Origin of the sequence: Heyndrickxia sp. NPDC080065 (assembly GCF_050281185.1) — a bacterium.
Taxonomy (GTDB): Bacteria; Bacillota; Bacilli; order Bacillales; family Bacillaceae_C; genus Heyndrickxia.
Genome location: NZ_JBNNWS010000002.1, coordinates 24,511 through 226,915, shown reverse-complemented (window position 1 = coordinate 226,915; position 202,405 = coordinate 24,511). Strand labels below are relative to the sequence as shown.

The following is a 202,405-nucleotide window of genomic DNA, read 5'->3' as shown; positions in this document are numbered from 1 at the left end:
AGCGAGAACGGGAGTCAATCAAGCATTATGATTCCCGTTCAAAGTGATTTGAAGCGAGAACGGGAGTCAATCAAGCATTATGATTCCCGTTCAAAGTAATTTGAAGCGAGAACGGGAGTCAACCAAGCACTATGATTCCCGTTCAAGTCGATTTGAAACCGAGAACGGGAGTCAATCGGACTTGTTTGCCTTTATTTTAACGGTCCTATAAGGAGAGCGAAAAATGTCCTAAGTGATCAATCTACACTAGGACGTGATCAAGGCAGTGTTAGCGATTTTGTTTTTTCTTAATGTCTTTTTAGGAAAACCTAAAAAGAAAAAATAGTACTTTTACAGTAATTTCATGATTGAATTTTTTAAACAATTATGTATAATGGTCTAGGGAAGTAAACTTATAGTTTAGTATTAGTTAACTTTATTTATTGGTAGTTTACTATTACTAAACAGACTCGAGGGTTAAACGATGCAAATCGGAAAAAAAATAAAAAATTTACGTTTGAAAAAGGGATTAACTCAAGAAGAGCTTGGTGAACGAACAGATTTAAGCAAAGGATATATTTCACAGATTGAACGTGACTTAAGTTCTCCGTCCATAGAAACATTTTTTGATATGTTAGAGGTTCTTGGCTGCACACCAAAAGATTTTTTTGATGAACAGGAGCTAGAGCAAAAAGTAGTTTATGGGGAAGAGGACCAAACTGAATATGTCGATGAAGAGCATGGGTATAAAATTCAATGGCTTGTACCTGAATCCAATGAAAAGGAAATGGAACCGATCATTCTAACGCTTGAAGAAAAAGGCGAGTTTAAAGAATTTGAACCATCATTATCAGAAACATTTGCCTATGTATTAAGCGGAAAAATTATCGTTCGTTTAGGTAAAAGAGTGTATTCAGCGAAAGCTGGGGAAGTCATTTATTATCATGCTTCAGAAAGGCATCAAATTATTAATGATGACTCAAGCTCATCACAAATTCTTCTTGTAGCAACAGAATCTTATCTTTAAAAACGGCTCTTTTCTTATCTATTTTTCCTTTTGAATAGAAAATCTTAATAATGAGAATCAAAACCTTGCGGAAGAAGCATTTTATTAAGAAAAGATGCCATGATGCAAAATAATTTTAGGATTTTTCCATTCTGTACGAAATAGCAATAAACTTCCGAAAAGAGCATTCATACTTAAGGAGGGAAGCCTACTATGACTGAAAATACAATTATTCGTTTTGAAGAAGTGACAAAGCAATACGATGATGACCCACCTGTCTTAAATAATGTTAGCTTTGAAATTGAAAGAGGAAAATTCTATACGCTTCTCGGTCCATCTGGATGCGGTAAAACAACGATTCTTCGCTTAATTGCCGGTTTTACAGAGCCAAGCCAAGGGAAAATCTATTTCAATGGAAAATTAATTAACCATGTTCCTGCTAATGAACGTCAGGTTAACACGGTTTTTCAAGATTACGCACTTTTCCCACATTTAAATGTATTTGAAAACGTGGCATTTGGTCTGCGTATTAAAAAAATGAAAAATTCTCAAATTCAACAAAAGGTAAAAGAAGCATTAAAGTTCGTCAACTTAGAAGGATATGAAAATCGTGAAATAAGAGAGATGTCAGGGGGACAACGTCAACGTGTAGCGATTGCACGTGCTATTGTAAACGAACCTGAAGTAATTCTTCTAGATGAACCGCTATCTGCATTAGATTTAAAGCTTCGTACAGAGATGCAGTATGAGCTCCGTGAATTACAGCGCCGTCTCGGTATTACTTTTATTTTTGTTACGCATGATCAAGAAGAGGCGCTAGCGATGTCAGATGAAATTTTTGTTTTAAATAAAGGGAAAATTCAACAGAGCGGTACTCCGACAGATATTTATGATGAGCCAATTAACCGCTTTGTAGCTGATTTCATTGGGGAATCGAATATTGTCCCAGGGAAAATGCTTAGAGATTTCGAGGTGGAATTTGTTGGAAAGTCTTTTGAGTGTGTGGACCAAGGACTTAATCCGAATGAACCGGTCGAAATCGTTATCCGACCAGAGGATTTGGAAATAACGAAAAAGGATCAAGGGAAGCTTAAGGTCCGTGTTGATTCCCAGTTATTCCGCGGGGTTCACTATGAGATTTGCTGTTATGATGAGGCTGGAAATGAGTGGCTTGTTCATTCAACGAAAAAGGCCGTAGTTGGTGAAGAAATTGGCCTCTATTTTGATTCAGAAGCCATCCATGTTATGAGATTTGGAGAAACAGAAGAAGAATTTGACAAACGTTTAGAAGCATATCATGAGGGCGACCATGCAAACTAGATCGCGCAACATATATCTCATCCCTTATGTATTATGGATTATTCTTTTTGTTGTCGCTCCAATTCTTCTCATCCTTTATTATTCCTTCTTTAATATAGAAGGGGATTTCTCTTTTGAGAATTATAAAAACTTTTTTACACCTGTATATTTGAAAATGACTTTAAGCTCATTTTGGTATGCATTTTTGATTACAGCTATTTCTCTTATTGTCGCTTACCCAACAGCGTACTTATTAACAAAAACAAAGCATAAACAATTATGGCTATTATTAATAATTTTACCTACTTGGATTAATTTGCTTTTAAAAGCATATGCGTTTATTGGAATATTTGGGACGTACGGGGCAGCCAATTCCTTTTTAGAATGGATCGGAATTGGTACGCAGCAAATCTTATTTACGGACTTTAGTTTCTTGTTTGTAGCGGTTTATATTTTCATTCCGTTTATGATCATGCCGATTTTCAACTCACTTGAAGAATTAAATCCGACATTAATCGATGCTTCAAGAGATTTAGGTGCGTCTCCATGGACGACTTTTCGTAGGGTTGTTTTTCCGCTTACGATTGATGGGGTAAAGTCTGGATGTCAGGTCGTATTTATCCCGGCGTTGTCCTTATTTATGATTACCCGCTTAATTGCTGGAAATCGTGTGATTACACTAGGTACAGCTATTGAACAGCATTTCCTTGTAACTCAAGATTGGGGAATGGGTTCAACAATCGCGGTTTTCTTAATTATTGCGATGGCGATTTTTATGATTTTAACAGGTAATAGAAAGTGAGGGGAGTAGAATGAAGAAAAAAGGAATATTTTCAAAACTGTTTTTAGCTATTATTTTTATCATTTTATACGCCCCGATCTTCTATTTAATGCTTTACTCCTTTAATAGTGGGGGAGCCATGCATGATTTTGAAGGGTTTACTCTTGAATGGTATAAAGATGTATTTCATGATACAAGGCTTTTAATCATCGTTTTAAATACGGTAGTTATTGCCCTTTTATCTGCTGCACTTTCAACCATTCTTGGTGTCATAGGTGCTCTTGCTATCTATATAGTTCGAAAAAGACGGACGAAAAATACGTTATTAACATTAAATAATGTGCTTATCGTAAGTCCTGATGTAATTATCGGTGCGTCCTTTTTAATCTTTTTTACGATTCTTGGCATTAAATTAGGATTTATGTCTGTTTTGCTATCACATATCGCGTTTAGTGTTCCAATTGTCGTGTTAATGGTATTACCGAAACTGCAGGAGATGAGTCCAACATTAATTGATGCAGCACGAGATTTAGGAGCAAGTCGCTGGAATGTATTATCTAAGGTTGTTCTTCCTTTTATTACTCCAGGGATATTTGCGGGATTTTTTATGGCTTTAACTTATTCCTTAGATGATTTTGCCGTTACTTTTTTCGTAACAGGAAACGGATTTTCAACTCTATCTGTTGAAATTTATTCTAGGGCAAGACAAGGAATATCTTTATCAATTAATGCTTTATCAACACTCATCTTCTTATTTACGATTATTCTCGTAATCGGCTATTACTTTATTAATCAGCGCAATAACCGCCCGAATGGAATGGGGGTTAAGAAATGAAACAGCTTGTACGTGTGTTTCTAACTATTTTTATCGTATCTTTTGCCCTTATTTTCTTAATTAACCGGCTTAATTCATCCCAAGGATTATCAGGTGGTAACACGCTAACTGTTTATAACTGGGGAGATTATATTGAGCCGAAATTAATTAAGAAGTTTGAGAAGCAGACAGGAATTAAAGTGATCTATCAAACCTTTGATTCGAATGAAGCGATGATGACAAAGATTGAACAGGGTGGAACAACCTTTGATGTTGCTGTGCCATCCGAGTATGCAATTGAGAAAATGAAGGAAGAGAATTTGCTTCTTCCAATTGATCATTCAAAGGTTCCAAATTTGAAATATATCAATCCGCGTTTTCTAGATCTTCCATTTGATAAAAACAATGAGTTTTCTATTCCATATTTCTGGGGAACGGTTGGGATTGTCTATAATCCAAGTTTATTAAATGGAAAGAAAATCACAAGCTGGAATGATTTGTGGGATAAGGATTTGCATAATCAAATACTTCTTGCTGATGGAGCACGTGAAGTGATTGGTATGGGCTTAAATAGTCTTCATTATTCATTGAACGATACGAATGAGGCCCATCTGCAAGAAGCGAAGAGTAAGCTCGATCAACTAATGCCAAATGTCAAAGCGATTGTTGGAGATGAAATTAAATTGCTCCTTGCTAATGAAGAAGCAGCTGTTGGTGTTGTTTGGTCGGGTGATGCTAATGAAATCATTAGTGAAAATGAGAAGCTTGATTATGTCGTACCAAAGGAAGGCTCCAATCTTTGGTTTGATAATATCGTTATTCCAAAAACAGCAAAAAATATAGATGGAGCACATAAATTTATTAACTTTATGCTCGATCCTAAAAATGCTGCAGCAAATGCTGATTATGTGGGGTATTCAACTCCAAATGAGGGAGCATTAAAATATTTGCCTAAGGAAGTATCTGAAGACAAACGGTTTTATCCGGATTTGGATAAAGCTGAGGGACTTGAAGTATATGCTAACTTAGGAAAAAGAATGCTCGCCCATTATAATGAACTTTTCTTGGAGTTTAAGATGCATAGGAAGTAAAAATGAAAACCGATTTTGGCTAATGGCTGAAATCGGTTTTTTTTGAAAGGTAAGAAAGTATAAAATTTACTAAGGGTATTAGACATGAAAAGTGTCTGCTATGTCTAGCTCCAGCGCCTATCGGCTAGCGGAATTTCTTCGTCTCCTCCCTACGATAAGTCAACAACGGCTCCTGAACTACCTCGCCGTGTTTCCTTTATCTCAGTCGAAGACTACGAAATCCGTACGCTAGAGCTGCGTCGCTTGCGCTTTTCTAATAATGAATATTTTTATAAGAATCATGGTCTTACACTATCTACTAAAGTAGAATTTAGATAAGATATTTATCTTTTCAAAGGAGAATTTACGATGAAACTGGATAGGCTGTTGGCTATTATAATGATTTTAGTTAATCAAAGACGTGTGCAGGCACAGGAACTAGCTGAAATGTTTGATGTTTCCGTAAGGACCATTTATCGCGATATAGATACGCTTAATCAAGCGGGAATTCCAATTGTGACGTATCAAGGCCAAAATGGAGGAATTGGGTTAATTGATGGATACAGAATGGATAAGCATGTCCTAACAAGAGATGAACTGAATGCTATTTCAATTGCATTAAAGAGTATTTCCACATCCTATCAAGATGTACATGCGTCAGCTGTTTTGGAGAAACTAAAAGGTATCACAAATGAACAGCAGCCTCCTGAATCTATTTTTATCGATTTTAGTCCGTGGGGCGGGAGTCCGGTATTAAAAGAAAAAGTGACAATGCTGAAAAAAGCGATCGAGACGTCAGTATGTGTCCATTTTTTCTATTCGAATAGTTCCGGTGAGGAGTCTGAGCGTGAAGTAGAACCACATACAATTGTCTTAAAAGGGCAATCATGGTATTTATATGCTTTTTGCTTAAAGAAGAAGCAGTTCCGATTGTTCAAGATTGCAAGAATGAAAGAATTGACTGTGGATGAAAAAGAATTTGAAAGAAAAGAAGTTCAACTTGACGAATCGCCGTGGGATAAAGAATGGTATCATCCAGAACGAATCACTACACTAGTTTTTACATTTCAATCACGTGATCTAGCAATGATAGAAGAAATGTTTGGAGTAGAGAATGTAACGAAAGATGAGGAGGGAAGGTTTATAGTTAGAACAGAAATGCCAGAAGATGAGGGTATGTATCGCTTTTTGCTCGGTTTTATGGATCAAATTGAGGTTATTGAACCGATCCATGTTAGGGAAAAATTAAGAGGATTATTGAAGAAGATGGGGGAGATTTATAAATAATGCTTTGTTAATGATTATTATTGATAAAATTCCCTGTAGGGTATGCGTGAAGCGATTTCTATACGGAGTATAGCTAGCTGAACGCATACCCTACAGGACTTTTTCAGAAACAACAGTATTGGTTAACAAGGCTATAATTAAAAAGGAGTGACTATCCTTCCCATCTAAACGTTAAGAAATAATAAATGATCTTCCTCACGATATATTCCTTTTATTTTTCCTATCCCGTCAATCTCTATATATTCATCATAGACTTTTGGTTTATTTGTTAGGTTCAAATGCAATTTATTAATATTTTTAATCGCATCTGTATATTGGGCTATAGCAGGTTGGTGAATATAATATTCTGTTTCTCCAATTTGTATTTTAATAAAATTTTGATGTAATAATTGTTTGCCATGAGATATGATGTTCATTGGATCAATAGAGGTAGCCTTAAGGTTCCCTTCTATAAAAAGATGGAATCCATCACTTTTTTCAAATTCCTCAAAAATTTTGAGTCTTTCCTCATTGATAAACTGTAAAATCTCCTGTGATTCGTAATCATATTGATAACTCATATTATGTAAAGGTTCTATCTCTATGAATTCTTTAAAAAACTCATATAATGTTTTCTCCGATTGCATAAACTTTTTCTGCCAATCTGTAGAAAACTCATCAAGTAACAGGCAAAGGAACAATCCAGACCCATAGCAGCTTCTGCGAATATGTACGTTAGATTCTTTTTTATCTATTAATGTTGGACTGTAGTTATTAACCACTTTATCAAAAGGAAGATTACTAGCTTGCTGAAATGCCTTTGCTTCAATATACCAGGCAGGTCCTTCAATGCTTTCAACGAGAAATTCGTATTGCGCATAATCACCAATGTTGTCTTTCCTCTGCTCCCTGATAAATATGAATTCGTTCAATAGTTTATTTTTTGATGGTTTCTCCGATGCCAATACAGCTTTAAAAAGGAGCTGTCTCTCTTTATTTCTTAAATCAATATTTTCTAATTGTATTGGATATTGGGCACCTAATAATTCGTTCGGGAATCTCTTTTCTTCTATTACGTATTGATAGCCATGAAAGAGTTCGTGTATTAAGAGTGAATAGATACTTTCACTGTTTTCATAGCGTTCAACATTTACAATAGCTGTAGGATAATCCTCGAATAAAATACAAGTATCTGCTATAAATTGCTCATTCCAAGGTAATACATAGGGTTCGTTATTAGCAGAAGAATGATTCGGATGATTGAAAAGATAAACGAATTCTTTGTTATATAGACAATATGCTACCGGTTTAAAATCTTTCCAGTAAAAGTCTAATTCTATTTCTTTCATCATTTCTGTTATTTTTTGGTATTTTTCAAGCATATGTAGTTTCACCTCTACCTAATAAGTATTCTGTTTCAAAAGTAAAATTCTTTCTTATTAGTATATTTCTATTTTTTATAATTTATATCCTTTTTGTGTTTGATTTTTTCTCCGTCTGGGGATGGAGATCGTAGTGAAAAATAAAAAATTCAAACCTGACATAAGGATGTCAAGTTAGGGTTCGTATAATGGGGGAAAAGGAGGTAATTTATTATGAATCAAATTTTTTGTCAAAGCTGTGGTATGCCAATGTCGGATAGTTCTGTTTTTGGAACGGAAAAATCGGGGGAGAAAAACAAGGAGTATTGCATCTATTGCTATCAAGATGGGAAGTTCAAGCAGCCGGATATAACGATGGAAGAAATGATAAACTTTTGTGTTCCGTTTATGGTTGAGGACGGGATGAAGGAGGAGGAAGCTTTAGCGATATTACAAAAAACGATGCCATATTTAAAACGATGGAGAAAGGAAGAACCGATTACCCAGCCAAGGTTTATAACGAAGGAAGGCTTTACTTTTGTAGGAGTCAGTACACGAACAAATAATGCAACAGAAGTAACTCCAGAAGGAAAAATACCAGAAATGTGGAGCAATTATTATGGCCAGCAAACTGCTAATCGAATTCCGAATCCGGTAGATTCAAGTAAAACAATTGCATTATACTCTGACTATGAAAGCGATGTAACAGGGGATTATGATTTTTCTATTGGTACTTTGGTGAGAGATAAAGAAGAGTTATCAAAAGAATTGGTTGTAAAAACAGTTCCTTCATCTACCTATGCTGTATTTACTACAAGTAAAGGAAAGGTATTCGATATCGTACCAATGGCATGGTTTGAAATTTGGAAATGGTTTGAGACATCGGGGGTTGAGCGTACCTATACAGGAGATTTTGAACTTTATGATGAGAGATGTGCCGATCCTGACAATGCGCAAGTTGATATTTATATAGCTATTAAGCAATAATCGATGCGGTTTAGATTGTATTAAATAGACTAATTTTCTAAATTGAAATTTTATGCATAACCCAATAAACAACTAGCGATTTTCCATTTCAGTATTGAAAATCGTTAGTTGTTTCAGCAACATATCTAGCTCCAGCAACTGTCCAAGGCGCTGGAGCTTTTCTTAAATCCACCCTTTATTTTGTGCGATACTAATTGCTTCCATTCTATTTTTGGCATCGAGCTTTTGAATAATTTCCGAAACATAGTTTCTCACTGTACCGGATGATAAAAATAGAATAGCAGTTATTTCCTTAGTTGTTTTTCCTTCCGCAGCTAATCTGAGTATTTCTTGTTCTCGTGAAGTTAGAGGATTCTCTTCTCGTATGACATCAAACATTAACTCTTGACTGAAAATTTTCTTTCCAGCGATTACGTTACGGATGGCATCTGAAAGCTCTTCTATAGATCCATCTTTTAGTAAATACCCATCTACACCGATTTTAACAGCTCGTTCAAAATAGCCTGGTCGTGCAAAGGTGGTAAGAATAATAATTTTTGTAGAAATATTTAAAGCTTTTAGAGCTGCCGCTATTTCTAATCCATTTTTTACAGGCATTTCAATATCCATCAAACAAATATCAGGATCAAGCTTTAATATTGAAGTTAACGCTTCTTCACCGTTTGTCGCCTGACCTATGACTTCCATGTCCTCTTCAAGATTCAATAATGAACCGAGTGCGCCAAGCAACATTCGTTGATCTTCTGCAATAAAAATTCGTATCATATGGCAGCACTATCCCTTTCTAATTTTTGAATAAGGCTCTTTTCTTAAACTGTGATGCTTTTGAATATAAATTTTAATAATACAGTATCAAAACAAGTAGGAAGAACCATTTTTCTAAGAAAAGATGCCCCGAAACTATACTATGATCCTTTTATTATTTATACGGAATAGGAACTTTCGTTACGATAACAGCCTTGAACAATAGGCACCTGCATTTCTAAAATCGTTCCCTTTTGATGAGTAATTATAAGGTTCCCATCAATAAGTGAAAGGCGCTCTTCCATCCCTTTTAATCCGTTTCCGTCTATCCCTTTATTTTTGAGTCCAATTCCATCATCTTTGACGATAAAGCGAATATTTTCAGTAGTTTTTAAGATTGTGATGGAACAGTTTTTCGCTTTACTATGTTTCACTACATTGGTAATGGCTTCACGTAAGCACATACTCACAATATTTTGTGAGACCGGCGGGATTTCTGATGTATCGGTCAACCCTTGATGGTGGTAGGTAATACCAGCAGCTTTTAAAATTTCCTGTACTTGTATAAGTTCCTCTGCAATAGTTATCGAACGCATATTTGAAACGAGTTCTCGGACTTGCTTTAAGGCTGATCTTGAAGTTTTTTCAATCTCCTTTGCCTCGATTTGAGCTCTTTCAGGATCAATTTTTGTTAATTTTTCAACAAGCTGACTTTTTAGTGTAATAAGTGAAAGAGTATGGCCAAGTGTGTCATGTAAATCTCGAGCAATTCGAGTTCGTTCCTCTCTTTTTACAAGTTCTTTAATCTTTTCGTTTGCTTGGTCTAGCTGCTTCTCTAGCTCCATTCGCTTGTTCATTGAGCGAATACCAAATGGTGATAAAAACATAATAACTAAAAATGGTATAAAGTATAAAGTGCTTTTTGAAAAGAGCAAGCCATGATAGAAGGTTGGTATTAGTTCGATTATTGCAAAACAAAACAAACCAATTTTAAATTTTTTGTTGTCAAAATACCAACCGACAAAATTAGCTGGAAAAAAACCCATAAATAAGAAAGTAGGATCATAAAACATACAAAAATAAAAGACAATAGCCATTTGGACAGCTAACCAGTATGAAAAAGCCTTTTGCTGCATCGTAAAATATAATTGCCGATAGGTTACTAAAAACAAACTTATTAAAACAAATCCAAATATTCTACTAAATCCTGATTGATTAATAAGATATAGAATAGGAAACGCTATATAGACCAGAAACATGTAAGGAAAAAAACCGTACTGTTTCGGGAATATTTGGATTTTTGAGTTTTTGATTTTGTTCATTCATGCTCACACCGCTTCTTGTTTTCTTCTTACATATTTTGATAGTAGCATGAAAACGATCAAATAGCCGAATAAAATTATTATATTTTTCCAATCTGGTAAATTCCCACGCACGATTTCCCATGAACCGTTTCCAAAATTATAAGAAGGAAGCCATTTTCCTATATTTTGCATCACTTTTGGCATAACCTCTAAAGGCATCCACATACCACCTGCAACCGCTAAGATCATATATAGAACATTGCTTACTCCTGCAGCTGTTTCTACTTTTTTCATTGCACCTATTAATGTGCCGAGTGCGAGAAAAGGAATAGAGCCAATCAAAATCCAGAGCCCGCTCATAATCCATTCAAAGGCAGATAGGGAAATTCCGTTAATAATTGCTCCCGCGATAAAGATGATTGTAATTGAAAATACATGTATGACCGATTGCCCAATCATTTGTCCGAAGAAGTAGATTGAATCAGGAAGGGGAGTTAATCTCATATAAGTTGACCAGCCTTGTGATTTTTCCTGTACCATCCGAATTCCAAGTGTCATAATTGAAGATCCCATCACACTAAAGGAGGTCATTGACATTAAATAATGTGCCTGCCATACGCTTTTATCTGCGGCTCCTGTATTCACAACCTTTGTAAAAATAAAGTAGAAAAGAATAGGCATGCATAGGGACCAAAAAACAAAGTAAGGATTTCGTAGAACTCTCAAAATTTCTGCTTTGCATTGCAATCCAATTAATTTCATTTAGATAACCTCCTTGTGTTCTGCTGTCAGCTGCTCGAAAGCTTCCTCTAATTTTCCTTGTTCAATTTGAATATTGTATGCTCCGATGTTTTCTTTAAATAAAAGAGCTAATACGGCGTCAGTGTTATCTGTTTGAACAAAGAATCGATCATTTTTTTCAAAAATATGTGAAATAACCGAGTGGCCATATAGTTTATTAATTGCTTCAGAATTTGAATTAAATGATACATATTGATTAGAAAGTCTGGCTTTAATTTCCGATGGAGTACCATCTGCAATGATGCTCCCTTTGTTAAATAAGATGATTCTTTTTGCAACATCATCTGCTTCCTGAAGATAATGGGTGGTAAATATGATGGTTTTCCCTTTATCAGCTAGCTTTTGAATGGTTTTCCAAAATCGATTACGAGACGTAATATCCATTCCTACTGTTGGTTCATCCAAAATAATTAATTCTGGATTTCCGGAAAGAGACAATGCAAAACTGAGACGACGTTTTTGACCTCCAGAAAGCTTTTCTGCACGTGTTTTTAAATCACTTTCAGTTAATCCTGTAAAAGCAATAAGTTCTTCAAGCGATAAAGGATTTGGATAATACTGTCTTACTAAATCAAGTATTTCACGGACCTTCAATCCGTGCATAACACTTACTTCTTGAAGCATAGTACCAATTTTTTCACGAACTTTTTTATCTGATGGCTGTTGATTAAATAGTTTAACCTCTCCTGATGAAGGATGAAGTAATCCTAGAATCATTGAAATTGTAGTCGTTTTTCCTGCACCATTCGGGCCGAGAATCGCAACTACCTCACCTTTATTAATTGAAAAAGAAGCATCTTTGACCGCATGTTTATCATGAAAAGATTTTGTTACATTCCTAACGCTCACTACTTCATTCATTTCGTGACACCTCCATAACTTATAATCTAAGTTTATTAAAAATGGAGTTGGCGTATTAGTAGAAATTGTCATTAAAATGAGATGACAAATGTCATATTGGAGTGAATGTATCTTGAAAATACTGGATGGGAGGGCGAAGGTATTTCCTCCCTCCATCATTTCCGGAAATAGGAAGATTCATGGAGGACAAGAGGTTAGTTACAATTTTTCGGTTGGAATAAAGAATAAATTCCTGACATTTTCTATTGGTAATTGTAGGTTCTATTAAAAGAAAATAGTCTAGGATTGCCTGCGCATGGGCGTCTTTTGAAGTATCATGACATATTGGACAATACCAAGTACCATGTTTTCTAATCATCGGGTAATTTAAACATGATGGACATTGAATGCCTTTTATTATTTCGTGTTTTGGTATTTCGAAAAGCTTAGTAATATTAGGTATATCCGGAATATGTTTACTATGCAATAGCTGGCTAATTTTTTTCAAAGTATGAGGTTTTATTTTTATCTCCTTATACCGATTAATTAATTCCTCCATTTTTGAAATAATTTTTTCAGGATGAAGTACTTTTTCATATATTTGTAGATTATTTTGAGAAGTCTTTATTTGAGTAGAGGAATTACTAATTATAACAATATGTTCAATGGGTAAAGTTGGAAGGTTATATTGCTTAAGTAACCTTTCTAATTGAATTTGATGCCGCTGCACTTGAAAAATTGGATTTGGAAAGATTTCTTCTTTATTTTGATAGATTCGGATAAGTTGGTCAGAATGTTTTTCAAAAATTAATGTACCTGAATAATTCTTCACTTCGATAATGAGAATAAAATTAGGAGTGAGGATGAGTGTGTCAATTTGGAAGATATGGACACCGCATTTTAAACGAATGTTGTGGAAAATATAGTAATCGTTATCAGGAATAAATTCGAGGTAGTACTTTAAAGTTTGTTCACCTCGATACCCCACTTTTCTTTTTGTTAAATCCTCTTCAATATACCTTTTTTTTAAATGATGGCTTGGAGTCCGTCTTAACAAAGCAATATCCATAAAAATTCTAAATGGAACCGTTAATTCTTTTATTACCAATAAATATCACTCCTCGTAAATTGTTAAATAACTTTTCTCTATGAAGTGGTTAAATACCTTCTTTATTTTAATACTTTTTTTAAATATAGAAGTACGATCGAAATGCGGAAAAAACGACCCGAAATTTCAGAAAGACGACCGAAAAAAAGCTGAAAGCGCCCCAAAAAAGAGAACGAACGACCCGAAAAAAGCAGCGGACGATCCAAATGAGGGTAAACGACCCGAAATTTCAGAAAGACGACCGAAAAAAAGCTGAAAACGCCTCAAAAAAGAGAACGAACGATCCGAAAAAGCAGCAGACAACCCAAATGATATGTAGATCAGTTTTTCAAATACATATCAAAATAAACCACCCGAGAAATTCGAGTGGTTTCAAAATACAACCATATCATTTTTCCATTTCGTTAGACTGTTTTACTCTTAATAACACTACTACCCCAATCAACGTCATAATAATCAGTGAGCCCATGGCTAGACGGCTTGCTAAGTTTCCGTATCCAGCAAATAGCAGTGTGATTGATCCGTACAAAAGGGGTCCAATAATCGATGAGACTTTACCTGAAAAGGCGAAGAGCCCGAAGAATTGTCCACGTTTATTTTCAGGACTTAGTTCAACAATATATGTTCTGGAGGATACCCACATGGAACCTAGACTGACACCGAACATACTGCCTGCCAGCCAAAATAATGATTTTACTGTTGCTATGCTGCCGACAAAGAGGGCTAGAGTCATTAATATGCCAACATAAAGTACCGCTTTTTTTGATCCTTTTGCTTTAGTAATGTATCCAAAAATATAAGAACCAATAATACTGGAAACAGTTGATACTAAATAAAGTAAGATGAATTCTCCTGAAGTAAAACCAACGACAGCTTTCGTATAAATCGCCATCATAGCAATTGCAGTTGCAATAGCATCATTAAGGAAAAAATACGAGATCATGAATGTAAAGACAGCTTTATATTTTTTCATTTCTTTAAACGTATCGACGATATCCTTATAGCCTGAAAAAAAGTTACCAGCTGCAGGGTTTTTTACGATTTTCTTATCTTTTGAAAAAAAGAACAAAGGCAGTGAAAAAATAAGAAATAAAATCCCTGTTAGTAAAAAAGCAATATGATAGCCATCATCTCCAACAAAAGGATAGACGCCTAAACCAAGTAAGGTTCCAAGATATCCAATTGCTACACCGAAGCCGGATACTAGAGGAAGTTGAGATTTTGGAGCCAAATCAGAGATCATCGAATCATAAAAAACAAGGCTCGAATGATAAAAAAACTTAGCGATAATAAAAGAAATAATGACAAGAACAAGTGATAGTGGAAGATTAAACAATTGACCAGGAACATGATAATAGGCAAATATCCCCATTGAAAGGGTACCTGCGACGGAAATTAAAGTAAACCAGATAATCCAGACTCTTTTTCTACCTGTACGGTCAATGGTTGTGCCAAAAAGGGGTGAAAAGATAACTAAGAAGAAGCTTGCTATTGCATTGGCATAGGAAATGAAGGTACTGGCAATTTGATTCATAACAGCATTGCCGCCAACAGTATGTTCTAAGAAAAACGGGAAAAAGATTGTGTTGATGTTAGAAGAAAAAATGGTATTGGCAAAATCATATAGAGCCCAAGATAATATTGGCAATGAAAAAAATAGCTTCCATGCAGACATTACCTGCTCCTGATGATCCCCAATTGCTTTTGCGTGATTACTACCAGACATTAGGTCACCTACTTTCGATTAATATTGATCTCATTCCATATATATAGGCAGAAATCCTCTTTATTTACATGAATTTTACAAAAAATAAAAAATTTAATATATCAAGATGATTGACAAAATTATTACCTGGTACTAATATTAGTTATTAATACAAGGTGATAAGAAAAGGGGGACTTGATGATGAAATCTAAAGCTCGTATTACAGGTATCGGTACCTATGTACCAGATAAAAAACTAACGAATGCTGATTTAGAAAAATTAGTGGATACAAATAATGAGTGGATTGTCCAAAGAACAGGAATGAAAGAGCGGAGAATAGCTGATAAAGATGAGTTTTCTTCAACACTTGCCTTTAAAGCGGTGGAAAATTTACTAGAAAACTATCAGAAAAATATTCAAGATGTTGATTTCATTATTGTTTCAACAACAACATCTGACTATGCTTTTCCTAGTGTCGCTTGTCAAATACAGGAATACTTTCACATTCCTCAAACAGGAGCCTTTGATTTAAATGCTACATGTGCTGGTTTTACGTATGGATTACACCTTGCCAATGGTTTGATCACAGCAGGTCTTCATAGAAAGGTTTTAGTTGTGACAACAGAAACATTATCCAAAGCAACAGATTATCAGGACCGATCTACCTGTATCCTTTTTGGTGATGGTGCTGCAGCTGTTTTAGTTGAGTATGATGAAGAAAACCCTAGCTTTATAGCTAATTATATAGGAACAAATGGAGAGGGTGGAATGCATGTTTACCGCACCAATTTTTCCACATCCATGCATGGGCAGGAATTAGTGAAAAGCGGAAAAATGGTTCAAAATGGGAGAGAGGTTTATAAGTGGGTTGCCCGTACATTGCCGCAAAGCGTGGAGCAATTACTAGAAAAGGCAGATATGTCATTAGAAGAAATTGATTGGTTTGTTCCGCACAGCGCAAATCTCAGAATGATTGAGACTGTATGTGAGAGAATGGATTTTTCATTAGAAAAAACATTAACGAGTATGGAGTATTATGGGAATACATCATCCGTTTCCATTCCATTAGCGCTGGATTTAGCATTAAAAGAAGGAAAGGTGCACAATGGGGATACCCTTCTTTTATATGGCTTTGGTGGTGGATTAACTCATGCAGGGCTCATTGTAAAATGGGACCTAAGTGAATAGAATTAATATTTGCCAAAACCTAAATAAAACAAGACTAATGGTCAGTCCAATTAGTCTTGTTTTCGCTCTTCTTCTGGAGAATAGTAGGGGTTTAAATGAATCAGTACCTCTTGAATATTGTCGTATTTATTCATTAAGGAATGTTTAATTTCATGTGCAAGATCATGACCTTCTTTAATCGATTTACCATGATCAATAGAGATTCTTAAATCGACTAATATATAATGGCCGTGATCTCTCGCACGGATTCGATCGATTCGTTTGACATCCTTAAATCCGGAAATGATGGACACATATTCTTTCAGTGTTTCACCATCAATATTTCTTTCCAGTAGAATATTAAATGCCTCTCCTAACATTTCCTTTGCTATTTTAAAAATTAAATAGGCGACAAAAATACTGGCAACTTTATCACCGTATAATAAAATGCTGATTCCAAGCCTGTCACCAAGTATTGATAAAATTACACCGATAGCTGCAGCAATGGATGCAACAATATCCGCCTTATGATCAAAAGCAATCGCTTCAATAGCTTTACTGTTATGCGCTTTCGCCACTTTCATGGAAGAACGGTATAAAAACTCCTTAAATATAAAGGAAAAAATTGCGATCCACATTGCGAAGATAGTTGGAGTTTCAATCGGATGGAAGAAGCCGGTGATTCCTTCATAAACGATGTAAATAGCAACAAATAATAATAATATCCCAATAATACCTGAAACAATCACTTCTGCTTTTCCGTGTCCATATGGGTGTTCTTTATCAGCCGGTTTATTTGCTATTTTTATTACTAACAGGACAATAATAGAGGCAAAAACATCAGCTGCCGAGTGAATTCCATCTGCAAATACTGCGTCACTGTGTGCATACCAACCAATAGCCATCTTTCCTACAGTTAATAAAATATTGCTCCAAACGCTTATCCAAGCAATTTTCCGAGCAACTGTTTCTCTCATCCCCAATATATACCACTCCAATCAAAATCAATCTCTTAATAGCTCTTTTCTATACTAGGCACCTTTGAATTGAAATTTTAAATATCTATTTGAAATCATAAAAATCATTACGAAAACATCCTTTGTAATCATAACAAACCCAGTATTGGTGGGTCTAGAGCAAGATTGTTGTTCATTCCTATCGTTTTAATTTCAAGCAAATACTTTTAAAGTATCTTAAAAATGTTGTACAAATGAAAGAATAAAATTTAATACGCATTTAGTATGTATTCCTTTGAGAATTTTATGAAAAGGCTCTTTTCTTAAACTTTGTTGTTTTTTAGATCAAGTAAAAATCGGAACTAGGATTTTTACGGTTCTAGTTTATCGCCCCATTGAAATTAAAGACTTATTATATAGGGAAAAGAGCACGTAACAAAATTATTCTAGCCCTGAGAATCTATCCGAAAAACAGCAATCTATCCAAAAACAACCTATGAAAAACAAAGTTAGCTAAAGCATAGATTTTGTTAAAGGATATTGTTGAAAAAATGACCTGTATGGTATGTGTGAAGCGATTTTTTTACGAAGTAAAACTAGCTGAACGCATACCATACAGGGTTTTATTAGAAACAACAATATTGTTTAACAACGCCAAAGCACAAAAAAACAGGCTAGATATCTAACCTGTTTTACATTTATCTTATTTTGCTGCGTCTTTCACTTGTTGAATGAATTCACCGAAGTTACTACCGGTAAATTTCTTCCCATTTATGAATAGTGTTGGAGTTGAGTCTATGCCTAATTTTTCTACGTAAGATTGATCCTTTTTCAAAGCCTCTACATAATCTTTATTATGAAAAGCATCTACAACCTTTTTGACATCATTATCACTGGCAACCTCAGCTAATGCTTTCTTAAGGAAGTCTTCAGTAAAGTAATCCATTTTTTCGTATTTTTGGTCTTGTGGTTGTTTGCTATAAAGAAGATGGTGAAATTCCCAAAATACATCGTTACCGAGCTCTTTATAAACCGTTTCTGCAAATTCTGCTGAGCGAGTAGAGTCGGTATTAATAAATGGGAAATTCATGAAATAAAATTGCGCCTTACCTGTGTCAACTAATTCCTTTTGAATAACAGGGTAGACAGATTCGTTAAAATCCTTACAAATTGGGCACTTGTAATCCCCGAATTCAACAATTTTTACAGGAGCTTTTTCATCACCTTCGAATGGTTGGCTGCTGTAGTCAAAATCAAAGGCTTTATCTTTAGTAGGCTCAGAAGACTTGTTTCCTAGAAAAAAGATTAACGTAAGTAGACCGACGGCGATAATAACTACAATCCAAAAAAATGAGCTGCCAGATTTATTCGTATTTGTTTTCTTTTTTGATTTAGCCATATTTGCACACCTTTAACATTATAGTTTGGTATTATCGTTAGTTTTACATAAGATGATTTGCAACGTCAAGTGAATGACCTGCATGTCACTGTTTTGTAAATAAATAAGGGTGTTTTCCAAAATAATATAAAAATCTTAATTGATATTTACTTTGTAAAATCTTTGCTGATTTTTACATGCTACTATTTCGTACAGTATGTAGAATCCTAATCATATCTAGTTTCGAGGCATCTTTTCTTAGAGGTTTGTCCCTAAATACTTTGATATAGGATTTTTGATTTACGAAATGAGCCAAAAAGAAAAAGGTGCCGGTTGACACCTTTTTGTCTGAAGTTGATTAAGCTTCTTTTGCAGCTTCAATTTCAATAGAAACTTTAATATCGTCACCGACTAGTACGCCGCCGGTTTCTAATGCTGCATTCCAAGTTAAACCGTAATCACTGCGTTTAAGTTTTCCATTTGCGCTAAATCCAATTTTTTCAGCCCCGCTCATTGGATCCTTTGCTAAACCTTCAAATGTAACAGAGAAAGTTTCTGGGCGAGTAACTCCGTGAAGTGTAACATCACCTGTTACATTATATTCATCGTCACCTGTTTTTACGATTTTAGAAGATTTGAAAGTCATTTTTGGAAATTGTGCTACATCAAAGAAATCAGCAGAACGCAAATGGTTGTCACGATCATTATTACGAGTATCGATGCTTTCAACATCAATATTAAAGTCAATAGTAGCTGTAGTTAAGTCAGTAGGATTTGCCTCAACAACGGCATTAAATTGATGGAATGTACCTTTTACTTTTGAAACCATCATATGTTTTACAGAAAAATCAACACTGCTGTGTACTGAATCAATTGCCCATTTTGAAATTGTCATTTTAAATACCTCCATTTTAATAACATAATGTAAGTTAGTTTATTTATTATAGTTAATGATTTATATAAATTATATTTTTATTCGTTTGTGCTGTCAATATTATTTTAATACTTTAAAAATTCTTTTATTACAGTGATATATAGGACCGCTCTTGAATAAAAATATGATATTTAATTACCTTTTGTAAGTAAGTATAATAAATAAACTAAAAGTTGTCAAATACAATTTTAACCCGTCCATTGACTTCTTCCATACCTTTATGTAATATAATCTTAAAAATATTGACGGCATTGAAGGATCAATAGTAACTGAAGTATCCTCTTAGATAGCGAATCAGGGATGGTGCAAGCCTGATAAGAGAATCAGTGAAAAGGCAATCTGGAGTCGTTATTGGAAAGTGGATGTACATTTTGTGCATCAACTGGGGTGGAACCGCGTGAGCACAGCTCTCGTCCCCAGGCTTAACAGCCTGGGAACGGGAGCTTTTTTGTCGTTTAGGAAATTATAAAATATTCGCACTGTGGATAACTTTATGAAGAGCGAGGTTTCCGTCTAGCGCAAGCAGCCGTCGGCTAGCGGATTTCTTCGTCTCCTCCCTACGATAAGTCAACATCGGCTCGTGAACTACCTCACCGTGTTTCCTTTATCTCAGTCGAAGACTACGAAATCCGTACGCCGATGAGCAAGGCGCTTGCGCTTTTGTACATTTAAAAAAAGGAGAGAATGCATATGTCAGTAAATATGGAACAAATCGTTTCACATGCCAAACATCGTGGATTTGTGTTTCCGGGATCGGAAATATACGGAGGTCTTGCAAACACATGGGATTACGGCCCTCTTGGTATGGAGCTAAAAAATAACATTAAAAAAGCATGGTTAAAAAAGTTTATTCAAGAATCTCCATATAATGTAGGTTTAGATGCAGCTATTTTAATGAATCCAAGAACATGGGAAGCGTCTGGTCATATCGGAAATTTCAATGACCCGATGATTGATTGTAAACAATGTAAAGCAAGACATCGTGCTGATAAACTGATTGAAAATGCAGCTGAGGCAAAAGGAACAGAAATCGTTGTTGACGGTCTTCCTTTTGATAAAATGGAAGAACTTATGAAGGAATATGACATTGCTTGTCCAGAGTGTGGAAGCAAGGATTTCACTGGAATTCGTCAGTTTAATTTAATGTTCAAAACATTCCAAGGTGTAACAGAAACAAGCACAAATGAAATTTTCCTTCGACCTGAAACAGCGCAAGGAATTTTTGTGAATTTTAAAAATGTACAAAGAACAATGCGCAAAAAGCTTCCATTTGGTATTGGCCAAATTGGTAAGAGCTTCCGAAATGAAATTACACCGGGTAACTTTACATTCCGTACACGTGAATTTGAACAAATGGAGTTGGAATTCTTCTGTAAACCAGGTGAAGAGCTTAAATGGTTTGACTACTGGAAGGAATCTGCGAAGAATTGGCTGCTTACATTAGGAATAAAAGAAGAAAATCTTCGACTTCGTGATCATTCGGAAGATGAGCTTTCCCACTATAGTAACGCTACTACAGACTTTGAATATAAATTCCCATTTGGCTGGGGAGAGCTTTGGGGAATTGCATCAAGAACCGATTATGACTTAAAGCAGCATATGCAATTTTCAGGTGAAGATTTTACTTATTTAGATCAAGAAACAAATGAGCGTTTTGTCCCATATTGTATTGAACCATCTCTTGGAGCAGATCGTGTAACACTTGCTTATTTCATTGATTCTTATGAAGAAGAGGCGTTAGAAGACGGTACATCAAGAACAGTCATGCATTTGCACCCTGCACTTGCTCCATATAAAGCAGCAATCCTGCCGTTATCGAAGAAGCTTTCTGATGAAGCACGAGAAATCTTTGCTGATTTAGCTAAGCATTTCATGGTCGACTTTGACGAAACAGGTTCAATCGGAAAACGATATCGTCGTCAAGATGAAATCGGTACACCATTCTGTATCACATATGACTTTGATTCTAAAGAAGATCATATGGTAACCGTTCGTGACCGAGATACAATGGAGCAAACTCGACTTCCAATCGCAGAATTAAAAAGCTTTTTAGAAGAAAAAGTTCAATTTTAACAAAAAGTAGGCTCCTTAGAAAAGGAGCCTACTTTTTTTAAAATGGTAAGAAAGCATAAAATTTACTAAGGATATTAGACATGAAAAGTGTCTGCTGTGTCTAGCTCCAGCTCCTATCGGCTAGCGGATTTCTTAATGAATGTGGAAAAACTATTTCTCCAGCTCCTTCCGATTAGGTGCGGATGGAGGCTCTTCAAGCCACTGTCTTTCTACAAGTAGATTAAAACCGTCTTCGGCATAAGCAAGGATTTCGACAATGAGTTTACTGTACTCCAAAGATAAATCGGTTCTTAATGATGTTGACAAAGCATGACCAATCAGGGTAATGTCCATAGAGTTTAGTGAATTAAAAAGGTTCATAATCAACTTATCAGAAAAAGGCGATATTTTTGCCTCGGTTACCTCTATGTTATTGGAAACAATTCCAAAAAAACCTTCTTGTTTTAGTAAATCTTGAAAAAAATTAATTTGTTTTTCAGAGATTTTCTTCCCTTTTTTTAGATAGTTTTTAATTTCCTTATCTTCAACCACTTGTATAAGACCAATACAAAGTAATACAGAAAAATAGTTTCTTTCAATGTTGAAAAATATTTCAGTTAATTCATTCACATTTAATGGCCTGAATGTATGAATTAGTCCATTTATATATGATGGCTTTTGAATATATTTTACTGTTGTCGGGTATGGAATGCTGGGAGCACGATTATATAGTCCTTTAGATAATAGTAAAGTAGTTGCTTCTTTATATAAATTAGTCGCGTCCTGAATTGCTTCCGTAAAAAAGTTAATGATATCAAGCCTTGCAATATTTCCAATTGCAAATGAATAAAAAATCAAGTCCATTCTACCCGTGATATATACAAAGTTAAGGGCATAAGGATCGTAAAAGAGGGGTGGCGCATGCAAATTTACATCTTTATCAGTAAATCCATCAGGAATGGGGATATTTTCACTTGAAAAAATTTCGGTAATTTTTTCGATTCGTAAAGTAGTTGTTTTTAATGATTTTTGAAGAATTGCTTTTATTTCCTTATCTTTTACATGATGAAGAAAATAAACGGTAAGACACCAAGCCATTGTGTTATTCATATACGATGTCCAAAGTCCGCTAATTTCAGCGCTTGTTAATCGAATCGTATTTTTCGCCAAAATACCCACTCCTTTCCTATGTATATGTTTTGAAAGTATAAGCTTCTTTATTCCATAATGTTTATTTGATGAAAGTGAATACTTATGGGAAAAGTAAAAAAGACCGTCAAAGACGGCCTTCATTAAAAGGTATGAAAGTATAAAATTTTTAAGGGTGTAAGTTTCGAAAAGTGTCTGCGTTGTCCAGCTCCAGCGCCTATCGGCTAGAGGATTTCTTATTACCTCTGGTCTGTATTAAAATCACATTGTTCAAGCGGAACGATTTTTGTCTTTTTAATCAATTTATATCCTAACCAAACGATTATAAATAACGGTAATCCGATATAGGATACTAAAACATTAGTCCAGTCAATATGTGCCCCCATAAAGGCAGAGTAGTTTTGTCCTAAAATGACAAATGCACAAAGGACAAAAGCAAAAATTGGTCCGAATGGAAAGAGTTTTGATCGGTAAGGTAAATCATTTAAGTCTTTTCCTTGAGCTACATAAGCTTTTCGGAATCGATAATGACTGATGGCAATTCCAAGCCATGCAATAAATCCTGACATTCCTGAAGCATTCAATAACCATACATAAACGACTCCATCACCGAAAAATGAAGCTAGAAAGGCAAGGGTTCCGACCAAAGCAGTGACAATTAAAGCATTTACAGGTATACCGTTTTTATTTAATTTAGCTAAAAATTTTGGTGCCTTGCCATTGCGAGCGAGATCCCAAAGCATACGAGTTGAAGCGTACATACCTGAATTACCAGCAGATAGAACAGCAGTAAGAATAATTGCATTCATAACGGAAGCAGCAAAAGCGATTCCTGCTTTGTCAAAAATAATGGTAAAAGGACTCATTGCTACATCTTCAGTCGCTAAGTTTTTATCTGTATAAGGAATTAAAAGACCGATAACTAGGATAGCTAAAACATAGAATAAAAGAATACGCCAGAATACTTGACGAACAGCTTTTGGAATATTTTTCTCAGGATTATCGCTTTCTCCAGCGGCTACTCCAAGAAGCTCTGTTCCTTGAAAGGAAAACCCTGCAGCCATAAAAATACCAAGCATGGACATAAACCCACCGTGGAATGGGGCATCACCAATAGTGAAATTTTTTAATCCGACAGGTTCGCCGCCCATAATTCCAAACACCATTAAAAATCCAGTAATAATAAAAACAATTACAGTAACTACTTTAATAAGAGAGAACCAAAATTCAGCCTCACCAAACCCTTTAACAGACAAATAATTTAATAGAAACATAATAACTAAACAAATACTGCTCCATATTAGGGATGGTGTATGTGGAAACCAGAATTTCATGATAATTGTAACGGCAGATAATTCTGCAGCAATCGTAATCGCCCAGTTATACCAATAATTCCAGCCTAGAGCAAACCCAAGTGATGGATCCACAAATTTAGTAGCATACGTACTAAAGGTTCCAGCTACTGGCATATAGGCAGCCATTTCGGCTAAACTTGTCATTAAAAAATAAACCATTATTCCTATTAATAAGTAAGATACAATTACCCCGCCAGGTCCAGCTGTGTGGATTGCGCCGCCACTCGCTAGAAACAAGCCTGTCCCAATCGTACCTCCAAGTGAAATCATTGTTAAATGCCGGGATTTTAAATTACGTTTAAGTTGTTGAACTCCATGTTGTTCTTGCTGTGTTTGCATGTGGTTTTACACTCCTTAAAAGATATTGGAAGGAGTCGGGGAATAAACAAAAAATGCCGACGAAAAAGGATCGACGGCATTATTAACACTCCGCATCATACCTTCCGAAGATAGCTCAACACGTTTATTTGGAATCAATAAACGTGACAGTTCTGTCCCTATTTGGAAACAGCCCCAGCCTATACATCCAGAGATTTGTATAAGCTTCGGCAGCTATTCCTTTCAGGCGGAGTCAATAAAATCTTCTGCTTCTCGTCCGTCTTACTCTTAATAGCCGCGACCTCTACCCCATCGGTTGATGAGGATTTTTTTATTAAATTATCAATTACTATTATAGAATAACATTTTGATATTGCAATAGAAAAATTTAGAAAGCGAATAATCTATTTTTTAAATTTATAAGGAAGCGTTGCTACAACAATATCTTTTTGCCACAATAGCTTTGCTCTTATTAATAATGCTGATTGATTGTGTAGTATATTATGCCACCTTTTTTTCGGTATAAATTGAGGCACAAGAACAGTAACCATATAGTGATTTTCCTGCGCCTTTGATTGAACCGTCTCTAAAAATTTACATAATGGATGGATAATGCTTCGGTAGGAAGAATAAAGTGTCACTAATCGAACACCATTATTTAATGCTTCCCACTTTTTCTCCATCTTTTTTTCATCTTCTTTATCAAACGCAACATATACAGCGATTACTTGATCAGTGAGAGATTTTGCATAGTTAATTGATCTTTCTACAACCGTTGTCGTTCCAGCTATAGGAACGATAAACACATTCCCATTAATAGCTTCAACTGTAGGATGGACAACTCGCAGCTGTTCACCTACTGAATCATAATGCCTTTTTATTTTATGAAAGATGAATATGACCATTGGTAAAAAGATAACGACAAACCATACTTGATGGAACTTTGTCACAAAAAGAATACCGAAAACAAGAAAGGAAATTAGGGCTCCTACTAAATTAGTTATTAACTTAACAATCCACCCTTTTGGTTTTTGCCTTACCCATTTCAATATCATACCTGTTTGAGAGAGTGTAAATGGGATAAATACACCTACTGCATATAAAGGAATTAGATGCTCAGTTTTCCCTTTAAAAGCGATAATAAGAATGATTGAAGCTACACTTAAAAAAATAATTCCATTTGAATATCCTAAGCGATCTCCTCTTATTGAAAACATCCGCGGCATGTATTTATCCTTTGCTAGATTAAAAGCTAGCATTGGAAATGCTGAAAACCCTGTATTCGCTGCTAGGACAAGAATTAATGCAGTCGTACCCTGAATAAAATAGTAAAGAAAATTCCTTCCGAATGTTTGGGAAGCAATTTGTGATACGACAGTTTCATGTCCATTAGGAGCGATTCCAAACCAATAGGATAAAAAGGTAATTCCAGTAAATAATATTGCTAGGATCGTTCCCATCATTGCAAGGGTAGAGGCTGCATTTTTTGCGGCGGGATTTTTAAAATTAGGGACCGCATTTGAAATCGCCTCTACACCAGTTAAAGCAGAGCTCCCAGATGAAAAAGCACGCAGTAATAAAAATAACGATATCCCAGTAACATGTGTACCCAATGCTGTGTGCAAATGGGGAGATACTTGACCAGTAGCAACTTTATAAATTCCTACTATGATCATCATCACCAATGCAATGACAAACAAGTATACCGGATAAGATAAAACAGTAGCTGATTCTGTTAAGCCGCGTAAATTTAGTATCGTAATTAGAATAACAAGAATAACTGCAATAAGAACATTATGCTCATGTAAAACAGGAAATGCTGATGTAATAGCATCAGTTCCTGCCGATATACTAACTGCAACTGTCAAAATATAATCAACTAATAAAGATCCTCCGGCAATTAATCCCGGATTCACCCCAAGATTTTCTTTTGAAACAACATAAGCGCCTCCACCTTGTGGATACGAAAAGATTATTTGGCGGTAGGATAAAATAAGCGCTGTTAAAAGGAATAATACCCCAACCGCAATCGGAACGTTGTACCAAAATGCCAACGTACTAACCGATGCTAAAACAATTAATATTTGTTCAGTCCCATACGCTACTGATGATAAAGCATCTGATGATAATATTGCCAACGCTTTTAACCTTGTTAATTTTTGCTCACCTAGTTCGTGTGACTTTAGAGGTCTCCCGATTAAAAAACGTTTAATAGAACTGTACATTTGATGAAGTCTCCTTATTAAAATGTGCTTTTCAGTTTTAAATTGACTTATTATTTATACTTTTAATGTAAAATTTTATTTAAAATGTAAATGAAATGTTTCAACTAGATTAATAATGTATCTACACCGTGAAAGAAGCGTATTCTACATAAAGTGATTCCCCCTATATTGGATATAAAAGCACAACAAAAAACCACAGAGGGACGCAGTCCTCTGTGGCCGACTAATCGAACACAAGTCTACTCCTCTCTCAGAACGCTTACGAGGTTAGCTGTCGGATTCGGGTATGAGAGTAACCCTACCTTCAAAAAAGGATTCACCCCAAGTGGCAAAATAGCCACAAAAGTGGTTCCCCCGCTTCTTACGAATTAAGCGAAAAAAGATATGAAAGATTTATATTGAAATATTACTCCCATCAAATTCACTTGTAAAGAAGAATTTTGCTTAACTTAGTGGAAAATTTTTGAGCGTGATTTACTGTAATTTAACCAGTTTTTTTCTTTTTAAAATATGACTAATGTTCATAATACGTCCAATATGCCAGCTTGATAATGATTACTTTTAAGCTTAAAATAATTCATAAGAACTTATTTTGAAAACGATCATTTTTTAGGAGATGAAGCAGTGAGTAACTTGGGATTTGGTGAAATTCTATTAATTATTATTGTTGCACTGTTAGTTTTTGGCCCATCCAAGCTTCCGAAAATCGGAAAAGCAGCTGGAGAAACATTAAGGGAATTTAAAAAGGGTATGAGAGGAATAATGGAAGACGATTCAAATGAAAAGAAATAATTCCTTTTTACAATAGCTCGCCACAGGTTTATACCTGTGGTTTTATTTTTGTTTAGCGTGATCGATCTTTTTGATTCCTACGAATGGGTTTTTGAACTAGGAAGTGGAATCAATCGAGTCTTATGAATCCCGTGCATGTGTTTTTGAATCAGGAAGTGGAATTAATAAAGCCTTTTGGATCCCACGCATTTGTTAATCCCCAATAAACTCCACTTATCATTAAGGTTTCAAAATTTCTAATTTTCATTTTTTAAATTAAATAATATCCTTAACAAGAAAAGGCCGTTATATCAACTAGAGTGAGAGAAGGATAAAGTATGAAAAAAATAAACTTAAAAGGGTACCATCCAATTGTATGGACATTGCTTGCCGGGACAGTTTTTGCCAGAGGGGCCAGCTTTATGGCACTGCCCTTTTTAGCCTTATATTTGTCAAAAACAGAGGGAATTCATCCAGTCATTATCGGGCTGATTATTGGGGTGGGTCCTTTAACAGGTACATTAGGCGGATTTATAGGGGGGCATTTATCCGACCGTTTTGGAAGAAAAGTGGTGATGTTGGCTTCTGTCTTTACATGGGCTTTCGTCTTTATAGGTTTTGCCTATGCTACAAAGCCAATCGTTTTTCTTCTCCTAAATGCATTAAACGGGATATGTCGTTCATTTTTTGAGCCTACAAGCCAGGCTCTAATGTCAGATGTGACAGATAAAGAGAAGAGACTTCGAGTATTTTCAATGCGTTATACAGCAATTAATATTGGTGCGGCAATGGGGCCATTACTCGGTGCCATATTCGGTGCAGCTTCATCAACCATAACCTTTGAAATAACAGGGGGATTTTATTTATTTTACGGAATTGTTTTATTTATCCTATTGAACAAATATCAAATAATAAAAGGGGAAAATAACAAGAAATTAACAAGTGTCCAAGGTGCTTTTAAAGTATTGATCAATGACAAAGCATTATTATACTTTATCCTTGGTGGAATTTTAGTGAATATTGGATATTCGCAAGTAGAATCCTCTTTACCACAGCATTTAGAGAAGGTGTTGAGGGATGGAGTTGTTCTATATTCTATTCTATTATCAATTAATGCAATTACAGTAGTAATCTTGCAAATTCCACTAAGCCGTTTAGTAGAAAAGTGGAAGGTTCTTCATGTCATGATGCTGGGAAGTAGTATATTTGTCATTGGATTTATTGGCTTTAGCTTTTCACAGGATTGGATTGGCTTCATCCTTTCGATGGTTTTATTTACAATTGGCGAGATTTTCTTGTTTCCATCTACAAGTGTTTTTATCGATAGCATTGCTCCGGAAGCGATGAGGGGAACCTATTTTGGTGCTGCACAGTTCAGATCATTTGGGAATTTTATTGGACCGATATTTGGAGGTTGGATATTTAAACAATTCAATGGACAATGGCTTTTTGGAATTATGGCATTTGTCGTTACATTGAGCATTTTTTCTTATTTGCTTGGATATAAGAAGCAGGTAGTAAGAGGCTTTAAGGATGTAATGCATGAACAGTAATGAATAATGCTGGTCTATGTCGAAAATAGTAAAAAGCATTGTAAAAAAAAAGAAAATCCGTTATGATATTGATAATCATTTTCAATAATAGACGGAGGTTTCAAATGAACAATCTTAAAGAGAAAGCATCATTGACAATCAAAGAGGTAATAGAACAACGTCGCTCTATAAAAAAATTTAAAAAAGACAACGTTCCAACTGAACTTGTATTAGATCTATTAAATACAGCCGTTTGGGCACCAAATCATGGCTTAAGAGAACCTTGGCGATTTATCCTTCTTAAAGATGAGGGAAGAAAAGTGTTAGCAGATGCTATTTTAAAAAAGAATGAGGAGCTCCGTCCAAAATGGGAGTATGTTATGAATGTTCCTTTACATTTGGTAGTAGTGATGAAGGAAGATCCACGACAAAAGCAATGGGAAGAAAATTTTGCTGCAGTTTGTACAATGGTGCAAAATTTACAGCTAGCAGGATGGGAACAAGGTATAGGAATGATCTGGAAAACAAATCCTCTTATCCATGATCCGAATTTTAGAGAAAAAGTTGGAGTCCAGCAAGGAGAAAAAATTATAGGCTTTTTACACATCGGATATCCAGATGCAATTCCAAATGGAAAAGATAGAACACCTGCTGAGGAGCTATTAATGATAATTGATACTGATACAGCCATTTAGTATTAATGATATTTAAAAAAATGACCTTTCCACTGTGTGAATAGGTCATTTTTGGTAAATTTCCATTTAATTAATCTAATATAATGATTTTTACAGTTTTTCGTCCCCATGCAGATGCTTCTTTTTTAGATGGCTTTAGTACGTCAATTTTATGTCCAATAATTGCCCCGCCTGTATCACCTGCAATGGCAACACCATATCCTTCCACCCAGACTTTTTTGCCTAAAGGAATAACTTCGGGATCTACCGCAATTAATTTCATATTCGGATGTTCCTTAATGTTGTAGCCTAACGCAGTAATACCTTCCTTCGTCTCTTCGTAACTATAGGCAGTAGCTGATACATAGAGCTCTTTGCCCTTTACGGAGGTAGCATTATTATTACTGTGATTCTGAACACTTGTCTGACTAAGTATTTTTGCAGCTCTCGCTTTTGCTGCTTTCTGCTCTTTTTTAATATTCCTTTGAATCATGGCTATTTGTGAATGAAGATTTTCATTGTTTTTCTTGGATTGCTTTATTTTGTTTTCGATACGTGCATATTTCGTTTGAAGATCAGTTATTGTATTTTGTTTTTTTTGTAAACTGTCTTCCAGTTTTTCTTGAGTAGAGGCAAGAGCTTGCTGATCTCTTTGTAAATGTACTTCCTGTTCAGCTATTTCCTTTTTATCCTTTTCAATTTGATTAAGATCTTCTTTTTGCTTGTTTAATATTCGGTTATCGGCATTTAATAAAACCGAAACAGCACTCACGCGATTAAGAAAATCACCAATACTTTCAGAGTTAAGAATAATTTCAATAATAATATTTGTACGATCATTTTCCTGAAGAGCAACTAATCGTTTATTTATAATATCTTCCCTTGCAAAGACCTGATCCTCTAGCTTTACAATCTCTTCTTTTTTCTTTTCTATTTTTTGGTTCGTCTCATTTATTTTTTCATCTAATCTAGTTATCTCTTCTTGATTGTTAGAAATCACTGTTTGTAGTAATTTCCATTCTCGTTGTAATTTTGTCAATTCACCATTTAAGACTGCTTTCTCTTGTTCTTGTTGTTGAACAGCTTTTTTATTTTGTTTAAGCCTTTTTTCAACGTTATGTAAACTTTCTTGACTTGTTTCTGCATGGGCTTCTATTGTCGCTGTGACGCTTAGCACACTTATAAAAAGTAGGACAATGATTCGCCTAATGACTAGCATAAAACAACCCCTTTCTAGTGTACATATAGTTATAACATATATATATAGGAGTTAAAATTACAAAACTATTAAATTGATAGAAATACTTCCTTCGTATTAGGAAAATAATCTCATTATTCCGAATTTATTTGACAATTGTAACAGTTCTAATGATAAAATGGTAATGTTAAAAAATTATCCAAAAGGGGGAAATTTTATGAAAAAAAGAAGCCTTTTTCTCGGCGCTGCAATCATGCTCTTTTTATCTTTGGTTCTAGCAGCGTGTGGTGGCGAGAAGAAAACTTCAGGTGATGGAAAAGGAGATAGTAAAGTTAAGCTCCTAACAATCGCTACTGGCGGAACTGGTGGGACCTATTACCCGCTAGGGGGAATGATGGGGAAAATTATTAAGGATGAGACAGGGATTAATGCTGATGTCATTACATCTGGTGCCTCTTCTGAAAATATGGCCATATTAAAAGACAATAAGGCAGATATCGCGTTTACGCAAACTGACATCGTCAGCTATGCTACAAAAGGTGAGCTAATGTTCGATGGCAAGAAAATTGAAAACATTAAAGGGATAGGAACACTTTATCCTGAAACGGTGCAAATTGTTACAACAAAGTCCGATATTAAATCAGTTAACGATTTAAAAGGAAAAGTTGTATCTGTAGGTGCTGCGGGTTCGGGTACAAGAGCAAATGCAGAGCAAATTTTAGAAGCTTATGGCATGTCATTTAATGATATTAAAGTCCGTGACCTTTCTTTTGATGATTCAACTGCAGGTATTCAAGATGGATCGATTGATGCTGCATTTATAACTGCAGGAACTCCAACAAGTGCGGTGGAAGGGTTGTCTGCTACAGAAAGCGTTACCATTGTACCGATTGATGCGGATAAAGCAGATGCATTAATTCAAAAGTATCCGTTCTATATTAAAGATGAAGTAGCTGCTGGTACTTATAAAATTAAAGACTCCGTTCCTACTATTGCCGTACTCTCAATGCTAGTAGTACGTGATGATTTACCAGAAGATGTTGTTTACAAAGTGACAAAAGCTATCTTTGAAAACACAGATAAAATTAAGCATTCCAAAGCTAAATTAATCAAAGCCGAAAGTGCGCTAAACGGAATGAGCATTGACTTACATCCAGGGGCAAAGAAATACTTTGATGAAAAAGGTATTTCTAAATAAAGAATAAAAAGGGTAAGGCTCTTTCGACAAAGTAAGAGTCTTACCATTTTTAAACCTTGGCTTTGTTCACGGTTATTGTTGTTAAAATTTCCTGAAGCAAAACTTAAGCTAAGGTTAAAAAATTTCTTGTTGTTTAGGAAATTATAAAATATTCGCACTGTGGATAACTTTATGAAGAGCGGGGTTTACGTCTAGCTCCAGCGCCTATCGGCTAGCGGATTTCTCCGTCTCCTCCCTACGATAAGTCAACATCGGCTCGTGAAATACCTCACCGTGTTTCCTTTATCTCAGTCGAAGACTATGAAATCCGTACGCCGATGAGCAAGGCACTTACGCTTTTGTTCGTTCATTGTTATAAAGAAAGGTGTAAATATGCTAGTACGAAAAAAATACCTTTATTTATTTCTAGCGGCACTTTTGATCATAATCATTTTTATGATTCCTTTCCAGAGAAGCATTGTTTGTCAGAAGATGCATTCTACGGAAATCCTCGCTTATTTACCAATAATCAAAAATGAAACTTTTCAAATCCAATATACACATTCTATCCATCTTTCAGAAGTAAAAGAGTCATATAAAATATTAAAAAATAATAGTATCAAACAAATAGAGTTAATGTATGATGATACATCAATTGGTATGCCTTCTGAAGCGGAAAAAGGAGAAGTTTTTGTTCAAGAAAATGGTCATTACTATATTAAAAATATGAATAGGGTTTTTCCATCATTTAATTTAAGCACAGGACAAGTAGTAGCAAACCATCGGCTTATATATAAAAGCAAGGTCTATTCATTTAAAAATTTTATTAAACCAGGTACTTTCATTACGATTCAAGTAAAGAAACTATCTCTTTTTCAACTTTTGAAAGGAGTGAATATTGTTGACACAGGAACAACTTAAAACAATTTCAGAAGAAGAGCAACAAAAACTATTAGAACAATTTGATCCAGAATCAGCAACAAGAAAGTTGAAAGGTGTATTCAAGTGGATTGTTTTTATTGGACTAATCGCTTTTTCAATTTTTCAAATCATTTTTTCACTTTTTCAAGTGCTGCCTATTCAAAAGCTGCTATCCATTCACCTCGGATTCGCTTTGGCATTAATCTTTTTGCTCTTCCCAGCCCGGAAAAAATCTAAAAAGAAATTTAGTGTTGCTTGGTATGATTTAATTTTGGCTGTTCTATCAGTAGGTGTCGGTTCATACTTACCACTCATGTTCGATACAATCGTCAATCGGATTGGGGTTATGACAACTCTTGATTTTACTGTCGGACTCATTGCGATTCTATTAGTTTTAGAAGCTACTAGAAGAGCGGTAGGGCTGCCTATTATGATTATTGCTCTTATCTTTTTGGCCTATGCCTACTTCGGTCCATATATGCCTGGCTTCTTCATTCACAGAGGATTAGATCTTGAGTCCATCGTTCAGACGATGTTCTTTACGACTGAAGGAATATTTGGTACGCCATTAAAGGTTTCTGGAACTTATATCTTTTTGTTTTTACTGTTCGGTGCTTTTCTAATCAGAACAGGTGTCGGTCAATATTTTAATGATTTAGCCTGCTCCATTGCTGGTAAAAGGGTCGGAGGACCAGCTAAAGTTGCGGTATTCTCCAGTGCCCTTCAAGGAACCATTAGTGGAAGCTCCGTATCTAATGTTGTAACATCTGGATCTTTTACGATTCCAATGATGAAAAAATTAGGCTATCGAAAAGAATTTGCGGGAGCTGTTGAGGCAGCGGCTTCAACAGGAGGACAAATTATGCCTCCCATTATGGGGGCTGCTGCCTTTTTGATGGTAGATTTTATTCCTGGAATGACATATTGGACCATTGCAAAAGCAGCTGCTATACCAGCTATTTTATATTTTGCTGGTATTTGGATCATGACACATTTAGAAGCAAAACGTACTGGCTTAAAAGGCCTTTCCGACGAAGAAATGCCTGATCGAAAAGAAGTATTGAAGAAGGTATACTTATTGATCCCTATCTTGGTTGTCGTTGTTTTACTATTTAGTGGAATGAGTATTATGAGGGCGGCTTTATGGTCAATTGTTTCAACAATAGTTGTTAGTGCAATCAGAAAAGAAACACGAATTGGGGTAAAAGACGCTATTATTGCCTTAGCAGAAGGGGCAAAATCAGCATTATCTGTTGCCGCTGCAACGGCATGTGCTGGTATTATTGTTGGTGTTGTAACGAAAACAGGACTAGGTTTAAAATTAGCCAATGGACTTGTTGATTTAGCTGATGAAAAATTATTGCTTACTTTATTCTTTACAATGGTTACATCGTTAATCCTAGGAATGGGATCACCGACAACAGCAAACTATGTTATTACATCTACGATTGCCGCACCTGCGATTATTGCTTTGAACGTGCCTGATCTAGCTGCACATATGTTCGTATTCTATTTTGGTATTGTCGCTGATATTACACCACCAGTTGCATTGGCAGCATTTGCTGCTTCAGGTATAGCGGGAGGAGAACCGATAAGAACGGGAATTAATTCATCGAAGCTTGCAATTGCAGCCTTTATTATCCCGTATATGTTCGTATTCTCACCTCAATTATTGATGATCGATACATCCTTCTTCCAATTAGTTTGGGTAATTATTACAGCCTTTTGTGGAATGATTGCCATTGGTGGGGCTTTAATAGGGTTCTGGTATCGAAAGTTAAATGTAATTGAAAGACTTCTATCCCTTGCTGCTGGTTTATTGTTAATTTATCCGGAAGGACTTTCGGACACCATTGGAGCATGTATTTTTGTAGGAATGATTGTTCTTCAATTTGTATTTAAACAAAATAATAAAAATATGCAAACTCCGGCTAGTGCTTAACTTGAAAAACCTTCGAAATATATTCGGAGGTTTTTTTAAATTGTAAATCTAGAAAAAAGTAGATACTATTATGCTGATAAAAAACGTTGATAATGTTTGATTATAATAAAAAGGAGGGATAGCCAGTGCATATTGTCATTGCAGGTGGAAGCGGATTTGTCGGGGAAAGATTACAAAAACTTCTTATTGAACAAAATCACCGAGTGACCATCCTCACTAGAAACCCGGAAAAAATAACACAATTTGAACAAGTGCATGCTGTTAATTGGCTTCAAAAAGATAGTCGACCAGAAGAGAAGCTTCAAGAAGTAGATGCAATTGTTAACTTAGCGGGGGAATCCATTAATGGGATTCGCTGGACAAAAGAAAAAAAGAAAAAAATCCTCGATAGTAGAATGGCCTCAACAAAAGAAATCATCCGAATCATTGATCAGTTACAATCTAAACCCAAGGTTCTCGTTAATGCCTCTGCCATTGGTTACTATGGAATGTCTGAAATGAAAACCTTCGGTGAAGAAGTAGGGACAGAGGCTGATGATTTTTTAGCTGCAGTTGTGAGAAAATGGGAAGAAGAAGCGAATAAAGCTCAGGATTATGGTGTAAGAACGGTATTTGCACGATTAGGATTAGTATTAGGTCAAAAGGGTGCTCTACCTATGATGCTGCTCCCATATAGCTTGCGAATCGGCGGTACAATTGGTTCAGGTAAGCAGTGGGTTTCATGGGTTCATGTGGAGGATGCCGTCCAAATGATTTTTTTTGCTATCCAAAATCAACAAATTAAGGGGCCATTAAATGTAACCGCACCTAATCCTGTTCGTATGAAGGAGTTTGGAAAAACCATTTCATCTGTAAAGCATTCACCACACTGGCTTCCTGTCCCTAGTTGGATATTAAAACTAGGATTAGGAGAAATGAGTAATATGCTTCTAAAAGGTCAATGTGTTTTTCCTGAAAAAACAATAAATCACGGATTTATTTTTAAATATTCTGAATTAAATAACACCTTATTGGAAATACTTAATAGTCAAAGGAATTAGACAAATATTACGATGCATAAAATTTTAAAAAAACAAAGAAATTTTATAGTTTTTTTAGGTTATATAGTATGAAAGTATGAGAAAATAAAGTAATATGGTGAGGTGCAGTATAGATAAATTTCGGGTTTTAGGGGGAAACAGAAACATGGCAGAGTTTGTTAGCAGTTTTTTTCGGAAAAGAAGTGTAAAACGGTTTATTATATTTGCTTTGATTGCGCTCATATTATACTTTTTGCGAAGTATGATGAATTTAATACTGCTAACGTTTATTTTTGCTTTTTTAATGGATCGTCTTTCAGATTTTGTATCTAGACGATTTCATATACATCGAAAAATAACGGTAATCGTTCTATATGTCGCAATTGTTGGCTTGCTATCACTTGGTATAGTAAAATACTTACCATTGCTTATTACTCAAATTACCCAGTTAATAATGCAGTTAGTTAATTTCTATTCCCAGCCACAAGAAAGTGTGGTAATTAACTATATTGTGCAGCAGATTACAGAAAAAATTGAAATCACAAGCTTTTTGAAACAAGGATTTACATTTTTACTTGGTTATTTTTCAAATGTAGGTAAATTAAGCTTAAATATTTTCTTATCCCTAATACTAAGTCTTTTCTATCTTTTAGAAAAAGAGAGACTGATTGATTTTACTAAGAAATTCAAAGACAGTAAAGTGGCTCCATTTTATGATGAGATTGAGTTTTTTTGCAAAAAATTTGTGGCTACTTTTGGGAAGGTTATCGAGGCACAGTTTATTATTGCGATTGTAAATACGGTTCTTACAACCATTGCCCTTTCCATTATGGGATTTCCACAGCTATTCGGGTTAGCGATGATGATTTTCGTCCTAGGATTAATTCCGGTCGCTGGGGTAATTATTTCACTTATCCCGTTATGTATTATCGCCTATAGTATCGGCGGGTTTGTTCACGTATTATGGATTGTTATCGTCATTGCTGTTGTTCATGCTATCGAAGCCTATGTTTTAAATCCGAAATTAATGTCTTCGAAAACAAATTTGCCTGTATTTTACACATTTATCGTTTTAATTTTTTCGGAGCACTTCTTTGGTGTATGGGGACTTATCCTCGGGATTCCGGTATTTGTATTCCTGTTAGAAATTTTAGATGTAAAAAATGAAAAAGTGAAATTAATAAAAATCAAAAAATAAAAAGATGTATCAGCTTGACTTTGTATAAAAAAATTAGTATATTTTTTAAAAATTATATATAAAAAAACGTAGATAAGGATTAGTAAAATGTCTTCGTCTCTTCTAGAGAGGAAACGATTGGTGAAAAGTTTCCAGAGACCCCATTTGAACCTGCCTTGGAGTTCTGTATCGATTTTAACTAAGATACATGCGGTTTTCGAACCGTTATCAGCAAAGAGTGTACAGCATAGCTGTAAATAAGGGTGGTACCACCAGGCCTCGGTCCCTTTTTCGGGATCGGGGTTTTTTTGCGTTTAAAATAGGTATTTTGGAAAGATTATTGCTATTTCGTATAGAGATCACTCCATAATATCATTTAGTTTCGGAGCATTTTTTCTTATGGCTATTTTCGTAAAGTTTGTTGCTTTTTTAGTGATATTTTATTAACAATCTGAGTTGATTGTAGCGGAGGACACTTGACTCCTGCGGGAAAAAGAGGGAAATGGGAGACTCCACAGGCGGTTACGCTGAGGAGGCTCCCATCCCTCCCCGCGGAAAGCAAGTGTCTGAAGCGGAAATCAATGGACTAAGTTTATAGTCTAAAAACAACAATTTATACGAAAAGAGCCTTTCTTATAAAATGGATCTCCTCAACTTTCTGATATGGTAGAAATAAGATTTCGTTTCAAAAGCAATAAAGTTTTAGAAAAGAGCCTTTAAAAAATCGAAGGGAAGATGTATTGTGGCAAAGGATAAGAAGTTTGTTGAAGAAATAACCGCAATGGAAGATGATTTTGCACAATGGTATACAGATGTAGTAAAAAAAGCGGATTTAGTTGATTACTCTTCTGTTAGAGGTTCAATGATCATCCGTCCATATGGATATGCGATTTGGGAAAATATTCGTGATGTATTAGATGCGAAAATTAAAGAAACAGGTCATGAAAATATTTATATGCCACTGTTTATTCCAGAAAGCCTATTGCAAAAAGAAAAGGATCATATCGAAGGCTTTGCTCCAGAGGTCGCTTGGGTGACACATGGAGGGGAGGAAGAACTAACTGAACGTCTTTGTGTTCGTCCTACATCTGAAGTTTTATTTGGAGAGCATTATGCAAATATTATTCATTCCTATCGTGATCTGCCAAAACTATATAATCAATGGGCTAATGTTGTTCGCTGGGAAAAAACAACTAGACCATTTTTACGTTCTCTAGAGTTTCTATGGCAAGAAGGACACACTTGTCATGCAACAACTGAGGATGCCCAAGAAGAAACATCAAGAATGCTTGATATGTATGCAACTGTATGTGAACAATATCTTGCAATTCCTGTTCTTCGCGGCCGCAAAACAGAAAAGGAAAAATTTGCAGGTGCAGTTCATACATTAACGATTGAAAGCTTAATGCACGATGGAAAAGCATTGCAATCAGGAACATCACATTATTTAGGAACAGGTTTTGCTGAAGCATTTGGCATTCAGTATACGGATAAAAATGGCGAACTTCAAACTGTTCATCAAACATCATGGGGAATTACAACACGCTTAATCGGTGCTTTAATTATGGTTCATGGAGACAACCGTGGTCTTGTCGTACCACCAAAAATTGCACCAAAACAAGTAATGATTGTACCAATTGCCCAACATAAAGAAGGGGTTCTCGATAAAGCGTATGAACTAAGAGATCAGTTGAAAAAAGTGGCAAGAGTCGATATCGACGCAAGCGATAAAATGCCAGGCTGGAAATTCAATGAGTCTGAAATGAAAGGAATTCCAGTACGTTTAGAGGTTGGACCTAAGGATATCGAAAAAGGTCAAGTTGTCCTCGTTCGACGAGATACAGGTGAAAAAATCTTTGTTCCGATGGCTGAGCTCGAAACAAAAATCATCGAACTTTTAGACGACATTCAAAAGAACTTATTTGAAAAAGCAAAGGCTCACCGAGAAGAAAGAACAAGTATCGCGCTAAATATGGATGAGTTCAAACAAATCCTTGCTGAAAAACCAGGCTTCATCAAAGCAATGTGGTGCGGTGATGTGGCTTGCGAAAACTTCATTAAAGATGAAACATCCGCTACATCTCGCTGCATTCCATTTGTAGAAGAAAAGGTTTCTGATACATGTGTATGCTGCGGTGGAGAAGCGAAACATTTGGTGTATTGGGCGAAAGCTTATTAATAAGAAGAAAACACAGATGGCGAGGGTGCCATCTGTGTTTTTTTTGTCTTCGTTTAGGCGTGTCCAACATTTTATTAGAAATAATCATTCTTAAATAATTATCGACTTTAGCCTCGAATTAGAAATTTGTTCTTAAGTTTTTCTATACGAAAAAAGATAAAAAGGAACAGATATCTACATTTGAAAAATTAATCAAACGTTTGACGTTTGATTAAAAGTAAAAGGAAACTGATAAAAAAGACTTAGTTTATAAATTTTGATTGCGAAGTTTGTGAAATTGTGTAATTTACAGATTGTCGTTTTATTTACACAATAATTAGTATTAGCTGAAAAAAGTGTATCGTAGTGGGATATAAAGCCACCTGATTTGACAGTTCGTCACCTAATATAAAAATTTTTTAGGAATATTTGTTTTTATCTTCTGAAAGAGCTAAAAGTAAAAACGCCTGGACAAACCAAGCGTTTTTTGTATCTAACTATGCTATTATTTTGGATGAAACTAGCTAGGTGAATTGTTGTAACCCGTTAATCAAAAAGGTTGGTTTTATCTGAACATAGTAGATCATTGGTAAAATGCTTTAATAGAAAAATAGTATCCAATCCAAACCTATTTAATAATCCGCTTTGCACCTACAAAACGCTCTTTCCAATATTTGTCTGACATTTTTACTATTTTTACGCCTTTAGATGTGGCTCCTATAAATTTTCCATCTCCAATATAGATCGCAACAAAGGATACTTTTCCTTTTTTATCTCCAGTTGCATAAAAAACCAGGTCTCCTTGCTGTAATTGATTTAATTTTACGGATTTACCAGACTTGTATTGGTCAGCACTTGTTCTTTTAATGTTCATTTTCGTAGCAGCTGTTTTGTACACATATTGTGTAAATCCGCTTGCATCAAAGCCTTTAGGAGTAGTGCCTCCCATTTTAAACTTGCTTCCTTCATACCGTTTTGCCACTGATACAACCTCTTCCCCATAATTGATTGAAGCGAATGCCTGTGAAAACGGTGAAAACAAAAATGCTGCAGCAAATGCAAAAATAGCTACAATAACCACTAAAAATTTTGGCTTACTAATAGAAAAATCCATCCTTTTGACCCCCTGATTGTTTGTATATTTTTCAACACGATTCAATATATGATGGGTTATTGGAAATGATTCTAAAGTTTTAATTTTTAGAAAAAAGGACTTTGTTATTTGAAAGTTACTTTAGTGTAGAGGCGATAATGATGATTGTAAGTGAGACGGATTTGAGGAGAAAATTATAATAGGAAGTAGAAAATTAGTTAATAAATGAGGGTGAATCGTAAGCTCACCCTCATCTCAAAAATATTTATTAGAAAATAATTGAGTCAATTGAATAGCTTCCAGGACCAACAAGAGCCACACCAATTGCTACGATAATAAGTAAGAAATTATATTCATAACCATTTTGTGTAACCCAGTAGCCGTTTTGTCCGTGTACTTTAACAATCGCTACGAGCATTGTAAGAGCGATTAAAAGTGCTCCAATTGGAGTTAAAAGTCCTAAGGCAAATAATAATCCTCCGAAAAGTTCACCTAGACCTGCTAATAGTGCCATCATGATTCCAGGTTTAATATTAATCGATTCAAAGAAACCGCCAGTTCCTTTTATTCCGTGTCCTCCAAACCATCCAAATAATTTTTGAGTGCCGTGTCCGGCAAATGTAAGTCCTAAAACAATACGTATAATTAAAAGTCCGAGACTTGCTAAAGCTGTCATTTATGTTTCCTCCTTTGAAGTTTTTGTTACTAACATTTATTATTATATTAACTAACTTTTTGTAAGTCAATAATTATTTTATATTTAATTTGTTTTTTTGAGGGAAACAAAAAAACCTTAGTTTCAATAAATAAAAACTAAGGTAAGATTTTGACATATTATTAAAAATTTTATTCATTACAGCTATCCATCGAAACCCACTTATCTGCCCAATGCTGTACCTCTACGAGAGCTGGTGTAATCGCATGACCTTTTTCGCTTAATCGATATTCGATTCGTACAGGTGTTTCTGGAAAAACATCCCGAATCACAATCTTTTCATTTTCTAACTCTTTCAAACGATCGGAAAGCATTTTTTGACTTATATGTGGAATATTCTCAGCGATTTCATTAAAACGCATAGGTTTCTCTTCTAGAACTCGGATAATTACTCCAATCCAGCGTTTGCCTAATAATTGAAATGCTTTTTCAAATTTTGGACAAAGCTTTGATCCTTCCATATTGCTGCACCTCCTATATGGAATCAAGCATAACTTTTTTCCTATTTGTTATCTATTATACACCTTTTGTAAACTTACTAATAGTAAGTAAGTTTATTTTTGAAAAATTAATTTTAAACTCTTGTTTTTATTAGATGTTCATAAATTGGTAATTTATTTAGTCTTTTACATATTATTAAAGTATTTTTTATTTTCTGAGGAACCAACTAATGTTTCTCCTCGTCTATTAGTAAAGGGTGAGAGGAGGAAATGTATGTTTTCTAGAAAGAGATGGAGCTCATCCCCTCAGGCAAATACAATACTAAGTCATGAGGATAAAATTACATGGCTTATGGAAGAATACGGGGAAATGGTCATTCGTCTTGCCTTTACATATGTAAAGCAAAAAGAACTAGCTGAAGATATTGCACAAGAGGTTTTTATCAAGTGCTATGAAAAAATAGAAACCTTTCAAGGACAATCATCATATAAGACATGGCTTTATCGAATCACAGTAAATAAGTGTAAAGATGTATTGAAGAGTTGGTCCTTTAGAAACTTTTTTCCATCAGAGTTAATCGAATTAAAACTTAAAGGCACACATCAATCTTTTGATAAGAATTTGATTGAATATGAAGAAAAACAATTTATCTCATCTATTGTTTTAGATCTTCCTTTGAAATTACGGGAAGTAATTATTCTACATTATTATGAAGAGCTAACAATTACGGAAATAGCTGATCTACTAAATCAAAACTCTAATACTATAAAAACTAGACTCTACCGAGCTCGAAATGCGATAAAACGGGTATTGGAGGGGGAAGATGAAAAATGGAAGACAAATTAAAAAACTTAAATGAAAGTATGAATGAGACGTTCTTAAGAGATGTCCACTTTACTGATAAGAATAAACAATTTGTTTTAAAATCGATAAAAAAAAGTAAAAGATTTCGCTTTACTTCTAGATATAAAGGAACACTCAATATAATTCTCAGTGGTTTAGTCACTTGTGTAGTGATGATTAGTCCTGCCTTTTATAGCGGTAAGCAGCTTGGCTTGTTAAAAGAAGAGCCGTCACAAACATATACTTCAAAAGAAAGTACAATTTTTTATCCTCCAAAGCAAGATGAATTATATGCAGAAATGACAAAGGAAGCAATTTTTAATAAAATGCTGAATTCTTTAGATTATTTCAAAACAGTTTCAGGGATCTTTAAGTCAGCCAGTATAGATAGAAATGGAAAAGAAAGTGGAGGTATAGTGGAATATCAATTGATTAATCAGAAACAACTTAGTGGATATAGCAAGATAGGTTCTGTATTTGGGGATCCTCATGCCAGCTCAACTAGAGATATTTACATTAGTGAAAATAAGAGATGGGAAATTAAAGATCAAAATTATAAGGAACGTCATTTTCAATACCCCACATCATCGGAAAAAACAACTTATACGATTGAGCGAGGGAGTTATCATTTTATAACAAGTAGGCGGGACATTCCTCCAATTGGGGCTCCTCAAACTTCTTTATTCCCTTATATGTATACGGTGAATTATTTAAGTGACTTTAAAGATTGGGAAATTGCAAAACAAAATGAGATATTACTAGGTCATAACACAGTCATTTTAAAAGGGGAAATAGAACATAGTAGTTTTCGTTTTTGGATAGATAAGGATACGGGCATTCTACTAAAATATGAAATATTTGATAGAAATGGAAAGTTAGAATCCTATTTACATCCCATTGAAATGAAAATTAATATCCCTTTAGATACAAAAGATTTTAAACCAAATCTTAGTGGACTGATAAAAATCTCCGAATGAATTGGAATATATTCTTAAAATCGAGGTAAAAGAAGTGATGATGAAAAAAAACAAAAAAAGCAATTCTCCAACAAGAAGTAAGGGTAAGAAGATAAAAATTCCATTAATTATTATTAGCATATTATTATTGGCTATAGTAGGCGTTTTATCTTATGCTTATTTGGAATATAAACAAGGCTATGCAAATTCAATAAAAAGTTCAGGACTTAAAAAAGAAAATATTGAATTCCATGGGGAAGAAGATAAATTTGGAAAAATAAATGTATTGTTGCTGGGCATTGATTCTAGGGGAGAAAAAGATTCCCGTACAGACACCATAATGATTGCACAATATGATCCCGATACGAAAAAATCCAAAATAATATCTATAATGCGAGACTGTTATGTAGAGATTCCTGGGTTTGGAAGTCATCGAATCAATGCAGCGTATTCGTATGGAAAGACGGATTTACTTAGAAAAACTATTACTGAAAACTTTGGAATTAGCATTGAATATGTCGCGTTAATGGATTTCAAGGGTTTTTCAAAAACAATCGATGCCGCTTTTCCGAAAGGTATTGAAGTGGATGTAGAAAAAGAAATGTCTAAAGGAATCGGTGTTACACTCTCTCCTGGTGTTCAAAAGCTTCATGGAAAAGAATTATTGGGTTATGTAAGATTTAGAAAAGATGGGTTAAGTGACTGGGGAAGAGTGGAACGTCAACAGAAAGTGATAAAATTATTGGCGGATAATATAACAAGCATGAAAGGAATCGTAAAATTACCAAGAATGATTGGTACGGTACTACCCTACATTGACACGAACATGAAACCATCATTGATTTTATCTATCGCGACCTCTTTTCTATCAGAAAATAATAGAAGCATTGAAACTCTTAGAATACCCGTTGATGGAGCATACAAAGATGTTACTATCGAGAATGCGGCTGTATTAGATATAGACTTATCGAAAAACAAAGAAGCAATTGATGAGTTTTTAAACCATTAAACATCATAATTGATAAAAGAGTTCGGTTTTTATTAGATCGAACTCTTCTTCAGTCGTTATTCACCTTTATATCCCACTACGTTCAGATAAAACTTTTTTAGTCTTTTTGCACCGGTTGTCCTAGTAAACCATAAAAGAAAAGGTTGCTAAGATCAAGAATGACATCCTTGTCATATTTTTCGAATAAGTCAGGGTACTGTGTTAGTTCGCTAAATTTATGGATGTACAATATTATAGCTTCTGATGAAATGGCTGGATTTACATAGCCTTCTTTACGTCCTATTTCCAAAAGTTCCATGGTTAGCGGTATAGCTGTGGAGGATAAATACTCTTCAACTACATCTTTAAGGCTAGGGTCGATGATACTTTGGAAAAATTCCTTATTAAACAATTTTGCCGCTTCTCTTTTTTCAAAAATCACTTTTTCTAATTTTTGCGGGAAAGAAAGATCAGAATGTATTAAATTTGTAAATTCCAAGATCTCTTTGTTCATATACTCTATAAAAACATCTTTTATTAGTTCTTCTTTACTTCCAAAATAATTATAAATGGTAACGGGTGATACATTTGCTTTCTTTGCTATTTCTCCGATACTCACTTTATCAATCCCGTAAATTGAAAAAAGTTCAAATGCAGCTTTTCGAATACTTTCCTTCTTTTTTTCTGTTCTACGTTGATATCCGTCCATAACTTTCACCTCATAAATAGCTTACTAAACATTTTGAAACAAAACAATAAAAATTATTCAAAACATATTGATTTTCTAAATTTGATGCTCTATTATGTAATCACTGAATGAAATTTATTCAAAACATTTAAAAGAGGGGATAAAGATGGGAATCCAAATCAATAAATTAACTAAAGTGTTTCCTAGTGGAAAAGGAATTTTCGATCTAACCTTTAATGTGAAGGAAGGGGAAGTGTTTGGCTACTTAGGGCCAAATGGTGCAGGGAAATCTACGACTATTCGGCATCTAATGGGATTTATGAAGCCGCAAACAGGCTCAGCAAAGATTAATGGCTTAGATTGCTGGAATGATAATGCAGAAATACAAAAATCAGTCGGTTATCTTCCCGGTGAGATTGCATTTTTAGATGATATGAACGGGTTAGAGTTTCTTGAGCTGCTGGCAGGAATGCGAGGGATGAAGGATACATCGAAACGGACCCAATTAATTGAACGACTACAATTCGATATCAAAACACCGATTCGAAAAATGTCAAAGGGGATGAAACAGAAGGTAGGCATCGTGGCAGCTTTTATGCACGATCCACAAATTCTCATTTTAGATGAACCTACATCAGGTTTGGATCCACTCATGCAAAGCATATTTATCGAATTGATTTTGGAAGAAAAAGCAAACGGTAAAACGATTCTGATGTCATCCCACATGTTTCAAGAAATTGATCGTACATGTGATCGAGTAGGAATTATTAAGGATGGAAGATTAGTAGCTGTTGAGGAAGTTCAAAGCTTGCATGCAAAGCAGCGTAGATTATTTGATATTTTAGTAGAAACCGAGAGAGATGTCGAAATGATAAAACAATCTGGACTTAACATTGTTCATATCGATCACCTTCGAATAAGAGTAGCTGTTCAAGGCGATTACAATCGTTTTATTAAAGTTCTTTCAGGGTGTAATGTAAGTCATCTGGATGTTCATTCTCAGTCATTAGAGGATATTTTTATGCATTATTATGATAAGGAGGAATCATTATCATGAATGCTTCCCTTTTCAAATCAATGTTAAAGACTAATGCAAAAGGAATTTTTAGTTATGGAATTGGAGCCGCATTTTATATGCTTATTATCATCTGGGTTTATCCATCGGTAGCTAAATCTGATGCATTAGATCAAGTTTTAAAACAGATGCCTGCCAATTATTTAAAAGCTTTTGGATTTGATGGGGGAATGCCAAAAGATCTTAGCGGTTTTCTTGCAGGTGAGTATTATGGATTATTATTTCTGATTATATTGATGATATTTAGTGTGGTAACAGCGTCTCAGCTTATGGTTCGATTAGTTGATCGAGGTTCAATGGCCTATCTATTGTCTACTGCAACGTCAAGAACGCGAATTGCTGTTACACAAGCAACCATTCTAGTAATAGGTCTTCTCATTATTACATTAATTTCGATGCTACCAGTTTTAATTGGTGCTAAATGGATGATTGACGGATCAGACATCAATGTATCGAGATTTATCGAAATGAATATCGTAGGATTTTTCTTGTTTTTTGTTATTAGTGGCTATTCCTTCCTCTTTTCATGTATTTTTAATGATGAAAAGCGTGCACTTTCACTATCTGGAGGGTTATCAATTATCTTTTTTGCCATCAACATTGTTGCAAAACTGAGTACAGATTTTGAGTGGCTTAAAAATATTACGATTTTCTCTGCTTTTCAACCAACAGAAATTGCAAAAGGAACAGTCGACATTCTACCCGTTTCACTTGCCTTAGGTGGAGCAGGAATCGTGTTATATGTTCTAGGGGTTTTGATATTTAGGAAAAGAGATTTGCCGTTGTAGTAAAGAAAAGATGTTCAAGTATAAAAAGCTTAAGACCTATTCTTGTTTGTGAATAGGTTTTTTTATGTTTAGAAAGAGAATGAAGCACATCATTTGGAAAATCAGCAAAAGATGTTCTTCAAGACCAAACCAAACCATATCTTCAATCAAAGATGTTTTCTAGAAATGATAATAAAACTATAATCCTTCAAAAAGTTTGTTTCTAAAATATTTTTTTAAATAAAGGAAATATCATCAAAACCAGCGAAAGTAAATACAGACTAATTCAACACTAATAAGGGGGGCAAAATGTTATACCATTTTAGCGAAGAATCTGATATTCAAGTATTTAAACCAAGACCATCAATGGCACATCCAAAACTGGACCCAGCAGTGTGGGCGATTGATGAAGAACATGCTTTACATTATTATTTTCCTCGCGATTGTCCGAGAGTAATATATTGGAAGGCTGACTGGACGAGTAAAAGTGACATATGTGAATTTTTTTCAGATTCTAAAGTTGATAAAATTATTGTCGTTGAAAATCGGTGGTTAGAAAGGATTCGCAATAAGAAGCTATACGTATATACATTTCCAGAGGACACATTTAAATTATTTGAGGAAGCAAAAACTGCTGGTTACCACGTTTCACATGAGGAAGTTGTTCCTATAAAGGTGGAGTTAGTAGATGATTTGATCGCGAAGATTTTAAGTAAGAATGTGGAATTAAGATTTACTCCTGATCTACACATAATTCGAGATCGTGTTTTATCTTCAACAGTCGATTTTTCGATTATCAGGTTTCGAAATGCTATAAAACAATGATTTCTATTTTGTCGGTACGATGAAATTAATAGAATTAACGAACGAAGGGATGGAATAAAATGAATACACTAGTCAATCAATTAACTAAGTGGATAGATTATTTAGAGGAAATACAAGGGGTGCCTCATGAGGAATTTTTTCAACCAATAGCTGAAGGGAAATGGTCGAAAGCTGCAATCATTACTCATATTATGTTTTGGGATCGATTCTTCTTTGAAGAGAGATTGCCTTCCATGCTTGATGGTGGAGTCTTGTCAGGAATTGATGCGAATCAGGTAGAAGAAATGAATAAGGAAGCTGAAGCTTATGCACATTCTGGAGTTACCTTATCAGAAATAATCGATGCAGCTATTTTGCAACGCAAACAAATTGTCGAACAGCTACAAGAACAAGACTTATCAAAAAGCTTTACGATAAAAGATAATCAGTATACCCTCGAATCGTATGTGAAAGGTGAAGTTGAGCACGACATACATCATTTGAAACAATTAAAGAAGGGGTAGTGTCAGGCACCGTTCGTGGACTTTTTGCTCATTTTTCCGCGTGAGGTGGACATTTTGTAATAAAATGTTAGTTACATTCATTTTGAACACATTAATAAAATTAGAGGAGCATAGTGAGGCTCCTCTAGTGTAATAAGTGAATATAGATCCATGGTGATATACAAAATGACATGATTGCAGCTAAGACCATACATACACTTGAAATTGCGCCGGTTGCATGGCTTAGTTCTAAAGCTTTGGATGTGCCTGCTCCATGTGAACTTGTTCCTAATAATACGCCTCTTGCAATTTCACTTTTGAAGCGAAAGAGCCGAATGATCCATGGTCCGAGAATCATTCCGATAATTCCGGTCATGATCACAAATACAGCCGTGATCGTAGGAACTCCCCCGATTTTGGATGATACCCCCATAGCAATTGGTGTTGTAATAGAATATGGAATAATACTATTTATTAATGTTTTATTTAAATGTAAAAGTCCTGAAATACTGAATGAAGCAATAATAGATATTAACGATCCAAATAATACACTTAATAAAATTTCACTTAAATATTTTTTGAGTATAGGGAAAAAGCGATATAACGGGATTGCTAGAGCTACTGTTGCTGGCTGCAATAATTTGGTCAGCCATTGCGCACCGCTATTATATGAATCATAGGTTAGGTTGAACAATGTCAAAATTAATATTATTAATAAAGGAGCAACTAGTAATGGTGAAAAGTAAACTTTTTTAGTTTTTCGGTAACACCATTTCGCTCCCCAATAAATGCTAACGGTGAGAATTAAGGAAAATAGTATCAGCATTTTTTGTTTTGCGCTCCTTTCGATTTGCCATTTTTTCTGCCAGTAATCCAGAGCAAATCATGACGATGGATGAACTAATAAAAATTACCGCAACAATTTTAATCCCATTATCTATCAATAAATGTTTATATTGAATCATCCCCACTGCAGAAGGAATGAAAAATAACAGCAATTCGGCCACTAGCCAGTTTCCGCCCACTTCAATCCACTTGAGTTTTACAACATTTGTTTGTAATAAAATAAATAAAACGACCAACCCTATAATACTTCCTGGAATTTTCAGATGAAGGAATGTTGAAATTTCCCCCATAATATAGGTAAAGATACATAGTATCCAAATTTGAATGAAGCCAATAAATATTTTTTTCATTCCTGTCACCTTTCTATGTCTATCTTCTCGATGCTCCGCACTTTCTTATGATGAACTCTTCTTAAGTTCACTTCATTAAGTGTACAGCGGGATCGTGTATAGGTAAAATGAATATAATGAATAATAATCATTCCAAAAAGTTATAGAGGATGTGATATAAAATTGGACATTCAGCATTTAAAGTATTTTGTGGCAGTTGCTACGGAAGGAAACTTCACAAAGGCTGCTCAAATGTTATATGTATCACAGCCAACGATCAGTAAAATGGTGAAAAGTATTGAAGAGGAGCTTGGAGTTGTCCTATTTGATCGAACAGGAAAACAAATCAAGCTGACAGACGCAGGGGAAATTATTTTTGTTCAGGCACAGAATATCATCAAATCATTTCAAAATCTATCATCGGAATTAGATGATCTAATGCAATTGAAAACTGGGAATATACAAATTGGTTTGCCCCCTATGGTTGGATCTCGTTTTTTTCCAAAGGTGATTCATGAATTTCATAAGCAATATCCAAATATTACGGTTCAGCTAGTAGAAGATGGAGCAAAAAAAGTAGAAAGAGATGTTGGAAATGGGACGCTAGATTTAGGAGTTGTTGTTTTACCTACTAATGAAAAGCTGTTTCATACTTTTTCATTTGTAAATGAAAAGCTTATGCTCCTGACACATCTAGATCATCCTCTTAGTAAAAAAGATGAAGTGAAGCTTTCAGAATTGGAGCTGGAGTCTTTTATTTTGTTTCGAAAGGATTTTACTTTACATGATCGAATTATTACCGAATGTGTCCGGGCTGGATTTCATCCAAATATCATTTATGAAAGCTCTCAATGGGATTTTATTAGTGAAATGGTCATAGCTGAACTTGGAATCGCTCTCCTTCCTGAAACGGTTTGCAGACAAGTGAATCAGGAAAAAGTTTCAATAATACCGCTTGTCGAACCGATTATCCCTTGGCATTTAGGGATTATTTGGAGAAAGGATCGCTATCTATCATTTGCTGCTAGAGAATGGATTCGCTTTACACAAATGTTTATGAACAGGAAAATAAAAAATTAGAAAGCTAGAGCCAACACTCTAGCTTTTAGTAATGTGAACTTCAATTTGTGACAGTCTTGTAAAGTTAATACAAATTAAAGCAAATGTCATAATTATACGCTATACTATTTATGGCCCTATATTAACTTTTAATATAGGAAGTGGTGTATGTATTTTCTATTGGAGGCTGTTATGAGCGATTTTATTCAATCAATATTAAATTTCTTGACTGACCTCGGATATTTTGGGGTTGCTATAGGATTAATGATCGAAATTATTCCGAGCGAAATCGTGTTAGCATATGCCGGTTACCTCGTTTCACAAGGTCATATTAGCTTTGTCGGAGCTGTGATTGCAGGAGTAATTGGTGGAACCATTGCTCAACTTTTCATATATTGGATTGGAGCATATGGTGGTAGACCATTTTTGAAAAAATTCGGAAAATATATCTTTATTCATGAGAAGCATATAGATATTGCTGAGGATTGGTTTAATAAATATGGAACAGGTGTTATATTTGGAGCACGTTTCATTCCAGTTGTTCGCCATGCTATTTCGATCCCGGCAGGCATAACGAAAATGTCGTTAAAAAAATTCACATTATACACTACATTAGCTATCATTCCATGGTCAATTTTATTCGTTTACCTTGGAGATAAACTAGCATCAAACTGGAATCAAGTAAATGAATTTGCAAAACCATATGTTCAGCCTGCTATGATTGTTGCAATAGGCTTAATCGTGTTATATATCATATTTAAGTTGTTAAAAAATCGGAAAAAATAAATTTTTAAAAGCCTGAATCAATGGATTTCAGGCTTTTTTTATCCTTTAGAAGGAGTTTTTAATAAAGCAAAGAATTTTAATAGGGAAGTAGTGGAAAAGGAGTGTGGATCAATGAGTATCGCAAAGATGCAAGAGCTATTATTTTCTGAACTGTATATAGCTGTACGAACGACTAAAGAGCTATTAAAGAAAGTTTCTGAGGAAGATTTTCCTTATCAACCGACTGAAAAAATGCGTACATTGTTAGAACAGGTCAACCATTTAGTTCAAATTCCTTCAGTTGACCTGGCTATAGCGCAAGAAAAGACAGAAGAGGAAATACGACAATTAGAAAAAGAATTATATTCAACTAATACTGAGGAACTTGGCGAAGTGATGGAAAAAGGATTTACAGAGTTTAAATCCTATTATCAATCACTTTCGGAAAAGGAGTTCCTTGAAAAAGTAACGAAGCCTTTTTATTTTCCAGCTGATATGGAAGGTCATACCCAAGCGAAATGGCTCATTGAAACGACCACACATGCCTTCCATCATCGTGGCCAACTTTTTAATTATTTAAAGGAACTTGGAAAAGAAGTGAATATGTTCGATCTTTATTAATAACAAGTACTCCGCTGTAAATGTTTGCAGCGGAGTTTTTTCAACGATCACTAAAGCAAATCAGCTGACCCTAAATTTTTCCTGCGCTGAAACGATTAAATCCCTTCGAAAAAAATTGTATTTTTGAATAGAATTGGTAGACTTTTATATAAGGAATTTTTCATAAAGGATATATCTATTAGCATGAATGGAGAAATAATATGAAAAACATTTTAGTTGTTGATGATGATAGGGAGATTGTAAACTTAATTACTATCTATTTGCAAAATGATGGCTTTCACGTGTTAAAAGCGAATAATGGTGTGGAAGCACTATCATTGATGGACAATGAGCAAGTTAATTTAATAATTATGGATATCATGATGCCTGAAATGGACGGAATAGAATTATGTCGAAAAATTAGGGAGAAGAATCAAGTGCCTATCATTATGCTGAGTGCGAAAGGTGAAGATATGGATAAGGTGTTTGGGCTAATGACAGGTGCAGATGATTATATGATCAAGCCATTTAACCCGCTAGAGTTAATTGCGAGAGTAAAATCTCTACTCAGAAGATCTTATCAATATAAGCTGGAGTCACAACCAAATGAAAATGAAATCATCCGCATTCATTCACTTGAAATAAATCGTACCTCACATCAAGTATTAAATAACGGACAAGCCATTTCGCTGACAGCAAAGGAATTTGATATCTTACATTTACTTGCGAATAATCGCGGACGGGTTTTCAGCACGGAGGAAATATTCGAGCGGGTGTGGGAGGAAAAATATTTTGCCTCAAATAATACGGTAATGGTTCATATTAGTCATCTCCGTGACAAATTGGAGAAGGAGTTAGGATATAAGCTAATCAAAACTGTATGGGGGGTAGGTTACAAGATTGAGGAATAGGTTTGTTAATCAAATACAAATCAAGATTATAATGCTAATTGTAAGCAGTTTGGTTTTATCTGTCATCGTGTCAGCTATCCTTTTTGTTATTTTATATATTTTGAAAAATATGTCTGTGATTCCTTATCGATTTTTATATAGCTTATACCGTTTCGATCAAAGATTTGGCTATACTTATCTAGCGATCTTCATCTTTTTTCTCATATTCATATTATTTGTGCTGATCCTAAGTAGAGGATGGGGAAAGGACTTTAATAAAGTATTAATGGGTACGAAAAAAATATCCGAGGGAGAATTTGATTTCCAAGTCCCTGTTTATACGAATAATGAATTAGGAGAAATGGCCAGTAACATTAATCGGATTTCCGAGAAATTGCATCATTCTTTACAAGAAGAACGTCAAGCGGTTCAAGCGAAAAATGAATTGATTACTAATGTTTCACATGATTTACGTACACCTCTTACATCTATTATGGGTTATTTACGTTTAATTGAAGAGGATCGATATAAAGATGAGGTAGAGCTTCGCTATTACGTAAATATTGCTTATGAGAAAGCCATCAATCTTGAAAGGATGGTCAGTGATTTATTTGAGTATACTCGAGTAAATTTTGGTTCACTGCGCTTAGAAAAGACGGAAATAGATTTAATTCAGTTATTGTCACAAATAACTGCTCAGTTTATTCCGCTTCTTGAGGAGGCGGGTATGGAAGCAAATATTGTTACAGCTGATGACAACATTATGATTAAAGCCGATGCGGATAAACTGGTGAGGATATTTGAAAACTTAATATCAAACGGGATGAAGTACGGTAAGGAAGGGAAGAAAATTTTGATAAAGGCCAAAAGACTAGAGGAGTTTGCCGTTGTTGAAGTAATAAACTATGGAAAACCTATTTCGTCTGTCGACCTCCCGCATATTTTTGACCGATTTTATCGTGTGGAGAAATCTCGTTCCTTGGACACAGGTGGTTCAGGACTGGGTCTTGCCATTACGAAAAGCATCGTGGACCAGCATGGTGGTTATATTGAAGTGACAAGTAATGAATGCGAAACGAACTTTACCATTACACTACCTTTAAATCAAATTGCCTATATTGAATAGGCAATTTTTTTTTTAAGAGGATTTGTATGGTTATTGTTGATAAATGACCTGTATGGTATGTGTGAAGCGATTTCTTTACGATGTAAAACTAGCTGAACACATACCATACAGGGTTTTATTTGAAACAACATTGTTTAACAAATCTTTCATAAATTGAAGAGATTTTATTTTTGAAAATGATGTATGGTAAAAAATTTAATGCACAATATAAATATGTAAAATGAGAGAAATAATGTAAATGTTGGGTGGCTAATTTTTTTATGAATCTTTTTCGACGCCGTCAAGAAAAGATGATGAAACAGTTGGAAGAAGTCAGTGCTGAACAAACAGAACAAATAAAGGGGATATTCACAGAGGATCTCCAATTTTTTCAAAATGCTTATAAAGATTGTTTCGATGTTGTTTTTCACTGTTTTGAAACGAATGAACAGAAAAATGCTGTAATCATTTATATACAGGGGCTGTCGGATACAGAAGAAATCAATGAAAATGTCATCAAACCACTATTATTAGCAAAGGGAATAACGGATCATCAATATCCAATGATTTCTGTCTCGGAAGTAAAAAAGAATAAAACCTATGCTGATTGTATTCAAACAATTAGTTTGGGTCAACCATTGTTAATAGTAGATGGAGAAAAGGAAGCCTTATCGTTAGGGCTTGTGAAACCGGAAATTCGTAATGTAGAGGAACCTGTCGGTGAATCAGTCATTCGTGGTCCGCGTGAAGGATTTACAGAAGTTATTTCGGTTAATACTTCTTTATTACGTAGAAAAGTTCGTAGTTCACAATTAAAAATGCAGCAGATGACTGTTGGGAAATATACTCAATCAACAGTCGTTGTTGTCTATATTGAAGGGGTGGCAAATTCCAAGTTAATTAATGAAGTTAAGCAGCGAATTCAAGGGATTGATATTGATGGAATACTTGAAAGCAGCTATATCGAGGAATTAATTGAAGATAATCCGAATTCACCTTTTCCGCAGTTGCTTTCAACGGAAAGACCAGATACAGTTGTTGCCAATTTACTTGAAGGGAGAGCAGCAATCTTAGTTGACGGTACACCTTTTTCTTTAATCATGCCTGCCACGATATTCTCTTTTCTGCAATCGGCAGAGGATTATTATCAACGATATTTTATTAGCACGATGATTCGATGGCTTCGATTCCCGTTTTTGTTCATATCTTTGTTGCTCCCTTCTTTATATGTAGCCCTAGTTACGTTTCATCAAGAAATGGTGCCTACGGTTTTGTTAATATCAATGGCATCAGCTAGAGAAATGGTTCCTTTTCCATCACTAGTTGAAGCAATTCTGATGGAAATCACTTTCGAGGCATTAAGAGAAGCAGGTTTAAGACTTCCGAAACAAATTGGATCAGCCGTTAGTATTGTCGGAGCACTTGTCATCGGGCAGGCTGCTGTTCAAGCAGGGATTGTATCACCAGCAATGGTCATTGTTGTATCTGTAACTGGGATCGCATCATTTATGACACCTCGGTATAATTTAGGATTTGCTATTCGTATTTTACGCTTTCCAATCATGATTCTAGCTGGGACATTAGGGATCCTTGGAATAATGCTTGGTATGTGTGGAATTGTAGTTCATCTCTGTAAACTTCGCTCCTTTGGTGTTCCATATTTATCTACATTAGCACCTGTACACTTAGATCAATTGAAGGATACAGTTGTTCGTGCACCATTTTGGAAATTCAATACACGTCCTCGCTTAACCGGAAAATATAATAAGTATCGGCAATCCAGTTTTGAAAAGCCTAAACCACCAACCAACGAATAGGTGGGACAAGGAGGAGTATATGTACAAACTTTTTATATCTTCTTTTCTCATTTTATTTTTATTAAGTGGTTGTGGTAATAAAGTGGAACTAAATAATCTAGCTATCGTGTTAAGTGCTGCGATTGATTTAACGGATGAGGGTGAAATCGAGTTAACTCTTCAATTATTAAATCCTAAATCAGTAAAGAGCAGCGCGGAATCTGCAGGAGGAGGAAGTTCAAATATTAGTCTGATAAAAACAGGGAAAGGATTGACTGTTGCTGATGCTGCATCAAAACTTCAGGAACAGATATCCCGAAAAATCTTTTGGGGACATTGTAAAGTTTTTATTTTTGGGGAACGAATGGCTAAATATGGAGTAAAAGATGCCATTGATTTTATCATAAGAGCTCCACAAACTCGTGAACATGCGATGTTATTTATTAGTAATGGAGAGGCAAAACAGGCTCTTTCTGTTATACCATCAATGGAAGATACGTCTGGAAGGGTTCTATTTTTATTATCAAAATTAAAGGTTTTAATGTCTGTGACACTAAAGGATTTTGTAGAAATGAAGCTGAGTTCATCACATTCCTCAGCTATTCCATATGTTGATATCGTACAGCCAAATGATAACAGCCAAGAAACAATTCCATATATACATGGTACGGCTGTATTAAAACAAGGAAAAATGGTGGGAACCTTAGACGATTCATTAACACGTGGTGTGAAGTGGATAAAGAATGAGGTAAGGGATAGCCAAGTAGTTGTAAAAAATCCGTTAGGAAAAGGAACGATAACTTTATCACCTTTTCAAGCATCTACTCAATTGATACCTATTATAAAAGATGGGAAATGGAAAATAATTATGAAAAGTAGGGCGGAGGGAGAAATTATCGAAAATGAGACAAAACTTGATTTAATGAATATACGCAATCTCCACATAGTGGAAAAGGAGATGGAAGCTGATATACGTAAACGAATCCAAAAGGCATATTCTAAATTACAGAAAGATTTGAATGCAGATATTGTTGGTTTTGCAGATGCCTTTCACCGTAAATATCCGAAAGAGTGGAAAAAAGTAAAAGGTCACTGGGACGAAGTTTTCAAAAATGTTCAATTGGATATAGAAGTAGATGCACATATTACGGGACCTGGCCTCCTAACAATCCCATCTGAATAGTTTATAAGGGAGTGACTGGCTAATGGTTTATGCAAAAATTGTAGGGCTCATTGTATTTGTTTTGTTTTTCACAGTAATACAATTTTCATTTTTAAAACAAAAACAGAAAAAGGAAAAATGGGCCTACCTAATCTTTACTATGATTAGTTTAGGTCTTGCAGTCCTCCTTGTTGTTAAGCCTGATTTACCTGGTCCTACTCAGTTAGTGAAAAAATTATATCCAATGATATTGGTAAAGAAATAATGTTTTTCCTTTTATAATTTAAAACACTATATAACTGAAGAAAAAAGCGAAGTTGGTTGTTGAGTTAGTTCGAAAATCCCTGGGAGTGAACGAGTCATGTCTGAAAAAGTAAGGATATCAGCATCTCAAATGGGAGCCATTATGTATCCAACGGTTATTGCTACAGGTATTATTAATTTACCTTTACTAACAGGTCAAATAGCAAAACAAGATTCTTGGATCTCAGCAATATTGGCATCTACTATTGGGTTTATTGCCGTTTGGATTGCTTTCAAATTACATAAAAGCTTTCCAGATAAAACATTCATACAGTATTCTGAGGATATTGTTGGGAAATTATTGGGTAAAGTTATTGGCTTTTTTTATTTATTATTCTTTCTTCACTTTAATGGAATTGTAATAAGGGAATATTCTGATTTCGTCGGAGGGACTTTTCTTAATCAAACACCAATGATGGTAGTAACGGGGATTTTTCTTCTTTTTAGTGCCTATGCTGTTCATGGAGGATTAGAGGTGATTGGCAGATTAGGTCAAATGTTACTTCCTTTTTTCGTTATTCCACTTTTTTTCTTTCTTCTCATATTATTAATTTATATGGATCCGAAAAATATACTACCAATTATGGAAAATGGTATTGTTCCATCTTTAAAAGGATCCTATGTGCTTTCTTCATGGTTTAGTGAGTTGTTCTTAATTTCCTTTTTGCTTCCTTATTTAAAAAAAGAATCGAATGGATTAAAATGGGGATTTTATACAGCTGTTGGTATTATGTTTACATTATTTGCTGTTAATCTTGTTGTCCTTTTAGATTTAGGACGTTTCTCCTTTTATGCATTAAATCCATTACTGACAGCGGTACGCTACATAAGTTTGGGAGATTTCTTTGAACATGTAGAAGTGGGGCTTTTAGCTATCTGGATATTAGGCACATTTGTTAAGATTACTGTCCTTTTTTTTATAGTCACAAAAGCCGCCTCCGAGTGGCTGAAATTAACGGACGAAAGGGTTTTAATTTTTCCTTTAGGATTTTTGCAGATGGTCATTAGTTTTTGGGTTTCAAAAAGCTTCCAGCAATTATCCGATTTCTTATTATATTATTTACCAAGTTATTTTTTTACTTTTTTTATTGCCATTCCGTTTTTTCTTTTACTAATCAATGCCGTTAAAAACAAAGTGCAGAAAAGTAAATCATCTGTGTAAAACGAAAAATTTCCATACACACAATTTGATACAATAGATACATTAAATATGGCTGTTTTCGTAAGAATGTTGCTATTTCGTATAATGTATAAAAGCCTAGTATAGTTTGGTTTCGGGGCATCTTTTCTTAGAAAAGTGCTTCTTGCTAAATGATTTGCTACTTTGTAATAAAGATTTTCGATTGAAAAGCAACAAAGTTTAAGAAAAGAGCCTTAAAAATAAAGGAGATGTGTCGATGGAACGAAAACGTTTGGCTCTTTCATGGAGCGGGGGAAAGGATAGCTGTTTTGCTTTACATAAATTAATTGATCAAGGGGCAGAAGTAGTTTGCTTAGTGACTACTGCCCCAAAAGAAACAGGATTAACTTTTGCGCATGGAGAAAAGATTGAATTGATATTAGCACAAGGAAAAGCATTAGGAATCCCAGTTCACATCATAGATTGCGGCTTTAAAAGCTATACAGAGGATTTTCGTAAAAAGCTCCTAATGCTTAAGGAAAAGTATCAATTGGATGGGATTGCATTCGGTGATTTGTATTTAGATGAGCACCGAGAATGGGGAGAAAAATTAGCAAATGAGACAGGTATAGAGGCTATTTACCCTTTATGGATGAAACAATCAGATTCACTTCAAACCCTTTCTACTTTTATAGATACAGGTTATCAAGCGATCGTAATAAGAGTTCAGCACGGGAAGCTGCCAGATTCATGGCTTGGAAAAACACTGGATCATGAATTTTGGAATGAAATCCAAACTTATGATGTTTGTCCTATGGGTGAATCAGGGGAATATCATACGTTTGTGTTTGACGGCCCATTGTTTCGTGAAAAAGTTGAATTTTCTACAGGTAAAATAATCAATCAGGAATACTCTGCTAGATTAGAAGTTTTTCAAAGGCACTGATAATGTTCGTTCCAGCGGTGTATGCGGTCAGCTTTTTTATACGAATGTATAACTTGCTGAACGCGTACACCGCTGGTTGTTTAGAAAAAATAATTTTGTTAAACAGAGCCTTTTAGTAAAAATAGTATCTTGGTTGAGACTGATTCTATCAATTTAGAATTGGTCTTTTTTATTTTGTTCGAAAAATACAGAATTATAAATTCAAAAAAAGTTGAACAAATAATTCGAAACCTTTAAAATAAAAGTAGAAAAGGAGTTGATATGATTTGAATGTAATAGATATGTCATTCAAACGGACAAGCTATGAGGTTGAAGTAAAATATTCGATTTTGTATGAATGTGCTTTAGGCATAGCTATGATTACTTATCCAAAGCTTAAAGACAAATTGGATAAACCCGGTTATTATTGGGATCATCTTCGGAGCCATCTACCAGACAGCCTAGAATCAGAATTACAATATTGTCAGGAACATAATACTTGGAAAATACTTCTTCAGTTACTACATACACAGGATTTCCACTCTCTTATGAGTTTTATCAGTTATATTTCAGACTTAACTGATCAGCAGCTCAAATATTTTTCGCTCCCTTTTTTAGAAGAATCACAGGAATATAATCGTCATTTAGCCTCACAAGGTGATACTGATGCATTTAATCGAATGATATTGGCATGTAAACAGCATTTGTTTTTTCCACAAATGATTCATTTTCTTTCCGAAGTAGATATGTCCGAGCTAAGGATCCATTTAATCGAGGTGATGAGTGGATGGTATAACGAAGTAGTAAAGAAAGACGAAGATGAGACTATAGGTATGCTAAAAAGAGATTATCATGGGAAGTTGAAAATGTTGGAAAAGGCAGCTCCAGAGGAAGTAGTACAATGGGCGACAGGAGAGGAATACAAGCCAGAGGCAAATATATCTAAAGTTCTCCTTATCCCACATTATGTTTACCGGCCTTGGACGATCCAAGCCCATTTATCAGAAACAAAAGTGTTGTACTACCCTATTAGTGAAACCAGTTTAACCGATCAAGACGATGTTTCTTCATTAGCTTTATTATACAAAGCATTAGGTGATGAAAAACGATTAAGGATTGTCAAATTATTATTTGAGAAGGATCGATCATTAAAAGAATTAACGGATATTTTAGGGATAGGGAAGACTACCATACATCATCATTTAGCCATTTTGCGGTCTGCACATGTTGTTAAAGTAAAAGAATCAACCTATTCATTACTTCATCATTCTTTAAGTTTACTGGAGCCTCAATTAATGGACTATTTAAGAAGAGGGTGAGGCTCTTGAAAAAAAGTGCTGAAAAAAAGAATGTAACCCTACTGTTTATTGACCAAATGATTTCTACCTTTGCGAGTACATATGGAACGTTTTGTATTTCTTGGCTTGTCTATGAATTGACAGGTTCAAAAATGGCCATGGGAGGACTTTGGTTTGTTAGTATTTTTGGTCAGCTCATTGTGCAATTGTTTGCTGGCCCCTTCATTGATCGGTGGAAACGAACGACGATGATGAAGCTTTCCGAAGGCTTGCGATTTCTAGCATACTTAATAGCTTTCATATTATGGACTAGTGGTCATATCAACGTAGGGATATTATATGCTGTTTCGTTTATTAGTTCTGTTGTGGTTTACGATTCAGCAGCAAGTGCATTAATTCCAAAGTTAGCAGCAAGTGAAAATCTCGTAAAAATAAATGCGAAAATATCTGGATTTGTCCAGCTCGTACGATTCATTTCTTTACCGATCGCAGGTTTTCTAACCGAAAATCTAGGAGCGGGGAGGGGACTCGTTCTCATTGTTTTATTGTTTATTTCTTCACTTTGCATCCTACCTTTTATCAGTGAATCGGTAAGCAGAGTCTCTAGCAATCATACATGGATGAGTCAGTTTAAAGCAGGCATTCATATTTTTAGACAACATAAGATGTTGTTAAGCTTAGCATTATTTGTTGTAACTACGAGTTTTGGAGTTTATGCTACACAGGCAATGTATATCCCGTATGTAAGCGAAGTATTAGGCGGCTCCTCTTTTGAATACAGTCTATTTGCTGCTGCTTTTCCATTTGGCTATATCATTGGGACATTTATAGTAGGAAGGTTAAGAGAACCAAGAAAGTATTTATATGCAGTAATGGTTTTAGCATTATTTATTGGCGGCTGTACTTACATTATTTTAGGCTTAACTAAAACAATCGCAGTTGCATTATTCATTGAAACGATTGCAGGTATTTCCATGCCGTTTTGGAATGTATACAGTACAACCTTGTATCAACGATTGGTTCCGGAAACAATTTTAGGACAGGTTCTATCCGTACGTTTTCTGCTAACAAAAGCCGCGACGCCTTTAGGGATTTTGTATGGAACCTTTTGTGCATCTACTTTCAGCTTGCCATTCTTGTTCATGTCTGTTGGAGTGATTATTTGTATTGTCTCTGGGATAGGTTTGTTCTACATGGTGATGATCTCTCAAAAGATCGTCGATGAAAAAATTACTCTATAATATCTGGTGGTAAAATAACCATACATTCAAAAATAAAAGCACCATAATCGGTGCTTTTTATACATGAAATATACTATCAAGAACGGTTTCAGGGCTCTCATATTGACGGCCAAAATCACTTCCTGTGTAATAAAAAACAGGATTTTCAAGGTAAGTAGTTAAAGATTTTTCTTTGTCTATTTCCCATTTAAGCTGTTCTAATGCATTTTCAAAAGTATAGGCAGCTAATTGGTTAGGGCGTTTATGTTTAACAGAAATTGAAGCAATTTGCTCTCTCTCTTTCATGATAAAAATATCATCTCCATCATTTGAAAAAGCTTCAAACTCTAGTGAACTATAAGCAGCCTTTACAGAATGATCCTTTTTCTTAACAACAAAGCCTCTTTCTCTAAAATAATCTTCAAAAGTTTGAAGGAACTCTTGAACTTTTTTCTTAATCGTAGGCTCGATGTTATTTTGATATAATTTTACGTTTGTTTCTTTCAACCTAGATAATTCCAATTTTAACGTCTCTATTTGGTCCATTATCATTCTCCTCGTATAAGGTTACTATCTATTTTATCAAAGTCAGGCATTGCATTTCTATATTGAACCTAAATGATCAGTGATCAATCACCTTCTGTTTTCATAAAATATTGCAGGAGGTGCCTGTTATGCCTTATGAGATTCGTGTTTCAACATCTAAACGTCAATTAACACTTTTGAAGGATGGGAAAATTGTTAGAAGTTATCCGATAGGGGTTGGGAAAATGTTAACACCTACACCTAAAGGGTCATATAGAATAATTAACAAACAGCCTAATCCCGGCGGTCCTTTTGGTGTCATGTGGATGGGACTTTCAAGGCCGCATTATGGGATACACGGAACAAATAATCCTGCCTCAATCGGCAAAATTGTTTCACATGGTTGTATCCGAATGTACAACCAAGATGTACTTGCTCTTTCCAAAATAGTACCAATTGGGACGATAGTGAAAATTAGGTAGTTTAAGATATCGGGGTAGAAATTAATTATTTTAAAATAACGTATATGTTGATGATTATGTTGATAAAATCATCTGTAGCTATGGGTGAAGAATTATCTATACGTAGTAAACCGTATATCCTACAGGTCTTTCAAAAAATACAAGATTGTTAAAAATAAAGGCTGTTTTCGTAAAGGTTGTTGCTTTTTTAGTGATATTTTATTAACAATCTGAGTTGATTGTAGCGGAGGACACTTGACTCCTGCGGGAAAAAGAGGGAAGTGGGAGACCCCGCAGGCGGTAACGCCGAGGAGGCTCCCATCCCTCCCCGCGGAAAGCAAGTGTCTGGAGCGGAAATCAACGGACTAAGTTTATAGTCTAAAAACAACAATTTATACGAAAAGAGCCAAAATAAAAAATAAAAAAATGTATTGACTTATTTTTAATTTCGAAATAATATTGAACATATTAAATCGAAAAACTAAATAAATTGACTATTACTTATCCAGAGAGGTGGAGGGACTGGCCCTTTGAAGCCTCGGCAACGGGTTTGCATTTTGCAAATACCGTGCTAATTCCTGCGAATCGGTACAGTATCTGATTCGAAAGATAAGAAGTAGAATGGTTATTACGAACCCTTCTTCTTATCTGTGTGCGGATAAGAAGAAGGGTTTTTTGTGTTTTAAGCTCTTTTCTAATACTTTGTTGCTATTTGTAGCGAAGTAAAAATCGGCAGAGATTTTACGCAGTAAATATCTAGTAGGATTTTTACGGTTGTTTTTGCACTTATACAAAAAGTATGGGATGAAGAAAAGAGCACGAAGTCAATTTGATTAAGAATTGGAGCTATTTACGAAAAGCAACAATCTTTACGAAAACAGTTGTGTTTTAGAAAGAGGAGGGCCAAGCAGCATGATTAAATTTGAAGGTGTTAGCAAAGTTTTTCAATCAAAAGGGAGAGATGTAGCTGCTGTGCAGGATGTTTCCCTGTCGATTGAAAAGGGTGAAATCTTTGGAGTCATCGGCTTTAGTGGTGCCGGAAAGAGTACTTTGCTTAGACTCGTGAATCTACTAGAAAGGCCGACATCGGGAAAAGTGATTGTAAATGATCAAGTAAATCTTTCTTTATCAGAGAAGGATCTTCGAAAAATGAGGCAAAGAATCGGGATGATTTTCCAAACCTTTAATCTATTCAATTCTCGAACAGTGTTTGGAAATGTTGCTTATCCGTTAAAGCTAGCAAAGGTTCCAAAGCAGGAAATAAAACGCAGGGTGACAGAGCTTCTTCAATTTGTCGGGCTAGCTGACAAAGCAAATTATTATCCAGAGCAGCTATCCGGTGGACAAAAACAAAGGGTCGGCATCGCAAGAGCGCTTGCTACTTCTCCGGATATTCTAATCTGTGACGAAGCAACATCTGCTTTAGATCCTGAAACAACCGGTGATATTTTAAATCTATTAAAAAAGGTTAATGAAGAATACAATGTTACCATTCTATTAATTACTCATGAGATGCAGGTTATTCGAAATATTTGTGACCGTGTCGCTGTTATGGAGAATGGCAGAGTGATTGAAGAAGGAACTGTATTTGATATTTTTACAAAGCCAAAAACACAAACGACACAGAATTTTATTAGCTCCGTTTTAAATGACAAAATTTCGCCTAATGTATTTGAAAAGCTGCGATCGAATCAATCTAGTCGTCTATATCGTTTGATTTTTACAGGAGAAGAAACGAGTAAACCTCTGCTTTCTACTATTGCTAAAAGCTATGAGGTAGATGTCAATATTTTGTACGGCAATATAAGTGATATTCAGGAAGTATTAATTGGCAATTTAATTGTCGAATTACAGGGGGCAGATGATGAGGTAAACAAAGCTGTTGGGTATTTACAGAAATATGTTGAAGTAAAGGAGGTTTTCGATCATGCAGGTTGATTGGAATACATTTTGGCCAAGAGTTGTTCAGGCATCAGGACAAACAGTGACAATGGTGATTTTTACCCTTATTTTTGCCACAATCCTTGGTTCGGTGATCGGTTTACTCTTATTTGTCACTCGTAAAGGAAATATATTGGAGAATAAACCAGTTTTCACGATATTAAATATTTTAATTAATATTATTCGTCCGATTCCTTTTATTATTTTTCTAGTAGCTATCAGTCCGATTACCCGTGCAGTGATGGGTTCGACGATTGGGACAGGAGCTGCAATCTTTCCAATGACCATTGCTGCTTCATTCGGAATTGCTAGGGTAGTAGAAAATAATCTCGTATCAATTGATCCTGGGATTATTGAAGCGGCTAAGGCAATGGGAGCAAGTAAGCTTCAAATCATCTTTGGCGTCTTAATTCGTGAAGCTATGGGTCCATTAATTTTAGGTATTACCTTTATAACAGTTGGTTTAATTGACTTTTCAGCAATGGCAGGAACAGTAGGCGGAGGGGGTCTTGGTGATCTAGCAATGACTTACGGATACCAGCGCTTTGATACATCTGTCATGGTGGTTACGGTTGTATTATTAATTATTCTTGTACAAATTGCACAGTTTGTTGGGAACTATTTTGCGAGAATTTTCCTTCGTAGATAATCTATGAAGATTAGTATAAAACATCATAGGAAAAGAGGAAACGAGAATGAAAAAGTCATTTTTATTTAGTATTATTGTGGTTTTATTGATTTCTATTCTTGCAGCTTGTGGCAAAGAAACCGGTGGAAAAGATAGCAAAGTTGTGACTATCGGGGTAACAGGATCTGACGGACAAATGTGGGATATTATTAAAGAAAAGGCGAAAAAAGAAGGAATTACGATTAAATTAAAGGAGTTTTCAGATTATACTATTCCAAACCAAGCTTTAGCTGACGGAGATATTGACTTAAATGCATTTCAACACATTGCGTTCTTAAATCAATTTAAGAAAGAACATAAATTGGATATTACGCCGATTGGAACAACGCAAATTGCACCAATGGGGATCTTTTCTGATAAATATAAATCGCCTGAAGAAATACCAAATGGCGGGGAAATCGCTATCCCAAATGATCCATCTAACCAGGCACGTGCATTACTATTACTACAATCGTCAGGTTTAATCAAATTGAAAGATGATTTCGGTCTATTTGGTGATCCAAGTGGAATCGTAGATAATCCTAAGAAATTAAAAATTACACCAGTTGTCGCACAGCAGACCCCACGTGTATTAAAAGATGTTGCAGCTTCGGTTATCAATAATGGGGTAGCTGGTCAAGCTGGTTTCAATATTACAAAGGATTCTATTTACTTAGAAGATCCAAATAGCGATTCGGTTAAACCTTATATTAATATCATTGCGGCACGTACAAAGGAAAAGGACAACGAAACATACAAGAAAATACTAGAAATTTATCATAGTAAAGAAGTAGAGGATGCAATCAAAAAGGATACAAAAGGTGGATCAATCGTTGTAAATATACCGATAAAAGATCTACAAGCTTTTATTAATTAATCATATCGATTGTTTTCGCAGGGTTAAAAACAAATAAAACCAAGTAAATATGTAAGAATAGTTATAAAAATAGAAAAGGAGAGGATCAAGGGTGACAACGCAAACGGAAAACTTAAGAGAAGTAATTATCAAGAGCATTGAGGATTCGAAGGAGTTTTATATTGAAGCAAGTCATAAGATTCACGAAAATCCTGAAATCGGAAATCAAGAATTTTTTGCATCGAAGACCTTAACAGAAATCTTAGAAAATGCTGGTTTCGAAGTAACCCGGAATGTAGCTGGTCATGAAACTGGATTTGTTGCGAGAAAGGCCTCTACTAAAAATGGTCCAAAAGTTGCCCTTCTAGCGGAGTACGATGCATTACCGGGTTTAGGTCATGCATGTGGTCATAATATTATTGGTACAACCAGTGTGGCAGCAGGTATTGCCTTAGCCGAGGTAGTAGAGGAAACTGGTGGTGAAGTAGTGGTATTTGGTACCCCTGCAGAAGAAGGAGGACCAAATGGCAGTGCAAAAGGCAGCTTCGTTAAACATGGGTTACTAGCTGGTATCGATATTGCACTTATCATTCATCCGGCTGGGAAAACGAGCTTAACAACTCCTTTCCTTGCTGTCGATCCTCTCGATTTTCATTTTTATGGCAGAGCCGCACATGCATCAGGCTCACCTGAAAAGGGGGTCAATGCTTTAGACGCAGTGATTCAATTATTTAATGGTATAAATGCGCTACGCCAGCAATTACCGACAGATGTGAGAATACACGGCATCATTACTCATGGTGGTGATGCTCCAAATATTATTCCTGAATACGCATCAGCTAGGTTTTTTATTCGTGCAAATACGTGGAAGCGTGCTGAAGAAGTATCACAAAAGGTGCGTAAAATCGCTGAAGGTGCTGCGCTTGCTACAGGAAGTACTGTGAAGGTGGAACGATTCCAAAACGAAGTACATGATTTCGTTATCAATGATTCTCTTGATGAAATAGTAGGTAAAGAGTTAGAGCTTTTGGGAGAGAAAGTTATCACAGAAACAGGAAAAGGAGTAGGATCTTCAGATGCTGGAAATGTTAGTCATGTCGTCCCTACAGCACATCCTTGCATCAAAATTGGACCAGATGATTTAATCGGTCATACAAATGAATTCCGCGAATGCGCCGGTTCTCCTCTAGGTGAAAAAGCATTAATAACAGGAGCGAAAGCATTGGCGTTCACAGGATATCGTATTTTAACGGAACCTGATTTGCTTGAAAAAGTCCGTGCTGATTTTGAGGCGGGAATAAAAAATTAAAGAATGATAGATGGAAGAGGTGGTGAAAATGAAAACCACCTCTTTTTTGCGGTTTCCTTTTCATTCCGCATATTCCTTTCTTCGACATTTTTCATCCAAATTTAGCAAATATCATATTTTTAGATGACAAATTTCGCTTTTTCTAAGATAATATAAAAAGTAAATACAAGTTTTTACAACTTAAATAATCGAAAATTGAGGGATTTTATGAATTCAAGATATAGTAAGAAAAAAAGAAAAGTGAGAAAAGGAAGAATCTTCCTTTTTGTCTTTTTAATATTAATTTTAGCTGTAGGAGGCTATGCATATTCTCAATACTATCAAGGTAAGAAACAAGCAGGTAAAGGGATGGTAAAACAAGAGAATATTGAGTTTAATGGAAAAAAAGATGAAAAAGGAAGAATAAACTTTCTATTGCTTGGGGTCGATAAGCGAAAAAATGAAACAAAATCACATACAGATACAATTATGGTCGCACAATACGATCCTAAAAGTGGAGATGTAAAATTAATATCGTTAATGCGTGATATGTTTGTGGATGTTCCAGGTTATAAAAAGTGGAAAATCAATACGGCATTCTTTTTAGGTGGACCGGAGCTGCTTCGACAAACGATTCAACAAACCTTTGGTCTGGATGTCCAATACTATGTTCAGGTAGATTTTAAAGGATTTGAAAAAATTGTTGATACACTTGCACCAGATGGAATTGAAATTGATGTTGAGAAAAAAATGTCCAAAAATATTGGTGTAACATTAGAACCGGGATTACAAAAGTTAAATGGAAAAGAGCTGCTTGGCTATGCTAGGTTCAGACATGATGCTGAAGGTGATTTTGGGCGTGTAGCTCGTCAGCAAAAAGTTATCAATGCTTTGAAAAGTGAAATTCTTAGTGTGAATGGAATTACAAAAGCACCTAAGCTAGTTGGAACGATTCAACCATTTATTCAAACGAATATTAGTACGACAGATAGTATTGCCTTATTAACAAAGGTATTACTAAATCAACCGAAAAAAATTGAAACTTTAACAGTACCTGTGAAGGGTGCCTTTACCGAAGGGCGTTCAGACTACGCAGGTGCGGTATTAGAAATTGATCAGGAAAAAAATAGACAAGCGATCGATGCCTTTTTAAACGGTGATAATACTGAAGAGGCGAATACAACCGATTCACAATCGAATCCGTAATGAAGCTAAAGAAAAAGACCAAATTTTTATGTTTGGTCTTTTTCTTTTATGGAGTTTTATCCTGAGCAGTGGTATTTGTTGGTTAGGAAATACCTTTTCCCTGGATCATTGCCTTGGATGTTTATTGAAACTTCCAAATATTTCTAGATTGTATTTAAATCATTTAAAAAGTGATTCCGATCTCCTTCTTTTTTTATGTTTTTACTTGCTTCTAGAGCGAGATCCTTATAATGGTTGACTTCATTTTTGTTTCCTGCAACTTGATGGGCACGGGCTAAAGCCTCAAATGCAAAAGCTAAATCGAAATCTTCAATACCATGCTCAAGACAAATCTCTAAATTTCGTTTCGCATGAAAAATGGCAGGCTCTGGTCTTTTTAGAACAGAATAGACCCTTGAAATTTGCCATTCACCTCTCGAAAAATTGACAGGCGCACCGACAATTCCCCAATGATAGCGGGATGCATGTGCTTTATGAATCATCGTATCATCATCCGTTTGTGACCTCTCTGTTTTTTCTAACAGATCCCATACCTGATTAAAACATTGAATAGCTAGTTTTTTATGTATTTCTTCTGAAATGATTCCTTTTGCTTCTGTCATCTTTTGTCTTCCTCTACAAAATAATGTTTTCCTTATTTTCTAATATTCTTCATGCTTTTGCAAATGAAAATATTTTGTCTTTTTGTTAAAATTACTCTTTTGATTCTGCAAGCAGTACTATACGTAGTATAACTACCTGAACGTGTACACCGTTGGGCAATTCTTATATAAATGGCCTAAAACCATACAAATTCATATTCAGTTCATAAAACCATTGTATAGTGATAAAAAATGCTTAGCTATTGAAAGGATGAATATAAATGGAAGGGATAAAAAAGCAAAAAGGCTGGAAGCAATTTATTCAATTGGTTCAACAGACGAAGCCATCAAAATTGCTTCTTTGCATAGCTTTAATATTAAGTGTAGGTACAACTATAGTAGGATTATGCGTTCCTTTGTTTACGAAAAATCTTATTAATGATTTTTCACTAAGTTCGTTGGGAACAGGAAAAATCATTCTACTCGTTTCGGCAATGATCATTCAAGCATTAGCCAGCGGAATATCGATTTATGTATTAAATCATATCGGGCAGTCGGTTGTGGCGGGGATAAGGGATCGATTGTGGAAAAAGCTTCTCGTATTACCTGTGTCCTATTATGATGAGCATCAAACAGGTGAGACAGTCAGTAGATTGACGAATGATACGTCAGTAGTAAAAGGATTAATTACAGAACATCTTTCCAGCTTCTTAACAGGGATTATTTCCATTATAGGCTCAATCATCGTTTTACTTATATTAGATTGGAAAATGACTTTATTGATGTTTATTGCGATTCCACTGTCATTTATAATTTTAGTACCATTAGGCAGAAAAATGCATCAGGTATCAAAAGGAATGCAAGATGAGACAGCACAGTTCACTTCGGTTATTCAGCAAGTATTATCGGAAGTACGATTAGTTAAAGCGTCGAATGCAGAAACCATTGAATATAAGAATGGGAAAAAAGGAATTACCCAATTGTTTAAATATGGGTTAAAAGAGGCAAAGATCCAAGCATTAATTGCTCCTTTAATGGGTTTAATCATCATGGTATTACTTGTCGCTATTCTAGGTTACGGTGGAATGAGGGTATCCTCAGGGGAGTTAACAGCAGGAGATTTAGTTGCATTTATTATGTATCTGTTTCAAATTATCATGCCTTTAGGGCAATTAACAACATTTTTCACTCAATTTCAAAAGGCAACTGGAGCAACTGAAAGAATCATTTCAATCATTGAAACTGATCAAGAAGATAATGAATCTAGTCAAAATGTACAAAATATTAACCAATCCATAAAAGTAAACCATTTAACATTTTCTTATAAAAAAGGGGAAGATGTACTTAAAGATATCAGCTTCTCGGTAGATTCCGGTAAGGTTACTGCAATTGTAGGTCCTAGTGGGAGCGGAAAAACGACACTATTCTCTTTGTTGGAACGATTTTATCAACCACAACAAGGAACGATTCGACTAGGGGAAGAGCCAATTGATCAATTTTCGCTGCTATCCTGGAGAAGCCAAATTGGTTATGTTTCACAGGAAAGTCCGATTGTTGCTGGAACCATTCGAGATAATATCTGCTATGGAATCGATAGGAAAGTAGATGAAGCCGATTTATATCGTGTAGCGAAAATGGCTTACGCTGATCAATTTATTTTAGAGCTTCCGAAAGGATTTGATACAGAGGTTGGAGAAAGAGGTATTAAGTTATCCGGGGGACAAAGGCAAAGAATTGCTATTGCACGTGCATTTTTAAGAGATCCAAAAATATTAATGCTTGATGAAGCGACCTCAAGCCTGGATAGTAAGTCTGAGCTAGTTGTCCAAGAAGCATTGCAAAACTTAATGAAGGGTCGAACCACACTGATTATTGCACACCGCTTATCAACGGTTATTGATGCAGATCAAATTCTATTTTTTGAAAAGGGGAAAATTACAGGAAGAGGTACACATGAAGAGCTTTTAGAAACTCATTCCTTGTATCGTGAGTTTGCTGAGCAGCAATTAAGACTGAAAGTAGCAGTAATTTAGGGGAAAGGAATGTGAATAAATGACTAAGCTGTTAATGGTCGATGATGATTCCCATATTCGAGAGCTTGTCCTCCTTTTTTTAAAAAAGGAGGGGTTCGAGCTGTATGAAGCTTCAGATGGAATAAAAGCCATGCACTTAATGGAAAAGGTGAAGATGGATCTTGTCATCATCGATATTATGATGCCGAATATGGATGGCTGGCAGTTGTGTCGGGAGATTAGAGAATACAGCGACATTCCTATTTTGATGCTGACCGCAAAAGGTGAAACCGCACAAAAAGTTAAAGGTTTTGAGCTTGGAGCGGATGATTATCTTGTAAAGCCTTTTGAGCCGATTGAGCTAGTGGCACGAGTAAAGGCTATATTAAAAAGGTATAACATTACTGTTTCGCAAACAATTGAAATAGAAGACTTCAAGTTAAACAGAAAGACGCATGAAATTTCATTTGGCAAAAAGGACTTCACGATACCTCTTAAAGAATTTGAACTTTTGTTTAAACTAGCGAGCCATCCCGGAAAAACCTTTTCTAGAGATCATCTTATTGAAGATATATGGGGATACGATTATGAAGGGGACGAACGAACCGTGGATGTTCATATAAAAAGATTGCGAGAACGTTTTTCAGATACAAAATTCCCTTTCCGGATTCAAACTATCAGGGGATTAGGCTATCGGCTTGAGGTAAAAGCATGAAGAGATTCATACGACACGTATATGGCATACTCATATTTTTTATGATGGTCACCGTTAGTTTTTCAGCAGCTTACTTTATTGTATCTTATTTATTTCACTTATTCGGTTTTCGTACAACTGATTATATACAGCATTTAGTAACTACAGTAATAGGATTTTTTATTCTGGGTGGAGTAGCTTTTATCTTTTCAATCATCATTCGTTCGAAGCAACGGAATCTTTTTCAAGAAGTCATTGATGCTTTGAGAAGAATTGCAAAAGGCGACTTTAATGTACGCTTGGAAACGCTGAAAAGAGAAGATCCTTTTACCACATTAATTGATCATATTAACGATATGGCCAAGCAATTAAAGGAAATGGAAGACATGCGCCAGGAGTTCATTTCAAATGTTTCCCATGAAATTCAATCTCCGCTTACCTCTATCAGCGGATTTGCGCGAGTACTTCAATATGATCAGCTTAGTCAGGAAGAAAGAGCCCACTATCTTGGTATTATTGAAACGGAAAGCAAAAGATTATCGAAATTAAATGATAATCTCTTGAAGCTTACGTCACTAGAATCGACGAATCATCCGTTTGAGAGAAAAAACTTTCATTTGGATAAGCAGATTAGAAACATTATTTTAGCCTGTGAACCACAGTGGGTTGAAAAAAGTTTGGAAATAGATGTATCACTTGAGAAGATAGCCATCGTTGGAGATGAAGACCTTATGAGCCAAGTGTGGACTAATTTGATTCATAATAGTATCAAATTCACCCCGAACTTTGGAAGAATCCGCGTCCAACTACAGCAAGTTGATGACAAAGCAATTGTAAAAATTATGGACAATGGAATAGGAATTTCGAAAGAAGATCAAGTGCATATATTTGAACGATTTTATAAAGCGGATAAAGCACGAGAACGATCAAAGGGTGGCAGCGGCTTAGGTTTATCCATAGTCAAAAAAATTGTTGAAATGCATAAAGGTACTGTATTTGTGGACAGTGAAGAGGGAAAAGGAACTGAGTTTACGATCTCTTTGCCATTGTCATAAACAGATTTAATGAATAAAATACACCTCAAAGGAGAAGGCTTTTGAGGTGTATTTTTTTAAATTAATCTTCAGAGCGTATTTCATAATATAGGAAATGCATCATTAGAGTTGGAAGTACAGAGAATTATGTTTTTTTTACAAACTTAATCGTTTCTTTTGAGGATATTAAAGATAAAGGAATAATTACTATTAGTGTAATAAAAATACTAAGAACATTCGAGGTAGGCGAATATATATCGAAAGTGTTAACTAATAGCCCTAATAATTTAAAATAGACAAATAAATACACTGCAGCAAAAATTAAAAAGACAACAGTCTTCATAGAATTCCTCCTTAAGTTTACAGCATATCTTAGGTATATCCATTTAACAGTATTTTAATTCTGAATTATCAAAAAATCAACACTTAGAATAAATTTATCAAGCTTATTTTTAACACAAAGCCATTTTCTTTTTGACAAATTATCGAAAAAAAATAATTTTACTCTCAAAAACCTGAAAGCGGTAACATTAATCTGAAGTAATTTTTCGGAAAATATAGTATAATTTAAATAATAACTTTTTTGGAATTGCGAGGGATCACCATGAACCAATTTACCTTAAGAGGAAAGAATGTTTCACTTAGAAAGCCAAGCTATGAAGAATTGGAATATGTAAAATGGCTATGGGCTGATGAGGAAACGATGAAGGCAACAGGAGGACCCATTAATTTTCGCGAAGAGGACAAAAAACGTTGGTATGAAATTATGGTTAGTCCAAGTAATGGAAAGCATTTTTACTGTTTAATTTTCAATAAAGAGAATAAGCCTGTTGGAGAGGTTAGCTTTCATAAATACGATAAAATAGCGAAAACCGCTGAATTTAATATTAAAATAGCGAATCCGGAACGTGGAAAGGGCTATGCATCAGAAGCTACTAAACTTTTGTTAGATTACTATTTTAATGTCTGGAACGGCGAGATTATGAGGGATTCAATCGCCATAGATAATACAGTCGGTCAAAAGGCTTTACTTAATTTAGGATTTGAGAAAGTTTATTCTGATGAAAAAGTATTCCTTGCAGCAATGACAAAAGAAAAATTCAACCGCCGCTACAAAAAGGAAGTAGGGGCATAAAATCCCCATACTTTTAAAATCGGAATTGTGATAAAAACTGTAGAAATTGAGTTTCCTTTGCATGCTCATATTTTAAAATGGCATATGTTTTGGCAATAGGCATATTTATAAAAGGGCAAGGAGCTTCTAGTAATCTACCTTCTAACAATTCGCGGCGTACAGTAGAGGAAGGTAAAAAGGATATACCCAGGCCTTCGATGATGAAGCGTCTCGTCACATGAACTTGTGAAACAGCCATTGTTTTTAATGATGGGAATTTTGGATGTAAAGATTGTAATAAACTATCCCAGTATTCTGGATGATTATGTGTAATTAAATAGTGATTAGATAACAGCTCTTCTGCGTCAAGCGGCGGGGCTGTTTCGCTGTCTCTTCCATCATGAGGGACGACTAGAATGACTGGATCTTCATATAAAGGGCGACAAATAAGATCCGAATTCTTTGTTTGCGACCGTGAAAGCCCTATATCAACCTCTCCTGATAAAACTTTTTCTGAAATCTGCACGGAATCAAGTACTTGAACGGAAATTTCAATTTCAGGATGCATGAGCATAAAACGTTTTAAAACATAAGGCATGATTGACTCTGCAATTAAAGGTGACATTGCCAATGCCAGCTTTTGTGAAAACCCCTGACGAAATCGATTTAAATCAGCCATCCCTTCTTCATACATGCTAAGCATATTTCGAGCAATCGGTAAAAACCTTCTCCCTGCCTCCGTTATGATTACCTTTCTACCGTCCCTTTCAAATAAAGGACTCCCAATTTCTTCTTCAAGAAGCTTAATTTGTACAGTAACTGTTGGCTGTGAAATAAAAAGCTCCTCTGCAGTTTTACGGAAATTCTCATGTTTAGCAGCTGTTATAAAGGTATGTAGCCACTTGAAATCCACATTCCTCACCTCTAATTAAGATGATTAATTAAATTAATTAAAAATATTTAATTTTTTTAATTAATTATAGCATCTATAATATAAATAACAAAATAAGGGAGGAACATACCATGATTCAACACGGGCTAAAGGGAGTCATTGCTGCTGAAACTGCAATAAGCTATATTGATGGGCAAAAAGGTCATTTAGTATACAGAGGGCATGAAGCAAGGGAGATTGCATTAAAATACACCTTTGAAGAGGCTGCTTATTTTCTTTGGTATGGAGTACTACCTACTGGAGATGAAGTGAAGGATCTTGATAAAAAATTAAAAGCAAATCGAGTACTTCCGGAAAATATCCAATCGATTATTCATCATTTACCAAATGATATGGAATTAATGAGTGTAATAAGAACAGTCATCTCAAGTATGGGAGATTCAGGGTTTAAATGGAAGCCTACGATTGATGAAGCCATTCAGTTAACTGCAGTTATTCCAACCATTATCGCCTATTGGAAACGAAAAGCATCTGGATTGCCGCCAGTAAAGCCTAATGAACAGTATGGTCATGTAGAAAATTATTTATATATGTTAACAGGTGAAAAACCATCCAAGGTCCATGTAAAAGCACTTGAAACCTATATGATTTTAACATTAGAACATGGAATGAATGCTTCGACATTTTCTGCAAGAGTGACGGTCTCGACAGAATCAGATATGGTTTCCGCAATTACTTCAGCTATTGGAACAATGAAAGGGCCACTTCATGGCGGTGCCCCATCAGATGTAACAAAAATGCTGAACGAGATTGGAAAAAAGGAATATGCGGAAAAATGGTTAAGAGCGAAACTTGAAAAAGGCGAACGATTGATGGGCTTCGGGCACAGGGTATATAAAACAAAAGATCCTAGAGCACTAGCTTTAAGAGAAAAAGCATTAGAGGTCGGTCAAGATGATCCATGGCTAGCATTAGCCTTACATGTAGAACAAACAGCCATTCGGCTTTTAGAAGAATATAAACCAGGCCGTAATCTGTACACAAATGTAGAATTTTTTGCAGCAGCCGTCATGCGTTCAATCAATATGGAGGATGATCTATTCACACCAACCTTTACAGCAAGCCGAATCGTTGGCTGGACTGCACATGTGTTAGAACAGGCAGAAAGAAACGTACTTTTCCGCCCGGAATCTCAGTATATTGGTCAGCTTCCTGATTTTTAATTTAAAGCTTTGTTTTTGAACGATTTTAATAAAAGGATTTTAAAACTAGAGTATTTTTCACAGCGTAAGAAACCTAAGTAGAAAGGCTTATTTTCAATTAATTTTAATGAGCCATACATACCTTATGTAGTATGGCTTTTTATTTAGGTGAAAAAAGGCATCAACGGTCATCAAAGTCTTCGGATGAAAGCCCGTTCCCGGTGTAAAAGTGCATCAACGGTTATCAAAGCGCCGGTATGAAGCCCGTTCCCGGATAAAAGTGCATCAACGGTCGTCAAAGGGCCCGAATGAAGCCCGTTCCCGGTGTAAACCAGCATCAACGGTCGTCAAAGCGCTCGAATGAAGCCCGTTCCCGGTGTAAACCAGCATCAACGGTCGTCAAAGAGCCCGGATGAAGCCCGTTCCCGGTGTAAAAGTGCATCAACGGTTATCAAAGCGCCGGTATGAAGCCCGTTCCCGGATAAAAATAGCATCAACGGTCGTCAAAGGGCCCGAATGAAGCCCGTTCCCGAATAAAACCAGCATCAACGGTCGTCAATATGCTCAGATGAAACCAGTCTCCCGCTCCAAAGGGCCACATCGGTCTTCAAAAGAATCGAAAGAATGCTACTTTAAAGGACCTATCGATAAGGTTCATATATTCTTAATTATTTTTCCCTTGAATATCAACATAAAAAGAAGACTTACCGTGTCCCATAATATTAAAGTTTCTTGATAAAATCCTTTGTATCGTTTTCTTAGAATTAATAATTCTACACCATTTATGAACTGTATTTGTGGTAATTTTTTTATCAGGAAAAAGCATTTTTATTTCCTCTACGCTTCGTATTACTGCAGCTGTGATTTCTTCTTTGGCACCACATTTATGACATAATAATATGTCTCTGTTAAAGATTGAAACAAAGGAATGGCAGAATGCACAAGTTATACCTTTTTCAAGTTGGTCATAATGATAATCAGGTATCTTCATGTAAGGTGATTCTTGTAAATGATAGTCTATTAATTGTTGTGCAAATTTAGAGTGTTTATCTTTTAATGGAAATGATCTCATATTTATTTTATTCAAAAAGCGATTGATCTGTGATGGGAAAATAATAGGTAGATTCCTTGGGGCTTGATATAAATAAAAATCGGGGTTAACGAAAATAAGGTAAGCTTCGATCGAAGAGTGAAATCTAAGATCCTGGAGTAATTGTCGGAACAAGGATTCACTTCGTTTTAGCTGAAGAAGCGGATTTTTTATTTCAGTTCCTGATAATGTATACCATTTGTCAGCGTCGATATAAAAATCACCTTCATAATTTTTTACGTCAATAAGGTAAGTTGTTTTTTGAGATATTAATACACTATCGATTTGAAATACATTATTATTCATTTCAATCAATAAATCATTTAAAATAAGCCAATCCCCTGAAAGGTCCTCTAACCATTCGTCAAACTTTTGCTCACCTTTAAACCCTTTTACAAGGGTTAATAGGTAACTTGCTTCCTTCGCTGACAAATTCATTCGCATATTTAAGCATCTTAAAATCTTTAATTCTAATGATTCGAAACGACGTTTAATAATCATATCCCACATCCTTCATCTGAATTTTTAGTAACTCTATTTAATTCTATGAAATATTATTTATATTTACAATATTTAATATTCAAATATGTACAGGCTTTATTTTCGGGCGTAATTTGTAAAATCCTCGGCAGAATTGAAGAAAAGATGAAACCTTTTGAAAGTTATATTCGTCAATATATTGTAAGTAATTTAAGAAGAGTTTTCATATCAGGAAGAGTATTTTGAAAAAAGTAAAAGAAAATTAATTGGATATTTCAATGCGTCCCCCCGCATTTTTATATATAGATAAAAGCCCGTACTGCATTTAAGTAGTACGGGTTTACTTTTCCTATGCCGAAATTTTCAATTCATCGTAACAAATTTTTATTTTTGAATCGGCTAACAACCATATAAACGATAGTAATGGGAAATCCAAACGCAAAAATTATAACTAAAAATGGTACTATTTCTTTAATTGACTTCGGCCACATAGGGGCTTGGATTGAAACATGAAGTATAAATGTAAACACAATAATATAGAATAGACCAACAAATACTCGCTTTCTTTTTCCTAGTATTTCGGAAATTCCTGCTACAAATATCATCACAAGCACTACACCTACAATATATTGAATAAAGGGAAACCTCAGTATCTCAAAATCTTTTGAGATTAAAGCATAAATCGATAGAATTAAAATAATGACTCCAGTGGTAACTTTAAATATTTTCAACCGATATTCCCCTATTGTATTCGACCTTTATAGCCTAAAAGCAAAGCTTCACCCCAGAATCCCCTTAATCATACTTAAAAGTTCCATTCTACATACTTAAATCCTTCTTTTAGAAAGTATTTTCAAAAAAATCTTGCATCTTAAAATAAATTCGATTAATATCTAATTAGATATCTATTAAATCAGAGGTGTTCACTATGCAAATGAGCAAAATTGTTGAATTCCATAAAGCGTTAGGGGATTTAACTCGGGTTCGAATTATTGCGTTGTTGCAGCAAGGGCCGCTTCACGGGCAAGCTATTGCTGGCAAGCTTGGTCTGAAGCCGCCAACCATTACACACCATATAGCAAAGCTTAGGGAGGTTGGTTTAATTAAAGAGCGACGTGATAAAAACACCATTTATTTTTCGTTAAATGAAAAAATCCTTGAGGGCAGTGCGAAGGCGATTCTGTCTGTAGGTATACGAGGGGGAACGAATATGGAAATGTCGGTTACTGAAGAAGAACGAGCAAGTATCATTAATAATTTCATTACAAGGGATGGGAAGCTGAAAAACATTCCTGCACAGCGTAAGAAAAAACTTGTTGTGCTCGCACATATTGTAAAAGGTTTTGAGTTTGGAAAGGTGTATCCTGAAAAAGAAGTAAACGAATATTTGAAACAATATCATGAGGATTATGCAACATTAAGACGAGAATTGATTATGTGCCAATTCATGTATCGAGACAACAATCAATATGAAATGAATCCACCTGAACTGTGGTGGTTACGTTAGAAAAAATATGGCTATTTTTATCCATATTTTTTTGCGAAACTAATTAGATAATTATTTAATTAGATCTATATAAAAGTAGGTGAATGGGATGGTATTTTCATTTTTAAAAGAAAATAAGCAGTATAAGAAATTGTTTTTAGCGGGTATGATTAATGGAATGGGCGATCGTTTTAGTCAAGTAGCGGTTCTTGCTATGTTATTACAAATCACTGGGTCGGGTTTTGCAGTTGGGATAACGATGGCGCTGCGGCTGTTACCCTTTTTGATTTTCGCGCCAATAGGAGGGAGGCTAGCAGATCGCTTTTCGAGAAAAGGGATTCTAGTAACTACAGATTTAGCGAGGATTTTATTTGCGTTGTCATTTCTGCTTGTGAATAGTAAGGAGGATATTTGGATTGTTTATGTAAGCTCCTTTGTGCTGGCAGTAGGGGAAGCGATTTATGCACCCACTAGAAAAGCATCGATTCCTCGTCTCGTTCAAAAAAAACATCTTCTTAAAGTGAACAGTTTGGAACAAGTAATGGTTGGTATCGTTCTAGTAGGTGGTGCTTTTTCGGGTGGAGTTGTGTCGTATTTATTTGGACCGAACATGACCTTTTGGCTTAATGGAATATCCTTTTTGGCTGCAGGATGGCTGATATCTACGATTACATTTCCGGAAAAGAAGGAAAATGAAACGAATCAACACCATGAACCTGTTCGGTTTTCAGCTTTGAAAAAAATAATAATGATGTCGGTACCTTTACAAATAATATTATTATGTGAGTTTTTAATACCTATGATAAACGGAATCGATAATGTACTTATTAGTGTATATGCTGTGGAAATATATAAACTCGGTGATTTCGGTGTAGGTCTATTTTACGGAGCACTCGGTATTGGTCTCATTACCAGCTTTTCTGTCGCAAACAGACTAAAAAAGCATTATCTCTCGACAGGGCTGATCTCCTTAATGCTGGAGGGAGTATTATTAATTTTGTTGAGTAAGACCCATTTTCCGATACTTGCTTTTGTTATTTTTTGCTTTACTGCTTTTGTGGCAGGGATTGGAAATGCCTGCTTCGATACGGTTTTAATGAATGAAATTTCTGATGAACATCAGGGTAGTATGTTTGGCCTCTTAGCTACCATTTCTAATACTATGCTTGGAATTTCTATGTTTTTAGCTGGAAGTGCATTAGAGTTTATTGAACCACGATTATTAGGTTTTATTGGCGGAATCTCTTTTATCTTTGTATCTCTTTTTCTTATTTTTACCTTCACAATAAAAAAATCTAGGTATCCAGCTAATGAATAAAATTAGGTGAAATTCCATCTTTATGGTACTTTTATGCAAAATATAATTAGACTATTCAGAAACGATTGTAATATAATGGGTATGTCCGGTAGATTAACTGAATTTAAAGCCTTCCTCATATAAAAAGTTGTTTTCTTGACGTTTGTTACAATATCGTATATTTTGTATATCCTAATGTCAATCTTGATTCAAACGTAACAAATTACTAGAAAAGAGCAAATAATAGGAGACTGATAAAAATGAATGACATAACTAATTTAACGATTGATCAGCTATGGCAGGACATAGAAAAGATGTTGAATGATAATCCTAATCCTTTTAAAGAATTAAATGCGATTTATCAATTTGACTTATTAGGTGACGATGGCGGTACTTATCAATTAGTATTTGCAAATGGTACGGCTGAAATACTGCGGGAGAATTTCCTTGAACCAAAGTGCACATTGCAAATGAAGGGGTCAGATTTCAAAGAGTTTTTACAAGGGAATATGAATAGTGCTGCTGCCTTTATTATGGGGAAATTAAAGGTACAAGGAAGTTTGGGCCTTGCCTTAAAATTAGAAAACTTATTGGGAAAATATGAGCTCTAATATATCTTTGCAGCCCATTTCCGATCTAACTGCTGCAGCAATCTTCATTGCTGAGTATAATAGCCATACTCGTCACCATGTTGGTTATTGTGGAGATCAATGGAAGGAAATCCTATATACACTTCAAAACCATTTTTCTGATTTACCCAAACGGGAGTCGATAATAGGTGCATATGATAATAACGAGTTAATAGGAGTTCTTGGTTTGGATGTAGATAAAGAATCGAAGGAAGCAGAAATATGGGGACCCTTTATTAAATGTAGCAATTGGGATGAGGTTGCTCAGGGCATGTGGAGTGAATTATTAAGACGAATGTCCATTAAGGTGGTTCGTTTTCATGGCTTCTACAATAAAAATAATCAGCATGCTGCTAGATTTATGAAACAGCTTGGTTTTGTCAAAGGGGGAAACCATAATATATTATGTGCAAAACCATTCCATCAAAATGATTGCCAAAACCTACACCTTCAAGAGATATCCCCAGATCTATATCAATCATTTATACTCCTGCATCAGCAATTGTTTCCGGAGACATATTATGATGGAAGCACCATTCTTAATCGTTTAAATGATCAAAGAAAAGTGATTGTAGCAAATAATAATGGACAATTACAAGGCTATGTTTACTTTGAAGCTAATCCGGAATATAAAGAAGGCAGTATTGAATTCATCGGTGTATCACCTGACCATAGAAAAAAAGGTATTGGAAGGAATTTAATTAAAGCGGCGCTAAACCAATTATTTTATAAGTTCCAAATTAACGAAATTCAACTTTGTGTTGATGCCGACAATGAAAAAGCCTTAAAACTATATATGAGTGCCGGTTTTATTAATAAGCATGAAGTTATTTATTATGCGAAATAATAAACCTTGTATTGGAAAAAATAATAAGAACGAGTATCAGCTTATTCCTCCTCTTTCAACTTATGTGAAGCAGGGGGATTTTATTCATAAGGGTATTATGTTATTTCCTTATTCCTTCGTGAGTTAAATTTATATAAAATGTTTATCCTAAACAAGATGAGTTATTTGAAAGGGGATATCATAATTTGTTTATACGATATTCTATTATTTCCATATGGACTTTTATCGATCCATTTTATCATCTAATAAGACGTCTTAAATATATTGGTTCTTTTCATAATAAGAAGGCTATCTTTCGAGTGAAGCTTACAAAATATAAGGGGAAAGACTTTTTGTTAACGGATGGGACATTGATTACGAAAAACGACTGTTTATTGAAAATCCATTTACACAATGTCCGTATTTTAAGGGAAGTGATTTCAATAAACCACCCTGTACAGCGTACAAGAGCTATTTATAAAATGGTTGAACAATCGATGCCCTTATTAGCGAAGTTTATCGAAGATCATAAAAGAGCTGACAATATTAAAGGCGTTATAGGCATTACCATGCTTAACAAAGGTGTAAAGAAGCTGGGATTTGAGCAAATGTATCCAGAAAGTGGGATATACACTCAGTTTAAAAGAATTACGCAAATGCCTATATTTCTTCTCTCTACAACATCGCTTTCCTTCCGCAGAATTAAAAATCAAAAACCAACTTATCTTTTTATGTCAAAATCACAGCTATTTGAAAAATATTTGGGGGTTTAATCCTCCTCTTTTTTTTGGGCTAAATTTCATGTTATATTTCATAACATGAAAATAAAAATTTATGAATATTTATTGACATTAATAAAAACTCCTCTAAAATATATAACAAATAAGATCGTATGTTATGTTTTATAACATAAAATTATTATATTTTATAACACTAGGAGGATTGCAATGGGAACAGAAATATTATTGAATAGTATTTGGGTAATGTTGGGGGCAATATTAGTTATTCTTATGCAAGGTGGATTTATTTTACTGGAGTCCGGATCCGCACGTATGAAAAATGCAGGACATATTGCTGGTAAAACAATCATTACATTTGGTATTGGATCCCTTATATTTTGGTCAGTTGGATATGCTTTTATTTTTGGTGATTCTTCAAACTTTTTTATAGGACTTTCTCACTTTTTTTACTCCGGTTATGAAATAGATGGTAATAATCTCTCTACTTCAGTCTTCTTTTTGTTTCAACTCGCTTTTGCCACGATCTCATTAACCATTGCTTTTGGAGGGTTTGCAGAGCGTGCGAAATTTTCCACTTATGTTATCTTTTCTATCCTCTTTTCAATTGCTGTTTATCCAGTCATTGCCCATTGGATTTGGGGAGGCGGTTGGTTAGCTGAACATGGCAAACAAGACTTTGCAGGCTCAACAGTTGTCCATTTGACAGGAGCGATGGCAGCATTAGCTGCTACAATTTTATTGAAGCCGAGAATTGGTAAGTACAATAAAGATGGATCGGTGAATAATATTTTTGGTCACAACCAAGTGTTTACAGCATTAGGAACTCTTTTACTGTGGATTGGATGGTTTGGATTTAATGCAGGCAGCACCCTATCAGTTAAAGATGGATTCTTTGGCTTTGTTGCGCTAAATACGAATTTAGCAGCCGCTGCCGGTGCATTTGCTGCCCTTCTGATTTCGTGGATGGTATTAGGTAAATCGGATATTACTACTATATTAAATGGCGCATTAGCTGGACTTGTAGCTATTACCGCATCGTGTGCATTCGTCACTACTTGGGCATCTGTAGTAATTGGCTTTGTAGCTGGAATATTAGTGTTTTATAGTATGAGATTTTTTGATAAAAGAAAAATTGATGATCCTATCTATGCTTTATCTGTTCACGGAACAGCAGGTGTATGGGGAACTTTATCAACAGGTTTCTTTGCAACAAAGGAATTGGCAACAGTGGGATCGCCTGGCTTATTTTATGGTGGAGGCTTTCATCAATTAGGTGTGCAATTTATAGGCGTATTTGTATCAGGTTTATATGCTTTTGTTGTTTCGTTTGTTATCTTGTATGTGATGAAAAAGCTCATGAACGGACTTCGTGTTTCTGAAGAAGAAGAAATCGTTGGTCTTGATTTAAGTGAACATGGCAGCTATGGGTATCCGGAAATTATTTCAAAAGGAAAAGCAAGTTAAAATAAATGTTACGAGAGGTTAGGAACAAACTTATTTAAATGACAATTTTCGCGTAGTGTGATTGAGTTGAAATACTAGTTTATTAGGATTTAACGATCTTTTAATCAAACGTTTGATTAGTTTATTGAGAGTTGCCTTTTCTGCAAATTTTTCAAATGAAATTTATAGAAAGTATTATTATACCGGTGTTTTAAAGGTATTTAATCAAACGTTTGATTAAATACGGTATTGGCGATTTTTGTAGAAAAGTCGTTTTGAGGTTGCTAATAAAATATCTGAAAATTTTTTGTAGAGAAAAAATTGTTTCATAGTTTATGAAAATGGTATACAATGGATGTGCCAATTAAATAACGTTACCACAAGGGGAGCAATATTGCTGAGAGTGAACATTAAGTTCTGACCCTTCGAACCTGTTAGTTAATTCTAGCGTAGGGATGTGGCTTTAATGAAGGCTGTTTTTGTATAGAAAAAGAGTCTTAATGAATAATGATCAATTATTCTTTCTTAAATATTCCCTCTTGAGGTATCGTTTATTAATTAAACATTACATAGGAGGGATTTTTTTTATGAAAAATTTTCGTTTAGTTGTACTTATTGAAATAGCACTATGTGCGGCATTTGCTATGCTTTTAGATTTCATACCATCTATTAAACTATCCCCAGCTATTTCAATTTCATTTAAGATGGTTCCCATCTTTATTGTTGCCTTTCGCTGGGGAGTAAAAGCGGGTTTTGTTTCAGGGTTATTATGGGGGCTCCTGAAAGTTGTTACAGGAGATGCTGCTGGCGGTATTTTAACTCCTTTACAAGGATTTATCGAATATTTTATCGCTTTTGCATTTATCGGAATAGCTGGTTTCTTTCAGCCTTTAATACAATCCAGCATCCAGGAGGGAAGTAGAAGAAAAGCTGTTTTCTGGGCCGCTATTGGAGTATTTTTCGGAAGTTTAGCTCGATATTTTTGGCACTTTCTTGCAGGCTTTATTTTTTGGGGAAAGTATGCTCCAAAAGGGCAATCAGCTGTTTTATATTCTTTTATCGCGAACGGAACATCAATGATTGGATCTTTCATACTCTGTGCAATTATTTTAGGTATTCTTATTTCTATGGCGCCTATCCTAGTGAAGAAATTAGCGTAAGAGATACTATTTAAAAAGTTCAACATTCCTTGTGGAAAAACTTATATTTAAGTGACAATTTTCGCGTAGGGTGATTCAGAAAAAACATCAGTTTAATAAGGGTTTAGTGATCTTTTAATCAAACGTTTGATTAAGGATTTAGATGTTGATTTTGTAGAAAATTGTAAGGAGGGCAGCCTAAGGTAAAGTGTTCAATAACATTGCCTCGGGCTGCCCTCTATCATTTTTTATTTATACTTTGTTTTTATAAAAAGGATATAAAGGATTTTTAGTAAAGCTGCAAGAAATAATTATTAACTAATACTTTAAGAGGAGAAATACTAGCATGCTCAGTAAAGAGATCATTTTATATGAACGAATGAAGAGACAAAGTTTACTCGATCCCATTGATATTGAAAATAGACATACAGAATATATTGAACTATTTAGGCTGTTACAGCCCGTTGCACCTGTTCATTTTACACGGCCAGGCGATCCTCCAAGATTAGTACATCGAACAAACATCGATGATTTTTTACTATCAAGTAGATTAAGAGAGAAACATCGAATGGTAAAAGGTCGATTTATTGGAGGACGTGTTGGATATGTACTCCAAGAAGATTTGAAACTGTATGCTACAGTATTCCGAAAAACGCTAAAAACGATTAAGCCCATTCATGAAGAGATTATCGGTTTAATTAAGAAAACCGGAGGAATATCGAAAGAACAGCTGAAAGGAGAACTTCCATATACAAGCTCGGAAATTACAAAGGCTTTACAAAGTCTACAAGAAGCCTTTTTAGTATATGAAGACCAGGTTGATACAGACTGGGATACAGGATGGTTCGATTTTGCTACTGAATGGTTTGAAATAAATGTAAGTGATGAGGAATTTATAGATTCTCTCAAAAACGTGATCTTAAATTTTTTAAATGGAATGGTATTCGCTTCCGAAGAACAAATTAAGAGCTGGTCAAGCTTAAGTATTAAAGTAATAAGGTCTGTAATAACAGTATTACAAGAAGAAGAAAAAATTGCGCTTGTTGATATTAAAGATCTCGGTAAAGGCTATATGCGAAGTGAAGATGTAAAAGAATATAAACAATTAACTGATTTTCGTTCGGTATTTATGTTGGATAAATCCGATTTTTTAGTGCGAGCGAATATGTCAGCACTTAAGGAAAAATATAAGGGTTATGAAGTATTACAGTATTTGTTAATTGATGGAGAATTTAAGGGAGCAGTTATTGGTCATTGGCGAATAGGACCTTATGATCTTGAAGATATAGTAGTTGAACCAGAAGTAAATACTAGAAAAGAAGAAATTATTGAAGCTATAAGAAATATCTATCCTGAAGATACCACAGCAATATTAAAATATAATGGGGAAGATTTGTAGATTGATTTTTTTATTGCTTTTGTTTCCTTAATATGTTAAAAACAATCTATACATCTTATTTCTAGGTAGGTGATATATTTTGTTTAATCGGGAACTTGTGAAGGGAAGTACTTCGCTGCTTTTATTGCATTTATTAGATGAACGAGACATGTACGGTTACCAATTAGCGAAGGAAATGGAAAGAAGAAGTGATGAAGCACTTCATGTAAAAGAAGGGACATTATATCCTGCATTGAAAAAGTTAGAGGAAAAGGGATATATTGATTCCTATTGGCAGGAGCAGGAAAAGGGGCCAGCTCGAAAATATTACCGTATTACAAAGGATGGAAAAGAGGTTTTACTTCATAAGTCAAAGGAATGGAACAGTTTTGTCAGTGTGATGTCCAAGGTGTTGGGAGATTCATAATGTTAAAGTTAAAGGTTGAATATATAGATAATGTAAAAGTAGCTTTAGACAATCATCCTGATGCAGTTGGAATTTGTAATGAAATCTCTTCGCATATTGAAGAGGGAGTAAAGGAAAGAATGCTATTAGGGGTTAGTGAGAAACAAGCGCTTGAAGAGGTACTCGATTCCATGGGGGATCCTATAGAATTAGGAAAGGGTTTTTGTACAACATCCAATTCAAAACAGAATACCCCAATACATTTTATTCTAATAAACTGGTGTTTTTTTATTGGCGGTTTTTTCATAGCAATCAGCAATCAAGCATCGTTATTTCCGATATTGAGCAATGTCTGGACTTTCTTGGTCCATATGTCTGAGTACATTCTTCTGCTTTATTTACTTTACTGGTTTTACATAGGATATTTTATCGGTAAACAATATGGACCAAAGGGGAAAAGGCTTGTACGTAAAACGTTAATAGTCGCTTTAATTCCTAATGTAGCTTTAATGGTAGCGGTTCTTTTTGAATTTTATCCAGAAGGCTTTTTCTCACCTTTATTAAATCCGATGTTTCTTTTCTTTTGTGTTTTGTCCACTTTATGTTTCTATCCGATTAGTAAAGTAGCTTATAAATTTGGGATCGTAAATGGTCTCTAATTTTTTAAAATACTACATAGAATTTCTATGTATATTAGGAGGGGGAAAATATGTCGTTAACCATGTTGGGATGTATTGCACTATTTTTAGCGTTTTTTAGTTTAATATTTATCCGACAAAATCTTAAAACAAGATTTGATTTTAAAAATGCATGGACTGCAGGAGGCTCGATATTAGTAATAAACATTATATTAATAGGTTTGACTATTTTAGGTGTTTTTTTCATCCCGTTTTCAACACCTTTTTTTATTGTAATATCACCGGTTGTAAGTGTGATTGCATGGGTATTTATAAAAGAAAGCTTTAGGAAGCCTTTATTAAAAAGGCTACATGCGGTAATAGTCGGTCAATCCATATATATCGGACTATTCATCTATTTAGCTTATAAAAATTCTACCATCAAACCATCGTATCCGGGTGAGGACATGTTTATGACTGGACTAGGATATATGATCGGAATGATCGTCTGTTTCTTTGCTACATTAATTGGAGTGATTGCATTTTTGCTGCCGCATAAAATTTCTAAAATAAATTTATCTTGATTATTTTAGCTAATTATTGTAAATTATTCATTAAGCTAAAATATTTCGGGATAATTAAATAATCAAAATCTTATCTAGAGAGGTTGAGGGACTGGCCCTATGACGCCTCAGCAACCAGTCATTTTTTATGACACGGTGCTAATTCCAGCAGGTTTTAAACCTGAACGATAAGGAGAATCTAATGACTGAACAGGACTTCTTCTTATAGGAGTCCTTTTTTTGTTGTTTTTTCTCCCCATATTCGTACGTACAAAACCAATATAGAGCCGATTATCGTCTCTACCATTTATCATGAAGGAATTAGAATTCTTCTAATAAGGCGGTGTGAGCAGAGCGAAGTTAGACTAATTATTTATGCTATTTTAGTTAGAATTAATCGTCGATTGAAAATACTAAAAAAGTTAGCGACGCTCACCCCTTTTCATAAAAGGGAGGAAAGTTTATGGGAAACCATCATATTCAAACAAAACTTGTTCAAGTTGGGAATCGAAGTGAAACGGAGACGGGCACGGTTAATCCGCCGATCTATTTATCAACTGCTTACCGTCATGAAGGAATTGGGTTATCAACCGGCTTTGATTATTCTCGGACGAAAAATCCGACACGTGCTCTTCTAGAGGAGAGCTTTGCGAAATTAGAGGAAGGGGATCAAGGCTATGCCTGTAGCTCGGGGATGGCGGCGATACAGCTTGTTCTATCCCTTTTTCAAAAAGATGACGAATTGATCGCAACAGATGATTTATATGGCGGGACCTATCGGTTGTTTGAACACTATTCAAAAGCTTATGGCATCACAGCTAATTATATTAATGTTAATAATCTAGAGCTGTTGGAGAAATCAATTAATGAAAGAACGAAAGCCATTTTCATTGAAACACCGACTAATCCGTTAATGATTGAAACCGATATTGAAGCAGTTGCAGCCATTGCAAAGAAACATCATTTGCTACTTATTGTCGATAATACATTTCTCACGCCCTATCTTCAAAAACCGATCATTCAAGGAGCCGATATTGTTATACATAGTGCAACGAAATATATCGGCGGACATAATGATGTTTTAGCAGGACTGGTTGTCGCTAAAGGTGAGGAAATATGCGGTCGTCTTGCCGCATTTCATAATGGAGCAGGTGCTGTCCTCTCTCCGTTTGATTCCTGGCTTTTAATAAGAGGACTGAAGACACTCGCATTAAGAATGGAAAAACACCAAGAAAATGCCAAGCAGCTTGTCGCCTTTTTACGTGAAAGATCGGAAGTGACCGATGTATTTTATCCGAACAAAGGGGGCATGGTTTCATTTCGCTTGGAAAAAGAAGAGTGGGTCCCAGCATTTCTGCAAAATCTAAATCTCATTACATTTGCAGAAAGTCTAGGGGGTGTCGAAAGCTTTATCACGTATCCGGCGACACAAACGCATGGAGATATCCCAGAGGAAATTCGAATTAAGAACGGAGTTTGCAATCGATTACTTCGGTTTTCAGTTGGAGTGGAGCACGTAGAGGATTTAGAAAGTGATTTAGAGCAGGCTTTTACAACGGTTAAACAGGAGGAATTGATTCGATGAGCAGAGATCATTTTGACATTGAAACGAAACTGATTTCTCAATCTTCGTTTATCGATGTAGCAAATGGAGCTATTAATCCGCCTATTCATTATTCTTCTACATTTCACCAAAATCAATTTGATACATTTGGCCCTTTTGATTATAGCCGTTCCGGCAATCCTACAAGACAGGTACTAGAGGATGCAATCGCTGAGCTTGAAGGGGGAGCGAAAGGATTTGCATTTACGTCTGGGATGGCAGCAATCTCTTCTGCTTTTATGCTGCTTTCAGCAGGGGATCATGTTTTGATTTCAAAGGATGTTTACGGTGGAACCTATCGGATGATTACAGAGGTTTTATCGAGGTTCAAAATCGAGCACACTTTCGTTAATATGACTGATTTACATGAAGTGGCAGCATCCTTTAAACCGAACACAAAAGTAGTATACGTTGAAACTCCTTCTAACCCGCTTCTTTCCATCACGGACATTGAAGGGATTGTGAAGCTGGCAAAAGCAAATGATTGTTTAGTCTTTGTAGACAATACATTTATGACACCTCTTCTTCAAAGGCCGCTTGACCTTGGCGCGGATATTGTATTGCATAGTGCAACAAAATTTTTATCGGGTCATAGTGATGTCGTTGCAGGATTAGCGGTGGTTAAAGATGTCCATCTCGCTAAGCAATTAGGCTTTATACAAAATGCATTCGGTTCAATCCTCGGTGTCCACGATTGCTGGCTTCTATTAAGAGGGATGAAAACATTAAGTGTTCGGCTCGGGCAATCTTCACAGTCTGCTATAGAAATTGCTACCTATTTACAAAAGCATCCACTTGTAGAAGAAGTGTTTTACCCAGGGTTTACTACCCATCCAGGGCATTCAATCCATTTCCGACAAGCAGCCGGTGCTGGAGCTGTTTTATCTTTTCAGCTTCCTAATCAAGCAATAACGAAAGCTTTCGTAGAGCATTTGGAAATTCCTGTTTTTGCGGTCAGCTTGGGAGCGGTGGAGTCAATTTTATCGTACCCTGCAACAATGTCCCATGCGGCGATGCCAAAAGGAGAAAGGGAGAAAAGAGGAATTACAGATGGGTTACTGCGTTTGTCTGTAGGGCTTGAGAATGTTAAGGACCTGATCGAGGATATCGAGCAAGCCCTTGTAACAGCATCGAGTTTAGTTGGTGTAAGCAATCAAGTGTAAGTTGGAAATTATTATAAAGGTGTGGTTAATATGAACATTAAAGAGAGACTTAAATCTTCTATTCTAGTAGCAGATGGGGCGATGGGTACACTTCTTTATTCTTATGGGAAGGACACTTGCTATGAGGAATTTAATTTGTCCCATCCTGAGGACATTTATAATATCCATAAAGCCTATATTCAGGCAGGGGCACAGGTCATTCAAACGAATACGTATGGAGCCAATTATTTTAAGCTTGGCCAGTATGGGCTCGAAGAACAAGTAAAGGCGATTAATGTAGAAGCAGTTCGAATTGCGAAAAAAGCGGCAACAGGTGAAACGATTATTTTGGGTTCCTTCGGAGGGTATAGGGGGGTACGGAAAGCAGACATCTCATTGTCTGAGATTAAAAGAAGCTTTAGAGAGCAGTTGTTTCATATACTAAATGAAGGTGTTGACGGGATCCTTCTTGAAACCTTTTATGATGTAGAGGAACTTTTTTCAGTGGTTGAGATTGCGAAATTGGAAATAGATATCCCTGTTATAGCACAATTTTCACTGTTAGAGCCTGGTGTGCTGCAAAATGGGTTAGATTTAAAGGACGGATTAAAGCAATTGGAGGAGCTAGGTGCAGACATTGTTGGTTTAAATTGCCGGCTCGGTCCGCATCATATGATTCAATCACTTGAAGAGGTGCCGCTGCCTAACAATGCTTATTTATCAGCTTATCCAAATGCAAGTTTATTAGATTACGAGGATGGCCGTTTTGTTTTTACAAATAATGCGGGTTATTTCAAGGAGTGTGCCGTTCAACTAGTGAAACAAGGGGTTCGCTTAATTGGAGGCTGCTGTGGAACGACTCCTGAGCATATAAAGGCGATTTCTGAGGGGGTTCGTGGGCTCCAGCCGATTACACAGAAAGTGGTAAAGCCGGTTCGGGAGAAAATTGAATTAGTTTCCCCGCGTGTAGATGATGAACCGCCACTTCACGAGATTGTAAGGAAACGGACATCGATCATTGTGGAACTAGATACACCGAAGCATCTTCAAACAGATCGCTTTATTGAAGGAGCAAAAGCATTAAAAGCAGCAAATATCGATGCGATTACGATGGCGGATAATTCTTTAGCTTCACCAAGAATGAGTAATGTCGCGATGGGGACGATTTTAAAAGAGCAATATAACATTCGCCCGCTCGTTCATATTACTTGTCGTGATCGAAATTTAATTGGATTGCAATCTCATTTAATGGGTCTTGATGCACTGGGGATTAATCAGGTTTTAGCTGTTACTGGTGATCCTTCGAAAATTGGAGACTTTCCGGGAGCTACATCTGTTTATGATGTTTCATCTATGGACTTAATCCAAATGATTAAACAATTTAATGAAGGAATTTCGTATTCAGGAAAGTCATTACGGCAAAAAGCTTCTTTTTCCGTTGCAGCAGCATTCAATCCAAATGTCAGAAATCTCGACCGTGCAGTCGGTCGTCTCGAGAAGAAAATCAAGAGTGGTGCTGACTATTTTATTACCCAGCCTCTTTTTAGCGAGGAAAAAATAATCGAAGTGTATGAAGCAACTAAGCATTTAGATACACCTATTTATATTGGCATTATGCCGTTAACAAGCTATAAAAATGCGAATTTTTTACATCATGAGGTTCCTGGGATAAGCTTAACGGACTCCATTTTAGAAACAATGGAAAAGGCTAAGGATGACCCAATTCAAGCAACGAGAGAAAGCTTAGCTATCTCAAAATCGCTGATTGATACTGCCATGGATTATTTTAATGGCATTTATTTGATTACCCCATTTGTCCGTTATGATTTAACGGTCGAATGTTCGAATTATATACATGAAAAGGAGCAGGTCATCCATGGCACAAACGTTATTTGAACAACAGCTGAAGAAAAAAATCATCATATTAGATGGTGCGATGGGAACGATGATTCAAGATCGAAATTTAACAGCAAAGGATTTCGGTGGGGAAGAATATGAAGGTTGTAATGAATATTTAATCATTACCGCACCAAATGTAATTGAACAAATTCACCGGGAATACCTTGAGTCTGGGGCAGATGTGATCGAAACAAATACATTCGGTGCGACTAGTATTGTCTTAGATGAATATCAGCTTGGGAATTTGGCAGAAGAAATCAACTTTGAAGCGGCGAAAATTGCTAAACAAGCTGCTGTAGATTTTTCTACAGAAGACCATCCGCGTTTCGTTGCAGGTTCGATGGGACCTACAACTAAGACTTTATCAGTAACCGGCGGAGCTACGTTTGAACAGCTAAAAGACGCCTATGAGGAGCAAGCGAGAGGATTAATCCGTGGTGGAGCTGATGTTCTTCTCTTAGAAACATCTCAGGACCTATTAAATGTTAAAGCTGCATTTCTTGGCATTTCGGCTGCTTTTGAAAAATTACACAAGAAAATTCCTCTCTTAATATCTGGAACCATTGAACCGATGGGAACAACTTTAGCAGGTCAGAGCATCGAGGCTTTCTATATCTCAGTTGAGCATATGAATCCAATTGCCGTTGGCCTTAACTGTGCAACAGGGCCAGAATTTATGTCGGAGCATATTCGGGCACTCTCTGATTTATCAACTACAGCGGTTAGCTGTTATCCGAATGCAGGTTTACCGGATGAAGAAGGCAAGTATCATGAAACTCCGGAATCTTTAGCTGCCAAAATCAAAGCATTTGCAGAAAAAGGATGGCTGAATGTTGCTGGAGGCTGCTGTGGAACAACACCTGCACATATAAAAGCGATGGTAGATGCCTTACAAAATATTCCGCCAAGATTACCAAATACGGGACACCCCCATTCTGTATCGGGCATTGAACCTTTTATCTATGAAGATGAAAGTGTCCGTCCTTTATTCGTCGGTGAACGCACGAATGTTATCGGTTCCCGTAAATTTAAACGCTTAATTGCAGAGGGGAAATATGAGGAAGCTAGTGAAGTAGCTCGTGCCCAAGTTAAGAATGGAGCCCATATTATTGATATTTGTTTGGCAGATCCTGATCGCGAAGAAATCGAGGATATGGAGTATTTTATTCAGGAAATTGTCAAAAAGGTAAAAGTGCCATTAATGATTGATTCTACCGATGAGGCGGTCATTGAACGTGCATTTAAATACTGCCAAGGAAAAAGTATCATTAATTCGATTAATCTTGAAAATGGGGAGGAGCGTTTTGAACAAGTTACACCACTTTTGCTTCAATATGGCGGTGCAATTGTTGTAGGAACAATTGATGAGGTCGGTATGGGTGTAACTGCGGAACGGAAGTTGGAGATTGCTTTAAGATCTTATGACCTTCTCGTGAATAAATATAAAATTAATCCAAGTGATATCATTTTTGATCCGCTCGTCTTTCCTGCTGGAACGGGGGATGAACAATATTTTCGTGCAGCAAAGGAAACGGTAGAAGGAATCAGGCTCATTAAGAAGCGACTTCCAGAATGTCAGACAATACTAGGGGTAAGTAATGTTTCATTTGGCTTGCCGCCTGCAGGACGAGAAGTATTAAATTCTGTCTTTTTATATCACTGTACAAAAGCAGGTCTGGATTACGCGATTGTGAATACAGAAAAGCTAGAGCGTTTTGCTTCGATACCAGAAGCTGAGGTTCGGATGGCTGAGGAGCTATTATTTGAAACGAGTGAACAAGCACTAGCGGATTTTACCGAATTTTACCGTGGGAAAAAGAAAGAGAAAAAAGTTGACGCACGTACATTAAGCTTGCCTGAACGATTAGCGGAATATGTAGTAGAAGGAACGAAAGAGGGATTAATGGAGGACTTGCAGAAGGCTCTCGAAGAATACCCATCTCCTTTAGCTATCATTAATGGACCATTAATGGAAGGAATGTCTGAGGTGGGACGACTTTTTAATGATAATCAGTTAATCGTTGCAGAAGTATTACAAAGTGCAGAAGTCATGAAAACCTCCGTTTCGTTTTTAGAACCATTCATGGAAAAGAATGATGCGACAAGTTCAAAAGGAAAGATTTTGTTAGCTACTGTAAAAGGCGATGTTCATGATATAGGCAAGAATTTAGTGGATATTATTTTAAATAATAATGGCTATGATGTGGTTGATCTTGGGATTAAAGTTGCTCCCTCCGAATTAATTGAAGCGGTGAGGAGAGAAAAGCCAAATCTCATTGGATTGTCTGGATTACTTGTAAAATCGGCACAGCAAATGGTATTAACTGCTCAGGATTTAAGAGAAGCGAATATTGATATTCCTATATTAGTAGGAGGTGCTGCGCTGTCAAGAAAGTTCACAACGAATAAAATCATTCCAGAATATAACGGTCTTGTTGTATATGCCAAGGATGCGATGGATGGCTTAGCACTAGCGAATCGAGTGCAAGATGAAAAGGAACGGGAAATTCTTCTGCAGGAGCAGCGTGAGAAACAGCTTCAGCAATTGGAAATTGAGCGTACCATTCCTAAACCGGTTAAGAAGGTTTTTGAACGTTCACCGATTTCAAAGGATGCACCTGTATATATACCGAGTGACTTAAAGTCTCATATTTTACGAGATTATTCAATTTCTCATATTGAGCCATATGTAAATATGCAAATGCTCCTTGGCCACCATTTAGGATTGAAGGGAAAGGTAGCGAGACTTCTCGAGGAGCAGGATGAAAAAGCGGAGAAGCTAAAAGAGCAGGTAGATGATCTTTTAGCTATGGTGAAAAATGAAAAAATTATTGAGCCATCAGCAATTTATCAGTTTTTCCCTGCACAGTCAGAAGGAAATGATGTGATCATTTATGATCCTGTGAATCCTAGTACCGAGATTGAACGATTTACATTCCCACGTCAAGAAAAGGCGCAATATCTATGTCTTGCAGATTATTTACGATCAGTCGACAGCGGTGTTATGGATTATGTCGGAATGTTCGCAGTTGTAGCTGGGAAAAATATTCGTACACGTGCCAATCAATTTAAAGAGCAAGGGGATTACTTCCGCAGTCATGCATTGCAATCAATGGCATTAGAATTTGCCGAGGGGTTTGCTGAAAGAGTCCACCAGCTAATGCGTGATCAATGGGGCTTCCCAGATGCACCCGACTTTACGATGCAGCAAAGGTTTTCTGCAAAATACCAAGGACAGCGTTTTTCTTTCGGATACCCTGCTTGTCCTAATCTGGAGGACCAAGAAAAGCTATTTAAGCTAATACAACCAGAAAAAATTGGTCTCCATTTAACAGAAGGCTTCATGATGGAACCAGAAGCAGCGGTCACCGCGCTTGTTTTCTCACATCCAGAAGCAAGATATTTTAATGTATTGTAGAGTAATAGGTTAAAAATTGGTTCGACACTTTTTTTAAAGGTTTTCCATAGTATAGCTTGATAGATGAAGGGATTAAGGATTTTTAACCAAACGTTTGATTAATTTTCTGAGAGGCAGTTATTTTTACAAATTTCTTAATGTGAATTTGTAGAAAGTCCTATAGTGATTGTTCTTTATCGATGTTCAATCAAACGTTTGATTAAGTTTGTTTTGAATAATCTTTGTAGAAAATTGTAGAGGATTAATTTTTTTCTGTTGTAAGAAAAATTAATCCTCTTTTATCAATTATCATATTGCTGGAGAATCAAATCCTAGTTAATTGGGTTCTTCTCCAATGGCTCTTTTCGTATAAATTGTTGTTTTTAGACTATAAACTTAGTCCGTTGATTTCCGCTCCAGACACTTGCTTTCCGCGGGGAGGGATGGGAGCCTCCTCGGCGTTACCGCCTGCGGGGTCTCCCACTTCCCTCTTTTTCCCGCAGGAGTCAAGTGCCCTCCGCTACAATCAACTCAGATTGTTAATACAATATCACAAAAAAAGCAACAAACTTTACGAAAACAGCCTCTCCAATACTAAAATGAATAAGCTAAAATATTTATATCTCTATTGTCGAAAAAATTAACTGTTAAAAGCTTTTCTTGCATAGAAGGTATAAATCAAAACGAATATTGACCAAATGAAATTCCCTGTAAACGGCTGCTGGTTATATGAAAATAATAGAATATAACTTATTAGTCCGAATCCAAATGAATATAAAATCATCAACCAAAATCCCCATCTTTTTAAACGAATATAGCCATAAATAATGATTATGGAAACAACTGCCATTAAGATTCTAAATAATTGTTCTGGAAAGTTTGGCAACCCAAATCTATCTGCAATACCAAACTTATCTGCATTTTCATTAAAAAATATTGCAGTGACAATCAATACTCCTGCACCAAAAATGTAAAAGTAACTGATTAAAGATACGCCTAAAGGTCTTTTCAAATCTCATCCCCCTCCTCACAATATAATTAACGAAGGAAAAATAGAAAAGTTACACATTAATATTCGAGCTTATCCGACATAATTTTTACTACAAAATAAAGGGAAATGCTCATTTTATTGAGGATCTGCATTATTTAATCAAACGTTTGATTAGGAGCAATTCTAAAAAATATTGTAGAAAATTGTAAAGTTGGTTTTTGTTCGTACACTTTAAAAGTATTATACATTCAGTAAGATAGGGGATTTTATTATGTTTGAATTTTTTGATATTAAAGGAAGGATAATTATATAATATAGATATCTTTTAATAAGTGAAGTACATGTTTTAGTAGTTATATTGCTTATAAAAAACACTGATTATAAGCTATAAAGGTATCTTTATCAAAAATGGCCAATAGATTAAACAACTTTGGAGGTTTGTATGAAAAAACTTTTTGTAGATAAAACGATTGAAATTAATGCACCTGCTCCAAAGGTGTGGAATGCAATTACCAAGCGGAAAAATTCGGATCAGTGGGCACAAGAATTTTCAAGTGGCGGACCTGAATTTCACATTGAATCAGATTGGAAGCTTGGTAGTCCTGTCCTTTGGAAAGGTCAAGATGGCAATGTCATTGTAGAAGGGAATGTGACGGCTGCCAATCAAAAAAGACTTCTCCGTTTTACCGTGTTTGATGTTCGAAGTCCGGAAAGACCGCCTGTAACTGAAGAAGATGGCATTACCTTTGAATTGTCCGAGGAAAAAGGGAAGACATTTCTTCATATTTTACAGGGAGATTTTTCTGTAATGACGGATGGGGAGAAATACCGGGATCTAACTGTTGAGATATGGGACAAGGTACTTCCAATAATAAAGAAGTTAGCCGAAAGTTAGGCAGGTTCTAACAAACAATATTCTGATAAATTTGTAGATTTGAAATAAAGTCGTACCGTTTGTAAAAAAGATGTATCGTTAAAATAAAGTTATACTGTTTGGAGAAAATTGATAAAATTGTGTCACAATCCATTACATTTGGCATCGCAAACGGAACATATTGAGAGTAATGTGTTGGTGACAAGAAAAAAGAATGAGTAATGCAGGAAATTAATGTTATGTTCACTTTGCTACGGGGGTACTTATGAAAACTCATTTTTATTTAGGCTGGTTTAATAATTTTTTTCCAGAGAATCTGGGCAGGGTGTTGCAGGAGGATATAGCTGATAGAAAATCGCTTGCTATGATTAGCTCGAATCCATTTTTTTATGAAGATGATGGTGCTACTGAACGCTCGTGGCTTGACCAGGCCGGCATTATGTTTGATGAATATCATTTAATTAATTATCGCGTACAGAAGGAAGATGCCCAAACCTTAATTAAAAATGCTTCAGTCATTTTCTTGTTGGGTGGAAATACTCTTAAACAAAATGGGTTTTTGATGGAATATGAATTGTCGGATTTGATAAAAAAAAGCAGAGCCGTTGTGATGGGGGCAAGCGCTGGTGCAATCAACATGTCCGCTAAATGGTTATGCTCGAAAAACTTTGGCTATAAAGTTGAAATAAGCTCTGTTTACGACGGAATCGGCCTTGACAATTTTTCCGTCCTGTCTCATTTTGATCTTGAAAATAACATTGCGTTGGTTCAAGACGAACTGTCTCCCTTATCGGAAGAAATGAATATTTATGCGTCGAACAAAGATTGCGCTGTACGTGTAAAGGGAGACAAAATCGACATTTTAGGCAATGTATATTTAATTTCCCACTCAAAGATTCAGAAATTGGATGAGACGCTCTAGTTGTGGTGAATAGCTATGGCTTAACTGAATAAATTCTTTATGCAAAACTTCTATTTTAAACCAACAATTATGGACCAACGAAAAAATAATCAAACTTTTTTATAAAAAAATGAGTCAACTGAAAATAATTAGAGCGTGTTTTGATCAATCTTTTTTCCAAAACACGCTCTTTTCTTTGATCATTTATCAAGGTTATTAGTATCAATTTGATCAAACTTTATTTGAAAGCTACAGCTATACTTCATATAGAAAAAGCTTAAAGTATGTCTCACAGGTCATTTTTCCGATCAACGGTAATCAAAATCCCGCATTGATTCCCGTCCAAGGCTATTTTCACGATCAACGGTAATCAAAATCCCGCATTGATTCCCATCCAAGACCATTTTCAAGATTAACGGGAATCAAAACTCCACATTGATTCCCGTCTAGGGCCATTTTCATGACTAACGGTAATCAAAACCCCATATTGATTCCCGCCCAAGGTCATTTTCATAACAATTAGGAAACAAAACCCTGCATTAATTCCCAGCCGAAGCCTTTTTCTTATACGAAAACCCTAATGGTTAAACTATATTTTTACCTTATATGTTTTTTTGTCTTTTTCATTTTTGTAATACAAGTAGTTTCCTTTAATTTGTAGATTTGTTGACCATGCATTATTAACTTGTTTATAGCCTTTGCCGTCTGTATTTATTTTATAGATGTAGCCTCCATTAGAATAGTCACTAAAATAAATCCGGCCGCTTTTTTCTGTAAGCCAATAGGTGCGATGGTTAAGTAGTTTTTTCTTGCTGCTCCCTTTTTCATTAATGCGGTACAAGGAGTCTTTATCCGATGAATTGCTATAATAAATATTGTTTCCTTTTTGGACAGGGAATTTCATATTTCTCATATATTTATAGGTTGTACTTGTCGCTTTTGGTAAATCTTTCGTACTCCAAGTATGATCCTTTTTAAGCTCTTTCTCAGTCATATTAAAATATTGGAAGTTAAGTCGTCCTTTTTGGTCAGGGGAAGGATCATCCCAAGTCGCGTCTAAATAATAATATTTCTTATTAATTCTAACAAGATTCCAAGCATGAAGCTGTCCGTTCCCTTTCCCTATTACATAATAAGCTTTGATTCCTACTTTGTTTAACAATAGCTTCATAGCTTTCGCATACCCATCACATACAGCTTTTTTATTCACAAGTGCGCCATAGGCTGTTGAAACACTGCTTGGCATTGGTTTTTTTGTTTTGATATAGTTGTTCCAGCTTTTTATGTCGTAAGATGTGGTCTTCACTACATAATCATGAAGTGCCTTTTCCTTTTTAAATTCTGAATAGGAAGGTTTAATTTGATCATGGATAATTTTAGCTACTGTTTTGTCAAACTTGCTTTTCATTTTCTTAATCGTTGCTTTTGAACCAACGTATGTTACTTTTACTTTCACAATCTTTTTGTTTTGGTCATAGTAATATAAAGTTTTTCCAACATGAACATAGAATATTTCGGGATGATTTCCTAACACACGAAGAAAATGATCTTCACATTCCTTTAAAGTAACACGATACTTACTTACATTGATTTCCGTACGATATTCTTTCATTCCTTGATAAAGCGTTTGATCCAATCCAGATAATGAACTTGCTGAAGCAGACTTTGGTTGCAGGAAAATAGATACAGCCAAAATAAATGATGTAATGACAAGCAGTATTTTTTTCAAATTCATTCCCCTTCCCCTTATCTACATTTTTAAGTAATTGGATAGAGTATTAGTTTGATAGGCATTTATTGTGCATTTTCAAAATGTCCAGCTCCAGTACCTACTTAAGATAAATGGGAAATCAAAAAGACGATGTTCCTGGAACATTTTTGTTAAAGCTTGTCTAAAGGCCCTTCCTCTTTTTGTAAGTAATTACTTAATATTAATTTTATCAAGTTTATTGGTAAAAGTTATATGTCATTAGACTTATTTTCATTTTGAGTGTGTTGAAGCTCATCAGAAAATAGAAGGTCATTAATAGTTTGTATATTTTGAACAGCAGTTCATTGTGCAAAAATAATTCGTTAGCTGCTAAATGAATCAACATATAGGATAGGTTCGGTAGAATAGGATGGTAATAGTGAAATAACGGAAGGGGATATAGATTATGCCAAAATACATCCCTCCTCGGATCTCATCTGATCTCATGAAAACATTCGTTTGGCAGGGGCTTAAAAAAACGGAAAATCCGAAAAAGATTATTATTGTTGGTGCTGGTATAGCAGGATTGGTTTCAGCTTCCCTTTTGAAAGAGGCCGGTCATCATGTCACTATTCTTGAAGCAAATAATAGGGTAGGAGGCCGAATTTTTACTTTTCGATCATCTGATGACAGAACCTATCTGGATTTAGGAGCGATGCGTATTCCTTCAACACATGATTTGGTGTTTGAATATGTAAAAAAATTCGGTTTAAATGTGAACCCATTTATTAACCGAACCCCAACAGATTTGATTTATGTTAATGGAATAAAAACAAATCTGAACCATTATGAAAATAATCCTAGTATTTTACACTATCCCCTAACCCAAAATGAACAAGGAAAAACTTCTGAAGAATTATTATCGTTAGCAACATCACCTATTATTAACTTCATTAATCGAAATCCTAGAAAGAATTGGCCAATCATTATTCGAGAGTTTAGGCACTACTCAACCGCAGATTTCCTTAGATTTTACCAATATAAAAATGGAACAACTTTTTCAAGTGGTGCAGTTGAAAAGATGGGAGTTCTTCTAGATTTGGAAGGATTATTCGAAAAATCCTTAGTTGAAACGTTACGATATCTGATGATTTTCCAAGAATCAACACAATTTTATGAGATTACAGGAGGGAATGACCTTCTTCCAAGAGCATTTCTCCCTCAATTGCAGGAAGATATTTATTTGAGCCAAAAGATGGTGAAAATGGTACAGCAGCCGGATCAGGTAACCATCTATTGTCGTCATGAGGAAACATTGGAATATTCTCAAATAACGGGTGATATTGCCATTATAACTATACCTTTCCCAACTCTGCGATTCGTTAAAGTCGAGCCTTATCATGCCTTTTCTCATTATAAGTGGAAGGCCATTCGGGAGCTTTTGTATATGCCTGCAACGAAGATTGGTATTAAGTTCAAAAGCCGATTTTGGGAAAAGGAAGGACAAAAAGGGGGAAAATCAATAACCGATCTTCCTAATCGCTTTACCTACTACCCAAGTCATGGGATCGGTACAGAAGGACCTGCTATGATTTTAGCCAGCTATACATTCGGATCAGATGCAAAGCTATGGGACGGTTTGCATGAAGAAGATCGAATACGAAATGTCTTAGAGGATTTATGCATTTTACATGGAAATCAAGTTTACTCAGAATTTTTATCAGGAATTTCATGGAGCTGGGATTTGAATCCTTATTCTCTCGGTGCCTTTCCAATGTTCACTACGGAGCAAGAATTAAACCTCTATCCTCATATTACAAAGCCGGAGGGAAGAGTTTATTTTGCAGGCGCACAAACAACCCTTACCCATGGTTGGATACAAGGCGCTATTGAATCTGGGATTCAGGTTGCCTTTGAAGTGAATGATTTACCAAAAGATGTTTCGTAGGAGTTTCGTTTTTCTAGGAATGAAATTATTGTATGAGGTTCTTAGTTTGATAAAGGCTTTGTTAAACAATTCCGTATAGAAATCGCTTCACGAATACTCTGCAATCAATATTATTACAATAACCCTTAACAAAGCCTAAGTATAAAATAGTCTATTAAAATTCGAAGGTCCCCAAATTTATTGTTTCTTCCCAATCACGAGTGATTTTTAATCCATTATCGGTGGATAAAGTTAATTCACCTTTCCTCTCAAACATTTCAGATGATTGCTCATCATAAAACTTTATTTTCAGGTTGTATTTATAATTAATTGTTCCATTGCCATTTTCGTTAGCTTTTTCAAGATTTATTTCTTGTAATTCAATGCTTTTATTCATATTTTTTGCAATATAAGGAATCAAATCAAAAGCACGATTAGCCATCATTTTATTTAAAGTATCTTCTGATAAAAATGCTTTGACTTTTTCTACGATTTCATTTCCTGCTTGATCATTAGATGGATCTTTGATGGTATATTGTTTTGACTTATAATCCTTAACAAAATTTAATACATCATCTTGTTTTACCACTTCTTTATTGCTGCAAGCTACTATACTTATAAACGCTACAAATAACAACAAAAGTCCAAATGTTTTTTTCAAAGCCGCACCTCCTTTGTTTATAGATACATACGCTTTTTTGGATAAAAAGTTTTATTTTTCTGATAAATAAAAATCGATATGCTAAAACTATATTTTTTCACTTAAATAGGTTTAGTAATGAAATTGAAATATAAATGTAATGGGAATGCGCTCATTTTGACGAAATATGATGTTATAATTGGTTTTGTGATTAAAAAGATAATCTATTATTTACATAAATTAAAAGATTGAAAGATTAATATAGATGAAATTACATAGAAAATCGAGTTCGAACTGAAACGACAGCAAGTTTTGCTATTACATATTGGGGGATAAACATGAAGAAAAGATTACTTACACTTAGTTTAGCGTCTGTAATTGGGACGAGCGGATTATTTACTACTCATGACGTGTTTGCAGCGGAAAATTTAAACCAAAAAAATCAAGAAATTAATCAAAAAAAGCAGCAAATTTCAAAGCTTCGCTCAGATGAGCTAGATTTATTAGCAACAGTGAAGGAAATCAATGCAAAAGTTGCTAGTACAGATGAAAAAATAAAGAAAACTAATACCGAAGTTGAAAAAACAAAAAAAGAGTCTGAACAATTAAAAGTAAAAATTGAAGATACTAAGAAAAGAATGAAAGAACGGAAAGAATATCTGCAAAAGCGTGCACGTACAATCCAAGAAAATGGAAGCTCTGTAAGCTATCTTGATGTACTATTAAATGCTGAAAGCTTTAGTGATTTTATCGACCGTGCAACGGCAGTAACTACTATTGTAAATGCTGATAAGAAAATTCTTGATGAACAGCAGAAGGATAAAGAACTTCTTGAGAAATCACAAACAGATTTAACTAATAAGTTAGAAAAAATACAAAAAGATGCACAAGATCTTAAGGATCTTAAAGTAGAATTACAATATCAAATTGATGATCAAAACAGTATTCTTGTAAAATTAAGAGAACAGCAAAAAAATGCATCTAGTGAGCTTGGTGATTTACAAAGTCAAGCAGCATTATTATTACAACAAAAAAAATTAGCGCAAAGTAAGTCAGCTAATCATACTAGTCCAACTAATAATGCAAATCCATCAAATAATCGTACACATTCATACCACAATGAATCAGTATCAAATAATAATACATCATCAAAAAATGATACACCATCAAATAATGACACATCATCTAATGATACGGTTAAATTAGGTTCTGGTGGTATTGAAGCTGCAATCAGTGCAGGATCAGCTTTAGTTGGCCGTTCTCCATATAATTGGGGTGGAGGCCGCACTAGCGCTGATATTGCTAGACGCTCTTTCGACTGCTCCTCATTTGTTCGCTGGGCATATGCTGAAGGTGGAGTTAATTTAGGACCGGTTTCCGGAACAAATACCGACTCTCTTGTAGGTCGAGGCAGGGCTGTTAGTGCTTCAGAGATGAAGAGGGGAGACTTAGTCTTCTTCGATACGTATAAAACAAATGGTCACGTAGGAATCTATTTAGGAAATGGAACATTCCTTAATGACAACAGTTCACGCGGTGTATCCATTGATTCAATGAGCAATCCATATTGGAGAAAAGCCTTTAATGGTGTGGTAAGACGTGTAAATTAATTAAATATGCAAAAATGTCCTAGTGATTTCACTAGGACATTTTTTTCTTTGAACGGGGATGGGTAATAAATCGGAAAAAGGGACAGGTAATCCCGAATGTTGTAACGGAATGTACCAAAAGAAGTGAAGTGACCCTAAACTTCTTTTCGGTCAGGGGCAGGCTTGTTGAAGAAGGATATTCTTCTTATTTATCGAATTATTGATTAACTAAAATTAAAAGAAATTAAAAGGGTGATAGGAATAGATAAAAAGATAAATATCTTTTTGGATAACCAAACTGTAAAGTCTATTGTCAACAAGCTTCGTAATGCCGGTTGTGTTTTCGCAGAGGATGAGACTCAGTTACTTATTTCAGAGGCACAATCTTTAGAGGACCTCATAAAAAAGGTGGAAATGCGAGTAGCTGGTTTACCACTTGAATATGTAATTGGATGGGCACATTTCTGTGGTCTTCGGATTGTAGTGGAACGGGGAGTTTTTGTTCCTCGACAACGTACCGAATTTCTTGTTCGTCAGGCAGAAAATCTAGCTTGTTCTGGTGATATCGTCGTTGACCTTTGTTGTGGTTCAGGGGCTATAGGTGCTGCACTTGCAGCTGATCTAGGAGAAATTTTTTTATATTGTTCTGACGTTGACCCCATCGCAATACAATGTGCAAGACGAAACATAACTAAATTTGGAGGACATATTTTTAAAGGTGATTTGTATAAGGCTTTACCACAATCAATTAAAGGTTATATAAATATCTTAGTTGCCAATGTACCTTATGTTCCTACTAAAGCAATAGAGCTGCTGCCCTTGGAGGCTCGTCTTTATGAACCAAATTTGGCTTTGGATGGAGGAGATGATGGGCTAAATATATTACGAAGGGTGGTAGAAGAAGCCTCGTATTGGCTCGCTATGGGAGGACACCTATTGATAGAGACGAGCGAATTGCAGGCACCACAAACTTCTGAGATCTTTGCTAATGCTGGATTGTCGACTAAAGTAGTTAGAGATGTAGAACTGGATGCTACTGTAGTTATTGGAACCAATCCACCAATTTGACTATAGGAGTTCAAGAGCTGAGTATCAGAGGCTCTTTTTTTTATTGTGCAAACGTACAGATAGTTAGAATGCTTTAAAATATGTAAATTTATTGTTTTGTATTTTATTGATACATTTATATTATATAAAAGTATACATAAACTTACTTTTATATAAAAATAATTATTTTTAGTATAAGTTTACTTTACTTTTATAAAATAATAAGTTATTATATATTTATCAGCAAATAGGAAGGTGGTAGTTTTGAAAGAAAACTTTGGAGATTCTATTGTAAATAAAGTGTATGAGCATAGGGTGTTAAGGAGAATGTCACAAAAGGAATTGGCTGATGCTGTTGGAGTTTCTAAGCAAACCATATTTGTAATGGAAAAGAATAATTATTCTCCTTCACTAGTGTTAGCATTTCGAATAGCAAATTATTTTGAGGTTGGTATAAACGAAATATTTTCTTATGTAAGAAAGGAAGATAATAATGATTGATTCATTAAACAACTGGATGTTAGAAAGCACACAAAATTTCAATATTATTGTAGGACTTACAGCACTTCTATTATTGGGTTCAATAATTGTACTTTTCATTTTCAGTAAAAAAATTGGTCAACCAGATGAAAGAACAAATGCTATTTATCTTAAAATTATTTCTTGTATGTTTACTACCCAAATCATTATGAATGCCATTTTTATATCATTAGTTGATCGTAATATCGAATATTTCCGTCAGTTCTTTATTCTATTTCAAGGGATTGTATTTTTCATTGGAGCAATTTATGCAATTAGATTATATAGGAAAGAATTTAAATAATTTTACATAAACAACTTTATCATCTGTTTTAATATCTAGAATTAAGCTGATAAGAATATTTTAAAAGAGATACTAGGTTTAAATTAGTATCTCTTTTGTTTTTTTGAGTGTAGAATTAATTGACTTTATTATTTCAATACATGTAGTTTTTGTCCTCAAATGCTCTTATTGATGTTCTAATATGTTAATTCTTTTACCAATTCATAGAGTGCACCTCTACAGTGAACCCATAAAAAAACTGCGTACTTAATTAAAGTACACAGTCCTAATCAAATAATGATTTTCAGGCTTAAAGATCTTCCCCGATAATCTTTACTTCTCTTTCCAATGAAACATTGAATTTTTCTTTCACTGTTTTTTGAACATGTTTGATTAATGAAATATACTCTTCTGCTGTCGCATTATCTTTATTGACGATAAAGCCTGCATGTTTTGTAGAAACTTCAGCACCACCAATTCGTGTACCTTGTAGTCCACTATCTTGAATTAGTTTTCCAGCAAAATAACCAGGCGGTCTTTTAAAGACACTGCCGCAAGATGGATACTCTAAAGGTTGTTTAGATTCCCTTTTAAAGGTTAAGTCATCCATGATTGCTTTTATTTCTTCGTAGTTGCCTGGCTTAAGGGTAAATACTGCCTCTAGAACGATGTCACCTTTTTCAGGAATATTGCTTGTTCGATAACTAAGCTCTAAATCAGCTGCCGATCTCTTGACGATTTCTCCATCACTATCGACAACAATAGCATAATCAAGGGCGTCTTTAATCTCACCACCATAGGCACCAGCGTTCATAAATAAAGCCCCGCCTACTGTGCCAGGGATTCCGCAAGCAAATTCCAATCCGGATAATCGTTCCTGCAATGCATATCTAGAGGCGTCGATGATAGCTGCGCCGCTTTGCGCCATAAGTTGGTTACCGTCTGTTGAAATTTGATTAAAGTTTTTCAGTAAGATGACGATCCCGCGAATGCCCCCATCTTTAACAATTAAATTGGAGCCATTTCCTAATAAAGTAAAAGGCACATTCTCCTGTCTAGCAAATTTGACAATAGATTGTACTTCTTCATATGTGGATGGCGTGATAAAAATATCTGCTTTGCCGCCTAGTTTCGTGTAAGTATGGTTTTTTAGTATTTCATCCATCTTTATGTTGTGTTCATCTACGATGGAGGCTAATTTATCATAAATTTTGCCGTAATCAGTCATTCATATCATTCCTTTTGCTTAGATAATGATCTGGGAGGTAGCTGTCTTCTTAAAGATTGTTAAAATTCGATTCCAATTTTAACCTCGGACAGCATGTAAAATTCGTTTTATATTAATTATTAGAAAAAATTCCCTTCATCAAGTGGGATACCGTATTATAGGTTAGCTTTGTTGTTGAAAACTATAAAATAGGGCTTCATTTCATCATATGCCTATATTTGGTCGAAAGTTAAATTCAATAAGAAATATTTTTGACAATATCCTTATCATAGTAATAAAAGGAGGAATTATCAACAGAAAACAAGGAATTACAAATAAATGTTATATACATGAAAAAATGATGCGACAAATTTTACAAATGAAATATTCTGTAAAGCTTGATACATGAAGGATTTATTCCATATTAATCAAACGTTTGATTAAATATCGGATATGACAAAATTTTTAGGAGAAAGTTGATAAAAAACTATTTATTATAAGGGTGTATCTACGTTTAACCAAACGTTTGATTAAAAAACATTGGGTCGATATTTGTCTTCATTTCTTCATTATTTTCTCCGATTTTTTCCAGTGAAATAACCAAGAGAAAAAACGATAATATAGCTCAATAGACCCCAAAAAATAATGGGGTTCTTTTGAATTATTTTTGTTATATGATCGGCAGTTTGAAGGAGACGCTTCATTAAAAGTCCTTCTGTATGAAGGCGATATAAGTACACAAGAAAGATTGCTATGAGTATCAAAAAAATAACCCAGAAAATACGGAAAAATGATATACTGCTATTTTTTGATTTCAATCTCATCACCTCTATCAAGTTTATAAAGCATCTTTTACATTGAGTGTTCAAAAAGGAGGACAAAAAGAGCCGAGAAGTTCGAGGAAGCGTAGCCTCCGAGAGCACCGGAGCGTATGCTTTTAATACGTGAGGAGCGTAGGAGCAAGCTGACGCTGAAATTCGACAGCTATTTTTCCCGGACTTTTTGAACATCCTTTTAAGAATTTTAATGAATCATATTCTTCGCTCTCAACCACTTCAGCGCTTCTCTCTTACTTAAGTTTGCGAGCTTCGTAGATTCTACAAACTGAATAACTTTCTCCGCATCCGTTTTGGAGTATTCTCTCAATGCCCAGCCAATGGCCTTCTGAATAAAAAACTCCTTTGATTCATTTAATCGTAAGATACTATTAAACAAAATAGATGAATCGGTTTCCTTTTTATATTTTAATTGATACAACAGAATACTTCTTTGAAGCCAGATATTATTAGAAGAGAGCCATCTTTCCCTTATTTCCTCTGTGTGGTCAGGGAAAGCTTTCATATAAGATCCTAGGGCGTTTGTAGCAATAACATCAACTGAATCCCACCACGATTTATGGGTAATACAATATTCTATTAATTCTATGTCATCTTCTTTTAGCCATTTTGTGTAACGGTTGAGAAGATGAATAGCTATCATCTGGTATTCTCTCTCATGTTTGTCCCAAAGGGATGTAACAATTTTCTTTAAATCATCAGGTTGAACGGAATACTCTGAAAGAATTTGTTTAAAGACTTCTTTTACATAAGGGGCCCTTAAGCCAAAAAAATCAAATCGATCCTTCATATATTTTTTCATGAGAATTGCTTCTTCTTTGTCAGCTTTGGCTATTAATGCTTCTTCGATTGCGATTAAAAGATCCAAAAACGATCACTCCTAAGACATAATTATTCTATTTTTATCATACAACGTTTTACGAGAGAATGAGAGTGTATGATTAAATATTCTGATTAATAAAAATTTTACTAACACAAGTCAAAATATTCTAATAATTTTCTGCGGCATCATGTACAATAGAAGAAAAGATGTGTTGGAAAATCGAAAGGAGGAATCTATCGGATGAAGCATCCTTACTTAAATGAAGAGCATGAAATATTTCGTAAGACATTAAAAAAATTTCTTGCAAAGGAATGCGCTCCTTACTACGAACAATGGGAAGAAGAACGATTGATCCCACGTTCCTTTTGGAGAAAGATGGGAGAACAAGGCTTTCTTTGTCCTGATGTGGATGAAGCATATGGTGGAAGTGGGGTCGATTGGAGTTTTTCGGTCGTAATTAATGAAGAGTTGGAGAGAATTGGCTCAAGCTTAATTGGAATTGGACTACATAATGATATTGTCATCCCTTATATTTCAGCCTATGGAACAGAGGAACAAAAGCGTCGCTGGCTTCCAAGTTGTGTGGCTGGTGAATGTATTTCGGCGATTGCAATGACAGAACCGGGAACAGGGTCGGACTTAGCAAATATCCAAACAACAGCAACACTAGATGGAGATCATTATCTTTTAAATGGTCAAAAAACCTTTATTACTAATGGAATACACGCAGATCTTGTTATTGTTGCCTGTAAAACCAATCTGCAAGCTGTTCCAAAGCATAAAGGGTTAAGTTTGCTCGTTGTTGAAAAAGATACACTTGGTTTTTCAAGGGGGAGAAAGCTAAATAAAGTAGGGTTGCATTCACAAGATACGGCTGAATTAATTTTTGAGGACTGCCTTGTACCGAAAGAAAATTTACTAGGTGAGGAAGGGGAAGGTTTCACCTATCTCATGGAAAAGCTTCAGCAGGAAAGATTAATCGTTGCGATTGCCGCCCAAGTGGCTTCTGAAAAAATGCTTCAATTAACGATGGATTATGTAAAAACGCGAAAAGCGTTTGGAAAACAAATTAGTCAATTCCAAAATACTCAATTTAAGATTGTAGAAATGGCCACCGATATCGAAATGGGAAGAACCTTTTTAGATCAACTAGTTGCTGAGCATATCGCTGGTGAAAATATTGTCACGAAAGTATCAATGGCCAAGTGGAAGCTGACAGAAATAGCAAGAAATGTGGCTGTGGAATGTATGCAATTGCATGGTGGATATGGCTATATGGAAGAATACGAGATTGCGAGAAGATATCGAGACACTCCAGTAGCAAGCATCTATGCTGGGACAAATGAAATTATGAAGACGATTATTGCGAAAAACTTAGGATTATAGTTTTGTTAAAAGGTAAGGAAGTATTTCTGTATTAAAGTATTTTACGATTCGTGGTAATCAAAGTATGTTTTGATTCCCCCGCAAAGACAATTTCGTGTATCACGGTAAACAAAGTCACGCATTGAATCCCGTCCAAGTAATTTTTCGTGATTTACGGTAATCAATGCCAGCTCGATTTCCACACTTGAATATTTTCTCACTTAACAAGTTTCATAAGAAAGGAAGTTAGCGATGCGAGAGGTTGTTATTGTTGAAGGTTTAAGAACACCAGTAGGAAGGAAAAATGGCGAACTAAAAGATATTCGTCCAGATGATTTAGCAGCAGAGGTTTTGAAAGCGCTTATAAATCGAACGGATATTGATCCAACTATAATTGATGATGTTATCCTAGGCTGTGTCACCCAGTCGGGAGAGCAGGCCGGTGATATTGCAAGAGTGGCTGCTTTAATTGCTGGTTACCCAGTCGAGGTGCCTGGAGTCACGATTGATCGGCAATGTGGTTCCAGTCAGCAGGCTGTACATTTTGCTAGTCAGGCCATACTTTCAGGGGATATGGATGTGGTTGTAGCTGGCGGTGTAGAAAGCATGTCAAGGGTTCGAATCGCATCTAATTATCAAGGAGCTCCATTTAGTGAAAAATTAATGAATCGCTATGAAATCATTCACCAAGGTTTATCGGCTGAACGCATTGCGGAAAAGTATGGGTTCTCACGTGATGATTTAGACCGCTACTCTTACGAAAGTCACCAAAAAGCATTGAAGGCACAGATGGAAGGGTATTTTCAAAGAGAAATAATTGCAATAGAAAATGGCGGGTCAGAGCTCATTAAAGAGGATTCAGGCCCAAGGAAAGATACTTCTGTGGAAGCTTTAGGGAAATTGAAGTCTGCCTTCAAAGAAGATGGAAGCATCCATGCGGGAAATGCAAGTCAAATTAGTGATGGAGCTGCTGCGCTGCTGCTTATGTCACGGACAAAAGCGGAAGAGCTTGGCTTAAAGCCTCGATTTAAGGTTCATACTCGTGTTGTTGTTGGTTCTGATCCTACCCTTATGCTAACAGGACCTATTCCAGCAACAGAGAAGATATTAAAAAAATCCGGACTTAGACTTGAGGATATTGATGTATTTGAAGTGAATGAGGCCTTCGCACCGGTTCCTTTAGCCTGGCTGAAGGAAACAGGTGCTGATCCTAGAAAACTAAATCCGAATGGGGGTGCCATTGCTTTAGGACATCCGTTAGGTGCAAGTGGTGCAAGATTGATGGTTACTATGATGCATGAGCTTGAAAGAATAGGAGGACGCTTCGGTTTACAGACGATGTGTGAGGGTCATGGTATGGCAAATGCAACAATTATTGAAAGACTGGACTAAGGAATATTATGATCCGGCTTTGTTATTGCTTCTAAAAAAATTTATATGGTATGCGTTCAGCCGTTTTTACTACGTAAAGAATTGCTTCACACATACTATCAAAAAATAACTATGAACAAAGCCTAAAAATGGAGGAGAAAATATGTCAACAACGATTGGAAAACTATTCGATTTTACCGTGCAGAAATATCCAAACAAAGAAGCAGTGTTTGATGTAAGACGCAACAGACGATACACGTATACAGAATGGAAGGAACAGGTACATCGCCTAGCAAATGCACTCCTTCAAGAGGGGGTTCGTAAGGGTGACAGGGTATCCACCTATCTGTTTAATAATGAAGAATTAGCGACGGCTATTTTTGCTTGTGCAAAAATTGGTGCGGTATTGAATCCAATCAATTTCCGGTTGATGTCAGAGGAGGTGGCATATATATTAAACGATGCGAAGCCAAAAGTTGTCCTTTTTGAGCAAATGCTAGCATCAACGATTGCCTCTATTGAAAACCGATTTCCTCAAATTTCGTTTTGGTTTGTAGATGATCAAACACCATCCTATGCAGCAAACTATCAAGAAAAAATTCAAGCTGTACCAACAACTTTAGAAGAATCCCCCATTGAAGAAACCGATACTTATGCCCTTATGTACACAAGTGGAACAACCGGACGTCCGAAAGGAGTGATCCATCGCCATAGAGAAATTGTCGAGCAGAGTCTGATTATTATTAATGCTACTAAACTAAATCCAAATGATCATGGGCTTGTTATGGCACCAATGTTCCATTGTGCAGAGCTTCACTGTGCTTTAATTCCAAGAATTCATGTTGGTGCTAGAAATATTATTCTCCACCAATTCGAAGCAAAACGGGTATTGAAACTCATTGATCAAGAAAAAATCACCAAGTTTTTTGCAGCTCCTACGATGTGGAATATGCTTTTGCAGGAAGACCTAAAAAAATATAATCTTGAAAGTTTACAGCTCGGTTTATACGGTGCGGCTCCAATGGCACCAGCTCTAGTTCGCTCCTGTCACAGTCAATTAGGGATTGCTCTCGTTCAAGCATATGGAATGACCGAAATGGGGCCAGCTATTTCATTTCTTTCGGAGGACGATCAATTAACGAAAGCAGGGTCTGCAGGCCAAGCCTGTTTGAATCATGAGATCCGCATTGTACGCCCGCGTGAGGATGGCCCATCTGACCCGGATGATATCGTTCCAACAGGTGAAACTGGAGAAATCATTGTAAAAGGTCCATGTATGATGAGTGGCTATTTTGAACGTGAAGAAGCTACCAAACATGCTTTATATAAAGGTTGGTACCATTCAGGAGATATTGGCTATTTAGATGAAGATGGATATCTATGGGTGAAGGACCGAGTAGATGACATGATCATAAGTGGTGGCGAGAACATTTATCCACGTGAGGTAGAGGACGTCCTTTATGAGCATAATGGGGTACTTGATGTCGCTGTCATAGGACGTCCGGATGATCATTGGGGGGAAACAGTAATTGCTTTCGTAGTGAAAAAAGACCCTGCATTGACTAGTACAGAGTTGGATGAATGGTGTAAAAATAGTGATCATTTAGCGAATTATAAGCGCCCAAGGAAATATATCTTCTGCGATGTGCTTCCTAGAAATGCTAGCGGCAAAATTCAAAAGTTTTTGTTGAGAGAAAGGCTAAAAAAGACTCTTTTCTAATACATGTTCATTTGAAGTAAAAATAGTGATCAAACATGTTTCTTACTTTAGTGATGTGATACGTCAAAGAAGGTTCGGAAAACATGAGTAATGGAATAGAATTTTAATTTATATAAATAAAATTAAATAGATAAAGGGGAAATGTGACATGATGCAGGTGCCATTGACGGTTGGTTCATTGTTAGAAAGGGCAGAAAAATTTTTTTCGAAAAAGGAAGTGGTTTCGAGAACGTTATCAGGAGTATACCGCTTTACCTATAAGGAGATTGGACAGCGAACACGAAGACTAGCAAGCTCTTTAGAGAAGCTTGGGGTGAAAAAAGGTGACCGTGTGGGAACATTAGCTTGGAATCATCATCGCCATCTTGAGGTTTATTTTGCGGCACCTGGAATAGGGGCGGTCCTGCACACGATTAATATTCGATTATCGCCAGAACATATTTCATATATTATTAATCATGCCGAAGACCAAGTATTATTGATTGATGAGGATATCGTTCCTCTTGTCGAAAGGGTAAAAGATACACTTACAACGGTGAAGGCATTCATTATTATGACAGATAAAGATAAATTGCCGCCAACGACATTAAAACCTGTTTATTCATATGAAAGATTACTAGAGTCGGGAGATCCTGAGCATCAATTCTTAAAGGATATTGACGAAAATGATCCTGCTGGCATGTGTTATACTTCTGCAACTACCGGAAATCCAAAAGGGGTTGTATATTCTCACCGAGGAATCGTGTTACACAGTTTTGCTTTAGGATTGGCGGATACGACAGCTTTATCTGAAAAGGATTCATGTATGCCTGTCGTTCCGATGTTTCATGTGAATGCGTGGGGAATGCCTTTTGCTGCTACCTGGTTTGGTTCAAGGCAGGTTTTACCTGGTCCGATGTTTACACCGAAGCTGCTTGCACAGTTTATTCAAGATGAAAAGGTAACCGTTACAGCAGGCGTTCCTACGATTTGGCTAGGTTTATTAAATGAATTAGAGCATGGGGATTATGACACCTCCTCTTTAAGAGCAATCCTTTGCGGAGGATCCGCAGCACCGATGGCTATGATCAAAGCTTTTGAACAGAAGTACAATATCCCATTCCTTCATGCCTATGGGATGACAGAAACAACCCCGCTTGCGACAGTCTCAACATTAAAAAGCTATCAAAAGGATTTAGAAGAGGAAGAGATAATAAATATTCGATCAAAGCAAGGTCTAATCGTACCAGGATTAGATATGAAAGTAGTTTCCGGGGATAAAGAAGTACAGTGGAACGGAAATGAAATGGGAGAGCTTCTGATTAGGGGACCTTGGATTGCCAGCGAATACTATAAGGATGAAAGATCGAGTGAAGCTTTTAAGGATGGCTGGCTTTATACAGGGGATGTTGCCACGGTAGACGAGGAAGGAAATGTAAGGCTGGTTGATCGTACGAAAGACTTAGTGAAAAGTGGGGGAGAATGGATTTCTTCCGTTGAACTAGAGAATGCTTTAATGGCGCACGAAGCAGTCTTCGAGGCTACTGTAGTCGGTGTCCCGCACCCACAATGGCAAGAACGGCCAATTGCTTGCATTGTTTTAAAAGATTCCTATAAAGGAAAGGTAGAAAAACAGGAATTAATAGAATTTATCGCACCACAATTCGCAAAATGGTGGTTGCCAGATGAGATTATCTTTATGGAAGAAATTCCGAAAACATCTGTTGGGAAGTTTTTGAAACGAGAGTTGAGAGCTAGATTGAGGAACTATTTTATCGAGGCCTAAAATACAAAGACGCCGAGCAATAAGGATTGCTCGGTTATTTTTTTATTCCAGTAACAATTCTAACGGGAGGAAACATAGAAAAATATAATTTTGAAATCTTTACATCTTTTAGGCCAGATTTTATCAACATTTGAGAATATTCTTCAACATATTGAAAATCTAGTATGGCTACTCTGCCATTTGTTTTTAAAACTCGATACATTTCATCTATCGCTTTCTGCCTTTCACTTTTACTAGATATATTATGAATAGTGAGGCTAGAAGCAATTGCATCAAATGTATTTTCTTTAAAAGGTAATATTCGTGCGTCAGCGTTAATTATTTTTACACGATTTTTTACCCCTTCTATTTCTGCATTTTGTAAAGTCACTTTAAGATGATTTCCTGATTGGTCATTTGTATTCCATATATCTATTCCTATAGCTTTTCCACTTGATAATTGTTTTGCTATTGAATGTAATACAAAGCCTCTTCCGCATCCTACATCAAGAACCGTATCGTTTTCTTTAATATTTAACCTCTCTATTAATTCCCTAACGACATATCCTTTTCCTTTCTTACTACTCCAAACCATCAGGATCGTTTCACCTAAACAAACGATTCCACCGAGAAGAAGAAGAATAGATAGTGTGAACCAAACTATCCCATTTATTTGTAATATAAAAAAAGCAGCAATGATCAGCAGTATCCCGATCAACAATAAATTTCTAATTACAATTGGTGCATCTATCCCATAGTTCCCTTTGTTTGCGATTTCCTTCTTGTAATTAGTCATTTGCTTTTCATCCCTTTTCAATATTAGGCATTGCATTATATTACTAATAAAATACAATGCCTAATATTAAAGTATTTTTTTATACACGTCCTAATGCAAAATAACTCAAAATAAGGTCCCTCAAGATGAATTTTAGTAAAAATAAGGTTAAATTTTAGTAAAATTATTGAATGTTTTTACTAATGTGATTAATATATATATAATGACTTTGTTTGAAGGGGGATGAAACATGAATAAAGAACAGCTTAGTAAGGAATTTCGAAACCATTTTAAAAGTGACTTTGAGCGTATGTTTTTCGCACCTGGAAGGATTAATTTAATCGGTGAGCATACGGATTATAATGGTGGTCATGTCTTTCCGTGTGCGATAACATATGGAACATACGCATTAACTAAAAGGCGAGAGGATAAAAGAGTGCAGCTTTTTTCTATAAACTTTCCAGAGAAGGGCATGATCCAGTTTAACATTGACGAATTAGAGTTTAACAAGGAGCATACTTGGGCGAATTATCCGAAAGGAATGCTTCGTTTTATAAAAGAAGATGGATATGAGATCTTATCTGGCTTTGATGTATTATTTTACGGAAATATTCCAAATGGAGCGGGATTATCTTCTTCCGCATCGATTGAAATGGTGACAGGAGTAATGATCGACCAGCTATTTCAATTAAACATTCCTCGAATCGATTTAGTAAAACTCGGGAAAAAAGTTGAAAATGATTTCATCGGTGTCAATAGTGGAATCATGGATCAATTTGCAATTGGGATGGGGAAAAAGGATTCAGCTATTTTACTAGATTGTCAGACACTTCAATATGAATATTCTCCTATCGAATTAACTGATCACCGAATTATCATTATGAATACGAATAAACGCCGAGAGCTAGCCGATTCTAAATATAACGAACGGAGAAGAGAATGTGAAGAAGCTTTAAGCCAGTTTCAAAAGGTTATTGATATTCAATCGCTCGGTGAGTTAACAGAAGAACAATATGAAGTACATAAGCATGTTATAACAAATGAGGTACTGAAAAAGCGGTCTAAGCATGCCGTTTATGAAAATCAACGAACATTAAAAGCTCTTCGCTTTTTGAAAGCGGGAGATTTGAAAATGTTTGGTCGGCTCATGAATGAATCCCATCGTTCATTAAAAGAGGATTATGAAGTGACTGGAATCGAGTTGGATTCATTAGTTGAAGCTTCATGGTCTCAAGACGGTGTGGTTGGTGCAAGAATGACCGGTGCTGGATTTGGCGGATGTGCGATTGCCATTGTAGAGGAAAAAAAGGTTCCTAATTTTATTGAACAAGTAGGCAAAACATATCATGACAAGATTGGATATCAGGCTGATTTTTATGTAGCAAGTATTGGAGACGGAGCAATGGAAATAACAAATGAGGTGATGTTATGAGTATTTTAGTCCTTGGTGGTGCAGGATATATTGGCTCACATGCTGTTTACCAGTTAATCGATCAAAACTTTGATGTCGTTGTCGTTGATAATTTACAAACTGGTCATAGAGAAGCTGTTCATCCAAAAGCAAAATTCTATGAAGGGGATATACGTGATCGTGACTTTTTACGAAAAGTGTTTTCGCAGGAAACGATCGATGCAGTTATTCATTTTGCAGCGAACTCACTCGTCGGGGAATCAATGGGTGCTCCACTTGAATACTTCGATAATAATGTATATGGCACACAGGTTTTACTAGAAATGATGAATGAGTTTGGCGTTAAGTATATCGTGTTCTCCTCAACAGCTGCTACCTATGGAGAGCCTAACACTACGCCAATCGATGAAAAGATGCCAACCAATCCTACAAATACGTATGGTGAAACCAAATTAACGATGGAAAAAATGATGAAATGGTGTGAAAAAGCATTCGACTTGAAATATGTGTCTCTAAGATATTTTAATGTAGCAGGTGCAAGGAGTACTGGTGAGATTGGTGAGGATCATTCTCCTGAAACTCATCTTATCCCAGTAGTTCTTCAAACGGCTTTAGGACAGCGTGAGGCGATTACTGTATTTGGAAATGATTATGAAACAGAAGATGGTACATGTGTCCGTGACTATGTCCATGTAGAAGACTTAATCGCTGCCCATCTTTTAGCCCTTCGCTATTTACAAAAAGGTGGAAAAAGCGAAATATTTAACCTTGGAAGTAATCAAGGTTTCTCTGTCAAAGAGATCATTGAAACGGCGAGAGAGGTTACGGGGCATCCAATTCCTTCAGTTATTGGAGAAAGACGTGCAGGGGATCCGAGTAAATTAGTGGCTTCATCTGAAAAAGCAAAGCGAATCTTAGGATGGAATCCGCAAAAAGCATCGATTTACCAAATCATAAAGGATGCGTGGAATTGGCATTCGAATCATCCTGACGGGTATAGGAAATAGCAGATGAACATTTTTGAATTGGTTCAGCGATTAGTAGATGAAGCTCAAAAATTAGCATTAATTGAAAAAGAAGATATGATCTATGCTAGGAATCAAGTTCTATCTTTGCTCCAGCTACATGATTTTAAAGAAATGAATAGGTCTTTTACAGAGAGGATCAGTATCCCTGATCTACTGGATGAAATTGTTGAATACGCATGTGAGCAGGAATTGATTGAAGATTATCTGGATGAGAAAGAAATTTTCTCTAGTAAACTAATGAATTGTTTTATTACGCGCCCATCGGATTTGAATCGTTTATTTTACGAAAAATATAATAGAAGTCCGAAAGAAGCCACTGATTTTTTCTATGAGTTAAGTAAAAACAGTAATTATATTCAAACGAAACGAATAGCAAAAAACATCGAATATAAAGTGGACACAAAGTATGTGGAACTAGATATCACGATTAATTTGTCCAAGCCTGAAAAGGATCCGAAGCAAATTGAAAAGGAGAAAAACACGAAAAGTACGGACTATCCAACATGTTTACTTTGTGTAGAGAATGAAGGTTATGCAGGAAGAATTGGTTATCCTGCCCGTTCGAATCATCGAGTCATTCAAGTCGAGCTCGAGGAGGAAAAATGGTATCTTCAATATTCTCCTTATGTTTATTATCGAGAGCACTGTATTTTGTTATCTGAACACCATCGGAAAATGAAAATCAATCGAGACACCTTTTCCTGCTTATTAGCTTTTGTCGATCGGTTTCCGCATTATTTTATTGGCTCAAATGCGGATATTCCGATCGTTGGCGGGTCGATTCTTTCGCACGATCATTACCAAGGCGGCTGCTATGAATTTCCGATGGCCAAGGCAAAAAGCGATTGGACTTTTGATATGACAAGGTTTTCGGGTGTTAAAGGGGAAGTCATTCATTGGCCGATGGCAGTGATTCGATTAAAAAGCAATGATCGTCATAAATTAATTGATGCAGCTGACTATATTTTGACGGTATGGAAAGAGTATAGTGATGAAACAGTTGGAATTCGCGCCTATTCGAATGAAACTCCACATAATACGATTACACCAATTTCACGAAAACATGGAGATGTATACGAGCTCGATCTTGTTCTCAGAAATAACCGGACAAATGAAGAGCATCCACTAGGCATTTTCCATCCACATGCAGATGTTCATCATATCAAAAAGGAAAACATTGGTTTAATAGAAGTGATGGGGCTTGCTGTTCTACCGGCACGCTTAAAGGATGAGCTAGTGGATGTGGAAAAATTCCTTTTGAATGAAAAAAATGATTTGAAAGATTACCATCGTCCATGGGCAATGGAGCTTAAAGAAAAGTACGCAGGTACTATCAATCATGGAAATGTTGAATCAATTGTAAAAAAAGAAGTAGGATCTAAATTTCAAAGAGTGCTAGAGGATGCAAGTGTGTTTAAACGTGATGATGCAGGGAGAGCGGCTTTGCATCGGTTTATAGAATGTCTATAAGGTGGATGAATAATGAATATAGTAGAAAAACAATTGGGTGAGCTGCAAGATCAGCCTGTCTATTCCTATACATTAACCAATCATCAAGGAATGAGTGTTACTTGTCTAAATTATGGATGCATTATAACAGATATTCAAACACCGGATCGAGAAGGCAGGATCGAGAGTGTTGTTCTCGGTTTTGACGAATGGGAGGATTATTTGAAATGGTCCCCTTATTTTGGAGCAGTGGTTGGACGGGTCGCGGGAAGAATAAAAAACGCTCAATTTGAATTGGATGGAAATGTCCATTACATAGAGAAAAATGAAGGGGAAAATCATTTACATGGGGGGCATCAAGGTTTTAGCCACAAGATTTGGGCTACCAACCCTTTTAAGGAAAAGGATGAGATTGGTATAAGATTTGCTTACACTAGTCCAGATGGAGAAGCAGGCTATCCGGGAAACTTGTATATGGAAGTAGAGTATCGATTAAATGATGAAAATGAATTTATTATTTCCTATAAAGGTACCTCCGATAAAAAAACGATCGTGAATTTAACCAATCATTCTTATTTTAATTTACATGGGAAATTGAAAAAGGATATTTCAAATCATAGACTTTTTCTAAATAGTGATCGCTTTTTAGCATTAAATGAGCAGCTGCTCTCTACAGGGGAAATCATTGACGTTTCCGAAACCGTTTTTGATTTTCAAAATGGACGGATGATTAACGAAGGATTTACGCGAGGAAATCCTCAAAATGTTATAGTAGGATATGGATATGATCATCCATTTATTTTTAAAGAAAATGAAGAGAAGAAAGCGATTCTTTTTTGCGAAGAGAGCGGTCGAAAATTGGCGATTGAAACCGATCAGCCAGGAGTTATTTTATATACAAGTAATCAGCTGGAAGGTGATTACCTGATTCGCGGGGTGAAACCTTGCCGATATTTAGGGGTTTGTCTTGAGACGCAGAGGCTGCATCAGCTCGATTTACCTTCCATTATTTTAGATAGAGATCAAGAATACAGAGCAAAGACGAAATACAAATTTAGTGTGGTGAATAGCCTAAATGGCGACAATTAAAGATATTGCAGAAAAGGCTGGGGTTTCTATTGCAACGGTTTCGAGGGTGCTGAATGATGACCCGACATTATCTGTTAGTGATGAAACAAAGAGGAGAATATTTGAAATCGCAGAAAAGCTCTCCTATAAAAAGCGGCTTTCTCAAAAAAAGCCTTCCTTATCAAAGATTGCGATGATTCATTGGTATACAGAGCAGGAAGAACTGAATGATTTATACTACATGTCCATACGTTTAGGGATAGAAAATCGCTGTCAAATGAATGATATTCAAGTAGTAAAGTATTTTCGAAATAATTTTGCTGAGTTAAAAAGGGAAGAGGTTCATGGAATCATCGCGATTGGAAAGTTTAGTACTCAGGAAGTAGGAGAGCTTGCAAGGATTACAAAAAAAATTGTTTTCGTCGATTCCTCTCCGGATGAAGAGACATTCGATTCTATCGTAGCAGATTTTGAAAGAGCAACAGAAAAGGTTCTTGATTATTTGATTGAAAAAGGACATGAAAAAATAGGGTATATTGGTGGACATGAAGTGTTTAAGGATGAAACAGCAGAAATCGAAGACCCGAGAGAACGAGCATTTAAAGCATATATGGGCAAAAAAGGGCTGCTACATGAAAGTTATATGTACATTGGTGCTTTTTCTGTTGATGCCGGACAAATGTTAATGAATCAAGCGATTCAGGAGCATGGCGAAAATCTTCCAACTGCCTTCTTTGCTGGAAATGATTCGATTGCAGTGGGTTGCTTGCGAGCACTTTTGAATGCGAATATCTCAGTGCCGGAAAGGGTCAATATTATCGGAGTGAATGATATAAGTGTTTCAAAATACGTTTATCCTTCCTTAAGCACTGTTAAAGTATATACAGAGTTAATGGGCGAAACGGCAGTGGATACACTAATTGAACGAATAGCCGGGAGACAAGTTCCGAAAAAAATTTTTATTTCTACAAAATTGGTTTGTCGGGAAAGCAGTTTTTAATATGAATGTTTTTATAAGTTCCTCTGAAACTAGGGGAGCTTTTTTTGTGTTATATAGCGAACAAACTTTTAGCTTTTTATTTGTTTTATAAAAAGAACTTTTTTGTTCTTTAGGAAGAACAAAATAGTAAGATATACTTAGGAATTAATAGAATGATAGAGAAAAATAAGTATTTTGTCGGATATTTGCTAGATTTCTACGGTTTCCTTTTATTTTAATGGCTAATATAATGACATTGTAAAGTTCTTTATAAAGAACATAAACAACGAACAAAAAGGAGGGCGGTGAAAAATTAAAAGAATTGCAGCAATAATCTTTGTAAGTGTCACTTTTGTCAGTGTGGGGACTACTTTTGCACTTGTTGACCCAGGGGGAAAGCTTGCCGGTTGGTATGAAAATCATTTCAAAGAAAAAGTTCACCATCTTAGTAAAACCACAACAACGGAATTATTTTCTTCGTTAGAAAAACTTCAAAAAGAGCTTCAAGTTTTAAAAACTAACTTAACAAAACAACTCGATAACTATGAAGTGAATCAGTCAGTAGAAACAATAAACAGCATAAAGAAGCACCAAGAAAATCAGATCAATCAGTTACATACAGTCACTGAAGAGATCGGTAAACAACATAAAGAAAAAATGCAAGCCTATATCGAAAAAAAGAAAGAGCAAGAAGCGGAACAGCTCACAAAAGACATTGAAGATTTGTTAACAGAATTAACCCAGGAATAATAAAAATCTATTATACAAAAGGAGCTAATAAAAATGTTGAAATCAGTTAAAGGGAAAATCGTAACAGGAGTCGTAACAATAGGATTATTATCAGGAGTTGGAGCAGCTTTCGCATATACAGATGCAGGGGTAAAATTGCAAGCTTGGTATGATGCGCAATTTAAATTATCGTCGAAAACTGTTGATAAAGAAGCACAGGATTACTCAATTTCTAAATTAATGGATTTTGATACAACATATTTATCCCTTAAAGACAGTACAGAAAAAGATATAAATGAAGGGAAAGATTTTCAAATAAATATGGTAAATAAAAATATAAACACAGAAAAAAATCGCCAAATTAATTTATTAAATGATAAGAAAGCGAAAATCCAAGCTGGAATGGACGCAGAATTTAATCTCCTTGTAGATAAGACTAATAAATCATTTAATCAAGCCTTTGATAAAGTCTATTCCTTATACGAAACCAAATTAAAAAAAGATACAGACACAGTGGGTGCAGCCGCAATGAAGGAAGTGGAAAGCGAATTAACAAAATCTAAAGATGCTGCTGTTAAAGAATTAAAAGATGCAATTGCTGCAGCAAAAGCTGAACTACAAGCTCAACTTGACTCCAAAACAACAGTAGCAATAACTGATATCAAAGCTGCAATAGACGTAAAAACCAAGCAAATTAGTGATTTACTCACTAAGAAAGCGGATGAGTTCCTTGAAAATCAAAAACGATATATTGGCGATAAAGCACAAGAACTTGAAAAAGCTGCCATAGATGAACTAAATAAAGTGGTAGACGGAATCTAATAACTAAATCGATCAGAGTTCCAACTGGAACTCTGATCAATTTTAAAGAATGGAGGGAAGAGGGATGATTACTAGGAAAGAAAAGCTGGGCCAAAATCAAAGGAAACATCGAAAAGCAAAGCTTCTTTTTGGAGTTCTTTTTTTAAGCCTAACGATAGGGAGCAGCATCGGAGTTGTATTTGCTGATCAGGACATACCTACTCTATTAAACAACTGGTTTAATAAAAAAGGCACGGAGTCAATTAGCGTCATTGAACAAGCAATTAGTACGGAAAAGGAAACACAAAAGGAGCGTTTAAAAGAAGAATTGCAAAAAGAATTGAAAAGGTCTCAAAAGGAATTAGAGAAGTTCACAGATCAGGAGAAAAAAGACCGAATAAAAGAATTGAGAGAGTACACTAATCAATTAATTGCTAATCTTCATATTGACAATCAGAAAGAAGAAAAGAGTATCAAAGAACAATTGAAGTCAATTATGAATGCAGCAATTTCAGAAATGGAAAAGGTCATTCCAGGGAATAAGGCAGCTGGGGAAAATGATTCTATTAAAAATAAAGAGAAAGAATCGAATGGAGAAGTTAAGGAAAATCAACCTCCAGATTCAGAAAACAATGATCCAAATGAGGATGTAACAGAAAATAATCCATAAGCTTCGGGGGCGATTAAATGAAATCGTTGAATATTGAACTAGATGCAACATCAGTTCCAAAAACAGATAAAAAAGCATGGTTTGGATGGATACGCTTCATTCTTTTTCTAGCAATCTTGTATTTCCTTATTCACTATGGGATTGGAATTAAAATTGTTAATGGGGATTCGATGAATCCTACCCTTCATGATAAAGGGATCTTTGTTGTTAACAAAGTGTTTTTTAAACCAGAACGGGGAGATATAGTCGTCGTAAAGGATCCAGATGGATTTGACATCGTAAAGAGAATTATCGGTCTACCTAATGATCGAGTTAAAATTAGTGATGGAGTAGTTTATCTCAATGGTCAGCCGTTAAATGAGCCGTACATAAAAGGAAAGGCTTTAAATATGGACGAAGTCACTGTAGAAGAAGGTAAATATTTTATTATGGGAGATAATCGAACCCCTGGCGAAAGTTTAGATAGCCGTGATCCAAGTATTGGTACCATTCTTGAAAAGAACATTGTAGGAGGAAAAATGTTTTAGTGGGACGAGAGTTCCTTGTCCCATTACACATTTAAGGTGATTATTTGGGACGACGGACCTCTGTCCCACCACACAGTCCATAATATATAAAATCTATTATTTCTTGAATTTTACTGGAGGTAATGAAGTTCTCCTTGTTCGGAGCATGAATTTCATGGTGCTTCATCATAGCTAATAGCGAGCCAATTAATCCTACATTGAACATTAAATAGTTTGAGATAGTAGATATTTCTTGATTTTGAATTCTCTTTTCAATCTCTTTTTCAATCGGACCTTGGTGATGAATTCGTTCAATATATTGTGTAGAAATATCAGGATGATGTAGAGCTTCGTTAAATAGAATTTCGAATTGAGTGCGATTCGAAATAATTTTTTCCACCATCATTTTTATTAAATCCTTTAGAGGTGTTTGGCTATAATCCTGCTGCTCGTCTTTTTTCTCTTCCAAAGGTGTCACACATGCTAATAATAAATCGGTCTTACTATTAAAATATTTATAAATGGTCGCTTCCGATATCCCAGATACTTTTGCGATTTCACTTGTTTTTGTAGAATCGAACCCTTTTTCTGCAAAAAGTTTTCTTGATTGATCGATGATGATTTGTTTGGTTTTTTCCCCTTTACCCAATGGAAAAACCTCCTAGAATATTACGAAATAGCAGATCGGACTTGTAAAGCTAAAACCGATCTGCTGATTTAGTATTTTTATTTAGGCTCTTTTCGTAAACTTTGTTGCTTTTATTCCTATAAAATAGACTGTAGAAATAAATTCCTAATAAATATTAATGAATAAATTTACGAAAAGATGCCCCGTCCACTATATTAATTCGGATATATTTTTATTCGAAAAACAATAATCTATGCGAAAACAGCCTTTATTTAAAAGATGCATATCCGTCATCAAGCATAACCACACTACCATTAATGACATCTGCTTCTTTTAATGATAACAAATAAACGGCACTTGCGATAGCTTCTGGTTTAATAAGCTCTCCACGCATTTGTTGTTTTTTCAAATGTTCAGTAAGTCCAGCATCTTTGTATCCTTGGATGATTGGAGTATCAACTCCGCCTGGGGCTACAGCGACAACACGAATTCCATATTGTGCAAGCTCAAGAGCGGCACTTTGTGTCATCATACGGACGGCACCTTTAGTTGCTTGGTATGGGAAAGTTCCTGGGTTTGCTAAGTAACCGAAAACGGAGGCAGTATTGATAATTACGCCTTTCACATCAAGTTCTTTCATTTTTCTACCAGCAGCAAGTATACCATAAGCGACTCCATGTTGATTAACTCCGATTACTCGACGGTAATCTTCTAATTTTGTATCCAGAAGAGGGGAGTTGGATCCAGTTCCAGCATTGTTAAACATAATATCAATAGTTCCGTATGTTTCAACAGCTTTTTCAACTAGGGCTTCTACATCTTCATATTTAGAAACATCTGTTTTAACAAAGATCGCATCGAACCCTTCAGATTTAATCATTTCAAGGGTTTCATTTCCGCCAGCTTCACTAAAATCAGCGATAACGACTTTATCTCCCTTACGAGCAAAATATAAACTTGTTTGACGGCCAATCCCACTGCCGCCACCTGTAATAACAGCTACTCTTGAAGACATATAAATTCCTCCTTGTTTATATAAACGTATTAATTAAGATTATTAGATAAAAAGTAAGTGAGTATTTACTTTTCTATTTTGATTATAGAACTGGAGTGGAAAAAATGCAAATGATGAAGATATTTAAAGAATAAACATGGAATGTAGGAGTATAAGTGTGGAGGGCTTGTATAAAGGATCAGGCCCTTTTGGTGGAAATCAATAATCTTTTAACGATTGTTTACAAGTTTCAATAAATTTCTTTACTAATAAGCTTTGTTTCTCATTTTTCCTCGTGCAAATAGCAATTTTATGAGTAGCATGGATATTTTGAACATATACTCTTGCTAATTGATGATTTTCAATATATTCACGTACGACAATTGATGAAATGAAATTGGCTCCATAGCTGAAAAAGTCTTAGTCCATGTATGTTCATCTTTTCACCTTTACTCATAATTAATATTTATAGATTGATAAAAAAGATATATTTTATTTATGAAAGATTTTTTCCATAAACTGTACGTGTAAGGATGATTATAGAGGAGATGAGAGATAATGGGGAATGAGTTATTGTGGAATAGAGTAGATGATTATTTTATGGAGAAAGTACTCCCATCTGATGAAATTCTTGAGCAGGTTTTAACTGCAAACAGGGAGGCAGGAATACCTGAAATTGATGTATCTCCAACACAAGGAAAGCTATTGTATTTATTAGCTAAAATGAAGGGAGCAAAAAATGTATTAGAAATAGGCACCCTCGGGGGATATAGCAGTATATGGCTTGCTCGGGCTCTCCCTGAAAACGGAAGAGTGTATACACTTGAAGTGGAGCAGGAATATGCAAATATAGCAGAACGAAATATTCAAGTGGCGGGTTTTCAAAATAAAGTGGAAGTGATTGTTGGAAAGGCATTGGATACATTGCCACTCTTGAAAGATAGAGGAGTCGCTCCATTTGATTTCATTTTCATTGATGCAGATAAGCCGAATAATCCGCAATACTTACATTTGGCATTGGAACTAGCTGAGCCGGGAACAGTTATTGTCGCTGACAATGTCGTAAGAAACGGAGAAGTTATTGATGAAAAAAGTACAGATGAGCGGGTACAGGGGATACGTCAATTTATGGACTTATTAGCAAACGAACCAAGAATAGAGTCTACAGCTATTCAAACGGTTGGCTCTAAAGGGTATGATGGATTTGTGCTTGGTGTAGTGAAATAAGCTTTTTCAGTCTTTAAAAATTGAAGTGTGAAGAGGCGTAATTAGAATTCGGGTTTTTCATATAAATTACGGTGGTAAGAATGTGCTATTCATTTGTTATTAAAAAATGAACAGTGAATAAAAGATTAGGGACGAGGGACCGGACCCTCTGTCCCATTAATAGGTAAGTAATTTTCCCCTTAATTTTGACATTTCATTATCCATGAAGGAAGAAGCCTTGGAAAGCTCGATTAGTTGTTTCTTAGCATCCTCTGGAATAGACTCCCCTTGATATTTATAGTTTAGTTTATGTTCGGTTGATGCCCAAAAATCCATGGCGGAAGTACGAATTTGTATTTCTGCAGGAACCCACAAAATTTCGTTGGATAGGATGACTTGGGTTTCTATAATCAAATGTAAACTTTTATAGCCACTACTTTTGGGCTCTTGAATATAATCTTTTACACCTAGTAATCGAATGTCTTCGCGTTTCTTGATATGCTCCTTCAACATGTATACGTCATCGATAAAGCTCGTGACAATTCGAACGCCAGCGATATCTTTTATTTCATTTTTCACTGCTTCTTGAGTTAAAGAGACCTCTTTATTCTGAATTTTCTCTACCAATGATTTTAGAGTTTTCATACGAGTTTTCAAATGTTCAATTGGAGAATAGCCATGTTTCGTTTTCCACTCTAAGTCTATAATCTTGAAATCACTTTCTAATTCGTGTAATGCCATTTGGTAAGGTATAAAGAAACCTCCCCAATTATGTAATGCTTTTTGAATAACCTCAATTTTAGTGTTTTTATTCTGCATTATACATACCCCTCTTAATTTTTCTTCTGTTATCATATCACAGATGATTTGAAAGTAAAAAATTTACAATTGATGAATGTTAACTTGAAGAATCTAAAGTAGGCCAACAAAATATGGAATATATGCTAATCAAATTTCAATATGAAGAAAGGAACTCTGGGTTTCCATATAGAGGATTTCAAGGAATGGGTATATATATTTGTTTGTGTAAAATGAAAAGAGAGGGACAGTGGACCTGTCCCTTTGTCCCTACATTTGATTATTTGAAGAAATATATTTTTTATAGAGAATAAAAATTGTAGTTATTACTGCTGCTGTTAAAGAGATGATGATTGAAAAACGAATAATTTTTATTAAATAACTTGCAATAGATAAATGTTCGTTTTCATAATGATCACCTAAATACACCATTTCATCTTGTGAAAACAATAAAAAACCAATATATAGTCCACCAATAAATCCATAAATTACAGATTTTATTATGTTTTTTTCAATCATTGTTTCACCTCCCGTTTAATTATTTTCCAAATACATTATGAAAAGCAGAATTAGGGACGGGGGACCCGACCCTCTGTCCCAATCCTTTCGGGATGCGAGTATATATTAAGCTGATCCTTTCTAATAAATCCGACCATGGTGATTCCTAAATCATTGGCCAGGTCAATGCCTAGTGTGGTGGGGGCGGATTTTGATAGGATGATTCCGATGCCGATTTTGGCTACTTTTAGCAGCACTTCGGATGAAAGTCTTCCGCTAAAGGCAATGATTTTATCTGCACGAGGGATTTTTTCTCGGATACAGTATCCGTACACTTTGTCGAGCGCATTATGTCTGCCGATGTCGGTACGACTGATGATAAGTTCATCAGCTGTGCAGAGGGCGGCATTATGGACACCGCCCGTTTGTTTAAAATCAGTCGATTGGTTTTGCATGAAGTTCATAAGCTGAAAGCATTGCTCAATAGTAAGCGTCATTTTGCTTGTGATCGTTTTCGCTGTTCGAACATCATTATGAAAATAAAACTGTCTGCTTTTCCCGCAGCATGATCCGATAAAACGTTTCGAATAAAAATCTTTGTTAATTGATTGCTTATTCTTTAAGCTGACATGGGCAAAGCCAAGGTTTTCATCAATAGAAAGGGATTCAATCTCAGAATGTAAGCGAATCAGTCCTTCTGAAGCAAGGAAGCCAATGACAAGTTCTTCAAGGTGGGTAGGTGTGCAAACCATGGTTGCAAATTCCTCGCCATCAATAAAGATCGTTAACGGGTATTCTATAGCGATCTCATCCTCGACAGGAGATATTGTTCCCCCATTATATTTGATGATTTTATAGGGATGTCTTACATTGTTCATCGTATCCACCTTCTTTTCATTCAGGAAAAGTGTAGAAAAGAAATCGGCATTGTCACCGATTCGTTAGCCAGTTTCCATTTCAAGATCTTCAATTCGTTTTTCAATATATTTCGTATCCTTGTGTGCATGGAAGGTTTCCGCTTTTTCAACGATTACCGCAGTGTTGTATTCAGGTATTCCAGCATATTTTTCATAGACTCCCTTTGGAATAAGGACGTTTCCTTCAGGCCAGAAAAGAAGAAGATTTCCTCTTCTCGTATCCGCGTATTTTGCTCGACCGTGGAAATAACCGTATTGGTTGTAAATGACAATTGCTTCGCCTTCATGAATATTTAATTCTATGGCATCCTCTTCATGAATTAATACATCATAACGGTCAGCACCATTAAAAGAATCTGTTTCATTATAGATCATTGAATTAAATTGTTTTCCGCGACGAGTCGTTACATAAAAGTGTCCTTCTGGCTTACGTAATTCGGGGATTTCAATACTGAGTAAACTTCCACGGCCATCCTCGGTCGGGCAAATCCCATCTTCACATAACCAGGCGCCGCCCCATTGAAATACATCACCTTTTTTATTTAAAAATTGAATTCCATCATAATTCGGGTTGGCGATCGCAATTTCTTCACGAATTTGTTCCGCTTTAGTAAAATTCATTAATTCCTTTGTTTCCGGTTTGATCCGTGCTGCTAAATCAACGTAAATCTCCCACTCTGAACGGGCTTCCTCAATGCGCGGTCCCTTTATTTCAGGTGAAAAATAGACCATCCGCTCCGTAGAGGTAGAAGTTCCCCCTCCAGGCTGTTCATATCGTGTCATTGCTGGTAAAACAATGACTTCTTCTTTAGCCTCTACAAGGGTAGAAGTATTAAAAATAATATCTTGATGGACACGAAGCTCCACATTTGATAAACAGTTTCTTACAAATGCTGGATCAGGCATTGTTTCTAAGAAGTTCCCTCCAGAAGTGTAAAACACCTTTAACTTCCTTTCATGATCTTCGGGAAGCATAGCATTTTCGATCGTAACTCCAACAATATCTCCCTGCCATTTAGGAATGTCAAAACGCCATATTTTTTCAAGTCTTTCGATGTTTTTTGCATCGAAATCACCGCCAGGTAATACAAATGGATCAGCACCCATTTCACCTGATCCTTGAACACCGGAATGACCGCGAATCGGCATTAGGCCACAATGCTCACGCCCGATAAATCCGCGGAGCATCGCCAAATTTGCCACCTGTGAAATATTATCCGTCCCAAAACGGTGCTGTGTTAATCCCATTGACCAGACGAAAACGCCACTTTTTGCCTTTGCTAACATTTGTGCAAATTCATACATGCGTTCTTTTGATATTCCTGAAGATTTTTCTAAAAGGGTCCAGTCCTGTTGTTCAACATGAGCTTTCAATTCTTCTAACCCATTTGTATGCTCCTCTAAAAATTGGTGATCGATGGCCGAACCTTTTTCGTTTTCCTCCATTTCAAACCAATGCTTCATTACTCCATTCATAAAAGCAATATCTCCACCGATATTGACTTGATAAAAGTCATCCGTAATCTTTGTCCCGAATAAAGCGGAATCAGGAATCGAAGGAACCCAATAGCCGTCCATCGCTGGTTCACGATAGGGATTAATACAAATAATTTTCGTCCCTTTCCGCTTAGCCGCATACATATATTTCGTTGAAACAGGCTGATTATTCGCCGCGACAGACCCCCAGAAAATTAGAACATCAGTACCAATCCAATCCTGATAATTACAGCTGGATGCACCAATTCCTAACGAACGCTTTAAAGCAGTTTTACTTGGCGAATGACAGATTCGGGAAGCATTGTCAATATTATTCGTTCCTAAAAAACGTGCCATCTTGCCTGCTGTATAGTAAACCTCATTTGTAATCCCTCTTGAAGTTAGGAAGAAGGCAAGCTGCTTAGGATCGATCGTCTTAATTTTTTCAGCTATACGATTTAAAGCTTCATCCCAGGAAATTCGGGTAAATTTATTTTCTCCTTTTTTCCTTGATAGGGGGTAGGGGATCCTTCCTAGCTTCCTTAGTTCTACACTACTAAACTTCCTAAGTTCTTCTATGTCACTATGAATAATTGATTCTTCTATTGCCGGCATTGTATTTAAACGAAGCACATTTAAGCGTGTCGTACATAAATGAGGCCCAGTTAATGTTTGGTCATAGAGGCCTCCGACTCCAAGTGCACAGCCATCGCAAACGCCTTGTGTTAAAATTCGCGTTGCATACGGGAGATTATCACGGTTCTCCCAAACGACTTTCATTGTATCGCGAATATGCTTTGGCTTTATTTTCCCAAGTCCAAAAGGAATAGGGCTCACCCAGAGCTTAGGATCAGGCATTTTTGGCAGCTTTATCGGTCCTTGATGCTTTGTTTTCCCCATTTTGATCACCGTCCTTATTTGAAAAAGATCGATTTTATTACCAATATTTTATCAGGAAAACGCTTACATAACAATTTATCTTCTGTAAATTCTGAATTCATGGAAATAAACAAACCACTGGTCGCTTATGATCCAGTGATTCTTATAAATTATTTTTGATACGACCAAAGTATGTACCATTTATCTTTTTCTTCTACAACAAATACATCTTGATGGATAGTAAAAACCCCAAACTGACTTTGAAAGGTTTGGGTAACAGGTACTTGAAACACATTTTTAAACTTTGGACTTTCTTTTGAAAATGTCCAGCTATTTAAATGGTTTGCTTTTCCTACAGTATAGGCAAACGTTTTTACACCAAAATCCTGCATAAAAACATGTGCCCGCTTTTGAATATAGGCCTCTTGTGTAAACTTTTCCTTCATCAATGGATGAAAGAGAGTCCATGATCCGCCAAAATTCCCCGACTTTTCATATTGATAAAATTCATCTACTAAACTAGTTGCCCGGTTCTTTGATGATTGCGAAAAGATGACATATAATAATAGACATAGCAGTATGAAAATAAAGGAAAAAACAATCATTTTCAATGCAGGATTCCGTTTTCTTCTCATACATTCATCACCTGCTAAATTTTATGCTATTAAAAGTAGAATTATTACGGGCAGGAGGGTTTCTAAAAAAACGAAACTAATTAAAAAGAAATTCGTCTAATAAGTAGCCCTTCGAAATAAAGTAATAAGGCTCTTTTCGTTGACTTTGTTGCATTCAGTCCTATAAGTAGACTGTAGATATAAACCTATAATAAATATGTAATGAATAGAATTTACGAAAAGATGCCCCGACCACTATATTTGTACGGATATATTTTTTATTCGAATAAAAGTAATCTATGCGAATATAGCTATTAATTAAGACAACCTTCAAAAATTTGAAGGGCTATTTGAGACTTAAAAGGAGTAGAACATAATGTTAAAACGAATAAGCAAAATTGTACTGATTGCTGTATTTCTTTTAGGAATAGGCATGAATAGTGTTGCTAAAGCCTCTAGTAATGATAATAGTGATAGTATTAATGAAAAGTTTGGTGCTCCAATTGTCGTTTATGGGGAAAAATTATCACCAGCTCAGAAAGCAAAAACAAAAGAGCTTCTCGGTGTTACGGATAGCAGCCAAGTGAATGAGATTACAGTAACGGTTAATGATCTTGTAAAGTATATTAATGGTGATCCACATTCGAATTTATATTCATCAGCAAAGATAACAAGAAAAGAAAAGGGGCAAGGGATTTCGGTTTCGATTGTTACTCCTGAAAATATCACAGAAGTAACGGACGAAATGTATGCGAATGCCTTATTAACAGCTGGTATAGAGGATGCTAGCGTTGAAGTTGCATCCCCAGTAAAGGTAAGCGGACACTCAGCACTTGTTGGAATTTACAAGGCTTATGATAAAAGCGGCGGAGACCTTAATAAGGATCGGATGGAAGTTGCTAACGAAGAGCTTGGCTTAGCAACAGAGTTAGCGAAGAAAGATGGAATGGATCAAGAAAAGGTTACACAGCTGTTAACAGAGATTAAACAAGAAATTGCTAATCAGAAGCCTGCAACAAAAGAGGATATCGAAAAAATTATCGATGAAAAGTTAAAATCATTAAAAATCGAATTAAGTCCCGAAGACCGTGCACTCCTAGTAAAGTTATTTGATAAAATGCGCAATCTTGATATAAATTTTGATAATGTGAAAAAACAGCTAGGTGACATTACAAGCGATATTAAAAAGAAACTTGAAGATGTTGCGGGAGACAAAGGTTTTTGGCAAGGAGTAGCAGACTTCTTTAAGAAAATGTTCCAAGCAATTGCAGACTTCTTCGGAAACTTATTTGGATAGAAGTATATACTGATAGAGAATAAAAAACAGTTGGTCTCAGATTTGACCAACTGTTTTTTGTATTCAGTTTTTTAGTATAAAGCAATAAAGTTTGAAGAATGATCTGTAAAATATCTCATAATAACTTCATAGTTCAATCAACTGATTTATTTGTAAAAAATAAGTAATAAAAGGAAAACTGTACTATCTTTCTATGTAAAAATAATGGATAAATTCTCAGAAATTAGTAAAATATTCTCCCTATATTCAATTTTCAACAAATTTTGAATAAATTATTGACAAATAATTTAAGATTACTGTATATTTTGATATATCATAGGATAAAGAATTGAGTGAATTTTTTATCTATGATGTGGTCCACATGTCTGTAGCGCTTTCAATATTAGATTGATAGCTGGATGTTTCGTCTGACGAAAAACTTTTCGAGGAAAATTTCTCGAATTTCGGAATACAGATGGAATTATTCTAATAGTTTTATATTGGGCATGTTGACTCATATCTTTTAAAAAAGAAAAATATAGGGGGGAAAGAGCTTGAAGAAAAAGTCTTATTTTTCATTTTTGACGGTTTTTCTAGCAGCAATGTTAATGCTAGCGGGATGTTTTGGTGGAGAAAAAGCATCAGACAGTCCAAGTAATGGAGATAACGGTAAAAAACCAGAAGAAGCTAAAACACCAAAAGTATTACATTTAAACAATACTGAAGAACCTGGTGCGCTTCATCCAGGGCTTGCACAAGGGACGCATGACTCTTGGATTTTGGAAGGAACATTTGAAGGGTTAACGAAGAAAACACCTGAAGGTAAAATCGTTGATGGTATGGCAAAGGATTGGGAAATTAGTGAAGATGGGTTGACCTATACATTCCATCTTAAAGATGACATGAAATGGTCAAATGGTGACCCTGTTACTGCACAAGATTTCGAGTATGCATGGAAATTTGTTTTAAATCCTAAATCTGCTTCCGATTATGCTTACCAGCTTTATTATGTTAAAGGTGGAGAAAAGTATAATAGTTACAAGCTAACGAAATCAAAAGATCCTAAAAAATTGAAAAAACAGGATGAAGAGTTAAAAGCACTTGAAGATCAAGTAGGGGTTAAGGCAAAAGATGACAAAACTTTAGAGGTCACTCTTGCAGAAGCAACTCCATACTTCCTAGATTTAACTAATTTCTATACCTACTATCCAATAAATAAAAAAGTACAGGAAGAAAATCCAAAATGGTACACAGAAGCATCAACATTTGTTTCTAATGGAGCATTCAAGCTAACTGAATGGAAGCATAAGGAAAGCTTGAAAATCGAAAAGAACGAAAACTACTATGACAAAGATAGCATTAAGTTAGATGCTGTAACATTTGCAGTAATTGATAATGAAACTACAGCCTACAATATGTACAATAGCGGTGAATTGGATCTAGTTTATCCGATTCCACAAGATGTTTTACCATCACTAGAAGGAAGTAAAGCATTCCACAACGGACCAGATTTAGCTACTTATTACTACAATTTAAATAACAAAGTAAAACCATTCAATAATGTTAAAGTAAGAAGAGCATTATCGTTAGCAATTGACCGTAAAGCAATCGTTGAAAACGTTGCTCAAGGTGGTCAAAAACCGGCGTATTCTCTTGTACCACCAGGTATCCCTGAAGGAGATAACGGTGATTATCAAGAAAATGGTGGAAATCTCTTCAGTGAAAACCTTGATGAAGCGAAAAAGCTTCTTGCAGAAGGGTTAAAAGAAGAAGGCATGAAAGAAATGCCTAAGCTCACTCTAGTTTATAATACAAGTGAAGCACACAAAAAAATTGCAGAAGCTGTCCAACAAATGTGGAAGAAGAATTTAGGAGTCAACATTAAACTTGAAAACGTTGAGTTCCAAGTGAAAATTGATCGCGAGCATGCAGGTGATTTCCAAGTTTCACGAGGTGGTTGGAGTGGTGACTATGTTGATCCAATGACATTTATGGATTTATTCGTTACAGGCGGACCATATAACGATGCAGGATGGAGCAATAAAGAATATGACAAATATATAAATACTGCAAAAACTTCTATGGATCCGGAAACACGCATGTCAGCAATGCATAGTGCTGAGAAAATTTTCGCAGAAGAAATGCCAGTCGTTCCAATCTATTTCTACACTAAACCATATGTTTTAAAAGAGAATGTAACAGGTGTGTTTACACCAATCAACAAATACCCTCAATACATCTATGCGGATATTGAGAAATAAAAAACAAATAAAGCAGTAGGTATGCCTAAATGGCATACCCTGCTTTTTCTTAAGAGAGGGTGAAAAATATGTTGAAATATAGCTTAAAACGTTTATTTTGGGCTGTTATTACGCTTTGGGCTGTTATTACAATTACTTTTATTATTATGCATAGTATTCCGGGAAATCCATTTGCTAAAGAGGGAACCATGCCTGAAGCAATCCTTAATAATCTGAAAGCTCACTATAATTTGGACAAGCCAATAATTGCTCAGTACTTCTTATATATCAAAGGAATATTGCATTTTGATTTTGGACCGTCTATTAAATCTCAATCGATTACCGTAAATGATTATATTAAAAATGGCTTTCCGATCTCTTTACATTTAGGTTTACAGGCAATGATTATTGCGATACCATTTGGCCTTTTATTGGGAGTCATAGCAGCGATGTACAAAAATCGTTGGCCAGACTATGTGTCTATGATATTAGCAATCATTGGCATCTCTGTTCCAAGTTTTATCCTTGCAACTATATTAATTAACTATTTCGCTGTTCAATGGAAAATATTCCCTGTTGCTACATGGAAATCATGGTCACATACGGTCTTGCCTTCTATATCATTGGCAGTAACACCTATGGCTTATATTGCCAGATTGATGCGTTCTAGTATGCTTGAAGTACTCAGTCAGGACTATATTTTGACAGCAAAGGCAAAAGGACTGGGAAAGAGCATGATTCTTATTAAGCACGCAATTCGAAATGCTATTTTACCAGTTACAACGGTTTTAGGGATATTACTTGCTAATGTAGTAACCGGAAGCTTTATTATCGAGAATATCTTTGGTATCCCGGGAATGGGAGAAATGTTTGTAAAAAGTATATTCAATCGTGATTATCCTGTTATCCTTGGATCCACCGTTTTCTATAGTGCCATACTAATCTTTCTCATTTTTATTGTGGACATTGCCTATACATGGATTGATCCAAGAATTAAAGTGACAGGGGAGAGTAAATAATGGCAGATATCAAATTTACAGAAGAGATGTTTTTACAAGCAGAGGATAATTTTAAAGAGGCGGAAAAAATTTCTCGTCCGACAACATCTTATTGGGCAAATGTATGGAGACGATTGAGAGCAAATAAATTAGCTATAGTAGGCTTAATCATTATTTTTCTCTTAGTTATTATGGCGATTATTGGTCCACATTTAAATGGCTATAAATATGATGAAATGGACTTTACTACTAAGAATGTAAAACCAAATGCAGAGCATTGGTTTGGTACAGATTCTTTAGGAAGAGATTTATTTACCCGCGCGTGGTCTGGTGCAAGAATCTCATTATTTATAGGATTAGCTGCAGCTGTTATTGATTTTGTTATTGGAGTTTTATACGGAGGAATATCTGCTCTTAGAGGTGGAAGAACCGATAATGTGATGATGAGAATTGCTGAAGTTTTGTATGCGATTCCATATTTATTAATGGTTATCTTAATTATGGTTTTATTTCCTGAAGATGGTCGTGGAATGATATCAATAATTGTTGCGATGACCATCACTGGATGGATTCCTATGGCTAGGCTGGTTCGTGGTCAGGTTCTACAACTTAAACAATTTGAGTATGTTCATGCATCGGAAGTGTCAGGCGGCAAAACATCTTGGATCTTAAGAAAGCATATGATCCCAAATACAATGGGACCAATTCTTGTAAATATTACATTAACTGTTCCGACAGCGATATTTGGTGAGGCAACATTAAGCTTCCTTGGCTTAGGAATTCCTGCTCCACAGGCTAGCTGGGGTACATTGGCGAGTGATTCACTGCAAAGTATCCTTGTTGGTAACTTTTATCAGCTTGCGATTCCGGCAATTTTAATTTCGTTAACCATGTTTGCCTTCAATGTCTTCGGAGATGGGCTAAGGGATGCACTTGATCCAAGATAAGGGGTCAAATATGTAGAAGGTTGTTTTCGTATAGATTGTTGCTTTTCGGATAGATATCCAGTCTAGAATAATTATGTGACGTGCTCTTTTCCCTATACAATAAGTCTTTTATTCAAACTGGAAGATAAATAGAATCGTAAAAATCCTACTAGATTTTTACTTGATTATAAATAGCAGCAATGTTTATGAAAAGAGCCATGTAGAAAAGGAGGATCACCATGGGTAATTTACTAGAAGTGAAAGACTTACATGTTTCCTTTGGGACCTATGCTGGTGAAGTCCAAGCGGTTCGAGGAGTTAGTTTTGAAGTGAAGCAAGGGGAAGCAATTGCAATAGTAGGAGAGTCGGGATGTGGGAAAAGTGTAACGGCCAAATCGATTATGAAACTACTATCAACTCCGCCAGCCAAATATAAAAGTGGATCTATTTTATTTAATGGTACCGACCTCATTCCAAAGAACGAAAAGGAAATGCGGAGGATTCGTGGAAATGACATCAGTATGATCTTTCAGGATCCAATGACTTCATTAAATCCTACAAGTAAGATAGGAAATCAAATTATGGAGGCGATCCTGCAGCATAACAAAGTTTCCCGTAAAGAAGCATGGATGGTAGCGAAAGAAATGCTCGAATTAGTAGGGATTCCACAACCAGAAAAAAGATTGTCTCAATATCCGCATGAATTTTCAGGTGGAATGAGACAAAGGGCAATGATCGCCATGGCACTTGCATGCCGTCCTAAATTGCTTATTGCCGATGAACCAACAACTGCATTAGACGTGACGATTCAAGCACAAATTTTAGAGCTAATGAAGGATTTGCAGAAAAAAACAGATACTTCAATTATATTAATCACTCACGATCTAGGTGTCGTCGCTGAAATGTGTAATCGTGTCATCGTTATGTACGCTGGGAAAGTGGTTGAGACAGGAACTGTTGAAGAAATTTTTGAAAATCCACAGCATCCATATACTAGAGGACTATTAAAATCGATGCCAAGATTAGACATGGATAAAAATGAACCACTTCTTCCAATTGTCGGTACACCACCAGATTTATTAGAGCCACCGAAAGGATGCTCATTCTATGCAAGATGTGAGATGGCAATGAAAATTTGCAAGGATTATTCACCGGAACTGGAAAATGTCGCAAAAGGACAAACGGCTGCCTGTTGGCTTCACCATCCAATGGCTTCGATGAAAAAGGCCAGTGGGAAATAAAAAGGAGGAGATTTAGATGAATTCGAACACAATTGAAGCCAACAATACGAACAAGACGAGCACTCTTACTCCTCTTATCCAAGTCAAACATCTAAAGAAATATTTTGGTGCTGGCAATAATGCTTTAAAAGCAGTAGATGATTTGAACCTAGACATCTATCCGGGAGAGACTGTTGGACTTGTAGGTGAAAGTGGTTGTGGAAAATCCACAGCTGGACGAGCAATCATTCGTTTATATGAAGCGACTGAAGGTGAAGTGCTCTTTAACGGTAAAAATATTTACGAGAATAATAGAAGTGAAATGGCAGAAGTTCGTAAAGAAATTCAACTTATATTCCAAGATCCGTATGCTTCCTTAAATCCACGAATGACCGTAGAGGAGATTATTGGTGAACCGCTTAGCATTCATGGAGTGTTAAAAGGGAAAAAGAAACATGAACGTGTACTTGAGTTATTAAAACTAGTAGGCTTGAATCCGGAGCATATCAACCGATTCCCACATGAGTTCAGTGGAGGTCAGCGTCAACGGATTGGTATTGCTAGAGCACTAGCTTTAAATCCGAAGTTCATAGTTTGTGATGAACCAATATCCGCACTAGACGTATCAATTCAAGCGCAGGTTGTTAATCTACTAAAAGAGCTACAGAAAAAAATGGGGCTAACATACTTGTTTATTGCTCATGACCTTTCGATGGTAAAATATATTTCCGATCGTATCCTAGTAATGTACTTAGGAAATATGATGGAGCTATCTGAAAGTGAAGAATTGTATCAAGAGCCTCTTCATCCATATACACAAGCACTGCTTTCGGCAGTTCCAATTGCTAATCCAAAGCTGAAGAGGGAGCGAATTGTCCTTCAAGGAGATGTTCCAAGTCCAATCAACCCTCCGAGTGGATGTGTATTTAGAACACGCTGCCAGCATGCAATGGACATCTGTGCACAAAAGAAACCAGAATGGCATGAAGCAAAACCTGGCCACTTTGTCAGCTGCCATTTATATAATAAAAAATAAAAACTTACCAAAGGTAGAGGAAGCTGAGAAGATTCTTGATTTGAATCTTTTCAGCTTTTTTATTATCGCTCGAATGAGGAAGATCCAAGTCGGAAAAGCTGAAGGATGTACCTCATACCCCACGAATGAGGTAGATCCAAGTCGGAAAAGCCAGAAGAAGTCCCACATAACACTCGGATGAGGTAGATCCAAACGAGAAAAACGGAAAGAAGTACCTCATAACGCTCGTATGAGGTAGATCCAAAAGGGAAAAGCCAGAAGAAGTACCACATAACACACGAATGAGGTAGATCCAAACGGGAAAATCCGCAAGATATGCCACATAACACTCGAATGAGGTATATCCAAACCGGAAATTCCGATATTGATGTGTTTCATAATGAACAACTATTTTTCACAAACCAAGTACTAAGGAATCCGCCTCCTAGATACAAGGTTTATAAATGTTGTATAATGGAAAAAGTCGAGGTTGTACAGGAGGGGTTTGATTTGTGCGGTCGCTATAATCTTTATTCCAGCGTAGAGCTTTTATTAGAACAATTTGAATTGACCAATGGAGATTTTATTGAATTTTCCCCACGTTTTAATATTGCTCCTAGTCAGGAGGTTCTATCTGTCGTTCAAGGTGAAACAGGAAATCGCGGAGGTTTTCTGCGATGGGGGCTCGTACCGTCGTGGGCAAATGATCCAAAGATAGGATATAAAATGATCAATGCAAGAGCAGAGACGATTAATGAAAAGCCCAGCTTTAAACGATTATTGGCTAGGAGACGCTGTCTTATAGTAGCAGACGGTTTTTATGAATGGAAAAAGGAAGGTAAGCAAAAAACACCTTTTCATATTCGCTTAAAAAACAAACTACCATTTGCATTTGCAGGGCTTTGGGATCGCTGGGATCAAAATGGAACGGTCCTTCAATCCTGTACCATCATTACGACAGAGGCGAATGAACTAATGAAGGATATTCATGAGCGAATGCCTGTTATTTTAACGAAGGAATCAGAAAGTGCATGGTTAGATCGCTCCATTCAGGAGGAGGAATTTTTAAAATCCCTTTTAGTACCTTATGATTCAGATGAAATGGAGGCTTATACTATATCTGCACTAGTAAACAGCCCTAAAAATGAAGGCATTGAATTAATAAAATCAATATAATGAAAAGGTTGATATTATGAAAAAACAAACTATCTGGTGGATCCTTGCCATCATCATGTGTGTACTCATCTATAAGTTTACTGCTTCACCCGCATCCACTGGATCCAATACTCTACAAATCATTGAAAGGATTACAGGATTAAACAATGAGATAGCTGGAGTATTGAATTTTATCATACGAAAACTTGCCCATATTAGTGTATTCGGTTTATTAGGTATATTTTTATATAATGCCATTCAAAAAAATAAGCTGTCTATTGCTTGGTTTTTAACGACTCTCTATGCAGCTAGCGACGAGTTCCACCAATCACTCGTACCCAATCGAACATCTTCTATATACGATGTGATGCTCGATTCAGGAGGAGCATTACTCGCTATTTTGATAGTGAGAATGTTTTTAAGGAAAAACAAGAACAGTAAAGAATAAATAATGAACGTTTATCAATGGAGGAAATTTTCTTTCATTGATTTTTTTTTATATTTAGTGTCCCATTTCTCCTTTCATTTATATATAAAGAGTGAAAGGAGGTGATCAGCATGGCACAGCTACTTTTAAAGAAAGCTGGTTTAAAACTAGCTTTTGACGGTGGAGTGGATGATAAAGGAAAGCCTATTACTAAAGTGAAGACGTTCAACAACGTTCGACTTGAAGCAACCACAGATGAACTGCTTCAGGCAGCACAGGCAATCGGTTCATTGTCACAAAAAAATCTCTTTGGTATCGAGCGAATTGATAGCTCGGATATCAGAGCCTAGTAATCTTAAACTATAGGATAAGGAGGTGAGAGAAGTGAAAACATTAGAGCTTCAATTTAATACTGAAGACAATAAAACAGCCAGAATATCGATCGAGGATCCAATCGAACCAGTAGATACTGCAAATGTAAAAGCTGCTATGGAAAAAATCATCGCTGCAGATGTGTTTCGAAATTCAATGGGTTCCTCGTATACTGAAATTAAAGGGGCTAGATTGATCGAAAACAATGTAACAGATTACACAGTTGAATAATACAGCTTATGATGAGGGCCTTCGTCCAATTGGACAGGCCTTTCATGTTTTTTTAATAAAGACAAGATGCCATTAGGATTTTACATCCTGTGCGAAATGGCAAAAACCTTTGAGAAAATCATTTTTTTAATAGAAGGGAGTGAAACAAGTGGATCAGCTAATGTCCTTCATTGGTGAGGTAGGCTTTCCTATCGTTGTCACACTGTATCTACTGTACCGTATTGAAACGAAACTAGAGGCTGTTGTGCAATCCATTCAAAGTTTGCCGGAGCGATTGAAGAATATCGAGTAGGAGAAAAAGCTTGAAGGGGGAAGAGAACCTTTCAAGCTTTTTTATTTTAGGAAACTAGTGTCTTTTATTCCTATATATTGCTTAATGAAACCGGGAAGTGGAATCAATCGATCCTTTTGATTCTAAGTACTAGTAAATACATAAAATGGAAAACGATAGAAATATTAGATATATGAACAATTTTTAAGAGAGGGGCGTCAAGAATGGGAAGGATTCTTTTGTTAACGATTGTATTATCAATTCTTTTTCCGGTATCCATATTAGCAACAGGAGAAAAGGATGTAAAAGCAGGTTTTATCAGGGATGGAAATCTATGGGTCCTTATAAACAACAAAGAAAAACAAATTACCAACACAGGTAAAGTATATGATAGCCCAAAATGGTCACATGATGGAAAGTGGTTACTATATCAAAATGAAGCTCCTTCTAAATTCCAAGAAAATGAGAAGCAAGTTGAAGTATGGGTATATAACATTGAAACTAAAGAAAAGAAAAAAATTTTTTATGATGGCTATTCCCCAACATGGGCACCAAACAAAAATATCGTCGCTTTCAATTCCAGAGGAATATTGGACATTTCAAATTTTAAACGATTCTATAACATTGCAACAGGTGTTGATAGTTATACGTGGTTACCAGATGGAAGTGGATTTCTGCTTTCATCTGCAGGAGTTTTGAGACCAGATGGATGGTCAAGTGCGATTCTATTTACCAAAAAAGTAAATGAGAATTATAAGGATATTGTTTTATTTGGAGGTGTCAAACCTTTTTATACTCTCCCGAGAGAAATAGGGGTTAATAATAATAAAATTATAGCGGTATATGCAGGGAATTTTGAGTTCTCCCCAAGTCATAAATGGATTTCCTTTATTGTTTCACCAACTGCTTCCTGGTCGATGGATAGTAATATGCTTTGTGTGATATCTAAGGATGGAAAAGATTTTCATGTATTAGATGAAGTTATTTTTGGGGTAGGTAAGCCTAAATGGGCACCATCAAGTGATACAATTGCGTTTATTGCTGGTGGAGGACGAATTGTTTTTGGTTTTAAGAATAAAGATTTAAAGATTCGGGAAATGCCTGTATCAGGAACATATACACCTCCAAACTATGCTGATCTTGATTTTGATTGGGTAACCGACAAAACAATCGTAACATCAAGAGTAAAAGAAACGGAATGGTCTAATGACTTTAGTAAGCATCCATTACCCGAGCTCTATTCAATCAATATTGAGACAAAGAAACAAGTGAATATTACAAAACCACCGAAAGGATATGGTGACTACAGTCCGCTGTTTGTCGAGTCTATTGGAAAGCTTGTTTGGTTAAGAGGAACGTCCATCACAGATCTAAAACGAACACTTTGGAAAGCTAAACCTGATGGGACAGATGCTAGAGAATGGATTAAAAATGTAGATGCGATTGAATTTTATGAAGGTAGATAAGGAACATTGGCACTCTTTATCTAAATAAAGGGAAATTTAGTTTTACGAAAAAGACTAAAAATTCTAGTAATATCTAATCTGTTTATGATAGAATATTATAAATTGCATAAACATTATAAAGATTGGAGTGCTATTTATGACTTACACCTTAGTAAAAAACGGAACACTTATTGATGGTAATGGCGGAGTGCCGATTCAGGATGCGGCAGTTTTGATAAAAGATAATAGAATTGAACAAGTTGGAAAACTAGATGATATTAATCTTCCAAACGAAGATGTTGAAGTTATTGATGCAGAGAACGGCTACATTCTTCCTGGATTTATTGATACACATGTTCATATGATGATGGAATTTACCGACATAAGAAAATCTTTGGCAACTCCATTTTCTTATCGATTTTACCAAGCAATTGAGTATATGAAAAAGACAATTAATGCAGGAGTTACTTCAGTTCGTGATGCAGGATTTACCGATGTAGGAGTAAAGGAAGCAGTAGAAAATGGACTAGTTCTAGGGCCGCGTATGCAGGTAAGTATTAATCCACTTACAATTACTGGTGGTCACGGTGACGGATGGACAATATCCGGTATAGACACGACTAGTCCTTCCTATCCAGGTTTGCCGAGCGGTTTTTGTGATGGTCCTGAACAGGTTCGTCAAAAGGTACGGGAAATGTTACGAGCAGGAGCCGATATTATTAAGGTCCATGCGACAGGCGGGGTTATGAGTCCGACCGATCATCCTGAGTTTACACAATTCTCATTAGAAGAATTGAAAATTATCGTAGAAGAAGCAAGATTCCGCCGTGGCATTAAAGTAATGGCCCATGCACAAGGTGCAGAAGGAATAAAAAATGCGGTTCGAGCAGGCATTCACTCGATTGAGCATGGAATTTATTTAGATGATGAAGCTATTGAATTAATGTTAAAGCATGGAACATACTTAGTTCCAACATTGCTTGCTCCAGTAGCTGTTTTGGAACAAGGAAAAAACAGCGATAATATGCCAGCGCATGCAATTCAAAAGTCTCTTGAAGTAGTAGATATTCATCAAGAAAGTATAGCGAAAGCCTATAAAGCAGGTGTGAAAATAGCGATGGGTACCGATGCAGGTGTTATGCCGCATGGCACAAACCTTCGTGAACTAAATCTCATGTGCAATGTAGGAATGAGTCCAATGGAAGCGATCGTAGCAACAACGAAGGTAGCGGCTGAATGTATGGGCTGGGATGATAAACTAGGTACATTAGAGGAAGGAAAACTTGCCGATCTCGTAATTACAAAAGAGGATCCATTAGCAAATATTTCGTCACTTGAAGATCAAACGAATATCGTGACCGTTGTGAAGGATGGTCAGATTGTAAAAGATTTACGTGTTGGGAAGGCTAGTTTAGTAACTCAATAATGGAATGTAGAGAACTAAACCTTTAGTGGTTTGGTTCTTTTTTTGTAGAGTACGAATTATAATTAGGTTCAACTTCAAACATTTTTTTGAGGGGATCATTTTTTTGGATTTCAAGACCATTTTTTTTAAGGTATGGACCATTTTCTTAGCTCTGAGGACCAAACAACTTTCTGTCGACATTCTTGGAGAATCAGGGGACAAATAATTACATTATGAGTACAAGCGGAAGCTTAGCCCCGCTTGTAACCTTATACAATTTCAAAAAATCCTTTTTCACCATGGCGAATTAATCCTTCTTTTAATAACTTCACATGCTGGTCTTCTTTAAGATTCGTAAAGACAATAGGTGTAACTAATGATGGTACTTTGTCCTTAATTGCTTGAATATCGATTTCAGCAATTTTTTGTCCGAGTGAAATTTGATCGCCTTCGTTTACATAAACGGTAAAGCCTTCACCTTTTAAGTTAACCGTATCAAGTCCCATATGGATTAAAACTTCAAGTCCATCATCGGTTTCCAATCCGAGAGCATGCTTAGTGGGGAATACAGATTTTACAACTCCGTTGAAAGGAGCATGTACAATCCCTTCTTGTGGATCAATTCCAAATCCGTCCCCCATCATTTTTTGAGAAAAGACTTGATCAGGCACGTTTTCAATTTTTACTAATTGTCCAGTTAATGGAGAAGCAAATTGATTGGTATCAGCACTTACACCTTCAGTATGCTGAGTAGGAGGTGGAGCCATTGTTGGTTCAGGCGGCTGATCCATTGCATATATTTTTTTCAATGCGTTTGCAGCGAATTCTACATCTGGACCAACGACAATTTGAACATTGGTTTTACTAGGTTTCATCACTCCACGAGCACCGAAGCGTTTGATCGTACTTTCATCGATAATTGAACTGTCCTTAACATCTAAGCGTAAGCGGGTAGTACAGTTATCGATATTGGTCAAATTTTCTTTTCCGCCCAGTCCTGCCAAGAAACCGGCAGCCATTTTTGTATATTTATCATCCCCGTCAACATTTACGTCATCAACTGTCACCTCATCTTCATCTTCACGGCCAGGTGTTTTTAAGTCGCGCCATTTGATGAAGAAGTAAAAGGCGATAAAGTAAACAACTGCATAAATAATGCCTACAACAAGGAGCAAAATCGGCTTTTGTGCAATACCAAAGTTTAAAATATAATCAATTAAGCTTGCTGAGAAACTAAATGAATCATGAATGCCAAGTAAATAAGTAATTGCAAATGAAGTGGCTGTTAGCAAGGCATGTATCACATAAAGCAAGGGGGAGATGAACATAAATGAAAATTCGATAGGCTCTGTTACACCTGTTACAAATGAAGTTAAAGCCATTCCTAGTAATAGCCCTGCAACCTTCTTGCGGCGCTCACTTTTTGCAGCCATAATCATGGCCAGACATGCTGCTGGTAAACCGAACATCATAATAGGAAAGAATCCCGTTGTAAACACTCCAGCTGTTTTATCACCATGAAGGAATCTTGTGATATCACCGTGATAAACAGCTCCCGCAGCATCTGTAAAGGTTCCAAAATCAAACCATACCAGCGTATTAATAATGTGATGCAAGCCTAATGGAATAAGAAGTCGGTTTAGGAAACCATATACACCATATCCAAAAGCACCTCTACTTGTAATCCAGTGTGCTATGGAGTCAATTCCATTTTGAACATATGGCCATACAAAGCCGAAGAATATTCCTAAAATTACACTCACTAAAGCAGTCACAATTGGTATAAATCTCCGCCCGCCAAAGAATGCTAACCACGTTGGCATTTGAATATTATGAAACCGGTTGTAAAGTAAGCCGGCGGCAATACCAGAAATAATTCCACCAAGAACCCCCATGTTAACAGATGAATTAATAGCGTGAGTGGTGAAAACCAATACCATGTAACCAATCGCACCTGCTAATGCTGCCGCTCCGTTATTATCTTTGGCAAAGCCAATCGCAACACCAATGGCAAAAAGTAATGCCAAATTACTAAAAACAGCGCCCGGATCATTCGCAGGATCCAATGTCATACTTCCGAAAAAAGCATTACCCGCCTCAGCAATAAACTTGATATTTAGTAAATCAGGTTGTCCAAGACGCAGGAGCAAACCAGCTGCAGGTAAAACTGCAATTGGCAGCATAAGTGATTTACCGATCTTTTGTAAAAAAGAAAGCATAATGCCCCTCCTTTAAATTTCTCGTAGTAAATTTGAGAAAAATAGTATCAAATGTATTAATTATGTATGGATATTCTGAGGATGTCTTTATTCAACGAAAGGAAAGTTTGCAAACAAAATATTAACATTAACCTTTCCTTGGCTCTCGTTTATCCATTTCTTGAATAATTTCGATGAGATCATCTACGGCACGTTCTCGAACATAGTCATGTTTGTCTTCTAGGTGGGCAGCCACGCTAATCAGCATTCGTTTAATATATGTCCAGTCTTCTTTAAAAGTTAGAAAATCAATATTATCCAATTATTTTTCCTCCTTTTACTATTTATCGATAATGTAACCGAAATTTAGGAGTACTATTCTATGGTGGATAGGAGTCCATCTCTCATATCAGGCCTGAATGATTGTGGAAAAATAAAATAGTGCGATATAATATAGGAAAGAACTTGGAGGAGTACCCAAGAGGCTGAAGGGGGCGCACTCGAAATGCGTTAGGGCGGACGACTGCTGCGTGGGTTCAAATCCCACCTTCTCCGTAAGACAAAACGTTGCTATTAATACCACAATAATGTGAATTGAAAATTATAAACCCATGTGATGAACACTGAAAACTAATACAGTGTTCTTTTATTTTTTTAAGAACTTATTGTTGAAGTTTCTACTATTATATTAAACTGGTTTTAGGGTATTAGAGCTATTACATCTATGAATCAATGACATTGATTCTTTAGAGCTTACAGTGAAAAAGGTAACATATACCTAGATAGAAAGAGCTTTATATACCAATACTTGGAATATATATGTGATTGACCTTTAATTGAGAATTATTCTTAGTTAATTCTTGACATGCATGACTACATTATTCATTATATATTACGGAGGAGTTAAAGTTTTTGTGTTTTTTATTGCATTTTTTCTTACATATTATTGCATTTATTTTTTATATGTAAATTTGCAATTGATATAAAAGAAATATATCAATGTAATGTATCATTATATCCTCATAGCATTTCTAGATTTATATACAAATAAAAAGGAGACTTTTTAAATATGAAGCAACAAAAGAACGGCTTATTTTTTTGTCTAATGTTTGCAGCTCTATTCATTATTCTTGCAGGGTGTTCAAGTAGTGATGCTAATAAAGCAGAACAAAAGAAAGAAAAAGATGTATTAACCGTTTCATGGCCACGTGATGTAGCAGAAATGAACCCACACGTATATAATCCATCGCAAATGTTTGCACAAACGATGATTTACGAGCCATTAATTGGTTATGGCGAAAATGGAGAATTAGTACCTAAACTGGCAGAAAGTTGGGATGTTTCGAAGGATGGAAAGACCTATACCTTCCATATTCGAAACAATGTGCAATTTTCTGATGGTTCAACACTAGATGCATCTATTATTAAGCGTAATTTTGATGAAATTTTAAGACAAACAAAAGAAAATGGTACCCACACATGGCTTACTGTATTAACAAAAATTGACAAAGTATCTGTAGTAGATGATCATACATTAAAAATGATATTAAAAGAGCCTTACTATGCTACGTTACAAGAGTTAGCTGTGGCACGTCCAGTACGTATTTTAGGAGCAGCTGGTTTTCCAAAAGGTGATGACACATCCAAAGGTGTAAAAAAAGCTGTTGGTACAGGTCCATGGATTTTAGATAAATATAAAACAGATGAATATGCAATTTTCAAACGTAACGACAACTATTGGGGCGAACTACCAAAAGTAAAAGAAATAAAAGTTAAAATTATTCCTGATTCAGAAACGAGCGTCTTAGCTCTTGAAAAAGGTGATATTGATTTAATTATTGGTGAAGGTGCAATTAACACCGATACTTTCAAAGAATTAGAAAAATCAGACCAGTTTAAAACTCAAATTTCTAAGCCGTATGCAACTCGTCAACTAGTTATGAATACAACACGTGATACTTTATCAGATATTCGTGTCCGAGAGGCGCTGAATATGGCATTTGATAAGAACACAATGGTTAAGACAATAACAGCTGGTATGGAAGAAAAAGCGGACAATCTGTTATCAACAAACCTTCCTTACACAGCAAATATAAAACCTGAACATATTACTTATAATCAAGAGAAAGCAGCAAAATTATTAGATGAAGCAGGATGGACTTTGAAAGATGGTGCAACAACTCGTGAAAAAGATGGTAAACCTCTTGAAATTGAGTTAATGTATAATTCTGCTGAAACTATTCAAAAAACGATGGCAGAGACATTGCAATCTGAGTGGGCAACTGTAGGAGTTAAATTGAACCTTGTGTCAGAAGAATTGGGTACACAAGTTAAACGCTTTAAAGCGAACGATTTTGATATCAACTTCTTCAGTAGCTATGGTACTCCGTATGATCCACATACATTTGTAAACATTGTTGCAAATGATGGCTACGGATACTCTGCTGCAATTAAATCGTATGATAAAAAACAAGAGCTTATCAATCAAATTAATGAGGTTTTATCTTCAACAGATGAGAAAAAACGTCAACAATTATATACAGAGATTTTTACAACTTTACAAAATCAATATTCAATTGTTCCAATTTCGTATATTAATAAGATTGCTGTATATCAAAAGAATGTAAAAGGTCTTCAGTTTGCTCCAAATCGTGATGAACACTCATTTAACAATATTGAGTTACAGTAGGAGGAGTTTATTATGGGTGTTTATATTGCAAAACGCATTGTAGCAATTGTTCCAATTTTTCTACTGGCCACTTTATTGACTTTTGGAATGATTAAATTATCTCCAGTAGATCCAGCAGAAGCGTACTTTGCAGCTTCTAATACACATCCTACAGAAGAAGCACTTCAACAAAAGCGTGAGGAGTTTGGCTTAAACAAGCCTCTCCTCATTCAATATGTAAATGCAGTGAGCAACATTGTACAGCTTAACTTTGGCCAATCTTATATGACCAATAAACCAGTCTTAGACGAAGTAAAAGTGCGTCTACCTACTACCATTCAATTAGCTATATGTAGCATATTACTAACTATTATCGTAAGTATTCCTATAGGTTTTATATCAGGTATAAGAAAAAATGGCTTGATTGATCATATTAGTCGATTGTTTTCTTTTATCGGTGCTTCTATACCCTCTTTTTGGTTTGGTTATTTACTTATGCTTTTCTTCTCTGTGAAATTAGATTTATTTCCAGTTCAAGGAACAGGAACTTGGTTACATCTAGTTCTTCCATCTATTACACTAGCCTTACCATTTACAGTTCAATATTCACGTATGCTACGTTCTAATGTGTTAGAAAACATCGAACAGCCCCCTATTTTATATGCAAAAATGCGAGGAATTCACGATTTAATTATTATGCTGAAATATGTTTTACGGATGGCAATTGGTCCTGTCATTACGGGACTTGGGATGAATTTAGGTATGCTGCTCACAGGGACTATTATTGTTGAAGTCGTCTTCTCATTGCCAGGATTTGGACGTTATTTTATTGATGCTATTTTTAATCGTGATATGCCAGTTATTCAATGTTACGTATTATTATCGGCTGTTATATATTTACTTTGTAATTTAGTTGTCGATATCATTCAAATGTTTGTTGACCCACGTATCGTAAAAAAAGGAGAGCTTTTATAACAATGGTTGTTTCATTTGTTATCAAAAATAAAGTACTTGTTATTTGCACAACGATTATTGCATTATTGTTTATCATTGCTATTTTTGCACCGTGGCTTGCTCCTAATAATCCAACATTAGTCAACCTATCAGCTAAATTACAAGGACCGTCTGCAACTTACCCGTTAGGAACGGATCATTTGGGGCGCTGTATTCTATCAAGACTTTTGATAGGAATGCGTGTTTCTCTTGGCAGTGCAGCATTAATTTTTTTATGCTCGTTATTTATTGGATTAGTGATTGGAACGCTTGCGGGCTATTTTGGTGGATGGCTAGATTATATTTTGATGCGCGTTTGTGATACGATGATGGCATTTCCAAATCTACTTCTTGTAATTGGATTTGTAGGAATGTTTGGTCCTGGATTAAAGCAAGTCGTTATTGCCCTTATCATTGTACAATGGGTATATTATGCACGGATTTTTAGAGGAATGGTTGTTTCATTAAAAACAGAAAATTTTGTAACGGCTGCACATATCAATGGTTCATCTTCTTTTAAAATTATCAAGAAACATATCGTTCCAAATATTATCCCACCGCTACTCGTCATGAGTACATTAGAGATGGGATGGTCGATTATGAACATGTCTTCAATGTCTTTCCTAGGACTTGGTGTACAAGCGCCTAAGCCTGAGTGGGGAGCAATGATTTTAGAAGGAAAGTCTTTTGTACGTTCTAATGTGGAGTTAATGTTATACCCTGGTTTATGCATTATGTTTGTAGTCATTATCTTTAATCTATTAGGTGAATCATTATCAAAATTTTTTGGTGTGAAAAAGCAATATAGAGGGGGGAAAGAATAACTAATGACAACATCACCTATTCTTGAAGTTCAACAATTAAGTATTCAATTGAAAAGTAAAACATTAATTCATCCATGTAATTTTACCCTACATAAAGGGGAAATTTTAGGGTTAGTTGGAGAAAGTGGAAGTGGAAAAACCTTAACTAGTATGGCTATTTTTCAATTATTACAAAAGGAGATGCTATTAAGTGGAAGCATTCGATTAGGTGATGTGGAATTAACTCAAGCTTCAGACAAGCAAATGAGGCAAATTAGAGGTCGAGATATGGCATTTATTATGCAAAATCCGATGAATGCTTTTTCCCCTGTATATACAATTGGTAATCAATTTATCGAATTAATTCGTACACATTTGCAATGCAGTAAAAAAGAAGCGATAGAGCGAGCAACAAATGCCCTTGCAGACGTTCATTTGCAAAATCCCAACCATTTATTGTCACTCTATCCATTTCAATTAAGTGGCGGGATGTTGCAACGAGTAATGATTGCTTTTGCCTCTTGTTTACAACCAAAGGTGATTATTGCTGACGAACCGACAACAGCACTTGATGTATACAATCAGCTACAAGTGCTAAAACATCTTGAGCATATTCGAGCAACGTGTGATACAGCGATTTTGCTGATTTCTCATGATTTATCAGTTATAGCAGAAATGGCGGATCGTGTAATTGTGATGGAAAAAGGGCATATTGTTGAAACGGCTACAGTTTTGGAGTTATTTGATACACCGAAACATGAATATACAAAGCATTTATTAAATTCGCGTCTCACATTCCAACATGTTAAGGAGGAGGCGGAATAGTGCGTATTTTAGAAGTAAATAATGTTTCACATGCATACAATACGAAAAAGCTTTTCAAAAAAAATAAAGACACACTTGTTTTACAAAATCTTTCTTTTTCAATTGAAGAAGGCCAATGTTTTACCCTACTTGGATCAAGTGGAGCTGGCAAAAGTACTGTTGGAAAAGTGATTTTAGGTATCGAGAAGCCAATGGTAGGTCAAGTATTGTTTATGGGACATGATTTATATGCGATAAAGAAAAAGACATCTCATCGTTTACGCCGTGATTTGCAAGTTGTTTTCCAAGACTCTTATTCTTCTGTGAATTCTCGAATGACAGCAGAGCAGATTATTGCAGAGCCACTTGAAAATTATGAGAAATACTCACCTATTGAACAGAGACGTTTCATTATACAATTATTAGAACAAGTAGGAATGACGGAAAAAGATTTATCTAAATATCCAGCCGAATTTAGTGGTGGACAGTTACAAAGAATTAATATAGCGCGTGCGCTTTCTCTAAAACCTAAGCTACTTGTTTTAGATGAACCGATTAGTAGCTTAGATATGGTCAATCAAGTTAAAATATTAGAATTGCTAAAAGTTTTAAAAGAAGAACTTCATTTAACTTACTTTTTTATTACACATGATATTAAAGCAGCGTGTATACTTTCAGACCAAATTGCTATTTTAGATAAAGGGAAAATTGTGCAACAGTTCCAAGACCCCATGCATTTTCTAAATTCGAATGATATAATAGCTCGAAAATTGCAGCAAGCTGTTTTAGCAGAACACCCAAAGCAACGAACAATTAGAAGTAACATACAGTAATCTTTATACCAAATAAATGAGGCTATCCAATAATTAAAAGGCAGAAATGTTGTTTAGATCAACATTTCTGCCTTTTAATGTTTTTGTGTGTTTAAAATTATTATTCATGAATAAGTGCATCTTTTGGTATTTGAACGAAATAGTTATATATTAAAATGATGACTGCTAATAAAGAACAACAACTAAACATTATTGCGTACGAACCCCATTGAATAATAAAGCCCATAATGAAGCCTCCTAAAGAAAATCCTAAATCATAAGAAGCTAAAAAGATCCCAAGTAATATATGGCGATGCGAATCAGGTATGACAAATGAAATATAAGTTGTTAGAGTTGGATAGAGCATAGCAGTAGCAATCCCATTAAAAATAGCACTTATATAAACAAACGCTCCAAGTATTGGTAGCATCGCTAGCATAGTAGTTCCGATTATTGAACAACCTAAAATAATAGCGATAAAATAACTATGCCATTTCCCATCTGATGGAATGTATTTACGAAATATAAAACGACTGCTGACGACGACGATTGCCTGTGAAAATAAGTAAAAAGCAGGGCTTAGTGAAGTCGACGTAAGTAAGTAAAGTGGCAAAAATGTAGATATAGCTCCAAAAATACATGCACCACATAGCATAACGATTGAAGAAAAAACTAACCCTTTATGTTGACGGGCTAATTTTATTCCTTGAAAGCATTCCTCTAAAGTAAATGTAGTATGTTCTTGGCGTGTTTTTGAGAGTGGTGAACGAATAAATAACAATAATGGAATCAATGCCAATATGACGACGAAAATTGGTAACCATGAGGCAGATTGTTGATGCCACAAAAACAAAGCAAGTACTGGTCCGTATATGCTAGGAATAACTGTAGATAACGAGTACATGGCTAATCCTTGACCTCGGTCTTTATCATATAAAACTTCTGTTATCCCCATTTGCATGGCCATCGAAAAAAAAGCTGTGACAATCCCCTGCAAAATTCGTACGATATATATACTATTGATACCTAGCCAACTATATAATAATAGGGTTATTGCGTGTGCAATTAGTAACCATTTCATAATTGTAAAAACACTATATTTGGTAATCATTTGGCCAGCCCATGGACGTAGAAACATACAAACAAACATGTAAATCCCCATCATCAATCCAATTTCAGCTTCGCGTATGCCATGTGTAGCAGCTTGAAGTGGGAAAACCACTGACAAAACAGCATTTGCCGTAAAGTAAGCCATAGCCAAACCATAGATTTGTAGCATTTTAATAGATAACGGATTTTGTTTCAACTAAGTCGTGCCTCCATAAATTTTATAGATTGTCATCCATATAGATTATAAAGCAATAATTTCTAAAGTTGGATATCGATAATTTGATAGAACAAAAAAACAATTGATAATGTTGATTCGAAATATTTTTCCCTTTCTATTCCCGCTTGTGTTGTCTGTCATCCCTGCAGGCGTCAAACAGGGAACATCACTTAAATTAATAATATCTTATTCTTCAAAAAAATCTTATTGACATTTCCCTTTATACAACTGATAATGATAATTGTTATCAATTATAGGCGGTGAAAAAATGAAAAAATCATTTATTAGTATATTAATAGGTTTGATTTTGGTTTTATCTGGGTGTAACCCATTCAATAATTCAAAGAATGAGGCAGATAAATCCTCTAACAACCAAAAAGTATTAACCGTTGCAATACCTACTGATCCAGGACCATTAAATCCCCATCAGTATGCACCTAATGAGCTTACAATACAAAGTACATATTATGAACCACTGATCGATTACACAGAGGATGGTAAATTAAAAGGAAAACTAGCTGAAAGTTGGAAAGTGTCCAAAGACGGGAAGACAATTGATTTTACACTCCGAAAAAACGTTAAATTCTCTGATGGCTCTGCATTTACTGCTGATTCTGTAAAAATGAATTTTGATGCTATTATGAAGCACAAAGATATTCATAGCTGGGTAGGGTTGATTGATGCCATTGATACATACAAAGTATTGGATGATCATCATTTTCAGGTGAAATTGAAAAAAGCATATTATCCTGCTTTACAAGAATTCACGATTGTTCGACCTTTGAGATTCTTGGGTGAGAAAGGTTTTCCAAAGGATGGGGATACCTTTGAAAAGATTGAAAAGCCAATTACAACAGGTCCTTGGGTTGTAGAGGATTATAAAAAAGATTCATCTTTAACATTAGTACAAAACAAATATTATTGGGGAGAAAAGCCCAAAGTGGATAAAATCATTTTTAAAGTAATACCGGATGCAGAGTCCCGTGTATTAGCTTTAGAGAATGGTGAAATTGACATGATGTATGGTGAAAATATCATAAACATGGATCGCTTTAAACAGATTAAGGATGCTGGAAAATTAAAAACCGATATATCAAATCCAGTTGCAACTCGTACTCTAATCGTAAACACAAAAGATAAATTAAAAGATAAGAATCTACGATTAGCGCTTCAACATGCTATTAATAAAGAGGATATTGTTAAACAAACAACAAATGGTATTGAGAAAAAAGCAGATCAATTAGTTGCTCCTAACTTCCCATATAGTGATGTGAAATTAAAACCTTACGATTATGATGTTACAACAGCTGAATCTTATTTAGATAAAGCTGGCTGGAAGAAAGTTGAAGGGAAAACATATCGCCAAAAGAATGGTAAACCATTAATTATTGAAGGAACTTACTTAAAAACAAATGAAATAGATAAACAAATGGCATTAGCCATTCAATCAGATTTAAAGAAAATTGGTATTGATTTCAAACTAAAAGAAACCGATATCGAAGTTAGAAATAAAAATATGGAGGACGCAACTTTTGATGTATTATTCTGGAGCACTTACGGAGCTCCATATGACCCACATTCACTTGTTTCAACAATTGCGCAAGAAGGATTTGGCATAAAAGAATCGGAAGTGAATATGGCAGATAAGGACCGGCTGCATAAAGAAATGAAAGATGTTTTATACCAAATTGATGAACGTAAACGTCAGGAAACATACAAGGATATCTTTACTCATTTACACGATGAAGCTGTATTTCTTCCACTTTCTTATATAACAAATATCGCTATATATTCTGATGACGTATCTGGAATTCAATTCTCTGCACATAGAGATGAAACTCCTTACCGATTTGTTGAAAAAAAGTAGTAAATTAGGTGGTTTGTGATGTTTATTATCAAAACTATTTTTAAGAGAGTGCTTGTTTCAGTGCCGATTTTAATCGGCACTACTTTTGTATGCTGTATCATTTTAAGGATTGGTCCTTTAGATCCGGTGAGAACCTATCTTTCTTCCTCTAATTTAAGGACTACACAAGAAAATATTGATTTATTTACAACGAAGTTAGGTTTAGACAAGTCGATTTTTACTCAATATTTTGAATGGCTAAGACAGATCTTTTCTGGCCATTTCGGCAACTCATTTTATACGGATACACCCATTATAGATGAATTAATTGCTCGTGTACCAGTGACGTTATTATTAGTGATCATAGCAATTATGATCGCAATCACTGTTAGTATTCCATTAGGTACGTATAGTGCACTTAAAAATGGGGGGACATTTGATAAGTTATTTCGTTTTTTTACGTTTTTAGGTGCTGTCATGCCTCAATTTTTATTTGCCTACTTACTCATTATCATTTTTTCGATTCATCTAAAGATACTGCCCTTTCAAGGTAACGGGTCTATTATTCATTTTGTATTACCTAGTGTCACATTATCGCTTGCGATAATTACTATGTACTCGAGAATCATTAGGACCAGTGTTCTTGAGGCTTTTCAAGCACCATATGTGGAATTTGCCTATATTAGAGGGATACCAGAGCGTACGATCATCATGCACCATGTTTTACCGCGTGCTTTAAGACCTGTCATCACTGCGATTGGTATAAATATAGGAAAACTCTTTGCAGGGACTGTTTTAGTAGAACAAATCTTTGGGTTACCAGGTGTTGGACAATATTTTATTGAAGCCTTGATACATAGGGATTATCCAGTGATTCAAGCCATTATATTTATCAGTGCACTAGTGGTATTATTCGGGAACTTATTATCTGATATCATTTTAGCAATTATGAGTCCAGATATAATGCATGAAGAAGAGGAGAAATAGCAATATGGGTAAATGGCAAATGAAATTATCAGTAGTTGTTCTTACTCTATTTGTATTTATTGCAATATTTGGACCCTATCTTCATCCGATAGATCCTTTGGAGGTTAATGTAAATAACAAATTCCAGGCTCCTAGTTTCCAACATTGGATGGGGACAGATAACCTTGGTCGTGATGTTTTCTCGAGAATCATTCTAGGGACACGTATTTCATTAGGCATTAGTCTTATCGCTATGCTTTCAGTAACAGTGATTAGTTTCGTCATTGGTGGTATTGCTGGTTATATGGGTGGATGGATAGATTATTTAATAATGAGAATCTGTGATACGATCTATACCTTTCCTACATTAATTCTGGCACTTTGTCTGATTGCTATATGGGGAATTGGATGGGCGCAGATGATAATCGCACTTATCACTGTGATTTCTGTTTATTATATACGAATTATAAGGACTCTGATCAAACAGCAAATGACAAACGAATATGTTAAAGTAGCAAGAATTTCTGGTTCAAATGCAATCAAAATTATGGTGAAGCATATATTACCGGGTATTCGACTGCCACTTATGACAATGCTTACTTTAGAAGTGGGCTGGACAATTCTTGACATATCCACATTGTCATTTTTAGGATTCGGTGTACCTTCACCTTATCCTGAATGGGGATCTATGATTAATGAATCGAAGTCCTATATTGTTTCACATCCATTATTAATTATTTTCCCGGGTATGATGATATTAATTGTTGTCATGTCATTAAATTATGTAGGTGAACATTTTGATTCAAGTAACAAACCATTTAAATTAGGCTCAAACAGGTACAAGTTTAAAGGAGGTAATAATGATGACATTGCTAAAAGTTGATCAGTTATCGATTTTTAATAACGGTCATGTGCCTCTCGTACGATCAATAAGCTTTACGGTTAATCGTAACCAAATTGCTGGTATTGTAGGTAGAAGCGGTAGTGGCAAGACGTTAACAGCAAAAGCTTTAATCAACCGATTACCTCATAACTTATATAAAAAAGGAGAGATCGTATACAAGAACGGTCTCAACAATGATCAACAACCATTGTGCGGTAAACATATTGGAATGATCATGCAAAATCCTTTAGATGCATTTAATCCATCTAAGAAGATTTGTTATCACTTTAGAGAATCTTTAAAGGTTCATAAACCAATGTCAAAGAAGTCGATGGATCTTAAATCAATTGAAATGATGCAAAAGCTACATATAGAAAATGCTAATGAAGTCTATTACAAACATCCTTTTGAATTGAGTGGCGGGATGTTACAGCGCATTATGATTGCCATCACACTTGTTGTTGAACCAAGTATAATCATAGCCGACGAGCCAACAACAGCACTTGATACAATGAATAGAAAAAATTTAATAAAGTTGTTTAAAGAGATTAGAGACATGTATCAAACATCTATTTTAATCATTACACATGACTTAAACTTTGTTGCAGCTTTAGCTGATGAAGTATTTGTAATGAAAGATGGTGAGATTGTTGACCGAGGTTCAACAAAGCATATATTCAACAACTCTACCCATCCATATACGGAAAAGCTCTGCCAGTTAGCTCTGCAATAGGAAGGAAAACTTATGAAGCATTATCAATATTTTCTATATATCATTGCTTTTATTTATTATGCGATCAATAGTACTGTACTTATTATTCTACCTTTTTACGCAAAATCGATGGGAGCCGACTACAAGGATATCGGTATTATTATGGGATCATATATGTTTGTCTCAATTTTTTTAAGACCGATAGCAGGTATGCTTGGAGACAAATTTAATGTGTTCAAACTTTTTATTTTCTCTTTAGTCATTAATAGCTTGGTATTATTATTATTACTAATAGAGAGTGTGAATAGTTTAATTTTTGTACGTGGTGTACAGGGCGCAGTCCTTGCATTCGTATCAATGGGCTTCCATCTGCTTGTTATTAAGCTATTAGATGATGAAAAAAGAGCTCAAGGCATAGTAATGTTGTCTTTAATGTCCATGATTCCACTCACCTTTGTGCCAGGTATCATTATTTATATAAAAGCTTGGTTGAGTATTCAGCACATTATTATTGGGCTTGTTATTTTTTCTCTAATTAACTTGCTTCTTCTTTATGTTCAATATCATAAAGCAATAAAACATGTGAACATCTCTAAAGAAGTAAAAGATCGCCGCACAGAATCATCTAAGCATGTGATTAACCCTGGGATCATTGTACCATCTTTTATTATGTTGATTGCATCTGTTGTGTTTAGTATTGCACCTGCCTATTTTCCGATCATCTTTGAATCAGAGGGCGTACCTTACGCACCATTATATTTCTTCTTAGAAGGATTTACGCTTATAATGATTCGTCTATTTGGGAGAAAGAGATTGCAGAGTACAAATCAATTTCCTAAAAGATTACTTACTATTTTATATATAAGTTTGGTTTCAGCCCCGCTACTATTATTGGTTGATTTGAATGTTGTTACAATAATTATTTCAGCCATATTAAATGGTCTAGCTTTATCACTCATTTACCCGTCGCTAACAACATACGTTTCATTTGTTTCACCAAAACAACAGCAAGGTTATTTGCTTGGCTGGTTTATCGCCTTTGCTGATATTGGTTCCTCATTGGGGGCGATGATGATGGGATATGTATTGGATTTTTACGATTATAGAACAGTTCTTCTAGTAGGAAGTATTGTTGGAGTCATTGGCCTATTGCTCATCATTTTTAAAGGAAAGCGTGGTGGGATGTATGTTAACCATTCATAATATTTCTTATTCCGTAGACAAGAGGAAATTTTTATCTAAAAAACAGATAAATATTATTGATGATTTCTCATTGACAATTAAAAGGGGAGAATGCGTCAGTTTAGTTGGACCAAGCGGATCTGGTAAAACAACGATTGGACGTATCGCATTAGGGACAAAAAAGCCCTCAAGGGGGCAAGTCCTTTTTGAAGGTAAAGATCTTTATAAGATAAAAATGACGAAAGAAATGCGTAAAGAAATTCAATATGTCGTGCAGAACAGTGCCGCTTCGCTTAATCCATTTCAAACCATTCGATCGATCCTAGAAGAACCATTAAACAACTTTTTTTCATTATCTAAGGAAGAAAAAAACAAACGTATACAAGAAATAATGATGATTTTAGATTTACCTTTGGATATCTTGGATAAAAAAACACATCAACTCAGTGGTGGTCAGCAACAACGTATTAATATTGCGCGAGCTGCTATTGTACGACCAAAGTTAATCATTTTAGACGAACCAATTAGTAACTTAGATCGTATCAACCAAGAACAGGTAATAAGCTATTTACTAGAATTAAAAGATAAATATAGGCTCTCTTATCTATTTATCACACATGACGTATTTGCAGTAAAAAAACTTGCTGAAAAAGTATATGTCCTAGATAAAGGCCAATGTTGCGAGTGTATAGAATGTTCGAGATTACACGAATGTACACATGCAATAACTAATGCGATATTTGAGCCGATTGTTGTAAATGAATAAATAATAGTTGATTAGGAACTAAATCACCTTATTATATACCTTTGAGCTCTTCAATTATCATGCATTGTCTTTGGGTATTAGATTAGCTTATTATCGGGGTCCTTTTAGCACATTTTCGTAATAATCATTTTCATACATTATTTTGAGAATGGAGGAATTTTGTAATAAAAAATGCGAGACAGCATTTCAAGAAAAGAAAATGACCTAATCCATGTAGGATTAGGTCATTTTAATGGATAGAAGTGATATGTTAACACTCCTACTAATACACCTGTAATGGCTCCAAAAAACACTTCGATTGGTTTATGTCCTAACAATTCTTTTAATTTTTCTCTATACTCTGCTTTCTTTAAATTAGGATTTTTTAAAGTATCAATTAACCCATTAAAATCAACTAATAATTTATTCAGAACTTCAGCATGAAACCCCGCATGTCTTCGAACCCCAGTAGCATCGTGCATCACGATTAGGGAAACTACTGCAGCTATTGCAAATTCATTTGAATAAATACCTGAAGTTAATCCAATTGCTGTTGTCAAAGAGATAATCATTGATGTATGAGAACTTGGCATTCCACCTGTACTAAACATCAATTTCCACTTTATTTCCCTTGTTGTTAAAAAGTGAATTGGTATTTTTACGAATTGAGCAATGAGCATACCCAAAAGAGAAGCTAAGATGGGATAAGATAAAAACATTTTTCCTCCTAGTGTTTATGAAAATATTTTATTTAAGGAATTATTTATAATGATATTTTGTAATTAAGAACAAATGATTCATAACCCAAAATAAATAGTCCTATATCTATAGAATACCAATAAAGTACTAATAATCCCTTATTGTTTTATTAAAAATTCATTAAGAGAATTAATTTAATACTCTTAAAATGGTCAACCTTTGGACAGATTTGTGGTGAAATAGGAGAATGACATAAGAAGTTTTGCAGTTAAACAAATGGAGTAGTGAATTTATTAAGAACTATACATTAAATTGAAAACACTTGGGGCTGAAGTGACACCAAGTGTTTTTGTGTGTTGATAATATTCTTATTAATATGGAGAGAGATTTTTCTTTGATGTGAAAGGTGCTTCTCAAAAAGTACTGCTAATATTGAAAGAATCTATCCTTTACTCTACATAGAAAAGAAGGATTTTACCTAAAGAGACTTAGTAACTAGTCATAAACGCAGTTCCTACAATAATGAGTAGAATGAACAAGACAACAATTAATGCAAAAGAAGAAGTTCCCATATTTCACACCCCCTTTAACTTGGATGGATCATGATAGATGCAGTAGTTTAGTATATAATTTAAGCTGCTGTCAGTAATAATGTATGACCAAAAAATAGAGTTGACATGGACAAACATAATAGGATTTAAAATTCCTTACTCGTCTACGGGGTATCTATCATATGAACGTATTCCGAAAACGCTCTAGCATTTATAGTCGATGCTCAAATGGAGTTGATGGTGGTAACAGCTTGTGCGTATGTTACACCTAAATGAAAGGGAACTCGAGGGCTGGACATCAGAACATCATGTTACGAATGTGGCTGTACTGTTGGGAATTAACAGAAATTAATGATTCTATTCAAGGGCAACGCAAAAAAGGAACCGCAATTTGCGATTCCTTTGATTTTTATTTATTTGCTCCGTTTAAGACACTAAGCGAATGGTTAAGTGCAGTTTTGCACTGACTCGCATCAGGGTTTCCTGAACGAACCGCTGCTAAAACCACGTCAATAGTTCCATCAATTTTTGTCCATGTTGTGCTATCTATTTTTCTAAGCTTAGGTTCAGATGTGTCCCATTGATGTTCTAAATCGTTAGCCCTTTTTTTAACTGTAGTAAAGTTATTTGAGTTTACATTAGTTAGCATATCATTTTCGATTTTAACAAAATCCGTTAATTGTCCAGATAATGTAGCTTGCTGAGAATTGGTTTGAGATGCTATATTATTACTTCGCAAAACATAACCACCTATACCAACTACTAAGAAAATACACAGTACTACAATGGTTTGTGTCAAAACAAACTTCTTGTTTCCATTTGTTTGATTGATTTCTGCTGGTTCACTTTTTGATGTTATATCAATTTTTGTAACAGCAAGATAAGTGATTACCGCTAAAATAGCTATGAGAAAAATTACACTTGTAACTGTTGTTCCCAAACCTAACCCGCCATTCACTTTTGTTTGAGATAGGTAATCGCCTATTGATGCACCTAGTGGACGAGTTAGAATATACGCAATCCAAAACGCTAATATCCCATCAAGTTTCAAAAATTTCCATGCTAAAAACACGCAAGCTATTATTATTACGACTGTTAATCCTGTATTAAAATAACCAAGACCAAGTTGTTCGGAAAATAGATCTCCGACTGCTGTTCCAAGTGCAAAGGTGAAAAGAATGGTTAGCCAATAGAATACTTCTCTCTTTCTTGTAAAAATCGAGTGTATCGAAAGTGTTTTTTCACTAAGATACCAAAAAAGAAAAGTTAATCCTAGCAGCACGGAGAAAACTACTGTACTAAGCTCAAGAGGTACTCCCATTCCATCCGTTAAGTTATCAGTTACCAACGTTCCAAATACGCTTATAAGTACGACCGTTAGCCAATAAATGCCTGGAACATATTTAGTTGTTCTAAATTGAAGATACAATACAATTAAAAACGCTATTCCCATAATTATAGTAGTGAGAGTTAAACCAAATCCAAGGTTAAAATTTAGAAAATCAGCAAATGTTTCACCGACAGTTGTACATAAAATTTTGATTATCCAAAAGAAAATAGTAACTTCTGGTACTTTGTTAAGTAAAATTTTTAATTTATTTTGTTTTATTTGCATACATAATCCCTTTCTTCAATGGTTTCCTGCAACTTAATTTTATTTTTCCCCTCACTAAATAATGATATCCACATTCATTCAATTAAACAGTCGTTGAATTTTTATCATTTAGGCTTTGTTAATGCTTATTGTTGATAAAAGCACCTGTATGGTATGTGTGAAGTGATTTCTTTACGTAGTAAAACTAGCTGAACGCATACCATACAGGGTTTAATTTAAAACAACAACATTGTTTAACAAAGCCATCATTTAAGAAGATTGAAACTAGTGGCATCTTTTTTAACAATTGATGACCAATAGGTTCTTTAACATTTGATTTTTTTGTTTCGATTAAATTTTTCGCCCCAAAAACTCCCTCCTATTTTTATAAGTATTTCTATACCAAAAATTATAATGTAATGTTCTTAATTATTTATTATAGACCTATTAAAATTTGATAATAACCATATTAGAATTAGTAGTTATCCAGGTTATGATAGACTGACTTGGAATATTTACGTAGTTAAAGGCATCAATGTTTATTTGAGTAATACACAATTTCTACTTCACGTCTGCCCGGAAGATTTTGCGATACCATCGTATTTAACAACTGGCCATTTTTCCTTCCGCAATGAGTTCATCAGTTCCGATCCTACATTCAAGTGGTCTTGTACTAGATCATTTGGAGTTAGAGCCATCCACTGGTTCAATGATATGTCGGCAAAGCGATTACTCTTGAACATCTCCAAAAACCATAGGCTTTGATGACCTGTGTTTTGGATGTAATGTCCCATGGCAAACGGTACATATCCTACATCACCTGCCCGGTAATTAAAAGTTCGGGCTGTGCCATTCGCTGCGAATACCGTCATACGCCCAGTTCCTGTCAGGTAATATTGCCACTCATCGTTATTCGGGTGCCAATGCATTTCTCTCATTCCGCCTGGCTTAATTTCTACTAATGCTGCTGCGATTGTAGTCGAAATGGGAAAGTTTCTGGAATCAACGATGCGTACCGTCCCGCCCGGAGTTACAATCGGCTCCTGTGCAAGCAGCCGATGTGTGAAGCTCTTTGGCACAGTACCGTAAGGATCCGGTACCTTCTGGCTATCCAGTGAACCAGGAACCTTTGTTTGAAAAATGTATCGTTGTTTAGTAGGGATATGTGCAAAGGAACTTTCCGATACGCCGAAATTCGCAGCTAGTACGTCCTTCGGTGTATGTGCGAACCAATCGGTTATAGTAAAGGTGTCGAACTCAGAGAAGCTGCCGTCATCGAAGACGAGCAGAAATTCACAGCCTTCTTCTAATCCTTGAATCGAGTGTGGAATTCCGGGGGGAAAGAACCACAAATCCCCCGCACCGACATCGTGTATAAAGTTCCGCCCATCTTGGTCCACCGAGGTAATGCGGGCACGGCCCCAAATCATGTATGCCCATTCTGCTTGCTTATGCCAATGTAACTCACGAACACCACCAGGCGTCAGACTCATATTTACCCCCGCAATAGTGGTTGCGATCGGCAGCTCTCTAACCGTTACTTCACGAGACCACCCTCCGTGATGTAACTGCATATGGGTGTCTGAAAAAGAGAACTTTAAATTGGGGATCGTTCCGGCATCGGTGGCGGGTGGAACTAACATGTCAGGGTTCTCGATGTCCCTCATGACGTCCCGAGGACCGAGATCTGCCGCACCCGCACCATCGTCCCTTATCGGCTGGGGCACATTTTTGTACGAAGATTGGTACCTGAGTTGTTTTTTCATAAGATAATATTCTCCTTCCACTGGTATTGTTGAAAAGAGGATTTTGTATATCATAATAATTTATGATGCAGATTTCGAAACTATATCAATTCTTGTAAAATAGACCTAGCAACACTTGTATTGAATTTTGAACGAGAAACAACACAACGTGATATTAAAAATGAACTTACTGATATATGCTGTTAGAACCAAATAAGGCAATAAGAGAGGAGTGAAAATATTATGGAAGAAATGAATATACGATTGGCATCTATTCATGATATTAAAGACATTTTGGATATCTATAACGAAGGAATAGAGGATCGGATTGCTACGTTAGAGACAGCCACAAAAGATTTAGATTATATGATTAATTGGTTCCATAAACATCAGGACCGTTACAAAGTGATTGTAGCTGAATATAATGGAAAGGTTGTTGGATGGGCTAGTTTAAACCAATACAATAATCGAGAAGTCTATAATGGGGTTGCAGACTTATCTGTTTATATTAAAAGATCATACCGAGGAAAAGGCTTTGGTGGGAGATTACTATCCATTATTGAAAACTTTGCAAAAGAAAACGAATTTCATAAAATCGTCCTTTCAACCTTTCCATTCAATCAATTAGGGCAAGGGTTATATAAGAAAAATGGATTTCGAGAGGTGGGAGTGTTTTGGAATCAGGGGAAATTGGATGGTGAATTTGTAGATGTTATGGTAATGGAAAAATTACTATTCTTAGAGGATTAGGAGTGTTGGAAATATTACTTGCTTGCAATAAATAAGTAAATAGCTATATACTTATATTAATTAATTCAAGCTTATTTATGCTTATGCTTGTCTTAACTAATATATAAGAATATATTTATATGTTTATAAGGTGTGATTCAATGAAAGAGATGACAGCAGAAATAGAAAATACTGCACTGATTTTTAAATTACTCGGTGATAAAACAAGACTGACCATTATTGCACTATTAATGGAGAGAGAGTTGTGTGTTTGTGAATTTCAAGAAGTGTTTGACATGAGTCAGCCTTCGATAAGTCAACATTTACGTAAACTGAAAGATGCTGGTCTTGTGAAAGAAGCAAGAAAAGGGCAATGGGTATATTATTCTCTAAACAATAATAGTGACTTTTATTCACTGATAGAATATGTTACAGAATTGATTCCAGATCAATCCGAGAAAATTCGTCAAATTGAAATAACTAACCCTACTCTACGTTGCGGTTGTTAGTTGTAGAAAAAAGAGGAGACAACAATGAGTAACCCATGTAAAAAAAGATTATCATTTTTAGATCGGTATCTAACTTTATGGATTTTTCTTGCTATGGCAATAGGGATTGGAATAGGTTTCATTTTTCCTAAATTGGTTAATGGTCTAGATAAACTTCAAGTAGGAACAACATCCATTCCAATAGCCATTGGATTAATTTTAATGATGTATCCTCCATTAGCAAAAGTACGATATGAAGAAATTGGCCGCGTATTTAAAGATGTAAAAGTATTAGTTTTGTCTCTTGTGCAGAACTGGATTATTGGACCGATTTTAATGTTTTTATTGGCAATTATTTTTCTACCAGATAAACCAGAATACATGGTTGGGTTAATCATGATTGGTTTAGCTCGTTGTATTGCAATGGTTATTGTTTGGAATGACCTTGCCAAAGGGGATACTGAATATGCAGCAGGCTTAGTTGCATTTAATTCCATTTTTCAAGTATTATTCTTTTCCATTTATGCCTATGTTTTTGTAACGGTAATTCCAGAATGGTTCGGTATTCAAGGTGCAGCGATTAATATAACCGTTACGGAAGTTGGAAAATCCGTATTAATCTATCTGGGAATACCTTTTATCTCTGGTATGATTACACGATTAGTACTTGTTAAGTGTAAAGGAAGAACTTGGTACGAGGAAGTTTTTATTCCAAAAATTAGTCCCCTTACCTTAATTGCATTATTATTTACGATTATTGTGATGTTCTCTTTAAAAGGAAACATGATTGTATCCTTACCATTAGATGTTTTACGAATTACAATACCATTATTAGTTTACTTCGTTATTATGTTCTTTGTTTCTTTCTTCCTTGGAAAGAAAATAGGAACAAGTTATCCAGTAACCACAACATTAGCGTTTACTGCTGGAAGTAATAATTTTGAATTAGCTATAGCTGTAGCAGTTGGTGTCTTTGGTATTCATTCAGGTGCTGCTTTTGCTGCGGTTATTGGTCCATTAGTAGAAGTACCTGTTATGATTGCTCTTGTAAAAGTCGCTTTAAGGTTTAAGAAAAAATTATTTAGCGAACAAGAACTTTAAAGGTGAGATGAACATGGAAAATAAAAAAACGATTTACTTTTTATGTACTGGAAATTCATGTCGCAGCCAAATGGCAGAAGGTTGGGCAAAAAAATATTTAGGTGAAGAATGGACTGTAAAAAGTGCTGGTATTGAAGCGCATGGATTAAATCTTAGTGCCGTAAAAGCAATGAAAGAAGTGGGAATTGATATATCCAATCAAACCTCTGATATTATCAATCTAGAAATTTTAAATCATGCAGACTTGGTTTTAACGCTTTGCGGTGATGCTGCCGATAAATGCCCTATTACACCTCCACAAACAAAGCGAGTTCATTGGGGATTTGATGATCCCGCAAAAGCACAAGGAACAGATGAAGAAAAATGGGCATTCTTTAGAAGAGTTCGTGATGAAATTGGTGACAGAATTAAACGTTTTTCTGAAATTGGAGAATAAGTAAAACGAAATGTCTTCGTGTAATAAACTTTAGAGTAAGAGAAAGTTTGAATAAATCAATTTTTTTGATGAGATGGTTCTTGAGATAATAATGAAAAATGCTGCCGATAAAAGTAGCAGTTTTTATAACTCCTTTTTATTTAATTTAATGATATTCTCGTCAAATCAAAAGGGAAATCATGATGAATATGCCAAGTATAGAATCATCTCTTTTTGTATCGAATAAATAACATTAATAATAGGAATGGAAATGCACTGTATTTATAGTTACAGTGCATTTTATGATTTTTAATCTGTTTGCTATATTTTATTTGAATGCTTACATACGATCAGGTGCCGGCAATCCTAGAACTGCTAGTGCATCACTAATCGTTTCTTTGAATTTAGAAGTGAGCCAAATTCTAAGTGCTTTCTTATCATCATTTGCTTTTATGATTGGGCATGCCGCGTAGAAGTTATTGAACAATGTTGCTAGCTCATAAGCGTAATTACATATCATGTTTGGTGATAATTCATTACTGGCTGTATATAGAGTATCCTGCCAAGTCGCGATATGTCTAAGTAAGGCGTATTCGGCTTTTTCCAATTGATTGATCTCTTCAGGTACTACTGGCTTCATATTTAATTCCACTTCAGCTTTATTTAAGATGCTAACTGCACGAGCATGAGAGTACATTAAATATACGCCTGTATTTCCGGTTACTTCTGTCGCTTGCTGTAAGTCGAAAACGACCTCAGTCAATAAGCTAAAACGAAGAAGGTAATAACGAATAGCTGCAGCCGCAATCATTCTGCTTGATAATCCATTTTGATCTGATCGTTTATTTTCGATGATCCCTTCCATCAGGTCGAGTAAGTCGGAAATTTTAATGCCTATTCCTTGTCTTCCAGACATTGCGTACGATGTTTTGCCATCTGATGTATCTATTCCAAGATCTTTTGCAGCACCCGGACTTAATGAAACTACACCATAACTAACATGACGAAGCTTCTCGGCTTGTTTTGGGTAACCTAGGATTTCAAGTGCTTGTTTAACCATTGCCTGTGGATATTCTTGTCTGTGATCGATAACATTGATTACGATATCTGCCTTACCAAATGATGAATGGGTTCCATTGATATTCGTCGTCCACAGATCTTCTGAAAAGTTTTTATACAAGAAGTCCTTTTCAAGCAATCCAAATTTCCAGAGATGATAAGCGATATCTTTAGCGGTATAGGTCAAAATACCATTTGAACGAACTAAAACTTTGTCCATGCTATGTTCGGATTCATTTTCTTCTATATTAGATAATGGTTGTTTTAATACCCAACAGCCTTCCAGCTTACCGGAAGTTTCTCGGTAAAATTGCGTTGTTTGTTTTAGCAAGCTAAATGCCGAAGCCCAAAATCCTTCCCTAACAATATTGCTCTCCCAAACCAACAAATCATAGTTAATACCGAACTCTTTCATTTCTTCGAGATGTTCACGTACAATTCGTTCAGCTACAAGTAATCCAACCCAAGATAAATTTTCATTTCCCTCTTCCAATGAGTGAAGAACATTTGTCCTTTGATCAAGTAACTGTAGATCTTTTTCATACTCTTTATTAACTTGAGAGTAAATATCCCAGCAGAAGTCACCAAAGCGTGAGTGCTCTTTCTTATGGGAAGTGTTTAATATACCTACAACAGTATCGGCAAGCTGATTTCCTAAATCATCGATATAATTATGAACTTCGACATTATATCCGGATCTTTTTAATAATCGTACGAGGGCATCGCCGATACACGAATTTCTTAGGTGACCAATATGAGCTGATTTATTCGGATTGATAGATGTATGTTCAATGACTACCTTTTCGCCATTATTGAGAGGTAAAGTAAAATCTCTCCCGGCCCACCCGCTCCAATCAATATACATATTGATAAAACCTGGAGGAGCCACTTCGATTTTGTTAACCAAGTTCTCGATACTACCTTCTTGTTCCAGCTTGTTTTTCAACATGTTCGCGATTTGGATTGGGGGCTTGCGTAAGGTTTTAGCAAGCTGCATCGCAACATTCGTTGAATAGTCACCATGCTCCAAATGAGCAGGTTGTTCAACATAAATGTTTAAATCATCACCAAAGTCGAGACCTATTTCATGAAAAACACTCTTCACAGATTTTTCGATGCTGTTTATTATCATCTGGCTTATCAATAAAAAAACCTCCTCCAAAAAAATAAAGCCTTCGTCTCTATAAAAGAGACGAAGGCTGATGCGTTCGCGGTACCACTCTCGTTGTTAAACTTATGTTTAACCACTCTGATAAGATAACGGTCTTAGCCGTGACTTCCTACTGAATCATTCAGAAGTCATCCTCATGGGTCCGTTTCTCTGTTAACTCAGTACCGGCTCCCACCGTCCCGGCTCGCTATGACTTGCATTAACAGATACTCTCCCAATCCTTGAATTTGAGATATTTTGTAATATTATATCCGAATTAACAAAAAAGTCAATCTTCAATTTCAAACCATTTGCTTGTGATTAATGACCGTGAACCTAAATGATGCTGCTGAACCTTTGTGCTGCGTACTATTTTTAGCTGTATGTATAAGTGAAATGTATTTATTTTCAAAAAATATTGACTTTTCATTAAGATAATCGTTAAATTATATTGAATGATATTTCAATGAAAATATTTTCAATATTTGGGGTGTTGAGATGGCAAAGCGTGACGAACAAAAGGAACAACGAAGAAAACTTATTTTAAAATCTGCTTTAGACCTATTTATCCGCAAAGGCTATGGTGAAACTAAAATCGCGGATATTGCAAAAGCTGCCGACATGAGCATGGGGCTGCTCTTCCATTATTTTGACTCCAAGGAAAAGCTATATGAGGAGCTCATAAGGATTGGGTGTGAAAAGCTCAAAATGGATTTTGCTTTTTCAAATAATGCTCCACTGGAAGTATTTAGAGCTGCTGCTGAAGATATTTTTAACATGGTGAGTACAAACCCATTATCCGCAAAAATGTTTGTACTTATGGAAAACGCACAGCATTTAGACTCGCTGCCGACCGATTTAAAGGAAATGCTTTCGGAAGCGGACAGATTGATCAAAAAGAGTATACCGATCATTGAAAAAGGACAGATGCTTGGAGAAATAAAAGCAGGCAATGCGGAAGCTCTTTCAGTAGCATTTTGGTGTTCTATTCAAGGAATTGCCCAATTTATCGCATTGTACCCGGAAACCCCATGTCCAAATGCAGATTGGGTTGTTTCAATACTTGAAAATAAGGAGCAATGATGATCATGAAATCGAAAAGGAACGTAATGATTTTTGTGGTTGTTGTACTGGTAAGTGGATGGATCGGGGTTTTAGTGGACCATTTCCTTCCTGAACAGCCACAAGGAGATTCACTTGGCATGGGGATCTGGCTAGTATTGCCGTTATTTGCTACGATTCTGCTACGTGCATTTATGGGTGACGGATGGCGGGATATAGGGCTATCACCGAATTTTAAAGGTAATATAAAATGGTATGTTGTAGCGCTTCTTATTTATCCAGTTATCACATTTGCTGTATTGCTAATAAGTTACTTGCTTGGTTGGATGGACTTTTCGGATTTCAATATTAAAGGATTAACTTCAGCTTTCGCTGGAGGTTTGTTAATCCAATTTATAAAAAACTTTTTTGAGGAGTCTGTTTGGAGGGGCTATTTGACAAGCAAGCTATCAAAGTTAAAGCTTAGCGATTTTTGGTTATACCTTACTGTAGGAGGCATTTGGGGAGCGTGGCATATCCCATATTTCTTAGTGTTTTTATCCCAAAGTGATATAGCCAGCTTTCTTCCTGTAAACAGATGGTTGTTTGCACTTGTTGGTATCATTACTATGATTTTTTGGACAGTCATGTATACCGAGATTTACCTAATGACTAAGACAATTTGGCCGCTTGTACTCATGCACATGACAGAGGATGCGCTTGTAAATCCACTTATTCTTGATGGATATATCAAAATCACTCAAGGTAAAGAAATTCTTGTATCCCCATCGGCGGGCATTATTACGACATTGCTTTATTTAGTGGTTGGGTTACTTTTGAGGGGAAGGCGAAAAAGGCTGGAAGAGGAATCTGTCCTGAATCCGCCACCTACTTTTACGAATAAAGTATAAAAAGTATAAACAACTTAATAATCATTTAATGTAGAAGGACTGAATTTTAGTGAGGAAAAGATAAGAAGAGAGAGTGTGACGACAGTTTTGTACTGTAGTTTTTATGTTAATAAAAATCAATTCGATTTATCTTCTTTGGACATTGAGATTTAACGATAAATCCTTTTTTCTACGATAAAAATAGGAAATCAACAATGAGTTCGGTTTTTCTTCTATGAATACATTTATTCAACCGTGAAATATGTAGTTCTTCTAAAATAATAGCATTTCAACAGTGGAAACTGTATTTCTTCAAAACACAAAAGGAAATCGACTATACCCTCGATTTCCTTTAAAATTATTTTTACAACGTACCCATTAAAACACTTGCCAGAACAACCGACGCAATGGTAACGGTTGTAAATCCGCCTATTAATAATGGTGTTAATATCTGTGAGAATAACCATTTTTCTTCTTGTTTATTTCGGGCAAGTGAACGGCTGATTTCTTCACAAATCATGTAATCTCCTGGGAAGCCAAACATTGCTGTTAATGCAACAGGAATACCTAGATACTTATCCCATTTAAAAATCTTTGATCCTACTATTCCACCGATAATGATGCCAACTGCTCCTACCAAAAGGATAAGAAGAACAGCAGGAATGTTACTGATAAAGACCTTAAATGTAACTGAATTTAGTGAGGGTAATAGTACGACAATTAGACCAGCTGTAGCTATTCCAAAGGAGTTTGCTCGTTGCATCATGTTTTCACGGTAAAATCCAGTTAGAATTCCAATGAAGCCAATCGCAAGTGCCCATAAGCTATAGTGAATGCCTGTCCATTTTCCTAGTAACACAGCTAGTCCGCCTCCAAGAAATAATTGGAACACTAGAATTACAGGAGTAGCATATTTTTCCGGAATCCATGATTTTGAAACTTCAGCAGTAGCGGCAACTTCTTCAACAGTATCTAAATTGATATCATTTTGATCCCGTAATTTTAAGGCATATTTTCTTAATAAATTTGAAGCAAGCGGCAATCCAATGAGACTCTGTAGTGCCAGAACGAGAGCCGGAATGACAACAATGGATGTTAATCCAATCGCTTGTAATTTTTCTGATGTTATGACAAATGCGATAATCCCGCCTGTTAATGGTCCTATTCCTGCAGCTGCGGTTTTATAGCCTAGAATCGGAGTAACAATTAATAGAATAAGAATAGTAGCGAAAATAATTCCAAAGATCGAAATTAGTACTGATTTATATTGTGTTTTTAATGTTTTGAGTGGGATAAGTGTACCCATATGGACGATAAGAGGAGCTATCATTAAGCTTCCAAACATCGTTAACGGGGTTTTTTCAGTAAGATTGGTTGGGAATATACCCGTCCATAGTGCAAGCAAATATCCTAAGAAAACAACAAATAACATTGGTATTCTTGCCCGGCTAGCAACAGAGACAACTTCACCAATCATAACTAAAACTAAAATAAAGACGGTTGCAATAATAGGTTCATTAAGCATGAAAGTATCCTCCACTTTGATGTAAATTCTTTGTTTTGTTACTAGTTAAATAAAAGTTTTGATCTGCAGTAATTTCCTTTCTGTTTATTTAAAATTGATGGATAATTTAGAAATTAAATTTTATTCTATAACTTTGAGCAGAAAAGTCAACCCTTTCGGAAAAGAAAATGTAAAGAAATTTCTGAAAACGATTACAAACTGTATTTTTGACCAGAATAAAAATCTAAATAAAGGTTTTTTATATTATTTTGATAAAGAGGATGAATAGTTTAAAAATTTAGTATATTATTTTCATTAAGATGGTAGAATGAAGAAAACAATAATTTTACAAGAAAGAAGGAGAGAAACAAATGCCTGTAAATGTTTATCTTAATTTCAATGGAAACTGTCGTGAAGCAGTAGAGTTTTATTCAGAGGTGTTTGGGCTAGAAAAACCACAAATAATGACCTTTGGTGAAGCACCGCCTAACCCTGAATTTCCTCTCCCAGATGAAGCAAAAAATTTAGTAATGCACGCACGAATTAATATTAATGGAAGCTATGTTATGTTTTCTGATACTTTTCCAGGAATGCCGTTTGTTGTAGGAAATAATATTAGCCTAGCTTTTGTCGATAAGGACGTTGATAAAATAAAAGTTATATTTGATAAATTAAAAGAAGGCGGTAAAGTAGGTTTGGAACTTCAAGAAACATCCTGGAGCAAATGCTACGGCCAGGTTACAGATAAGTTCGGAGTTGAATGGCAGTTGAACTATGAAAACGAAGAAATGAACATGTAATCTTTAAAAAAACTAAATATAAATATGGAATTTTTCTTCTATAGAAAGATTCCATTTTTTTTGTTTCTAAAATCACATCGACACCATCTTTATTTCACCAAATAATCCTCAAGTATCCCTTACCTTATTGCTTTTTACCTTTAACCAAAATCTATATAAGTCTCAAGTCCGATAAAAAAATAAAGCTCAGGATTGTTAATGGTTTCTCGTGATTTCATTATCATTAAAGTATCGAAAGGGGAAATGTATAATGAAAAAATTCTTGATGTTAAGTTTAGCTGTTTTGTTAATCATCATTGCACTAGGAAGCATAGGAAATATTATTGGTTTGATCATCAGTGTGGCAATTACTTATTTCTCACTGAAGCAATTTCTTAAATCTGATTCATTTGGAGGAAAATTGCTATGGGTGATCATCGGATTGATCGGATTGACTTCTACTTTTTCAAACCTGCCAGCACTTGCAGGAATTTTAGCTGTTTATCTTCTTTATGTAGGCTATAAAGAATGGAAGAAGGATGAAAAACCAACGCATTCATCTCATTCATCTAATGATCCATTTGAAAGCTTCGATAAGCAATGGAATGACATGAAAGGGAAGTACTAAAACTAACTAAATTAAAAGGAGATTTAACGATGACTACACTATTTGAACGTATTAAAAACGCAGTGATGGAAGACTTACAATGTGATACGAATAAAAAGGGTGAGAAAAATCCAATTGCATTATTAAACAAATATCTTCATGAAAGTGAAAAGGAAACCGATCGAGTCGGTAAACTGATCGAACGACAATATATGTTGAAAGAGGAATTTCACCGTGAATTACAGACAGCTGAGTTCATGGTGGAAAAGCGCAAGAAACAAGCTGAAATTGCCCTTGCTGCGAATGAAATGACACTTTATGAAACAGCCATACATGAAGAAAGCCTATATAAAGATCAAGCCCTTCGCTTAAAAGAAGCATATGATCAGGCTGGGATACAATTAGAACAGCTGGAAATAAAGCATAGAGAGATGCAAATGAAATTAAAGGATATGCATATAAAACGGTTGGAACTCATGGGCAGGGAAAATGTGATTAAGGTGAATTCAAAAGCAAATTCAGTCTTAGACCATACTTTTGTTGGAAAAGCGACGAATCGTTTTGAAGAAACAGGACGTTACGTCGATCAGCTCGAACAAAAAATTAATAAGGGATATGATCAAAGTCTATTTGATACAAGGATTGAGCAATTGGAAAAAGAGTTAAACCAAACAAATAACGACTAGTTTAAAAAGGTTGATTGAAAGCATGGATTTGCATGTTTTTAATCAACCTTTTTATTTAGTAGAGTTTGCAATATCGTATAACCATCTGATTGTTTTCCGCTTATTCGATAAGGTATGAGATTCATAATAAATAACCAAAAGTTAAATAATGCAAAAAGCTGCCAAATATTAGACGCATCCACAGGTCCCCACTGTTCGATAATAAAACCAATGACACCATTCACTAATGGACCGAGAATAGCGATAACGATTTTCTCGGTATTTGAAAAATAAGGAACACGTTGACTTGATGTATGTGCACCTAATATATACAAGAGATAAAAATGAATCGTCCATTTTTTGCTTTGAAGGGAAAATAATTTAGGTCCTGAGCCGATATTAATTTCGATGTCGTCTGCTCTCATCATCCAGGCACCAAGTGCATGACCCAGTTCATGAATGACTATAGTGATGGGAGCTATAATAAATAGGAATAGAAGTATGGTCATGACGAATTACCCTTTTATTTTCATTTTATCATTATTAAGGAAGACTTTTTGGGGAAAATATGTCTATTTTTAAATTTAATTAATTCCGACTTAATTAGTAGAAATTAAGTCGAGGAATGTATAAAATAGATGTAAAGCTTTCATCGAGAGGTGTAATGGATGGACCTATTATCTATGGAAACAATAGAAGAACGGCTGCGTGTGATAAATGAATTGATTCCTATTTTTCAAAACCGTGCAAAAGAAAATGATGAAGAGGGGCGTTTTCCGTTTGAAAATATCCGTGATTTAAAGGATATAAAGTATACACAATTAACGGCTCCTAAAGAATTTGGAGGCGGTGAAATTTCCCTGTTTGATTTTGTCCGTTTACAAGAAGCGATTGCAATTGGTGACGGTGCCACTGCATTATCAATTGGCTGGCATATGGGGACGATGATGAATTTAGCGAAGAATCGCCCATGGGATAACCATCTTTATTCTTATGTTTGTAAAGAAGTAAGTCGCGGTGCCTTACTAAATGTTTGTTCAACAGAGGAGCAGACTGGAAGTCCAACGCGAGGAGGTAAACCAGTTACAACTGCGGTTAAGCGAGGGGACAAGTGGATTGTTAACGGGAGAAAGTCATTCGCAACGATGTCTCAAATGCTCGACTTTTTTGTTGTCTCTGCTACGATTGAAGAATCGAATGAGGTAGCTTTCTTTCTAATTCCAAGTCATTCTGAGGGTGTATCCATTGAGGAGACATGGGATAGTATCGCGATGAGATCGTCAGGAAGCCATGACTTAGTGTTCGAAAATGTTGAAATCCCATTAGAATACCTTACTGAAAAGCTTTCGAACCGGAAAAAAGCAGCAACTGGTTATCTTTTGCATATACCTGCATGTTACTTAGGCATTGCAGAAGCAGCGAAAAGAGAAACGGTTCATTTTGCAAAACATTACATACCGAACAGCCTCCAGCACCCGCTTTTTGATTTACCTGCTATTCAACAAAAAATAGGTGAAATCGAATTAAAGTTGATGCAATCCCGGCATTTTCTTTATTCTGTAGCGAAAATGTGGGATGGATCCACCGTAGAAAAACAAAATCAAATGGCTCCAGAGTTAGGTGCAGTGAAATTATCAATAACAAATCAAGCAGTTGAAATTGTCGACCTAGCTATGCGCATTGTCGGTGCAAGAAGTTTATCTGCTAAAAGCCCATTACAACGCTACTATCGTGATGTAAGAGCAGGTCTTCACAATCCACCAATGGATGATATGACATTGATGCTGTTAGCGAAAAGGGTTTAGTTTTTTGCATATAAAAGTGCTTTATTCAACCACAGTAGATAAATACTGTGGTTAATTTATTAACAAAACTAAATATCAAGAAACGGCTTATGAATCAAATTTTAAAAAAATGGTTATATCCCCAATCGAATTAAGGCAAATCTCCATAGTCTATAGTGTAATAACATAGAGGAGGTGCTGATAAATGGGATATGGAAGTGGATTTGCATTACTTGTAGTCCTATTTATATTATTAATAATCGTCGGTGCAGCATTTATTTGTTAAAAGCTGTTATCGCAAAGTTGTAAAAATTTTAATCGATATTTACTTGCTGCTATTTCGTATAGGATGCAAAGTCCTAATACTATTTAGTTTCGGGGCATCTTTTCTTAAAAAGAGTACTTCGTTTTCAGTACTTTGATACCTTATTGTTATGGTTTTTGATCTTAAATGCAATAAAGTTTAAGAAAAGTGCCTTGATAGAAAAAACTTCAAAGAAAAGGAGTGGCTAAGAATGTACCCTTATGGTGGATATGGATTTGGTGGATATCCAGCCTATGGTGGTTACGGTTATGCGGGAGCAGGAAGATTTGGAGGATTTGCATTACTCGTAGTATTATTTATCCTCCTCATTATTGTTGGAGCTGCATTCCTAAATTAATCTAAGCCATAGAGTAATGAAAGTACAAAAACTCCTATTCCGACTTGGAATAGGAGCTTTTGTATCTTTTAATAAGGCTCTTTTCGTATAAATTGTTGTTTTTAGACAATAAACTTAGTCCGTTGATTTCCGCTCCAGACACTTGCTTTCCGCGGGGAGGGATGGGAGCCTCCTCGGCGTTACCGCCTGCGGGGTCTCCCACTTCCCTCTTTTTCCCGCAGGAGTCAAGTGCCCTCTGCTACAATCAACTCAGACTGTTAATAAAATATCACTAAAAAGTAACAAACTTTACGAAAACAGACTTTAATAAATTTTAAAATCAAGTAAAACTCAGTAAAGATTTTACGTAGTAAATATCAAAGATTTTACGTAGTAAATATCAAAGATTTTACGTAGTAAATATCAAAGATTTTACGTAGTAAATATCAAAGATTTTACGTAGTAAATATCTATTAGGATTTTTACGATTCTAGTTTAGCGTTCAATTTGAATGCGAAACATCTTTTCTTTCAGACTAAATTTTTCCGGTTCTTAAAAAGATTTCAATAATATATCTTAAATTTTATAAATAGGATATACTAATAGTAGTACATAGAAGGGAGAACGATTTGATGGCATATTTTAAAGGCCAGAAAGAGCCTGTTCCCGAAGTCGAAACAAATGTTTGGTCCTGTACAAGTGAAAGCTGTCAAGGATGGATGAGAGAAGCTTTTACCTTTGATGAAAATCCAAAATGTCCTCTATGTCAGTCAGATATGGACAAAGAAACAAGAGTCCTACCGGTTATCGAATAATATGCATAAATAAGTAATATGAAAGCAGTCTCTTTTTTTTTAGGGGCTGTTTTTTTTGTCTGATCTTTCAGATTCGAAAGACCTATTAATTTAGAACTACTTTTTAATAGAATCTTAACATTTTTCGGGTGATTGGTCCTATATATCAATAAAAAAAATGCTGATAAAGTTAAGATAGGTATGACATATTTCTACTAAAATAGTAAAAATAACATGTCATATTACAAAATTCCTATGGGAGGTACCTCATGAAGAAGGTAAAAAGCCTGTTTTTAAAAGTAATCATGACCATTCTTGTGCTTGGAACATTGCCATCATTAACTGGGATGCATACTGTTCAAGCAGAAGGAGCGAATGATCCGGCACCTGAGATTAACCCAGCAGTTGCTAATGGGAAAAAGGTGTTATTTGATAATACTCACGGACAAACGGCCGGAGCAGCAGATTGGGTCATCGATGGTGGATTTTCTGATTTCGGAAATGCCATCGCGAAAAAGGGTTACTATGTAAAAGAACTTCGTAAGAGTACACCGATAACATATGATGATTTAAAGGACTACGATGTGTTTGTTATCGGAGAAGCAAATAATCCTTATAAAAAATCAGAACAAAACGCAATGATTCAATACGTACAATCTGGTGGAAGTATTTTCTTTATTTCCGACCATTACAATGCCGATCGAAACAAAAATCGTTGGGATGCCTCAGAGGCATTTAATGGATATCGCCGTGGGGCATATGAAAATCCTGCAAAAGGGATGTCACCAGAAGAAGCGAATTCTGCAGCAATGCAAGGTGTTGAGAGTTCGAACTGGTTGTCTGATAACTTCGGAGTTCGTTTCCGTTACAATGCAGTCGGAGATTTAAGTGCATCAAATGTTGTTTCACCGAATGAAACATTTGGTATTACAAGCGGAGTAAAATCAGTAGCCGTTCATGCTGGATCAACTTTAGCAATTACTGATCCTAAGCAGGCAAAAGGCCTTGTTTACCTTCCAAAATTAACTTCTAAAGATAAATGGAATAATGCCGTTGACCAAGGTGTATATTTTGGCGGTGGAGTAGATGAAGGAGCCTATGTGGCGATTTCCAAACTAGGTAAAGGAAAAGCTGGCTTTATTGGTGATTCTTCACCAGTTGAAGATGCCTCTCCAAAATATTTACGTGAAGAAAACGGAACAAAGAAAACAACTTATGATGGATTTAAAGAAGAAGATGATGCTATTCTACTAACCAATATGATTGATTGGCTGGCAGAGAAAGAAGATTATTCGAGCTTTGAAGGGAAAATTCCTTTAGATAAAGTTTCTCCAATGCTTGATATGGAAATCCCTGAAAAATCAACAGAACCACAACCAGAACCATGGGCACCTCCAGCAGCTGGTTATAAATGGTATGATTCAAGTACATTTGCAGCGGGTTCCTACGGTTCAACTAAGCCTGCAGAATTAGACGCACAATATTCTTTTGTACATCAAAGTGTTTTACCAAATCAACAAGAATTCCAAATTCGTGTGTCTGCCGATCACTTAGCACCAGGACAAACTGTTAGTGGATTAAAAGTAGGAATTTATTTAGCTGGTGGAGAACAAATTGCTAAATTCCAAAATAGTGATGGCACATGGCCAGCTTCATACGACTACAGTTCTGAGTTTTCATTCACAGCTGATAGCTTTGGACATGCTAGTAAAGATTTAACGGTAAAAATTAACCCTCAAAAAGCAGGGGCTGCAAGTTTACGTCTGAAAGTTCGTACCAAAAATGAACTAACTGAGGCAGTAACCATTGGAAATGTACCGAGTGAACCGCTTCCAGAGGATAAGCCAAACGTACCTGACCAAATTTCGATAAAAGATGCGAGAGCTGTTCAGGTTGGAAAAATGGTGACAGTGGAAGGTGTTGTTACTTCTAAGCCAGGTGCATTCGGTGGACAAGGTTTCTATTTACAAGATGAGTCAGCTGGAATTTATGTTTTCCAAAATGAAGCGGGCTATCAGCCTGGTGATGTTTTAAAAATTACTGCTTCAACAGAGATCTTCAATAATGAGCTTGAATTGTCCAATCCAACTATTATTGAAAAAACGGGAACAAAACCATTACCGGATGCGAAATTGGTTGATGGGCTGAATGATGAGAATCAAGGTCAGCTTGTACAGCTTACAAACGTGAAAATTGACAACTTAACTGTTGTAGGTCGTGCCTTTGAATTCGATGCAATTAAGGACGGAAAATCGTCTCGAATTCGTGTCGACGAGCGTACAGGTGTAACTTATGATGCTTTTTCTCAAAAGTATAAAAATGGTGATGTTATTAATATAACAGGTATTTCTTCAGTATTTAAAGATGTATATCAATTAAAACCACTTAGCTTCGACCACTTTGTGAAGGCAGATACGACAGGACCTGTGATCGGTGATTTTGATAAACTTACTATTTATCAAACAGATTCATTTGAGCAAAATGTCGTTGTGACAGATGAGGGTAGTGGAGTTGCTGGAGTAAAGATTACACTAGATGGTCAAGTAATCGGTAACCCAATTAAAATTAAACCTCTTGCTTTAGCACTTGGAAATCATGTAATTGTTGTACATGCAGTGGATCATGCAGGGAATGAAAGTATGAGAGAATTTACACTTCGAGTGATAATGGATGTGGATCATTTAGATGAATTCATTACGATTGGCTATGAAAAAGGCTTAATTACCAATAATGGTATTTATAACAGCCTATTATCCAAAGTAGAAGGAATTCAAAAAGCGAATAATGAAAATGCCAAGCGTGGAAAACTTAACGCGTTATCTAATGAAGTTCAAGCACAAAAGGGCAAGAAAATTGACTCTGATTATGCAGTTTCATTGTTAGATTTGATTGATTATTTAAGCAAATAATTTTTTTTAAAAAGGGTCAGCCTAATTGGGCAGACCCTTTTTAAAAGGTAAGAAAGTATAAAATTTACTAAGGATATTAGACATGAAAAGTGTCTGCTGTGTCTAGCTCTAGCGCCTATCGGCTAGCGGATTTTTTCGTCTTCTCCCTACGATAAGTCAACATCGGCTCCATACTCCTCGCCGTGTTTCCTTTATCTCAGTCGAAGACTACAAAATCCGTACGCTAGACCTGCGGCGCTTGCGCTTTTCTTATAATCATTTTATTTTTTCTTATTAGGAGTCACTTCATCAGCAATTTCTTCGAGTGATTTTATTTTTCCATGCGGATTTTGGGACTGTTTTCTAACGGTCCATTGTCTTTCTTTTTGGCTTTTTGATTGTGTCATTGTCCGTCATCTCCTTTCTCTTCAGGTAATTTGCCATCGAACCACTTTGAGAATCTCTTCATTTCGGGATCTTCCCTTAATGAAGTAACATGGAACGGATTTTCTAATTTTTTATCCGTACGGAGTCCCATTTGAGGGCCTCCAAAGGAATCATTTTCAATTCCTTCATATTCAGAATCGAAATGAGGATCGGTTTTTATAAAAATGCTTTTCTCTCTGTTCAATGAAATCACTCACTTTAAAAAGATAAGTTTTATAAGGCTCTTTTCATGCCATTTTTAATTGAAAATCATCATAATCTTTATGAAAACAGCCTTTTACAAACATATTTTGCTACTAGGTATGATTCTTTATTCTTCGTTTGGGGATTATAATGGTATAATTACTCACATAAATTCATCAGAAAGTAGGATTTTACATATGACAGGTCTTCAAGCAGGAACAGTTGTAACATTGGATGTTGAACGTGAAGCACCCTTTGGATTTTTTTTAACAAACGGGGAGGAGGATGTCCTTCTTCATGATAGCGAAGTGTCAGAGGATTTTGATCCTGATCAGCCTCAGACTGTTTTTCTATTTCAGGATCATCAAGGCCGGCTTGCTGCGACAATGACGATCCCAACGGTTCAAATGGGAAAATATGATTGGGTGGATGTTGTCGAAGTAAAAGAATCTCTTGGCGTGTTTGTTTCGATTGGTATTAGTAAAGATATTCTTGTGTCAAAGGATGACCTTCCAGCACTTCTTCATTTATGGCCGGCAATAGGAGATCGGCTATACTGCTCATTAAAAACGGATAGACATGGCCGTTTATTTGCAAAATTGGCTACAGAGGATACGATGCGTGCCATTGCGGAAAATGCTACTCGCAAAGATTTTAATAAAAATGTCACTGGTTGGGCGTATCGTTTATTAAAAATTGGTACCTTTCTTCTTACTGAAGAAAACTATATTGGTTTTATCCACGAAACACAAAGGAAACAAGAACCTCGCCTTGGACAAAAGGTAGAAGGCCGGATCGTTGATGTTAAAGAAGACGGAACGATTAATGTGTCTTTATTAAGTAGAGGACATGAAGCGATGGATGAAGATTCTATGCAAATTTTTACGTATATGCAAAGTCGCGGAGGCAAAATGCCATATTGGGATAAAAGTGCACCAGAAGACATCACTGCTCGCTTCGATATGAGTAAAGCCGCATTCAAACGCGCTCTTGGCCGATTGATGAAAGAGGGAAAGGTCTTTCAAGAAGATGGATGGAGTTATATAAAAGAATAAATGATAAAGGCAAATCTACTTATTGTAGGTTTGTTTTTTTGTTAGGTCATTTTTTACATGAAGGAACATGTTTGAATATGGCGAATTTCTCCATAAATTTCAATAGATGTGGCAGAAAATTATGATACACTTAACTTGAAGTTTTAAAGGGATTCATCGATTTATTCTATTCATTACGCGGGTAAAGCATTATTGGAAATCAGTTAAAAATAGAAAATTAGTGAGAGGTGCAATGATGTATTTAGGTGCGATTGAAGCGGGTGGAACAAAATTTGTTTGTGCGGTTGGAGATGAGAAGGGGAACATAATTGAACGAATTTCATTACCAACAACGACACCAGATGAAACCATTCCAAAGGTAGTAAGTTTTTTTCAGAACTATGATATAAAAGCGCTTGGAGTGGGATCATTTGGACCGATTGATATTAATAGCAACAGTGCGACTTATGGCTATATTACAACTACACCAAAATTAGCGTGGAGAAATTTTCCGTTTTTACAGACACTTCAAAAAGAACTTTCTGTTCCGATTGGATTTAATACGGATGTCAATGTTGCAGCCCTAGGAGAAGCTACATTTGGTGCAGCCAAGGGATTCAACAGTTGTTTGTATATAACGATTGGAACAGGAATTGGGGCGGGTGCCGTTGTACAAGGAAATCTTTTACAAGGGTTGTCACATCCGGAAATGGGACATATTCTGGTTCGAAAACATCCAGAGGACTCCTATAAAGGGAAGTGTCCGTATCATCAGGATTGTTTGGAAGGGTTAGCAGCAGGTCCAGCAATCGAGGAACGCTGGGGGAAAAAGGGTACCGAGCTTGCAGAGAAGGATATCGTTTGGGAAATAGAAGCGCATTATTTAGCACAGGCTCTTATGCAGTATATTTTAATTCTTTCTCCTGGAAAGATTATTATGGGTGGTGGGGTTATGAAACAATCTCAATTATTCCCGCTCATTCATAAAAAATTAACGGAGTTTGTAAATGATTATGTATCTTTACCATCCCTAAAAGACTATATCGTCTCGCCAGGACTGGGAGATAATGCTGGAATTACGGGAGCACTGGTTCTTGCAAAGCAAACGTTAGGATAGTAATCATACATAAAGACGGAGGAAAAAAGAAATGACACAGCCGATATTTTTACAGCCAATTTTTCAAGAACGAATTTGGGGAGGAACCGCACTTAAAGATCAATTTGGATATCCGATCCCATCAAACCATACAGGGGAATGCTGGGCAATTTCAGCTCATCCGAACGGCCCATCTATTGTGAAAAATGGTCCTTTTAAAGGAAAAACATTAATTCAATTATGGGGAGAGCACCCAGAACTTTTTGGCAATCCAAAGGACAAGGTGTTCCCGCTTTTAACAAAAATTTTAGATGCAAATACAGATTTATCAGTTCAAGTTCATCCAAATGATCAATATGCGGCAAAATATGAAAACGGAGAGCTTGGAAAAACGGAGTGCTGGTACATCATTGACTGTAAAGAGGGGGCAGAGCTCATATATGGTCATCATTCAAGCTCAAAAGAGGAGCTAGTTTCGATGATTGAAAATGGGGAGTGGAATGAGTTCCTTCGTCGTGTACCGGTTAAGCCTGGTGATTTTTTCTATGTTCCTAGCGGGACAATTCATGCCCTTTGTGAGGGGACGCTTGTTCTCGAAACACAGCAAAGCTCGGATACAACGTATCGAGTATATGATTATGACCGAGTAGATCAACAAGGTAAAAAACGTGAACTTCATTTACAAAAAGCCATTGATGTTTCCACTGTTCCTCATCGGGATGCGGAGCTGCACATTCTCACAGAAAAAAGACCGGGTGTGGTCGTGAATTCATTTGTAAAGGAACAATATTTTTCCGTATATAAATGGGATGTTAATGGAACAGCTGAATTTGTACAAGAACAACCATTCCTTCTCGTAAGCATCATCGATGGAAATGGAGAAATTAATGTGGACGGAGAAACGAATCCGCTGAATAAAGGTGATCACTTTATTTTACCTACTGATACGGGTAGTTTTACAATGGAAGGGAAGTTCACTGCAATCGTTTCACATATTTAAATGATTCTTTTTGAGTTAGGTATAATCTCATTAAAACAAAATCCGTTGTCGAAAAACAGCGGATTTTTTCATAGGTAAAATTCTAACTATTTAGACCCTTTTCGGTTATAGTAAAATTATATATGTCACTTTAATTACAATTTGTTCCTTTTAAATAGAATATCTAAATAATATAGGAGGATTTTTATGATTACTTACACATCAAGAAACGAAGTGCCTGAAGGTGAAAAATGGAGATTGGAGGATATATATCATTCATTAGAAGCTTGGGAAGCAGATGTTGACACGATTGGACAAATGACTGATCGGTTAAAGACATATGATGGTAAAATTCATGATGGAGCTTCTTTGCATACATATCTTTCGGAAGGTGAACAAGTATCTTACCTGTTTAATAAAGTGTACGCCTATGCAATGCTTCAAGTAGACATCGATACCCGGGATACGTCGGCACAATCACTTCAGGACCGAGCAAAGCAGCTTGGAGTGAAACTGAATGCAGCTACTTCATTTTTTATGCCATTTTTATTAAGCTTGGATGAAGTTACGTTAAAAAAATATATAGAAGAAGAGCAAGGACTCAAGTATTTTGAAAAGAATTTATTTGAAATATACCGTTATAAGGAGCATGTGCTAAGTAAAGAAAAGGAAGAAGTACTATCCCAATTAGGTGAAGCGCTGTCAGCGCCTAGTCATACATATGGGATGATGAATAATGCAGATATCAAATTCGGTGATGTAACCAATGATGATGGGGAAAAAGTAGAATTAACACGCGGAATGTATTCGACGTTAATTGAGCATGAGGACAGGAGCAAGCGAGAAGAAGCATATAAAGCCTACTATAAGCCGTATGTGCAATTAAAGAATTCAATTGCATCAACACTTGCAGCATCGATCAAAAACAATGTCACTGTTGCTAGACTACGAAAGTATCCTTCAGCATTAGAAAAGTCATTATTTAGTGATTTCGTTCCAAAAGAGGTGTACGAGAATTTAATTGCAACAACAAAAGAAAATATTGCTCCTCTCCATCGTTTTTCGGAAATTCGAAAAGAGAGACTTGGACTTGAGGAGCTTCATCAGTATGATTTATCTGTTCCGCTTGTTCAAGGGGTAAAACAAGAAATTTGTTTTGAAGAGGCGTATGCTACTATGTTAAAAGCCTTGTCTCCTCTTGGGGAAGAGTACACGAAAATCCTGGAGTCTTTTAAGGATGCTAGATATATTGATGTCAGGGAAACTCCTGGTAAACGATCCGGCGCTTACAATTTGGGCGTGTATGGTGTCCATCCGTTTGTTTTATTAAATCATCGAGATGATATAAGCAGTTTATTTACCCTTGCACATGAGATGGGACATGCGATGCATAGTCATTTCTCACACAAAACGCAGCCGCAAATTACAGCAAAATACAGTATCTTTGTGGCGGAGGTTGCTTCTACCGTTAATGAAGTGCTGTTAATCCATTACCTGCTCAATCAAGAAAATGATACTAAAACTCGTCAATATTTACTGAATCACTTTATTGACAAGTTTAAAGGCACTTTGTTTACCCAAGTAATGTTTGCAGAATTTGAAATGAAAACCCATGAGAAGGCGGAAAAGGGTGAACCATTAAATGAGAAGGTATTTAGTGAAATATATGAGGGACTTTTCAGAGAGTATAATGGCGATATAGTCGTTTTTGATGATGAGGTGAAATACGGCTGGTCTAGAATTCCTCATTTTTATCGACCATTTTACGTATATAAATACGCAACAGGATTTGCCTCTGCCATTCATCTTGCTGATCGAATTTTGAAAGGCGACAAGGAAACTATAGCTTCCTACCTTGAGTTTTTAAAAAGCGGAAGCTCAGACTACCCGCTTGAATTATTGAAAAAGACGGGTGTCGATTTAACAACTCCTGAACCGATTCAAAATGCGCTAAAGCAATTTGGAGAATTGGTGGAGGAATTTTCACGGATGTAGAATGATTCTTTAAACAGAATTCAATCTGTAAAAAATAATGTTGTTTCTGATAAAAATACTGTGGGTCATATGTTCAGCATAGTTATACTATGGGTGTTTATATAACCCGCAGGAAATTTTATCAGTAGTGCAAAGTCTATCATTTTTTTACTACTTATCCGCCTTCCAAATCGTCCAGCGATCTTGTTCAATAATCGGTTGATGATGGCTATTTAATTTTTCTTTAATGTATAGGACAAGGTCTTGTAATTGCTCATCTGTCAACTCATGGAGAATTGAACGTCCTGTTCGATTATATAAATCATCAAATAAATCGTTCTTATCCTCGTATACTTTTCTTGTTTCCCACAATTGATATTCTTTCATTCCATGAAACCCTGCATTTTGTAATGCCTGTTGCACTTCTTCACTTGAATACCTGCGTGAAATCTCTTTATCAATTAACTCAGGGAATTTTGAGAAAAAATATCCCCTAATGTGAGTGGTACTTCCTTCTAAAAGGAAATCTTCAGGTGTTCGGTCTTGAATGATGCATGAACCGCCATTTTTCAAAAGGCGGTAGATTTCTTTAAAACAGGTGTCTAAATCTTTTATATGATGGATGACTGCTCTTTCTAGTACAATGTCGTATTGCTCACTTGGCAGGTCTGTCTCTAATGCATTCCCAACAATAAAATTGATATTCTCGAATTCCTTACAATTCTGTTGTGCGGATGTAAGGATATTCTCTGAAAAATCTAATCCTGTTACCTTTAAAGCACCCATCTCGGCAAGGGCTTTCGTGTAAATTCCACCACCACAGCCTATATCAATGACTTTTTTTCCTTCGATCGTACAAATTTTTTTAATCAATTGAATCCAAGTTGCATCAGCATTTCTTTTTGCATAAGTGAAGCGATCTTCTGGATTATGAAAATTAATAGGCATGAATACATCCTCCTTACGTATAGATGTTTTCTTGCCTTTAGATTAACTTAAATAATTTTAATAGTAAATTTTATTGTTTTTATAAATGTTGATAAGTTTTTGTTATCAACAATGAAAATCGTGCAGTTTTTATATGAATCAACTATATTTGCGAGTAAAATTATCTAGCCCATTCTGTAAACCCGATCATCGAGAGCAGACCAAGTATAAATGCAAATGTTGCCGTTCGTTCATTTCCATCCCCATGACTTTCTGGAATCACCTCTTTATATACAACAAATAACATACCACCAGCTGCAAAGGCTAACCCATAAGGGACAATATTTTCAAAATGAGCAGCAAAAAAGTATCCAACTAAAGAGGCTAACAATTCGACAACAGCTGTTAAGGTCGTAAGAATAAATGCTTTGATTTTTGGTGTATTAGATGTAAGGAGAAATAAAGTAATTAAAAAGCCTTCAGGTATATTTTGTACCCCAATTGCAAATGAAACTAAAGGTCCTAGACCGTCATCAGCATCTCCATAGCTTACTCCAATGGATAAACCTTCGGGAATATTATGGATAGCCATTGCTGTAATAAATAAAATAGGGGCTGCATGATTAAAAGAATGGGATGAGTTATCAATTTCTACATGAGGTAACACGATTTCTAAAATCGTAAAAATGATTACACCCAGAATCATTCCTGCTGTCAAAACAATCATATTTGATAATTTTAATGCAGAAGGAATTAATCCGTAAGTGGAGGCTGCTACCATGATTCCAGCACTATAGGCGAGCAGATTATCTTTCCCTTTATGAGTGATATTTTTCATGCAAAAAGCTGGAATTGCACCAATGATTGTACATAACAAGCTAATAATAATTCCATGATCCATATCTTGTCCTCCATGTCCACATATAACAAGGATATGTGGGATTGAAGAGAAAATGACAAATGTGGAAGATTTCTCATTTTGGCTTCTGAAGAGGCTTGGTTAAACAATGTTGTTGTTCTAATAAATCCCTGTATGGTATGCGTTCAGCTAGATTTACTACGTAAAAAAGCGCTTCACGCATACCATACAGGTCATTTTATTAATAATTAACATCAACAAAGCCTTTGGAAAAATGAGTAGTGAATCCTAAACATCACATGGTATGATTATGTAGATAATTTAGAAAACATATTCCATTCAAGCGGAGGCTTGATTAGCATGGGTCGTTTAGGAAAACTTATTTATGTATGCGGTTCCATATTATTTTTAACGGCATTTTCATTAGCTGGCTATTATGCAAGTAAAATGCATGAACTCGGAGAACCAGTATCAGATGAAAAAATACCGGATTATCGCTATCATTTTATGCTTATACCAGAGGAATTGGATAATGATTATTGGCGGTTAGTTGAAAAAGGAGCAAGGGATGCTGCAGAAGAAAATCATATTTTACTAGAGTATGTCGGGCCTAAGCAATCAAATATTGATGAGCATCTTAGAAAATTAAATATAGCGGCTGCATCTAAAGTAGATGGTGTACTAACACAGGGGTATAATGACAAGCAATTTACACCCGTTATTAACTATCTTGCAAATAAAGGCGTACCTGTCATTACTGTCGATACGGATGCTCCCTCTAGTCACAGAAGAGCGTACATTGGAACAGATAATTATTATTCTGGATTTCTTGCCGGCAAAGCATTGATAGATGATACGATAGGTGTGGTAAATGTCGCAATCATTACAGGCAGCTTTAAGGCAGAGCATCAAAAGCTTAGAGTTAAGGGATTTAAGGATGCGATTGCGAAAGAAAAGAGAATAAATATTGTCGCTATAGAGGAATCCAATATTACAAGAATTCGTGCAGCGGAGAAGGCATATAAAATTTTAAGTGAGCACCCAGAAACAAATGCATTTTATGGGACAAGTGCATTAGATGGAATCGGGATTGCTCAATCTGTTTTTCGTCTCCGTCGGCAAGATTCCACCTATATTATGGCATTTGATACGATTGCTGAAACACTCGAATATATTCGCAGAGGTGTAATCGATGCAACGGTCGTACAGAAGCCATATGAAATGGGATTCAATGCTGTCGAAATGATGATAAAAATTCAAGAGGGAAAGCCTGTGCCAAAAATAAATTATACCGAAACAAGAATTATGCATAAAAATGATCTTCCTGACCGATCAGAGGAGATCATGCCATGATTCGAATCCGAACAAAGCTTCTTATATATTTTATTATCTTGGTTGCCCTTGTGAATGGTGTTGCATTTTATTTATATGATAGCAGTGAGAAAATTATGGAGGAATATCACCGAAGCTTCGGGAGATTTTTGCTGTTAAATGAAACCGCACAGCAAACCAATAACGTAGTAGAAAAAATGAATGCCTATATTGTAAAGAAGGATCCTTTTTTGTACCGGGAATACGTTGATGCGAGTAATCAATTACGGGCGAATAAAAAGAAATTACGAAATAATTTGGAAAATCATTCGAATTATGTGACATTAGGAAACTATGAAAAAATGCTGGCAAGCTTTTTGGATGATAGTGTCATTGCGGTTCATGCATTTAGGGCGGGAGATATTAATCAGTATGCCTCCTATTTTAATGAAGCAACCGATATTGCTAGTTTTATTCAGGAAACGACGATGTCTTTAATCGATCAAGAACTGACTACCTATCAGACTTTTTTTACACAGCTGACGAAACGGAATCATTATTATCGCTTAACGACTATATTTCTTTTGACCGCAACATTAATCATATGTGGATTACTAGCATTGTATATTTCTAGAGGCATCACTCGTCCAATCGCTCGTTTATCTCGAGCCGCCAGAGAAATTTCAGCTGGACATTTAACTGGTAAGGATTTAGAAGTGACAAGTAAGGATGAGTTAAAATTATTAACGGAAACCTTCAATCAAATGAGAAAAAATATAGTTGGACTAGTAAATGAAATTAAAGATAAATCCGAGCTTGATAAGCTGCTTAAGGAGCTTGAATTAAAAAGCTTACAGAATCAAATCAATCCGCATTTTTTATTCAATACATTAAATAATATTGCAAAAATGGCTTATCTAGAGGATGCGCATGAAACGACTTGTTTAATTGAATCTGTTTCAACATTGCTTCGCTATAATCTTGAAAACATCGAAAAACCATCGACATTAAAGGATGAGGTTAAAGTTGTAAAAGAATATTTTTATATTCAACAAACCCGCTTCGGAGATCGAATTTCCTTTAAAACAGTGATTGATGAACGATGTGTTAATTTAGAAATTCCTCGCCTCACCTTGCAGCCGATTGTGGAAAATGCCTTTATTCATGGGGTGGAATCGAAGGAAGAAGGCGGGTGCATTTCATTATCTATTTTTCAAACAGGGAACCATATTGTGATTGAAATTGCCGATGATGGCGCAGGAATGGATGAGGAGACACGGAAAAAATTATTAAACTATAAAAATGAAACAGAGAATCAGGAAAGCAGTAAGCTGAAAAAAGCGTCTGGGCATTCGACTGGAATTGGTGTGAAGAATGTCATTAAGCGGTTACAAATTTTTTATCAACAACAGGATATCATCGATATTGAATCCGAGCTTGAGAAGGGGACAATATTTCGTCTGAAGATTCCGAATGGGGGTGAACTTGAATGCGACTAATCATTGTTGACGATGAAAAGCTAGAACGAACGGCCATATCGAAAATGATTCAAACGGAAATGCCAGGAATAGAGATTATTGGAGAGGCTGTGAACGGGAGAATGGCAATTCAGCTAGCCCATGAGCTACAGCCTGATTTGATGATGATGGATATTAAAATGCCTGGGATTGATGGGGTAGAAGCGGTAAAAGAGATTCGAAAGCATAATAAGCGGGTTCGGTTCATCATGGTTTCAGCATTTAATACGTTTGAGTATGCGAAAGAAGTAATGCAGCAAGGGGTAAAGGAGTACTTATTAAAGCCGAGTAAAAAGAAGGATGTCTTAGAGGCCCTGGCAAGAGTCAGTGAGGAAATCATGGAGGAAAGAACGATTCTATCAGAATATCAACATACAAAGGAAAATTTAACTCGTGCATTATCAGTTATTGAATCAGAATGGCTCTCTTCATTATTGCTAAACCATATTGAGGATTTGAATTTTAAAGAATGGAGTAATCTATTAGGAATTGAAGTAAAGTCAGGGTACATCGTCTTATTTACTGTTCAAGATGACCATGAACGGACTTCGAATAGGGATAAGCGAAGTCTATATAGCGGGCTTAAGTCCATAATGAAAACGAATATGAGTCAAGAGTGTGTGATAGGACCGATGGTGGACAATAAAATTCCAGTGCTCATTTTGTTAAATACAATTCATGATAAAAACCGGATGAAATCAAAGGCAATTAAGTCTGCCCATACCGTAGTCAATACCTTTCAAAATAAATTTAAGAATGTAAAATTAGCTGCTGGAATAGGGAGTGCCTTTGATAAGATTGATTTGCTTGCCCAATCGTATCATGAGGCGATTCTTGCACTTGAACAAAGAAAAGGCAGGGATGTATTTTTTTATGCCGATAAGGAAATAAATCTTGTTCCAGTTTTTTTTGAAAAGGAAAGGGAGCTTTTAGAATGGATTAAATTAGGGGATCGCAGCCGAGCACTTCAAACGTTTGAACTCTATGTAGAAGCAAATCAGGATCAACCGAAACATTTTTTTGAGGAACTCATGATTATGATTTCCAGAATGCTTGGAGATCTAGGGATTCATTTTGAAAAGCGGAATTTTTTGCAGGGGGATGAATGGATTGTGCAATTACGGCAATTTGTGGTTGATGCCGTAGAAGTCGTGCAAGCTTGGCGAATAAGGAATCATAAAAGCTACCTGCAAAAAGCAAAGGAATACATCGAAACAAATTACGAAAAAAATATAACGTTGGAAGAAGTAGCTGAATATGTAGATTTAAGTCCTTTTCATTTTACAAAAATGTTTAAAGAAAAGTTTGGACTAACCTTTATCGATTATTTAACTGATTTGAGAATAGAAAAGGCAAAAAATGAAATTCTTCATACAAATAAAAGCTTAAAAGAAATTTGCTTCAGCGTTGGATACAAGGATCCAAACTATTTCAGCCGGGTGTTTAAAAAGAAAACCGGTGTGTCGCCAACCTCGTATCGAGGAGGATGAGTTAGTTAAAATTTTATATAGAAGTGGCACCTCCTGTTGATAGGGGGTTTTTTATTGGTTAGCTTTAGCGCCTAGTCACTCGAGTTCAAAAAGCAGCAACTAATAAAGTCAAAGAACAACTTCATTGATAAGAGAACATTTTTTGCAACAAGATCTACCAGAAAACCGCGGAAAGAAGTAGATCAAGAGGGAACCCGCAACAAGATCTACCAGAAAACCGTGAAAAGAAGTAGATCAGGAGGGAACCCGCAACAAGATCTACCAGGAAATCGTGAAAAGAAGTAGATCAAAATGGAAACCACAACAAGATCTACCAGAAAGCCGCGGAAAGAAGTAGATCAAGAGGGAACCCGCAACAAGATCTACCAGAAAGCCGCGGAAAGAAGTAGATCAAGAGGGAACCCGCAACAAGATCTACCAGAAAACCGTGAAAAGAAGTAGATCAAGAGGGAAACTGTATAAGGTGTTTATGGTTTTCTTAAGATTATGAGGTAGATCCTTCATGCAAGCTTGTTATTAATTGGGACTGATTTAGGAATGGAATGAAGTTTCCAATTTTACTAGGAAAAAGCATAGAGCTTTTCTTATTTGTGGACATAAATTAATAAGTTATGAATAACATTCTTATTGGGTAAATATTGATTTTAAAAATTCTATTCTAATTAAGCTTCATATTTTATATTTTATTTTAAATTATAATTATTATAAAAAGGTATTGATTTTATTTTGAGAAATGTTATCATATGAATATACTTAAGTGCTCTTTTATTTTAGGTTGTTGCTCTACGGATATATTCTAATTCTATTTTATTTTGGAGACGTGCTCTTTTCCCTTATACCTGAGCCTTCTATTCAGATTAAATAAAAAATTAGATAGTAGTTAATAGCAACAAAGCTGACGAAAAGAGTTTACAAAAAAATCTGATGAGGTGATTTGATTGAGTACAAATAAGAAACTTACGACTAGTTGGGGTGCTCCGGTTGGAGATAATCAGAATTCGATGACAGCTGGCTCACGCGGTCCGACATTAATTCAAGATGTACATCTACTAGAAAAATTGGCTCATTTTAATAGAGAACGTGTTCCTGAACGTGTCGTTCATGCGAAAGGTGCTGGAGCACATGGATATTTTGAAGTAACGAATGATTTGACACAATATACGAAAGCAAACTTTTTATCTGAAGTTGGCAAGCGTACTCCTTTATTTATTCGTTTTTCTACAGTAGCTGGTGAGCTTGGATCAGCAGATACAGTTCGTGATCCGCGTGGATTTGCTGTTAAATTTTATACAGAAGAAGGCAATTATGATATTGTCGGGAATAACACTCCGGTATTCTTTATTCGTGACGCAATCAAATTCCCTGATTTCATTCATACACAAAAAAGAGATCCGCAAACACATTTGAAAAATCCAACTGCCGTTTGGGATTTTTGGTCCTTATCTCCTGAATCATTGCACCAAGTAACGATTTTGATGTCTGACCGCGGAATTCCAGCAACATTCCGTCACATGCACGGTTATGGAAGCCATACGTTCAAATGGGTGAACGAAGATGGTGATGGAGTTTGGGTAAAATATCATTTTAAAACAGAACAAGGTGTAAAGAATATCGCACCTGAGCTTGCGGCAAAACTTGCTGGAGAAAATCCAGATTATCATACAGAGGATTTATTTAATGCGATTGAAAGCGGCGACTTCCCAGAATGGAAGCTTTATGTACAAATCATGCCTTTAGAGGATGCCAATACGTATCGTTTTGATCCATTTGATGTAACGAAAGTATGGTCTCAAAAGGATTATCCACTAATTGAAGTAGGGCGCATGGTTCTTAACCGAAATCCTGAAAACTATTTTGCAGAAGTAGAACAGGCAACATTTTCACCAGGAAATTTAGTACCAGGTGTTGATGTTTCACCGGATAAGATGCTTCAAGGACGTTTATTCGCTTATGCGGATGCACATCGTTATCGTGTAGGGGCTAATCATAATCAATTGCCAATCAATCGTCCGAAAAATGAAGTGAATCACTACCAACGCGACGGTTTCATGGCGAGCGGCAATAATGGTGGACGTTCTGTCTACTATGAACCGAATAGCTTTGGCGGTCCTGCAGAATCACCAGAAGATAAGAGAGCTGCCTATGCAGTATCTGGTATTGCAGATAGTGTAGCTTACGATCATTTTGATCACTACACTCAAGCGGGAGACCTTTATCGCCTATTAAACGAGGAAGAGCGAACACGTTTAGTAGAAAATATTGTTGGTGCTATGAAGCCTGTAGAAAAAGAAGAAATAAAGCTTCGCCAAATTCAGCATTTTTATAAAGCCGATCCAGAGTACGGTACACGTGTGGCAGAAGGTCTTGGATTATCTGTACCACAGGAAGTATAATCTAATACTAATAGAATAGCTTTGTTAGCGGTTATTTTTGATAGGCTCTTTTCTGAAACATTGTTGCTTTCAGCAACAAAGTAAAAATCGGCAGTAGGATTTTTACGGTTATTTACTACTTTCATAATGAGTATAGGATGATGAAAAGAGCACGAAGCCTATTTATTTAAGGATTGGAGCTATATACGAAAAGCAACAATCTATGCGAAAACAGCCTTTTGATAAAATCATCTGTAGGGTATGTGTGAAGCGATTTATTTACGTAGTAAAACTAGCTGAACGCATACCCTACAGATTTTATTAGGAACAACAATATTGTTGAAAATAGTAAATTCTCAATTTCATTCTCATTTTCTCAATTATCCTAGGTATCCGTTTAGGCAGACGGATACCTATTTTTGAAATCATTAGTTGTTCGAAACAACCTTTCAAATTGAGTGAGGGGATAATCATGGGGGAAGAACAGGCAACAGCTCAACTAATTCCTTATTTAAAAGAACAAGGACTTCGGATTACACCACAACGCTTATTAATCCTAGAAGCCATTCAAAAGCTGAAGTCACATCCAACCGTAGAAGATATTCATCATGAACTGCCGTATATCAGTTTGGCAACGATCTACAACAATGTAAAACTATTTGTTAAGTTGAATATTTTAAAGGAATTGCCCTATGGAACTGGTATTAGCAAATATGAAATGTATAAAACCAATCATTATCATATCATATGCGAAGCATGTGGGAAAATAGGAGATTTTAATTACCCGCTTTTAAAAGAAGTTGAGCAGGCAGCTGAGAAATTAACGAAATTTGATATTCAGTTTCACCATTTTGAAGTTTACGGCATATGTAAAGAGTGTCAGAAACTAAAATGAAAAAGGGGAGACCCAGGATAGAAAAATTAACAATTTGCCCAGTCTGTCATACGAAAATCAAATATTTAAAGCATAGTATTATTTGCAAATGCGGAATGAAATGCAAAATAAGAAAAGCGCAAGCGCCGCAGGTCTAGCGTACGGATTTCGTAGTCTTCGACTGAGATAAAGGAAACACGGCAAGGGACGAGTCGATGTTGACTTATCGTAGGGAGAAGACGGAGAAATCCGCTAGCCGATAGGCGCTGGAGCTAGACACAGAAGACACTTTTCAGGACTATTATCCTAAGTAAATTTAATGCTTTCTTACCTTTAAAAAAACGATTGCTTAATTGAGAACGATTCTTCTTTTGAAGAGTCGTTTTTTTTCTATGCTTTGTTAAACAATGTTGAACACTGAATGGAATGCGTTCAGCTAGTTTTACTACGTAAAAAAACGTTTCACGCATACCATTCAAGTGATTTAACTAATAAAAAATTAATGTAGCATTGAGATTTTATAGGAATGAGGAAATTCACCACAAAATAATACAGATATTCGCAAAAAAATGAAGGCGTTTTCATGAAATGGTTGCTAGATAGTTTGGTAAATTAAAAGTGTAGGAAACGCTTACATGAATAAAGGGGGAGAAAGAGTGAAACGTAAAGGGCTAATTGTCACGATTGCTATGATCCTTGTTTTTGCGCTGGCGGCTTGCAGTTCGAAGGATACAAGCGGCAGTGGTGAGAAATCAAAAGGAAAAAAGGATAAAGTCGAAATCTTTAGCTGGTGGACGGGCGCTGGTGAAGAAGATGGATTGAAAGCATTATTAGCATTATTTAAAGAAAAACACCCGGATGTTGCTGTAGAAAATGCTGCAGTTGCTGGTGGAGCTGGAACAAATGCGAAGGCCGTACTTGCGAGCAGAATGCAGGGAAATGACCCTCCATCCACATTCCAAGTTCATGGTGGTGCAGAATTGAACGAAGGTTGGGTAGCTGCAGGGAAAATGGAGCCGATCAATGATCTTTATGACAAAGAAGGCTGGAATGACAAATTCCCTAAATCTTTAATTGATATGGTAAGTAAAGATGGAAACATTTACTCAGTACCAGTAAATATTCACCGTGGGAACGTATTATGGTTTAACAAAAAAGTATTTGATGACAATGGACTTCAAGTACCAAAAACATTTGATGAGTTTTTCCAAGTAGCGGATAAATTACAAGCAAAAGGTATTACTCCACTAGCACTTGGAGATAAAGAGCCGTGGACAGCTACTCAAGTATTTGAAACGATTTTAGTAGCGAAGCTTGGTGTGGATGGCTATAACAAGCTTTGGACAGGTGAGCTTCCGTTTGATGATGCAAAAGTAAAAGAATCAGCTGAAACGTTTAAGAAAATGCTTGGATATATTAACAAAGACCATAGCTCACGTAACTGGCAGGATGCGTCACAGCTAGTGGCCGATGGTAAAGCAGCGATGAATATTATGGGTGACTGGGCAAAAGGTTACTTTGTCAATGATTTAAAACTTAAATTGAATGAAGACTTTGGTTTTACAACAACTCCTGATTCAGCTGGAATTTTCACCGTTATTACTGATACATTCGGTTTGCCAAAAGGGGTAAAAAATGTGGATGATGTGAAAACCTTCTTAGCTGTTCTGGGATCTGTTGAGGGGCAGGATGCATTTAATCCATTAAAAGGCTCCATTCCGGCACGTGTGGATGCAGATACATCGAAATATGATGATTACGGAAAAGCAACTATTGAAGACTTCAAAACAGCACAGCTTGCTCCTAGCTTAGCGCATGGATCTGCTGCTGCTGAAGGTTTTGTAACAAAAGCTAACCAAGCGGTTAATATTTTTGTTACTCAATTGGATGTTGATGGTTTGATTAATTCTTTAAAATCTGCACAAGCAGAGTTGAAGAAATAATGTAAATCTACTAAGGGAGAATTCTCCCTGTGGTTAGGAGAACCAATTTCACTTTAAAAGAGGACGAGAAAATTCTCTTCCTCTTTTTTGTGATAGTGTGTGTTCCAAAAGGAGCCGAGAACTCCAAGCACCGGATTTATAAAATAGTTCTCCTAATCATTGGGAGAAGCGTCCCGATATGAATATGATAGGAGGTAACGTATGGAGACATCAAAAGTAGTAGAAAAAAATACCTCTATAACGGTTAATCCGAAAAGGAAGAAGCGAAAAAAGCTAACAGCCGATCACGCATTGGCCTTTTCCTTTTTATTGCCGTCACTTATATTAATTGGCATTTTTGTATATGGGTTTATTGGCTGGACAGGATATGTTTCTTTAAGTAATTGGAATTCATTAGTACCGGATTTTTCGTTTGCAGGATTGAAAAACTACTTATTTCTTTTTCAAGATTATCGTTTTCAAGCGGATGTGCGAAATACTGTTGTCTTTACCGTTTTGTTTATCGGTCTCGTTTTAATTATTGGTCTTGTATTATCCATTTTCTTAGATCAAAAGCTGCGTGGGGAATCAATATTCCGAAATATTTTCTTTTTCCCAATGGCATTATCTTTCGTTGTAACAGGTGTTGTGTGGCAATGGATATTGAACCCGTCAACAGGGGTTAACCTTTTTTTACAAAAGTTTGGAATTGAACCGCTTTGGTACACGGACACACATATTTTAGCTGGATTTAAGCTTGGCCAGATTGAGGTCGGGGTACCGGTTGCGATAATTGCGGTGGTAATTGCAGCAGTTTGGCAAATGACTGGATTTTCTGTCGCTATGTATTTAGCTGGGCTTCGCGGTATTCCTGATGAATTAAAGGAAGCTGCCCGTATGGACGGAGCAACAGAGTTTCAAGTTTATCGCAAAGTGATTATTCCGCTTTTACGTCCGATTTCGGTGAGTGTGATCATTATTATGGCACATATTTCATTGAAAATTTTCGATTTAATTTATGCGATGACTGGACCGGGGGCGAATTTCGTAACAGATGTTCCAGGTGTATATATGTTTGAAACTACATTCCGAGGAAATTACTATGCTCACGGGGCAGCGATTGCGATAATTATGCTCCTTGCAGTAGCAATCTTTATCGTACCTTACTTGGTTATGAGCAGGAGGAGTGATTAATATGGTACTTAGGCGAATATCTAAACCTGTGCTTTATATTATTCTCATTGTGCTAGCTTTATTTTACCTAATGCCGGTGTATGTCATTTTAGTCACGAGTATTAAGCCTCTTCAAGAAGTTACTCTAGCCAATATGTGGAAGCTGCCAACAGCACTGGATTTTAATAGTTATATAGTAGCATTTGAAAAATTAGCACCAAACTTTTTAAATTCACTTTACTTAGTTATCCCTGCTACGATTATTTCTGCATTATTGGGTGCACTCAATGGATATGTCCTTTCAAAATGGAAATTCAAAGGATCTGAGGTCCTTTTTACACTCATATTATTTGGAATGTTTATTCCGTATCAAAGTATTCTAATCCCGTTGATTCAATTTTTGCGGAATATAGGGCTATACAATACGATCCCAGGATTAGTGCTTGTCCATGTGGTGTATGGGATTCCGATCACGACATTGATGTTTAGAAATTTTTATGCAAATATTCCATATTCAATGATTGAGTCGGCAAAAATTGACGGGGCAGGGTTCTTGAGAATTTTTACAAATATTATGCTGCCGCTTTCGATTTCTGGATTCGTAGTCGTCGCGATCTGGCAGTTTACAAATGTATGGAATGAATTTTTGTTTGCGATTTCGATCACTACCACAGATCAACAACCGATCATGGTTGCCCTGCAAAATCTATCGGGAAGCCAGATTGTCCAATGGAATGTTCAAATGGCCGGAGCCGTTTTAGCGGCACTGCCAACACTATTAGTCTATATTTTATTAGGAAAATATTTTGTTAAAGGATTATTAGCAGGATCGGTAAAAGGCTGACCATATTTGGTTGGCTTTTTTGCTGTTTAGCTACTATAGAATATTTGCTTGTGGATATCTTATTTAGAGGGAAGTTTTCATTAACATTTATGGTAATCAAAGCCCCGTATTAGGGAAGGATCTACCTTATAATGAAATTTTGATCCACATCATCCACAAAATCAGCGGAGGATCTACTTCATAATGAAATTTTGATCCACATCTTGCACACAATCTGTGAATAATCTATCTTATAATGAAGGTATGATCCACATCATCCACAAAATCAGCGGAGGATCTACTTCATAATGAAATTTTGATCCACATCTTGCACACAATCTGTGAATAATCTATCTTATA

The 202,405-nt window shown here is 35.8% G+C and carries 189 protein-coding genes, 1 tRNA gene, 5 riboswitches and 2 other annotated features; of the genes, 136 read left to right on the top strand and 54 right to left on the bottom strand.

The window, feature by feature from the left end; genetic code table 11:
• Window positions 1-463 precede the first annotated feature (463 nt).
• The 6 genes from ACQKP0_RS03240 to ACQKP0_RS03215 all read left to right on the top strand — a co-directional run bounded on the left by ACQKP0_RS03240 (window position 464) and on the right by ACQKP0_RS03215 (window position 6,236).
• The gene (locus ACQKP0_RS03240; protein WP_427404367.1) at window positions 464-1,006 is read left to right on the top strand and encodes a helix-turn-helix domain-containing protein; all 543 of its coding nucleotides are present in this window, start codon (window positions 464-466) and stop codon (window positions 1,004-1,006) included.
• A 192-nt stretch (window positions 1,007-1,198) separates the two neighbouring features.
• Entirely contained in the window at window positions 1,199-2,305 is a 1,107-nt protein-coding gene (locus tag ACQKP0_RS03235; RefSeq protein WP_427404366.1) for an ABC transporter ATP-binding protein, read from the top strand.
• The gene (locus ACQKP0_RS03230) at window positions 2,295-3,086 is read left to right on the top strand and encodes an ABC transporter permease (protein WP_427404365.1); all 792 of its coding nucleotides are present in this window, start codon (window positions 2,295-2,297) and stop codon (window positions 3,084-3,086) included. The genes ACQKP0_RS03235 and ACQKP0_RS03230 overlap by 11 nt, the downstream gene beginning before the upstream one ends.
• Window positions 3,087-3,096: 10 nt before the next feature.
• On the top strand, window positions 3,097-3,900 hold the full coding sequence (locus ACQKP0_RS03225; RefSeq protein WP_427404364.1) for an ABC transporter permease: 804 nt from the start codon (window positions 3,097-3,099) through the stop codon (window positions 3,898-3,900).
• Window positions 3,897-4,970, top strand: a complete 1,074-nt coding sequence (locus ACQKP0_RS03220) for an ABC transporter substrate-binding protein (RefSeq protein ID WP_427404363.1) — start codon at window positions 3,897-3,899, stop codon at window positions 4,968-4,970. The genes ACQKP0_RS03225 and ACQKP0_RS03220 overlap by 4 nt, the downstream gene beginning before the upstream one ends.
• Window positions 4,971-5,318: 348 nt before the next feature.
• Window positions 5,319-6,236, top strand: a complete 918-nt coding sequence (locus tag ACQKP0_RS03215; protein ID WP_427404362.1) for a helix-turn-helix transcriptional regulator — start codon at window positions 5,319-5,321, stop codon at window positions 6,234-6,236.
• Between the two features lie 164 nt (window positions 6,237-6,400).
• On the opposite strand, the gene ACQKP0_RS03210 is transcribed toward ACQKP0_RS03215, so the two are convergent.
• Window positions 6,401-7,597, bottom strand: coding sequence for a hypothetical protein (locus tag ACQKP0_RS03210; protein ID WP_427404361.1), 1,197 nt, complete (start codon window positions 7,595-7,597; stop codon window positions 6,401-6,403).
• 213 nt (window positions 7,598-7,810) lie between these two features.
• Between ACQKP0_RS03210 and ACQKP0_RS03205 the strand changes: the two genes are divergently transcribed.
• Window positions 7,811-8,563 carry a zinc ribbon domain-containing protein gene (locus tag ACQKP0_RS03205; RefSeq protein ID WP_427404360.1) on the top strand — a complete coding sequence of 251 codons (753 nt, stop codon included), beginning with the start codon at window positions 7,811-7,813 and terminating at the stop codon, window positions 8,561-8,563.
• Window positions 8,564-8,725: 162 nt separating this feature from the next.
• Here the strand turns inward: ACQKP0_RS03205 and ACQKP0_RS03200 are convergent, their stop codons facing one another.
• The 6 genes from ACQKP0_RS03200 to ACQKP0_RS03175 form a co-directional block, all read right to left on the bottom strand.
• Entirely contained in the window at window positions 8,726-9,328 is a 603-nt protein-coding gene (locus ACQKP0_RS03200; protein ID WP_427404359.1) for a response regulator transcription factor, read from the bottom strand.
• A gap of 158 nt (window positions 9,329-9,486) precedes the next feature.
• Window positions 9,487-10,629 (bottom strand): sensor histidine kinase, encoded by a 1,143-nt coding sequence (locus ACQKP0_RS03195; protein ID WP_427404358.1) that lies wholly within the window; start codon window positions 10,627-10,629, stop codon window positions 9,487-9,489.
• Between the two features lie 6 nt (window positions 10,630-10,635).
• A complete protein-coding gene (locus ACQKP0_RS03190; protein ID WP_427404357.1) occupies window positions 10,636-11,373 on the bottom strand; it encodes an ABC transporter permease in 738 nt (245 codons plus the stop codon).
• Window positions 11,374-12,273, bottom strand: coding sequence for an ABC transporter ATP-binding protein (locus ACQKP0_RS03185; protein ID WP_427404356.1), 900 nt, complete (start codon window positions 12,271-12,273; stop codon window positions 11,374-11,376).
• 91 nt (window positions 12,274-12,364) lie between these two features.
• Window positions 12,365-13,360, bottom strand: a complete 996-nt coding sequence (locus ACQKP0_RS03180; protein WP_427404355.1) for a nuclease-related domain-containing protein — start codon at window positions 13,358-13,360, stop codon at window positions 12,365-12,367.
• A gap of 388 nt (window positions 13,361-13,748) precedes the next feature.
• Window positions 13,749-15,086: an MFS transporter gene (locus ACQKP0_RS03175; RefSeq protein ID WP_427404354.1), complete on the bottom strand. Its 1,338-nt coding sequence runs from the start codon at window positions 15,084-15,086 to the stop codon at window positions 13,749-13,751.
• Between the two features lie 180 nt (window positions 15,087-15,266).
• Between ACQKP0_RS03175 and ACQKP0_RS03170 the strand changes: the two genes are divergently transcribed.
• Window positions 15,267-16,253 (top strand): ketoacyl-ACP synthase III, encoded by a 987-nt coding sequence (locus ACQKP0_RS03170; RefSeq protein ID WP_427404353.1) that lies wholly within the window; start codon window positions 15,267-15,269, stop codon window positions 16,251-16,253.
• Between the two features lie 50 nt (window positions 16,254-16,303).
• Here the strand turns inward: ACQKP0_RS03170 and ACQKP0_RS03165 are convergent, their stop codons facing one another.
• The 3 genes from ACQKP0_RS03165 to ACQKP0_RS03155 all read right to left on the bottom strand — a co-directional run bounded on the left by ACQKP0_RS03165 (window position 16,304) and on the right by ACQKP0_RS03155 (window position 19,461).
• A complete protein-coding gene (locus ACQKP0_RS03165; protein WP_427404466.1) occupies window positions 16,304-17,209 on the bottom strand; it encodes a cation diffusion facilitator family transporter in 906 nt (301 codons plus the stop codon).
• Between the two features lie 682 nt (window positions 17,210-17,891).
• Window positions 17,892-18,587 (bottom strand): DsbA family protein, encoded by a 696-nt coding sequence (locus tag ACQKP0_RS03160; protein ID WP_427404352.1) that lies wholly within the window; start codon window positions 18,585-18,587, stop codon window positions 17,892-17,894.
• A gap of 337 nt (window positions 18,588-18,924) precedes the next feature.
• The gene (locus tag ACQKP0_RS03155) at window positions 18,925-19,461 is read right to left on the bottom strand and encodes a YceI family protein (RefSeq protein ID WP_427404351.1); all 537 of its coding nucleotides are present in this window, start codon (window positions 19,459-19,461) and stop codon (window positions 18,925-18,927) included.
• 729 nt (window positions 19,462-20,190) lie between these two features.
• Between ACQKP0_RS03155 and ACQKP0_RS03150 the strand changes: the two genes are divergently transcribed.
• The gene (locus ACQKP0_RS03150; protein WP_427404350.1) at window positions 20,191-21,573 is read left to right on the top strand and encodes a glycine--tRNA ligase; all 1,383 of its coding nucleotides are present in this window, start codon (window positions 20,191-20,193) and stop codon (window positions 21,571-21,573) included.
• A gap of 150 nt (window positions 21,574-21,723) precedes the next feature.
• Here the strand turns inward: ACQKP0_RS03150 and ACQKP0_RS03145 are convergent, their stop codons facing one another.
• The 3 genes from ACQKP0_RS03145 to ACQKP0_RS03135 all read right to left on the bottom strand — a co-directional run bounded on the left by ACQKP0_RS03145 (window position 21,724) and on the right by ACQKP0_RS03135 (window position 26,599).
• Window positions 21,724-22,722, bottom strand: coding sequence for a DUF3231 family protein (locus ACQKP0_RS03145; RefSeq protein WP_427404349.1), 999 nt, complete (start codon window positions 22,720-22,722; stop codon window positions 21,724-21,726).
• 218 nt (window positions 22,723-22,940) lie between these two features.
• Window positions 22,941-24,395 (bottom strand): amino acid permease, encoded by a 1,455-nt coding sequence (locus ACQKP0_RS03140; RefSeq protein WP_427404348.1) that lies wholly within the window; start codon window positions 24,393-24,395, stop codon window positions 22,941-22,943.
• A 103-nt stretch (window positions 24,396-24,498) separates the two neighbouring features.
• Window positions 24,499-24,689: riboswitch (Lysine riboswitch) on the bottom strand.
• A gap of 89 nt (window positions 24,690-24,778) precedes the next feature.
• A complete protein-coding gene (locus tag ACQKP0_RS03135; RefSeq protein ID WP_427404347.1) occupies window positions 24,779-26,599 on the bottom strand; it encodes an APC family permease in 1,821 nt (606 codons plus the stop codon).
• Between the two features lie 240 nt (window positions 26,600-26,839).
• Window positions 26,840-26,984, bottom strand: a riboswitch (cyclic di-AMP (ydaO/yuaA leader).
• Between the two features lie 239 nt (window positions 26,985-27,223).
• Between ACQKP0_RS03135 and tatA the strand changes: the two genes are divergently transcribed.
• The 3 genes from tatA (at window position 27,224) to ACQKP0_RS03120 (ending at window position 29,597) form a co-directional block, all read left to right on the top strand.
• On the top strand, window positions 27,224-27,391 hold the full coding sequence (gene tatA / locus ACQKP0_RS03130) for a twin-arginine translocase TatA/TatE family subunit (protein ID WP_427404346.1): 168 nt from the start codon (window positions 27,224-27,226) through the stop codon (window positions 27,389-27,391).
• Between the two features lie 317 nt (window positions 27,392-27,708).
• Window positions 27,709-28,923: an MDR family MFS transporter gene (locus ACQKP0_RS03125; protein WP_427404345.1), complete on the top strand. Its 1,215-nt coding sequence runs from the start codon at window positions 27,709-27,711 to the stop codon at window positions 28,921-28,923.
• 104 nt (window positions 28,924-29,027) lie between these two features.
• The gene (locus tag ACQKP0_RS03120) at window positions 29,028-29,597 is read left to right on the top strand and encodes a nitroreductase family protein (protein WP_427404344.1); all 570 of its coding nucleotides are present in this window, start codon (window positions 29,028-29,030) and stop codon (window positions 29,595-29,597) included.
• Between the two features lie 70 nt (window positions 29,598-29,667).
• On the opposite strand, the gene ACQKP0_RS03115 is transcribed toward ACQKP0_RS03120, so the two are convergent.
• Window positions 29,668-30,795: a 3D domain-containing protein gene (locus tag ACQKP0_RS03115; protein WP_427404343.1), complete on the bottom strand. Its 1,128-nt coding sequence runs from the start codon at window positions 30,793-30,795 to the stop codon at window positions 29,668-29,670.
• 196 nt (window positions 30,796-30,991) lie between these two features.
• Here ACQKP0_RS03115 and ACQKP0_RS03110 point away from each other — a divergent pair, with 196 nt between their 5' ends.
• From ACQKP0_RS03110 to proS, 6 genes are all read left to right on the top strand, one after another.
• Window positions 30,992-31,972, top strand: coding sequence for a TAXI family TRAP transporter solute-binding subunit (locus ACQKP0_RS03110; RefSeq protein ID WP_427404342.1), 981 nt, complete (start codon window positions 30,992-30,994; stop codon window positions 31,970-31,972).
• Between the two features lie 372 nt (window positions 31,973-32,344).
• On the top strand, window positions 32,345-32,872 hold the full coding sequence (locus tag ACQKP0_RS03105; RefSeq protein ID WP_427404341.1) for a DUF1850 domain-containing protein: 528 nt from the start codon (window positions 32,345-32,347) through the stop codon (window positions 32,870-32,872).
• Window positions 32,853-34,814, top strand: coding sequence for a TRAP transporter permease (locus ACQKP0_RS03100; protein ID WP_427404340.1), 1,962 nt, complete (start codon window positions 32,853-32,855; stop codon window positions 34,812-34,814). The genes ACQKP0_RS03105 and ACQKP0_RS03100 overlap by 20 nt, the downstream gene beginning before the upstream one ends.
• Window positions 34,815-34,939: 125 nt before the next feature.
• Window positions 34,940-35,854, top strand: a complete 915-nt coding sequence (locus ACQKP0_RS03095) for a TIGR01777 family oxidoreductase (RefSeq protein ID WP_427404339.1) — start codon at window positions 34,940-34,942, stop codon at window positions 35,852-35,854.
• Between the two features lie 145 nt (window positions 35,855-35,999).
• Window positions 36,000-37,031 carry an AI-2E family transporter gene (locus tag ACQKP0_RS03090; protein ID WP_427404338.1) on the top strand — a complete coding sequence of 344 codons (1,032 nt, stop codon included), beginning with the start codon at window positions 36,000-36,002 and terminating at the stop codon, window positions 37,029-37,031.
• Between the two features lie 60 nt (window positions 37,032-37,091).
• Window positions 37,092-37,301 (top strand) — a binding site (T-box leader).
• 490 nt (window positions 37,302-37,791) lie between these two features.
• On the top strand, window positions 37,792-39,189 hold the full coding sequence (gene proS, locus ACQKP0_RS03085) for a proline--tRNA ligase (protein ID WP_427404465.1): 1,398 nt from the start codon (window positions 37,792-37,794) through the stop codon (window positions 39,187-39,189).
• A gap of 607 nt (window positions 39,190-39,796) precedes the next feature.
• On the opposite strand, the gene ACQKP0_RS03080 is transcribed toward proS, so the two are convergent.
• From ACQKP0_RS03080 to ACQKP0_RS03070, 3 genes are all read right to left on the bottom strand, one after another.
• Window positions 39,797-40,282 carry a C40 family peptidase gene (locus ACQKP0_RS03080; RefSeq protein WP_427404337.1) on the bottom strand — a complete coding sequence of 162 codons (486 nt, stop codon included), beginning with the start codon at window positions 40,280-40,282 and terminating at the stop codon, window positions 39,797-39,799.
• 247 nt (window positions 40,283-40,529) lie between these two features.
• Complete coding sequence (locus ACQKP0_RS03075) at window positions 40,530-40,937, bottom strand: DoxX family protein (RefSeq protein ID WP_427404336.1); 408 nt, start codon at window positions 40,935-40,937, stop codon at window positions 40,530-40,532.
• A 170-nt stretch (window positions 40,938-41,107) separates the two neighbouring features.
• The gene (locus tag ACQKP0_RS03070; protein WP_427404335.1) at window positions 41,108-41,437 is read right to left on the bottom strand and encodes a winged helix-turn-helix transcriptional regulator; all 330 of its coding nucleotides are present in this window, start codon (window positions 41,435-41,437) and stop codon (window positions 41,108-41,110) included.
• 253 nt (window positions 41,438-41,690) lie between these two features.
• On the opposite strand from ACQKP0_RS03070, the gene ACQKP0_RS03065 reads away from it, so the two are divergent.
• From ACQKP0_RS03065 to ACQKP0_RS03055, 3 genes are read left to right on the top strand one after another with little or no spacing between them, the layout of a single operon-like run.
• Window positions 41,691-42,263: a sigma-70 family RNA polymerase sigma factor gene (locus ACQKP0_RS03065; RefSeq protein WP_427404334.1), complete on the top strand. Its 573-nt coding sequence runs from the start codon at window positions 41,691-41,693 to the stop codon at window positions 42,261-42,263.
• On the top strand, window positions 42,248-43,237 hold the full coding sequence (locus tag ACQKP0_RS03060; protein ID WP_427404333.1) for a hypothetical protein: 990 nt from the start codon (window positions 42,248-42,250) through the stop codon (window positions 43,235-43,237). The genes ACQKP0_RS03065 and ACQKP0_RS03060 overlap by 16 nt, the downstream gene beginning before the upstream one ends.
• Window position 43,238: 1 nt before the next feature.
• Complete coding sequence (locus ACQKP0_RS03055) at window positions 43,239-44,225, top strand: LCP family protein (RefSeq protein WP_427404332.1); 987 nt, start codon at window positions 43,239-43,241, stop codon at window positions 44,223-44,225.
• A 97-nt stretch (window positions 44,226-44,322) separates the two neighbouring features.
• Here ACQKP0_RS03055 and ACQKP0_RS03050 read toward each other — a convergent pair whose 3' ends face one another.
• Window positions 44,323-44,913: a TetR/AcrR family transcriptional regulator gene (locus ACQKP0_RS03050; protein WP_427404331.1), complete on the bottom strand. Its 591-nt coding sequence runs from the start codon at window positions 44,911-44,913 to the stop codon at window positions 44,323-44,325.
• A gap of 145 nt (window positions 44,914-45,058) precedes the next feature.
• Here ACQKP0_RS03050 and ACQKP0_RS03045 point away from each other — a divergent pair, with 145 nt between their 5' ends.
• The 4 genes from ACQKP0_RS03045 to ACQKP0_RS03030 all read left to right on the top strand — a co-directional run bounded on the left by ACQKP0_RS03045 (window position 45,059) and on the right by ACQKP0_RS03030 (window position 48,062).
• On the top strand, window positions 45,059-45,949 hold the full coding sequence (locus ACQKP0_RS03045) for an ATP-binding cassette domain-containing protein (RefSeq protein WP_427404330.1): 891 nt from the start codon (window positions 45,059-45,061) through the stop codon (window positions 45,947-45,949).
• A 20-nt stretch (window positions 45,950-45,969) separates the two neighbouring features.
• The gene (locus tag ACQKP0_RS03040; protein WP_427404329.1) at window positions 45,970-46,755 is read left to right on the top strand and encodes an ABC transporter permease subunit; all 786 of its coding nucleotides are present in this window, start codon (window positions 45,970-45,972) and stop codon (window positions 46,753-46,755) included.
• Window positions 46,756-47,043: 288 nt separating this feature from the next.
• Window positions 47,044-47,559, top strand: coding sequence for a DUF6886 family protein (locus tag ACQKP0_RS03035; RefSeq protein ID WP_427404328.1), 516 nt, complete (start codon window positions 47,044-47,046; stop codon window positions 47,557-47,559).
• 59 nt (window positions 47,560-47,618) lie between these two features.
• Window positions 47,619-48,062, top strand: a complete 444-nt coding sequence (locus tag ACQKP0_RS03030) for a DinB family protein (RefSeq protein ID WP_427404327.1) — start codon at window positions 47,619-47,621, stop codon at window positions 48,060-48,062.
• Window positions 48,063-48,186: 124 nt separating this feature from the next.
• On the opposite strand, the gene ACQKP0_RS03025 is transcribed toward ACQKP0_RS03030, so the two are convergent.
• A complete protein-coding gene (locus tag ACQKP0_RS03025) occupies window positions 48,187-48,867 on the bottom strand; it encodes a CidB/LrgB family autolysis modulator (protein ID WP_427404326.1) in 681 nt (226 codons plus the stop codon).
• A complete protein-coding gene (locus ACQKP0_RS03020) occupies window positions 48,833-49,237 on the bottom strand; it encodes a CidA/LrgA family protein (RefSeq protein ID WP_427404325.1) in 405 nt (134 codons plus the stop codon). Before ACQKP0_RS03020 ends, ACQKP0_RS03025 begins: the two co-directional genes overlap by 35 nt.
• 162 nt (window positions 49,238-49,399) lie before the next feature.
• Between ACQKP0_RS03020 and cidR the strand changes: the two genes are divergently transcribed.
• The 12 genes from cidR to ACQKP0_RS02960 all read left to right on the top strand — a co-directional run bounded on the left by cidR (window position 49,400) and on the right by ACQKP0_RS02960 (window position 61,480).
• Window positions 49,400-50,296, top strand: coding sequence for a cidABC operon transcriptional activator CidR (cidR, locus tag ACQKP0_RS03015; protein WP_427404324.1), 897 nt, complete (start codon window positions 49,400-49,402; stop codon window positions 50,294-50,296).
• 171 nt (window positions 50,297-50,467) lie between these two features.
• The gene (locus ACQKP0_RS03010) at window positions 50,468-51,061 is read left to right on the top strand and encodes a DedA family protein (protein ID WP_427404323.1); all 594 of its coding nucleotides are present in this window, start codon (window positions 50,468-50,470) and stop codon (window positions 51,059-51,061) included.
• A gap of 111 nt (window positions 51,062-51,172) precedes the next feature.
• Entirely contained in the window at window positions 51,173-51,661 is a 489-nt protein-coding gene (locus ACQKP0_RS03005) for a DinB family protein (RefSeq protein ID WP_427404322.1), read from the top strand.
• A gap of 200 nt (window positions 51,662-51,861) precedes the next feature.
• Complete coding sequence (locus ACQKP0_RS03000) at window positions 51,862-52,551, top strand: response regulator transcription factor (protein ID WP_427404321.1); 690 nt, start codon at window positions 51,862-51,864, stop codon at window positions 52,549-52,551.
• Window positions 52,541-53,656 carry a sensor histidine kinase gene (locus ACQKP0_RS02995; protein ID WP_427404320.1) on the top strand — a complete coding sequence of 372 codons (1,116 nt, stop codon included), beginning with the start codon at window positions 52,541-52,543 and terminating at the stop codon, window positions 53,654-53,656. Before ACQKP0_RS03000 ends, ACQKP0_RS02995 begins: the two co-directional genes overlap by 11 nt.
• Window positions 53,657-53,916: 260 nt before the next feature.
• A complete protein-coding gene (locus tag ACQKP0_RS02990; RefSeq protein ID WP_427404319.1) occupies window positions 53,917-55,452 on the top strand; it encodes a spore germination protein in 1,536 nt (511 codons plus the stop codon).
• A 19-nt stretch (window positions 55,453-55,471) separates the two neighbouring features.
• A complete protein-coding gene (locus ACQKP0_RS02985) occupies window positions 55,472-56,614 on the top strand; it encodes a Ger(x)C family spore germination protein (protein WP_427404318.1) in 1,143 nt (380 codons plus the stop codon).
• Between the two features lie 22 nt (window positions 56,615-56,636).
• On the top strand, window positions 56,637-56,858 hold the full coding sequence (locus ACQKP0_RS02980) for a hypothetical protein (RefSeq protein ID WP_427404317.1): 222 nt from the start codon (window positions 56,637-56,639) through the stop codon (window positions 56,856-56,858).
• Window positions 56,859-56,954: 96 nt separating this feature from the next.
• Complete coding sequence (locus ACQKP0_RS02975; RefSeq protein ID WP_427404316.1) at window positions 56,955-58,058, top strand: GerAB/ArcD/ProY family transporter; 1,104 nt, start codon at window positions 56,955-56,957, stop codon at window positions 58,056-58,058.
• Window positions 58,059-58,293: 235 nt separating this feature from the next.
• Window positions 58,294-58,962 carry a diphthine--ammonia ligase gene (locus ACQKP0_RS02970; RefSeq protein WP_427404315.1) on the top strand — a complete coding sequence of 223 codons (669 nt, stop codon included), beginning with the start codon at window positions 58,294-58,296 and terminating at the stop codon, window positions 58,960-58,962.
• 266 nt (window positions 58,963-59,228) lie between these two features.
• Window positions 59,229-60,260 carry an ArsR/SmtB family transcription factor gene (locus ACQKP0_RS02965; protein WP_427404314.1) on the top strand — a complete coding sequence of 344 codons (1,032 nt, stop codon included), beginning with the start codon at window positions 59,229-59,231 and terminating at the stop codon, window positions 60,258-60,260.
• Window positions 60,261-60,265: 5 nt separating this feature from the next.
• On the top strand, window positions 60,266-61,480 hold the full coding sequence (locus tag ACQKP0_RS02960; RefSeq protein WP_427404313.1) for an MFS transporter: 1,215 nt from the start codon (window positions 60,266-60,268) through the stop codon (window positions 61,478-61,480).
• 57 nt (window positions 61,481-61,537) lie between these two features.
• On the opposite strand, the gene ACQKP0_RS02955 is transcribed toward ACQKP0_RS02960, so the two are convergent.
• Window positions 61,538-62,005 (bottom strand): hypothetical protein, encoded by a 468-nt coding sequence (locus ACQKP0_RS02955; RefSeq protein WP_427404312.1) that lies wholly within the window; start codon window positions 62,003-62,005, stop codon window positions 61,538-61,540.
• 128 nt (window positions 62,006-62,133) lie between these two features.
• Here ACQKP0_RS02955 and ACQKP0_RS02950 point away from each other — a divergent pair, with 128 nt between their 5' ends.
• The 6 genes from ACQKP0_RS02950 (at window position 62,134) to ACQKP0_RS02925 (ending at window position 68,403) form a co-directional block, all read left to right on the top strand.
• Window positions 62,134-62,466, top strand: a complete 333-nt coding sequence (locus tag ACQKP0_RS02950) for a L,D-transpeptidase (protein WP_427404311.1) — start codon at window positions 62,134-62,136, stop codon at window positions 62,464-62,466.
• Window positions 62,467-62,943: 477 nt separating this feature from the next.
• Window positions 62,944-63,061, top strand: a riboswitch (SAM riboswitch).
• Between the two features lie 296 nt (window positions 63,062-63,357).
• Window positions 63,358-64,383, top strand: a complete 1,026-nt coding sequence (locus ACQKP0_RS02945; protein WP_427404310.1) for a methionine ABC transporter ATP-binding protein — start codon at window positions 63,358-63,360, stop codon at window positions 64,381-64,383.
• Window positions 64,373-65,035, top strand: coding sequence for a methionine ABC transporter permease (locus ACQKP0_RS02940; protein WP_427404309.1), 663 nt, complete (start codon window positions 64,373-64,375; stop codon window positions 65,033-65,035). Before ACQKP0_RS02945 ends, ACQKP0_RS02940 begins: the two co-directional genes overlap by 11 nt.
• A gap of 46 nt (window positions 65,036-65,081) precedes the next feature.
• Window positions 65,082-65,930, top strand: coding sequence for a MetQ/NlpA family ABC transporter substrate-binding protein (locus ACQKP0_RS02935; RefSeq protein ID WP_427404308.1), 849 nt, complete (start codon window positions 65,082-65,084; stop codon window positions 65,928-65,930).
• Window positions 65,931-66,021: 91 nt separating this feature from the next.
• A complete protein-coding gene (locus ACQKP0_RS02930) occupies window positions 66,022-67,218 on the top strand; it encodes a M20 family metallopeptidase (RefSeq protein ID WP_427404307.1) in 1,197 nt (398 codons plus the stop codon).
• 207 nt (window positions 67,219-67,425) lie between these two features.
• Window positions 67,426-68,403 (top strand): LCP family protein, encoded by a 978-nt coding sequence (locus ACQKP0_RS02925; RefSeq protein WP_427404306.1) that lies wholly within the window; start codon window positions 67,426-67,428, stop codon window positions 68,401-68,403.
• 143 nt (window positions 68,404-68,546) lie between these two features.
• On the opposite strand, the gene ACQKP0_RS02920 is transcribed toward ACQKP0_RS02925, so the two are convergent.
• Window positions 68,547-69,005, bottom strand: coding sequence for a hypothetical protein (locus ACQKP0_RS02920; RefSeq protein ID WP_427404305.1), 459 nt, complete (start codon window positions 69,003-69,005; stop codon window positions 68,547-68,549).
• A 260-nt stretch (window positions 69,006-69,265) separates the two neighbouring features.
• Here ACQKP0_RS02920 and ACQKP0_RS02915 point away from each other — a divergent pair, with 260 nt between their 5' ends.
• From ACQKP0_RS02915 to ACQKP0_RS02905, 3 genes are read left to right on the top strand one after another with little or no spacing between them, the layout of a single operon-like run.
• The gene (locus ACQKP0_RS02915) at window positions 69,266-71,017 is read left to right on the top strand and encodes an ABC transporter ATP-binding protein (protein WP_427404304.1); all 1,752 of its coding nucleotides are present in this window, start codon (window positions 69,266-69,268) and stop codon (window positions 71,015-71,017) included.
• Between the two features lie 19 nt (window positions 71,018-71,036).
• Window positions 71,037-71,711, top strand: coding sequence for a response regulator (locus ACQKP0_RS02910; RefSeq protein WP_427404303.1), 675 nt, complete (start codon window positions 71,037-71,039; stop codon window positions 71,709-71,711).
• Window positions 71,708-72,745, top strand: a complete 1,038-nt coding sequence (locus tag ACQKP0_RS02905) for a sensor histidine kinase (RefSeq protein ID WP_427404302.1) — start codon at window positions 71,708-71,710, stop codon at window positions 72,743-72,745. The genes ACQKP0_RS02910 and ACQKP0_RS02905 overlap by 4 nt, the downstream gene beginning before the upstream one ends.
• A 124-nt stretch (window positions 72,746-72,869) precedes the next feature.
• Here ACQKP0_RS02905 and ACQKP0_RS02900 read toward each other — a convergent pair whose 3' ends face one another.
• Window positions 72,870-73,067, bottom strand: a complete 198-nt coding sequence (locus tag ACQKP0_RS02900) for a hypothetical protein (RefSeq protein WP_427404301.1) — start codon at window positions 73,065-73,067, stop codon at window positions 72,870-72,872.
• A 261-nt stretch (window positions 73,068-73,328) separates the two neighbouring features.
• Here ACQKP0_RS02900 and ACQKP0_RS02895 point away from each other — a divergent pair, with 261 nt between their 5' ends.
• The gene (locus tag ACQKP0_RS02895) at window positions 73,329-73,859 is read left to right on the top strand and encodes a GNAT family N-acetyltransferase (protein ID WP_427404300.1); all 531 of its coding nucleotides are present in this window, start codon (window positions 73,329-73,331) and stop codon (window positions 73,857-73,859) included.
• A 13-nt stretch (window positions 73,860-73,872) separates the two neighbouring features.
• Here the strand turns inward: ACQKP0_RS02895 and ACQKP0_RS02890 are convergent, their stop codons facing one another.
• Window positions 73,873-74,751, bottom strand: a complete 879-nt coding sequence (locus ACQKP0_RS02890) for a LysR family transcriptional regulator (protein ID WP_427404299.1) — start codon at window positions 74,749-74,751, stop codon at window positions 73,873-73,875.
• A 110-nt stretch (window positions 74,752-74,861) separates the two neighbouring features.
• On the opposite strand from ACQKP0_RS02890, the gene ACQKP0_RS02885 reads away from it, so the two are divergent.
• Window positions 74,862-75,953, top strand: coding sequence for a citrate synthase/methylcitrate synthase (locus ACQKP0_RS02885; RefSeq protein WP_427404298.1), 1,092 nt, complete (start codon window positions 74,862-74,864; stop codon window positions 75,951-75,953).
• A gap of 643 nt (window positions 75,954-76,596) precedes the next feature.
• Here ACQKP0_RS02885 and ACQKP0_RS02880 read toward each other — a convergent pair.
• Both ACQKP0_RS02880 and ACQKP0_RS02875 read right to left on the bottom strand, forming a co-directional pair.
• Window positions 76,597-77,523: a nuclease-related domain-containing protein gene (locus ACQKP0_RS02880; RefSeq protein WP_427404297.1), complete on the bottom strand. Its 927-nt coding sequence runs from the start codon at window positions 77,521-77,523 to the stop codon at window positions 76,597-76,599.
• Between the two features lie 347 nt (window positions 77,524-77,870).
• Window positions 77,871-78,233, bottom strand: coding sequence for a hypothetical protein (locus ACQKP0_RS02875; RefSeq protein WP_427404296.1), 363 nt, complete (start codon window positions 78,231-78,233; stop codon window positions 77,871-77,873).
• A gap of 197 nt (window positions 78,234-78,430) precedes the next feature.
• Between ACQKP0_RS02875 and ACQKP0_RS02870 the strand changes: the two genes are divergently transcribed.
• The 15 genes from ACQKP0_RS02870 to metH all read left to right on the top strand — a co-directional run bounded on the left by ACQKP0_RS02870 (window position 78,431) and on the right by metH (window position 96,088).
• Window positions 78,431-79,009, top strand: coding sequence for a metalloregulator ArsR/SmtB family transcription factor (locus tag ACQKP0_RS02870; protein WP_427404295.1), 579 nt, complete (start codon window positions 78,431-78,433; stop codon window positions 79,007-79,009).
• Window positions 79,010-79,097: 88 nt separating this feature from the next.
• Window positions 79,098-80,306, top strand: a complete 1,209-nt coding sequence (locus tag ACQKP0_RS02865) for an MFS transporter (RefSeq protein ID WP_427404294.1) — start codon at window positions 79,098-79,100, stop codon at window positions 80,304-80,306.
• A 239-nt stretch (window positions 80,307-80,545) separates the two neighbouring features.
• Window positions 80,546-80,896, top strand: a complete 351-nt coding sequence (locus tag ACQKP0_RS02860) for an SCP2 sterol-binding domain-containing protein (protein WP_427404293.1) — start codon at window positions 80,546-80,548, stop codon at window positions 80,894-80,896.
• Window positions 80,886-81,761 carry a GNAT family N-acetyltransferase gene (locus ACQKP0_RS02855; protein WP_427404292.1) on the top strand — a complete coding sequence of 292 codons (876 nt, stop codon included), beginning with the start codon at window positions 80,886-80,888 and terminating at the stop codon, window positions 81,759-81,761. The genes ACQKP0_RS02860 and ACQKP0_RS02855 overlap by 11 nt, the downstream gene beginning before the upstream one ends.
• Before the next feature lie 185 nt (window positions 81,762-81,946).
• Window positions 81,947-82,513 (top strand): YkoP family protein, encoded by a 567-nt coding sequence (locus ACQKP0_RS02850; protein WP_427404291.1) that lies wholly within the window; start codon window positions 81,947-81,949, stop codon window positions 82,511-82,513.
• Window positions 82,514-82,687: 174 nt separating this feature from the next.
• Complete coding sequence (locus tag ACQKP0_RS02845; protein ID WP_427404290.1) at window positions 82,688-83,944, top strand: ammonium transporter; 1,257 nt, start codon at window positions 82,688-82,690, stop codon at window positions 83,942-83,944.
• A 351-nt stretch (window positions 83,945-84,295) separates the two neighbouring features.
• A riboswitch (TPP riboswitch) is annotated at window positions 84,296-84,396 on the top strand.
• Window positions 84,397-84,510: 114 nt separating this feature from the next.
• Window positions 84,511-85,083 carry an energy-coupled thiamine transporter ThiT gene (gene thiT, locus ACQKP0_RS02840; RefSeq protein ID WP_427404289.1) on the top strand — a complete coding sequence of 191 codons (573 nt, stop codon included), beginning with the start codon at window positions 84,511-84,513 and terminating at the stop codon, window positions 85,081-85,083.
• 325 nt (window positions 85,084-85,408) lie between these two features.
• Entirely contained in the window at window positions 85,409-86,461 is a 1,053-nt protein-coding gene (locus ACQKP0_RS02835) for a hypothetical protein (RefSeq protein WP_427404288.1), read from the top strand.
• A 79-nt stretch (window positions 86,462-86,540) separates the two neighbouring features.
• Window positions 86,541-86,867 carry a PadR family transcriptional regulator gene (locus tag ACQKP0_RS02830; RefSeq protein WP_427404287.1) on the top strand — a complete coding sequence of 109 codons (327 nt, stop codon included), beginning with the start codon at window positions 86,541-86,543 and terminating at the stop codon, window positions 86,865-86,867.
• Window positions 86,867-87,505 (top strand): permease prefix domain 1-containing protein, encoded by a 639-nt coding sequence (locus tag ACQKP0_RS02825; RefSeq protein ID WP_427404286.1) that lies wholly within the window; start codon window positions 86,867-86,869, stop codon window positions 87,503-87,505. Before ACQKP0_RS02830 ends, ACQKP0_RS02825 begins: the two co-directional genes overlap by 1 nt.
• A gap of 50 nt (window positions 87,506-87,555) precedes the next feature.
• Window positions 87,556-88,047 (top strand): hypothetical protein, encoded by a 492-nt coding sequence (locus ACQKP0_RS02820; protein ID WP_427404285.1) that lies wholly within the window; start codon window positions 87,556-87,558, stop codon window positions 88,045-88,047.
• A gap of 67 nt (window positions 88,048-88,114) precedes the next feature.
• A riboswitch (SAM riboswitch) is annotated at window positions 88,115-88,221 on the top strand.
• Between the two features lie 268 nt (window positions 88,222-88,489).
• Window positions 88,490-89,611 (top strand): methionine biosynthesis PLP-dependent protein, encoded by a 1,122-nt coding sequence (locus tag ACQKP0_RS02815; RefSeq protein WP_427404284.1) that lies wholly within the window; start codon window positions 88,490-88,492, stop codon window positions 89,609-89,611.
• On the top strand, window positions 89,608-90,792 hold the full coding sequence (gene metC / locus ACQKP0_RS02810; RefSeq protein ID WP_427404283.1) for a cystathionine beta-lyase: 1,185 nt from the start codon (window positions 89,608-89,610) through the stop codon (window positions 90,790-90,792). The genes ACQKP0_RS02815 and metC overlap by 4 nt, the downstream gene beginning before the upstream one ends.
• Window positions 90,793-90,822: 30 nt before the next feature.
• Window positions 90,823-92,667 carry a bifunctional homocysteine S-methyltransferase/methylenetetrahydrofolate reductase gene (locus ACQKP0_RS02805; protein ID WP_427404282.1) on the top strand — a complete coding sequence of 615 codons (1,845 nt, stop codon included), beginning with the start codon at window positions 90,823-90,825 and terminating at the stop codon, window positions 92,665-92,667.
• Window positions 92,648-96,088 (top strand): methionine synthase, encoded by a 3,441-nt coding sequence (metH, locus tag ACQKP0_RS02800; protein WP_427404281.1) that lies wholly within the window; start codon window positions 92,648-92,650, stop codon window positions 96,086-96,088. The genes ACQKP0_RS02805 and metH overlap by 20 nt, the downstream gene beginning before the upstream one ends.
• A 619-nt stretch (window positions 96,089-96,707) precedes the next feature.
• Here metH and ACQKP0_RS02795 read toward each other — a convergent pair.
• Window positions 96,708-97,079, bottom strand: a complete 372-nt coding sequence (locus ACQKP0_RS02795; RefSeq protein WP_427404280.1) for a hypothetical protein — start codon at window positions 97,077-97,079, stop codon at window positions 96,708-96,710.
• Between the two features lie 421 nt (window positions 97,080-97,500).
• Between ACQKP0_RS02795 and ACQKP0_RS02790 the strand changes: the two genes are divergently transcribed.
• Window positions 97,501-97,953 carry an SRPBCC family protein gene (locus tag ACQKP0_RS02790; RefSeq protein ID WP_427404279.1) on the top strand — a complete coding sequence of 151 codons (453 nt, stop codon included), beginning with the start codon at window positions 97,501-97,503 and terminating at the stop codon, window positions 97,951-97,953.
• Window positions 97,954-98,197: 244 nt separating this feature from the next.
• A complete protein-coding gene (locus ACQKP0_RS02785; RefSeq protein ID WP_427404278.1) occupies window positions 98,198-98,854 on the top strand; it encodes a Type 1 glutamine amidotransferase-like domain-containing protein in 657 nt (218 codons plus the stop codon).
• A gap of 568 nt (window positions 98,855-99,422) precedes the next feature.
• Here ACQKP0_RS02785 and ACQKP0_RS02780 read toward each other — a convergent pair.
• Complete coding sequence (locus tag ACQKP0_RS02780) at window positions 99,423-100,568, bottom strand: DUF5050 domain-containing protein (protein ID WP_427404277.1); 1,146 nt, start codon at window positions 100,566-100,568, stop codon at window positions 99,423-99,425.
• A gap of 421 nt (window positions 100,569-100,989) precedes the next feature.
• Here ACQKP0_RS02780 and ACQKP0_RS02775 point away from each other — a divergent pair, with 421 nt between their 5' ends.
• On the top strand, window positions 100,990-102,471 hold the full coding sequence (locus tag ACQKP0_RS02775) for a flavin monoamine oxidase family protein (RefSeq protein WP_427404276.1): 1,482 nt from the start codon (window positions 100,990-100,992) through the stop codon (window positions 102,469-102,471).
• 154 nt (window positions 102,472-102,625) lie between these two features.
• On the opposite strand, the gene ACQKP0_RS02770 is transcribed toward ACQKP0_RS02775, so the two are convergent.
• Window positions 102,626-103,111: a hypothetical protein gene (locus ACQKP0_RS02770; protein WP_427404275.1), complete on the bottom strand. Its 486-nt coding sequence runs from the start codon at window positions 103,109-103,111 to the stop codon at window positions 102,626-102,628.
• A 317-nt stretch (window positions 103,112-103,428) separates the two neighbouring features.
• Here ACQKP0_RS02770 and ACQKP0_RS02765 point away from each other — a divergent pair, with 317 nt between their 5' ends.
• From ACQKP0_RS02765 to ACQKP0_RS02750, 4 genes are all read left to right on the top strand, one after another.
• Window positions 103,429-104,700: a coiled-coil domain-containing protein gene (locus ACQKP0_RS02765; protein WP_427404274.1), complete on the top strand. Its 1,272-nt coding sequence runs from the start codon at window positions 103,429-103,431 to the stop codon at window positions 104,698-104,700.
• A 264-nt stretch (window positions 104,701-104,964) separates the two neighbouring features.
• Window positions 104,965-105,747 (top strand): putative protein N(5)-glutamine methyltransferase, encoded by a 783-nt coding sequence (locus tag ACQKP0_RS02760; RefSeq protein WP_427404273.1) that lies wholly within the window; start codon window positions 104,965-104,967, stop codon window positions 105,745-105,747.
• 243 nt (window positions 105,748-105,990) lie between these two features.
• A complete protein-coding gene (locus ACQKP0_RS02755; RefSeq protein ID WP_427404272.1) occupies window positions 105,991-106,227 on the top strand; it encodes a helix-turn-helix transcriptional regulator in 237 nt (78 codons plus the stop codon).
• Complete coding sequence (locus ACQKP0_RS02750; protein ID WP_427404271.1) at window positions 106,220-106,549, top strand: 6-aminohexanoate hydrolase; 330 nt, start codon at window positions 106,220-106,222, stop codon at window positions 106,547-106,549. The genes ACQKP0_RS02755 and ACQKP0_RS02750 overlap by 8 nt, the downstream gene beginning before the upstream one ends.
• A 289-nt stretch (window positions 106,550-106,838) precedes the next feature.
• Here the strand turns inward: ACQKP0_RS02750 and murB are convergent, their stop codons facing one another.
• Together murB and ACQKP0_RS02740 are read right to left on the bottom strand one after the other, a co-directional pair.
• Window positions 106,839-107,756 (bottom strand): UDP-N-acetylmuramate dehydrogenase, encoded by a 918-nt coding sequence (murB, locus tag ACQKP0_RS02745; RefSeq protein ID WP_427404270.1) that lies wholly within the window; start codon window positions 107,754-107,756, stop codon window positions 106,839-106,841.
• 1,002 nt (window positions 107,757-108,758) lie between these two features.
• Window positions 108,759-109,439, bottom strand: coding sequence for a DNA alkylation repair protein (locus ACQKP0_RS02740; protein WP_427404269.1), 681 nt, complete (start codon window positions 109,437-109,439; stop codon window positions 108,759-108,761).
• A gap of 195 nt (window positions 109,440-109,634) precedes the next feature.
• On the opposite strand from ACQKP0_RS02740, the gene ACQKP0_RS02735 reads away from it, so the two are divergent.
• Window positions 109,635-110,780: an acyl-CoA dehydrogenase family protein gene (locus ACQKP0_RS02735; RefSeq protein WP_427404268.1), complete on the top strand. Its 1,146-nt coding sequence runs from the start codon at window positions 109,635-109,637 to the stop codon at window positions 110,778-110,780.
• A gap of 41 nt (window positions 110,781-110,821) precedes the next feature.
• On the opposite strand, the gene ACQKP0_RS02730 is transcribed toward ACQKP0_RS02735, so the two are convergent.
• Window positions 110,822-110,980, bottom strand: coding sequence for a hypothetical protein (locus tag ACQKP0_RS02730; RefSeq protein ID WP_427404267.1), 159 nt, complete (start codon window positions 110,978-110,980; stop codon window positions 110,822-110,824).
• Window positions 110,981-111,011: 31 nt separating this feature from the next.
• Between ACQKP0_RS02730 and ACQKP0_RS02725 the strand changes: the two genes are divergently transcribed.
• The 3 genes from ACQKP0_RS02725 to ACQKP0_RS02715 all read left to right on the top strand — a co-directional run bounded on the left by ACQKP0_RS02725 (window position 111,012) and on the right by ACQKP0_RS02715 (window position 115,615).
• Window positions 111,012-112,151: a thiolase family protein gene (locus ACQKP0_RS02725; RefSeq protein WP_427404266.1), complete on the top strand. Its 1,140-nt coding sequence runs from the start codon at window positions 111,012-111,014 to the stop codon at window positions 112,149-112,151.
• 142 nt (window positions 112,152-112,293) lie between these two features.
• Window positions 112,294-113,850 carry a fatty acid--CoA ligase gene (locus ACQKP0_RS02720; protein ID WP_427404265.1) on the top strand — a complete coding sequence of 519 codons (1,557 nt, stop codon included), beginning with the start codon at window positions 112,294-112,296 and terminating at the stop codon, window positions 113,848-113,850.
• Window positions 113,851-113,998: 148 nt separating this feature from the next.
• Window positions 113,999-115,615 (top strand): long-chain fatty acid--CoA ligase, encoded by a 1,617-nt coding sequence (locus ACQKP0_RS02715; RefSeq protein WP_427404264.1) that lies wholly within the window; start codon window positions 113,999-114,001, stop codon window positions 115,613-115,615.
• 34 nt (window positions 115,616-115,649) lie between these two features.
• Here ACQKP0_RS02715 and ACQKP0_RS02710 read toward each other — a convergent pair whose 3' ends face one another.
• The gene (locus ACQKP0_RS02710) at window positions 115,650-116,390 is read right to left on the bottom strand and encodes a class I SAM-dependent methyltransferase (RefSeq protein WP_427404263.1); all 741 of its coding nucleotides are present in this window, start codon (window positions 116,388-116,390) and stop codon (window positions 115,650-115,652) included.
• Between the two features lie 229 nt (window positions 116,391-116,619).
• On the opposite strand from ACQKP0_RS02710, the gene ACQKP0_RS02705 reads away from it, so the two are divergent.
• The 9 genes from ACQKP0_RS02705 (at window position 116,620) to lepB (ending at window position 125,031) form a co-directional block, all read left to right on the top strand.
• On the top strand, window positions 116,620-117,801 hold the full coding sequence (locus ACQKP0_RS02705) for a galactokinase (RefSeq protein WP_427404262.1): 1,182 nt from the start codon (window positions 116,620-116,622) through the stop codon (window positions 117,799-117,801).
• Window positions 117,798-118,787 (top strand): UDP-glucose 4-epimerase GalE, encoded by a 990-nt coding sequence (gene galE, locus ACQKP0_RS02700; protein WP_427404261.1) that lies wholly within the window; start codon window positions 117,798-117,800, stop codon window positions 118,785-118,787. Before ACQKP0_RS02705 ends, galE begins: the two co-directional genes overlap by 4 nt.
• A gap of 3 nt (window positions 118,788-118,790) precedes the next feature.
• Window positions 118,791-120,278 carry a UDP-glucose--hexose-1-phosphate uridylyltransferase gene (galT, locus tag ACQKP0_RS02695; RefSeq protein WP_427404260.1) on the top strand — a complete coding sequence of 496 codons (1,488 nt, stop codon included), beginning with the start codon at window positions 118,791-118,793 and terminating at the stop codon, window positions 120,276-120,278.
• A gap of 12 nt (window positions 120,279-120,290) precedes the next feature.
• Entirely contained in the window at window positions 120,291-121,346 is a 1,056-nt protein-coding gene (locus tag ACQKP0_RS02690) for an aldose epimerase family protein (protein WP_427404259.1), read from the top strand.
• The gene (locus tag ACQKP0_RS02685; protein ID WP_427404258.1) at window positions 121,333-122,325 is read left to right on the top strand and encodes a LacI family DNA-binding transcriptional regulator; all 993 of its coding nucleotides are present in this window, start codon (window positions 121,333-121,335) and stop codon (window positions 122,323-122,325) included. The genes ACQKP0_RS02690 and ACQKP0_RS02685 overlap by 14 nt, the downstream gene beginning before the upstream one ends.
• A gap of 339 nt (window positions 122,326-122,664) precedes the next feature.
• Window positions 122,665-123,054: a hypothetical protein gene (locus tag ACQKP0_RS02680; RefSeq protein WP_427404257.1), complete on the top strand. Its 390-nt coding sequence runs from the start codon at window positions 122,665-122,667 to the stop codon at window positions 123,052-123,054.
• A gap of 33 nt (window positions 123,055-123,087) precedes the next feature.
• Window positions 123,088-123,855 carry a hypothetical protein gene (locus ACQKP0_RS02675; RefSeq protein WP_427404256.1) on the top strand — a complete coding sequence of 256 codons (768 nt, stop codon included), beginning with the start codon at window positions 123,088-123,090 and terminating at the stop codon, window positions 123,853-123,855.
• Window positions 123,856-123,919: 64 nt separating this feature from the next.
• Complete coding sequence (locus ACQKP0_RS02670) at window positions 123,920-124,504, top strand: hypothetical protein (protein WP_427404255.1); 585 nt, start codon at window positions 123,920-123,922, stop codon at window positions 124,502-124,504.
• Window positions 124,505-124,521: 17 nt separating this feature from the next.
• Window positions 124,522-125,031 (top strand): signal peptidase I, encoded by a 510-nt coding sequence (gene lepB / locus ACQKP0_RS02665; RefSeq protein WP_427404254.1) that lies wholly within the window; start codon window positions 124,522-124,524, stop codon window positions 125,029-125,031.
• Between the two features lie 40 nt (window positions 125,032-125,071).
• Here lepB and ACQKP0_RS02660 read toward each other — a convergent pair whose 3' ends face one another.
• Window positions 125,072-125,659 carry a TetR/AcrR family transcriptional regulator gene (locus tag ACQKP0_RS02660; RefSeq protein WP_427404253.1) on the bottom strand — a complete coding sequence of 196 codons (588 nt, stop codon included), beginning with the start codon at window positions 125,657-125,659 and terminating at the stop codon, window positions 125,072-125,074.
• A 247-nt stretch (window positions 125,660-125,906) separates the two neighbouring features.
• Complete coding sequence (locus ACQKP0_RS02655) at window positions 125,907-126,653, bottom strand: SDR family NAD(P)-dependent oxidoreductase (protein WP_427404252.1); 747 nt, start codon at window positions 126,651-126,653, stop codon at window positions 125,907-125,909.
• A gap of 537 nt (window positions 126,654-127,190) precedes the next feature.
• Here ACQKP0_RS02655 and ACQKP0_RS02650 point away from each other — a divergent pair.
• Window positions 127,191-127,859: an O-methyltransferase gene (locus ACQKP0_RS02650; protein WP_427404251.1), complete on the top strand. Its 669-nt coding sequence runs from the start codon at window positions 127,191-127,193 to the stop codon at window positions 127,857-127,859.
• Window positions 127,860-128,015: 156 nt separating this feature from the next.
• Here ACQKP0_RS02650 and ACQKP0_RS02645 read toward each other — a convergent pair whose 3' ends face one another.
• The 5 genes from ACQKP0_RS02645 to ACQKP0_RS02625 form a co-directional block, all read right to left on the bottom strand.
• Window positions 128,016-128,657, bottom strand: a complete 642-nt coding sequence (locus ACQKP0_RS02645) for a GTP pyrophosphokinase (protein ID WP_427404250.1) — start codon at window positions 128,655-128,657, stop codon at window positions 128,016-128,018.
• Window positions 128,658-128,906: 249 nt separating this feature from the next.
• Window positions 128,907-129,155, bottom strand: coding sequence for a hypothetical protein (locus ACQKP0_RS02640; RefSeq protein ID WP_427404249.1), 249 nt, complete (start codon window positions 129,153-129,155; stop codon window positions 128,907-128,909).
• 50 nt (window positions 129,156-129,205) lie between these two features.
• Window positions 129,206-130,012, bottom strand: coding sequence for a formate dehydrogenase accessory sulfurtransferase FdhD (gene fdhD, locus ACQKP0_RS02635; protein ID WP_427404248.1), 807 nt, complete (start codon window positions 130,010-130,012; stop codon window positions 129,206-129,208).
• A 63-nt stretch (window positions 130,013-130,075) separates the two neighbouring features.
• Window positions 130,076-132,427 carry an FdhF/YdeP family oxidoreductase gene (locus ACQKP0_RS02630; RefSeq protein ID WP_427404247.1) on the bottom strand — a complete coding sequence of 784 codons (2,352 nt, stop codon included), beginning with the start codon at window positions 132,425-132,427 and terminating at the stop codon, window positions 130,076-130,078.
• Window positions 132,428-132,576: 149 nt separating this feature from the next.
• Entirely contained in the window at window positions 132,577-133,041 is a 465-nt protein-coding gene (locus tag ACQKP0_RS02625) for a hypothetical protein (protein WP_427404246.1), read from the bottom strand.
• Between the two features lie 355 nt (window positions 133,042-133,396).
• Between ACQKP0_RS02625 and ACQKP0_RS02620 the strand changes: the two genes are divergently transcribed.
• The 13 genes from ACQKP0_RS02620 (at window position 133,397) to ACQKP0_RS02560 (ending at window position 146,022) form a co-directional block, all read left to right on the top strand.
• Window positions 133,397-134,317: a DUF1002 domain-containing protein gene (locus ACQKP0_RS02620; protein WP_427404245.1), complete on the top strand. Its 921-nt coding sequence runs from the start codon at window positions 133,397-133,399 to the stop codon at window positions 134,315-134,317.
• A gap of 533 nt (window positions 134,318-134,850) precedes the next feature.
• A complete protein-coding gene (locus tag ACQKP0_RS02615) occupies window positions 134,851-136,557 on the top strand; it encodes a peptide ABC transporter substrate-binding protein (RefSeq protein ID WP_427404244.1) in 1,707 nt (568 codons plus the stop codon).
• 68 nt (window positions 136,558-136,625) lie between these two features.
• Window positions 136,626-137,555: an ABC transporter permease gene (locus ACQKP0_RS02610; protein WP_427404243.1), complete on the top strand. Its 930-nt coding sequence runs from the start codon at window positions 136,626-136,628 to the stop codon at window positions 137,553-137,555.
• Entirely contained in the window at window positions 137,555-138,481 is a 927-nt protein-coding gene (locus tag ACQKP0_RS02605) for an ABC transporter permease (RefSeq protein WP_427404242.1), read from the top strand. The genes ACQKP0_RS02610 and ACQKP0_RS02605 overlap by 1 nt, the downstream gene beginning before the upstream one ends.
• Window positions 138,482-138,699: 218 nt before the next feature.
• A complete protein-coding gene (locus tag ACQKP0_RS02600) occupies window positions 138,700-139,701 on the top strand; it encodes an ABC transporter ATP-binding protein (protein WP_427404241.1) in 1,002 nt (333 codons plus the stop codon).
• A gap of 16 nt (window positions 139,702-139,717) precedes the next feature.
• The gene (locus tag ACQKP0_RS02595) at window positions 139,718-140,716 is read left to right on the top strand and encodes an ABC transporter ATP-binding protein (RefSeq protein WP_427404240.1); all 999 of its coding nucleotides are present in this window, start codon (window positions 139,718-139,720) and stop codon (window positions 140,714-140,716) included.
• A gap of 489 nt (window positions 140,717-141,205) precedes the next feature.
• Entirely contained in the window at window positions 141,206-141,871 is a 666-nt protein-coding gene (locus ACQKP0_RS02590; RefSeq protein WP_427404239.1) for an SOS response-associated peptidase, read from the top strand.
• Between the two features lie 16 nt (window positions 141,872-141,887).
• Window positions 141,888-142,298 carry a VanZ family protein gene (locus tag ACQKP0_RS02585; RefSeq protein ID WP_427404238.1) on the top strand — a complete coding sequence of 137 codons (411 nt, stop codon included), beginning with the start codon at window positions 141,888-141,890 and terminating at the stop codon, window positions 142,296-142,298.
• A gap of 110 nt (window positions 142,299-142,408) precedes the next feature.
• Window positions 142,409-142,627 carry a DUF1659 domain-containing protein gene (locus ACQKP0_RS02580; RefSeq protein WP_427404237.1) on the top strand — a complete coding sequence of 73 codons (219 nt, stop codon included), beginning with the start codon at window positions 142,409-142,411 and terminating at the stop codon, window positions 142,625-142,627.
• Between the two features lie 34 nt (window positions 142,628-142,661).
• On the top strand, window positions 142,662-142,880 hold the full coding sequence (locus ACQKP0_RS02575; RefSeq protein WP_427404236.1) for a DUF2922 domain-containing protein: 219 nt from the start codon (window positions 142,662-142,664) through the stop codon (window positions 142,878-142,880).
• Window positions 142,881-143,040: 160 nt separating this feature from the next.
• The gene (locus ACQKP0_RS02570) at window positions 143,041-143,172 is read left to right on the top strand and encodes a YvrJ family protein (protein ID WP_427404464.1); all 132 of its coding nucleotides are present in this window, start codon (window positions 143,041-143,043) and stop codon (window positions 143,170-143,172) included.
• 203 nt (window positions 143,173-143,375) lie between these two features.
• Complete coding sequence (locus ACQKP0_RS02565; RefSeq protein ID WP_427404235.1) at window positions 143,376-144,617, top strand: TolB family protein; 1,242 nt, start codon at window positions 143,376-143,378, stop codon at window positions 144,615-144,617.
• A 136-nt stretch (window positions 144,618-144,753) separates the two neighbouring features.
• Entirely contained in the window at window positions 144,754-146,022 is a 1,269-nt protein-coding gene (locus tag ACQKP0_RS02560) for an amidohydrolase family protein (RefSeq protein WP_427404234.1), read from the top strand.
• Window positions 146,023-146,270: 248 nt separating this feature from the next.
• Here ACQKP0_RS02560 and nagE read toward each other — a convergent pair whose 3' ends face one another.
• Both nagE and ACQKP0_RS02550 read right to left on the bottom strand, forming a co-directional pair.
• Window positions 146,271-148,220 (bottom strand): N-acetylglucosamine-specific PTS transporter subunit IIBC, encoded by a 1,950-nt coding sequence (gene nagE / locus ACQKP0_RS02555; protein ID WP_427404233.1) that lies wholly within the window; start codon window positions 148,218-148,220, stop codon window positions 146,271-146,273.
• 127 nt (window positions 148,221-148,347) lie between these two features.
• Complete coding sequence (locus tag ACQKP0_RS02550; protein WP_427404232.1) at window positions 148,348-148,521, bottom strand: hypothetical protein; 174 nt, start codon at window positions 148,519-148,521, stop codon at window positions 148,348-148,350.
• Between the two features lie 145 nt (window positions 148,522-148,666).
• On the opposite strand from ACQKP0_RS02550, the gene ACQKP0_RS02545 reads away from it, so the two are divergent.
• The 6 genes from ACQKP0_RS02545 to ACQKP0_RS02520 all read left to right on the top strand — a co-directional run bounded on the left by ACQKP0_RS02545 (window position 148,667) and on the right by ACQKP0_RS02520 (window position 154,300).
• Window positions 148,667-148,754 (top strand) — tRNA-Ser (locus ACQKP0_RS02545).
• Between the two features lie 514 nt (window positions 148,755-149,268).
• Entirely contained in the window at window positions 149,269-150,888 is a 1,620-nt protein-coding gene (gene nikA, locus ACQKP0_RS02540; RefSeq protein ID WP_427404231.1) for a nickel ABC transporter substrate-binding protein, read from the top strand.
• A 12-nt stretch (window positions 150,889-150,900) separates the two neighbouring features.
• The gene (locus ACQKP0_RS02535; RefSeq protein ID WP_427404230.1) at window positions 150,901-151,842 is read left to right on the top strand and encodes an ABC transporter permease subunit; all 942 of its coding nucleotides are present in this window, start codon (window positions 150,901-150,903) and stop codon (window positions 151,840-151,842) included.
• A gap of 2 nt (window positions 151,843-151,844) precedes the next feature.
• A complete protein-coding gene (nikC, locus tag ACQKP0_RS02530; RefSeq protein ID WP_427404229.1) occupies window positions 151,845-152,684 on the top strand; it encodes a nickel ABC transporter permease subunit NikC in 840 nt (279 codons plus the stop codon).
• A 3-nt stretch (window positions 152,685-152,687) separates the two neighbouring features.
• The gene (locus ACQKP0_RS02525) at window positions 152,688-153,488 is read left to right on the top strand and encodes an ABC transporter ATP-binding protein (protein ID WP_427404228.1); all 801 of its coding nucleotides are present in this window, start codon (window positions 152,688-152,690) and stop codon (window positions 153,486-153,488) included.
• Window positions 153,488-154,300, top strand: a complete 813-nt coding sequence (locus ACQKP0_RS02520) for an ATP-binding cassette domain-containing protein (RefSeq protein WP_427404227.1) — start codon at window positions 153,488-153,490, stop codon at window positions 154,298-154,300. The genes ACQKP0_RS02525 and ACQKP0_RS02520 overlap by 1 nt, the downstream gene beginning before the upstream one ends.
• Before the next feature lie 100 nt (window positions 154,301-154,400).
• Here ACQKP0_RS02520 and cntE read toward each other — a convergent pair whose 3' ends face one another.
• Complete coding sequence (gene cntE, locus ACQKP0_RS02515) at window positions 154,401-155,585, bottom strand: staphylopine family metallophore export MFS transporter CntE (protein ID WP_427404226.1); 1,185 nt, start codon at window positions 155,583-155,585, stop codon at window positions 154,401-154,403.
• 289 nt (window positions 155,586-155,874) lie between these two features.
• Between cntE and nikA (ACQKP0_RS02510) the strand changes: the two genes are divergently transcribed.
• Genes nikA (ACQKP0_RS02510) through ACQKP0_RS02485 form a run of 6 tightly spaced genes read left to right on the top strand, consistent with a single transcriptional unit; the run spans window position 155,875 to window position 161,961 of the window.
• Window positions 155,875-157,473: a nickel ABC transporter substrate-binding protein gene (gene nikA, locus ACQKP0_RS02510; protein WP_427404225.1), complete on the top strand. Its 1,599-nt coding sequence runs from the start codon at window positions 155,875-155,877 to the stop codon at window positions 157,471-157,473.
• A gap of 18 nt (window positions 157,474-157,491) precedes the next feature.
• Entirely contained in the window at window positions 157,492-158,439 is a 948-nt protein-coding gene (locus tag ACQKP0_RS02505; protein WP_427404224.1) for an ABC transporter permease, read from the top strand.
• 4 nt (window positions 158,440-158,443) lie between these two features.
• The gene (locus ACQKP0_RS02500) at window positions 158,444-159,301 is read left to right on the top strand and encodes an ABC transporter permease (protein WP_427404223.1); all 858 of its coding nucleotides are present in this window, start codon (window positions 158,444-158,446) and stop codon (window positions 159,299-159,301) included.
• Window positions 159,282-160,034 (top strand): ATP-binding cassette domain-containing protein, encoded by a 753-nt coding sequence (locus ACQKP0_RS02495; RefSeq protein ID WP_427404222.1) that lies wholly within the window; start codon window positions 159,282-159,284, stop codon window positions 160,032-160,034. Before ACQKP0_RS02500 ends, ACQKP0_RS02495 begins: the two co-directional genes overlap by 20 nt.
• A gap of 12 nt (window positions 160,035-160,046) precedes the next feature.
• Entirely contained in the window at window positions 160,047-161,216 is a 1,170-nt protein-coding gene (locus ACQKP0_RS02490; RefSeq protein WP_427404221.1) for an MFS transporter, read from the top strand.
• Window positions 161,200-161,961 carry an ABC transporter ATP-binding protein gene (locus tag ACQKP0_RS02485; protein ID WP_427404220.1) on the top strand — a complete coding sequence of 254 codons (762 nt, stop codon included), beginning with the start codon at window positions 161,200-161,202 and terminating at the stop codon, window positions 161,959-161,961. The genes ACQKP0_RS02490 and ACQKP0_RS02485 overlap by 17 nt, the downstream gene beginning before the upstream one ends.
• 224 nt (window positions 161,962-162,185) lie before the next feature.
• Here ACQKP0_RS02485 and ACQKP0_RS02480 read toward each other — a convergent pair whose 3' ends face one another.
• The 4 genes from ACQKP0_RS02480 to ACQKP0_RS02465 form a co-directional block, all read right to left on the bottom strand.
• Window positions 162,186-162,659 (bottom strand): divergent PAP2 family protein, encoded by a 474-nt coding sequence (locus ACQKP0_RS02480; RefSeq protein WP_427404219.1) that lies wholly within the window; start codon window positions 162,657-162,659, stop codon window positions 162,186-162,188.
• Window positions 162,660-163,127: 468 nt separating this feature from the next.
• Window positions 163,128-163,211: a YjcZ family sporulation protein gene (locus ACQKP0_RS02475; RefSeq protein WP_427404463.1), complete on the bottom strand. Its 84-nt coding sequence runs from the start codon at window positions 163,209-163,211 to the stop codon at window positions 163,128-163,130.
• 388 nt (window positions 163,212-163,599) lie between these two features.
• On the bottom strand, window positions 163,600-164,805 hold the full coding sequence (locus ACQKP0_RS02470) for a hypothetical protein (protein ID WP_427404218.1): 1,206 nt from the start codon (window positions 164,803-164,805) through the stop codon (window positions 163,600-163,602).
• A gap of 545 nt (window positions 164,806-165,350) precedes the next feature.
• On the bottom strand, window positions 165,351-166,550 hold the full coding sequence (locus tag ACQKP0_RS02465; RefSeq protein WP_427404462.1) for an oxalate decarboxylase family bicupin: 1,200 nt from the start codon (window positions 166,548-166,550) through the stop codon (window positions 165,351-165,353).
• Between the two features lie 222 nt (window positions 166,551-166,772).
• Between ACQKP0_RS02465 and ACQKP0_RS02460 the strand changes: the two genes are divergently transcribed.
• The 4 genes from ACQKP0_RS02460 to arsC all read left to right on the top strand — a co-directional run bounded on the left by ACQKP0_RS02460 (window position 166,773) and on the right by arsC (window position 169,283).
• The gene (locus tag ACQKP0_RS02460; protein ID WP_427404217.1) at window positions 166,773-167,279 is read left to right on the top strand and encodes an arsinothricin resistance N-acetyltransferase ArsN1 family A; all 507 of its coding nucleotides are present in this window, start codon (window positions 166,773-166,775) and stop codon (window positions 167,277-167,279) included.
• A gap of 140 nt (window positions 167,280-167,419) precedes the next feature.
• Window positions 167,420-167,767 carry an ArsR/SmtB family transcription factor gene (locus ACQKP0_RS02455; RefSeq protein WP_427404216.1) on the top strand — a complete coding sequence of 116 codons (348 nt, stop codon included), beginning with the start codon at window positions 167,420-167,422 and terminating at the stop codon, window positions 167,765-167,767.
• Window positions 167,768-167,791: 24 nt separating this feature from the next.
• Window positions 167,792-168,847, top strand: coding sequence for an ACR3 family arsenite efflux transporter (gene arsB / locus ACQKP0_RS02450; protein ID WP_427404215.1), 1,056 nt, complete (start codon window positions 167,792-167,794; stop codon window positions 168,845-168,847).
• A 13-nt stretch (window positions 168,848-168,860) separates the two neighbouring features.
• A complete protein-coding gene (gene arsC / locus ACQKP0_RS02445; protein ID WP_427404214.1) occupies window positions 168,861-169,283 on the top strand; it encodes an arsenate reductase (thioredoxin) in 423 nt (140 codons plus the stop codon).
• A 319-nt stretch (window positions 169,284-169,602) separates the two neighbouring features.
• Here the strand turns inward: arsC and ACQKP0_RS02440 are convergent, their stop codons facing one another.
• Window positions 169,603-171,465 carry an arginine--tRNA ligase gene (locus ACQKP0_RS02440; RefSeq protein ID WP_427404213.1) on the bottom strand — a complete coding sequence of 621 codons (1,863 nt, stop codon included), beginning with the start codon at window positions 171,463-171,465 and terminating at the stop codon, window positions 169,603-169,605.
• Window positions 171,466-171,506: 41 nt separating this feature from the next.
• Window positions 171,507-171,723: a binding site (T-box leader), on the bottom strand.
• Window positions 171,724-171,969: 246 nt separating this feature from the next.
• Here ACQKP0_RS02440 and ACQKP0_RS02435 point away from each other — a divergent pair.
• Window positions 171,970-172,554, top strand: a complete 585-nt coding sequence (locus ACQKP0_RS02435; protein ID WP_427404212.1) for a TetR/AcrR family transcriptional regulator — start codon at window positions 171,970-171,972, stop codon at window positions 172,552-172,554.
• A 5-nt stretch (window positions 172,555-172,559) separates the two neighbouring features.
• Entirely contained in the window at window positions 172,560-173,423 is an 864-nt protein-coding gene (locus ACQKP0_RS02430) for a CPBP family glutamic-type intramembrane protease (protein WP_427404211.1), read from the top strand.
• 343 nt (window positions 173,424-173,766) lie between these two features.
• On the opposite strand, the gene ACQKP0_RS02425 is transcribed toward ACQKP0_RS02430, so the two are convergent.
• Window positions 173,767-174,927 carry a hypothetical protein gene (locus tag ACQKP0_RS02425; RefSeq protein ID WP_427404210.1) on the bottom strand — a complete coding sequence of 387 codons (1,161 nt, stop codon included), beginning with the start codon at window positions 174,925-174,927 and terminating at the stop codon, window positions 173,767-173,769.
• 97 nt (window positions 174,928-175,024) lie between these two features.
• Here ACQKP0_RS02425 and ACQKP0_RS02420 point away from each other — a divergent pair, with 97 nt between their 5' ends.
• The 4 genes from ACQKP0_RS02420 to ACQKP0_RS02405 all read left to right on the top strand — a co-directional run bounded on the left by ACQKP0_RS02420 (window position 175,025) and on the right by ACQKP0_RS02405 (window position 176,978).
• Window positions 175,025-175,195 (top strand): hypothetical protein, encoded by a 171-nt coding sequence (locus tag ACQKP0_RS02420; protein WP_427404209.1) that lies wholly within the window; start codon window positions 175,025-175,027, stop codon window positions 175,193-175,195.
• Between the two features lie 82 nt (window positions 175,196-175,277).
• Window positions 175,278-175,706 (top strand): VOC family protein, encoded by a 429-nt coding sequence (locus ACQKP0_RS02415; RefSeq protein WP_427404208.1) that lies wholly within the window; start codon window positions 175,278-175,280, stop codon window positions 175,704-175,706.
• Window positions 175,707-175,956: 250 nt separating this feature from the next.
• Complete coding sequence (locus ACQKP0_RS02410) at window positions 175,957-176,313, top strand: flagellar basal body rod protein (protein WP_427404207.1); 357 nt, start codon at window positions 175,957-175,959, stop codon at window positions 176,311-176,313.
• Window positions 176,314-176,342: 29 nt separating this feature from the next.
• On the top strand, window positions 176,343-176,978 hold the full coding sequence (locus ACQKP0_RS02405; RefSeq protein WP_427404206.1) for a PspA/IM30 family protein: 636 nt from the start codon (window positions 176,343-176,345) through the stop codon (window positions 176,976-176,978).
• A 38-nt stretch (window positions 176,979-177,016) separates the two neighbouring features.
• Here ACQKP0_RS02405 and ACQKP0_RS02400 read toward each other — a convergent pair whose 3' ends face one another.
• Window positions 177,017-177,466, bottom strand: coding sequence for a site-2 protease family protein (locus ACQKP0_RS02400; protein ID WP_427404205.1), 450 nt, complete (start codon window positions 177,464-177,466; stop codon window positions 177,017-177,019).
• Window positions 177,467-177,625: 159 nt separating this feature from the next.
• Here ACQKP0_RS02400 and ACQKP0_RS02395 point away from each other — a divergent pair, with 159 nt between their 5' ends.
• From ACQKP0_RS02395 to ACQKP0_RS02375, 5 genes are all read left to right on the top strand, one after another.
• Window positions 177,626-178,762 (top strand): acyl-CoA dehydrogenase family protein, encoded by a 1,137-nt coding sequence (locus ACQKP0_RS02395; protein ID WP_427404204.1) that lies wholly within the window; start codon window positions 177,626-177,628, stop codon window positions 178,760-178,762.
• Window positions 178,763-178,946: 184 nt separating this feature from the next.
• A complete protein-coding gene (locus ACQKP0_RS02390; RefSeq protein WP_427404461.1) occupies window positions 178,947-179,027 on the top strand; it encodes a YjcZ family sporulation protein in 81 nt (26 codons plus the stop codon).
• A gap of 229 nt (window positions 179,028-179,256) precedes the next feature.
• Window positions 179,257-179,403 carry a YjcZ family sporulation protein gene (locus ACQKP0_RS02385; RefSeq protein WP_427404203.1) on the top strand — a complete coding sequence of 49 codons (147 nt, stop codon included), beginning with the start codon at window positions 179,257-179,259 and terminating at the stop codon, window positions 179,401-179,403.
• Window positions 179,404-180,014: 611 nt separating this feature from the next.
• Window positions 180,015-180,197, top strand: a complete 183-nt coding sequence (locus ACQKP0_RS02380; protein WP_427404202.1) for a cold-shock protein — start codon at window positions 180,015-180,017, stop codon at window positions 180,195-180,197.
• Window positions 180,198-180,445: 248 nt separating this feature from the next.
• Window positions 180,446-183,085 (top strand): endonuclease, encoded by a 2,640-nt coding sequence (locus ACQKP0_RS02375; RefSeq protein WP_427404201.1) that lies wholly within the window; start codon window positions 180,446-180,448, stop codon window positions 183,083-183,085.
• 260 nt (window positions 183,086-183,345) lie between these two features.
• On the opposite strand, the gene ACQKP0_RS02370 is transcribed toward ACQKP0_RS02375, so the two are convergent.
• Window positions 183,346-183,471 (bottom strand): DUF6254 family protein, encoded by a 126-nt coding sequence (locus ACQKP0_RS02370; protein ID WP_427404200.1) that lies wholly within the window; start codon window positions 183,469-183,471, stop codon window positions 183,346-183,348.
• Window positions 183,468-183,695 (bottom strand): hypothetical protein, encoded by a 228-nt coding sequence (locus tag ACQKP0_RS02365; protein ID WP_427404199.1) that lies wholly within the window; start codon window positions 183,693-183,695, stop codon window positions 183,468-183,470. Before ACQKP0_RS02365 ends, ACQKP0_RS02370 begins: the two co-directional genes overlap by 4 nt.
• A gap of 196 nt (window positions 183,696-183,891) precedes the next feature.
• On the opposite strand from ACQKP0_RS02365, the gene ACQKP0_RS02360 reads away from it, so the two are divergent.
• The 4 genes from ACQKP0_RS02360 (at window position 183,892) to pepF (ending at window position 188,798) form a co-directional block, all read left to right on the top strand.
• A complete protein-coding gene (locus ACQKP0_RS02360; protein ID WP_427404460.1) occupies window positions 183,892-184,749 on the top strand; it encodes a CvfB family protein in 858 nt (285 codons plus the stop codon).
• A gap of 235 nt (window positions 184,750-184,984) precedes the next feature.
• Window positions 184,985-185,845, top strand: coding sequence for an ROK family protein (locus ACQKP0_RS02355; protein ID WP_427404198.1), 861 nt, complete (start codon window positions 184,985-184,987; stop codon window positions 185,843-185,845).
• A gap of 31 nt (window positions 185,846-185,876) precedes the next feature.
• Window positions 185,877-186,824: a mannose-6-phosphate isomerase, class I gene (manA, locus tag ACQKP0_RS02350; RefSeq protein WP_427404197.1), complete on the top strand. Its 948-nt coding sequence runs from the start codon at window positions 185,877-185,879 to the stop codon at window positions 186,822-186,824.
• A gap of 186 nt (window positions 186,825-187,010) precedes the next feature.
• The gene (gene pepF / locus ACQKP0_RS02345) at window positions 187,011-188,798 is read left to right on the top strand and encodes an oligoendopeptidase F (RefSeq protein WP_427404196.1); all 1,788 of its coding nucleotides are present in this window, start codon (window positions 187,011-187,013) and stop codon (window positions 188,796-188,798) included.
• A 150-nt stretch (window positions 188,799-188,948) separates the two neighbouring features.
• On the opposite strand, the gene ACQKP0_RS02340 is transcribed toward pepF, so the two are convergent.
• The gene (locus tag ACQKP0_RS02340) at window positions 188,949-189,725 is read right to left on the bottom strand and encodes a class I SAM-dependent methyltransferase (protein ID WP_427404195.1); all 777 of its coding nucleotides are present in this window, start codon (window positions 189,723-189,725) and stop codon (window positions 188,949-188,951) included.
• 160 nt (window positions 189,726-189,885) lie between these two features.
• Window positions 189,886-190,605 carry a ZIP family metal transporter gene (locus tag ACQKP0_RS02335; RefSeq protein ID WP_427404194.1) on the bottom strand — a complete coding sequence of 240 codons (720 nt, stop codon included), beginning with the start codon at window positions 190,603-190,605 and terminating at the stop codon, window positions 189,886-189,888.
• 318 nt (window positions 190,606-190,923) lie between these two features.
• Between ACQKP0_RS02335 and ACQKP0_RS02330 the strand changes: the two genes are divergently transcribed.
• The 8 genes from ACQKP0_RS02330 (at window position 190,924) to ACQKP0_RS02295 (ending at window position 202,066) form a co-directional block, all read left to right on the top strand.
• The gene (locus tag ACQKP0_RS02330; protein ID WP_427404193.1) at window positions 190,924-191,916 is read left to right on the top strand and encodes a sugar-binding protein; all 993 of its coding nucleotides are present in this window, start codon (window positions 190,924-190,926) and stop codon (window positions 191,914-191,916) included.
• Window positions 191,913-193,373 carry a sensor histidine kinase gene (locus tag ACQKP0_RS02325; RefSeq protein ID WP_427404192.1) on the top strand — a complete coding sequence of 487 codons (1,461 nt, stop codon included), beginning with the start codon at window positions 191,913-191,915 and terminating at the stop codon, window positions 193,371-193,373. The genes ACQKP0_RS02330 and ACQKP0_RS02325 overlap by 4 nt, the downstream gene beginning before the upstream one ends.
• Window positions 193,364-194,881: a response regulator gene (locus tag ACQKP0_RS02320; protein WP_427404191.1), complete on the top strand. Its 1,518-nt coding sequence runs from the start codon at window positions 193,364-193,366 to the stop codon at window positions 194,879-194,881. Before ACQKP0_RS02325 ends, ACQKP0_RS02320 begins: the two co-directional genes overlap by 10 nt.
• A gap of 938 nt (window positions 194,882-195,819) precedes the next feature.
• Window positions 195,820-197,274, top strand: coding sequence for a catalase KatA (gene katA, locus ACQKP0_RS02315; protein ID WP_427404190.1), 1,455 nt, complete (start codon window positions 195,820-195,822; stop codon window positions 197,272-197,274).
• Between the two features lie 451 nt (window positions 197,275-197,725).
• Window positions 197,726-198,148, top strand: coding sequence for a Fur family transcriptional regulator (locus ACQKP0_RS02310; RefSeq protein ID WP_427404189.1), 423 nt, complete (start codon window positions 197,726-197,728; stop codon window positions 198,146-198,148).
• A 668-nt stretch (window positions 198,149-198,816) separates the two neighbouring features.
• Window positions 198,817-200,070 carry an ABC transporter substrate-binding protein gene (locus ACQKP0_RS02305; protein WP_427404459.1) on the top strand — a complete coding sequence of 418 codons (1,254 nt, stop codon included), beginning with the start codon at window positions 198,817-198,819 and terminating at the stop codon, window positions 200,068-200,070.
• A gap of 201 nt (window positions 200,071-200,271) precedes the next feature.
• On the top strand, window positions 200,272-201,243 hold the full coding sequence (locus ACQKP0_RS02300; protein ID WP_427404188.1) for a carbohydrate ABC transporter permease: 972 nt from the start codon (window positions 200,272-200,274) through the stop codon (window positions 201,241-201,243).
• A gap of 1 nt (window position 201,244) precedes the next feature.
• A complete protein-coding gene (locus ACQKP0_RS02295; RefSeq protein ID WP_427404187.1) occupies window positions 201,245-202,066 on the top strand; it encodes a carbohydrate ABC transporter permease in 822 nt (273 codons plus the stop codon).
• Window positions 202,067-202,405 lie beyond the last annotated feature (339 nt).

Bases quoted from the DNA above. Each gene is read 5' to 3' on its own strand.
- ACQKP0_RS03240 (WP_427404367.1), top strand. From the start codon at position 464: ATGCAAATCGGAAAAAAAATAAAAAATTTACGTTTGAAAAAGGGATTA.
- ACQKP0_RS03235 (WP_427404366.1), top strand. From the start codon at position 1,199: ATGACTGAAAATACAATTATTCGTTTTGAAGAAGTGACAAAGCAATAC.
- ACQKP0_RS03230 (WP_427404365.1), top strand. From the start codon at position 2,295: ATGCAAACTAGATCGCGCAACATATATCTCATCCCTTATGTATTATGG.
- ACQKP0_RS03225 (WP_427404364.1), top strand. From the start codon at position 3,097: ATGAAGAAAAAAGGAATATTTTCAAAACTGTTTTTAGCTATTATTTTT.
- ACQKP0_RS03220 (WP_427404363.1), top strand. From the start codon at position 3,897: ATGAAACAGCTTGTACGTGTGTTTCTAACTATTTTTATCGTATCTTTT.
- ACQKP0_RS03215 (WP_427404362.1), top strand. From the start codon at position 5,319: ATGAAACTGGATAGGCTGTTGGCTATTATAATGATTTTAGTTAATCAA.
- ACQKP0_RS03210 (WP_427404361.1), bottom strand. From the start codon at position 7,597: ATGCTTGAAAAATACCAAAAAATAACAGAAATGATGAAAGAAATAGAA.
- ACQKP0_RS03205 (WP_427404360.1), top strand. From the start codon at position 7,811: ATGAATCAAATTTTTTGTCAAAGCTGTGGTATGCCAATGTCGGATAGT.
- ACQKP0_RS03200 (WP_427404359.1), bottom strand. From the start codon at position 9,328: ATGATACGAATTTTTATTGCAGAAGATCAACGAATGTTGCTTGGCGCA.
- ACQKP0_RS03195 (WP_427404358.1), bottom strand. From the start codon at position 10,629: ATGAACAAAATCAAAAACTCAAAAATCCAAATATTCCCGAAACAGTAC.
- ACQKP0_RS03190 (WP_427404357.1), bottom strand. From the start codon at position 11,373: ATGAAATTAATTGGATTGCAATGCAAAGCAGAAATTTTGAGAGTTCTA.
- ACQKP0_RS03185 (WP_427404356.1), bottom strand. From the start codon at position 12,273: ATGAATGAAGTAGTGAGCGTTAGGAATGTAACAAAATCTTTTCATGAT.
- ACQKP0_RS03175 (WP_427404354.1), bottom strand. From the start codon at position 15,086: ATGTCTGGTAGTAATCACGCAAAAGCAATTGGGGATCATCAGGAGCAG.
- ACQKP0_RS03170 (WP_427404353.1), top strand. From the start codon at position 15,267: ATGAAATCTAAAGCTCGTATTACAGGTATCGGTACCTATGTACCAGAT.
- ACQKP0_RS03165 (WP_427404466.1), bottom strand. From the start codon at position 17,209: ATGAGAGAAACAGTTGCTCGGAAAATTGCTTGGATAAGCGTTTGGAGC.
- ACQKP0_RS03160 (WP_427404352.1), bottom strand. From the start codon at position 18,587: ATGGCTAAATCAAAAAAGAAAACAAATACGAATAAATCTGGCAGCTCA.
- ACQKP0_RS03155 (WP_427404351.1), bottom strand. From the start codon at position 19,461: ATGACAATTTCAAAATGGGCAATTGATTCAGTACACAGCAGTGTTGAT.
- ACQKP0_RS03150 (WP_427404350.1), top strand. From the start codon at position 20,191: ATGTCAGTAAATATGGAACAAATCGTTTCACATGCCAAACATCGTGGA.
- ACQKP0_RS03140 (WP_427404348.1), bottom strand. From the start codon at position 24,395: ATGCAAACACAGCAAGAACAACATGGAGTTCAACAACTTAAACGTAAT.
- ACQKP0_RS03135 (WP_427404347.1), bottom strand. From the start codon at position 26,599: ATGTACAGTTCTATTAAACGTTTTTTAATCGGGAGACCTCTAAAGTCA.
- ACQKP0_RS03125 (WP_427404345.1), top strand. From the start codon at position 27,709: ATGAAAAAAATAAACTTAAAAGGGTACCATCCAATTGTATGGACATTG.
- ACQKP0_RS03120 (WP_427404344.1), top strand. From the start codon at position 29,028: ATGAACAATCTTAAAGAGAAAGCATCATTGACAATCAAAGAGGTAATA.
- ACQKP0_RS03115 (WP_427404343.1), bottom strand. From the start codon at position 30,795: ATGCTAGTCATTAGGCGAATCATTGTCCTACTTTTTATAAGTGTGCTA.
- ACQKP0_RS03110 (WP_427404342.1), top strand. From the start codon at position 30,992: ATGAAAAAAAGAAGCCTTTTTCTCGGCGCTGCAATCATGCTCTTTTTA.
- ACQKP0_RS03105 (WP_427404341.1), top strand. From the start codon at position 32,345: ATGCTAGTACGAAAAAAATACCTTTATTTATTTCTAGCGGCACTTTTG.
- ACQKP0_RS03090 (WP_427404338.1), top strand. From the start codon at position 36,000: ATGGCAGAGTTTGTTAGCAGTTTTTTTCGGAAAAGAAGTGTAAAACGG.
- proS (WP_427404465.1), top strand. From the start codon at position 37,792: ATGGAAGATGATTTTGCACAATGGTATACAGATGTAGTAAAAAAAGCG.
- ACQKP0_RS03080 (WP_427404337.1), bottom strand. From the start codon at position 40,282: ATGGATTTTTCTATTAGTAAGCCAAAATTTTTAGTGGTTATTGTAGCT.
- ACQKP0_RS03075 (WP_427404336.1), bottom strand. From the start codon at position 40,937: ATGACAGCTTTAGCAAGTCTCGGACTTTTAATTATACGTATTGTTTTA.
- ACQKP0_RS03070 (WP_427404335.1), bottom strand. From the start codon at position 41,437: ATGGAAGGATCAAAGCTTTGTCCAAAATTTGAAAAAGCATTTCAATTA.
- ACQKP0_RS03065 (WP_427404334.1), top strand. From the start codon at position 41,691: ATGTTTTCTAGAAAGAGATGGAGCTCATCCCCTCAGGCAAATACAATA.
- ACQKP0_RS03060 (WP_427404333.1), top strand. From the start codon at position 42,248: ATGGAAGACAAATTAAAAAACTTAAATGAAAGTATGAATGAGACGTTC.
- ACQKP0_RS03050 (WP_427404331.1), bottom strand. From the start codon at position 44,913: ATGGACGGATATCAACGTAGAACAGAAAAAAAGAAGGAAAGTATTCGA.
- ACQKP0_RS03045 (WP_427404330.1), top strand. From the start codon at position 45,059: ATGGGAATCCAAATCAATAAATTAACTAAAGTGTTTCCTAGTGGAAAA.
- ACQKP0_RS03040 (WP_427404329.1), top strand. From the start codon at position 45,970: ATGTTAAAGACTAATGCAAAAGGAATTTTTAGTTATGGAATTGGAGCC.
- ACQKP0_RS03035 (WP_427404328.1), top strand. From the start codon at position 47,044: ATGTTATACCATTTTAGCGAAGAATCTGATATTCAAGTATTTAAACCA.
- ACQKP0_RS03030 (WP_427404327.1), top strand. From the start codon at position 47,619: ATGAATACACTAGTCAATCAATTAACTAAGTGGATAGATTATTTAGAG.
- ACQKP0_RS03025 (WP_427404326.1), bottom strand. From the start codon at position 48,867: ATGCTGATACTATTTTCCTTAATTCTCACCGTTAGCATTTATTGGGGA.
- ACQKP0_RS03020 (WP_427404325.1), bottom strand. From the start codon at position 49,237: ATGAAAAAAATATTTATTGGCTTCATTCAAATTTGGATACTATGTATC.
- ACQKP0_RS03010 (WP_427404323.1), top strand. From the start codon at position 50,468: ATGAGCGATTTTATTCAATCAATATTAAATTTCTTGACTGACCTCGGA.
- ACQKP0_RS03005 (WP_427404322.1), top strand. From the start codon at position 51,173: ATGAGTATCGCAAAGATGCAAGAGCTATTATTTTCTGAACTGTATATA.
- ACQKP0_RS03000 (WP_427404321.1), top strand. From the start codon at position 51,862: ATGAAAAACATTTTAGTTGTTGATGATGATAGGGAGATTGTAAACTTA.
- ACQKP0_RS02990 (WP_427404319.1), top strand. From the start codon at position 53,917: ATGAATCTTTTTCGACGCCGTCAAGAAAAGATGATGAAACAGTTGGAA.
- ACQKP0_RS02985 (WP_427404318.1), top strand. From the start codon at position 55,472: ATGTACAAACTTTTTATATCTTCTTTTCTCATTTTATTTTTATTAAGT.
- ACQKP0_RS02980 (WP_427404317.1), top strand. From the start codon at position 56,637: ATGGTTTATGCAAAAATTGTAGGGCTCATTGTATTTGTTTTGTTTTTC.
- ACQKP0_RS02975 (WP_427404316.1), top strand. From the start codon at position 56,955: ATGTCTGAAAAAGTAAGGATATCAGCATCTCAAATGGGAGCCATTATG.
- ACQKP0_RS02970 (WP_427404315.1), top strand. From the start codon at position 58,294: ATGGAACGAAAACGTTTGGCTCTTTCATGGAGCGGGGGAAAGGATAGC.
- ACQKP0_RS02955 (WP_427404312.1), bottom strand. From the start codon at position 62,005: ATGGACCAAATAGAGACGTTAAAATTGGAATTATCTAGGTTGAAAGAA.
- ACQKP0_RS02950 (WP_427404311.1), top strand. From the start codon at position 62,134: ATGCCTTATGAGATTCGTGTTTCAACATCTAAACGTCAATTAACACTT.
- ACQKP0_RS02945 (WP_427404310.1), top strand. From the start codon at position 63,358: ATGATTAAATTTGAAGGTGTTAGCAAAGTTTTTCAATCAAAAGGGAGA.
- ACQKP0_RS02940 (WP_427404309.1), top strand. From the start codon at position 64,373: ATGCAGGTTGATTGGAATACATTTTGGCCAAGAGTTGTTCAGGCATCA.
- ACQKP0_RS02935 (WP_427404308.1), top strand. From the start codon at position 65,082: ATGAAAAAGTCATTTTTATTTAGTATTATTGTGGTTTTATTGATTTCT.
- ACQKP0_RS02925 (WP_427404306.1), top strand. From the start codon at position 67,426: ATGAATTCAAGATATAGTAAGAAAAAAAGAAAAGTGAGAAAAGGAAGA.
- ACQKP0_RS02920 (WP_427404305.1), bottom strand. From the start codon at position 69,005: ATGACAGAAGCAAAAGGAATCATTTCAGAAGAAATACATAAAAAACTA.
- ACQKP0_RS02915 (WP_427404304.1), top strand. From the start codon at position 69,266: ATGGAAGGGATAAAAAAGCAAAAAGGCTGGAAGCAATTTATTCAATTG.
- ACQKP0_RS02910 (WP_427404303.1), top strand. From the start codon at position 71,037: ATGACTAAGCTGTTAATGGTCGATGATGATTCCCATATTCGAGAGCTT.
- ACQKP0_RS02905 (WP_427404302.1), top strand. From the start codon at position 71,708: ATGAAGAGATTCATACGACACGTATATGGCATACTCATATTTTTTATG.
- ACQKP0_RS02900 (WP_427404301.1), bottom strand. From the start codon at position 73,067: ATGAAGACTGTTGTCTTTTTAATTTTTGCTGCAGTGTATTTATTTGTC.
- ACQKP0_RS02895 (WP_427404300.1), top strand. From the start codon at position 73,329: ATGAACCAATTTACCTTAAGAGGAAAGAATGTTTCACTTAGAAAGCCA.
- ACQKP0_RS02885 (WP_427404298.1), top strand. From the start codon at position 74,862: ATGATTCAACACGGGCTAAAGGGAGTCATTGCTGCTGAAACTGCAATA.
- ACQKP0_RS02880 (WP_427404297.1), bottom strand. From the start codon at position 77,523: ATGATTATTAAACGTCGTTTCGAATCATTAGAATTAAAGATTTTAAGA.
- ACQKP0_RS02870 (WP_427404295.1), top strand. From the start codon at position 78,431: ATGCAAATGAGCAAAATTGTTGAATTCCATAAAGCGTTAGGGGATTTA.
- ACQKP0_RS02865 (WP_427404294.1), top strand. From the start codon at position 79,098: ATGGTATTTTCATTTTTAAAAGAAAATAAGCAGTATAAGAAATTGTTT.
- ACQKP0_RS02860 (WP_427404293.1), top strand. From the start codon at position 80,546: ATGAATGACATAACTAATTTAACGATTGATCAGCTATGGCAGGACATA.
- ACQKP0_RS02855 (WP_427404292.1), top strand. From the start codon at position 80,886: ATGAGCTCTAATATATCTTTGCAGCCCATTTCCGATCTAACTGCTGCA.
- ACQKP0_RS02845 (WP_427404290.1), top strand. From the start codon at position 82,688: ATGGGAACAGAAATATTATTGAATAGTATTTGGGTAATGTTGGGGGCA.
- thiT (WP_427404289.1), top strand. From the start codon at position 84,511: ATGAAAAATTTTCGTTTAGTTGTACTTATTGAAATAGCACTATGTGCG.
- ACQKP0_RS02835 (WP_427404288.1), top strand. From the start codon at position 85,409: ATGCTCAGTAAAGAGATCATTTTATATGAACGAATGAAGAGACAAAGT.
- ACQKP0_RS02825 (WP_427404286.1), top strand. From the start codon at position 86,867: ATGTTAAAGTTAAAGGTTGAATATATAGATAATGTAAAAGTAGCTTTA.
- ACQKP0_RS02820 (WP_427404285.1), top strand. From the start codon at position 87,556: ATGTCGTTAACCATGTTGGGATGTATTGCACTATTTTTAGCGTTTTTT.
- ACQKP0_RS02815 (WP_427404284.1), top strand. From the start codon at position 88,490: ATGGGAAACCATCATATTCAAACAAAACTTGTTCAAGTTGGGAATCGA.
- metC (WP_427404283.1), top strand. From the start codon at position 89,608: ATGAGCAGAGATCATTTTGACATTGAAACGAAACTGATTTCTCAATCT.
- ACQKP0_RS02805 (WP_427404282.1), top strand. From the start codon at position 90,823: ATGAACATTAAAGAGAGACTTAAATCTTCTATTCTAGTAGCAGATGGG.
- metH (WP_427404281.1), top strand. From the start codon at position 92,648: ATGGCACAAACGTTATTTGAACAACAGCTGAAGAAAAAAATCATCATA.
- ACQKP0_RS02790 (WP_427404279.1), top strand. From the start codon at position 97,501: ATGAAAAAACTTTTTGTAGATAAAACGATTGAAATTAATGCACCTGCT.
- ACQKP0_RS02785 (WP_427404278.1), top strand. From the start codon at position 98,198: ATGAAAACTCATTTTTATTTAGGCTGGTTTAATAATTTTTTTCCAGAG.
- ACQKP0_RS02780 (WP_427404277.1), bottom strand. From the start codon at position 100,568: ATGAATTTGAAAAAAATACTGCTTGTCATTACATCATTTATTTTGGCT.
- ACQKP0_RS02775 (WP_427404276.1), top strand. From the start codon at position 100,990: ATGCCAAAATACATCCCTCCTCGGATCTCATCTGATCTCATGAAAACA.
- ACQKP0_RS02765 (WP_427404274.1), top strand. From the start codon at position 103,429: ATGAAGAAAAGATTACTTACACTTAGTTTAGCGTCTGTAATTGGGACG.
- ACQKP0_RS02750 (WP_427404271.1), top strand. From the start codon at position 106,220: ATGATTGATTCATTAAACAACTGGATGTTAGAAAGCACACAAAATTTC.
- murB (WP_427404270.1), bottom strand. From the start codon at position 107,756: ATGACTGATTACGGCAAAATTTATGATAAATTAGCCTCCATCGTAGAT.
- ACQKP0_RS02735 (WP_427404268.1), top strand. From the start codon at position 109,635: ATGAAGCATCCTTACTTAAATGAAGAGCATGAAATATTTCGTAAGACA.
- ACQKP0_RS02725 (WP_427404266.1), top strand. From the start codon at position 111,012: ATGCGAGAGGTTGTTATTGTTGAAGGTTTAAGAACACCAGTAGGAAGG.
- ACQKP0_RS02720 (WP_427404265.1), top strand. From the start codon at position 112,294: ATGTCAACAACGATTGGAAAACTATTCGATTTTACCGTGCAGAAATAT.
- ACQKP0_RS02715 (WP_427404264.1), top strand. From the start codon at position 113,999: ATGATGCAGGTGCCATTGACGGTTGGTTCATTGTTAGAAAGGGCAGAA.
- ACQKP0_RS02710 (WP_427404263.1), bottom strand. From the start codon at position 116,390: ATGACTAATTACAAGAAGGAAATCGCAAACAAAGGGAACTATGGGATA.
- ACQKP0_RS02705 (WP_427404262.1), top strand. From the start codon at position 116,620: ATGAATAAAGAACAGCTTAGTAAGGAATTTCGAAACCATTTTAAAAGT.
- galE (WP_427404261.1), top strand. From the start codon at position 117,798: ATGAGTATTTTAGTCCTTGGTGGTGCAGGATATATTGGCTCACATGCT.
- galT (WP_427404260.1), top strand. From the start codon at position 118,791: ATGAACATTTTTGAATTGGTTCAGCGATTAGTAGATGAAGCTCAAAAA.
- ACQKP0_RS02690 (WP_427404259.1), top strand. From the start codon at position 120,291: ATGAATATAGTAGAAAAACAATTGGGTGAGCTGCAAGATCAGCCTGTC.
- ACQKP0_RS02685 (WP_427404258.1), top strand. From the start codon at position 121,333: ATGGCGACAATTAAAGATATTGCAGAAAAGGCTGGGGTTTCTATTGCA.
- ACQKP0_RS02675 (WP_427404256.1), top strand. From the start codon at position 123,088: ATGTTGAAATCAGTTAAAGGGAAAATCGTAACAGGAGTCGTAACAATA.
- ACQKP0_RS02670 (WP_427404255.1), top strand. From the start codon at position 123,920: ATGATTACTAGGAAAGAAAAGCTGGGCCAAAATCAAAGGAAACATCGA.
- lepB (WP_427404254.1), top strand. From the start codon at position 124,522: ATGAAATCGTTGAATATTGAACTAGATGCAACATCAGTTCCAAAAACA.
- ACQKP0_RS02655 (WP_427404252.1), bottom strand. From the start codon at position 126,653: ATGTCTTCAAGAGTAGCTGTTATTACAGGTGGCGGCAGTGGGATTGGC.
- ACQKP0_RS02650 (WP_427404251.1), top strand. From the start codon at position 127,191: ATGGGGAATGAGTTATTGTGGAATAGAGTAGATGATTATTTTATGGAG.
- ACQKP0_RS02645 (WP_427404250.1), bottom strand. From the start codon at position 128,657: ATGCAGAATAAAAACACTAAAATTGAGGTTATTCAAAAAGCATTACAT.
- ACQKP0_RS02640 (WP_427404249.1), bottom strand. From the start codon at position 129,155: ATGATTGAAAAAAACATAATAAAATCTGTAATTTATGGATTTATTGGT.
- fdhD (WP_427404248.1), bottom strand. From the start codon at position 130,012: ATGAACAATGTAAGACATCCCTATAAAATCATCAAATATAATGGGGGA.
- ACQKP0_RS02630 (WP_427404247.1), bottom strand. From the start codon at position 132,427: ATGGGGAAAACAAAGCATCAAGGACCGATAAAGCTGCCAAAAATGCCT.
- ACQKP0_RS02625 (WP_427404246.1), bottom strand. From the start codon at position 133,041: ATGAGAAGAAAACGGAATCCTGCATTGAAAATGATTGTTTTTTCCTTT.
- ACQKP0_RS02620 (WP_427404245.1), top strand. From the start codon at position 133,397: ATGTTAAAACGAATAAGCAAAATTGTACTGATTGCTGTATTTCTTTTA.
- ACQKP0_RS02610 (WP_427404243.1), top strand. From the start codon at position 136,626: ATGTTGAAATATAGCTTAAAACGTTTATTTTGGGCTGTTATTACGCTT.
- ACQKP0_RS02605 (WP_427404242.1), top strand. From the start codon at position 137,555: ATGGCAGATATCAAATTTACAGAAGAGATGTTTTTACAAGCAGAGGAT.
- ACQKP0_RS02600 (WP_427404241.1), top strand. From the start codon at position 138,700: ATGGGTAATTTACTAGAAGTGAAAGACTTACATGTTTCCTTTGGGACC.
- ACQKP0_RS02595 (WP_427404240.1), top strand. From the start codon at position 139,718: ATGAATTCGAACACAATTGAAGCCAACAATACGAACAAGACGAGCACT.
- ACQKP0_RS02585 (WP_427404238.1), top strand. From the start codon at position 141,888: ATGAAAAAACAAACTATCTGGTGGATCCTTGCCATCATCATGTGTGTA.
- ACQKP0_RS02580 (WP_427404237.1), top strand. From the start codon at position 142,409: ATGGCACAGCTACTTTTAAAGAAAGCTGGTTTAAAACTAGCTTTTGAC.
- ACQKP0_RS02570 (WP_427404464.1), top strand. From the start codon at position 143,041: ATGTCCTTCATTGGTGAGGTAGGCTTTCCTATCGTTGTCACACTGTAT.
- ACQKP0_RS02565 (WP_427404235.1), top strand. From the start codon at position 143,376: ATGGGAAGGATTCTTTTGTTAACGATTGTATTATCAATTCTTTTTCCG.
- ACQKP0_RS02560 (WP_427404234.1), top strand. From the start codon at position 144,754: ATGACTTACACCTTAGTAAAAAACGGAACACTTATTGATGGTAATGGC.
- nagE (WP_427404233.1), bottom strand. From the start codon at position 148,220: ATGCTTTCTTTTTTACAAAAGATCGGTAAATCACTTATGCTGCCAATT.
- nikA (WP_427404231.1), top strand. From the start codon at position 149,269: ATGAAGCAACAAAAGAACGGCTTATTTTTTTGTCTAATGTTTGCAGCT.
- ACQKP0_RS02535 (WP_427404230.1), top strand. From the start codon at position 150,901: ATGGGTGTTTATATTGCAAAACGCATTGTAGCAATTGTTCCAATTTTT.
- nikC (WP_427404229.1), top strand. From the start codon at position 151,845: ATGGTTGTTTCATTTGTTATCAAAAATAAAGTACTTGTTATTTGCACA.
- ACQKP0_RS02525 (WP_427404228.1), top strand. From the start codon at position 152,688: ATGACAACATCACCTATTCTTGAAGTTCAACAATTAAGTATTCAATTG.
- nikA (WP_427404225.1), top strand. From the start codon at position 155,875: ATGAAAAAATCATTTATTAGTATATTAATAGGTTTGATTTTGGTTTTA.
- ACQKP0_RS02505 (WP_427404224.1), top strand. From the start codon at position 157,492: ATGTTTATTATCAAAACTATTTTTAAGAGAGTGCTTGTTTCAGTGCCG.
- ACQKP0_RS02500 (WP_427404223.1), top strand. From the start codon at position 158,444: ATGGGTAAATGGCAAATGAAATTATCAGTAGTTGTTCTTACTCTATTT.
- ACQKP0_RS02495 (WP_427404222.1), top strand. From the start codon at position 159,282: ATGACATTGCTAAAAGTTGATCAGTTATCGATTTTTAATAACGGTCAT.
- ACQKP0_RS02490 (WP_427404221.1), top strand. From the start codon at position 160,047: ATGAAGCATTATCAATATTTTCTATATATCATTGCTTTTATTTATTAT.
- ACQKP0_RS02485 (WP_427404220.1), top strand. From the start codon at position 161,200: ATGTTAACCATTCATAATATTTCTTATTCCGTAGACAAGAGGAAATTT.
- ACQKP0_RS02480 (WP_427404219.1), bottom strand. From the start codon at position 162,659: ATGTTTTTATCTTATCCCATCTTAGCTTCTCTTTTGGGTATGCTCATT.
- ACQKP0_RS02475 (WP_427404463.1), bottom strand. From the start codon at position 163,211: ATGGGAACTTCTTCTTTTGCATTAATTGTTGTCTTGTTCATTCTACTC.
- ACQKP0_RS02470 (WP_427404218.1), bottom strand. From the start codon at position 164,805: ATGCAAATAAAACAAAATAAATTAAAAATTTTACTTAACAAAGTACCA.
- ACQKP0_RS02465 (WP_427404462.1), bottom strand. From the start codon at position 166,550: ATGAAAAAACAACTCAGGTACCAATCTTCGTACAAAAATGTGCCCCAG.
- ACQKP0_RS02460 (WP_427404217.1), top strand. From the start codon at position 166,773: ATGGAAGAAATGAATATACGATTGGCATCTATTCATGATATTAAAGAC.
- ACQKP0_RS02455 (WP_427404216.1), top strand. From the start codon at position 167,420: ATGAAAGAGATGACAGCAGAAATAGAAAATACTGCACTGATTTTTAAA.
- arsB (WP_427404215.1), top strand. From the start codon at position 167,792: ATGAGTAACCCATGTAAAAAAAGATTATCATTTTTAGATCGGTATCTA.
- arsC (WP_427404214.1), top strand. From the start codon at position 168,861: ATGGAAAATAAAAAAACGATTTACTTTTTATGTACTGGAAATTCATGT.
- ACQKP0_RS02435 (WP_427404212.1), top strand. From the start codon at position 171,970: ATGGCAAAGCGTGACGAACAAAAGGAACAACGAAGAAAACTTATTTTA.
- ACQKP0_RS02430 (WP_427404211.1), top strand. From the start codon at position 172,560: ATGAAATCGAAAAGGAACGTAATGATTTTTGTGGTTGTTGTACTGGTA.
- ACQKP0_RS02425 (WP_427404210.1), bottom strand. From the start codon at position 174,927: ATGCTTAATGAACCTATTATTGCAACCGTCTTTATTTTAGTTTTAGTT.
- ACQKP0_RS02420 (WP_427404209.1), top strand. From the start codon at position 175,025: ATGGATAATTTAGAAATTAAATTTTATTCTATAACTTTGAGCAGAAAA.
- ACQKP0_RS02415 (WP_427404208.1), top strand. From the start codon at position 175,278: ATGCCTGTAAATGTTTATCTTAATTTCAATGGAAACTGTCGTGAAGCA.
- ACQKP0_RS02410 (WP_427404207.1), top strand. From the start codon at position 175,957: ATGAAAAAATTCTTGATGTTAAGTTTAGCTGTTTTGTTAATCATCATT.
- ACQKP0_RS02405 (WP_427404206.1), top strand. From the start codon at position 176,343: ATGACTACACTATTTGAACGTATTAAAAACGCAGTGATGGAAGACTTA.
- ACQKP0_RS02400 (WP_427404205.1), bottom strand. From the start codon at position 177,466: ATGACCATACTTCTATTCCTATTTATTATAGCTCCCATCACTATAGTC.
- ACQKP0_RS02395 (WP_427404204.1), top strand. From the start codon at position 177,626: ATGGACCTATTATCTATGGAAACAATAGAAGAACGGCTGCGTGTGATA.
- ACQKP0_RS02390 (WP_427404461.1), top strand. From the start codon at position 178,947: ATGGGATATGGAAGTGGATTTGCATTACTTGTAGTCCTATTTATATTA.
- ACQKP0_RS02385 (WP_427404203.1), top strand. From the start codon at position 179,257: ATGTACCCTTATGGTGGATATGGATTTGGTGGATATCCAGCCTATGGT.
- ACQKP0_RS02380 (WP_427404202.1), top strand. From the start codon at position 180,015: ATGGCATATTTTAAAGGCCAGAAAGAGCCTGTTCCCGAAGTCGAAACA.
- ACQKP0_RS02375 (WP_427404201.1), top strand. From the start codon at position 180,446: ATGAAGAAGGTAAAAAGCCTGTTTTTAAAAGTAATCATGACCATTCTT.
- ACQKP0_RS02370 (WP_427404200.1), bottom strand. From the start codon at position 183,471: ATGACACAATCAAAAAGCCAAAAAGAAAGACAATGGACCGTTAGAAAA.
- ACQKP0_RS02360 (WP_427404460.1), top strand. From the start codon at position 183,892: ATGACAGGTCTTCAAGCAGGAACAGTTGTAACATTGGATGTTGAACGT.
- ACQKP0_RS02355 (WP_427404198.1), top strand. From the start codon at position 184,985: ATGTATTTAGGTGCGATTGAAGCGGGTGGAACAAAATTTGTTTGTGCG.
- manA (WP_427404197.1), top strand. From the start codon at position 185,877: ATGACACAGCCGATATTTTTACAGCCAATTTTTCAAGAACGAATTTGG.
- pepF (WP_427404196.1), top strand. From the start codon at position 187,011: ATGATTACTTACACATCAAGAAACGAAGTGCCTGAAGGTGAAAAATGG.
- ACQKP0_RS02340 (WP_427404195.1), bottom strand. From the start codon at position 189,725: ATGCCTATTAATTTTCATAATCCAGAAGATCGCTTCACTTATGCAAAA.
- ACQKP0_RS02335 (WP_427404194.1), bottom strand. From the start codon at position 190,605: ATGGATCATGGAATTATTATTAGCTTGTTATGTACAATCATTGGTGCA.
- ACQKP0_RS02330 (WP_427404193.1), top strand. From the start codon at position 190,924: ATGGGTCGTTTAGGAAAACTTATTTATGTATGCGGTTCCATATTATTT.
- ACQKP0_RS02325 (WP_427404192.1), top strand. From the start codon at position 191,913: ATGATTCGAATCCGAACAAAGCTTCTTATATATTTTATTATCTTGGTT.
- ACQKP0_RS02320 (WP_427404191.1), top strand. From the start codon at position 193,364: ATGCGACTAATCATTGTTGACGATGAAAAGCTAGAACGAACGGCCATA.
- ACQKP0_RS02310 (WP_427404189.1), top strand. From the start codon at position 197,726: ATGGGGGAAGAACAGGCAACAGCTCAACTAATTCCTTATTTAAAAGAA.
- ACQKP0_RS02305 (WP_427404459.1), top strand. From the start codon at position 198,817: ATGATCCTTGTTTTTGCGCTGGCGGCTTGCAGTTCGAAGGATACAAGC.
- ACQKP0_RS02300 (WP_427404188.1), top strand. From the start codon at position 200,272: ATGGAGACATCAAAAGTAGTAGAAAAAAATACCTCTATAACGGTTAAT.
- ACQKP0_RS02295 (WP_427404187.1), top strand. From the start codon at position 201,245: ATGGTACTTAGGCGAATATCTAAACCTGTGCTTTATATTATTCTCATT.